The organism is Actibacterium ureilyticum (assembly GCF_002285435.1).
GTDB lineage: Bacteria > Pseudomonadota > Alphaproteobacteria > Rhodobacterales > Rhodobacteraceae > Actibacterium_C > Actibacterium_C ureilyticum.
The window spans coordinates 1,003,623-1,231,303 of the sequence record NZ_NSBT01000037.1; the positions used below are offsets into that span (position 1 = coordinate 1,003,623).

The window sequence follows — 227,681 nt, forward strand, 5'->3', positions numbered from 1 at the left end:
CCGGCGGCAGCTTCTGACCGACCGTCAGCGTCCCGTCGGCAATGGCGGCCCGCGTCGCCGCTGCCAGCGCCTTGTACTTGCTGCCCTGCCCGTCCGGCAGCTCCGGCACCCAAATTGTACCCAATACAATATTCCCGTAGACTGACATGACCCGAATTTGTATCAGTCAATTACACCAAATTCCTAAATTGTGTCAATACATTTCGAAGGGAGATCTCCGATGGCACAGGTCAAATCACCGTCCACCTCGAAACTGCACTTCCTTGCAGGCCGCAAATCTGTGACCTTTTTCCAGATCGTGGCAATGGGCGCGAAGACCGTCGCCACCTGGCATGATCGCCGCAAGACGCGACAGGAATTGCGTTATCTCGATGACCATCTTCTGAAGGACATTGGTCTGGAACCCGGCGAGGCCCTAAAGGAATCCCGCCGGCCATTCTGGCAAGGCTGATCCCCGCCTGTTAGGATGATACTGGGCCGGGGTGATGTGCCCCGGTCCCTTTTGGCGCCCCACTAAACCCATACAATTACGCCCGATGCAGGCGACACATTCGCGCCTGTCACGCATATTGTACCAATACGATCCGGCACAGGCCAAAACCACAGCTTTTGCAGATTTTCTGCGGCTGCATCAGAAAAATACTTGCGCGAGTCACCTCCCACCCTTAGATGCCACGGCACGATCGGAACCGATCCCAACTTCGGATGTCTTTCTGGGGGGGCGCTAAGGGACCGACTGGATTCAATCTACTGGAACGAAGGGGAGCGCCATGACGGACGCCAACCTCTTCCAACTGGGGATCGGTCTGGAGACAGGCGCCCAAGAGGAAGACACCGCCCGCGGTCTGCAAGCCGCGAACGAAGACACCGCTATTGCCCGCGATCTGTTCGACGATGAGCGTGAAGACCACTTCATCCGTCGCGATGGGTCGGTATTTGCCGGCACGCATCTGATCATCGAGGTCGTGAATGGCCACGGTCTGGATGACGAGGCCCGCATCCAGCAGGCGTTCCGCGACTGCGTTGATGTCTGCGGCGCGACGCTGCTGCACATCCACACGCATAAATTCTCGCCCCAGGGCGTCAGCGGCGTGGCCGTGCTGGCCGAAAGCCATATCTCGGTCCACACCTGGCCGGAAATCGGCTACGGCGCGTTCGACGTGTTCATGTGCGGCGATGCCAAGCCCTGGCTGGCGGTCGATGTGCTGAAACAGGCCTTCGGCACCGCCGATGTGCGCGTGAACGAACTGCTGCGCGGCGAAGGCGTGGTCAGCGACGCGGGCGTGGCCGCATGACCGATTGGGTCCGCGAGAAACTGCATCCCGACTATGCCCAGGCGCTGCGCATCGATGAGATGCTTTATGACAGCGAAACAGACCATCAGCGCCTGAAAGTGTTCCAGAACGGCACGTTCGGGCGTGTCCTGACGCTGGACGATGTGGTGCAGACGACCGAGGGCGACAATTTCATCTATCACGAGATGCTGACCCATGTGCCGATCCTGGCCCATGGGGCGGCCAAACGCGTGCTGATCATCGGCGGCGGCGACGGCGGCATGGCGCGCGAGGTGCTGCGCCACCCCACCGTCGAACACATCACCATGGTGGAAATCGACGCGGGCGTGGTGGCATTTTCCAAGGAATACCTGCCCACCCTGTCGAACGGCGCCTTCGACGACCCGCGCCTGACCCTCGTCATCAATGACGGCGCGCTCTATATGCGCGAAACCACCGACCGGTTCGACGTGATCATCGTCGACTCCACCGATCCGATCGGCCCGGGCGAGGTCCTGTTCACCGACACGTTCTACGGTCACGCAAAACGCGCCCTGACCCCGGGCGGCATCCTGGTCACCCAGAACGGCGTGCCCTTCATGCAGGGTGACGAACTGACCAACACCATGCGCGCGTTTCAGGCGCTCTTCTCGGATGCGACCTGCTACATGGCGACGATCCCCACCTATGCGGGCGGGCCGATGGCCTTTGGCTGGGGCACCGATGGCGACGCGCGCCAGACCCCGCTGGCAGAGCTGCAATCGCGCTTCGCCGCTGCCGGGTTCGAAACCGATTACTATACACCCGCAATTCACCAGGGCGCCTTCGCCCTGCCGCGCTATGTGGAACGGCTGATCCCGTAACGCCCTTCTTCTTGGGCAAAATACTCTCGGGGGGTGCGGGGGGCAGACAGCCCCCCGCCGCCGATCATTTCGGCGGCACGGAATAGGTCATCGAGGCGCGCGCCACCGGCGCCTCCATCCCGTCCGAGCGGATCAGCACATCCCCAACGGCCAGCACGCGGCCCAGCTTCAAAAGCCGCGCCTCGGCGATCAGGTCCGCATCGGCGGCGGGCTTGCGCATGAAATCGATGGCACAATTGGTGGTCACCGCCAGCGCCTGCGGCCCGATCATCGCCAGGATCGCCAGATAGATTGCCACATCCGCCAGCGCAAACATCGACGGGCCCGACACGGTGCCGCCCGGCCGCAAATGCCGATCCGCCACTTTCAGCCGCATGCGGCACGTCATCGGGCCGACGGCCTCGATGGCGAAATCATCGCTGACCTGCGGAAATTCCCGCGCCAGAAACGCCTCCAGCGCGCCCACGTCCATCTTCAGCTCCACTGTCCCCTCCCCGGCCCGGTTCAAAGACCGTAAAGCGCCCCGAATTTCGCGTCGAGGTAATCCATCAGCGGCCCCTCGTCCGGCGCAAAGCCACAGGCGCGGGTGATGACCTCGACCGGCTCGTAAAGCCCGCCATGAACTTGCAGGTTGTCCCGCAGCCAACCCGTCGCGGGGCCCAGATCGCCCGCCGCCAGTTGCGCATCCAGATCCGGCACCGCCCCGCGCAGCGCCTGCATCAGGCACCCGGCATAAAGGTTGCCCAGCGCATAGGTCGGGAAATAGCCGAAAAGCCCCACCGACCAATGCACATCCTGCAGCACGCCATGCGCGGGCCGGTCAACCACCGCGCCGAAATCGCGGGCAAAGCGGTCGTTCCACGCCGCCTCCAGATCCGCGACCTGCAAATCGCCCGCGACTAGCGCGCGCTCCAGATCGAAGCGCATCATGATGTGCAGGTTGTAATGCACCTCGTCGGCCTCGGTCCGGATGAAGCCCGCATGCACGCGGTTGATCGCGGCATAGAACGCATCGGCATCCGCCGCGCCCGCGTCCCCGAACACATCGCCCATGCGGTCGAACAGGAACCCGGTAAAGGCGCGGCTGCGGCCCAGCTGGTTTTCATAGATCCGGCTTTGGCTTTCATGCACGCCCATCGACACGCCATGACCCAGCGGCGTCAGGCGATAGGCGGCGTCGATATTCTGCTCGTAACAGCCATGCCCGACCTCGTGGATTGTCGAATACAGGCAATTCAGTGGATCGCGTTCATCCACCCGCGTGGTGATCCGCACATCCGCGGCCGAGCCGCTGGAGAACGGATGCACCGCCTTGTCGATCCGCCCGTGGGCGAAGTCATAGCCGAAGCGCCCCGCGACCTCGCGCGCCAGTGCCAGCTGCGCGGCCTCGGGGAAATGGCCCTGCAACGCGGGCGGGGTCATCGCCGCGCCCATCACCCGCTCGCGCAGGGCCACCAGCCGCAGCCGCATCCGGTCGAAGATCGCGGCAATATCGGCCGCCTTGGCGCCCGGCTCGTAATCGTCCAGCAGCGCGTCATAAAGATCGCCATCCCCGGCCAGCGCGGCGGCCTCCTCGCGCTTCAGGCGCAGCACCTCGGCCAGAACCGGCAGGAACTTCGCCACGTCGCCTTCGGCCCGCGCCTCGGCCCAGATGCCCTGCGCCCGGCTGGTCACGCGGGCCAACGCGCTGGCCAGCGCCTCGGGGATCTTGGTGTTGCGCGCATGGCTGCGCCGGATCAGCCGCAGTTTGGCCTGCGCCACCGGGTCCAGCCCCGCGTCGTCGATGGCCGCCAGCCAGTCGGCCAAGCGCGGATCGGTGCGGCGACGGTGCAGAACCGCCTCCAGCGCGGCCATCTCCTCGGCCCGCTGATCGGCGGCACCGCGCGGCATCATGGTTTCCTGGTCCCAGCCCAGCCGCCCCGAGATCTCGGCCAGCGCCTCGGTCTCGTGCTGATGAGCCATCAGCGCATCAAATGCAGTCATGCCGCCCCCCGTACAGATTGCGCCATCGGATATTGCGCCAGGAACCGCGCCCGCAGGATCAGCACCCACAGCACCACCGCACCCAGCTGGTGGGTGATCGCGATATGCCATTGGGCCGAGTTCATCACCGTCACGATCCCCAGAACCACCTGCCCGAACAGCAGCGCCGCCATCCAGTCGAATGCCGTCCTGGTCGCGCGATTGCCGCTCTTGCGCGCCCGCCGCCAGGTCACGATCCCGAAGATGAACAGCAGATAGCCCGCCATCCGATGCATGAACTGCACCAGCCCGTCATTCTCGAAAAAGTTGCGCCAAAGCGGGCTCAGCCCCAGCGGCTCGGGCGGCAGAAAGCCCCCCGCCATCAGCGGCCAGTCGATATAGTTCCGCCCGGCATCGATCCCGGCCACCAACGCCCCCAGCAGGATCTGCAGGAACGCCAGATGCATCACCCCGGTCGACATCGAAAACAGCTTCGCCTCGCGCCCGCGCCGGGCCTGCATCAGCGCCGCCTCGGGCCGCGCCAACAGGAACACGTACCACGCGATCAGCCCCAGAATGGCAAAGGCCAGCCCCAGATGCGTGGCCAGCCGGTAAGATGCCACATCCAGCATCTCGCCCCCCAGGCCCGAGCTGACCATCCACCAACCGATCGCACCCTGCAAACCGCCCAGCACGCCCAGCCCCAGAAGCCGCCCGGTCCAGCCCACCGGGATCCGCTTGGTGAGCCAGAAAAACAGGAACCCGACGGCCCAGACCAGCCCGATCACCCGGCCCAGCTGCCGATGACCCCATTCCCACCAATAGATCGACTTGAACTCTGCCAGCGTCATCTGGTGGTTCTGCAACTGGTATTCCGGGATCTGCTTGTACTTATCGAACTCCACCTGCCAATCGGCCGCCGACAGCGGCGGAAGCGCCCCGGTCACGGGCTTCCATTCGGTGATCGACAAACCGCTATCGGTCAGCCGGGTCAACCCGCCCACCAGGATCATCGCGACGACCAGCGCAAACACCACCATCAGCCAGACACGGATCGCCCCCCGCGCCCCCCGGCGCGCCCGGTCGATCCCCCCCGCCTGCGGCGTGGGCGGGACTTGGGCTTTCTCGGCCCCGACCTCTTCAAAAATACTGCGTTTCTGGCTCATGCGTCTGTCCTTCCGGTCGCCACGGCGCGGCACATACTGATACGTTTGCCCGGCGCGTCAACCCGGACCAAGCGCCGCGCCCCCTTCATCTTGGCCCAAATACCTCGGGGGAGTCGCCCGGTCGGGCGACGGGGGCAGCGCCCCCTAATCCCCGCGTTCCTTCCAGCGCACCATCTGGCGCAGCATCCCGTGCAGGATCTGCACATCGGCCCGGGTCAGGGGCATCCGGCTCCACATGTTGCGCAGGTTCAGCTTCATCCCTTCGGCCTTGGTCTGGGGGAAAAAGAACCCCGCCACGTCCAGCCGCTCTTCGAAATGATCGCCCAGCTTCTCGATCTCGGTCGCGTTGGCAAACTCGGTCTTGGCCATCTCCACCACCTCGGGCACAACCTGGGTCGTCTGGCGCCGCCATTCATAGGCGGTCAGCAACACGCATTGCGCCAGGTTGAGCGAGGCGAAATCGGGGTTCACCGGGACCGAGATGATCGCATTGGCCCGCGCGATATCGTCGTTTTCCAGCCCCGCCCGTTCGGGGCCGAACAGCACCGCGACCTTGCGCCCCTCGGCGATCATGGCGCGGGACTGTTCCATGGCGCGTTCGGGGCTGACCACGGGTTTCGTCAGCCCGCGCGCCCGGGCGGTCGTGGCATAGACGTAATCGCAATCGGCCAGCGCCGCGCCCGTCGTCTCGAAAAGTCCCGCCGCATCCAGCAGCCGGCCCGCGCCGCTGGCCATCGCGACCGCCTTCTGGTTCGGCCAGCCATCGCGCGGGTCGACGATGCGCATCCGGTCCAGGCCGAAATTCCACATCGCGCGCGCCGCACCGCCGATATTTTCCCCCATCTGCGGGCGCACCAGCACGAAGGCGGGTTGCGGGCCGGTCCAGTCCTGATCGCTCACGTCGGCATGTCCTTGCTGTGATCGTTGCGCGGGTGATACGCGGACCTGCGCGGATCGGCAAGCATGGCGGGGGCGCTGCCCCCGTCGCCCCTTGGGCGACTCCCCCGGAGTATTTCGTGAACAATGAAGCGCCGGTCGGGTTCGGCGCCGCAACCGCCGCCGATGGTCAAGCGGAAAAAACCCGGCTATAGGGGCGGGAAGCGCAGAAAGGAGAGCCCTGCAATGGCCGAGATCGAGCGTCCGCAGATTTACCTGATCACCCCGCCGGAATTCGAATTGTCGTCCTTCCCCGATCGGTTGGCGCGGGTGCTGGACGCGCACGAGATCGCCTGTCTGCGCCTTTCGATGGCCAGCCGGGACGAGGACCGCGTGTCGCGCGCCGCCGATGCGCTGCGTGCCGTGGCCCATGCCCGCGACATCGCCATCGCGATCGAGGAACATGTGCAGCTTGTGGAACGGCTGGGGCTGGACGGCGTACATCTGACCGATGGCGCACGTTCGGTCCGCAAGGTCCGCAAGGAGCTGGGCGCCGATGCCATCGTGGGGGCGTTCTGCGGCGCCTCACGCCATGACGGGATGAACGCGGGCGAGGCCGGGGTGGATTATGTCAGCTTCGGGCCGGTGGGCGCCACGGCGCTCGGCGATGGGGCGGTGGCCGAACCCGCGCTGTTCGCCTGGTGGTCCGAGATGATCGAGGTGCCGGTGGTCGCCGAAGGGGCGCTGTCGGTGGAAAGCGTGGCGCAACTGGCGCCGGTCACCGATTTCTTCGGCATCGGGGACGAGATCTGGGGCGCCGACGATCCGGCGGCGGCGCTTGGCGCGCTGATCGCGGCCATGGGCTGAGCGCCGGTGCCGCCACGTCCGGCTTGCGTCAACGGTCCGCATCCGCCACGCCAAAAGGGACCCAGCCGGAGGAGCCCCGCATGTCAGACGCCGTTTCCCGCATGATCGATTTCCTGGACCCCCGCGCCCGTGGCCAGATCAGGGGCAGCGCCAAGCTGGTCCTGCCGGGCGAGGGCAGCCTGATCCTGACCGAAGAGGGCGCGCGCGCCGGTGACGATGCCGCCGATGTCACCCTGACCGCGAGCGAGGACACGTTCCGCGCGATTGCCGAGGGCACGCAGAACCCCGTCACCGCCTTCATGACCGGCAAGCTCAAGGTCGACGGCTCGACCACCCGCGCGCTGAAGGTCAGCGCGGTTCTGACGGGATAAGCCGCGCGGCATCCATCCCGCGCCGCACCGCATCCTCGCAATGCGCCGCCAGCGCCTTGCGCTCCGGGAAGTCCGCAACCGCGACGGGCGGATGATAGACGACCTCGACCGCCCCCTGCCGCGGCGCGGCCAGCACCTTGAGCAGGTGGCTGCCGAAATCCATGTCGCCCCACCAGCCATAGAACCGCGCATCCGCGCCCGCTGGCGCACGATAGATCACGGTGACCGGCTGCACCTGCATTTCCTGCCGCAAGCCGTCGGCAAAGAATGCCGCGAACAGCGTCGATTTGAACGGCAGAACCCGGATACCGTCGGTCGATGTCCCCTCGGGGAAGAACAGCAGCTTGTGACCGGCATGCAGGCGATCCTCGAACAGCTGTTTCTGGGCCCGCGCCTCGCGCCGGTCGCGGTTGATGAACACCGTGCCCGTGGCGCGCGCCAGCCAGCCGATGCCGGGCCAGGCCGCGACCTCGGCCTTGGACACGAAATAGATCCGCTTGCGCGCATTCAGGGTAAAGATATCCAGCCAGCTGGCATGGTTGGCCACCACTGCGCCTGGGCCGCGCATCAGCTCGCCCGTCGTCCGATAGGGCATGCGCAGGATGCGGAACGCATTGCGACAGACAAACTGCGTGATATGCGGCGTCACCGGGCGGCGCAGGCCGAACAGCGGCCGTTCGATCAGCCGCACCAGCAGCAATAGCGCCAGGCAGCCGAAGGTCAGTGTTCCCAGCAGCCCGCCACGCCACAGCACGCGCAGCCAGCCCGCCGCGCCGATCGGCACGGGATCGGGCCGGGCCGCTTCCCAATCTTGGGTCACCCCGCCCGCCCCCCGGTATAACGGGCGCGCGATTTGGCATTCATCCGCGCGGTATCCATTACCAGGCAAACGTCGATGGTGTTGAAGGCATGGTCGATAAACGCCCCCTCGCCCACGAACCCGCCCAGCCGCAGATAGGCCTTGATCAACGCGGGCGTGGCCAGCATTGCCGCCTTGCGGTCCACCGCATCGGCGGGGATCAGGTCCATCGGCTGGAAATGCGCCTCCAGCGCCCGCACCCGCAGATCGGGCGGCGCCAGGTGGTTGTGATGCAAAAACGCCAGCGGCTGTTCCAGCGCCACCGGATCGGTCCCGTGGAACGAGGCCACGCCGAACAGCACCTCGATCCCGCGTTCCAGAACGTAATCGGCCAGCCCGGTCCACATGTGATGCATCGCCATGCCGCCGCGATAATCGGCATGCAGGCACGACCGGCCCAGCTCCAGCAGCTTGCGCCCGCCGGATTTCAGCACGCTCAGATCGTATTCATCCTCGCTATAGAACCGGCCCAGCACGGCGGCCTTGTCGCCCGGCAACAGGCGATAGACGCCGACAACGCCGTCCAACTCCCGCGGGCCATCGGGATCGATCAGCAACAGGTGATCGTAATGGTCGTCGAAGGCGTCAGCCTCGATCCGGGCATCGTGATCCACCATCGGGCCATCGCCGCCCAGTTCGGCCACGAACACCTCATAGCGCAACCTCTGCGCCGCCCGCAGGTCGGCCTCTCCATCGGCCAGCCGGACCTGAAACTGCCTGTCTTCGACGATCATCTGCGAAACAACGGTTCCGATTGCGCCCCATGCGTTCGAAGGCTTCTAGGCAGCGGCGCGGCAAATTGCAACTGCACTGCCCGGTTGACGGGTATTAACCCCCCGTTAAGGATGATCGCACTACGGATGGGGAAGCCGCGCATCTGTTCAGGAGTCGAAAACCGGTATGAGCTCAACCTGCGCCCCGTCGATCACCACCTTGCCCTGGTGTTCGAAATTGACGGTGATCCGTCCGTTGATGTTCGATTGCACCTGGCCCAGCCCCCAATCCGCCTCGCGCGGGTGGCGCACGAACATGCCCGGCTCCAGCATTGCATTCAGGTCACTCAAGACTTTCATCCATTTCTTCAAGGGATCCATCACATCATGAGCACTTCCGGCCCCGATCTGACAGCTTTGGTCGGCTCGCGAATCTGTCACGACCTTATCAGCCCTCTGGGGGCCATCGGCAATGGTCTGGAACTGCTGGGCATGGCCCAACCGGGTCAGGCCGGATCCGAAGAACTGTCGCTGATCCACCAAAGCGTCGCCAACGCCAATGCCCGCGTGCGGTTCTATCGCGTGGCCTTCGGTGCCGCCGACCGCACCCAAAAGATCGCCCGGACCGAGCTGACCTCGATCCTGCGCGACAGCTTCACCGGCGGGCGGATCGCGGTGGAACAGACATTGGGCGACGATCTGAACCGCGCCGACGCGAAACTGGCGCTGCTGTTGGTGCTGTGCCTGGAAACCGCGCTGCCCCGGGGCGGCACGATCAGCGTCACGCAGGACGGGCCGCGCTGGCACCTGTCGGGCACTGGCCCGCGGGTTTCGGCGAACGAGGTGCTGTGGCAATCCATCACCTCGCCGGTCCTGGACGCCCATTTCAGCGCGGCCGAGGTGCAATTCGCCCTGCTGCCCGCCGCCACCGCCCGCGCCGGACGCGCCCTGTCGGTGTCGCTGGGGGAAAGCGCGATCGAAATCCGCTTCTGACCGCTTTCATCTTGGTCAAATACCTCGGGGGAGTCGCCCGACCGGGCGACGGGGGCAGCGCCCCCACCCGATGCCGATCAGGGGCGCACCGCCCCGTCCGCTTCGACGATATACTTGAAGCTGGTCAATTGCTCGGCGCCCACCGGACCGCGCGCATGCATCTTGCCGGTGGCGATGCCGATCTCGGCGCCCATCCCGAACTCGCCCCCATCGGCGAACTGGGTCGAGGCATTGCGCATCAGGATCGCGCTGTCGAGCCGGGCAAAGAACCGCTCGGCCACCGCATCGTCGGCGGTGATCACGCAATCGGTGTGGTTCGATCCGAATTGCCGGATATGCGCGATGGCCCCGTCGATGTCATCGACGATCTTCGCGGCGATATCCATGTCCAGATATTCGCGCCCCCAATCCTCGTCAGTTGCCGCAACGGTGCCGGACAGGCCCGCGCCCGCATGTACCGTCACGCCCGCCGCCATCAGCTCGTCCAGCACCTGCTGGCCCAGCCCGCCCGCGATGTCGCGATGGATCAACAGGCATTCGGCGGCACCGCAAATGCCGGTGCGCCGGGTCTTGGCGTTCATCACTACCTTGCGCGCGATTTCAGGGTCCGCGGCCTTGTCCAGGAAAATATGCACGATCCCCTCAAGATGGGCGAAAACCGGCACCCGCGCCTCGCGCTGGACCAGCCCCACCAGCCCCTTGCCGCCACGCGGCACGATCACGTCAATCGTGTCGGTCATGGTCAGCATTTCCTGCACCGCCGCGCGGTCGCGGGTGGGCACGCGCTGGATCGCATCCTCGGGCAGGCCCGCCTGGCGCAGCCCCTCGACCAGACAGGCATGGATCGCGCCCGAGCTGTGGAAGCTTTCCGAGCCGCCGCGCAGGATCACCGCATTGCCCGCTTTCAGGCAAAGCGCGCCGGCATCGGCGGTCACGTTGGGGCGGCTTTCATAGATCACCCCCACCACGCCCAAGGGCGTGCGCACCCGACGGATATGCAGGCCCGAGGGGCGGTCCCATTCGGTGATGACCTGCCCCACCGGATCGTCCTGAGCGGCCACGCTGCGCAGCCCGTCGCAGATCCCCTGGATCCGCGCCTCGTCCAGCAGCAGCCGGTCCAGCATGGCGGGTGTCAGGCCCTTGGCCCGGCCATACTCCATATCCTGCGCATTGGCGGCGATGATCTCGTCGCGCCGCGCCCAGACCGCATCGGCCGCGGCTTCCAGCGCCGCGCGTTTGACATCCGCCGGGGCGAAGGCCAGCTCGGCGGCGGCGGCTTTCGCCCGCGCGCCCAGATCAGCCATCAGTTCGGGGATGTTTTCGGCGTGGTCCTTCATCACAATCGTCCGTCCTTGCGGCGCGCGGGGCGCCTGTTTGAGTATTTATACCAAGAAGAAGCGGCTAGAGCACCATATCATCGCGGTGGATCAGCGCGGCGCGGCCGGGATAGCCAAGAACGCGTTCGATATCGCCGGACTGGTGCCCGGCGATCCGGGCGGCCTCTTGCGCGGTATAGCGGCAGAGCCCCGCGCCCAGCGGCGCGCCCGTGGGCGAGCAAATCGTCACCGGATCGCCGCGTCCGAACCGGCCCGTGACCTGTGTCACGCCCGCGGGCAGCAGCGACTTGCCGCGTTTCAGCGCGCCTTCGGCGCCGGCATCGACGGTGATCGTGCCGCGCGGTTTCATCGCCGCGATCCAGCGTTTGCGGGCGGCTTGCGGATCCTCGCGCGGCAGGAACCAGGTGCAGTTCGCCCCGTTTTCCAGCGCCGAAAGCGGCCGCAGGGCGAAGCCATCGGTGATTGCCATGGCGCAGCCCGCTGCGGTGGCGGTGCGGGCGGCCATCAGCTTGGTCTTCATCCCGCCCTTGGACAGGCCCGATCCGGCGTCGCCTGCCATCGCCTCGATCCCCGGGGTGATTTCGGTGATGGTGTCGAACCGCGTGGCGGCGGGGTCGGTGGTGGGGTTGCCGGAATAGAACCCGTCGACATCCGACAGGAGCACCAGCCGGTCGGCGCCCACGGTGACAGCCACCTGCGCGGCCAGCCGGTCATTGTCACCAAAGCGGATTTCATCCGTGGCGATGGTGTCGTTTTCATTCACGATGGGGATCACGCCCAGCGACAGCAGCGTGTGCAGCGTGGCGCGTGTGTTCAGGTAGCGGCGGCGGTCCTGGCTGTCTTCGAGCGTCAGCAGGATCTGAGCGGTGTGGATGCCATGCGGGGCCAGCACCTCTTCATAGGCACGGGCCAGCTTGATCTGCCCCGAGGCCGCCGCCGCCTGGCTGTGTTCCAGCGCCAATGTCCCGGCGGGCAGGCCCAGCACCCCGCGCCCCAGCGCGATGGAGCCGGACGAGACCACGATCACATCGGCGCCCAGCCCGCGCAGCCAGGCCAGATCCTGAGCCAAGGCATGCAGCCAGTCGGCGCGTAGCGCACCGGTCTGACGGTCCACCAGCAGGGCCGAGCCGATCTTGACGACGATCCGTTTTGCGTCGGTCAGGGTTGCCAAGGCGCGGGCTCCTCGCCGGCCGCCTTTTGTCGCAGCCGGTCGTCCTGGATCTCGCCACGCACGGCGCGCAGCACCTCGGTCAGCCCCTCGCGGCTGACGCCCGACATCATCAGGACGGGGTGACCCACGGCCTGTTCAAGTTCGGCCTTCTTCTCGGCCCGTTCGTCATCGTCCAGCGCGTCGATCTTGTTCAGCGCGGTGATGCGCGGCTTGTCGGCCAGATGGCCGCCGTAAGCCTCGAGCTCGTCGATGATGGTCTGATAGTCGCCCGCCACATCGTCCGAGGTCGCGTCGACCAAATGCAGCAGCACCGCGCAGCGTTCCACATGGCCCAGGAACCGGTCGCCGATGCCGCGCCCTTCATGCGCGCCCGCGATCAGGCCCGGAATATCGGCCATGACGAATTCCGCGCCGTCCACGCCCACGACCCCCAAGTTCGGGTGCAGCGTGGTAAAGGGATAATCCGCGATCTTGGGCCGGGCGTTCGACGTGGCCGCCAGAAAGGTCGACTTGCCCGCATTGGGCAGCCCCAAAAGCCCCGCGTCGGCGATCAGCTTCAGCCGCAACCAGATGGTGCGTTCGACCCCCGGCTGGCCGGGGTTGGACCGGCGCGGCGCCTGGTTGGTCGAGGTCTTGAAATGCAGGTTGCCGAAACCGCCATTGCCGCCCTTGGCCAGCACCACGCGCTGGCCCAGTTCGGTCAGATCGGCGATCAGGGTTTCTTCATCCTCGTCCAGGATCTCGGTGCCCACGGGCACTTGCAGGATGATGTCGTCGCCGCCCGCACCGGTGCGCTGCTGGCCCATGCCGGACTGGCCGTTCTTGGCAAAGAAGTGCTGCTGATAGCGGAAATCGATCAGCGTGTTCAGCCCGTCGACCGCCTCGGCGATCACATCGCCGCCGCGCCCGCCATCGCCGCCATCGGGGCCGCCATATTCGATGTATTTCTCGCGGCGGAAGCTGATGCAGCCATTTCCGCCCGCACCCGAACGGATATAGACCTTGGCCAGATCGAGGAATTTCATGTGGTTGCCGCCTTGAATTGCTGTTGCGTCAGGCGATAGAGCGAAACGGGGAAAGGCTCAAGCCTTGCCGCCGATGTGCCCGTGCCCTGACCGTCGAAGGTGAAGCCGAGCTTGCGCAGCACCCGTTCGGAGCCCGGGTTGTCGATGAAGACATCGGCATGGATGGTATCATGGCCGAAACGGTCGAACAGAAACCCGATGAAGGCCTGCATCGCCTCGGTCGCATAACCCTGGCCCGCCGCCGCGGGGTCCAGGAAATAGAAGACCTCGATCCGGCCATCGCGCAGCACCGCACCGACGCTGCCCAGCAGCCGGTCGCTGGCATCGCAGATGCCCAGCCGCAGACGCGGCGTGCCGCGAAACTGCCAGTCCAGGATGAAGTCTTGCGCCGCGTCCACGGTCCAGTCGGGCGGAAACAGGAACAGCATCCGCCCCACATCGGGCCGCGTCACGATCCGACAGAGCGCCGCCGCATCGTCGCGCCGCATCTGTCTGAGGATGAGGCGCGGTGTTCTTATGGTCAAAGGTTCCACCGCGCCCATCGGATCAGCTCAGCTTCTTCAGATAGGTCCAGGTGGCGACATTGGCGTTGCGGGCCACGCTGAAGACCTCGGCATCGCCCAGGTATTCGAAGCCGGCATTGGTCAGCACACGGGCCGAACCGGGGTTGTCCTGAAACACCTTGGCAAAGACGGTCTTGTTGTCCAGCGGGTTGGCCTTCAGCAGGGCGCCCACTGCCTCGGACGCGATGCCGCTGTTCCAAAGCGCGGGCGCGACCCAATAGCCGATCTCGGACTGGTCGCGATCCAACCGCTTGAGCGAGATCACCCCCAGAAGCTCGCCCATCCCGCCGGCAGAGCCGTCCATGATCCAGACATCCTCGTCCCGATCATCGGACACTGACCGGGCGATGAACGCCTCGGCCGCGCCGGGCGGCAGCGGGTGCGGGATCGAGCTGGTATTGCGGGCGACACGTTCGTCCCCGGCATACATCCTGAGCAGCCCTTCGTCCGATTTCCGCACGGGCCGCAGCCCGAACCGTTCCGCCGCGATGGTCGGCTGGTTCACAATCGCTTCAATAATCATGCCTTCCCTCCTCCGAAAACAATCGCGCGCCCCGGGGGACACACGGCACGGGCACGGCGCGCTGACGCCGGGCGGACGCAAGATGCCGAAATCCGGCACGCGCGGCCTTGCCAAGCCCAAGTGAAATGGCGATCACCACCACCCCTTGCAAGAGATGCAGGTTCGCCAGCGCCTGCACCCCTCCCTGGTGCAGGCTCAGCGCCGCCTGGGGGTGCGAGCCGATCGAGGCCAGCGATCCGGGCGGCGGGCCGGACGACGCCATGCGCATCCCGGCCATCTTCAAACTCAGCCAGCACAGGGCAGCGGACGCCAGACCGATACAGGCGACGGTGAAACCGGACCGGTGGCCGGTATCGGGCATCGGGGGCGTCCCCGTCAGGATCGTCTGGTTCTGCAACATGCGTTTGACTGACTTAAACAAAAGAAGGGGGACCGGCTTGCGCCGATCCCCCCTGATATTTCTTTTTCGCGGGTCTCGGCTTACTCAGCGGCCTCCGCCACCGGGAGAACCGAAATAAAGGTGCGGCCTTTCAGGCCCTTGTGGAAGGTCACCGCGCCTTCGACGGTTGCGAAGATGGTGTGATCCTTGCCCTGGCCCACGCCTTCACCCGGCCACCACTTATTGCCGCGCTGACGCACGATGATGTTGCCGGGGATGACGGCCTGGCCGCCGAATTTCTTTACACCAAGGCGGCGACCGGCTGAGTCGCGGCCGTTACGGGATGAACCGCCTGCTTTCTTGTGTGCCATTCCAGTCTCTCCTTAGCCTTTGGCCAGCTCTTTGGCCTGATCCACCCAGCCCTCACGCTCGATCCGGCCTTTGAACGACAGTTTCTCGTCGAACTCGGCGATATCGGCTTCGGTCCAGGCAGCGATCTGTGCGAACGTGGTCACGCCAGCAGCCACCAGTTTCTTTTCCAGCGCCGGGCCCACGCCCGACAGTTTCTTCAGGTCGTCCGCGCCAGCATCCGCCTTGGGCGATTCGGCCTTGGCTTCGGCTTTCTTCGGGGCGGCCTTCTTCGGCGCTGCCTTGGGTGCCGGGGCCGCGGCGGCAACGGCCACGGCCGATGCGGCACCAACGGCGGCCTTCACGCCCGACTTGTCAGCACCCTTTTCCAGGATGTCGGTGATGCGCAGCAGCGTCAGTTGCTGGCGATGGCCACGGGTGCGCTTCGAGCTGTGCTTCCGGCGGCGCTTGACGAAGGTGATGGTCTTCGCGCCCTTGATCTGTTCGATCACCTCGGCCTGCACGGCCGCGCCTTCGATGGTCGGCGTGCCGATCTGGTCACCCACCATCAGAATATCGTTGAATTGGACCTTGTCGCCAGCTTCGGCAGCCAGCTTTTCGACACGCAGTACATCGCCGCTTTGCACTTTGTACTGCTTGCCGCCTGTTTTCAGGACCGCAAACATCGGGTCTTTCCTTTGTCTATCCGCGTCCTGTGGCCCCGCCGGTGCGGTGTTGGATGCATCTGCGCCATCGGACAGCGCGCCCCGTTCAGGGCGTCATTTCACGAATCCACACCGGACAAACCCGGTGCAGAGGCCGCTATATCCCGAAAGATCGCCCGCAAGTCAACCCTGAATAGCCGCCGCGCCCGCCGCTCACATTGCCGTGACCGACAGGATTATCCCCGCCCCCTTGGCGTTGATCCCCCTGTGCGGGCGCGATCGCTCTGCCCGCGCTCAATGCTCCTCAATCCGCTTCGGTCCCGGGCCACCGGGTCCGAAGCAATCCCTTTTGCAACCCCTTACCCCCCTCAGGACAAGATCCATGCCCCATTCCCCCCGTTTCGCACCCGCGCTGGCCATCGGCGCGTTCCTGCTGGCCGCCGCCAGCCCTGCCGCCGCCGATCTGGCGCTGTTCGGCCCCGGCGGTCCCGCCCCCGCGATGAAAGAGGCCGCCGCCGCATTCACCGCCGAAACCGGCATCCCCGTCAGCGTCACCGCCGGCCCGGCGGGCAAGTGGATGTCCGACGCGCAGATGCAGGCCGACGCGATCTTTACCGGCTCGCAGAACATGATGGACGATTTCGTCGTGGCCCATGGCGCCACCCTGCCCGAGACAATCACGCCGCTGTTCCTGCGCCCCTCGGCCATTCTGGTGCGCAAGGGCAATCCCGACGGCATCAGCGGCCTGCGCGACCTGATCGAGCGTGACCTGAAATTCATGGTGGTCGATGGCGCGGGCCAGGTCGGCCTGTGGGAGGACATGGTCGGCCGCACCCGCAACATCGCCGACATGGCCGCCTTTCGCGGCAGCATCGACCATCTGGCGCCCAACAGCGGCGCGGCGCGCAAGCTGTGGACCGAAGATGACAGCTTTCAGGCCTGGCTGATCTGGAACCACTGGCAGATCGACAACCCCGATATCGCCGACATGGTTGCGGTCGAACCCGATCTGGCGGTCTATCGCGACACCTCGATCGTCACGACGCAGAAAGGGGCCGAAAACCCCGATCTGGCGGCGTTTCTGGCGTATCTGGACAGCGATGCGGGCGTGGCGATCTTTGCCGCCCATGGCTGGCAGAAAAGCTTCTGAGCCTGCTCCCGTCCCGGCGCGCACCCCGCGCCGGGACCCGGGGGCTCAGATATCCTCGCCCACGATCATCTTGGCCGCGGCCAATCCAAGCTCGCGCGAGATCCGGCGATACAATACGTCGAATGCCGAAAACAGCGCCCGGTTCAGCGCCTGGCCCTCGGGCGTTTCCGACATGTCGATATAGTCGGTCAGTTCGGCATCCGACAGCGGCTTATACGCCAGCGCCAGATAGGAATAGAGCCAATCCTGGGTCTCGGCCTCGATCTCGGCCTCCTGCGACCAGACATCGGCCAGGATCTGATCCTCGGTCATCTCGAACGGGAACGCGCCGCCATCGGTCAGGCCGATATAGAATTCATAGTTGGAGTTCAGCGCCCCCGACAGGTTCAGGTCCACCAGATCGTTGGCATCGATGAACTGCCCCACCAGATCCAGACGCGGATCGGCATCGTCGCGCAGTTCCTGCAGCTTTTCCAAGCTGGCCTCCTCGGCGCCCGGCTCCAGCAGCGCCCGCCGCGCGGACACTTCCAGATCGGTCACCCGCGCGCCCGGACCGTCCGAGTAATAGGCCACCAGCGGCGCCAGATCGACATCGGCCAACGCGGCGCGCATGCCGTCCTGCATGATTTCGTCCATCCGCTCGGTGCTGTAGATCCGCGCCACCATCGCCGCCCAGCGGTCGCCGCCGCGTTCGGGGAACATCTCGCCCTGGATCTCGTCGCCATAGCTCATCCCCTCTTCGCGCATGATGTCCAGCAGGTCCGCCATGTGCAGCGCCTGGTACAGGCGGTCGAACTGGGCATCCGATTGCGCCGCAAGACGCAACGGGAAAAGCAGAAGGATGATCAGAAGAAAAGCGCGCGCCATATCGGTGTCCCATGAAAATACCCCCGAAATCTAAGCACAGCACGCGCCGCTGCCAACCCGTTGCACGGCCTCTGCGAAAGAGATTTCCGATCTCGGCGAAAAACCGGTTGCGCTGTTTGGCGCTTGCCCTTAAATCAGCCGCTCACGGACTACACGTGCGGAGAGGTGCCGGAGTGGTCGAACGGGGCGGTCTCGAAAACCGTTGTGGGTGCAAGCCCACCCAGGGTTCGAATCCCTGTCTCTCCGCCATTATCCCCCCCTAACATCGCAGCCCCGCGCCTTGGGCTCGGGGCTTTCCCCAGCCGACCGCGACGCGCGCCGCTCTTGTGGCGAAACGCCGCGTTTTGGTGGTGTAACCGCGTCCTGGCGATTTTTCGCGACGGAACCTCACAACTTTGCCGTTAGGGATGCAAAGGCCAATCGTGCCGGATGTGAGGGTAAGCAGATGGGTTCCGACGACAAAGACATTTCCACAACCATCGGTCTGGGCCGAAAGCGGCGGGTGCCGTGGCTGGCGATTGCCGGGGGGCTTGCCGTTGTGGTGGCCGGCGCGGTCTGGTTCTGGATGCAGGATGACGGCGCGGCTGGCACACAATATGTGACACGCCCGGTCGAGCGGGCGTCGTTCGATGTCACGGTCTCGGCCGTGGGGTCGATCGAGCCCACGGACATGTTCGACATCTCGTCCGAGCTTTCGGGGACCATCGACGACGTTCTGGTCGATTTCAATGACGAGGTCGCGGTCGGCACGGTGCTGGCGCGTCTGGACACCACGAAGCTGGAAGCCGAACGCGCGGTCAAGCAGGCCTCGGTCGAGAATGCGATTGCCGGCGTGGCGATGGCCGAAGCCTCGTTGCAGGAGGCGCAGGAGCTTTACGAGCGCGGATTGGAGTTGAAGGCGCGGGGCGTGGAATCCGAGACCACCTTCATCGCGCAAGAGGCCGCCTATGTCCGCGCCGCGGCCGAGCTGAAGGCGGCGCAGGCGTCGCAGCGGGTGGCCGAGGCGAACCTGGAATACGTCAAGGTCGATCTGGAAAAATCCTGCATCTGCAGCCCGGTGGACGGTGTCGTGCTGGACCGTGCGGTCGAGCCGGGGCAGATCGTCGCCGCCTCGCTTTCGGCGCCGACGCTGTTTACCGTGGCCGAGGATCTGACGCGGATGGAGCTGCAGGTCTATGTCGACGAGGCCGATATCGGCAAGGTCGCCGTGGGCCAGAACGCCACATTCACCGTCGATGCCTATGACGAGCGCAGCTTTCCGGCGGATATCTTCCAGGTGCGTTTCGCCAGCGAGACCGTCGATGGCGTCGTCAGCTACAAGGCGATCCTGAGCGTCGACAACTCGGACCTGTCCTTGCGGCCGGGCATGACGGCATCGGCCGATATCGTGGTCGCCGCGGTGCAAGATGCGCTGGTGGTGCCCAATGCCGCGCTGCGCTATGCCCCCGCGACGCAAGAGGCCGAAACGACCCAGAGCGGATCCCGCAGCGGGCTTGTCGGGATGATCATGCCGGGCCGGCCCGGGGGCGGTCAGCGGACGGTCGCGACCGAAACGGTGCAAAGCACGGTTCATGTGCTGCGCGGCGGGGTGCCGGTGGCGATCGACGTGCAGGTGGGGGAAACCGACGGTTCGGTGACGGCGATCGTGACGACCGAACTGGCCGAGGGCGACCTGGTGATCACGGATCAGACCGATGGACAGTAACGGCCCCATCGTTCGCCTGACCGACATCACCCGGGTCTATGGCAAGGGCGAGGCCGAGCTGCGCGCGCTGGACGGTGTGTCCTTCGACATCCATCGTGGCGAGTTCGTTTCGATCATGGGGCCGTCGGGGTCGGGCAAATCGACGACAATGAATGTCCTGGGCTGCCTGGACAGCCCCACATCCGGCCAATACCTGTTCAACGGGGTCGAGGTCGCCGGGCTGGACCGGGACCAACGGGCGCTGCTGCGGCGGCACTATCTGGGCTTCATCTTCCAGGGCTACAACCTGCTGCCGCGAACCACGGCGCTGCAGAATGTCGAGCTGCCGCTGATCTATAAGGGTATGGGCCGGGACGAGCGCGAGGCGCGGGCGCTGGCGGCGCTGGACAAGGTCGGCCTGGCCGCCCGCGCGCATCACGACCCGTCCGCCCTGTCGGGTGGTCAGCAACAGCGCGTGGCCATCGCGCGGGCGCTTGTAGGCGACCCCGAGGTCATCCTGGCCGACGAGCCGACCGGCAACCTGGACACCAAGCGTTCGGTCGAGATCATGGAGCTGATGGTCGAGCTGAACCGCGCCGAGGGGATCACCATCGTGATGGTCACGCACGAGGATGACATGGCGGCCTTTGGCTCGCGCCTGATCTGGATGGTCGACGGCAAGGTCGAATCCGACAAGGCAATCGAAAGGGCGGCGTGATGCTTTGGGAAACCATCAAACTGGCGGTGCAGTCGATCCTGCGCAACCCGATGCGCAGCTTTCTGACCATCCTGGGCGTGGTGATCGGCGTGGCCGCGGTGATTGCGATGGTAACGGTTGGCAACGGTTCGTCGGCGCAGGTGACGACCGATGTCGAAAGCCTGGGCGCGAACCTGCTGACATTGCGGCCCGGTCAGGACCGGATGGGACCGGGCAGCGATCAGGGCGGCGCGGCGCGGCCCTTTGACCTGGACGATATCGACCGCATCCTGGATCAGATCGGCGCCATCTCGGTCGCGGTGCCCACCGGTTCGCAAACCATTGTCGCCGTGTTCGAGGGCGAGAATTACCAGACCACCGTCACCGGCACCCAGAACGGCTATTTCGAGGCCAAGGACTGGGCGCTGAGCGCCGGGCGGCTGTTCTCGAGCTCGGAGGAAAGCGGCAAGACCGCCTGCATCATCGGCCAGACCGTGCGCGAGGAGCTGATGGGCAGCGCCGATCCCATCGGCCGCAAGATCCGGATCGACAACCTGAACTGTACCGTCGTCGGGCTGCTCGAGGCCAAGGGGGCGAACACCTTCGGCCAGGATCAGGACGACACCGTCATCATGCCGTTCAAGACCTTTGCCCGCCGGATCGCGGGATCGACCGATGTCTCGTCGATCACGCTGTCGGTGCGCGACGGCTATTCCACTGACCGGGCCATCGACGACCTGACCAACCTGATGCGCGAGATCCGCCGCATCCAACCCGGCGATGACGACGATTTCTCGATCCGCGACACCGAACAGCTGGCCAACATGCTGGGCAGCGTCACGTCGGTTCTGACCGGGCTGCTGTCGGCGGTGGCGGCGGTCAGCCTGCTGGTGGGCGGGATCGGGATCATGAACATCATGCTGGTGTCGGTCACCGAACGCACCCGTGAAATCGGCATCCGCATGGCGGTGGGCGCACAGGCCAGCCAGGTGCTGCTGCAATTTTTGGTCGAGGCGATTGTCCTGTCGGCCCTGGGCGGCGTGATCGGCATTGCCCTGGGGCTGGCGATGGGGGCCATCGGCTCATCGATGCTGAACGTGCCCTTCATCCCCGATCCGGGCACCATCGCGCTGGCCTTCGGGTTTTCGGCGGTGGTGGGCATCGTCTTCGGCTATTTCCCCGCCCGCGCCGCGGCCCGTCTGGACCCGATCGAGGCCCTGCGCCACTAGCGCATCGCACCCTACCCGGGTTGATGCGGCTTATGGACGCGGGTCTTTGGGGTGGGTGGCGGAGACGAAGGGATTCGAACCCTCGAGACGGTTTCCCGCCTACTCCCTTAGCAGGGGAGCGCCTTCGACCACTCGGCCACGTCTCCGCCGACCCGTGTATCGGCCCCGTGCGGCGAAAACAAGAGCGAAATTGGCCGATTGTCGGCCCGTTTATTTGTCGAGCCGCAGCGCGTCGATCAGCGAGGGCACGGCCGCGTCGGCACTGGGCAATTCGGCATCCAGCAAAATCGTGCGCTCTGCCGCGGCCTCGCCGTTGCGACCCGAGAACACCTGGATGCGCACCGGGCGGTGGGTGGCGATCAGTTCCAGATAGTTCTGGTTCACGTTCTGGAAATTTCCGGCCACCATTTCGGCCGACAGGCGGAACTCGAAATTACCGTTGTTCTGCGCGGCCTGGGTGAATTGCGCGGCCTCGGCCGGGGTCATCTTCAGTTCGGTCAGGTTCGGAAAGAACGTGTTGCGCATGTTGAAGCCCAGCTGAAGCGCGTCGAATTGCTGGTATTGTGCGTTCAGTCCCTGCAGCGGCATCACCTTGCGCACGGGATCATAGGTGCCGATGCGCAGCGTGCCGCGAAAGCTCATCATCCGCGGCCCCTTGGTTTCGCCCAGCGCGGCGAAGGCCTCGGCGCGGCGGGCGTCGGGGTTGGGCTGGCCCAGGGCATAGGCATCGGCCAGCGCCTTGGCGGCGGCCTCGTTGCCATTGATTGCGTTGACGGCGCGCACGAAATCCTCGCCGCCCGATATCGGCTGACCCAGGTAAAGCGCGGCCTTGTCCGCCTGTTGCTGGCGCGCCTTCAGGACCGGGGTGAAATCATACAGCACCTGGCTGAGCCCCTGATCGGCAAAAAGCGCGATCTGCACCAATTGGGTGTGCATGCCCGGGCGGCTGTTGCCATAGCTTTGCTTGATCGACGGCGGCAGCTCGGGGTCGATCTCGGCGAAGACCGCCATGTAGAGCCGTGTGTCGTTGCGGCTGCGCAGATAGGCGTCCAGCTGCCGGGCCTGTTCGACGCTGGTCTTCAGCTCGGACGGCAGGACGATCGAATCGAAGGCATTGCGCAGCGACACCGCGTTCCACTGGGCGCCGGGATGGTTGCGCAGCCCACTGGCATTCAGCGGAAACGCCCCGGTTTCAAAGCTGTATTCGCCCAGCTGGACCGGCACCGAATGATAGACCTTGATCGGCCCGGTCTGGCGCCGCTGATCCAGCCCCGGTTTCAGCTGGGTGCGGATGCGGTTGGCCAGATCGCGGCGTTCAAACACCGAAAGCTGCGACAGGTGCTTGCCCGCATAGGGGCCCATCAGCTGCTGATGTTCGGCAGGTGTCAGCATCTGTTCGACCAGCGCCATCGCCATCTGGTCGTCGTTCAGCATCTGCGGCCGCTCGGCATAGGCCCGGGCGGCCAGCACCCGCTGCCAGATCCGGTCATTGCCAAGCGCGAAATGCCCGCGCACCGATGCGACCGAGCCAAAGAGCGGCGTGAATTGTTCGAAACTCAGGCCCGGGGCGACCTTGGGGCGCTCTGGCACCACGGGCTCGGCCGGTTTGGCGGGCGCCGCGGCTTCGGCGGTCTTGGCGGGGGCCGTCTTGGCCGCGACAGGCTGCGGGGCAACGGCGGGTTCGGTCACGGCGGCAACCGGCGTATCGGCGGATTTGGGCGCCGGGGTCGCGGGATCCAGGCGCCAGTCCCGGTCGCGCGTCACGTCGAAGCTGAAATCGATGCCGCGAAAGCTGCCCTTTACCGTCAGCGCGTCGATATCGGGACAGCTTTTGCCCAAGCCCCCGGCCATGCGTGCCACCAGATCGACCACCGCCTTGCGGTCGTCGGAAAACAGCACCACCGCCGGCCCCTCGAGCGTGAATTCGGGTGGGGATTTGCACGAGATCGCCGAGGGCGCCCAGATCGTGAACCCCGATGCGGAAAGTTCGGTTCTGTCCTTGGCCGCCACGGCCGATGCGGCCAGAATACCCGCAGCCGCGATCCGAAAAGTCGTGCAAAACATCTTGTTTCCCCAAATACCCTGCAAACAGGTTTCAGGGCGGGGCAGATTCTGTCAAGCGTCAGGCATTGAAAAGGAAGTGCATGACATCGCCGTCCTTGACCAGATAGCTCTTGCCTTCGGCGCGCATCTTGCCGGCATCCTTGGCGCCCTGCTCGCCATTCGCGGCGACATAATCGTCATAGGCCACGGTTTCGGCGCGGATGAAGCCACGTTCGAAATCGCCATGGATGACGCCCGCCGCCTGCGGTGCCAGCATACCCCGGGTGATGGTCCAGGCGCGTGCCTCTTTCGGGCCGACGGTGAAATAGGTCTGTAGCCCGAGCAGGTCGTATCCGGCGCGGATCATGCGATCGAGCCCCGCCTCTTTCAGGCCCAGCTCGTCCAGGAACATTTCGGCCTCGTCGGCGTCCAGCTGGCTGATCTCTTCCTCGATCTTGGCCGAGATCACCACATGCGCCGCGCCCTGTTCGGCGGCCATCTTGGCCACGGCCTCGGAATGGGCGTTGCCGGTGGCGGCCTCGTCCTCGGCCACGTTGCAGACGTAAAGGATCGGCTTGGTGGTCAGCAGTTGCAGCATGTCCCAGGCCTTGCGGTCATCCTCGGCCACATCGACCGTGCGGGCGGGTTTACCGGATTCCAGCACCGCCTGCGCCTCTTTCAACAGGCGTTCCTGCTGGACGGCCTCCTTGTCGCCGCCGCGCACCTTGCGCACGATGTTCTGCAACCGCTTCTCGATACTTTCCATGTCGGCCAGCATCAGCTCGGTCTCGATCACCTCGGCATCCTCGACCGGGTTCACGCGCCCCTCCACATGGGTCACGTCGCCATCCTCAAAGCAGCGCAGCACATGGGCGATGGCGTCGCATTCGCGGATATTGGCCAGGAACTGGTTGCCCAGCCCCTCGCCCTTGCTGGCGCCCTTCACCAGGCCCGCGATATCGACGAAGGTCATCCGCGCCGGGATGATCTGCTTCGACCCGGCAATGCCCGCCAGCGTGTCCAGCCGCGCATCCGGCACGGCGACCTCGCCCACATTCGGCTCGATCGTGCAGAACGGGAAATTCGCCGCCTGCGCCGCGGCGGTTTTCGTCAATGCGTTGAACAGCGTCGACTTGCCCACATTGGGCAGGCCCACGATACCGGTCTTGAACCCCATGACGGCGCCCTTTCATTCGATGTCGCGCCGCTTCTACGGTGCGGAACCGGCACGCGCAAGCCGCAGAGGCCGACCGATATGTTACATTCGCCCAATAGACTGCAACCGACCCTGACGGAGACCCCGATGCCCAGCCCATATATTCACTTTCACGACTGCTGCCGTGCGGCGATGGAATTCTATCGCGATGTGTTCGGCGGCACGCTTGAGCTGATGGGATACGACCAGATGCCCGATGCCCCGGACGAAGTCGCAAGCTCGGACAAGGTCATGCATGCCACCCTGTCCACGCCACAGGGTCCGATCTTTGCCTCGGACGCCTATCCGGGTCATACCGCGCCGCCGCAGGCGTCGGTGTCGATCTCGTGGGACACCGCCACGGTCGACGAGGGGCGGTCGATCTTCGACGCGTTGCTGGCGGATGGTGGCGAGGTCACGATGCCCTATACCGAAACCTTCTTCTCCCCCGGCTTCGGCATGGTCAAGGACCGTTTCGGCACCCATTGGATGATCATGACCTATCCCGAAGCGGGCTGATCCGGCTTGCCCTTTGCGGCGCGCTCTGGCACTTGGTTTTGACGACAGATCCAGGGAGCGCCCGCATGAGCCGTATCGACGCCAAATTCGCCAAGCTAAAGGCCGAAGGCAAGAAAGCCTTTGTCGCCTATGTCATGGCGGGCGATCCCGATTACGATACGTCACTGGAAATCGTGAAAGGGCTGCCCGCCGCCGGTGTCGATGTGATCGAGCTGGGCATGCCGTTCACCGACCCGATGGCCGATGGCCCGACAATCCAGCTGGCCGGTCAGCGCGCGCTGGAGGGCGGCCAGACGCTGGACAAGACCCTGCAGATGGTGCGCGAGCTGCGCAAGACCGATCAGGAAACCCCGGTGGTGATGATGGGCTATTACAACCCGATCTACAGCCGTGGCGTCGACACCTTCCTGGCCCAGGCGCAGGAAGCCGGGATCGACGGCCTGATCGTGGTCGACCTGCCCCCCGAAGAGGATGAAGAGCTGTGCATCCCCGCGCAAAAGGCCGGGCTGAACTTCATCCGGCTGGCCACGCCCACCACCGATGACAAGCGCCTGCCCAAGGTGCTGCAGAACACCAGCGGTTTCGTCTATTACGTGTCGATCACCGGCATCACCGGCGCGGCCGAGGCACAGGCCGGTGACGTGGGCCCCGAGGTCGCGCGCATCAAGTCCCAGACCGATCTGCCGGTGATCGTGGGCTTCGGCATCAAGACGCCCGAGGCCGCCGAACAGATCGCCAGCGTGGCCGATGGCGCCGTCGTCGGTTCGGCCATCGTGAAGCTGGTGCAGGAAAAGCGCCCGGTGCCCGACATTCTGGCTTACGTCAAATCGCTGGCCGACGGCGCGCATCGCGCCTGATCGCGGGCGGTTCAGCCCAGCGTCACATCCAGGATCATCATCAGGATCAGCCCCACCATCAGCCCGGTGGTGGCCGCGTCCTGATGCCCGTGGCGGTGCGTTTCGGGGATGATCTCGTGGCTGATGATATAGAGCATCGCGCCTGCGGCAAAGGTCAGCCCCCAGGGCAGCACCAGCGCTGAAACCCCAACCGCCGCCGCGCCGATCACCCCGCCCAGCGGCTCGACCAGCCCGGTGGCCAGCGCCACGCCAAAGGACCGCCAACGCCCGAACCCCTGCCCGCGCAATGCCACGGCAACGGCCAGCCCCTCGGGCGCGTTTTGCAGGCCGATCCCCGTGGCCAGCGCGGCGCCGTTGGCGATATCGCCGCCGCCGAACCCAACACCCACGGCCATGCCTTCGGGGAAGTTGTGGATGGTGATGGCGATGACAAACAGCCAGATCTTGGCCAGCGCACCGGCATCGGCGCCCTCGGGACCCGTGATGAAATGCTCATGCGGCAGCGTCTTGTTCAAGACCGCCACCAGCAGCCCGCCCAACGCAATGCCGCCCCCCGCGATCAGGGCCGCGGCCAGCACCGAGCCATAGACCGCCTCGGCCGCCTCCAGCCCCGGCAGGATCAGCGAAAAGAACGCCGCCGACAGCATCACCCCGGCGGCAAACCCCAGCATCCGGTCATTGGCCCGCCGCGACACCGCGCGTCCGGCCAGCACCGGCAAGGCGCCCACCGCCGTCATCATGCCAGCCGCCAGCGACCCCAGAAATCCCAACAGAACGATGCTCATGCCCCATCTATGCCCCCTGCGCGCGGGACTGCCAACGGGACAAATAGCGGTTGAATGAAATCCGCCCCATTGGTAACGATTTCTTACCAATAGGAGCATCCCATGCCCACAATCACCTGTATCGAAGACCTTCGCCGCCTGTACAAACGCCGCGCGCCCAAGATGTTCTATGACTATGCCGAGGCGGGCAGTTGGACCGAACAGACCTTTCGCGAGAACACCAGCGACTTCAACAAGATCTATCTGCGCCAGCGGGTTGCGGTGGATATGACGGGGCGCTCGACCGCCAGCCGGATGATCGGCCAGGATGTCGCGATGCCGGTGGCGCTGGCGCCCGTGGGGATGACCGGGATGCAATCGGCCGATGGCGAGATCAAGGCCGCCCGCGCTGCCGAAAGATTCGGCGTGCCCTATACCCTGTCGACCATGTCGATCTGTTCGATCGAGGATGTCGCCGCCCACACGCAGAAACCGTTCTGGTTCCAGCTTTACGTGATGCGCGATCAGGATTACGTCGCCCGGCTGATCCAGCGCGCCAAGGACGCCAAATGCAGCGCGATGGTGCTGACGCTGGATCTGCAGATCCTGGGCCAGCGGCACAAAGACCTGAAAAACGGCCTGTCGACCCCGCCCAAACCGACGCCGCGCACCTTGTTGGATCTGTCGACCAAATGGCGCTGGGGGATCGAGATGTTGCAGACCCAGCGGCGCCAGTTCGGCAATATCGTGGGCCACGCCAAGGATGTGGCCGACATGAGCTCGCTCATGGATTGGACCCACAAACAGTTCGACCCGCAACTCGACTGGGAGAAGGTCAAGGAATACAAACGCATGTGGGGCGGCCCGCTGATCCTGAAGGGGATTCTGGACGCCGAAGACGCGAAAAAGGCGCTGGATGTGGGGGCCGATGCGATCATCGTGTCGAACCATGGCGGGCGTCAGCTGGATGGCGCGCTGTCGGCCATTCGCGCCCTGCCCGCGATCCTGGATGCGGTGGGCGACAAGATCGAGGTGCATCTGGACAGCGGCATCCGGTCGGGTCAGGACGTGCTGAAAGCCGTGGCGATGGGGGCCAAGGGCACCTATATCGGGCGCGCCTATATCTATGGGCTTGGCGCGATGGGCGAAGCGGGCGTGACCAAGGCGCTGGAAATCCTGCACAAGGAACTGGACACGACCATGGCGCTTTGCGGGCGCAAGCAGGTCACCGATCTGGACCGCGACATCCTGCTGGTGCCCGAGGATTTCACGGGCCGCTGGGCCTGATCCGGACCCGCGCCGAAAACCCGTTGAAAACCGCATGAAACGGCAGATTCCCCCCTTTTCAAGCTGGGAAATCTGCCGTATACGCGCGGCTTCATCTGGGCATACACCCTTGGAGGATGCCCGCAACCTTAGGAGAATACATCATGGCTGGTCAGATTCCTGATCTGAATGCCACGGTACGGACGGGGACAGGCAAGGGGGCCGCTCGTCAAGCACGCCGTGAAAATCTGGTACCGGGCGTTGTTTATGGCGGCGGGACCGACCCGATGCCGATCAACGTCAAGTTCAACGAACTGTTCAAGATGCTGAAGGCGGGTCGTTTCCTGTCGACGCTCTTCAACCTGAAGATCGAGGGCGAGGAAGACGTGCGCGTGATCTGCCGCAATGTGCAGCGCGACGTCGTCAAGGACCTGCCGGTGCACCTGGACCTGATGCGTCTGCACCGCACTTCGCGGATCAACCTGTTCATCCCGGTCGAGTTCCAGAACGAGGAAGAGGCGCCCGGCCTGAAGCGCGGCGGCGTTCTGACCATCGTCCGTCCCGAGGTCGAGCTGAAAGTCACCGCGGGCGATATCCCCGAGAAGCTGACCGTTGACCTGAGCGGCCTGGACATCGGCGACACGATCACGATCTCGTCGATCACCCTGCCCCAGGGCACGCGCCCGATGATCACCGACCGTGACTTCGTCATCGCCAACATCGCCGCGCCTTCGGGCCTGCGGTCGTCCGATGACGCCGACGCGGGCGAAGGCGAAGCCGAAGCCGAAGAGGCCACCGCCGAAGAATAAGTGTCCGCGGATACTTGAAGCCAGTTTGAAACGCGAGGGGGACGCCCCCTCGCGTTTTTCTTTTGCCGCCCTGCGGCGTTCGCCCTAAAACGGGCGCCAACGAAGACGGAGCGGAAACGTGCGGCTGTTTGTAGGATTGGGAAACCCCGGCGCGAAATACGCGCAGAACCGGCATAATATCGGGTTCATGGCGCTGGACCGGATCGCCGAGGATCACGGCTTTGCCCCCTGGCGCGGCAAGTTTCAGGGATCGGTATCCGAAGGGCGGCTGGGATCGGACAAGGTCATCCTGCTGAAACCCGAAACCTTCATGAACCTGTCGGGTCAATCCGTGGGCGAGGCGATGCGGTTCTATAAGCTGACCCCCGCCGATGTGGTGGTGTTCCATGACGAGCTGGACCTGGCCCCCGGCAAGGCCCGTGTCAAACAGGGCGGCGGTCATGCGGGCCACAACGGGCTGCGGTCGATCCACGCCCATATCGGGGCCGATTACGGCCGTGTGCGGCTGGGCATCGGCCACCCGGGCCACAAGGACGCCGTGGCGGGCTATGTCCTGCGCGATTTTCCCAAGGCCGATGCCGATTGGCTGGACGACCTGCTGCGCGGGATCAGCGATGGCGCGCCGTATCTGGCCGATGGCGACAGCGGCAAGTTCATGAACGCGGTCGCCCTGCGCGTGGCCCCGTCCCGGTCATCGACGACCAAGGGCGCGGCGAAGCCAGCCCCGGCCCCCAAGCCGCAGCCGGAGCCGGAACCCGATGCGCGCAGCCCGCTGCAAAAGCTGGTGGACAAGTTCAAGTGAGCCCCCGCGCCGCCTTTCGCAAGCAGGCCATGTCTTGCGAGGGGTTGGGCTCGCCCTTTACCGCGCGGCTGCTGCGGCTGATTGCCGACCGGCTGGAACCGGGGGGCGCCGTGGCCGACCGGATCCTGAGCTGGCGCGGCGATATCGGCAGCGCCGGTGCGTCGGTCCCGTTGCGGCTGGCGGGCACGCTGCATGGGCTGGTTCTGGATGGAAGCGCCCCGGACCTGGCCGCGCAGTATCCCCCCAACGGCACCGATGACGATGCGCTTTGGCACGCTATCGAAACCGCCCTGCACACGCATGAGGCCCGCATTCAAACATGGCTGGACAGCCCGCCCCAGACGAACGAGGTCCGGCGCAGCGCGGCCCTGATCGCGGTGGCGCATTGGCTGAGCGCGCGCACGGGCCTGCCCCTGATCCTGTCCGAAATCGGGGCCAGCGCCGGGCTGAACCTGCATTGGGATCGCTATGCGCTGCGTCTGCCCGGTGCGACATTCGGCCCGGACCAACCGGTTCTGACCCTGTCGCCCGATTGGGCCGGCCCCCTGCCCCCGGCCGTGCGCCCGCGCATCGCGGATCGGCGCGGTGTCGATCTGAACCCGCTGAACCCCGCCGATCCGGCGCATGTGCTGCGGCTGCTGTCCTATATCTGGCCCGATCAGCCCGACCGGATGGAACGCACCCGCGCCGCACTGACCCTTCCGCCCGCGCCGGTCGATCAGGCCGACGCGGTGGACTGGCTGGGGCCGCGCCTGGCGGCCCGGCACCCGGGACATGTGCACCTGATCTGTCACACGGTCGCCTGGCAATACCTGCCGGCAGAGGCGCAATCCCGCGGTGAAGCAATCATTGCCGCAGCCGGTGCACAGGCCACCGCAGATGCGCCGCTGGCCTGGTTCGGGATGGAGGCTGACGGCCACGCCCCCGGTGCTGCGCTGACCCTGCGGCTGTGGCCCGGCGATGTGACGATCCCCATGGGTCGGGCCGATTTCCACGGCCGCTGGATCGACTGGCAGGCCCCCGCGCCCGAGGGCGCTGTGAAAAATTTCACCACCCCCCGCGAATAATCGCGCGCCCCAAGGCGTTGTTACTGTGACGGCACCGCAAACGCCGTCGCAGAAGACCCAGACCACCGCAGCGGTGCTGCATATTGAAACCCGCGCCGGGTGGGCTGACGAACTACATTAAGATCAGGGAATTTCATAATGAAAACATTTGCTTGTGTATGTCTCGTAATGTGTGCCCTGACGGGTGGCGCCCTTGCCAAAGGGGGCGTGTCGGCATCGGCGACACTGTCCAGCACCCAAAGTACCAAGACCGGCACCGGGTTCGGCGATCTTAATACCGTCGACACCCTGCGCTGGTTGCCCTGAACGACAACCCTATCTGAAACCGAGATATTGAACCGGAGATCCAAGATGAAAACCACAATCCTGTCCCTTGCCGCAGTCACCCTGATGTCGGGCGCGGCCCTGGCCGCGGGGTCGGACAGCACGACCCCGCCGAAGCCCACGGAAACCACGACCGTCTGCCAGGATGGTCAGATCTTTGACGCCGCGACCAAGACCTGCCTGGATTCCAAGGCCGATCTGTTCGACGACACCAACCGCTATGAGGCGGCGCGCGAGATGGCCTATGCCGGGCAATACACCGAGGCCCTGACCGTTCTGGCCAGCGCCGAGAATGCCAGCGATCCGCGCATCCTGAACTACAAGGGGTTCGTGAACCGCAAGCTGGGCCATTCGGACCTGGCGATGGCGTATTACACCGCCGCGCTGAAGGTCGACCCCGACTATATCCTGGCGCGGTCCTATATGGGTCAGGGCCTGGTGGCCGAGGGCGATTTCGTCGGCGCCCGCAACCAGCTGATCGAAATCCGCGCCCGTGGCGGCGAAGGCAGCTGGGCCGAAGCCTCGCTGGAACAGGCCCTGATGGGCCAAGTCAGCGACTGGTAAACCCCGTGCAGGCGCGTGCCCACATATCCAATGCCGCGTCGGGGCCGATCCCCGGCGCGGTTCGGGCGCGGGTACATCCTGTCTTTACCTATCAGACCTGCGCTGGCATGATCCGCGCAAAAGACGATGCGGGGGTTGGTGTGGCCGATACGGACAGGCTGAGACAGGCGCTTGTTGCGCAATTGCCGCGGATGCGGCGTTTTGCCTGGTCATTGACGCGCAACCACGCCGATGCCGAGGATCTGCTGCAATCCAGCTGCGAACGCGCGATGCTGAACGCAGCCAGCGCGCCCGATGGCGATGGGCTGTTGCCGTGGACCTTTACCATGATGCGCAACCTGTGGATTTCCGAAACCCGCAAGCGCGGCGTGCGCCAGGGTGCGGGCCAGGTCGACGCGCAGGACGCAACCGAGCTGAAGACCGCATCGGGCCCCGAGGATGCCGTGCGCAGTTCCCAGCTGATGGCCCAGATCCGCGCCCTGCCCGAAGGGTTTTCCGCCGTGTTGCTGCTGGTCAGCGTCGAAGGGCACAGCTATCAGGAAGCCGCCGATATCCTGGGTATTCCCGTCGGAACGGTGATGTCCCGCATGTCGGGCGCGCGACAGAAACTGAAAGCCGCCATGGCGGAGGAACCGGCATGACGACCCCGTCCCCTATCACCGATCCCGCCCTGCTGGAGCGTCTGAGCGCCTATGTCGATGGCGCGCTGTCGCCTGACCAGATGACCGAGGTCGAGGCGCTGGCCGCACGCGACCCCGCCGTTCTGGCCGAAATCGAGAGCCTGCAGGCGCTGGATCTGCAATTGAACGATGCCTTTGACCAGATGCTGGATCTGCCCGGCGCGGATGCGCTGCCCCCGGCGTTGCAACCCGTGGCGCCCACGGCCGCCAACCTGAACCAGGCCCCCAGCTGGGGCTTCGGGCAGATTGCAGCGATGCTGGCCATGTTGCTGGTCGGCGCGGGCGGCGGCTGGTTCGTGGCACAGAACAGCGCGCCCCCGGCGCAGGTCGCGCAAGCGCGCGGCTGGATGGCCGAGGTCGCCGATTACCACCGTGTCTATGCCACCCAGGTGCGGCACCTGGCCGAGGTTCCCGCCAGCGAGAAAGAGCATATTGAGGCCTGGCTGGGCCAGACCACCGGCGTCCCGTTCAAGGTGCCCGACCTGTCCGCCGCAGGCTACACGTTCCAGGGGGCGCGGCTGCTGGTGGCGGCGGGCAAGCCGGTGTCGCAGCTGCTTTACACCGATGCGGCGGGCCAGGTTCTGGCGATCTGCGCGATTGCCGGCGGCGATCCCGAAGGCACGGGCGAGTTCACACCGCGCGATTTCGGGGATGTGCAGATGGTGAACTGGAAAACCGGGACGGCGTCCTATGTTGTTGTGGGCACACCCGATATGGATCTGCCGGTCCTGGCCCGGCAGGTCGCCCAAGAGATCTGATCACCAACGGAACTTTGCCCGTGAACAAAGACCCATCGCTGAACATCCTGGGCACCGCACTGGCGCCCTGTTCGACCGCCCCGATGACCGGCTATTTCCGCAACGGCCATTGCGACACCTGCGCCGAAGACACCGGCAGCCACACGGTCTGCGTCGTGCTGACGGCCGAATTTCTGGCGTTCTCGAAATATGTCGGCAACGATTTGTCGACCCCGCGCCCCGAAATGCGCTTTCCCGGCCTCAAGCCCGGCGACCGCTGGTGCCTGTGCGCCAGCCGGTTCCTGCAGGCGCATGAAGAGGGCTGCGCGCCGCGTGTCGATCTGACCGCCACCCATCAGCGGGCGCTGGAGATCGTGCCGATCGAGGTTCTGAACATGCATGCGGCGGATCGTCTGGACCCCTCGACCGGCGCTTGACCCGGGCGCGCGGATCGGCTCATCTCGACCGGCAAGCCATTTTCCAGGCACTGGAACGCGCCAGCCCACACGTCAATTCCAGCCGAGAGCACACCATGACCTATATCGCCATGAACCGTTTCAAGGTCCGCCCGGGGTCCGAAGAGGATTTCGAGAACATCTGGCGCAGCCGCGAAAGCCATCTGAAGGAGCTGAAGGGATTTCGCGAATTCCGCCTGCTGAAGGGACCCCAGGGCGACGGCTATCAGCTGTATTCCAGCCATGTGATCTGGGACAGCCGCGCCGATTTCGAAGCCTGGACCAAATCCCAGCAATTCCGCGATGCGCACAAGGACGCGGGCAATCGCGGCACGCAATCGGCGCTGATGGGGCCGCCGCAATTCGAAGGGTTCGAAACCATCCTGGAAGAGGTCTGACCCCAACGGAATGACCCGCCCGGACGTATCCGGACGGGTCCTGTTTTCAGCCCCAGTTTCAACCTTGGCGCAAGCGCACCAGATCGCTCATCAGCCCTTCGGTCCCGTTGTGAACCGTCAGCTGATCGACCTTGCCGGCGATGGTTTCCAGCGCCTCCAGCTCTTTCAGGCGCAGCATCACCGGGTTGTCGGCCATGACCTTGGCCGTGTTCAGAAGCGACCGCGTTGCGTTCGTTTCCTCGCGGCGCCGGATCACGTTGGCCTCGGCCTCTTTCTGGGCCTCGACCACCTGGTTCAGGATCGCGCGCATCTCGCCCGGCAGGATCACGTCCTTCAGGGCGATCTCGCCGACCTCGATCCCGATCCCGGCCATTTCGGCCCGCACGGCCTGGGCCGCCGCGACATCGACCGACACCTTGTCGGCCAGCAGCCGGTCCAGCGTCAGCGCCCCCAGCGTCTTGCGGAACGCCAGTTGCAGCGCGCGGTGCAGCGCCTCGGCGAAGTCGGCCACCGCCGTGACCGCCCGCAGGGGATCCGTGACACGATAGGTGGCCGACAGGTTCACCCGCAGCGACACGCGGTCGGCTGTCAGGATCTCCTGGCCTGTCACCTCCTTGGTCTGCCAGCGGGTATCCACCAGCCGGATCAGATGCTTGCGCCCCAGGTTCCAGAACCAATAGGTCCCGGCGGGCAGCACCCGGGTCTGCACCCCGTCGACCGACAGGATCCCGACCCGGCCCTCGGCGATCTCGGCGCTGGTCATCTGCGCCACCAGCCCCGACCGCATCAGCCGACGCGCCAGCACAGGCGGCACCGCATGGTCCCCCGCGACATCCAGACGCTCCACCATCCAGCGAGCGGCATCGGTCCAGACGACCCGGCGGGTGTCCTGGGTGATGACCGCGAACGCCCGGCCGTCGCGATACAGGATCGCGATCTCGTCGGCGCCGGTCTCGACCACCGTCAGATGGGTTTCGACCAGGTCGGGGCGTTCCCGCAGAAGCGCATCTTCATAGACGCTTTCGAAACGCGGAGTGTTCAGATCAAACAGGGTCACCTGCACGTCCCGGCGCGGCATCCGGTGTTCGCCGGGGCCAAGGATCGTGTCGAACCGCCCCTTGCGCAGCACCAGGGCACGCTGGGTTTCGGTCAGGGTCAGGCGCTGCTTTTGCAGCAGAAAATCAACGATACGTGTCATGATCATCACTCCTTCATTCGTTTCGTCATCGTCGTCGCAAGATGCGATCTCCTTTGGTTTCAGGGGGTTGCGCCGTGTGGCGACAGGTGTGTGACCAAGGCGGGATTGCCATGGGCGGAAATGTGACAGGCGCCGGGGCCGCCCCACGCCAAAGCCCTGCGCGGGATGGGGGCGAGCGGGGCGCGGGCCACGGGGCGCGCCATCGGGCAAAGCCGTCAGGCGGGCCAAAGGCCGGCGGCACCATCATCCCCCGCTCCGGCTCAGGGCCAGAGCAGCGGCGGGCCGTTGCCGCGCACCCCACGGGGCGCTTGGCGCGGAACCACCCCTGCTGGGGCAACCCCGGAGCCCGAATTTTGAACCGTTTGCGTACGGTCCGGCTTAAAAGGCCGGTGCTGCTGTCGCAGCGAAGTGCAAAGACGGGAGTCGAACCCGTGACAAATCGAGCCTGAATCGATTGCTCTACCAGACTGAGCTACGTTGCGGTTTTGGAAGGACTCGAACCTTCGCCCACAGACCCAAAATCTGTTGCTCTATCCAACTGAGCTACAAAACACCCGAACAGATCGAAACCGGCCCAGGCATACGGGGCTGGCAGCGCCGCCCGCACCGGCAGAGTGATCACCTCTGGCCGCTTGGGTCCGGTCCGTTTCGGCCGGGGCTGCTGAATACGGCGGGTGCGGGGATTCGTTCAACCAAACGGTTAAGCGTCAAATCGGCCTGTGGCGCGGGCGCAACAAAATTACCCACCTACGCAACAATCGAAAAGGGCGGCCCACCGGACCGCCCCCTGTCGCACACCGTCAGCGGCGTTTCATTTGCGAAAATTTCACTCGAACACGCGGCCTTCGGGACCGGACATGTCAAAGCCCAGATGGCGGGCCACGGTGAAGATGTCCTTGTCGCCCCGGCCACACATGTTCATCACGATGATATGGTCGGCGGGCAGGTCCGGCGCGATCTTGGTAACATGGGCCAGCGCGTGACAGGGTTCCAGCGCGGGGATGATCCCCTCGGTCTTGCACGACAGCTGGAACGCCTCCAGCGCCTCGGCATCGGTGATCGAGACATATTCGGCCCGCCCGGTATCGTGCAGCCAGGAATGTTCCGGCCCGATCCCGGGATAGTCCAGCCCGGCCGAGATCGAATAACCCTCCAGGATCTGACCATCGTCGTCCTGCAACAGATATGTCCGGTTGCCGTGCAGCACGCCAGGCCGCCCCCCGGTCAGGCTGGCGCAATGTTCCATCTTTTCGTTGACGCCCTTGCCGCCGGCCTCGACCCCGATGATGCGCACATCCTTGTCGTCCAGGAACGGATAGAACAGGCCCATGGCGTTCGACCCGCCCCCGATGGCGGCGATCACGGTATCGGGCAGGCGCCCCTCGCCCTCTTGCTCGGCCAGTTGCCAGCGGACTTCCTTGCCGATGATCGACTGGAAATCGCGCACCATCGCCGGATAGGGATGCGGCCCCGCAACCGTGCCAATGCAGTAAAACGTCTCACGCACATTGGTCACCCAGTCGCGCAACGCGTCGTTCATCGCGTCCTTCAGCGTGCCGCGACCGGATGTGACCGGCACGACCTCGGCCCCCAGCAGGCGCATCCGGAACACGTTCGGGGCCTGACGTTCCACGTCATGCGCGCCCATATAGACCACGCATTTCAGCCCGAACTTGGCGCAGACCGTAGCCGTCGCAACACCGTGCTGACCGGCGCCGGTTTCGGCGATGATCCGGGTCTTGCCCATGCGCCGCGCCAACAGGATCTGGCCCAGCACGTTGTTGATCTTGTGCGCGCCGGTGTGGTTCAGTTCGTCGCGCTTCAGGTAAATCTTGGCGCCGCCCAGATGGGCGGTCAGACCTTCGGCGTAATAAAGCGGGCTGGGACGGCCGACATAGTGTTTCCACAGGTCGTTCATCTGATCCCAGAAGCTCTGGTCGGTCTTGGCCTTCTCGTATTCCTCTTCCAGGCTCAGGATCAGCGGCATCAGGGTTTCGCTGACAAAACGCCCGCCGAAATCACCGAAGCGGCCCTTTTCATCGGGGCCATTCATGAAGCTGTTGAAAAGATCGTCGGCCATCAAGGTCTCCATTCGCGTCCCTGTCCTTCTTAGGATCAGAACGCCGGTTGTGCCATGCGAAAATGCGGCGCGGGCGTCACCGCAGCGACGGCACCGCCAGTTCGCCGCCCTGCGCGGCGGTGACAAAGGCGCGGATGCGGTCGGGATCCTTGACCCCCGGCGCGCTTTCGACGCCGGACGACACATCGACCTGCCGCGCCCCGGTCAGGCGCACGGCCTCGGCCACGTTATCGGCGGTCAGCCCACCGGCCAGCATCCAGGGCCGGGTCCAGTATTTGCGCCCCGCCAGCAGCCGCCAGTCAAAGGCCAGCCCGTTCCCCCCCGGAAGCGTCGCGTCCTTCGGCGGCTTGGCATCGATCAAAAGCTGATCGGCAACGGCGGCATAGGTGTCGATCTGATCCAGATCGACGGCATCGGCGATCCCGATCGCCTTCATCACCGGCAGGCCATAGCGCGCCCGGATCTCGGCCACCCGCGCGGGGCTTTCGTGGCCGTGCAGCTGGAGCATGTCGAGCGGAACCCGCTCAAGAAGCTGATCCAGAAACACGTCATCGGCATCCACCGTCAGCGCGACCTTGGCCACGCCGGGCGGCACCTCGGCGGCCAGGGCGGCGGCCTGTTCCGGCGCGATATGGCGCGGTGACTTGGGAAAGAATACGAACCCGACATAGGCCGCACCGGCATCCACCGCCGCCGCAACCTGGGCCGCATCCCGCAGCCCGCAGATTTTCACACGAATTCCCGAGGTCATGGCCGGAGTTTACCCCGCCGCCTTGCCATCCTCAAGCAGGGCCAGCACCTCGTCCTTGCCTTCGGCCTTGGCCTCGCGCCGTTTCAGGCGGTTGACCTCGCGCTCCAGCTTGACCGCGTCGCGCTTGGCGCGGCTGGCCTCGGTCCGGTGCTTGCCCTCGCGCAGCCATTCCCAGACAAAGCCCAGCAGCAGCCCGACAATGATGCTGCCGAAGACCACCAGGAACAGCGGCATCTGGATCGACCACGAGAACCGCGCGAATGCCGCCAGATCGTCGGGCAGAAGTGTCAGCGTGACAAGCTGACGGTTGGCCAGCGCCACGGTGATCAGGCAAATGCCCAGAACAAGAAGGAAAAGATAGCGCAGATACCGCATGATCGCCCCGATTGGTTACTTGCCGTTCAACCGATCCCTTAGAAGCTTCCCGGTCTTGAAGAAAGGCACATATTTCTCTTCGACCGCTACGCTTTCGCCCGTGCGCGGATTGCGGCCGGTGCGCGCGTCGCGCTTCTTGACCGAAAACGCGCCGAACCCGCGCAGCTCGACCCGGTCGCCCGCGGACATCGCTTCGATGATCTCTTCGAAGATGGTGTTCACGATCCGCTCGACATCGCGCTGATACAGATGCGGGTTCTCATCTGCTATTTTCTGGATAAGTTCTGACCGGATCATACTGAAATCTATCCCCCCATCGAACGCTTCGACTGAAACCCAATTTTCATCATGGGCTTGATCGACTATAGGCGCGTTTTTCGAAGTGAGAAACAGAAAGCCTTTGAAAAACGGGGGAAAACTGCGACTTTGGCAGTATTGAACCGCGTAAAATGCGTGCCGTTGCGGGCCAAAAGAGGATTTCCGCATCGCTGCATGAAACGCCGCGCTGCGGCATCAGGATTTGATTCGCTGGTCAAACAAACGGCCCCGCCGAAACCGGCGGGGCCGCGAACCCGATAACGGGTCGGTGTCGTTATTCGTCGCCTTTCAGCGCCGCGCCCAGGATATCGCCCAGCGATGCACCCGAGTCCGACGAGCCGTACTGTTCCACGGCCTCTTTCTCTTCGGCGATCTCGCGCGCCTTGATCGACAGGCCCAGACGGCGGGTCTTGGCGTCGACATTGGTGATGCGCACATCGACCTTGTCGCCGACCTGGAAGCGCTCGGGGCGCTGCTCGGCACGGTCACGGCTCAGGTCCGAACGGCGGATGAAGGACTTCATGCCTTCGTATTCCACCTCGATGCCGCCATCTTCGATCGCGGTCACTTCAACGGTGATGATCGAGCCGCGCTTGATGCCACCAGTGGCTTCAGCGAACTTGTCACCGCCCAGCGCCTTGACGCTCAGGCTGATGCGTTCCTTGTCGATATCGACCTCGGTCACGACCGCCTTGACGACATCGCCCTTGCGATAGTTCTGGATCGCATCCTCGCCACGCTCGTCCCAGGACAGATCGGACAGGTGCACCATGCCGTCGATGTCGTTGTCCAGGCCGATGAACAGACCGAATTCGGTGATGTTCTTGACCTCGCCCTCGACCTCGGTTCCGACCGGGTGAGTGTCGGCGAAGTTTTCCCACGGGTTGCGCATGGTCTGTTTGAGACCCAGCGAAACGCGACGCTTGGCTTCGTCGATCTCCAGCACCATGACTTCGACTTCCTGCGAGGTCGAAACGATCTTGCCGGGGTGGACGTTCTTCTTGGTCCACGACATTTCGGACACGTGCACCAGACCCTCGACACCGGGCTCCAGCTCGACGAACGCACCGTAGTCGGTGATGTTCGTGACGCGGCCGGTATGCACCGAATCCAGCGGGTACTTGGCGGTGACCGAATCCCACGGATCGTCCTGCAGCTGTTTCATGCCCAGGCTGATGCGGTGGGTTTCCTTGTTGATCTTGATGACCTGGACTTTCACGGTCTCGCCGATCGACAGGATCTCGGACGGGTGGTTCACACGGCGCCATGCCATGTCGGTGACGTGCAGCAGGCCGTCAACGCCACCCAGATCCACGAAGGCACCGTATTCGGTGATGTTCTTGACGACACCATCCACGGCCTGGCCTTCGGTCAGGTTGCCGATAACCTCGGCGCGCTGTTCGGCACGGCTTTCTTCCAGGATCGCGCGGCGCGAGACAACGATGTTACCACGGCGACGGTCCATTTTCAGGATCTGGAAGGGCTGCTTCAGACCCATCAGCGGGCCGGCATCGCGCACGGGGCGCACATCGACCTGGCTGCCGGGCAGGAAGGCCACGGCGCCGCCCAGATCGACGGTAAAGCCGCCCTTGACGCGACCGAAGATCGCGCCTTCGACGCGGGCGTCGTCGGCATAGGCTTTTTCCAGGCGATCCCAGGCTTCCTCGCGGCGGGCCTTGTCACGGCTGATGACGGCTTCGCCACGGGCGTTTTCCACGCGGTCCAGGAACACTTCCACCTCGTCGCCAACAGCGATCTCGGGGGCTTCACCGGGGTTTGCGAATTCTTTCAGATCGACACGGCCTTCCATCTTGTAGCCGACGTCGATGATGGCCTGACCTGCTTCGACAGCGATCACACGGCCTTTGACAACGGACCCCTCGTTGGGCGTGTCAATTTCGAAGCTTTCTTGCAGGAGGGCTTCGAATTCCTCCATCGATGCGTTTTGAGCCATTAGGTCTCGGTTTCCTTTTACATTTGTTTCTGGCCGTGCGGTTGTCTCCGCCGGTCTTGGGTTTGGTCCTGACGCGCCATAAAACAAAGAGGGCCGGCATTCCCGACCCTGCTCGTCTGTTGTTTTATGGCATATGCGCCTTGTCGACGGGCGCCTCTATAGCCAGTTTGCCCCAAGCCTGCAAGGGGTTTGCGCCCTAATCGCAGATCACGCGCCGGATCTGCAGATCCCAGCCGCCCGGCGGCAGGGGGCGTTCGGACAGGCCGCGCGCGGACGGGCGCGGTTCGAAACCCGGCTCGGGGTCCGGGACAGGCTCCAGCGCGATGCGCTGACAGACCGACTGCCCGTGCAATGTCACATCGAAACCGTCACCCTCCGCATCCGGGATCAGCCCGACCACATGCCCCGCCTTGCGCGCCACCCCCTCGATCGCGAAGTCCAGCGGCGGGTCGATCTGCAACCGCCCCGCCCCCTCGCCCGGGGTAAATCCGCGTTCTTCACCCTGCCAGTCCTGGCCATAGGCCAGATCGACCACATAGCGCCCGTTGGGCACCAGCACCCGAAAGAACCGCCCGCCCTCGATCCCCGCGGCCAGAACCGGTGCGGTGGTCTCGGCATCCAGCAGTTGCAGGTAAAACCACATCCCCGGCGGCGTCTTCACCACCAGCGGGAACTGCGCCGACAGCGGCGAGTCGCGCCACAGCAACCCATGCGTCAGTTGCGCAGCGGCCCCCTGCCCCGCACCGGCCAGCATAAATATGGAAAGCAAAACGGCCGTCAGACAGCGGATCATCGCACACCTCTGCCCCCTAGATGGGGCCGGCGCGCGGGCTTTCCAGCGCGGCGCTCAGTCGCGGCGCGCCTCGATCACCGCAACGGCACGGGCCACGGCGGCTTCGATCGACATGTCCGACGTGTCGATGATCACCGCATCCTCGGCGGGTTTCAGCGGCGCGTCGCTGCGGCCCATATCGCGGGCATCGCGTTCGCGCACATCGGCCAGCACCTGCTCGCGGCTGACCAGCAGACCCTTGGCCTCCAGCTCCAGATACCGGCGTTCGGCGCGCACCTCGGCGCTGGCGGTGACGTAAAGCTTCACCTCGGCCTCGGGGCAGATCACCGTGCCGATATCGCGCCCGTCCAGAACCGCGCCCCCGGCCCGCCGGGCAAAGGCGCGCTGGAAATCGATCAGCGCCGCGCGCACCTGCGGGATCGCGGCAACCTTGCTGGCGGCTTGTGCCACGGCGGGCGTGCGCAGCGCATCGCTTTCCAGGTCTTCGGCCACCAGCGCCTGCGCCGCCTCGACCGCCGGGGTGCCGTCCAACGTGTGTGCCCCGACGGCGCGATAAAGCAGCCCGGTATCCAGATGCCCGAACGCGAAATGCGCGGCCACCGCCCTGGATATGGTGCCCTTGCCCGCTGCGGCCGGGCCGTCGATTGCAACCGTAAAGCTCATGTCACCTGCGTCGTCAGTTCCGGATCGTCACCAGCGGATTGCGGCAACCCATCGGCAATTTCATAGTAATCGCCCTTGTCGGCGCAAAAGATATGGCCCTTCAGGGTTAATCCGGTCGGCGCGTCCAGCGTACCGGCAAATATCGACAGGTGGCTGCCCGGCCCGTCCCAGAACAGGTTCGATCCGCAGTTCGGGCAAAAGCCGCGCCGTGCACCGTCGGACGATGCATACCAGCGCAGCGCGCCGTCGATCTCGATCCGGTCCCGCGCGACCGAGGTCGCGGCGACATGGTGCCCGGATGTCTTGCGGCACTGGGTGCAGTGGCACGCGATCACCGGCCTGAGCGGCCCATCGACGCGATACCTCACCGCGCCACACAGGCACCCGCCGGTTCTCATGCCTTGGTCCGCTGAAGCTGCGCGCCCAGCGTTTCCATCAGCGGCTCGAAAATCGGGAAGGATGTCGCAATCGGCCCCGCATCATCGACCGAAACCGGCTGCTGCGCCGCCATGCCCGCGCACAGGAACGACATGGCGATCCGGTGATCCAGCCGCGCCTGGGCAACGGCCCCGCCGGGCAATCCGCCCGGCCCCATGCCGTGCACGATCAGCGTGTCCTCGTCCTCTTCGATGCGGGCGCCATTGGCCTCCAGCCCGCGGGCCATCGCGTCGATCCGGTCGGATTCCTTCACCCGCAGCTCTTTTACCCCGCGCATGATGGTCTGGCCCGCGGCGAAACAGGCCACGACCGACAGGATCGGATATTCGTCGATCATCGAAGGCGCGCGTTCGGGCGGCACCTCGATCCCCTTCATGTCGGGCGAAAAGCGCGCGCGCAGGTCGGCCACCGGCTCGCCCCCCTCTTCGCGCGGGTTCTCGAAGGTCAGGTCGGCGCCCATTTCCTGCAACGTGGTGAACAGCCCCGCGCGCGTCGGGTTCAGCCCGATATTGGGCACCAACACGTCCGAACCTTCAACGATCAGCGCCGCACAGACCGGAAACGCCGCGCTGGACGGATCGCGTGGCACCACGATGGTCTGCGGCGTCAGCTCTGGCTGCCCGGTCAGGGTAATGACCCGACCCTCATCTGTCTCCTCGACCGTGATCTCGGCCCCGAAACCTGCCAGCATCCGCTCGGTATGATCGCGGGTCGCTTCCTTTTCGATCACCACGGTCTGGCCCGGCGCGTTAAGCCCCGCCAGCAACACCGCCGATTTCACCTGGGCCGAGGGCATCGGCACGGTATAGCGCACCGGCACCGGATCGGCCGCGCCCACGATGGTCATGGGCAAACGCCCACCCTGACGGCCGTGGGACTGCGCGCCGAACAGCGCGATGGGATCGGTGATCCGCCCCATCGGGCGCCCGCGCAAGGACGCATCGCCGGTAAAGGTCGCGGTGATGGGCGATGTGGCCATCGCCCCCATGATCAGCCGCACCCCGGTGCCCGAATTGCCGCAGTCGATCACATCCTCGGGCTCGGCAAAACCACCCACACCCACGCCATTCACGGTCCATTCACCCGCGCCATGATGCGTGACCTCGGCCCCGAAGGCGCGCATCGCCTTGGCGGTGTCCAGCACGTCCTGCCCTTCCAGCAGCCCCGAGATCCGCGTCTCGCCCACCGACAGCGCGCCCAGGATCAGCGACCGGTGACTGATCGACTTGTCGCCCGGCACCTCGGCCACGCCGGTCAGCGGCCCCGCGCGGCGGGCTGTCATTGGAATCGGATCACCGTGGCCGGACATGCGTCACTCTCCCTCAAAGCTTTGCCCGCCTGATAGCGCAGCGAAACGGGGCCGTCCATGCGCGACCGCCCCCTTCATTGCTCGAAAAATACTCCCGCCGGAGGCGTCCCGCCCTCACCGCCGCCGGAACGTCAGGTAATGCGGCACCCGCCCCTCGCGCAGGGCCTTCTGTTCATACCGGGTCGAGATCCAGTCGCCCCAGGGCTGCCGCCAGTCATCGGGGCGCTCTGCCAGCCAGTCGAACCCGTGACGCGGTACCTGTTCCAGCGTCTGGCGCACATAATCGGGAATGTCGGTCGCCACGCGAAAGATCGCGCCGGGTTTCAACACCCGGTGCAGCGGCGCCAGATATTCCGGCGTCACGAAACGCCGCCGGTGATGGCGCTTCTTTGGCCAGGGATCGGGATAAAGCAGGAACGCCCGGGCAATCGAGGCATCGGGCAACACATCGAACATGTCGCGCACATCGCCGGGATGCACGGCCACATTGTCCGTGCCCGCATCGCGGATCTTGCCCAGCAGCATCGCCACACCGTTGATGAAAGGCTCGCAGCCGATGATCCCCACATCGGGGTTCTGCGCGGCCTGATGCACCATATGCTCGCCACCGCCAAAGCCGATTTCCAGCCACACATCCCGCTCGCCGAACAGCGCCGACAGGTCGATGGGGGTGCGATCTGGGTTTTCTTCCCACCCGACCGGGCCGGGGGACAGGGCCGCCAGGTCCTGGTCCAGGTATTCCTTCTGGCTGTCGCGCAGGGTCTTGCCCTTGAAACGACCATAGAAGTTGCGCCACGGGGCGCCCGAGGGATGCTTGCCATTGCTCATGGCCGCGCGGTTTAGCGCCCATTGGCCCCCGGCACAATCCATCAGCGCGGGCCTTCAGCGCGGGCGCGCCGCCGAAACACGCGCCCGCAGATCAGCGATCAGTCGTCGTCCATCGCGTCGACCACCTCGCTGACCTTGTCATAGATGTCCTTGACCTCGTCGATCACCTCGCTGATCGGCGGGTTGGGAATGTGCTCCAGGATTTCCTGCGCGGTGTTTTCAATGATCTCGCCAATCGGGCCACGATCTTTGCTTTCGATCCATTTGCTGACCGTACCGGTGGGGTCTCGAACGAAATTCTCGCCCTCTTCCACCACGTCATCGACGAAATCACCGACCTGATCGCCGATGCTTTCATCCTCGTCCTCATCCTCGCACTTGTCGCCGCGCGCCTTCTCGTCCTCCAGCTCCTGTTCGGTGCGCTCGGCTTCCGCGTCCTCCAGCTCTTCCTGACGTGCCAGGATCGCCTCGGCCTCGGCCTTGACTTCGGCGGCCTTTTCCAGCGCGGCGTCATAATCGCCAGCCACTCCCAGGCTCTTCGCGTCTTCATAAAGACCGCGCAGCGCCTCTGCCCGAACAGCCAAATCCTCGGGTTCGGTCACGGCAACCGCACGGGTATAGACACTCAGCAGCCCGCTCATGCGTTCATCGAACCGGATCTTGTCGCCCTGCAGCGCCTCTTCGGCCTTGTCGAACGCCGCCAGCGCGCCTTCGACCTCGGCGGCCTTCTGGATCGCGCGGCGATAGTCATTGTCGTCTTCGACAATGTCCTTCATCGTCTTGAACGCCGCTGTCACCGCATTCAACAGGGGCACGAGCTCTTCTTCCGAGGTATTTGGCGACCCTTCGGCCGCCGTCACGCGCGGCTGAAGCGACTCCAGCTTGCCCTCGTATTCTGCCTTCAACTCGCCTTCGGTTTTCAGCGCGTCCTCCAGCAGGCGCATCTTTTCGTTGAATGCCGACAGCTTGTCGGTGATCGCATCCAGATCATCGCCATTCAGCACGCCCTCAAGCGCCTCTTTCGCGCCTTCGGCAGCCTTGTATTCATCCTCGGCGCGACCCTCGGCATCGCTTGGCAGCGCCTCCCAACGGCGCAGCGCAGCGCGGGCTTCGGCGATCTTCTTCTCTTTCGCGACCAGCAGCTCGGAATGGCGATCCTCGATATTCTGCGCCCGGCGCATCAGTTCTTCGGCCTTGGATTTGGCTTCGGCATAATTCTCGGTGCCTGCCGCCGTTTCCATCGCGGATTTCAGATCGTCGAGCTCGCCTGCCGCCTTCGACAGCTCTTCGAACTCTTCGGCCTTTTCCTTGGCATTGTCATAGGCGGCAATCGCCAGGTCGCGCACGATCTCATAGGCTTCGCGGGCATCGCCGAACTGGTCGACCTTTTCCAAGTACTTGTCGATCAGCGCATTGACCTCGTCGGCCTTGGCAACGGCGTCGATATATTCGTCGGCATCGCCCAGCGCGGTCATTGCGTCATGGCCCTGGATCACCGCGTCGGCGGCGGATTGCGCTTCTTCGATGGTATTGGCCCGCACCACGGCGATCTTGTCGGCCATATCGGCGGCCAGCTTTTCATAGACGGCCTTTTGCAGCGTCAACTGTTCGTTCAGCGCAACGATGGCGGTCAGCTTACCCTCCAGCTGCTCCATCTTCGTCATCGCCTCGCGCAGGCGTGCCGCGGCGGCGTCGGCCTGCATCGCGGTGTAAAGGTCCTCGATCTCCTGCTTGTCGTCGATGAGCGATTTGAAGGTGAAGCCGCGCGCGGTTTCAACGCGCGGTTCGACCAGTGCAAGGCGGCGCTTGTATTCCTTCAGCAGGGCTCCCAGCACCTGAAACTCGGCCAGTGGCGCGATCAGCGCGGTCGCCTTCTGTACGGCGGTCTGGTAATCCGTCGCCTCGGCGGCGGCCAGCATCTCGTCCCGCAGCGCCAGGATCTCGGCCTTTTTACCGGCCAGTTCCTCGTGATCGCAGGATTCCACATCCTCGATCTGACCCTTGATCGAGTCATAGAGCGCCTCGTACTGGACGCGCAGCGCCTCCAGATCGCCCATGCGGGCCTCCAGATCGTTCAGCTTGCGCTCGATGGCGTTCAGGTGATCCAGCGCGGTCGGAAAATCCAGCGCGGTCGCGGCCTGTTCCATGTTGGCGCGCAGCGTCGTCAACTCGCCCCGCACCGGTTCCAGCTCGGCGAAATCGCATTGCATCAGCCCGTCGAACCGCGCAATCAACGGCGGCATCCGGGTTTCAAATTCGGCCCGCGCGGCATCCAGACTGTCGCGAGTCGCCTCGATCCCGTCCAGCGCGACCGCCAGTTGGTCCAGCATCGTCAGCGCCTGGATGTAATCGCCCTGCGTCACCGCATCCTCGATCTGCGTGCGCAGATCGATCAGTGCCTGATGATCGGGCAAAAGCTGCGGGTATTCGCATTGCGACACGCCATCGCAGCGCGCCAGCACATCCGGCGACCGGCGCTCGTATTCCTCCCTAGCCGCATCCTGCGCCGCGATCAGCCCCATCAGCGCGGCGATCTGCCCCTCGGCGGTCTGCAACAGCGCAATCGCCTGGATATAGTCGCCTGCGGCGGCTGCGGATTCCGCCTGTGCTTTCAAATCCGTAATCGCGATGCTCATGTCATCCAGCACCGGATAGGTGCAGACGGCGGCATCGGCAAATTGCGGTTCCAGCCGCGCCAGAAGCTCTTCGAATTCACGGCCCAGACGGGCCTGTTCCAACTCGACCAGATAGGCGTCGATCATCTGCACCAGACCATCCATCTCGCTCAGCGCGGTCTCGTAGTCGTGGTTGGTCGCCGCCGCGTGCATCCGGTCGGCCGAGGCATTGATATCGCTCTGCTGCTGCGCCAGCGCCGGGAACTCGGTGGTCTGGCACTGGGCCAGATCGGCCTCGACCCCCGGCAGGCGGGAGTCATAAATCTCCTGCTCGGTCGCGGATTCCTCGAACGCGGTGAGGAACGTGTCGATCTTGCCCGACAGGTCCGCAATCATCTCAAGCGCGCGGGCATAGTCGCCCTCTGCCGCCACGGTCGGGATCTGTTCCGACAGCGCGATGATATCTTCCTGCATCGGCACCAGATCGGGATATTCGCAGGTGGCCGTCTGATGCAGGCGCGGCTGGATCGCGGCCCATTCGCCATCGTATTGCTCGGCCTGCAGGCGCAGGGTTTCAAGGTCGATCTCGACCTGCTCCAAGCGCAGCACCAATTCCCGCAACAGTTCCAACGCGCTGACATAGTTCACCGCATCCACGTCGGTCTGGATCGGCGGCAGGCCCGCCTCGATGCCCGCCAGATCGTTGCAGATCTGGTCGCTGATCGGGGGGGCGCCATTCGCGGTCTGCATGCGGGTGTCGAAATCGGCGCGCAGGGTTTCATAGTCGGCCTTGGCCTGAGATTGCAGAAGATAGTCGTCATAGACCGGGCCCATCGTGGTTTCGGCCTGATCCAGCGCCGTGGTCGCATCGGCCCAGCGCTGATCGTCCACGCACTCGCCAATCGCGGCGACCTCGTCCTCGACCCCGCCGGCATCGGGATGGCCAAAGGCGCGCAGATCATCCAACCGCGAGCGCAACTGCGAATAATCCCGCGCGCGCCCTTCCCAGATATTGCGGTTACGCTCGATCTCGGCCCGAAGGTCGGCAATCACCTGTTTTAACTGGTCGATCTTGCCCGCGATCCGGTCAAGCTGCGCCTGTTCGTCCCGGTCGATCGTGCCGTCAGACATGAAGTCTCTGCGCATCTTGCGTTCTTCGGAAACAAGCGTGTTCGACTGCCGCTCGGCAGCCTCGATCTGTTCAATCTTGGGGTTCATGGTGTCCTCGATGAATGTCACGCGCGGCGCTGTGAAAGGGCCGCTGAAAAGCTAGGGATTTACAAAATTGGGTGGGCCGAAACGGGCCCGGGACGATGAAGCGAAACTGACGGAACGGTCCTTGTGAAACGATGGGTGGTTAATTCGAGGTCTTTAAAAATCGGTCTTTGAATGGCGCCCAATCTAGCGCGAAATCCGGTTCCAGACAATCCTCTGGTGCCAGAAGCCACGGCGCAGGGGGCTGCCCCCGCGCCGTGTCCGGTGGTTATTTCTGCACGATACGGCCGTCCAGATAGGGGGCATAGGGGCCGGATTCGGCCAGGTATTCCGCCGTCACATCGGCCAGGTCGGGGCCGAAATCATAGGCGTTCATCCCCTCGGACGAGAACATCTTGTACCCGTCGCCGCCGTTGCGGACGTAGTTGTTGGTCACCACGCCATAGACGCCTTCGGGATCGATGGGCGCCCAGCCGTCGCCGTCCTTGACCAGCACCTCGGTGATGCGCCCCTCGCCCGCGGCGACAGACGGATCCCAGGTGAATTTCATCCCCGCGACCTGCGGGAAGCGGCCTGCGCCCTCCTCGACCTGGCTCACGCCGTTTTCCAGCGCGTCGATGATGGTCTGGCCCTTGGCTTGGAAGGTCGACAGGGTGTTCTGGAACGGCAGCACGGTCAGAACCTCGCCCATCGTCACCTCGCCCGCGTCGATGCTGGCACGCAGCCCGCCCGAGTTCGCAATCGAGATGGTCACGCCCTGATCGGCCACGCGGGCCAGCATGGCATCGGCCACCAGGTTGCCCATCGCGCATTCCTGCACGCGGCAGACCGAGCGGTCGCCCTCGATGGCATCGGCGGCCTGGGCCACGACCTTGCTGCGGATTTCCTCCAGCGGGGTGGCCAGCTCGGCGATGCGCGACACGGTGCCTGCGTCTTCGGTCACGGCGGCATCCATGACCAGCGGCTCGCCCACGGCCTCGGTGATCTCACCCGCGTCGTTGAAGGTCACGTTCAGCTCGCCCAGGAATTTGCCATAGGCATAGGCCTGCACGATGGCGGTATTGCCGACCATGGTCGGGTACGGACCCTTGGCGTCTTCGGACGTGTTGGACAGATAGGTGTTGTCATGGCCGCCCACGATCACGTCGACCCCGGTGGTTTCGGCGGCAACCTTCTGGTCGACACCATAGCCCGAGTGGCTGAGCACGATGATCTTGTTCACGCCCATCTCGGTCAGCTTGTCGACCTCGCCCTGGACCGCCTGTGCGGGATCGGTGAAGATCACGTTCGGGCCGGGGCTGGCCAGTTCATCGGTGTCCTGCGGGGTCAGGCCGATCAGGCCCAGCTTCTCACCGCCACGCTCGATCACGGTGGATTTCGCCAGCTTGTCCGACAGCAGCGGCTCGCCCGAGACATCGGCATTCGACATCAGCACGGGGAAATCGACGGCATCCATGAAGCCGCGCAGAACCTCGGGGCCATCGTCGAACTCGTGGTTGCCCACGGTCATCGCGTCATAGCCGAGCTTGTTCATCATCTCGGCCGCGACCTTGCCCTTGTAATAGGTATAGAACAGCGTGCCCTGGAACTGGTCGCCGCCATCGACAAGGATATAGTTGTTGGTGCGCTGCTTGGCGGCCTCGACCGCCGTGACCAGACGCGCGGTGCCGCCGAAACACTTGCCCTCGGCATTGTCCTCGGCGCTGCAGGCGCTGTCATATTTCGAAATCGGCTCGAAACGGGCATGGAAATCATTGGTGTGCAGAATTGTCAGCGAATAATCCGCCAGCGCGGCGCCGGACCCCAGCGTGATGGCAACTGCGGTTGAGGAAAGTAAGCGAATGGACATGGAAGTCTCCCGTTGCATATCCTGTTCAGATTGACGCCGGGCCCGGCACGAGTCAAAGCCCGATTGCAGCCACTTGACGTAACGTCCGACAGAGTCGTGTGGGAAGAGTGGACCAAAAACAACGGCTTAAGACAATGCGAATGTGCCCCCGTCCGCCGCACGCAACCAGGGGCCGCACAGCGTCGCGGCCAGCGTATCGGTGTCGGCTGTCAGTTTCCCCGCCAACAGCCGCATCCAGGCCAGCCCCATCAGCGCGTCGATGGCAATCTCCAGGTCCAGACCGGGCGACAGCTCGCCCCGGTCGGCGGCTCTGGCCAGCATGGACCGCAGCCCGTCGCGGCGTTCCTGGCGATATTCCTCCAACGCCTCGGCCATGTCGGGATCGGATTGCGCACCGGCGATGATCAGCCGGAAAAGCCGTCCGTCCGGGCGCGACCAGAACGCGAAAAGCAGCTTGTAAAACAGCGCGATATCGGTTTGCAGCGCGCCGGTATCGGGCAGCGCGAAATCGGCCTTGGACCGTTCGTAAACCGCCAGGATCAGTCGCCCGCGCGTCGGCCACCAGCGATACAGCGTCGCCTTGCCCGCCTGTGCGCGCCTGGCGACGGCCTCCATCTTCAGGCCTGCGATGCCGACCTCGTGCAGGATCGATTCGGCGGCATCCAGGATCGCCTTTTCGGTTTCCGGATTCCGCCGCGCACCGATGGACCTGCGCGAAATCTCTGCGGGCATGTGGGCCTCCCTTGACATATCGGAACGTCGCGTTCATATAATCGGAACATTCCGTTCCATAGGAGCCTTTCATGTCTCATCCCGCCCGTAAACCCTCGCGCGTCAGATTTGCGATTTTCGTCTTTCTGGGCGTCTATCCGCTGGTCACGCTGCTGTCCTATGTGCTGGGGCCGCTGGTGCTGCACCTGCCCGTGTGGGAGCGGAACCTGATCACCGTTCCGATCATCGTCGTCTGCATGGTCTGGTTCATCATCCCGCAGATTCAGATGCGCTGCGCGCGCTGGCTCTGACCAAACGGCATTGACCCGGCCGGGTTCTCAGGGCATCACCCGGCCATGCTGATTTTCAAGATCTTCCGCCGGCCCGAATGGCAGGCGCTGCAAACCAGCGGCCGCACCAGCGGCGCGCCGGTCGATCTGGCAGATGGCTTCATCCATTTTTCCACCGCCGCACAGGTCACCGAAACAGCCGCCAAGCATTTCGCTGATGAAAGCGATCTGGTCCTGGTGGCTGTCGAGGCGGACACCCTGGGCGATGCGCTGAAATGGGAACCATCGCGCGGGGGCGCGCTGTTCCCGCATCTCTATCGCGATCTGACGCTGGCCGATGTGGTCTGGGACAAGTCGCTGCCGCTGGGCCTGACCGGGCATATCTTCCCCGAGGGCGTGGTATGAGCGCGGTGGAAAAGCTGGGCCTCTGGGCGCTGCACCGCTGTGATCCCGAACGCGCGCACGGGCTGTCGATCCGCGCGCTGAACGCGGGTCTTGCGCCGCTGCCGGGCACGATCACATCGGACCGGCTGCAAACCGATCTGGCAGGGCTTGCGCTGCCCAACCCGGTGGGGCTGGCCGCAGGGTTTGACAAGAATGCCGAAGCGCTGGAGCCGCTGAATCGCGCCGGTTTCGGCTTTGTCGAGGTCGGCGCCGCCACCCCCCGCCCGCAACCCGGCAACCCCAAGCCGCGCCTTTTTCGGCTGACGCGGGACCGCGCCGTGATCAACCGGTTCGGCTTCAACAATGACGGGATGGAGGCGATCGCCCGCCGTCTGGCCGCCCGGCCCGAAACCGGGATCGTCGGCCTGAACCTGGGCGCCAACAAGGACAGCGCGGATCGCGCCGGCGATTTCGCGCAGGTGCTGACGCGCTGCGGCATGTATCTGGATTTCGCCACGGTCAATGTCAGCTCGCCCAATACCGAAAAGCTGCGCGATCTGCAGGGGCGCGCGGCGCTGACCGCATTGCTGGATCGCGTGATGGCCGCCCGCGCCGAGCTGGACCGCCCGATCCCGATCTTTCTGAAGATCGCGCCCGATCTGACCGATGACGAACTGGCCGAGATCGCCGAGGTCACGCAGGACGCCAAGCTGTCGGGCATCATCGCCACCAACACCACCCTGTCGCGCGAAGGTCTGAAAAGTGCGCATCGCGATCAGGCGGGCGGGCTGTCCGGCGCGCCCTTGTTCGAAAAATCCACGCGTGTCCTGGCGCGTCTGTCCCAACTGACCGGCGGGCAGATGCCGTTGATCGGTGTGGGCGGGATCGGCTCGGCCGAGGACGCCTATGCCAAGATCCGCGCAGGCGCGAGCGCGGTGCAGCTTTACTCTGCGATGGTCTATCAGGGCCTGTCGCTGGCGCCGCGCATCGTGCGCGGGCTGGACGCGCTGCTGGCGCGCGACGGCTTCGACAGCGTCGCCAGCGCGGTGGGCACCAAACGGGACGACTGGCTATGACCGACATCACCATCTGGCACAATCCGCGCTGCTCCAAGTCCCGCCAGACGCTGGCGCTGATCGAGGAGCGCGGCGGCACGATCACCATCCGCAAGTATCTGGACGACGCGCCAAGTGCCGACGAGATCCGGGAAACGCTGGCGCTGCTGGGCATGCCCGCGATCCAGATGATGCGCCCGAAAGAGGCGCTGTTTGCCGAACTGGGCCTGTCGCGCGACGATACCGACGACACGCTGATTGCCGCGATGGCCGCGCATCCCAAGCTGATCGAACGGCCCATCGTCTTTGCCAATGGCCGCGCCGCGATGGGCCGCCCGCCCGAGGCGGTGTTGCAGATCCTCTAGGCCTTGTCGGCCTCGGCCTCCAACGCCGGATAGCGCAGGGCCAGTGTGATGCCGCGCACGACGAAGGAAATCAGGAACGCGATCCAAAGCCCGTGATTGCCGAAAGCCGGGATCAACAGCGCCGCGGCGGCGGCATAGATCAGCGCCGATACGATCATCATGTTGCGCATATCCGCGCTGCGGGTCGCGCCGATGAAGATGCCATCGAACATCCAGGCCGCCACACCCGCCAGCGGCGCCAGCACCATATAGGGCAGGAAATCGCGCGCCACCTGCCGCACGTCGGGGGCCGTGGTCATCAGGTCGATGATCGCACCGCCAAAGACCGCGAAGCTCAGGCTCAGCAGGATCACGACGCCCAGCGCCCATTGGCTGGTCATCCACGCCCCCTGCCGCAGCGCGTGACGCGACCGCGCGCCCAGCGCCTGGGCCACCAGCGCCTCGGCGGCAAACGCGAAGCCATCCATCGCATAGGCGGTGATTTCCAGAAATTGCAGCAGGATCTGGTTCGCCGCCAGCGGCACATCGCCGAAATCGGCGCCCAGGAACAGGAACGACACGAAAATCGCCTGTAGCAGCACGGACCGGATCAGGATGTCGGAATTGACCTTGGCCATGCGGATCAGCCGGGCGCGGTCGAAGACGCGCGGCCAGTCGCACCAATCCGCCCCCCGAAACGCATCCCGGCACAGGTAAAGCCCCAGCGCCAGCCCCGACCATTCGGCCAGAAAGGTCGCAAATGCTACGCCGGTCACGCCCCAGCCCAGCCCCAGCACGAACCACAGGTCCAGCGCGATGTTCAGCCCGTTCATCCACAGCTGGATCATCAACACCGCGCGCGTGCGCTCTTGCGCGATCAGCCAGCCGGTGATGCCATAAAGCGCGATGGCGGCGGGGGCGGAAAAGATGCGGATGCCCATGTAATCCCGCGCCAGGCCTTCGACCTCGGCACTGGCGGGCGAGACGCGGAAGGCGCCCGCGAAAAGCGCCGCGCGAAACAGGATCATCAGCACGCCCGCCATGACCCCGATCATCAGCGCCCGGGTCAGCAGCGCGCGCACCTCGGCCCCGTCGCCCGCGCCCTGCGCCTGTCCCACCAGCCCGGTGGTGCCCATCCGCAGAAAGCCGAAGATCCAGTAGATCGCCGCCAGGATGATCGCCCCGATCCCCACCGCGCCGATGGGGGCCGCAGCGCCCATCTGGCCTACCACGCCGGTATCGACCGCGCCCAGGATCGGCACGGTGGCATTCGACAGCACGATGGGCACCGCGATCTTCAGCACCCGCCGATGGGTGACGGCCCGAATCGGTTCAGTCATGCGGGTACGGCATCAGGAAATGCCCCGTCGCCTGGGCGAAAAGCCGGGCGCGATTGTCCTGCCAGGCCTCGACATGCACGCTGGCATAGCGCCGCCCCGAGCGATTGACGCGCGCCCGCGCATAGGCATCGCGCGGCAGGCCCGAGCGCAGGTAATCCACGGTGAAATCAATCGTCTTGGGCATGCGCGGCATGGTGTCTGGTGTCAGCGAAAGCGGGTCCAGCTCGCCTGCCTCCATCCGTTCCCAAAGCGTCGACCAGCTGAGCTCCAGATGCGCGGTCATTTCCAGAAAGGCCGCCGTCACCCCGCCATGAAGCGCGGGCAGCAGCGGGTTGCCGATCAGCTTGTCGTCAAACGGCAGGATCACCGTCAACTCGTCGCCCCGGCGGTCCACATGGATGTCCAGAAACCGCATATAGGGCACCGCCTGCACCAGCGCGTTGAGCGCCGCATCGCGCCGCTGCTTGACCACCTGCACGGGTTCGCGCGCGGGGCGGCTCATGCGCCCTGCTCCTTGGGCCGTTCGACGGTGAAGGCCCCCGTCGCGGTCGCCACCGGCCTTGCGTCGTCGTCATCCGTCGCCGTGGCGCGCACAAAGGCCACGTTGCGTGTGACGTGGTAACATTCGGCCCGCGCCCGGATCCGCTGTTCGGGCGTCGCGGGACGCATATAGTCGATCCGCAGGTCGATCGTCGCCGTGGCGCTGAGCGTGTCGCCATGGCTCATCACCGCCGCGCCGCAACAGGTATCCATCAGCGCCGATACCGCCCCGCCATGGATCACCCGGTTGACGGGATCCCCCACCAGACGGTCGTCATAGGGCATCGAGATCTCGGCGACGCCATCTTCGATCCGCTCCAGCCGCATGGAAAGCGCGCGGGAATGCGGAATCGCCTCGATGAATTGGCGGGCAAGCTGCTCTTTTTGGGTGCTCATGGGGGCTCCTGCTGGCTGCGCTCAAGTTATTGACCTTGAATAATCGGCTGCAAGTGATAAATACTGATATTGAGAATTATTCGCATTTAAGGTCAGGCCAGCATGACGGCGCCCGCAGATCCGCAACTGACACATGAACCGATTGCCGCAAACGGGTATTTCGGCCCGTTCCGGCAACGTCGGCTGCTGGTGGCGCTGATCTATGCCGCGCTGGCGCTGGCCCCGGGCGAGCTGGGCCGGCTGACCCGGTCGCTGATGACCGACGCCTATGTGCAGGTCAGCGTGTTCGTTGCCGCCACCCTGCTGCTGTTTTATGGCGCCGAGCGTCTGCTGCGGTTCAATATCGGCGAATCCCTGCAAAATGCGCGCGGATTCCAGGTGCCGCTGGCCGCGCTGCTGGGGGCCACGCCCGGATGCGGCGGGGCCGTGGTGGTGATTGCGGCCTTCAGCTCGGGGCATGTGGGCTTCGGGGCCGTGGTCGCCGCGCTGACCGCCACGATGGGCGACGCGGCGTTTCTGTTGATCGCCACCCGCCCCGAGGCCGCGCTGGTCGTTCTGCCGCTGTCCTTTGCGGTGGGGATCGTGTCGGGCTGGGTGGTGGACCGGTTCAACAGGATTTCGTTCGCACCCACATCCGCGGGCAGCTGCGACATCGCCCCCCGGATCGGCCGGACACGGTTGAAACACCTGCTCTACCTGCTGCCCGCCCTGCCCGGGCTGATCGTCGGCGGCGCGCAGCTGGCACAGATCGAAATCGCGGGGATCCTGGGCCTGCCGATCGGCTGGTTCGCGATGGCGGGCACGTTCGTGGGCCTGTTCATCTGGGCCACCTCGCCGCTGCAGGCGATGACATCCAGCCAGGACAGCCCCGTTACCCGCATGGCCGAGGAAACCGCCTTTATCTCGGTCTGGGTGATCGGCGCCTATCTGGCCTATGACTATGCCGCCGAATTCGCCGGGCTGGACATTGCCACCTGGTTCAACAGCATCGCGCCGATCCTGCCGCTGGTCGCCATTGTCGTGGGCTTTGTCCCCGGCTGCGGGCCCCAGGTGCTGGTCACGACCCTGTTCCTGAACGGCGCAATTCCCTTTGCGGCGCTAATCGGCAACGCGATCTCGAACGATGGCGACGCGTTGTTCCCGGCCATCGCGCTGAACCCCCGCGCGGCGATGGTCGCCACGATCTATTCCGCGATCCCTGCGCTGATTGTTGCCTATGGCTTCTATTTTCTGGCCCCCGATTTCATGAACTAGAGGGATTTGCCCGAAGCGTTTGCACCGCAGCCACGAAGCGTCTATTGTGCAAATGCTGAATGGACCCGGTTGAAATGCCCGATCAACACCTGTCTTTCAAAGAGATGTGTGCCAAGTTCGATGTAACCCCTCGAACGCTCCGGTATTACGAGTATATCGAGCTGCTGCAGCCCGAAAAAGAAGGCCGTTCGCGGTTCTATACCGCGCGCGAGGTCGCACGCATGACGCTGATCATGCGGGGGCGGCGCTGGGGCTTTTCGCTGGAAGAAATCCGGCAATGGCTGGAGCTTTACGACCAAGAGGGCACATCGGCCCAGATGCGGTCGATGGTGGAAAAGGCCGATGCGCAGCTGGTCATCCTGAAGGAACAGCAACAGCAATTGCAGCAGACCATCGACGAGCTGCAATCGATGCGGGACGAGGTCGCCTCGGGCCTGGACTAGCGTCCGCCGGCCCTTACTCCGCGTCAGCGGCGGAATGACGCCACGTTCCCTTTACGCGCACGTCAACTTCACTTGAAAACCGCCGGATTTTGCTCATCCTTCCCCGCATGAGGGACGAGACCGACAAGACCACCACCGACGCGCAGATGACGATCCGTCAGATCTGCGACGCCTATGATGTGACACCGCGCGCCTTGCGGTTCTATGAATCCAAGGAATTGCTGTTTCCGATCCGCGAGGGCCAGAAACGCCTGTTCACCCGCAGCGACCGCGCCCGGCTGAAGCTGATCCTGCGCGGCAAGCGTTTCGGGTTCAGCCTCGAGGAAATCCGGCAGCTTCTGAACCTTTACGACGCCGACGACCAGCACCTGACCCAGCTGGAACAGACCTGCGTCATCGCGCGCGAGCGGCTGGTCGACATGGAGCGGCGCCGCAACGAGCTGGACCTGGCCATCGAAGAGCTTCGGGACCAGCTGAAATGGGGCGAGGAGAAGGTCGCCTCGCTCAAGACACAAGAAAACTGATCGTTTCAGGGAGGACCAACATGCCCAGCTACACACCGCCGACGAAGGATCTGCAATTCGTTCTGCACGACCTGCTGAAGGTCAGCGAAAGCACGATCCCCGGCTATGCCGATCTGGACCCCGATTTCACCAGCGCCATCCTGGAAGAGGCCGGCAAGATCACCAGCCAGGTTCTGGCGCCCCTGAACGCGGTGGGCGACACCGAAGGCTGCGTGCTGGAAAACGGCGTGGTGCGCACGCCGACCGGCTTCAAAGAGGCGTTCGAACAGGTCAAGGAAGGCGGCTGGACCGGCCTCGACTGCGATCCCGAATATGGCGGCCAGGGCATGCCCTATGTCATGGGCACAGCGGTGGGCGAGATGTTCTCCGGCGCCAACCAGGCCTTCACCATGTATCAAGGCCTGACGCATGGCGCCTATTCGGCCATTCACGCGCACGGGTCGGACGCACAAAAGGCCACCTATCTGCCGAACATGGTCAGCTGCGAATGGACCGGCACCATGAACCTGACCGAGCCGCATTGCGGTACCGATCTGGGCCTGATGCGCACCAAGGCCGTGCCGCAGGGCGACGGCACCTATAAGATTTCGGGCCAGAAGATCTTCATCTCGGCCGGCGATCACGACATGTCCAGCAACGTGATCCATCTGGTCCTGGCCAAGATCCCCGGCGGACCCGAAGGGATCAAGGGCGTCAGCCTGTTCATCGTGCCCAAGTTCCTGGTGAAGGAAGACGGCTCCCTGGGCGAGCGCAACGGTGTCTCGGTCGGCAAGATCGAGGAAAAGATGGGCATCCACGGCAACTCGACCTGCGTCATGAACTATGACGAGGCGACGGGGTATCTGCTGGGTACCGAACACAAGGGCATGCGCGCCATGTTCACCATGATGAACGAGGCCCGCCTGGGCGTCGGCATGCAGGGTATGGCCCAGGCCGAAGCCGCCTATCAGAACGCGCTGGAATACGCCAAGGACCGGCTGCAGGGCCGCGATGTAACCGGCGCCAAAAATCCCGACGGCCCCGCCGATCCGCTGATCGTGCACCCCGATATCCGCCGCAACCTGATGGATCAGAAATCCTTCGTCGAAGGCGCGCGCGCCTTCCTGCTGTGGGGCGCCTCGCTGATCGACCAGGCGCATCGGTCCGAAGATGCCGAGGCCGATGGCCTGATCTCGCTGATGACGCCTGTTATCAAGGGCTTCCTGACCGATCGCGGCTTCGAATGCGCGATCAACGCCCAACAGGTCTATGGCGGCCACGGCTATATCGAGGAATGGGGCATGTCCCAATTCGCCCGCGACGCCCGCATCACCCAGATCTACGAGGGTGCGAACGGCGTACAGGCGCTGGACCTGGTTGGCCGGAAACTGGCCCAGGATGGCGGCAAGCATGTGATGGCCTTCTTCGAGATGGTGAAAGCCTTCTGCAAGGACAATGCCGAGGTCGAGGGCATGGCCGAATTCGTTGAGCCACTCAAAAAGGCCAGCAAGGACCTGCAAGCGGCGGGCATGTATTTCATGCAGAACGGCATGAAGAACCCTAACCACGCGCTGGCCGGGTCCTATGACTTCATGACCATGATGGGCCATGTCTGCCTTGGGCTGATGTGGGGCCGCATGGCGCGCGCTTCGCTGGACGCTTTGGCCGCAGGGGCCAGCGACACGGTCTTCTATGAAACCAAGCTGGCCACCGGGCGCTATTACATGGCGCGCCAATTGCCCGCCACCGCAATGCACTTGGCCCGGATCGAAAGCGGGGCCGACACAGTTATGGCGCTGGAGGCGGCGAACTTCTAGGCTTTGGCAAACGGGCCCGGTCATTCCGGGCCCCGCCGCAACAGGGAGATTTGCAATGCCGAAACGTTTCCGCCTGACCCGCCGCTTTCCATGCGCCATGACCGAAGACGGCTATCGCCGCCTGCGCCGTTTCGCGCAAGAGGCCGGGCTGGACGAGGGCGAGGCGCTGTCCTTCCTGTTCGAGAATTTCGACAGCGTGACGGATACCGATAACCTGACCCACAGGCTGCGGCTCCTCAACGCGGAACTGGAGGCGCGCAAACGCTGAACGCGGCGCCAACGGTCAAGGGAGGAATTGAGTATTTGGACCAAGAAGAAGACAGCAGATGTGACATTCCGCCAGCCGGCACGCAAGCGGCGGGCCGACGGAATGCCTTCTCCTTGGGCGGTCATCGGCTCTCCAGCCTGTACCGCAAACCCAAGGCTAGACCGGGTTGGTTAATGAAGCCTGAACCTGCCCCTTCTTCTTGGCGAAAATACTCCACGGGGGTGCGGGGGTGTGAAACCCCCGCCGCAACAGCAGGGATGAAGGACCACCGATGAGCATGCGACTGCACTGTTTCGGCGAAAGCGGCCATTCCTACAAGGTCGCGCTGATGATGGAACTGGCCGGGATCGACTGGGAGCCGGTCTTTGTCGACTTCTTCAATGGCGAGGCACGCTCGACCGCCTATCGCGAAACCGTCAACGCCATGGGCGAGGCCCCGGTGCTGGTCGATGGCGACCTGAAGCTGTCGCAATCGGGCGTCATCCAGCAATACCTGGTCGACAGGTTCGGCAAATTCGGCGGCGCGCCCGACGACAAGTACGAGGTGCTGCGCTGGGTGCTGTGGGACAATCACAAACTGTCCAGCCAGGTCGGTGCAACGCGGTTCCTGATGAATTTCCTGCCCCCGGACAAGCGCCCGGGCGAGGTGATCGCGTTCCTGCAGGGCCGCTGCAAGGCCGCGTTCAGCGTTTTGGAAAATCACCTTCAGGGACGCGACTGGATCGTGGGCGAAGGCCCGACCGTCGCCGATCTGAGCTGCTGCAGCTATCTGTATTACCCCGAACCCTTCGGCTTCGACCGCGCCGACTGGCCCCATATCGACGCCTGGCTCACGCGCATCAGCGCCCTGCCCGGCTGGAAACACCCCTATGACCTGATGCCGGGTTCGCCCGCCGATCGGGCCTAACCAAAAAGAGGCAAAACATGACCGAAGCCTATATCTATGACGCCGTGCGCACCCCGCGCGGCAAGGGCCGCAAGGATGGCGCCCTGCACGAGGTGACCAGCGTGCGCCTGTCGAGCCAGGTGCTGAACGCGCTGAAAGACCGCAACAACCTGGACGGCCATGCGGTCGAGGATGTGATCTGGGGCAACGTGACCCAGGTGGGCGAACAGGGTGGCTGTCTGGCGCGGACCGCCGTGCTGGCCAGCGATCTGGACGAATCCATCCCCGGGCTGGCCATCAACCGTTTCTGCGCCAGCGGGATGGAGGCCGTGAACCTGGCCGCCAATCAGGTCAAGGGCGGCGCGGGCGAGGCCTATATCGCCGGCGGGGTCGAGATGATGGGCCGCGTGGCCATGGGCAGCGACGGCGCGGCGATTGCCGTCGATCCGTCGGTCGCCATGAACACCTATTTCGTGCCGCAAGGCATCTCGGCCGATATCATCGCCACCGAATACGGCTTCACCCGCGACGATGCCGATGCGCTGGCCGTGGAATCCCAGAACCGCGCCGCCGCAGCCTGGGCCGACAACCGGTTCGAAAAGTCGATCATCACCGTGCGCGACCAGAACGGGTTGCCGATCCTGGAGCATGACGAATACATGCGCCCCGGCACCGACATGCAGGCGCTGGGCAGCCTGAAGGCCAGCTTCAAGGATATGGGCGAGGTCATGCCCGGCTTCGACAAGATCGCACTGATGAAATATCCGCATCTCGAGGCGATCAACCACATCCACCACGCGGGCAACAGCTCGGGCATCGTGGACGGCTCTGCCGGGGTGCTGATCGGCAACGCGGAGTTCGGCAAGAAATACGGGCTGAAGCCGCGCGCGCGCATCCGCCAGACCTGCAAGATCGGGACGGATCCCACCATCATGCTGACCGGCCCGGTGCCCGCCACGCAAAAGATCCTGGCCGATAGCGGCATGAGCATCGGCGATATCGACCTGTTCGAGGTGAACGAGGCCTTTGCCAGCGTCGTGCTGCGGTTCCAGCAGGCCTTCGATGTCGATCCCGCACTGGTCAACGTGAATGGCGGCTCGATCGCCATGGGCCACCCGCTGGGCGCCACCGGTGCGATCATCATCGGCACGCTGCTGGACGAGCTGGAGCGCAGCGACAAAGAGGTCGGCCTTGCCACGCTCTGCATCGCATCCGGCATGGGTGCGGCCACCATCATCGAACGCGTCTGATCGGGGGGACAGGAACATGACCGATTTCACAATGAAAACCGATGCGGACGGCGTTGCCATCATCACATGGGACACCGTCGGCAAATCCATGAATGTCATGACGATGGACGGCTGGCCGCTGCTGGAAAGCCTGGTCGATCAGGCGCTGGCCGATGGCGCGGTCAAGGGCATCATCATCACCAGCGGGAAAGAGGGCTCTTTCGCCGGTGGCATGGATCTGAACGTCATCGCCAAGATGAAGGAAAGCGCGGGCGACAACCCCGCCAAGGGGCTGATGGACGGGCTGATGAACGCCCACGGCATCCTGCGCAAGATCGAGCGCGCGGGTATGGACCCCAAGACCAACAAGGGCGGCAAGCCGATTGCCGCAGCCCTGCCCGGCACCGCGCTGGGGATCGGTCTGGAAATCCCGCTGGCGTGTCACCGGATCTTTGCCGCCGACAATCCCAGGGCCAAGATCGGCCTGCCCGAAATCATGGTCGGCATCTTTCCCGGCATGGGCGGCACCACACGGCTGGTGCGCAAGATGGGCGCGATGGCGGCGGCCCCGCTGCTGCTCGAGGGCAAGCTGAACACCCCCGCCAAGGCCAAGGCCGCCGGTGTGGTGGACGAGGTGGTGCCCGCCGACGAGTTGATCGCCAAGGCCAAGGAATGGGTCCTGTCCGAGCCGAAGATCGTGAAGCCCTGGGATGAAAAGGGGTACAAGATGCCCGGCGGCGCGCCCTATCACCCGGCGGGCTTCATGACCTTTGTCGGCGCCAGCGCGATGGTCAACGGCAAGACCCAGGGCGTCTATCCGGCGGCCAAGGCGCTGCTCAGCGCGGTGTACGAAGGCGCGCTGGTGCCCTTTGATACCGCCCTGAAGATCGAGGCGCGCTGGTTCACCAATGTGCTGATGAACCCCTCGTCATCCGCGATGATCCGGTCGCTGTTCATCAACAAGGAAGCGCTGGAAAAGGGTGCCAACCGTCCGGCGGTCGATGACCAGACGGTGAAAAAGGTCGGCGTTCTGGGCGCGGGCATGATGGGCGCGGGCATCGCGCTGGTCTCGGCCCTGGCGGGGATCGAGGTTGTGCTGATCGACCGCGACCAGGAAGCCGCCGACAAGGGCAAGGCCTATACCACCGCCTATATGGACAAGGGAATCTCGCGCAAGAAAGCCACGCCCGAGAAGAAGGAGCAGGTGCTGGCGCAGATCACCGCCACTACCGACCTGAACGCGCTGGCCGGTTGCGACCTGATCGTCGAGGCCGTGTTCGAAGACGTGGGCGTCAAGGCCGAGATGACGAAGGCGGTCGAGGCCATCGTGGGCGAGGATTGCATCTTTGCCACCAACACCTCGACCCTGCCGATCACGGAACTGGCCAAGGCCAGCGTGCGGCCCGAGCAGTTCATCGGCATCCATTTCTTCAGCCCCGTCGACAAGATGATGCTGGTGGAAATCATCAAGGGCCAGCAGACCGGCGACCCGGCCGTGGCCAAGGCGCTCGATTTCGTGCGCCAGATCCGCAAGACCCCGATCGTTGTGAACGATGCGCGCTTCTTCTATGCCAACCGCTGCATCATCCCTTACATCAACGAAGGCATCCGCATGGTGGCCGAGGGCGTCGCGCCCGCGCTGATCGAAAACGCGGCCAAGCTGGTCGGCATGCCGCTGGGCCCGCTGCAGCTGGTGGACGAAACCTCGATCGATCTGGGCGTCAAGATCGCCAAGGCGACCAAGGCGGCGATGGGCGATGCCTATCCCGATGGGGCGGTGGATGACGTTCTGTTCTGGATGTTCGACCAGGGCCGTCTGGGCCGGAAATCGGCTGCCGGTTTCTATGCCTATGACGACAAGGGTAAGCGCGCGGGGCTGTGGGACGGTCTGGCCGCGCAATACCGCCAGGCCGACGATCAGCCCGACGTGACGACGGTGCAGCACCGTCTGCTGTTCGCGCAGGTGCTGGAAGCCGTCCGGGCGCTGGAAGAGGGCGTGCTGGAAGACATCCGCGAAGGCGACGTGGGCGCGATACTGGGCTGGGGCTTTGCCCCCTGGTCGGGCGGGCCGTTCAGCTGGCTGGACATGATCGGCGCGGGCAAAGCGGTGGAGCTGTGCGATGCGCTGACCGCCACATATGGCGAACGCTTCGCCACCCCCGCCCTGCTGCGTGAGATGGCCGAGAAAGGCCAGACATTCTATGGCCGGTTCGGGACGCAGGCCAAGGCCGCCTGAACCACATCACCCGAAACGAAAAAAAGGCGCGCCAACATGGCGCGCCTTTGTCGTGGAGGGAAGGGTGACTTATATACAGATCAAAAGGTATGGATAAAATGAGGGAAGGTGCGGCGGGTAAGACCGCAGGGGAGTAAACTTTTCAGGGCTCCTCGGCCCGGCTTTCGGGGATGACATGTTGCAGATCGTCGATCACGGCCTGCATCTCGGTTTCGGGCAAGGTGCCATAGGCGGTTTCGGCGCCGCCGAAGATCACATCTTCGATCAGGGCGGGCTGGTGCGTATCGTGCGCGAGACAGAAGACCAGCGCCGAGCCGTTCACGAACAGCACCTGATCGACCGCGAAATGCAGCGTGACGATCTCCAGCGGTTCGGTCGGGGCCTGCGCCCGGATCTGACGCGTGCCGTTCAGGGCGCGCGCCGGGATCATGGCAAAGGGGTCGTCGTAAAGCTCTTCCGCCAGGTCGGATTCCAGCATGACGCAAGCATTGCTGAGCAGCGTCAGCGGCGTCACATTGTCCAGCGCGCCGACCGGGACATGCAGCGGCCACAGCTCTTGCGGGCAGTGATCCGCCGATGTCCACAGCCGCCCGCTGGAGACCTGGGCAACAGGTTGCATGCCATTGTCGAATGTCAGGACCAGATCGCCCGCTTTCAGCGATTGCACCGGCCGCCATCCCATCGGCGTTCCGACACAGGTGCCCGCGACCAGGCCCGTTTCGATCATCTGTGAAGCGTCGGCCAAGGCGGGCAGCGCTGGCGTGGGCTGCGATGCAGCCTCGATCCGCGTTTTCCATCCCGTCTGCATTTCCGGCTCTCCATCCGGAAGGTCTGGCCACCGATCCGGTCCGGGTTGTCAGTCATCGACGGGGGCGTGGCAGCGCCTTCCCGCCTTGGTTGAAACAATGAAACGCCCCGACCGTGCCGAGATATGGGCGTGAATGTGGTCAGATTGCGGCACTGTTTCGCTTTGGACAACAGTTTTACTAAAAAATGGAAACTGATCGCGAAATTTCGCCTGCGAAATTCCAAAACCTATCTAAAAGGACAGGTCAGACCTGCCCGAATAGCCAAATCTCGCGATATCCGCCGCACAGATTCGCCCGACACGGTCATATGTGGCCGCATCGTAATAGCGCCGATAATCGCGGGCCCGGTCAGAGGCGTTGACCCCCGGCGTCAGCGCCACGGGAAAGCCCAGATGCCGCTCCAACGGCGCCAGATCCGCCTCAAGGCATTCCAGCCGGATGAAGGCGTCACAACGCTCGGCCCCGGTGGTGTCCTGAACATAGCTGCCATAGGGGCCGGCCCGAATGCTTTCGCCGATCTGCGGATGGGCGACGAAATCGGCAAAGGACAGCGATTGCGCCAGCGACACGGCGGCGTGGTCGAAGCTTTGCGCTTGCAGCCAGTGGTAATAGCTGACCATCCGGTCCCAGGGATTGCGCACCAGGGTAAAGACGAAATAGCTGGCGACCTGCTGGGGCGTCACCAGCCCGTCAATATCGCGCAGGCGGGCATGTTTCCACAACCGCCCCGCCGCCTGCATCGTCTTGACCCGGCGCCGGCGCCGCAGCGCCTTGGGCGTATCCCCGATCAGGATGTCATCGGCCATCGCCCGCTGTTCCAGCGCCAGCGCCATCGCCGTTCCGCCGGTTTTGGGAATATGGACAAAGATATAGCGCCGGCCATGCGATATGATCATGCGCGCGACCCTAACGCGGCAACCTGCCACGGCAAAGATACGATTGCCGCTTTTCATCCCCCGCCGCTGCGGCCAATATCGCGCCACTGAGTCCAAGGGAGGTATCGCGATGGGTTGGCTGGCTGATGAAACGGGTCTGGATCGGTGCGCGGCAAACCACGTTCCCCTGACACCGCTGTCGCATCTGCGCCGCGCGGCGGATATCTTTCCCGGCCATCTGGCCCTGATCGACCGCGACCGGCGCTGGACCTATGGCGAGCTGCACCGTGATGTGACCAAGCTGGCCAGTGCGCTGACCGCACGCGGCATCCAGCCCGGCGATGTGGTGGCCACGCTGCTGCCCAACACCGCCGCACAGGTACTGGCCACCTGGGCCGTGCCCGCCTGCGGCGCGGTGCTGAACACGATCAACACAAGGCTCGAGGCCGAGACGATCACCTATATCCTTGGCCATGGCGACGCGAAGATCCTGCTGTGCGATGCCGCGTTGCTGCCGCTGGCGGAACAGGCGATTTCTGTCATGGATGCCGACGAGATCCCGCAAATCATCGCCGTGGCCGACCATCAGGCGGGGCATCAGCCCGACGACCGCCACCCCGATTTCGACGATGTGCTGGCCAGTGGCGACGCGGATTTCGACTGGATTCTACCGCAGGACGAATGGGAAAGCATCGCGCTGAACTATACCTCGGGCACCACGGGGCAGCCCAAGGGCGTGGTCTATCACCATCGCGGGGCGTATTTGTCGACAATGGGACAGGTGATTTCCTGGCGGCTGATCATGCACCCGCGCCTGCTGACCATCGTGCCGCTGTTTCACTGCAACGGCTGGTGCCACACCTGGATGATGCCTGCGGTGATCGGAACCGTGATCTGCTGCCGCGACATCACCGCCAAGAACATCTATCACGCGATTTCGGTCGACGGCGCGACCCATTTCGGCGGCGCGCCCATCGTGCTGAACGCCATCGTGAACGCCAAGGAAGACGACCGGATGCCGTTTGATCACACGGTCGAGGTCTTTACCGCCGGCGCCCCGCCGCCGGCCGCCACGCTGGCCAAGTTCGAACCGCTGGGCTTCAACGTGACACAGGTCTATGGCCTGACCGAAACCTATGGCCCGGCCACCGAATGCACCTGGCAGGACCAGTGGGACGAGGTGGCGCAATCCGAACGCGCCGCGATCAAGGCGCGCACCGGCGTCGCCATGCCGATCCTGGAAGAGGCGGTGGTGATGGACGACACCATGACCCCCGTCCCGCGTGATGGCGAAACCACGGGCGAAATCATGATGCGCGGCAATATCGTGATGAAGGGCTATTACAAGAACCCCGAGGCGACCGCCGAAAGCTTTGCGGGTGGCTATTTCCACTCCGGCGATGTCGCGTTCCAGCATCCCGACGGCTATATCAAGATCACCGACCGGGCGAAGGACATCATCATTTCGGGCGGCGAGAATGTGAGCTCGGTCGAGGTCGAGAATGCGCTGATGCACCACCCGGCCGTCGATATCTGCGCCGTGGTCGCCAAACCGGACGAGACCTGGGGCGAGGTGCCTTGCGCCTTTGTCGAACTGAAGCCGGGGCAAAGCGCAGAAGAGGCCGAACTGATCGCCTATTGCCGCGAGCATCTGGCCGGGTTCAAGACGCCCAAGCGGGTGATCTTCGCCGAATTGCCCAAGACATCGACCGGCAAGATCCAGAAATTCCAGCTGCGCGAACAGGCGCGCGCCCTGCCCCGCTAAGCGCGTTGAGCGCGCGGCCGACCTGATCTATTCTGTGGCCGAGGTGAGCAGTTACAAAAGGTTGGCCCGCAGTGACGGCGCTGAAGAAATATCTGCGGCTGGAAAGCCCCGGCCTGTGGCGCGATCAGCCCGACGCCCAGCGGCGCGATGTGATCGTGTCCTTTGGCGATGCGTCGCTTGTGCTGACCGACAAGCGCGGCGTGGCGCTGGCCCATTGGTCGCTGCCCGCGATCGAACGGCTGAACCCGCGCCAGCGCCCGGCCCTGTTCGCGCCCGGCCCCGAGGCTGACGAAACGGTGGAGATCGCCGATGACGAGATGATCGAGGCCATCGAAACCGTCCGCAAGGCCATCGAAAGGCGCCGCCCGCATCAGGGCCGCCTGCGCGGGCTGCTGGTGGGCGGCACGCTGGCGGTGCTGGCGCTGCTCTGCGTGTTCTGGCTGCCCGGCGCGTTGATCGGGCATGCGGCCCGTGTGGCCCCGCCGGAAACCCGCGCCGATATCGGGGCGCAGCTGGCGGCTCGGATCACCCGCGTTTCGGGTCAGGCCTGTGCCGGGCGTGACGGGCGCGCGGCATTGGGCAAGCTGCTGGCGGCGCTGCCCGCCGACCCGTTCGATCAGGTCGTCATCCTGCCCGCTGGCGTGGCAACGGCGGCGCATCTGCCGGGGGGTGTCATCCTGTTGAACCGCGCCCTGGTCGAGGATCACGAGGCCCCCGATGTGGCCGCCGGTTTCATCCTTGCCGAGCGCCTGCGCGCCGCCCAGGCCGATCCGCTGCGCCAGTTGTTGCGCTTCACCGGGCTGCGCAGCGCCTTTGGCCTGCTGACCCGCGGCACCCTGCCCCCCGCGGCGCTGGACGCCTATGCCGAGCATCTGATGACCACCCCGCCAGAGCCGCTTCCGGTCGAGCCGCTGCTAACCCGGTTTTCCACGGCGGGCGTGCCATCGACCCCCTATGCCTATGCGCTGGACCTGTCGGGGGAATCCGTGCTGGACCTGATCGAGGCCGACCCGATGCGCGGGCGCGATCAGACACAGCTTCTGTCGGACGGGGACTGGGTGCGGCTGCAAAACATCTGTGCGCAATAGCAAACGCCCTGTCACTGCCGACAGGGCGCTGCTTTCAGAACCGGGCGAGTTTTATCTTGGTTTGCTTTGTCCCGGCACCCTGCCATGCGATCATCCACAAGGGGTTGAACGAATCATGCCGCAAGTGATTCGCCGAGTAAAGCGTCTTTGATCACTTGGTGCCGAACATCCGGTCGCCGGCATCGCCCAGGCCGGGCACGATATAGCCCTTTTCGTTCAGCTTCTGGTCCAGCGACGCGGTGACGATGGGCACATCGGGATGCGCCTCTTTCATCTTGGCGACCCCCTCGGGCGAGGCCAGAAGGCACAGGAAACGAATGTCCTTGGCCCCGGCCTTTTTCAGCAGATCAATCGCCGCAACGGACGAATTCCCGGTGGCCAGCATCGGATCGACGGCGATCACCAGCCGATCCTCCAGCCCCTCGGGCACCTTGAAATAATACTGCACCGGTTGCAGGGTTTCCTCGTCGCGGTACAGGCCCACGAACCCCACGCGGGCCGACGGGATCAGATCCAGGATACCGTCCAGCAAGCCGTTGCCCGCCCGCAGGATCGAAATCAGCGCCAGCTTCTTGCCCGCCAGAACCGGCGCGTCCAGTTCCGTCAGCGGGGTCTCGATATTGCGCGTCGTCATCTTCAGCTCGCGCGTGACCTCGTATGCCAGCAGGTGCGAAATCTCGCGCAACAACTGCCGAAAGCCCGCAGTCGACGTACCCTTGTCGCGCATCAGCGTCAGCTTGTGCTGGACCAGCGGGTGATCGACAATGGTCAGGTGTTCAGGCATCGGGAACCTCCAGGCGTTTCAGTATCTTGGCGCGGGTTTCTTCATCGCAAAACGCAGCCTTGGCCGCAACGGTGTTCAGATCTGTGAACACCGCCTCGTCCCAGCCGAACGCATCGGCCAGCCGGTTATATTCCTGCGTCATCGTGGTGTGGAAAAACGGCGGATCGTCGGTCGACACCGTGACCTTCACCCCGCGTTCGCGCAGCCGGTCGATGGGATGCGCGCGCCAGTCGGGATAAAGCCCAAGTGCCACGTTCGAGCCCGGGCAGACCTCCAGCACCGTGCCGTTTTCCGCCAGCTCATCGACCAGCGCAAGGTCTTCGATCGCGCGCACGCCATGGCCGATCCGCTCGACCCGCAGATGGGTCAGCGCATCGCGCACCGATTGCGGACCGCCCCATTCGCCCGCATGGGCCGTTAGCCGCAGATACGCTTCGCGCGCCATATCAAAAGCGTATTCGAAATCCTTGAAATGTCCGGCTTTTTCATCTCCGCCGATCCCCAGACCCACGATCCAGTCACCGGCGGTTTCGGCGGCGCAAAGCGCGGCCTCGCGCGCGGCATCGGGGCCGAAATGACGGATCGGCGTGACGATCCCGCGCAGGGTGATCCCGTGGCGGCGTTCGGCGGCATCGGCGGCCTCGCGTATGGCATGCAGATAGTCGCGCCAGGCCGACAGATCGCGCCCGCCGCAGAAGTCAGGCGAGATGAAGCTCTCGCAATAGATCACGCCGTTCTCGGCGCAGGCCTCCAGCACCGCCGTGGTCAGCCGGGCGTAATCCTCGGGCGATTGCAGGACGCTGGTCGCGGCCTCGTACACCTGAAGGAAGTGCCAGAAATCGCGATAGGCATAGCCGCCATCGGGCCCGAAGATGCCCGAGATATCCACAGACTTTTCCACCGCCATCTGGCGGATCAATTCCGGCGGCGCGGCCCCTTCCAGATGCAGGTGCAGTTCGACCTTGGGCAGATCACGCATGCCCCACCCCCAGATGATCTGCGATCAGATGCGCCACGTCCTGAAACCCGATCAGCCCCAGCGCGCGCGGGTCGCCCCACCCCACCACCGGGACACGTTCGCGCGTATGATCTGTGCCGACCCAGGTTGGATCGTTGCCATGATCGGCGGTGAACAGGAACAGGTCGCCCGGCCGCGCGTCGGCGAGCAGCGCGGGCAGCTGCGCGTCGAACCATTCCAGCGCGCGGGCATAGCCCGACACATCGCGGCGATGGCCGTAAAGGCTGTCGAATTCCACGAAATTGGCGAAGGTCAGGCTGCCATCCTCGGCCGTTTCGACCAGCCGCAGCAGATGGCCCATCAGATCGGCATCCGCCCCCTTGGCCACATCGTCGATCCCGCGCATGGAAAAGATGTCGCCGATCTTGCCCACCGCATGCACCTTGCGCCCCGCGCCCTGCACCCAGTCGCACAGGGTCGGCGCGGGGGGCGCGATGGCATAGTCGTGGCGGTTCGTGGTGCGGGTGAAGCCATCCGCGACCGTGCCGACAAAGGGGCGCGCGATCACCCGGCCCACCTTCATCGCGTGCAGGGTCGGCGCCAGCGCCTGACACAGATCCAGCAGCCGTTGCAGGCCGAAGCCCTCCTCATGCGCGGCAATCTGAAAGACGCTGTCGGCCGAGGTATAGCAGATGGGCCACCCCGTCCGCAGATGCTCGGCCCCCAGTTCGTTCACGATCACGGTGCCCGAGGCATGGCAATTGCCCAGGATGCCATCGGTCCCGGCAAGGCGGCAGACCTGCGTCACCAGATCCTCAGGGAAGGCGGGGGGCGTGTCGGGGAAATAGTGCCAGTCCCACGGCACCGGCACACCGGCCAGTTCCCAATGACCCGAGGGCGTGTCCTTGCCCGGGCTGATTTCGGTCGCGGCGCCCCAGATGCCCTGCGGCGCGGCGCCCAGCCCCGGCGCGTCGGTGCCCGAGGCCAGACGGATCGCCGCCCCCAGCCCCAGCGCATCCAGGTGCGGCATGTGCAACGGGCCGCTGCGCCCCTCCTCGGCCCTGCCACCTGCGCAGGCCTGCGCGATATGGGCCAGCGTGTTCGCGCCGGTATCGGGCACATCGCCGTTGAAAAACCGGTCCGCGTCCGGCGCACCGCCGCAGCCCACGGAATCCATCACGATCAGAAAGGCGCGGGTCATTGCCGGATCCTTTCGCGCACCAATGGCTGCGGCGCGGGTGGCACATCGCCAATGACATAGGCCGCGCGCACCGCGTCGACCGCGGCATCGGCGGCATCGCCCGTGGCGGCATGGACCATGGCCAGCGGGATGTCGGGGTCGATCTCGGCCCCCAGCGGCAACAGGTCCGACAGCCCGACCGACGGGTTGATCCGGTCACCTTCAACCCGACGGCCACCACCCAAAGCCACCACGGCCAAGCCAAGCGCCTGACCGTCGATGGCACAGACATAGCCCGAGCGCCCGGCGGGCACCGGGCGCAGCACCGGCGCGGCGGGCAGCCGGTCGCGCCAGCGTTCGATGAAATCCACCGGCCCGCCCTGTTCGGCGACCATCTCGCCGAACCGTTCTGCTGCGGCACCCGATTGCATGGCCCCGGCGATCCGGCCCGCGCCATCCTCGGCATCGGCGGCCAGCCCGCCCAGCGCCAGCAGCTCGCCCCCCAGATCGCAGGTCAGTTGCCACAGGTGGGTGCCACTGCGCTTGCCGGTCAGGACGCTCATCACCTCGATCACCTCCAGCGCGTTGCCCGCAGACGGCACCAGCGGCTGATCCATGTCGGTGATCAGCGCCGATGTCATGCAACCGGCGCCTTGCGCGGTCGATACCAGCGCCTGCGCCAGCGCGCGGGCGTGATCCATATCCTTCATGAAGGCGCCCGATCCGACCTTGACGTCCAGCACCAGCCCATCCAGCCCGGCGGCCAGCTTCTTGGACAGGATCGACGCGGTGATCAGGTCGATGCTTTCGACCGTGCCCGACACGTCGCGGATCGCGTAAAGCCGCTTGTCCGCCGGGGCGATGTCCTTTGACGCGCTGACAATCGCGCAGCCCAGCCGCGCGGTGATGTCGCGCAGCCGGTCGGTGCTGACATCGGGGCTGAAGCCGGGGATCGCCTCCAGCTTGTCCAGCGTACCGCCCGTATGGCCCAGCCCCCGCCCCGAGATCATCGGAACATAGGCCCCGCAAACCGCCAGCGCGGGCGCCAGCAGAAGCGACACGCAATCGCCGATCCCCCCGGTGGAATGCTTGTCCAGCACCGGCCCCGGCAGGTCCCATTTCAAAACCTGTCCGCTGTCGCGCATGGCCCGGGTCAGGTCGACACGGCCCTCATCGCCCAGCCCGTTCAGCAGCACCGCCATGGCAAAGGCCCCACCCTGCGCATCGCTGACCGACCCATCGGCCAGCCCGTTTGCAAACCAGGCGAGCTCGTCGGCGCTGGGACGCTGGCGGTCGCGCAGCTTGGCGATGATCACGCGCGGCTCCATCGTCTTAACTGCGCGCCATGTGATCGGCGCCAAACGCGCCGGGCAACAGATCGCCCACGGTGGTTTCCAGCTGCGCGCCGTCCGTAGTGGCCAATGTGACGACCACCGCGCCATCGGCGAATTCCGCCAGCTTCTGGCGGCAGCCGCCGCAGGGCGGCACCGGATCGGGGCTGTCGGCGATCACCGCGACCGCCGCGATCTGGTATTCGCCCGCCGCGCACATGGCGGCGATGGCCCCGGCCTCGGCACAGGTGCCTTCGGGATAGGCCACGTTTTCCACGTTGCACCCGACAAAGACACGGCCCGACGCGCTGCGGATCGCGGCGCCGACCTTGAAGTTCGAATAGGGGGCGTGGGCGTTTTCCCGCACGGCGCGGGCTTGATCGAGAAGCGACATCATACGATCCTCCTGCCAGCACTCTGCGTGTCCACCGCGCCGGATGCAAGCCGATCACGCCCATAGGCGCGGGATTGCGTGGCGGCGCTTGAAGTGGGGCGCGATTTGGCCTATCCCGACCGCGTGAATTTAGTTTAATGCTAAACAACTTTTTCAGGAGCCTCGGATGAGCGACGGAAAAACAGACCGCACCCGCCAGAATGCGTTGCTTTACCACGCCCTTCCAAAGCCCGGAAAGCTGGAGATCCGCGCCACCAAGCCGCTGGCCAACGGGCGCGATCTTTCGCTGGCCTATAGCCCCGGCGTGGCCGAGGCCTGTATTGAGATCAAGAACGACCCGGCCACCGCGGCCGATTACACAGCACGCGGCAATCTGGTGGCGGTCGTGACCAATGGCTCTGCCGTGCTGGGGCTGGGCAATATCGGCGCTCTGGCCAGCAAACCGGTGATGGAGGGCAAGGCCGTCCTGTTCAAGAAATTCGCCAATATCGACTGTTTCGATATCGAGCTGAACGAAAGCGACCCCGAAAAGCTGGCCGATATCGTCTGCGCGCTGGAACCCAGCTTTGGCGCGATCAACCTGGAAGACATCAAGGCGCCCGATTGCTTCATCGTCGAAAAGCTGTGCCGCGAACGCATGGGCATTCCGGTGTTCCACGATGACCAGCACGGCACCGCCATCGTCGTGGGCGCGGCGGCAACCAACGCGCTGCATGTCGCGGGCAAGACATTCGAGGATATCAAGGTCGTGTCGACCGGCGGCGGGGCGGCGGGGATCGCGTGCCTGAACATGCTGCTGAAGCTGGGCGTCAAACGCGAAAACGTGTGGCTCTGCGACATTCACGGGCTGGTCCACGAAGGCCGGACCGAGGATATGAACCCGCAAAAGGCCGCCTATGCCCAGCCCAGCGATCTGCGAACGCTGGATCAGGTGATCAACGGTGCGGACCTGTTCCTGGGCCTGTCGGGGCCGAATGTCCTGACGCCCGAGATGGTCGGCCGGATGGCCAAGCGCCCCATCGTTTTCGCGCTGGCCAATCCCACGCCCGAGATCCTGCCCGACGCGGCCCGCGCGGTGGTGCCCGATGTGATCATGGCCACAGGGCGGTCGGATTATCCCAACCAGGTCAACAACGTGCTGTGCTTTCCGTTCATCTTCCGGGGCGCGCTGGATGTGGGCGCGACCGAGATCAACGACGACATGCAGCTGGCCTGTATCGACGGGATCGCTGCCCTGGCCCGCGCCACCACCAGCGCCGAGGCCGCCGCCGCGTACAAGGGCGAACAGCTGACCTTTGGCGCCGATTACCTGATCCCGAAGCCGTTCGATCCGCGCCTGATGGGCGTGGTCGCCAGTTCGGTCGCCAAGGCCGCGATGGATTCCGGCGTGGCCACCCGGCCGCTGGAGGATTTCGCCGCCTACAAGGAAAACCTGGACGGTTCGGTGTTCAAATCCGCACTGATCATGCGCCCGGTCTTTTCGGCGGCCGCCCAGGCGCGGCGCAATATCGTCTTCGCCGAGGGCGAGGACGAGCGCGTGTTGCGCGCCGCGCAGGCCATGCTGGAAGAGACCACCGATATCCCGATCCTGATCGGCCGCCCCGACGTGATCGAGGCACGGTCGGAACGCGCGGGCCTGACCATTCGCGCGGGCCGCGATTATGAGGTCGTGAACCCCGAAAACGACCCGCGCTATCGCGACTATTGGGAGACCTATCACAAGCTGATGGCGCGGCGCGGCGTGACGCCCGACCTGGCCAAGGCGATCATGCGGACCAACACCACCGCGATTGCCGCCATCATGGTGCACCGGGGCGAGGCCGACAGCCTGATCTGCGGTACGTTCGGGCAGTACCTGTGGCACCTGAACTATATCCGGCAGGTTCTGGCGCGGGACGGGCTGCACCCGGTGGGCGCGCTGTCGCTGATGATCCTGGAGGACGGGCCGCTTTTCATCGCCGACACCCATGTGCATCCCGAACCCACACCGCAGCAGATCATGGAAACCGTGATCGGCGCCGCGCGCCATGTGCGTCGTTTCGGGCTGGAGCCGAACATCGCCATGTGCTCGCATTCGCAGTTCGGCAACCTGGATTGCGACACCGGGCTGCGGATGCGCGGGGCGCTGGAACTGCTCGAGGCGCTGGAGCCCGACTTCGCCTATGAGGGCGAGATGCATGTCGACGCCGCGCTGGACGAAGATCTGCGCGAGCGCATCTTCCCCGGCGGCCGTTTGCGCGGCGCGGCGAATGTGCTGGTCTTTGCAAATACCGATGCCGCCAGCGGGGTTCGCAACATTCTGAAGATGCGCGCCGGCGGGCTGGAGGTCGGCCCGATCCTGATGGGGATGGGCAACCGCGCCCATATCGTCACCCCGTCGATCACCGCGCGGGGCCTTCTGAACATGTCCGCCCTGGCCGGCACCCCGGTGGCGCATTACGGCTGACCCCGCGGCGGGGTCGCCGGGGCCGCGGTTTGCAGGGCAAATTTGCAGATTTGCGATTTGATCCAGAATTAACCGCAAATACCCCAGATTATTCAAATTATGCAAAAGTTTGCAGAGAGCCCTTGGGCATATCTGCAAATATTCTGCGCCAATCTGACACGTCAGCGGTTTCCTGACTTGCCCCAGCGGGACCTGCTTCGTAACACGAAGCGACACCCGGAGGAGGATACCATGGCATACAAAGACGTCTATGACAGCTGGAACCAGGACCCCAACGCGTTCTGGATGCAGGCCGCCGAAAGCATCGACTGGGACAAGAAGCCGTCGAAGGCGCTGTTTGACGAAAATGCCCCGCTTTACGAATGGTTCTCGGACGGGATGGTCAACACCTGCTGGAACGCCGTCGACCGCCATGTCGAGGCCGGGCGCGGCGAGCAGACGGCGATCATCTATGACAGCCCGATCACCCACACCAAGCGCTCGATCTCGTATGTCGAGCTGCGCAACCGGGTTGCCCTGCTGGCCGGGGCGCTGCGGGCCAAGGGCGTGGAAAAGGGTGACCGCGTCATCATCTATATGCCGATGATCCCCGAGGCGCTGGAGGCCATGCTGGCCTGCGCGCGGTTGGGGGCGATCCATTCGGTCGTCTTCGGCGGGTTCGCCGCGCACGAGCTGGCGGTGCGGATCGACGACGCCAAGCCCAAATGCATCATCGCCGCCTCCTGCGGGTTGGAGCCGGGCCGCGTCGTGCATTACAAGCCGCTGCTGGACGGCGCCATCGACCAGGCCACGCATAAACCCGATTTCTGCGTGATCTTCCAGCGCGAGCAAGAGGTCGCGCATCTGGAAGAGGGGCGCGATGTGAACTGGCACGGGTTCCAGTATGGCGTCGAACCGGCGGACTGCGTCCCGGTCGAGGGCAACCACCCGGCCTATATCCTGTATACGTCCGGCACCACCGGCCAGCCCAAGGGCGTGATCCGGCACACCGCCGGGCAGCTGGTCGCGCTGAACTGGACGATGAAGAATGTCTATAACGTCGATCCGGGCGACGTGTTCTGGGCCGCGTCGGATGTGGGTTGGGTCGTCGGCCACAGCTATATCTGCTATGGCCCGCTGATCCACGGCAACACGACCATCGTGTTCGAAGGCAAGCCCGTCGGCACCCCCGATGCGGGCACGTTCTGGCGGGTGATTTCCGAACATAACGTCAAAAGCTTCTTCACCGCCCCCACCGCATTCCGCGCGGTCAAGCGCGACGACCCGACCGGGGAGTTCGTCAAGAAATACGATCTGTCCTGCCTCAAGGCCGTGTTCCTGGCCGGTGAACGCGCCGACCCCGACACGATCAAATGGGCGCAGGACCAGCTGAACGTGCCGGTGATCGACCACTGGTGGCAGACCGAAACCGGCTGGGCCATCGCCGCGAACCCGCTGGGGATCGAGGAGCTACCGGTCAAGCTGGGCAGCCCGTCGGTGCCGATGCCGGGCTATGACGTGCGCATCCTGGACGAGGCCGGGCACGAGGTCGCCGATGGCCAGCTGGGCGCGATCGCGATCAAGCTGCCGCTGCCGCCGGGCACTTTGCCGAACCTGTGGAATGCCGAAGCGCGCTACAGGAAATCCTATCTCGATCACTTCCCCGGCTATTACGAGACCGGCGATGCGGGGATGAAGGACGAGGATGGCTATCTGTACATCATGGCGCGCACCGATGACGTAATCAACGTGGCGGGCCACCGCCTGTCGACCGGCGCGATGGAAGAGGTCCTGGCCGCCCATCCCGATGTCGCGGAATGCGCGGTGATCGGCGTGGCGGACAAGCTGAAGGGCCAGATGCCCATGGGGTTCCTGTGCCTGAACACCGGCGCGGATCGCGATCACGGCGATGTGGTCAAGGAATGCGTCAAGCTGGTGCGCGAGCAGATCGGCCCGGTTGCGGCGTTCAAGCTGGCCACCGTGGTCGACCGCCTGCCCAAGACACGCTCGGGCAAGATCCTGCGCGGCACGATGGTCAAGATCGCCGATGGCGAAAGCTTCAAGATGCCCGCGACCATCGACGATCCGGACATCCTGGACGAGATCGCGGACGCCCTCAAAGGTCTGGGTTATCCCGCATCGTGACGGGGCCGCCCGGCCCCCGGCGGGCCGGGCAAAGCTGTTTGTGCGTTGACGGTTTCGGGGTATACACCCCTGACGCAACCGCCAAGTGGGCCCGATGTATCACTGCACCCTTTCGCATCCGCACGACAGAACGCGCGATGACGCCTGATCCGGTGGCCGCCGTTCCGGAACAGGACGACACGGTTCGACAGCGCGCCGTGTTGCTGGGGCACGACATCCGCAACACGGTTTCGGACATCACCGCCGGGCTGCAACTGGCCGACCTGACCGGCCTGACTGCAGAGGCGCTGGAACAGCTGGAACGGGTGCGCAGCGCCAGCGAGCAGCTGGCCCGGCTCAGCGACGAGATGCTGGCGCTGGTGATCGGCGAGACCGGCCTGGATTCCGGGGCGCATTCGGTTCTGGCACTGGACGAGACCCTGCACCGGATCGAGGCCCGCTGGTCCGCCAAGGCGCGCGAAAAGGGGCTGCGCTTCGCGTTGCAACCCGATGTCGACCTGCCCACGCAGATCGGCGGCGATACCGGCGCCATCGAACGCATCCTGAGCAACCTTCTGGGCAACGCGATCAAATACACCGATACCGGCGAGGTCCGGCTTCAGGTGTCGCTGCGGCCGCGCGAGACCCTGGCCTGGACCGTCCGCGATACCGGCCCGGGGTTCAGCGACGGGGCGCTGGCGCGGCTGTTCGACCTGCACGGCCGCACGCCCGAAAACGACAAGCCGGGCACCGGGCTGGGCCTGCGGATCGTGCATGACCTGGCCAAGCAGATCGGCGCAACGATGGAGGTCGGCAATCACCCCGATGGCGGCGCCGAGGTGACGGTTCTGATGCCGCGCGCCACCTGGGCGCCGGGTGTCGCCCTGCCCTCGGCGACCGAGGGGCTGCCGGACCTGACCGGGCAAACCGTCCTGGTTGCCGAAGACAACGCCACCAACCGGCTGCTGATCTGCCAGATGCTGGATACGCTGGGTGCCGATTACCTGACGGCGGCGGATGGGCAGGCCGCGCTGACGATGCTGCACGAAACCAGCGCCGATCTGGCGCTGATCGATATCGAAATGCCCCGCCTGTCAGGGCTGGACCTGATCCGCACCCTGCGACAGACCGATTGCCCGCGGTCACAGGACCTGCCGATCCTGGCTGTCACCGCCTATGTGCTGAGCGGCAACCGCGCCGAGATCTATGACGCCGGCGCCGATGGCATCCTGGCCAAGCCGATCCTGAGCCTGGAAGGTTTCGGCGCCGCCATCGCCACCGTGCTGACCCGGCGCGGGGTCTATCCGGCCACCGACCGCGCGATCCCGGCCCGCGAGGAACCGCCGCTGGACAGTCTTCAACTGGACCGTCTGCTGGCGCTGTCCGGCGCCGATCGCGGGGCCGAGCTGTTGCGGCGGCTGCACAGCGATTTCACCACCGTGCAACAGGGCATCGCCCAGGGCATCCGCGACAGCGACCACGCGCTGGTGCGCGGCCAGACCCATGTGCTGATCTCGCTGGCCGGGGCGGTCGGGGCGACCGGCCTGCAACAACAGGCCGAAGAGATGAACGCCGCCGCCCATCACAAGGACAACCCGGCGCTGCTGGATCTGGCGCCGGACCTGCTGCGCCGCCTTGGTGCGCTGATTGACCGGATCTCGGGCGAACAGGCCGACCGGTTCGGCGGGGCGGACGCATGAAACCTCTGCTGCTGGTCGAGGATACACCATCCTTGCAGATGGTTTACGAAACCGTCCTGACGGGGGCCGGGCACGCGGTCCGGGTGGCGGCAAACGCCGCCGACGGGCTGTCGAAGTTTGCCGACATCCTGCCCGATGTGGTGCTGCTGGACCTGATGCTGCCCGACCGGAACGGTCTGGACCTGATGCAGGACATGCTGCGCCTGAAGCCCGAGACCAACATCATCGTCGTCACCGCCAATGGCTCGATCAACCGCGCGGTCGAGGCGATGCGGCGCGGTGCCTATGAGTTCCTGCTGAAGCCTTTCAACGAACAGCGGCTGCTGAATGCCGTCGACAACGCGCTGAGCGACATGCGCCCCGTGCGCCGCGGCACGCCCGAGGCGATCGACACCGCGGCCTTCAGCGAATTCGTCGGCGACTCGGCCGTCATGGCCGAGGTCTATTCCCGGATCCAGTCGGTGGGCCGGTCGATGGCGTCGGTGTTCATCTTCGGCGAAAGCGGCACGGGCAAGGAGATCTGCGCCCAGGCGGTGCACAAGGTCTCGCACCGGGCCAGCGGACCCTTCGTGCCGCTGAATTGCGGCGCCATCCCCGCCGATCTGCTGGAATCCGAGGTGTTCGGCCACCTCAAGGGGTCGTTCACCGGGGCGATCTCGGACAAGCCCGGCGCGGCGGCGGTGGCCGATGGCGGCACGCTGTTCCTGGACGAGATCTGCGAGATGGATCTGAACCTGCAGACCAAGCTGCTGCGGTTCCTGCAGACGTCGACGATACAGCCGGTGGGCGCGGCGCATCCGCGCAAGGTCAATGTGCGGATCATCTGCGCCACAAACCGCGACCCGATGGAGGAAGTCCGGCGCGGCCGGTTCCGCGAGGATCTGTATTACCGCCTGTATGTGGTGCCGATCCACCTGCCGCCGCTGCGTGACCGGGGCGATGACATCGTGCAGATCGCCCGCGCCGCCCTGGCGCGCTATTCGCAGGAAGAGGGGCGCGATTTCAGCGATCTGAGCGCGGATGTGCGGGCGCTGTTCCTGAAACTGCCCTGGCCCGGCAATGTGCGCCAGCTGCTGAATGTGCTGCGCAATGTGGTCGTGCTGAACGAGGGGCCGCTGGTCACGCTGGACATGCTGCCGATCGAGCTGCACCACGCGCTGGAACAGTATAACGACGCCCCCAACGGCCCCGCCCCCGCCGGCAAGCCGCATGTCACGCTGGACGGGCTGGTGGGCAAGACCCTGGCCGAGATCGAACAACTGGTGATCGAGGAAACCATCGCCCGCCACGGCGGTTCGATCCCCAAGGCCGCGCGGGTGCTGGATGTGTCGCCGTCGACCCTGTATCGCAAGCGCGAAAACTGGGGCGGCGGCAACCGCTGAGGCTCAGACGAACTGTTCGCGGATCAGCCGTTCTTCCAGACCGTGGCCGGGATCGAACAGGATGCGGTGGCGGATCGTCGGCTCGCTGCGGATCTCGACCGAAACGACATTGCCCGCGCTGCGGCTGTCGGCATCGGCCATGACCGGGCGCTTCTTCGATTGCAGCACATCGAACCGCACCTCGGCCCCGGCGGGCAGCAGCGCACCGCGCCAGCGGCGGGGCCGGAACGCAGACATCGCCGTCAGCGCCAGCACATCCGACCCGATGGGCAGGATCGGCCCATGCGCGGAATAGTTATAGGCGGTCGATCCCGCGGGCGTCGACACCAGCGCGCCATCGCAGACCAGCTCGTCCAGACGCACCTTGCCGTCGATGGAAATGCGCAGCTTGGCGGCCTGTGGCCCCGCGCGCAGCAGAGAGACCTCGTTGATCGCCAGCGCCTCGTGCACCTTTCCGTCCGCGCTGATCGCGCGCATCTTCAGCGGATTGATGACCTCTTCCTCGGCATCGGCCAGACGCTCCATCAGCCCCGGCTCGTGATATTCGTTCATCAGAAAGCCGATGGTGCCGCAATTCATGCCATAGACCGGGGTATCCAGATGCTGCGTCCCATGCAGGGTCTGCAACATGAACCCGTCACCGCCCAGCGCCACGATGATATCGGCCGCTTCGGGATCGACGCTGCCATATTGCGCCGACAGATGGCGCTGTGCCTCCAGCGCGATCGCGGTGTCGCTGGCCATGAAAGCGATCTTGGGCTGTTCCGACATCACCGTCCCCCTGGTTTCCTAAAGTCATCGCGCGCGCCGAAACGAAACACAAGGCCCAGATCGTGACGCAGCAAGCGGTCGCAGCGCCGTTTTCCGGGTTTTTGCCAAGCACAACTTGGGCTACATACCCCCCATCCGGCCCCGCAGCCGTGTCCATAGGAGACGCATCATGAACGCAGAACACCGCGACAGCGGCTTTTTCACCGAAGACCTGACCAGCCGAGACCCCGAAATCGCCAAGGCCATCGGCCTGGAGCTGGGTCGTCAGCGCGACGAGATCGAGCTGATCGCAAGCGAGAACATCGTATCCGCGGCCGTGATGCAGGCGCAGGGCTCGGTCATGACCAACAAATACGCCGAAGGCTATCCCGGCCGCCGCTATTACGGCGGGTGCCAATATGTGGACATCGCCGAAAACCTGGCGATCGACCGCGCGAAAGAGCTGTTCGGCTGCGGCTTTGCCAATGTGCAGCCCAATTCGGGCAGCCAGGCCAACCAGGGCGTTTTCACCGCGCTGCTGCAGCCGGGCGACGCGATCCTGGGCATGTCGCTGGATGCCGGCGGCCACCTGACCCACGGCGCCAAGCCGAACCAGTCGGGCAAGTGGTTCAAGGCGATCCAGTACGGCGTGCGCAAGCAGGACAGCCTGCTGGATTACGACCAGGTTGCCGAACTGGCAAAGGAACATCAGCCGAAGCTGATCATCGCCGGCGGTTCGGCCATCCCGCGCCAGATCGATTTCGCCAAGTTCCGCGAGATTGCCGACAGCGTCGGCGCCTATCTGATGGTCGACATGGCGCATTTCGCCGGTCTGGTTGCGGCGGGCGAGCACCCCTCGCCCTTCCCCTATGCCGATGTGGCGACCACGACCACGCACAAGACCCTGCGCGGCCCGCGTGGCGGCATGATCCTGACCAATAACGAAGAGATCGCGAAAAAGGTCAATTCGGCCATCTTCCCCGGCATTCAGGGCGGCCCCCTGATGCATGTGATCGCAGCCAAGGCCGTGGCCTTTGGCGAGGCGCTGCGGCCCGAGTTCAAGATCTATCAGCAGCAGGTGCGCGCCAATGCCGTGGCGCTGGCCGATCAGCTGATGAAGGGCGGGCTGGACATCGTGACCGGCGGCACCGACACCCATGTGATGCTGGTCGACCTGCGTCCCAAGGGGGTGAAGGGCAACGCGACCGAAAAGGCGCTGGGCCGCGCGCATATCACCTGTAACAAGAACGGCATCCCCTTCGATCCCGAAAAGCCGATGGTCACCAGCGGCATCCGCCTGGGCACGCCCGCGGGCACCACGCGCGGTTTCGGCGAGCCGGAATTCCGCCAGATCGCCGACTGGATCGTCGAAGTGGTCGACGGGCTGGCCGCCAATGGCGAGGATGAGAACGGCGCGGTCGAGGACAAGGTGAAGGCCGAGGTTGCGGCGCTGTGCGCCCGGTTCCCGCTTTATCCCAACCTGTAAGCCACAGACCGGATGAAACGACAACGGCGCCCCGAACGGGCGCCGTTTTGCTGTTCGGGCCGCTCCCGCCCCGGTGCGGCGCATCGCAGATGCGCGCTACCGCGTTGGGCCGGGCACCGCGCGATGCGCGGTGCGGTTACACCTAGACCAGCCCGCGCCAGACCAGAACCGCGATCAGCAGCGCGAAAGCCGCGATCAGGTTGAAGGACAGCCCCCCCAACAGGCCCAGAACGGCCCCCTTGCGGCGGTCGGCCCGGTCGATGGTTTTCAGATAGGCCAGCACGCGCCGTTCGGCGGCCTCGATCCGGGGCATGTCGATTTGCCGCGCCAGGCGCGGGTTGTCGGCCATCGACTTGGCATCCAGGATCCGGCGGATATCCTTGCGCACATGACCGGGCAACAGCCGCCCCGCGCGGCGCAGCTTTTGCGCCAGATCGCGGCCGCCAACGCCCAGGCGCGACTCGATCTCTGCGGCGACCCTGTCTGACAGTTGCTGAACCGGAAATTCCGACATGAAACGCTCCACCAATCGCCTTCGTTTACCCGCTGGATACGGGGCCTTCAACCGGGCTGGTCGCGGCCCCGACAACGCGGTAAGGACAGAGGCATGTTGAACACGATCCTGCACGGCACACCGACCGACCGACCGCCTCTTTTGATCGCGCATGGCCTTTACGGGTCGGGCCGCAACTGGGGCGTGATCGCCAAACGCCTGTCCGACCAGCGGCAGGTTATCGCGGTCGACATGCGCAACCACGGGGAAAGTCCGTGGTTCGACAGCCATACCTATCCCGAAATGGCCGACGACCTGGCCGAGGTGATCGCCGCCCATGGGGGCCATGCCGATGTGCTGGGCCATTCGATGGGGGGCAAGACGGCGATGATGCTGGCGTTGCGGCATCCCGACCTGGTCGATCGCCTGATCGTCGCCGATGTGGCGCCGGTCTCCTATGACCACGATCAGATGCAGTTCATCACCGCGATGCGCGGCTTGGACCTGTCGGCCGTCACAACCCGCTCAGACGCGGCGCGCGCGATGGAGGCAACGGTCGACGACCCCACGGTGCGGTCTTTTCTGTTGCAGTCGCTGGATCTGAAGAACAAGCGTTGGCGCCTGAACCTGGATGTGCTGGAACGCGACATGCCACAAATCCTGTCCTGGCCAGAGACCACGGCAGAGTTCCAGAACCCCACCCTGTTTCTATCGGGCGCGGCCTCGCACTACGTCCTGCCGGACTATCGCCCGCAGATCCGCGCGCTGTTCCCCAAGGCGCGGTTTGCCCGCATTCCCGACGCGGGCCATTGGCTGCATGCCGAAAAGCCCCGCGCGTTCGAGGATACGGTGCGCGCGTTTCTGACGCGCGAGGGACGGGTTCAGTCCTGAGGGCCGCTGTCGGCGCCCCGCAGCACGGTCAGGGCCACCGCGATCACAACCGGCACCAGCGCCCCGATTGCGAACCACGCATGCAGCGTTTCGACATGCGGCAACCGGACGCCCCAGGCCAGCGCGCCCACGACCGTGGTCAGCAGCAACAGGATGTATGACAGCCGCACCGTCATGCCGCGCATCCCGGGCCGACCGGAACGGCACAGCCGCGCCACCGCCAGCAGCAGGATCACGGGAAAGGACAGCCCGACCAGAAGATGGATGGCCTGCGCCGATCCCGGGCCCGGTTCGCGCGCGGACCACGCCGCGCCCGAAGCCCAAAGGATACCGAGCATCGCAAGCAACAGGCCATTCAGCACATAAAACAATTTGCGGTTCGACACAGCGCTTTCCATCCCCGAGCAGCCCATGCAACGGGCCATACATGCCGTCAGAAAACGGAAAGGAACAGTGGCCAAAAAGGTCAGGTTTCCTGCCAGACAAAGGCAGGTCTAACCGCTTTTGCGTGCGCCGTACAGTATCCTTGCCACCGTCCAGCTGGCCGGAAGCGCCAGCACGAAGCCAATCGCCGCCGCCAGCAGGATCGGCTTGAGCGTTCCATAACCGGCGACCAGCACCACGATGATGGCGGTGCCCATCAATGTGGGTGAAATGAGCGAGAACAGAAGCATTGCCAGGCGGGTCATATTATCTCTCCAGACAGGCGCGCGCCTGTGACCGGATAAAGGGTTCGCACCTGTTCGGCCTTGATTTAGCGCAATGTTGGCCGGGATCGCCGCCACAGCATGCAGATTGCGCGGTTTTGCTGAAAATCCCGCCAGCGGGGCCGCCAGACCGGCATTTTGGCGTGGCATCGCAGAATCTTATACCCAACTTCGCAGGTGCAGCAAAAAAAGGGAAAGTTGCCCCTACGGCGGATTACAGCCGAAAAAAGCCAACAGACTTATCCACAGGGACCATGGCGCCCCTGAGGATCAGCAGCCTGCAAGGGCCCGCAGGCTCTTTGACGGGTCGAAACGGCCCCGGGGCACCGATGTCAGCTGCCCCTGCGACAGCCGCGTGGCCATCACCGTGGACCAATCGGCATTGACGGCGATGATCTCGGGGCCCTGCCCGCAATCGACGATACCGCCGGTGATGTGATCCTGCCCGATCCGGTGGCTGGTCAGACCGGTCTGGCTGGCAATGCGGGTCAGCGCGCCATCCGGCCCATAGCGCCAGACAACCAGCGTTCTGGCCAGATGCGGCCGGTCGACATAGGCCAGCTCGACCAGACCGTCGCCATCCAGATCCGCCGCGCCCAGTGGCGCAAGCCAGCGGTTGCGCGTGCCGATATGGGGGGTGACCGAGACACGCCCGGTTTCCAGATTGTCGACCATCAGCGCCGCGCCCCGGTCGAAATCGGTATAGATCAGGATCAGCTCGGGCGGTCCGCTGCCATCCAGCTGCACGATCCGGGGGGCAATGTCTTCGAAGATATGCCGCGCCGGAACACGCCGCACATAGACGGTCCCACCCAAGGCCGCGCGCCCCTTGGGGCCAAGCGTCACCTGAACCGATGTCCATTCCGGCGTCCCGCCCAGCACATCGTGGCCGTACAGCCCGGTTTCCAGCGGGTCGCCGTAGCAGGCCTGTTCGATCCAGTCGCCATCGCCCGCGCTGCACATCGGCGCGGCGTGGGCTGCCCCGGCGGACAGCAAAAACAGCAGCGTCGCCCGGACCCAGCGCATCAGATCTGGCGTTCGGGCAGTTGCACCACCAGACCGTCCAGATCGTCCGTGACCTTGATCTGGCAGGTCAGGCGCGACCGCGCCGGGTCGGGTTCGTACGCGAAATCGAGCATGTCTTCTTCCATCGACTCGATCGCGGGCAGTTTGTCGACCCATTCCGGCGCGATATAGGCGTGGCAGGTCGAACAGGCGCAGGCGCCGCCGCAATCGGCCTCGATCCCCGGAATGTTGTTGTCGCGGGCGCCTTCCATCACGGTCAGCCCGTTGGCGACCTCGATCTCGTGCTTGGTCCCGTTATGCTCGATGTAAGTTATTTTCGCCATCCAGTCCTCGGTACAGTCAAAAGCTTCAGCTACGCAGATAGGATACCGGGCGGGGCTTTGCCAATACCCCAATGGCCGCACCTGCCGGGTTCGCAGGCCATCGTTGTTTTCCAGCCGAAAGCCTGTACATTTCCAGCCCCGATTGCCGCCCGTTTCGGCTGTTGTCGTCCTGCACCGGCGCGGGACCCGCAAAATCAAAGGGCACCCGTCGGGGTGCCCTTTGCCGAATTCAAACAGTCCGGGCGCGGTTCAGCCCAGCGACAGCGCCACGAAACGCGGCTCGCCCGCACGGCGCACCAGCAACAGGATCGACTTGCGCCCCGCCTCTTTGGCCTCGTCCACGCGTGCCTCCAGCGCATCCAGGCTCTCGACCTTCTGCTGGCCGGCCTCGGTGATCACGTCGCCCGCGCGCAGGCCCTTCTCATAGGCCTCGGACTCGCCATCGACATCGGTGACGACCAGCCCGTCGATCGCATCCGACAGCTCCAGCTGCTCGCGCATCTCGGCGGTCAGCGGCGACAGGGTCAGCCCCATCAGCTCGCCGGTCTGCGGCGCGTCATCGGGGGTGGCCACGGCGGGAACCGGCGTGTTCTCGGCGGTTTCGCGACGGCCCAGCACCACCTTCAGCGTCATGGTCTTGCCATCGCGCATCACCACCAGACGGGTGGATTTGCCGACCTCGGCATCGCCAACGCGACGGACCAGCTCGCGGGTGTCGGCCACATCGTGACCGTCAAAGGACAGGATCACATCCCCGGCCTCGATCCCGGCTTCGGCGGCGGGCCCTTCGGGCACGTCCGACACCAGCGCGCCACGCGCCTGGTCCAGACCCATGGCTTCGGCCATGTCGGCATCGACATCCTGGATGCGCACACCCAGCCAGCCGCGGCGCGTTTCGCCGAATTCCTTCAGCTGGTCGACCACCTTGGTCACCACCGCCGCGCTCATGGCGAAGCCGATCCCGATCGAACCGCCATTGGGGCTGAGGATCGCGGTGTTCACGCCGATCACCTCGCCGTCCATGTTGAACAGCGGGCCGCCCGAGTTGCCGCGGTTGATGGCGGCGTCGGTCTGGATGTAATCGTCATAGGTGCCCGAAAGCGCCCGGTTGCGCGCCGACACGATGCCCGCGCTGACCGAAAAGCCCTGGCCCAGCGGGTTGCCCATGGCCATGACCCAATCGCCCACGCGCATCAGGTCACTGTCGCCAAAGCTGACAAAGGGCAGCGGATCGTCGCTTTCGACCTTCAGCAGGGCGATATCGGTGTTGGGGTCGGTGCCGACGACCGTCGCCTCCAGCTCCCCGCCTTCGAAAAATTCGATCAGGATCTCATCGGCTTTTTCGATGACGTGGTTGTTGGTGACGATGAAGCCGTCTTCGGAGATCACGAAACCCGATCCCAGCGCCTGGCTGCGGCGCGGGCGCGGACCGCTGTTGTTACCGTCAGGCACCAGATCGCGGAAGAAATCTTCGAAGGGCGAACCTTCGGGCACCACCGGCCCCGGCCCGGTCGAGGCCGCAACGGTCGTCGACGTGGTGATGTTGACGACAGAGGGGCTGATCTTTGCGGCAAGATCGGCGAAACTGTCGGGCGCGCTGCGGGCCTGCGCGGCCAGCGCCATGACCAGCATCATCACCATCCCCAGAGCCATCGACCAGAGCGCGCGCGCAGTCATGTCCGACGTTTCGGGAACGGAAATAGCTCGGGATTGCACCTGTATATCCTCCTGTGTTTTTCCGAGAAGTGGCCAGGACGCATCCGGCCCCCTTCGTTAACTAGGTGTGATCAGTCGAGGCGCAAAACATCCTGGGCCGTGATCACGATTGTGTGAAATCTTGTCATCTGACGCGAGTGTCTCAGGCCAGAAGCGTTTGGGCAAGCCAGATCAGCACGACACCGGCCGCCAAAGCGCCCAGACCGATCATCCGGCGGGTGTCCAGCGACAGTTTGCGCAGCTGCTCCAGGACCTCTTCGATACGCGAAGGGGCCAGCGAAATCGCCAGCCCCTCGACACATAGAACCAGACCGACGGCCAGGATCAGATAGGCGATCACTGCACCGCGGCTCCGGGTTGATCGCTGCGCAGATAGTTGAAGAACTCGCTGTCCGGCGACAGGACCATGGTCGAGTTGTTGCCCAGCAGCGACCGTTCATAGGCCGTGAGCGAGCGATAGAACTCGAAGAATTCCTCGTTCTGGCCGAAGGCCTCGGCAAAGATCGCGTTGCGTTCGGCGTCGGCCTCACCACGGGTGATCTCGGCCTCGCGCTTGGCCTCAGATACCAGCTCTACCACGGTCCGGTCGGCGGTGGCGCGGACACGCTGCGCGGCTTCTTCACCACGCGCGATCTCGTCCGCCGCCTCGCGTTCGCGTTCCGCCCGCATCCGGGCAAAGGTCGCATCCAGGTTCTGCTCGGGCAGGTTGGTCTGCTTCAGGCGCACGTCCAGCACATCCAGACCCAGCGCGGTTGCCCGCGCCTGCGACAGCTCGCGGATCCGCACCATCAGCGCCGCCCGGTCGGACGACAGGATCGTGCTGGAAGTCACCCCTTCGGAACCCAGAACCGCGCGGGTCTGGGTCGTCAGGATCGAGCCCAGACGATCTTCGGCAGCGCGCAGGCCACCCACACCGACCGCCTGCCGGAACCGCACCACATCGGCGATGCGATAGCGTGCAAACGCATCGACAACCAGACGACGGTCATCGGACGGCGTCACCTCGATCGACGGGGTGTCCAGCGACAGGATACGGTCATCATAGCGCACGACCTCCTGGATGATCGGGATCTTGAACGCCAGCCCGGGTTCTTCCTTAATCGCCTTGATCTGGCCGAATTGCAGGACCAGCGCCTTTTCCCGTTCGTCCACGATGAACAGCGACGACATGACCGCAGCAATGACGATCACGATGATGGGCAGAATGAAATTCGTCTTCCGCATGGCTCAGTTCCCCCCCGTCGCCGCAGGCGCGGCGGGTTTGCGCAGCTCGTTCAGCGGCAGATATGGCACGACACCGCTGCCGCTCTGATTTTCGTCCAGGATGATTTTGTCGACCCGGCCCAGAACCTTTTCCATGGTCTCCAGATACAGGCGCTTGCGCGTCACATCGGGGGCCTTGTTGTATTCGGTCAGCACGGCCGAGAAGCGGCTGGCCTCACCGGCGGCCTCGTTCACGACGCTGGCGCGATAGGCTTCGGCCTCTTCCAGGACCTGCGCCGCTTCACCGCGCGCACCGGCCAGAACCCGGTTGGCATAGGCATCGGCCTGACGCTGCAGACGGTCGCGTTCCTGTTCGGCGGCCTGAACCTCGCGGAAGCTGTCGATCACCTCGCGCGGGGGGTCGGCCTTGTCGAGGTTGACGCGCACGATGTTGATGCCGCTGTCATAGCTGTCCAGCGTGGTCTGGATCAGCTCCCACGCGCTGGATTCGATCAGCCCACGGTCGCGGTTCAGCACCGGCGCCAGTTCGGATTGCGCAATGATCTCGCGCATGGCGGATTCCGACACCGATTTCACGGTCTGCTGCGGGTCACGCAGGTTGAACAGGAATTTCGCCGGATCGTTGATGTTCCAAACCACCTGGAAATCGATATCGACGATGTTTTCGTCGGTGGTCAGCATCAGCCCGCTTTCGGAACGCGAGCTGTTGGACACGCCGACATTCTCGGTCCGTTCGGTGGTGACCGGGATCACCTCGGCGCTGATCAGCGGCCACCAGGCGAAATGCGGACCGTCATTGGTGGTGCGCATGTATTCGCCCAGGAACAGTTCGACGCCCTGCTCTTCGGGCTTCACGGTGTAGAAAGAGGCATAGATATACAGCACGACCGCAACCAGCGCACCGATCAGAACGGTGCCGCGCGTGATCGCCGGGCCGCCACCGCCGCCCGAGCCGCCGCCGGGGCGCCGGGTGCCGCCGCCGCGACCGCCCATGAGCACCTTGAGCTGCTCTTGCCCCTTTTTCATCAACTCGTCGATCTCAGGGATCTGCGGGCCGTCTCCGCCCGGGCCCCGCCCATCGTTTCCGCGGTTACCGCCCCGATTACCGGAACCGCCGCCTCCCCAGGGTCCGCCGTTATTGCCAGCCATTAACTCTACTATCCCTTTTCATCACGTGCAGTCATCATTGGTAAGTGGTCGCGAAACCGGTGAAAATCAAGCCGTCCGCACGGGTGTCTTCATGGTGACCAGCTCCTCGGACATGGTCGGATGCACCGCCACGGTGCGGTCGAAATCCTCTTTCGTCGCGCCCATTTTTACGGCCACACCGGCCAGTTGGATCAGTTCGCCCGCGTGATCGGCCACGATGTGACAGCCCAGAACCTTGCGCGTGGCCTGGCTGACGATCAGCTTCATCATCACACGATCGTCGCGCCCGGCAAAGAGGGTCTGCATCGGGCGGAATGACGCGGCATAGACCTCGATCGGTTCCTGTTCGGCGGCGTCTTCCTCGCTCAGGCCGATGGTGCCCAGTTCCGGCTGGGTAAAGACGGCGCTGGGGATCAGGTCGTGATCGGGCTTGGTCGGGTTGCCCTTGAACACGGTTTCCACGAACGCCACGCCCTCGCGGATCGCGACGGGGGTCAGGTTCACCCGGTCGGTCACATCGCCAATGGCAAAGATCGACGGCACCGAGGTCTGGGAATAGTCATCGACCACGACCTCGCCCTTGCGGCCCAGCTTGACGCCGACCTGTTCCAGCCCCAGACCGTCCGAATTCGGATCGCGCCCGGTGGCATACAGCACCTTTTCATAGACGCGTTCCTTGCCATCGGTCGACTTGACCCGGATGCCGCCGTCGACGGTCGTCATCTCGATCACATCGGTGCCCAGATGCAGGTTGACGCCATTGGCCACCATCTGGTCGGCGATATGGCCGCGTGCCTCGTCATCGAAGCCGCGCAGGATCTGCGCGCCACGATAATATTGTGTAACTTCGACCCCCAGACCATTGAGGATACAGGCGAATTCGCAAGCGATATAGCCGCCGCCGACGATCAGGATATCCTTGGGCAGGGCATCCATCTGGAACACCTCGTTCGAGGTCATGACCGGACAGTCCGCCGCGACCGGTGGCACGAAGGGCCGCCCGCCCGTGGCCACCAGGATGTGCTTGGCGGTAAAGGTCTGGCCGTCCGACAGCCGCACGGTGTGCGGATCGGCAACCGTGGCGCGCGCATCGAAGATCTGCACGCCCGCCTTGGCCAGATTGGTGCGATAGATGTTTTCCAGCCGCGTCAGCTCGGCATCCAGCTTGGGCCGGAACACGGACCAGTCGAACGCGCCCGCCGTCACGTCCCAGCCATAGGCGCGGGCATCCTCGAACGCCCCGGCATAGCCCGAGGCGAAGACCATCAGCTTTTTCGGCACGCAGCCACGAATGACACAGGTGCCGCCCATGCGGTATTCCTCGGCCAGGCCGACCTTCGCCCCCGCCTCACTGGACGCGACGCGCGCCGCGCGCACCCCGCCCGAGCCGCCGCCGATCACGAAAAGATCGAAATCAAATTCCATGTCCTGACCCTGCCTTGTTCAGATATCGCTAAACAGGTTGTCGCTTTCAGGAACGTCAACCCGGTGGTTTTCAACCGTTCCTGCATTTATGTCGCGGGTTTCGACGGCACCATCCCCGGCACCGATCACAACCACGTCACAGATATCGATGAACAGGCCGTTTTCGACCACACCGGGGATCTGGTTCAGGGTCAGCGCCAACTGGCGCGGGTTGTTGATGCGCTTGAGGTGCAGATCCAGGATATAGTTCCCCTCGTCCGTCACGAAGGGCGTATCGCCATTCATCCGCAGCACCGCCTCGCGGCCCAGCACATCCAAGTTGATCAGCAGCTCTTCCAGCAGCGTCTTCGAGGTCTGCCAGCCGAACTGGATCACCTCGACCGGCAGGGGAAAGGCGCCCAGATGCGCGACCTCTTTCGCGATATCCGCGATCACGATCATCTGGTCGCTGGCGGTGGCCACGATCTTTTCCTGCAACAGCGCGCCGCCGCCGCCCTTGATCAGGTTCAACTCGCCGTCGAATTCATCCGCGCCGTCGATGGTAAGATCCAGCCATTTCGCCTCGTTCAGGGTCACGACCTCGATCCCGACCTCGTTGGCCAGTTTCGCCGTCGCCGTCGATGTCGGCACGCCGGTGATGTGGAACCCGCCCGCGCGCACCTTTTCACCCAGGCAGCGCACCATCCAGGCCGCTGTCGATCCGGTGCCCAAACCCACGCGCATGCCGCTTTCCACAAAGTCCACGGCCTTTTTGGCCGCCGCGAATTTGGCCTTGTCGATGGGCGAAAGCTCTCGGGTCATTCATGGTCTCCTGATCCTGCCCCGGTGTTATAGGAAAGATCACCCTGACCTGCGAGAGGGAATTGCACCCCCGCGCGCTTTCGCCATCCGGGCGCCGAAGATCCGTGGCGTCAGGCGCCGCGCCGCAATTCCCGCACCACGGTGTCGATCTCGTCCAGCGCGACGCGGCCATTGCCATCCAGATCGAACTGTATGAACCCACGAAGCCGCTCAGCCTCTTTTTCCGAGAATGCCTCCAGCGCCACGGCGTCGGCATGGGCGCGCAATTCGGCAAAGGTCAGCCGGCCGTCCTGATCCAGATCGGCCCACATGTGGTCCAGCATCACCCGCGCGCGGCGACCCGCGGCCTCGGTCGGGATCAGCACGCTGATTTCGGCGCGCGTGACGGTCCCGTCATTGTCCAGATCCGCAAGCAGCATCCGCCGCATCTCGCGGGCCCGCACCCGCGCGCGCAGGACCATAATCGCATCTTCGATACCATCGGCGTCGATACCGCGTTCCAACCCGAAGCCCAGGATCAGCTCGGCGGCGTCTTCCATGAACCGATCGGGGGATTTCCGGATCTTCTTCAACATCTCTTCCGGCAGGCTTTGCGACACGGCGCGCCATCCGGCATCGGGATCCTGCGCCTGCGCCGCCAAGGGCAGGCAGATCCAGACCACGACGAGAAGACATCTAAGACACATGGGGCCGCTCCTTTGCCCCGACACTGAAACCTTGTGGTTAACGACCGATGAATACACGCGCGGACCGCAGGATGTCTTATCTGCCGCCAGGATGTCGCTTTTCGCGCGACAGGGCGGGCCCGCTTGCGCCACAACAGAAGGTGACATTGTCCCGGAGGCAGCATGTTCCTGTCGGTTTTCGATATCTTCAAGATCGGCGTCGGGCCGTCCTCGTCACACACGATGGGGCCGATGGTGGCGGCGGGGCGGTTCCTGGACCGGCTGCGCGGCTCGCCGTTTCAGGCGCATGGGCTGCGCGTGTCGCTGCACGGCTCGCTGGCCTTTACCGGTGTGGGCCACGCCACCGACCGGGCGACGATCCTGGGTCTGGCGGGGTTTCATCCCGAAACCTATGACCAGGTCGAGGCCGAAACCGCGCTGGAGCGGATCGGACGCACCCGTGAAGTCCGGCCCCAGGGGCTGGGCACGCTGCGGTTCGATCCAGCGGCGGATCTGGAATTCGACTATGGCCCCGCCCTGCCCTGCCATGCCAATGGCATGGTGATCTCGGCGCTGGATGCGCAGGGCGATGTGATCCTGTCCGAGACCTATTATTCCATCGGCGGCGGGTTCGTCGTGACCGAAGGCGAGTTGGACCAGCCCGACCAGCCCGGCGCGGCGGGGCCGAAGGTGCCGCATCCATTCCACAGCGCGGCCGAGATGCTTGAAATGGCCCAACGCAGCGGCAAGTCCATCGCCGAGATGAAGCGCGCCAATGAACGGGCGCATCGCCCCGCCGACACGCTGGATCGCGGCATCCTGCGGCTTTGGCAGGTGATGGAGGATTGCATCAATCGGGGCCTGGCCACCGATGGCATCCTGCCCGGCGGGCTGAACGTGCGGCGGCGGGCGCACAAGATCCACGAGGCGCTGAAGGCCGAACATGGGCTGAACCTGCAGGCGCCGCATGTGATCAACGATTGGATCGGCGTCTATGCCATGGCGGTGAACGAGGAAAACGCCGCTGGCGGACAGGTCGTGACCGCCCCCACCAACGGCGCGGCGGGGGTCGTTCCGGCAACGATCCGCTATTGGCTGGACCATGTGCCCGGCGCCACGCGTACGCGCATCCCCGAATTCCTGCTGACCGCCGCCGCCATTGGCGGGCTGGTGAAACACAATGCCTCGATCTCGGGCGCGGAATGCGGTTGTCAGGCCGAGGTCGGCAGCGCCAGCGCGATGGCCGCCGCCGGTCTGTGCGCGGTGCTGGGCGGCACACCGGAACAGGTGGAAAACGCAGCCGAGATTGCGCTGGAACATCACCTTGGCATGACCTGCGATCCGGTGAAGGGGCTGGTGCAGGTGCCCTGCATCGAACGCAACGGGCTGGGCGCGATCAAGGCGGTCAGCGCGGCCTCGCTCGCCCTGCGCGGGGATGGCACGCATTTTGTGCCGCTGGATGCCGCGATCGAGACCATGCGCCAGACCGGCGCCGACATGCACGAGAAGTACAAGGAAACCTCACTGGGTGGGCTGGCGGTGAATATCCCGAATTGTTGACCGGACGCGGGCGCAAGCCGTGCTATCCTTTCAGGTATTGCTCAGCCCGGAGGACATGCAATGCAACGCTTGAAGGCCAGTGATTTTCACCCCCGCATTCTGGAGCTTTACGACGGATACGTGCATGGCAAGATGTCCAAGCGCGATTTCCTGTCCAGCGCCGGGCGCTATCTGGCCGCGGGCGTGACCGCCGCCGCGGTTCTGGAAAGCCTGCAACCCAATTATGCGCTGGCCCAGCAGGTGGCGCCGGACGATCCCGATATCGAAACCATGCGCGTGACCTATGACAGCCCCGATGGCCATGGGCAGATTGGCGGGCTGATGGCCAAACCGGCGGGCGCAACCGGCCCCCTGCCCGCGGTGCTGGTGGTGCACGAGAACCGCGGCCTGAACCCCTATATCGAGGACCTGGTGCGGCGCACGGCCAAGGCCGGGTACCTGGCGCTTGGCCCCGATGGGCTGACCCCGCTGGGCGGCTATCCCGGCAATGACGATCAGGGACGCGAGATGCAGCGCCAGCTGGATCCCGAAAAGCTGATGAACGATTTCTTTGCCGGGTTCGACCACTTGCTGACCCACGAGGGGTCGACCGGCAAGGTCGGCGCGGTCGGCTTCTGCTATGGCGGTGGGGTGTGCAATGCGCTTGCTGTGGCGTTCCCGGAAATGGCGGCATCGGTCCCGTTCTATGGCCGCCAGCCCGACGCCGCATCGGTGCCGCGCATCAACGCCCCGCTGATGTTGCATTACGCGGGCCTGGACGAGCGGATCAATGCGGGCTGGCCCGCCTATGAGGCCGCGCTGAAGGAAAACGGCAAAACCTATGAGGCGTTCATTTACGAGGGCGTCAATCACGGGTTCCACAATGACACCACGCCCCGTTATGACGCCGAGGCCGCCGCCCTGGCCTGGGAACGGACGCTGAACCATTTCGCGGCGCATCTGAGCTGAGCGCGCCCGAAACGGCTTGACCCCGCAACCGCCCGGCGCGACCCTACCGGGCGTTTTGCATCTTTTCACGGGTCCGATGACACATCCAGCCCATGCCGACCGCCCCGCCCTGGGGATCGCCCTGATGACGGGATTCTGCGTTCTGGCGCCGCTGGGGGATTCCATCGCGAAATTCCTGGGCCAGACCCAGCCAATGCTGCAATTGCTGGTGGCGCGTTTCCTGATCCAGGCGCTGCTGCTGGCGCCGCTTGTGGTGGTATCGCGCGTGCCGCTGCCCCGCTCGCCACGGCTGTTGCGGCTGATCGCGCTGCGCACCGTCCTGCACATCGCGGGGATCGGTGCGATGTTCACAGGGCTGCGCTTTCTGCCGCTGGCCGATGCCATCGCCATCGCCTTTGTCATGCCCTTCCTGATGCTGGCGCTGGGGCGGCTGTTTCTGAACGAACAGGTGGGGCTGCACCGGCTGTCGGCCTGTGCGGTGGGGTTTGCCGGCACGCTGATGGTGATCCGCCCGAACTTTGCCGATGTGGGGCTGGCCGCGCTGTGGCCGCTGGGGGTGGCGGTCACCTTTGCGCTGTTCATGCTGGTCACGCGCATGATCGCCAAAGAGACCGACCCGGTCGGCCTGCAGATGCTCAGCGGTGTCATAGCCTCGGCTTTGCTGGTGCCGCTGCTGGTGCTGACGGGGGCGGGTCTGTTGCCCGGCGCCGCGCCGCACATGCCCGATCCGGCGGGCTGGGCGTTGATATTGCTGCTGGGGGCCTTGGGCACGGCGGCGCATCTGCTGATGACCTGGTCGCTGCGCTTTGCGCCCGGGGCCACGCTGGCGCCGATGCAGTACCTGGAGATCCCCATCGCGACGCTTTACGGCTGGTGGATCTTTCGCGACTTTCCCGACGGAATGGCGCTGGCGGGGATCGCCGTCACGGTTGCCGCGGGGCTTTACGTCATTCTGCGAGAGCGTCGTCTTCACCGATCAGCGCGCTGACCGCCGCCAGCTTCGCCGCCCGCGGTAGAAGCACCACCATCCTTGGCGCGTCGAAATTCAGGGTCACATCGGTATCCGCCACCCGGTTCGACGTGCCGATGCGGCCATCGGGCGCAAAATCGATCCCATCCACCGGCCAGTGCAGGCCGCTGGACCGCCCCCGCACCGGCCCCAGCGGAAACAGCGACAGGCGCGAACCGACCGGCAGGGTGATCTGCAGCTCCGGCGGGCACAGGAACGCAACGTCATGCGGTCCGATCAACAGGCAGGGCTGTCCGGGACAGCGCGTCAGCCCGTTCAGCACCGACAGCGTGTGATCCAGCCGGGTGCCCAGAAAGCCAAGCCCCAGAACCAGCTTCGCCCGCACGCGGCTCAGACATTTGTCGAAATCGGTGCTGTCCTGTTCGGCAATCGCCAGAAGTCGTTGTGCGCCAAGCTGTTGCCGGGCGTTCTGCGATAACGAATCGAAGTCGCCGATCACCAAATCGGGCATATGGCCGTGTTTCAGCGCGAAATCGGCCCCCCCATCTGCCGCAATCAGGGTCGGTGCCATGGTCAAAGCCTGCTCCAGATCGCTGGCCGAGGTCTCTGCGGCCCCTAGGATGGTGACCATATCGGGGGAATGCACAACATATTCCGTCATCCCCCCAATTTGGGGCAAACTGAATCTCGCCACAATCTGAACATGATTAAATCCCCCAATTTTCCCAGTTCTGTTCAATTTCCAGAACCAACCTGTGGTAAACACACTGTTGCTGGATTGTGAAGAAAGTGAGCGGCTCATGATTGGAGCGAATAAGATTCTGACGGTCTCTTACGGCACGTTCTCGTGCACGTTGGAGGGTTTTGATGATTCCTTTGAGACGATGAAAGCGATTGCGGAGTATTTTCGCGACCTGGCAGCGGATGACCGCTATTTCGGGGCAGAGCCGCCAACCCCCGACGCCGAGATGCTGCAACGCATTGCCGAGCGCGAGGTCCGCAAGCGGGTCGAGGCCCGCGTCGAGAATGACAGCATCGTGCTGCGCGCGGATGCCGATGCCCCCGGCCTGAGCGCCGCGCCGGCAACGCCCGCGCCCGCACCGGCAGCCCCCGTCGAAACGCCCCCCGCAGCAGCGGCCCCCGCCGCACCGCAATTCGACGATTCCGGCTCGGTCGCGGCCAAGCTGGCGCGCATCCGCGCCGTTGTCGACACCGCCCGCGCCGCAACCCCGGTCGAGGAAGAAGATTTCGGGATGAACACCCCGCAAAGCTTCGTTGCGCCCACCGATCCCGGCATCCAGCCCGACCCGGCCCTCGTCGCCGCCCCAGAAAAAGCCGCCGAAGCGCCCGCCCCCGTCGAAGAGATCGCCGAGACGGTCGAGGACGAGCCCGTCGCCGAGGCCCCGGTGGAAGAGGTCGAAGAGACCCTGCCCCCCGAAGAACCCGAAGAGATCGTGGCCGAAACCGCGCCGGTCGAGGAGATCGAGGAAGAGCAAGCCCCCGAGCCGGTCGCGGAAAGCGATGAGGACACCGAGGTCGAAGAAGAGATCGACATCGCCGAAGCCCTGAAGGCGGTCGACGACAACTCCGACGCAGACGCGGACGCGGACGCGGCGGAAGCAGACGATCAGGACATGGATTTCCTGCAAGAGGATGCCATCCTGAACGCCGTCGCCGAAGAGGCCGATTTCGACGCCCCCGAAACCGCCGAGGACACGACGGACGTGGATGAAGCGGCCGATTTTGACCTGGCCAGCGGCGTTCTGAAGCTTGTCAGCGACGATCAGGACGCCCCGGAAGAAGACACCGCAGAAGATGTCGACGCCGAAGCCGCCCTGCAGGCGCTGCTGGGCGCCCCGGTCGAGGAGACCGAAGAGGCGCTTTACGAGGATGATCTGGACGCGGATCAGGCGTTTGAGGATGACGACAGCGCCGACGATCTGGCCGCCGTGCTGGACGGGCTGGCCGCCGATGATACCGACGAAACCGAGATGTCGGACGAGGCCACGGATGACGCGTGGATGAATGCCGATCTGGGCATCACCGACGCGGCCGAGGACGACACGGCACCCGAAGAGACCGCCGAGGCGGCACCGGTGGCACGGGTCGACGACTGGCGCATCGACCGCCGCGCCAAAACGGACAATGCCCGCCAGGCGCTTGAGCGGGCCCGCGCCCGCGTGATGAAGGTTGCCCCGCCCGAGGCGCAGGACGGGTTCAAGGCCGAGGCGCCTGCTTCCCCCGCCCTGTCGCTGGCGCTGGGCATCGACACCGACACCCACGAGGAAGAGGCCCGGATCACCGACCTCTCGGACGAGGACGAAAGCGATCTGCTGGCGGAACTGGCCGAGGACGACACCGAAGCCGAAACCGCGACCGAAGCGGAGCCCGAGGACGCGCCGGAAACAGCCGACGCGCCCGAGGCCGTGGACGAAGCCGAGGTTGAACACGAACCCGAAGCGGTGGACTTACCCGAAGAGGCACCCGCCGCCGAAGCGCCCCGCCGCGACCGGATGAAACCCGCCAGCCCCGAAGAGGAAGAGGTCGCAGTCTCGCGCCTGCTGGAGGAAACCAACAGCAAGCTGGACGGCCCCGAGCATCGCCGCCGCCGGTCGGCCATCGCGCATCTGAAAGCCGCTGTTGCCGCCACCGTGGCCGAACGTCGGCTGAAGCCGAAATCGAGCCGCGACGCCGAGGCCGAGGCTGAAAAAGACGCCTATCGCCAGGACCTGGCCGAGGTCGTCCGCCCGTCCGCCGCCGGGGCCAAGGAGGCCGGTCCGGCCGCCGAAGACGATGCCGACGCGCCGGTCGCCGGAACGGAAGATGCCGCAATGCCGCCGCTGATGCTGGTGTCAGCGCAGCGTGTCGATCAGATCAAACCCGCTGCAGAAGGCGGCGTGGTGCGCCCGCGCCGGGTCACCAAGGGCAATCTGGCGTTCAAGGCGCTGCCCGAGGAAGAAGACGCCTTTGGCGACACCTCCAGCGAAGATGGCGCCGTCCCGGATTTCGCGAGTTTCGTCGAAACCGCCAAGGTCGAGGACGCCAATGATCTGGTCGAAGCCGCCGCGGCCTATCTGGCCAAGGGCGATACGGCCGCGTTCTCGCGCCCGGACATCATGAAGCTGGTGACGGAATTCGACGGCCCCGACGGCACGCTGGATCGCGAAGACGGGCTGCGCGCCTTTGGCACGCTGCTGCGTCTGGGCAAGATCGAGAAACTCAAGCGCGGCCAGTTTACGATTTCGCAAAGCTCGCGCTTTATGAGGTAAGAACGTAATTGAGCTCAAGGCGGAACACTGCGTTCCGTGTGACGAGTTGTCGGGGAAGACGGATCAGCCGTCTTCCCCTTTTTCGTTGGCAGCCTCCGCCTGCGGGTCGGCTTGGCCCACGCCGCGAAAGATGAACTTGAACGGCAAAGCCCACAGAATCCCCAACCCGATATAGATCGCAAGCTCGGCCAGAAACGGCGGCGGCGCCAGCGGGTCGGGAAACAGCAGGTTCATCAGCGTCACCGCCACCACGATATAAAGCGGCAGACCGATCAGCAGGATCAGCAGCGCCCAGCGGCGGCGGGATTTATAGCTGAGCGGCATCAGTCGGCGAACGGGTCGGTGACAAGGATCGTATCGTCACGCTCGGGGCTGGTCGACAGCAGCGCCACGGGGCATTCGATCAGCTCTTCGACGCGGCGAACGTATTTGATCGCCTCGGCCGGCAGGTCGGCCCAACTGCGCGCGCCCTCGGTCGATTCCGACCATCCGGGCATTTCCTCGTAGATGGGCGTGCAGCGCGCCTGTTGATCGGCGGCAGTGGGCAGGTAATCCAGCCGCGTGCCATCCAGATCGTAGCCCACACAGATCTTCAGCGTTTCGAACCCGTCCAGCACATCGAGCTTGGTCAGCGAAATGCCGTTGACCCCGCTGGTCGCACAGGTCTGGCGCACCAGACAGGCATCAAACCAGCCACAGCGGCGCTTGCGCCCGGTGACGGTGCCAAACTCGTGACCGCGTTCGCCCAGACGCTGCCCATCGGCATCGTCCAGCTCTGTCGGGAACGGCCCCTCGCCCACGCGGGTGGTATAGGCCTTGACGATGCCCAGCACGAAATCGATCGCGCCGGGGCCGATGCCCACGCCCGTCGCCGCCTGCCCGGCGATCACATTCGACGAGGTGACGAAGGGATAGGTGCCGAAATCGATGTCCAGCAGCGCGCCTTGCGCCCCTTCGAACAGGATGCGTTTGCCCGCCTTGCGCTTTTCGTTCAGCACCTTCCAGACCGGGGCGGCAAAGGGCAGGATCTGCGGCGCGATCTCGCGCAGCTGGGCGATCAGCGCGTCGCGGTCGACGGCTTCGATTCCCAGCCCCTTGCGCAGCGGGTCGTGGTGCTGCAGCGCGCGATCAACCCGCGCCTCGAGCGTGGCGGGGTCGGCCAGATCGGCCACGCGGACCGACCGGCGGCCCACCTTGTCCTCGTATGCCGGGCCGATGCCGCGACCGGTGGTGCCGATCTTGGTGCCCTTGCTGGCGGCTTCCTCGCGCGCGCGATCCAGTTCACCATGGATCGGCAGGATCAGCGGCGTGTTTTCGGCGATCATCAGGGTTTCGGGTGTGATCTCGACCCCCTGCTGCCGGATCGAGGCGATCTCTTTCACCAGGTGCCAGGGGTCCAGCACCACGCCATTGCCAATGACCGACAGCTTGCCGCCGCGCACCACGCCCGAGGGCAGCGCGTTCAGCTTAAAGACCTCACCATCGATCACCAGCGTGTGGCCCGCGTTGTGGCCGCCCTGGAACCGCGCGATCACATCGGCGCGTTCCGAAAGCCAGTCCACGATCTTGCCTTTTCCTTCGTCGCCCCACTGGGCACCGACGACAACGACATTGGCCATGACAGATCCTTGCTGTTTGGAAAACCCGCGCCGGTATAGCGGGCCTGACGCGCGGCGCAAACCGGAAAATCGCCCCGGGGCTGGACAGTTTGCCCCCGATCCGGCACCAAAGCGCCAAAGAACCAGAGGAAACCGAGATGACAGGGATCGTGCTGCGCTGGGCGTTCGCCTTTGGCCTGCTGACCGCCACCTATAACCCGACTCAGTGGAATTATGTCCGCTGGGCGATGGACGGCTACCCCGACAACCTGCCCGTCGCGGTGCTGCTGGGGCTGATCCTGCTGGTGGGCTATGTCATCTATCTGCGCGCGACGCTGCGGTCGATCGGGGCGTTCGGGATGTTGCTGGTCGCGGCACTGGTGGGGGCGCTGATCTGGGTGCTGATCGACCTGGGCTGGCTGCGGCTGGACAACCCGCGCCTGAACCTGTGGCTGGGCATCATCGCGCTGTCGGCGGTGCTGGGGATCGGGCTGAGCTGGTCGCTGGTCCGGCGGCGGCTTTCGGGTCAGGTCGATATCGACGATGTCGAGGAATAGCGCCGCCCCGGGCCACGACGTCGCGCGACATTGCCAACGCCCCCTTGCCCCGGGGCGCAAACTTCCCTAGATACCGCCCATCTTACGCCAGAACCCGGGTCCCATGGAAAACGTCATTCTCATCGTCCACCTGATCCTTGCCCTTTGCCTGATCGGCGTCGTGCTTCTGCAACGGTCCGAAGGCGGTGGCCTTGGCATGGGTGGCGGCGGCGGTGGTGGCGGCGTCATGACCGGGCGTCAGGCCGCGACGGCACTGGGCAAGATGACATGGGGTTTTGCGATCGCGTTCATCTGCACGTCGATCGCGCTGACGGTGATCGCGGCGCAGAATTCGGCGGGCGGTTCCGTCGTTGACCGGCTGGGCACCCAGCCCGCGGTCGAGGAAACCGCACCGGCCCTGCCGGCGGACGACCTGCTGCCGCCGATCAGCGACAGCACGACCGGGGCCCCGACGGCCGACTAACCACAAAAACTAGCTGCGGGCGGAAAACTTGCCCCAGCATCTTGGGGTGGTGTTGCGGCGCCTGCGCGAATCCGTTACACTTTGACTCCCGTGATGCTGCGGTTTTTGCGAACCGCGAATCGCAGCGAAAAACCAGATATCACGGGGGATGCCAGCCACATGGCGCGGTTCATTTTCATTACAGGCGGTGTTGTGTCTTCATTGGGCAAGGGGCTGGCTTCGGCCGCGCTTGGTGCCCTGTTGCAGGCACGCGGATTCTCGGTACGGTTGCGCAAGCTGGACCCTTATCTGAACGTCGATCCGGGCACGATGTCGCCCTTTGAACATGGCGAGGTGTTCGTCACCGACGACGGCGCCGAGACCGACCTGGACCTGGGCCATTACGAACGCTTCACCGGCGTTGCGGCGCGGATGACCGATTCCGTCAGCTCGGGCCGGATCTATTCCACCGTGCTGGAGAAAGAGCGCCGCGGCGATTACCTGGGCAAGACGATTCAGGTCATTCCCCACGTCACGAACGAGATCAAGGATTTCATCAGCATCGGCGAGGACGAGGTCGATTTCATGCTGTGCGAAATCGGCGGCACCGTCGGCGATATCGAGGGACTGCCGTTCTTCGAGGCCATCCGCCAGTTCAGCCAGGACAAGCCGCGCGGACAGTGCATCTTCATGCACCTGACGCTTCTGCCCTATATCGCCGCATCGGGCGAGCTGAAGACCAAGCCGACCCAGCACAGCGTCAAGGAGCTGCGTTCCATCGGCATCGCGCCCGATGTGCTGGTCTGCCGCTCCGAAGGGCCGATCCCCGCCAAAGAGCGCGAGAAGCTGGCGCTGTTCTGCAACGTGCGCCCCGACAGCGTGATCGCCGCGCAGGACCTGAAATCGATCTATGAGGCGCCGCTGGCCTATCACCGCGAGGGGATGGACCAGGCGGTTCTGGATGCCTTCAACATCTCGCCCGCGCCTCGGCCCGACCTGAGCCACTGGGAAGATGTCTATGACCGCGTGTTCCACCCCGAGGGCGAGGTGAACGTGGCGATCGTCGGCAAATACACCCAGCTGGAAGACGCCTATAAATCCATTGCCGAGGCGCTGACCCACGGCGGCATGGCCAACCGGGTGAAGGTGAATATCGAATGGGTCGATGCCGAGGTTTTCGACAAGGAAGACGCGGCACCCTATCTGGAAGGTTATCACGCGATCCTGGTGCCCGGTGGCTTCGGCGAACGCGGGACCGAGGGCAAGATCAAGGCCGCCCAGTTCGCGCGCGAGCGCAAGGTCCCCTATCTGGGGATCTGCCTGGGCATGCAGATGGCGGTGATCGAGGCCGCCCGAAACAAGGCCGACCTGGCCGATGCGGGGTCCGAGGAATTCGACCACGAGGCTGGCAAGAAACGCTTTACCCCCGTCGTCTATCACCTGAAGGAATGGGTGCAGGGCAACGCCAAGGTGACGCGCAAGGTCGGCGACGACAAGGGCGGCACCATGCGGCTGGGCAGCTATACCGCGCATCTGAAAGAGGGCTCGAAAGTCGCCGGGATCTATGGCGAAACGGTGATCGAGGAACGCCATCGCCACCGCTACGAGGTCGACATCAAGTATCGCGATCAGCTCGAAGGCTGCGGCCTGACATTCTCCGGCATGTCCCCCGACGGGCGCCTGCCGGAAATCGTGGAATGGCAGGATCACCCGTGGTTCATCGGCGTGCAATTCCACCCCGAGCTGAAATCCAAGCCCTTTGCGCCGCATCCGCTGTTTGCCGATTTCGTGCGCGCGGCCAAGGACAATTCGCGGCTGGTCTAGGGCCGCTCAGCGCCCGCGCGGCGCCGTGACAACCCGCGCCAGTGCCAATGTGGACCGGTCCCATTGGCGCTGGAACGCGCTGAAAAGCCCATTGGCGGCCCGGTCGATGCGAGAATCGGTCCGCTCCAGATCCAGCGCGATCCCGAACATCACCAGCATGAACACCGCGACCTCGGCAATCGAAACGGCGGTGGCGGGCTGGTGCAGCGGCAGCAGGTTCAGGACGATATTGCCGGCGGTGTAAAGAAACAGGGTCCGCTTTCCCAGGTCGATCAGCACCCGGCGCGTGCCGGGGGCAACATCGCGACGCTCCAGCCACCAGAAAAGCGCCAGCGCCGTCATCGCCCCGGCCACGCCATAGGCGAAATAGGCCGGGTGATTGCCGAACCGATAGGATTTGGTGACGCCTTCGAAGAACAGCCACGGGCCGTCCATCGCCAAGGTTGCCGCCAGGATCGCCGCCATCGCCAGATAGATCCCGCCAAGCCAGATCCACCGGCTGCGGTTCAGCAGCGCCTCGCCAATCAGGACGCCGACCGCCACGACCGACAGCGACAGCATCACCGCCGGGCCATATCCCGTGGCATGGCCGAACATCATCTGCGCCGTGGGATGGCCGCCCGCGCCCAGCGCCGACAGACCAAAGCGCAGCGCCCAGGCCAGCACCGCAAAGCCCACAAAGAACAGCGCCCCCCACCGCACGATCAGCGGCAGGAACAGCCCCAGCAGCGCCAGCAGGATCGTGTAAAGGAACAGGATGAACGAATACCGGCCCCGGTCCAGCATCAGCATTGCATCCAGCACCTGATCCAGCGGCGTCTTGTCCCCGACATAGCCCGCCCAGCTGATCGCCGCAAAGGCCACATAGCAGGTGATCATCCGCGCAAACAGCCGCGTGCGCATCCCCGTCAGATCATCCAGGTCCCGCGCCTTGCGCATATAGACCACGGCGATCACGACGCCGAAAACCACCAGGAACGTGGGTGTGGCAATGCGGGTAACCGGCCGCAGATAGGGGATGTAGACCGCGAAAAACTGATCTATCGCATGCGCCAGAAGCGCCGCGACAATCGCAAAGCCCCGGGTCGCATCCACGAATGCGAACCGCTGCGCCGACCCGATTGCAGCTGCTTTACCGCGCATCGGACATCCTGGTACTGACCACCTCTTCCACGGCACCAGTATTGCAGCGCAGCGCCGCGTTGTCGTAGGTTTTCTGCCAAAGGCCAGGCGGGGAGCGGGTCATTTTTGAACAAATGCTCAATATTGTGCGTTTTCTGAGCCGGCATTTCACAAATGCGGCGCGGGCTGGTGCGACTTTCGCATCGCAGGTCGGGCGCGTTGTGGCGCTGGCCGGGGCGCTGTTACCGGGTGCCGCGCGGGCTCAGGCGGTCGTTCCGGCCGATTACGCGGATCTGCAACGCTGGCTGGATGGGCGGGTCACGTTCGACACGCTGCCCCGCCGGGCCGAGCCCGGCTTTCGCCTGGATCAGACATTGCGCTTTGACGGTGTCCGGATCGGCGAGCACTTTCTGGGCCAGCGGATCGGCACAGGCCCCTTCGGCCATGACACGATTGCGGGCGCCGCCGGACCCGGCCCGCTGGCGGTGCGCCCCGGCCCGCCCGGGCACAATCAGTCGGTGGCCTTTCACCGGGGGTTCGGATCGAACGCGTTGTTTCCGCTGGGACCGGACGGGTTCGCCCTGCTGTCCGGCCGGGGCGAGGGCGCGGTCGCGATCCTGTTCGATCACGACCAACAGGCGGTCGGGCTTCGGGTGCATGCGCAATACCCCGCCCCGCTGGGCACCGGGCCGCAACCGGGCCGCCTGATCGTGCAGTTCTTGCGCCGGGACGGGTCGCGGGTCGCAACCCTGTCGCACCGGCTGGCACCGGCAATTGTCGAACTGGGCTGGCAGCGTGAAACAGGCGCACCGGACATTGCGGGCGTTTTGATCCTGAACACCGATCCGGGCGGCGTGGCGCTGGACGACATCCTGTTCCGCCGAATCCCGCCGCTGGGATAACCCGCCCGAAGCCGACAGATTCGCCCGGCGAAAAGCGCGTTTCCCGCCATGGTAGAAACGCACCACAGCCCTTCTCCGCCCGCGCGCTGGATTCGCGCCACAATCCGGCGCCATTCGCTACATTTTTCATAGAATTTACCGTTTCTGCTTTTTTCCGTGCAGCCTGAAAACCCTGCCCTTATTCACCTTCCGTTAGGGAAGTTGGGCGCGCTGGCCACTGGCTGGCGCGGGGATGGATAGATAAATGTTGAACTGGTTTCAGAAGAACACATGCACCGCCGTTTTCGCCATGTTGGCCGTGGTGGCGGGCACAAACCCGGCGGCAGCGGTCACCACGACCATGACCGCCATCGTGAATGCCACCGGCGGTGACGATACCTTTACCTTCGAGTACTCGCCCGGGCCCTCGCGGGTCGTGACGACGACCGGCGGCACAGGTGCGGCGCGCAGCGTCAACCCCAGCGTCGGCTCCAGCACCGCGACCACGGGGAACCCGCCCGCGACGCCCGCGCCACTGGCGGTGACGGTAGACATCGTTCTGCCCGCGGGCTGGACGCTGTCGTCGATCAGCTGCGACATTCCCGTCGCGCCCGCGTTCGAGACACCGCCGGTCATTGATACCGGCGCCGGGCGCGTCACCTTTGCCTCGCCCGATTACGACATCTCGTTACCGGCCGAGGTCGCCCCGCGTCGGCGTCAGTGTACGTTCAACGTCACCAAGGACACGGTGCCCGCGGCCAGCGCCACGGACACATCCGACCTGACGGCCGAGACCGGCGCGCTGCTGGCGGCAACCGCATTGCCGGTCCTGGTCACCGGCCCCCGGACGCCATATCTGCGCAATCGCCTGACGGGTGCGGGCGGCATCACCGCCGATGTGACCGCCAATCGCGGCGGCGCGCGGCTCAGCACCCGGGCTATCACCGAAGATAACGGCATGGCGGCCTGGGCCGACCTGAGCGCCGCGGAACTGAAGCTGGGCAGCGGGGCCGAGGGTCGATCCCATGTCGTTTCGGCAGGTGTCGATCTGCTGTTGCGGCCCGATCTGCTGCTGGGCCTGATGGTGGTTGCCGACGATTACAAAGCCGATGACAGCGGCACCGGCTATACCGCCGACGCGCACGGCGCCATGATCGGCCCCTATTTCGCCAAGGCATACGGGGGCGCGCTGGTTCTGGATGGCCGGCTGCTTTACGGCCAGGGCGCATACAGCCTGTCGCCCGATGGCCGCAGCGAGGGCGAATTCGACGCAAGCCGGCTGCTGGCGCAGTTGCGGCTGAGCGGGACGGTCACGCGCGGCGCCTGGGACATCCAGCCATCGGCCGACCTGCTGTATTTCCGCACCGAAAGCGATGCCTATACCGACAGCGCCGCCAACCGGGTCGCTGCGGTCACGCATCAGACCGGGCGCGCCTCGTTGGGCGTCACGGGCTATTACAACGGGCTGTCGCACGGCACATCGCGCCTGACCCCCTATCTGGGGCTGGCGGTCGATCACTATGCGACCGACGGGGGCAAGACCGCGTTTGAAGGCACGAGCGCCCGGTTGCGCGTGGGCGCGGATTGGCAATTGGGCCGAAACGCCGCCCTGAACGCCGAAATCGCGACATCGGGCCTGGGACAGGATGATTATCGCGCCACAAGCGCCGCGCTGGCGGTGGAACTGCGGTTCTAGGGGATCGTCCGGGGGCGGCGATCTGCCGGGTGGTCCGTGTGGGGCGGGCCGCCCGGCCGCGTGCGTGGGCGCCATTTCGCAGCGCCTTGCGCCGAAAGCCGCTTGGCCTGCACCCTGTGCTCACCTATATGTGCGAAATGTTTGCTGATTTCCTGTCCCGCCTGATCCGGCCCGAACCCGAACAGCTTCCCGATGGGGATGCGCGCCTGGCGCTTGCCGCGCTTCTGGTGCGGGTCGCGCGCTCGGACGGCGAATATGCCCGCGAAGAGGCCGACCGGATCCTGCGGATCCTGACGGTCCGCTATGGCCTTGACCCCGACGCCGCCGCCACGCTGCGCCACCAGGCCGAAACGCTGGAGGCCGAGGCCCCCGATACGGTGCGTTTCACCCGCGCGATCAAGGATGCCGTTCCCTACGAGGATCGCGAAGCCGTGGTCGAGGCGCTTTGGGACGTGGTGCTGGCCGACGGCATCCGCGACCACGAGGAAGACGCCCTGTTGCGGCTGGTGGCGAACCTGCTGGGTGTGAACGACCGCGACAGCAACCTGGCGCGCCAGCGGGTCGAAGCGCGACGCGCATGATTGCCGGTCTGCCCATGTATCTGCGCCCCGAAAATCAGGGCGCCCATGACCGCCTGTGGCAGCGCACGCGCGCGGCATTGGCCGAACAGGATATCGCCGCGCCCGAGCGTCTGGACCCCGGCACCGACCTGTGGGCGCTGTGGCAGGACCCCGACCTGCTGCTGGCGCAGACCTGCGGCCTGCCGTTCCGGGCCACGCTGGAAAACGACGTGGCGCTGGTGGGGGCGCCGGACCATGGGCTGCCCGGCTGTGCGGCGGGCGAATATTACAGCGTTTTCGTGATCCGCGCCGACGATGACCCGCGCCCGCTGGCCGATTACGCCCGGGCGCGCATGGCCTTCAACGACCCGATGTCGCAATCGGGCTGGGCCGTGCCACAGGCGCTGGCACATGCGCTGGGGTTCCAGTTCGTCAACCTGGTGCAGACCGGCGCGCATCGCGCATCGGCCCAGGCGGTGGCCGAAGGGCGCGCCGATCTGGCGGCCATCGACGCGGTCAGCTGGTCGATGATGACCCGGTGGGACGATTTTGCCGATGGGCTTCAGGTCATCGGCCGCACCAGCGCGACCCCGGCCCTGCCCTATATCACCGCGCATGGACAATATGCCGCCGCGCTTCATGCGGCGATGAACGCCGCGCTGGCAGAGCTTTCGCCCGAGGATCGCCGCGATCTCGGCATGTCCCGCATCGTTCCCGCCGAGCGCGTGCGTTATCTTGCGCTGCCCATTCCCGCGTCACCCTGCCAACCACGGGTCTGAACGCCCGCAGAACCGAAATTCCGGAACGTCACCGGCGGATCAGACATTGCAATCGGGCGAAAATTACGCCCTACTCTGCACTGGAAATAAAAAGGCACAGTTGACTGCGTGACCCCGACAGACCCGCCCGTCATCGAAATTCGCGATCTTCACAAGAGCTTTGGCAATCTGGAGGTCCTGAAAGGCGTCGATATCTCGGCGCACAAAGGCGACGTGGTGTCGCTGATCGGCTCGTCCGGGTCGGGCAAATCCACGCTGTTGCGCTGTGCCAACCTGCTTGAAGACAGCCAGCAGGGCGAGATTCTGTTTGACGGCGAACCGGTGCGCTGGCGCGGTCAGGGCCTGGGCCGGCATCCCGCCGACCGCAACCAGGTCCGGCGCATCCGCACCAACCTGTCGATGGTGTTCCAGCAGTTCAACCTGTGGGCCCATATGACCATCCTGCAGAATGTCATGGAGTGCCCCGTCACCGTCCTGGGCGAGGACCGGGCCGAGGTCGAGGATCGCGCTCGCCAACTGCTGGACAAGGTGGGCATCGGCGACAAGTGCGAGATGTTCCCGGCCCAGCTTTCCGGTGGCCAGCAGCAGCGTGCCGCGATCGCGCGGGCGCTGGCGATGCAGCCCCGGGCGCTTTTGTTCGACGAACCGACATCGGCGCTGGATCCCGAACTGGAACAAGAGGTCGTGCGCGTCATCCAGGCCCTGGCCCGCGAGGGGCGCACGATGCTGATCGTGACACATGACATGCGCATGGCGGCCGACGTGTCGGACCGCGTCGTGTTCCTGCATCAGGGCCGGATCGAGGAAGAAGGCACCCCGGAAGAGGTCTTTGCCGCGCCGAATTCGGAACGGCTGAAACAGTTTCTGAACGCCGCAATGACAAGCGGCCCCAAACCACAAATCAACACGGGAGAATCCATATGAAAAAGCTGTTGCTGGGCGCGGCCGCGCTGACCCTGACCGCCGGTCTGGGCTGGGCGGAAAGCCATTCGGTCACCCGCATGGGCACCGAGGGCGCGTATCCTCCGTACAACTTCATCAATGACGCGGGCGAGGTCGACGGCTTCGAACGCGAGCTGGGCGACGAGCTGTGCAAGCGCGCCGAGCTGAACTGCGAATGGGTGACCAACGAATGGGATTCGATCATCCCCAACCTGGTCAGCGCCAACTATGACACCATCATCGCGGGCATGAGCATCACCGAGGAACGGGACGAGGTCATCGACTTCACCCAGGCCTATTTCCCGCCCGACCCGTCGGCCTATGTCGCGGTGTCGTCCGATGTCGACGTGATGGGCGGTGTGGTCGCGGCCCAGACCGGCACGATCCAGGCCAGCCACGTCGCCAGCAGCGGCGCGACCCTGGTCGAATTCGCCACGCCGGATGAAACCATCGCCGCCGTCAAAAACGGCGAGGCCGACGCGGTTCTGGCCGACAAGGCGTTCCTGGACCCGATCGTGGCCGAATCCGGCGGCGCGCTGTCCTTTGTCGGCGATGACGTCATGCTGGGCAGCGGCATCGGCGTGGGCCTGCGTGAGTCCGACACCGAGCTGAAGGGCAAGCTGGACGCCGCCATCACCTCGATGAAGGAAGACGGCACGCTGAACGCCATGATCGCCAAATGGTTCGACGGCATGGACGCCGGTTACTGATCTGACACAGGCGCAAGGCCCCCGCCGGGCCTTGCGCCGCTATTTCCATGTTCGCGCACTGCACCGATCCCAGCACCCTGAGTGGCCTGTCCTGGCTTGCCTGTTACCTGACCAACGGCAAGCATCTGGCGTTCTATGCCTCGTTCGGGACGGTGATGCTGCTGTTGCTGGTCACCGCACCGGCGGCGCTGGGTTTCGGCTTTGTCGGGGCCACGGCGGCCCGGTCGCGCATCCCGCCGCTGCGCTGGTTCGGCCAGATCTATACCGCGATGGTGCGCGGCGTGCCCGAGATCATCTTTTTCCTGTTCGTCCCCATCGCAATGGATCAGGGCTTTGAATGGCTGCGCCATCAGGTGAAATGCCCCGACTGGACCGAACCGGTCCGGCAGGGCAATGATTTTCTGGTCTGTGCCGCCGCCAAGCTGCCCCTGTCGAACAGCCCGCAATGGGTGCACGAGGCGTATAATTTCGGCCTGGCGGTTCTGGCCTTTGCCATCGTCTATGGCGCCTTTGCCGCCAATGTCCTGAGCGGCGCGATGAAGGCCGTGCCAAAGGCGCAGCTGGAAACCGCCCATGCCTATGGCATGTCCGACCGCCAGACATTCTGGCGGGTGACGGTGCCGCAGATGTGGATCTATGCCCTGCCCGGCCTGTCGAACCTGTGGATGATCCTGATCAAGGCCACGCCGCTGCTGTTCCTGCTGGGGGTCGAGGATATCGTTTACTGGGCGCGTGAACTGGGCGGGTCGAAAACCTCGATCTATGCTTATCCGCACCCCGATTGGCGGCTGTATTATTTCCTGGGGCTGCTGGTCTTCTATCTGCTGCTGACCCGTGTGAGCGAGGTCGTGCTGGCGCGCCTGACCCGGCGGCTCAGCCACGGACAGGCCACCATGGCGGGCGAAGCCCAGCGAAAGGCGGCGGTATGAGTTGCGCCCAGACCATCCAGGAATACGCGCTGCGGGCCATCGGCATTGGCGAGCGGCTGTTGCCCCGATCCGACATCACCGTCTGCGACCAGTTCGTCCTGATCGGTTCGGGGATGATCTGGAACCTCTATTTCGGGCTCTGCGCGTTGGCGCTTGGCTTTTTCCTGGCGGTCGGGCTGGCGGTGGCGCGCAATGCGGCGAACCCGCTGCTGCGCAAGCCGGCCGAATGGTTCATCTTCCTGTTCCGGGGCTCGCCGCTTTTCATCCAGTTCTTCTTGGCATACGAGGCGTTCGTGCTGCTGCCGCGCGCCGGCATCCCGCTGAACCTGGGTTTCACGGAAATCACCGTCGCCACAAGCTGGCTGACCAAGGCCTGGGCGGGCGCGCTGATCGTGCTGCTGCTGAACACCGCCGCCTATTCGGCCGAGATCTTCTTTGGCGCGCTGCGCGCCGTGCCCAAGGGCGATATCGAAGCGGCCGAGGCGTATGGCATGTCGCCCGCGACCACGTTCCGCCGGGTGATCTGGCCCACCATGCTGCGGCTGGCCTGGCCCGCCTATACCAACGAGGCGATCTTTCTGTTCCATGCCACGACGCTGGTCTATTTCTCGGGCTTTCCGGCGTGGCGACAGGAAGGCGATGCGCTCTACTACGCGAATTATTTCGCGGACAAGACCTTCAACCCCTTCGTCGCCTATCCCATCGTGGCGGGGTATTTCGTCCTGCTGACGCTGACGCTGATCGGGCTGTTTTCGCTGATCAACCGGCGCCTGAACCGGCACCTGCCAAAGGAATCGCGGCGGCGCGTGCGCTATCGGCCGCAATTGATCCGATGAGCTGGCTACACGATCACCCCGAAATTCGCACCATTCGCGTCGCGGCCTGTGACCTGAACGGTCAGGCCCGCGGCAAGCGCATGCCCGCCGGTTCCGGCATCAAGGTGGAAAGCGATGGCACGCGGTTTCCGTTTTCGGTCCTGAACCTGGATATCTGGGGCGAGGATATCGAGGACAGTCCGCTTCTGTTCGAAAGCGGCGATCCCGACGGGGTTTTGAAACCCACCGGGCGCGGCTTCGTCCCCATGCCCTGGCTCGAAGCGCCGACCGCGCTGCTGCCGCTGTGGATGTTCCACGAAAACGGTGCGCCCTTTGCCGGGGATCCGCGCCAGGCGCTGGCGCGCGTCGTCGAACGCTACAGCGAACGCGGGCTGACGCCGGTCGTGGCGACCGAGATGGAATTCTATCTGATCGACGACAGCACGCGGCAGCTGCGCGTGCCGCCTTCGCCCCGGTCGGGCAAGCGGCGGCCGGGGGCGGATACGCTAGCGCTTCGGGCGCTGGACGCGTTCGATGCGTTCTTTACCGATCTCTACGATGCCTGCGCGGCGATGGACATTCCCGCCGATACTGCGATTTCCGAGGCCGGGATCGGCCAGTTCGAGATTAACCTGATGCATCAGGCCGACCCGCTGAAGGCCGCCGACGATGCCTGGCTGTTCAAGATCCTGGTCAAGGGGCTGGCCCGCAGCCATGGCTTTGCCGCCAGCTTCATGGCCAAACCCTATGACGATTACGCGGGCAACGGGCTGCACAGCCATTTTTCGGTGCTGGATGCCGATGGGCGCAACATCTTCGACGATGGCGGCCCCAAGGGCACGCCCGCGCTGCGCCATGCGGTGGCCGGGTGCCTGTCGGCGATGCGGGCGCAGACCCTGCTGTTTGCGCCGCATGGCAACAGCTTTGACCGGATGGTGCCCGGTGCCCATGCGCCCACCGGCGTCTGCTGGGCCTATGAAAACCGCACGGCGGCCATTCGCGTGCCCGGCGGCGCCCCCGCCGCGCGGCGGATCGAACACCGGGTCGCGGGGGGCGACATCAACCCGTACCTGATGCTGGCGGGCATTCTGGGCGCGGCGCTGGCGGGGATCGAGGACGCACAGGACCCGCCGCCCCCGATCACCGGCGATGCCTATAAGCTGGACCTGCCCCGGCTGGCCGAAACCTGGGAAGCGGCAATCGACGCCTTTGCCCACGATCCATGGAGCGCGCGCATCTTCGCGCCCGAGCTGATCCGCAACCTGGTGCTGACCAAGAAACAGGAATTGCGCGACTATGCCGATCTGACCGCGCAAGAGCGGGTGGAGCTTTACCTCGACACCGTCTGAGGCCCCTTGCCGTCGCCCGGGGCCGGGACTAGGGTTTGGCAAAACAGATGACAATTGGTGTTTGATGCGGATCGGTATCCTTCAGACGGGGCACGCCCCGGAACCGCTGTTGCCGGAAAACGGAACGTATCCCGACATGTTCAAGACCCTGCTGGACGGGCATGGGTTCGACTTTCAGAACTGGGATATCGAGGGGATGGAATTTCCCGCCAGCGTGCATGACGCCGATGGCTGGCTGATCACCGGGTCGCGCCATGGCGCGTACGAGGATCATGCCTTCATCCCGCCGCTCGAAACCTTTATCCGCGACGCCTATGCCGCCCATGTCCCGATGGTCGGTATCTGTTTCGGGCATCAGATCATGGCTCAGGCCCTGGGCGGACGGGTCGAGAAATTCACCGGCGGCTGGGCGGTGGGCAAGCAGACCTATCGCATCAACGGGGCGGATATGCGCGTGCATGCCTGGCATCAGGATCAGGTGGTCGACCTGCCCCCGGACGCGCAGGTTCTGGGCGGGAACGATTTCTGCCAATACGCGGCGCTGGCCTATGACGACCGCGCGCTCAGCTTTCAGCCGCATCCGGAATTTCGTACCAAGATGACACAGGGGCTGGCGCGCACGCGCGGCATGAATGTCGTGCCGCAGCCGCTTCTGGACCGCGTTCTGGCCGATCACAGCCCGGCCGAGGACGCGCCACGGGTGGGCGCGATGATCGCCGATTTCTTTCTGCAACCCCGTGGGGGCCATGATGAGTGACTGGATGCAGCAGCTGCCGCAGGCGGCGACGGATTATCTGGACGGCCGCCGCCTGGACGAGGTCGAATGTATCGTCAGCGACGTGGCCGGTATCGCGCGCGGCAAGGCGATGCCCGCCAGTAAATTCGCCCGCCAGACGCATTTCTATCTGCCCAATTCGATCTTCCTGCAGACGATCACCGGCGATTGGGCCGATATCGCGGGCGAGGCCTTCACCGAACCCGACATGATCCTGACCCCCGATTACAGCACCGCCACCGCCGCGCCCTGGACGGCGGACTGGACCTTGCAGGTGATCCACGACATCCACCATCAGGACGGCACGCCGGTGCCCTATGCCCCGCGCAACGTGCTGAAACATGTGGTGTCGCTTTATCAGGCCAAGGGGTGGAAACCCGTTGTCGCGCCCGAGATGGAGTTCTTTCTGGTCGCCCGCAACCTAGACCCTGCCCTGCCGGTGCAGCCGCCCATCGGGCGGTCGGGCCGCCCCGCCGCCGCGCGCCAGGCCTATTCGATGTCGGCGGTCGATGAATACGGTCCGGTGATCGACGATATCTATGACTTCGCCGAGGCGCAGGGGTTCGAAATCGACGGCATCCTGCAAGAAGGCGGCGCGGGCCAGATCGAAATGAACCTGCGCCATGGCGACCCGGTCCGGCTGGCGGACGAGATCTTTTTCTTCAAGCGCCTGATCCGCGAGGCAGCGCTGCGCCACGATTGCTTTGCCACCTTCATGGCCAAGCCCATTCAGGACGAGCCGGGATCGGCCATGCATATTCACCATTCGGTGGTGGAAACGGCGACCGGCCAGAACCTGTTTTCGATGCCAGATGGCGGCGAAAGCCCCGCGTTCCTGCATTTCATCGCCGGGCTGCAAACGCATATGCCGTCGGTCACCGCGCTGATGGCGCCCTATGTGAACAGCTATCGCCGTTACGTCCCGGATTTCGCCGCGCCGATCAACCTGGAATGGGGGCGCGACAACCGCACGACGGGGTTGCGCGTGCCGGTGTCGGATGCCGCAAGCCGCCGGGTGGAAAACCGTCTGCCGGGGATGGATTGCAACCCCTATCTGGGCATCGCGGCGTCGCTCGCGTGCGGCTATCTGGGGCTGCTGGCGCAGGAAAACCCGCGCGCCGAATTCACCGGCGATGCCTATGCCAGCCGCGAGGATATCCCGCGCAATCTGAACGAATCCATCGACCTGCTGCAAACGGCCGAGCCGGTGCGCGAGGTTCTGGGCGCCGCCTTCTGTGATGTCTATGTCGCGCTGAAATCGCTGGAATACAACGCCTTCCTTCAGGTCATCAGCCCGTGGGAGCGGGAACATCTGCTGTTGAACGTATGAACGTCCTGCATGCCAATGACCGGGCGGGCGAACATGCCCCAAGCTGGTATGCGGCCACCGCGACACCCCCCGGCCCCTATCCCGCGCTGAAAGGCGCGCATCGCGCCGATGTCTGTGTGATCGGCGGCGGCTATACCGGGCTGTCGGCGGCGTTGCATCTGGCCGAGCAGGGCATGGATGTGATCCTGGTCGAGGCACAGCGTGTGGGCTTTGGTGCCTCGGGGCGCAATGGCGGACAGGTGGGCTCCGGCCAGCGTCAGGAACAGGATGTGCTGGAACGCTGGATGGGCCGCGACGATGCGCGCGCCCTGTGGGGCGTTGGCGAAGCGGCCAAGACGCTGATCGCCGACCTGATCGCGCGGCACGATATCGACTGCGCCTATCGCCCCGGCGTCGTCCATGCGGAATGCCACGCCCGGGACGTGCCGCACAACCATGGTTATGCCCGCAAATTGGCCGCGGATTACGGCTATGACCGGGTCGAGGTTCTGGACCGCGACGCGATGCGCGCGCTGGTAGGCTCGCCGCTCTATCACGGCGGATCGGTCGATTGGGGCGCGGGGCATCTGCACCCGCTGCGGCTGGCCTTTGGCCTGGCCCGTGCGGCCGAAAACGCCGGGGCGCGCCTGTTCGAGCGGTCCGAGGTGCATCACATTCAGCACGGCGACAGGGTCGAGCTCCGCACCGGCCAGGGACAGGTTCAGGCCGATCACCTGGTGCTGGCGGTCAACGGCTACATGACCGGGCTGGACCGCGATCAGGCGGCGCGGATCGCGCCCATCAACAATTTCATCGTCGCGACAAAGCCGCTGGCGGACCCCGGCGCGATACTGGCTCGCGATGTGGCCGTGGCTGACAGCAAATACGTGGTGAACTATTTCCGCCTGTCCGAGGATGGCCGCCTGTTGTTCGGCGGCGGCGAAAGCTATGGCATGCGGTTTCCCCGCGACATCGCGGCGACGGTGCGCAAGCCGATGGAACAGGTCTTTCCGCAACTGGCGGGTGTCGGCATCGACCACGCCTGGGGCGGCACATTGGGGATCACCACGAAACGCCTGCCGCATTTTTCGCATCCCAGCCCCAATGTCTGGGCGGCGGGCGGCTATTCCGGCCACGGGGTCGCACTGGCCACGCTTGCGGGACGCATCCTGGCAAAGGCGGTGGCCGGACAAGCCGGTCAGTTCGACCTGATGGCGCGGCTGCCCTGCCCGCGCTTTCCCGGCGGCCCGGTCTTCCGCAGCCCGCTAGCCATCCTGGCGATGAGTTGGTTCGCGCTGCGCGACCGGCTGGGCGTCTGACGCCGCCGCGCAGCCGTTGTAAATCCCCCACAGACAGCACCCGGCACCCCGGTTTCGGCGCAATTTGACTTTGTCCGTGCCGCGATGCGCCTTTAAAAGGGCTGAAAATAACATTCAGAAAAGGTGAAATATGACCCCGGCCCCGAATGTCTATGACGCCGAACCGATCCCCGAAGCCGCCCGGGCCGAGGTCGAACGCCTGCTGCAATCGGGCGATCTGTTCCGCTATACCGCGCCCGAGGATGCGCCGGTGTCCCTGCTGGAACGCGACTTCGCCGAGATGATGGGCGCGAAATACGCGCTGGCGGTGGCGTCCTGTTCCGCCGCGCTGTTCCTGTCGCTCAAGGCGCTGGACCTGCCGCGCGGGGCGCGGGTGCTGATCCCGGCCTTTACCTTCGCCGCCGTGCCGTCAGCCGTCGTACACGCCGATTGCCAGCCGGTCCTGGTCGAGGTCGCCGAGAACTATCGCATCGACATGGCCGATTTCGAGGCCAAGCTGGACGACACGATCGACGCCGTACTGATAAGCCACATGCGCGGACACACATCCGACATGGACGCGATCCTGAAACTGGCTGACGCGCGTGGCGTGCCGGTGATCGAGGACGCCGCCCATTCGCTGGGCACGCTGTGGCATGGCGAGAAGATCGGCACGCTGGGCAAGATCGGCTGTTACTCGTTCCAGTCCTATAAGATGGTGAATGCCGGTGAGGGCGGGATGCTGATCACCGACGATCCCGATCTGATCGCACGCGCGATCATCATGTCGGGCGCCTATGAGCATAACTGGAAAAAGCACCCCGTGGTGCAGGACCGGTTCGGCCATTGGCAGAACAAGCTGCCGCTTTACAACACGCGGCTGTCGAACCTGGCCGCCGCCGTCATCCGCCCGCAGCTGGCCGAACTGCCGCGCCGGGTGCGCGACGGGCTGGCCAATCACGATTACGTCGCGGGGCTGTTGAATGGCTCGGCCTGGCTGAGCGTGCCCGACCCGCTGCCCCCCGAAACCCGCGCGCCGGATTCGATCCAGTTCAACCTGGTCGGGTTCGATACCGATGCCCAGGCCCGCGCGTTTCAGGACGAAGCCAAGGCGCGCGGTATCAGCGTGCAGGTCTTCGGCCTGAGCCAGGACAACGCGCGTGCCTTCTGGAACTGGCAGTTCATTGGCGACCAGCCCGACCTGCCGCAGACCCGCGCCATGTTGATGCGCGCCTGTGACGTGCGCCTGCCCGCGCGGCTGACCCGGCCCGAGCTGGATTTCATTGCCGAGGCCCTGATCGGCGCCGCCACGGCGGTGATGGACCCGCCGCGCGCCTATGGCACCTGACGCGTTGCGCTGATCGGCGCAAGCCCCCGTTCCGCCATCGAGGCGGAAGCGGGCGCTGCCGGGACGGCGCGCCGCCCGGCGGGCCCGGCCCCACCGGTCAGATCAGCGCCAGGTCGCCTACCAGCCATGGCAGCGCCCCGACGGTCGGGGTGATCACATGCTCTGTCAGGATGGCGCGCAGCTGTTGGGCGATCTGCTGCGGCATCTCGCGCATTTCACCGGTGCGGGCATGGACCGAGATCTGTCGCGCAAGCGGCGCCAGCGGCAGCGGCCGGATGTCGATCTGCGGTTGGAACTGCGCCGCGTGCAGGATCCCCAGCGGTGTCAGGATGGTCCAGCCCGCCCCCTGTGCCACCATGGCCATGATCGCGTTATAGCTGTCCAGTTCGAACCGGTGCGGCGGCGCCAGGCCCTGTCGCGCCAGGTGATCGGCGATCTGGCGCCCGATATGGTGGCGGCGGGTATAGTGGATGAAGGGATGCCCCTGCAGCTGCCGCAACAGATCGCCGCGATCATCCAGCAGCCCCTTGGGAGCGGCCACGACGAACGGATCACGCACCAGCGGGTGCGTCTCGACCCCCGGAATGGCGGTGCCCGGATCGGTCGTCACCACGATGTCGAGCGCCCGTGCCTCGAGCTGATCCAGCAGGCGGTGACTGGCCCCGGTATGCAGCAGGAACCGGCAGGAGGTCAGCGCCTGCCCCAGGGCGTTCAGCAGCTGCGGGGTGACGGTGGCGTCGAAATCTTCGATCACGCCCAGGCGGAGCGATTTGAGCGCCGACAGGTCACGGACCGACAGCTCGGCGCGGGCCTGTTCGGCTTCCGCCAGGATCGTCCGCGCCCGGGTGACGAACATCCGCCCCGCCGGGGTCAGGCCCACGGGGCGCGTCGACCGGTCGATCAGCTGCGCGCCCAGCGCGGTTTCAAGCGCGGTCAACTGCTGGCTGATGGTCGAAACGCTGGCCCCCAGGCGGCGCGCGGCGGCCGACAGCGCGCCTTCGTCGGCGGTGGTCAGGAACACCTCGATCCCCCAAAGCGAGATCCGGTTGCTGTTTTCCGCCACGGGTGCCCCCTGCCCTGTTCCATACGCGTTGGCACAGCTTAGTGCCGTGCGGGTGGGTGGGGCAACCGCCCGTATTTCGCCGATTGCGCCCGGGCGGCAGCGGCGCTAGCCTGCGCGCGAAACACCCCCCGATGAGGTCCTCCAAATGCATGACGATGCCCCCAACAGCTGGGAGTCCCGCGCCGAGGCGTCGAGCTTCTATGGCTTTACCGATCTGCCGTCGGTCCGCGAACGCGGCACGGTGGTGCTGACCCATGGCGAGGGGCCTTATGTGGTCGATGTCCATGGCCGCCGATATCTGGATGCGAACTCGGGCCTGTGGAACATGGTGGCCGGGTTCGACCACCCCGGCCTGACCAAGGCGGCGCAGGATCAATATGCGCGCTTTCCCGGCTATCACGCGTTTTTCGGTCGGATGTCGGACCAGACCGTGATGCTGTCCGAGAAACTGGTCGCGGTTTCGCCCTTTGAGCGCGGCAAGGTGTTTTACACCAATTCCGGGTCCGAGGCGAATGACACCATGGTCAAGATGCTGTGGTTCCTGAACGCCGCCGAGGGCCGCCCGCAAGCGCGCAAGATCCTGACGCGGATCAATGCCTATCACGGGGTGACGGTGGTGTCGGCCTCGATGACCGGCAAACCCTATAATTCGGTCTTCGGGTTGCCGCTGGACGGGTTCATCCACCTGACCTGCCCGCATTACTGGCGCGAAGGGCGCGCGGACGAGACCGAGGCGGAGTTTACCGCCCGCCTGGCGCAGGAGCTGGAAGACACCATCGCCCGCGAAGGCGCCGACACCATCGCCGGGTTCTTTGCCGAGCCCGTGATGGGCGCCGGTGGGGTGATCCCCCCGTCCGAGGGGTATTTCCAGGCGATCCGCCCGATCCTGCGAAAGCATGGTATCCCGCTGATCGCCGACGAGGTGATCTGTGGCTTTGGCCGCACGGGCGAGATGTGGGGCTCGCTGACCTATGACATCCAGCCCGACGCGATCATCTCGTCCAAGAACCTGACCGCCGGGTTCTTCCCGATGGGCGCGGTGATCCTGGGGCCGGAGCTGGCCGACCGGATGCAGGCCGCCGCCGATGTGATCGAGGAATTCCCGCATGGCTTCACCGCCAGCGGTCACCCGGTGGGCTGCGCCATCGCGCTGAAGGCCATCGACGTGATCGAAAACGAGGGGCTGCTGGAAAATGTGCGCCGCCTGACGCCCCGGTTCGAGGCCGGGCTGGCGCAATTGGCCGATCATCCGCATATCGGCGAGTGGCGCGGCAAGGGGCTGATGGGCGCGCTGGAGGCGGTGCAGGACAAGGCCACCAAGACGCCGTTCGACGGGGCGCTGTCGGTCAGCGAACGCATCGCCAATACCTGCACCGATCACGGGCTGATCTGCCGTCCGCTGGGACAATCCATCGTGCTGTGCCCGCCTTTCATCATGACGGATGCGCAGATGGACGAAATGTTCGAAAAGCTGGAAAACGCGCTGAAACAGGTGTTCGCCGAGATCACCTGAGCGCATGCGAACGGGGCCGGTTCAAACCGGCCGCCGCGATCATTTGCTGAGCTTGGCCAGCTTGGCCTGAAGCTCGGCCAGTTCCTTCTTGATCTCGCCCAGGTCGTCGCCGGACTGTTCCTCGCCCTCGGGCGTGGGACCGCTGGCGCCACCGGGCCAGGCACCGGTCATGGCCTTCAGGAACGCCTCTTGCTGCGCCTGCATCGCTTCGAAACCGGGCGCGGCAATCGGGTTTATCTTGCCCATGTTCTCCATCATCTTGGTCTGGCTTTCGCGCAGCATCTCGAAGCTGGAGGCCAGGAATTGCGGCACCATGCTTTGGGCTTGCGTCGAATAGCTGCGCACCAGATCCGTCAACACGTTGATCGGCAGCACGTTCTCGCCCCGGCTTTCGTGTTCGGCAATGATTTGAAGCAGATACTGACGTGTCAGGTCGTCACCGGATTTCAGGTCGACGATCTGGACCTCGCGCCCGTCGCGGATGAAGCGGGCGATGTCCTCCAGCGTGACGTAATCGCTGGTCTCGGTGTTATAGAGCCGCCGGCTGGCGTAGCGCTTGATCAGCAGTGGTTTGGCTTCTTCTGTCACAATTATCCCCAAGACATTTATTGCGGCGCAGAGAAGCTTAAGCGGAACTTTGATAAAAAGAAAGGGCGGGCACAAGGCCCGCCCATGCGATCACATCGACTGGGAGGTTATCGATGTGGTACTCGTTACCCCTGACGTGTCGGTCGCTTACTTGGCGCCCGCTTTCTTGGCGGCAGCCGTGGCTTCGGAAGCGGCTTTCTTGACCGCAGCGGTCGCGTCTTCCGAGATGTCTTTGCCAGCGGCAAGCATCAGCTCGACGGTTTCCATCTGCACCTTCTTGGCGACTTCCGCGAAGGCGGCCATGTTCTCGGCGGCCATCTCGGCCGATGCCGAAGCGAAGTCGGTCAGCGCCTTGCCGTATTCGGTGGGCTCTGCCTTGGCCGAGGTCACGTCGCCCAGCTTGGCGATGGTCTGCTTGGTCCACTTTGCGGCGATCTCGTTCGACTTGTCGGCGGCTTCCAGAGCCACTTTCGACATCTTGTCGCTGAGGTCGGCCGAGGTCTTGAACGCGTCCTGAGCGGCGGTCATGTCGACCGGGAATGCGCCCAGCATGTCCTGCACCATCTTGGTGAAGTCTTGGGTAGTAGCCATTTTATCTCTCCTAAATCGGGATTGCCCGAATTCATCTCTGCGTCTGCAAACATTATATACATGCTGCACCGCAGCATTTCAAGTCCCTTTATGCTGCGGTGCAGCAAAAGGCAGTTTCGCAGCGATGTCAGAAGCTTATCAGCCCAAAACGTAGGTCCCGGGTGCAGAACACAGACTCGGGTGCTGCGAATCCCCCGGCGTTCTGGCCTCGATCATCTTGCCAGACTTACGTGACAGCCATGTTTCCCAACGCGGCCACCACGATCCTTCGTGGAATTCCGCCCTGTCGCGCCAGGCCCGGAAATCGAGGGTCAGGTCCTCGTTGGTGTAATGGCCATACTTCTTCTTCGAGGGCGGATTGACGATGCCCGCGATGTGCCCGCTTTGGGACAGGATGAATGTCTTGTTCTTGCTGCCCATCTGCTGGACGCCCTGATAGCTGGTGGCGGCGGCGGCGATGTGGTCGGTCTCGCACGCGATGGCACAGACCGGCACCTTTACATCCTTCAGCGACAGGGTCTCGCCCATAAGCTCCAGCGTGCCGTCGGCGAACCGGTTGCCCTGGCACAGCCAGCGCAGATATTCGATCACCATCCGCCCCGGCAGGTTGGTGGAATCCCCGTTCCAGTACAGCAGGTCGAAGGCCGGCGGCGCCTCGCCCATCATATAGCTGCGGATCGCCGGGCCATAGATCAGGTCGTTAGCCCGCAGATACGAAAAGGTGCGCGACATGAAGAACGAATCCAGGAACCCGCGCGCGGTCGCCTCGCGCTCGATCCCGTCGACGAAATCGTTTTCCAGGAACACGCTGAATTCGCCCTGGTCGGAAAAATCCGTCAGCGTTGTGAACAGCGTCGCCGAGTTGACCGTGGTGTCCTTGCGCTTGTTCAGCAGCGCCATGGTCACCGACAGGGTCGTCCCGGCGATGCAATAGCCCACCGCGTTGACCTTCTTGACGCCGCAGATCTGCTTCACCTGTTCGAACGCGGTCAGATACCCCTCTTCGATATAGGTATCGACGCCCACATCGGCATAGCTTTCATCGGGGTTCACCCAGCTGACGACAAACAGCGTATAGCCCTGATCGACGATCCACTTGATCAGCGAATTCTTCTCTTTCAGGTCCATGATATAGAATTTGTTGATCCAGGGCGGGAAGATGATCAACGGGATCGTGTGCACCTTTTCGGTTGTGGGGTGGAACTGGATCAGCTCGAACATCCGGTTGCGGAACACGACCTCGCCCGGGGTGGTGGCAATGTTCTCGCCCACCTTGAACGCCTGCTTGTCGGCCAGCGTCACCAACAGCTCGCCTTGGTTGGCCTCGATGTCATGGACCAGATTTTCCAGCCCGCGCACCAGCGACTCGCCATCCGTCTCGACCGCCTTGGTCAGCGCATCGGGGTTGGTGGACAGGAAATTGGTCGGCGCCATCATGTCCAGGATCTGGCGGGTGAAATATTCGATCCGCTTGCGGTCGCGCGACTCCAGCCCGTCGATCTCGCCCACGGCCTTTTCCATCGCGTCCGAGGTCAGCAGGTAATGCTGCTTGATATAGTTGAAATAGGGATGCGTCGACCAAAGCGGGTTGGAAAACCGGGGGTCGGTGGGGGTATTGTCGGCGGGAACCTGAAGCTTTCCGGTGGCCAGCGCCTCTTGCGCCTCCAGGAAATGCTTGAACGTCTTGCCCCAATACTGGACCTGATGTTCGAAAACCTTCGAAGGGCTGCGCACGGCATCGTTCATGTAAGCCTGCGCGGCTTTGAAGAAAACGTCCTGACCCGGCCCCTGCAACCCCGGGTCGATCTGTCTTTTATGCGAGAACGCTTGCAGCAGACGCTCTGACAATTCCTCCATCCGTGCCAGATTGTTCTGCAGACGTTCCAGTTTTACAATATCTTCACCTTCTTTGGTTGTCATAAATCGGATTCCCCCCTATCTTTTGCGCCTGCAGAAACGTGTTTGCCTCCTCCGGCAAAACCCTACACGTCCCTGCTATGTATGAACCTTTACGGATCGGAGCGGTGCATGAAGTATATGGCAACTTACGACCTAATGGAAAGCATCCGCAACACCAACCAGTGGTTGGGCGCGTCGGCTTTGGCATTGGGTTCCTATCCCGTGACCGGGATGGTGGCCAATCCGTTTTTCCAGATCCTCTCGGCCTGGGGCGAGGTGACAGAGCGGTCCTTTGCCCGGATGGTGGCCAAGCCCGACTGGAACATCCACACCGTGGTCAGCGATGATGGCCGCGACCATGTGGTCAGCGTCGATACGCTGCTGGAAAAGCCCTTTGGCGATCTGATCCACTTCCGCGTGCATGGCCGCCCGGCAAAGCCGCGCCGCGTGCTGCTGGTGGCGCCGATGTCGGGCCATTATGCGACGCTGCTGCGGTCGACCGTGGCCAGCCTGTTGCCGGATTGCGAGGTGTTCATCACCGATTGGCACAATGCCCGTGACATCCCCGTATCCGCCGGCAAGTTCGATATCGAGGATTACACGCTCTATCTGGTCGACTTCCTGCGCCACCTGGGTCCCGACACCCATGTTATCGCCGTCTGCCAGCCCGCGCCGCTGGCGCTGGCCGCGACCGCCTATCTGGCCGAGGAAGACCCCGACGCCCAGCCGCGCACCCTGACCCTGATCGGTGGCCCCATCGACCCCGATGCCGCCGCCACCGACGTGACCGATTTCGGCCGCCGCGTGACCATGGGCCAGCTGGAGCAACTCGCGATCCAGCGCGTGGGCTGCAAATATTCCGGCTTCGGGCGTCTGGTCTATCCCGGCCTGATGCAGCTGACCTCGTTCATGTCGATGAATGCCGATCGCCATTCCAAGGCGTTTTCGGAACAGATCATGCGCGTCGCCAAGGGCGAAGCGGGCGATCACGACAAGCACAACCGGTTCTATGACGAATATCTGGCGGTCATGGACATGACGGCGGAATTCTATCTGTCGACGGTCGAGCGGGTGTTCAAGAACCTCGAGATCGCGCAAAACCGCTTCATGGTCGACGGCAAGCAGGTCGATATCGGCAAGATCACCAATGTCGCCGTCAAGACGGTCGAAGGCGCCAAGGACGACATCAGCGCCCCGGGCCAATGCGTCGCGGCGCTGGACCTGCTGACCGGCCTGCCCGACGAGAAGAAGGCCAATCACCTGGAGCCCGGCGCGGGCCATTACGGCATCTTCGCGGGCAAAAGCTGGCGCGACAATATCCGCCCGCTGGTGCTGGACTTCATGGATACGAATTCCGGCCGTGACACCGTGCATCAGCTGAAAACCGTCTGATCCCCGGGACCCTGCCGCCTAGCGTGGCAGGGTATCCAGCCAGTCCAGAATTTCCTGCACCATATTTCCGGTCTGACCGGGGCTGAGGATATCGCCCGCGATCACGTGGTGAAACGGGTCGTCCTCCGGACCGGGCGTGACGGTCACGATGCGCGCGCCCCAATCGGCGGCCACCTTGCGACCCAGATCCGCCCGCACCACCTGATCGTCATCCGACAGCAGGAACAGCGCGGGCACCGTGGCCTCCCCGTAATCCAGCCCGCGCGCATGACGGATCAACGCCCCCAGCGGCATCAGCGCCACGGTGGGATAGCGGCTGGTCCAAAAGGTGCCGTGGCCCTCATTCAAAACCTCGAAATGGCGTGTCCTGCCCGCGACCAGCGGGCCCCAATAGCGCGCCAGCGGCATCTCCAGAATGGCGCCGGCGCGGCTTTTCAGCCCGAAATTCGGCGACACCATCACGATCCCCGCGACATGCTGCATCAGGTCGGGCGCCAGATCGGCATCCGCTGCCGCGATGGCCGCCAGCGTGCCGCCGGTCGATGTGGCGATGACCAGAACCCGGTCGCCGATGCGGCGGCCGATTTCCAGCGCCTCGGCCGTGTCGGTGATCCAGTCGCCCGCGCGCGGCCCCGCCATCGCCGCCCCGCCCCGCCCATGCCCCGACAGGCGCGCAAAATACAGGTTCGCCCCCATCGCGCGGGCCACGTCATCGGGCACCGGGCGCAGCTCTTCCGAGGTGGCGGAAAACCCGTGCAGATAAACCACCGACAGCGCCGTTTTCACCCCCGCCGGACCGGCCCACAGGATGCGCTTTTCGGTGCCGGGGGTGATGTCGCCAAACCGCCCCTCCTGCGCGGCCAGATAGGTGGCCGGGTCGGGGCCGATCCGGGCCGTGTCGAAGGGCGGCGGCATCTCCAGCGCCTCGCGCGGGGCCAAGGCCCAGAATGCCGCGCCCAGGCCCGCAACCGCCAGAACGCCCCGGATCAGGCCCCGCAACGGATTAGCCCCCTGTCACATCGGCAATCGCGGTTTCGATCATCGCCAGACATTCGGGTGTCGAAAACCGGTGATCGGCGCCCTTGACCAGCGTCAGCCGCAGATCCGGCGACTGCATGTGATCCAGCAGGTTCAGCGCCACCGACATGTCCACATCCGTATCGGCGGTGCCTTGCAGCAGCCGCACCGGACAGGGCAGAGCCAGCGGCGCGCGCAGGACCAGATTGTCGCGCCCATCCTCGATCAGGCGGCGGGTGATGATATAGGGCTCGTCGGAATAATCCGACGGCAGCGCGACCTGACCATCAGCCGCGAGCGCCGCGCGCTGGTCGGCATCGAACCCCGCCCACATGCTGTCTTCGGTGAAATCAGGGGCGGCGGCGATGCCCACCAGGCCCGCCAACCGATCCGGGATCGTGCGCGCCACCAGCAGCGAAATCCAGCCGCCCATGGACGAACCTACCAGCACCTGCGGCCCGGTCGTCAGCGCCGTGATCGCAGCCAGCGCATCGACAAACCAATCCCCGATGGCCCCGTCCAGAAAATCGCCCGACGACTCGCCATGCCCGGAATAGTCGAACCGCAGGAACGCACGCCCCTGCGCCCGCGCCCAGGCCTCCAGGTGCACGGCCTTGGTCCCGCCCATATCGGACCGGAACCCGCCCAGGAACACCACGCCCGGACCGTCGCCATCCAGCCGGTGATAGGCGATGCGCCGCCCGGTTTCGGTTTCAAGAAATTCTGGATCGCTCATCGCCTGCCCCCTTTTGCGGGGCAGACTAGCGGCTGTGCGCGGGGCTGAACATCCCCAACCTCAGGGGACGAGCCGTTCGACCGCGCGCATCATGCCCAGCGATTTGTCATAGACCAGCGTCAGGATGCGCCGCCCGCCGGGTTTGGTTGCCACCCGTGTCAGAACCGGCACCGCGCGGGCCGCACCCGCCGCCGCGCCAACAGCCAGAAAGCCGCGCCGTGTCACCTTACCCGTCATACCGCTACCCTTTGTTGCGACTGATTCTCATGTGGGGACGGGTGGCCCGCGTTTCAACCGTGCTTGCCTGAAAGCGTCCGGTCGGGTTAGGTCGGCGCATGACCGGTCCACGTTACACCCCGCTTGCCGCCAGCCTGCCTGCCACCGTGCCCTTTGTCGGCCCCGAAACGCAGGAGCGCACACGCGGGCGCGCGTTCGCCGCACGGCTGGGTGCCAATGAAAACGCCTTTGGCCCCTCGCCGCTGGCGGTTGCGGCGATGCGCGATGCGGCGGCGGATGTGTGGAAATACGGCGATCCCACCAGCTTCGATCTGCGTTCGGCACTGGCAGCACATCACGGGGTGGGTCTGGACAATATCGTGGTGGGCGAAGGGATCGACGGCTTGCTGGGCTATCTGGTGCGCCTGCTGGTGGGACCGGGCGATCCGGTTGTGACCTCGGACGGGGCCTATCCCACCTTCAACTATCACGTCGCGGGGTTCGGCGGGGCGCTGCACAAGGTGCCCTATCGCGACGATCACGAGGACCCCGAGGCGCTGATCGCGCGTGCCGCGGATCTGGGCGCAAAGCTGATCTATATCGCCAATCCCGACAACCCGATGGGCACCTGGCATGACGCTGCGCGCATCACCGCGATGATCGAGGCGGTGCCCAACGGCAGCCTGCTGGTGCTGGACGAGGCCTATATCGAGTTCGCCCCTGATGGGCTCGCGCCGCAGATCGACCCACAGGACCCGCGCGTGATCCGGTTGCGCACCTTTTCCAAGGCCTATGGTATGGCGGGCGCGCGGGTGGGCTATGCCATCGGGGCGCCGGGGCTGATCGAAAGCTTCGACAAGATCCGCAACCATTTCGGCATGTGCCGGATCAGCCAGGCGGGGGCGCTGGCCGCGTTGCGCGATCACGCATGGCTGACCGCGATCCACCAAAAGGTCGCCACCGCGCGTGGCCGGATCACCGCCATCGCGGCGGAAAACGGGCTGCGCGCCCTGCCCTCGGCCACGAATTTCGTCGCGGTGGATTGCGGCCGCGATGGGGCCCATGCCCGCGCGGTGCTGCAGGCGCTGACCGAACGGGACATCTTCGTGCGCATGCCCTTCGTCGCGCCACAGGATCGCTGCATCCGGGTGTCGGCCGGGCCGGACCCATTGCTGGACCTGTTCGCGGCGGCGCTGCCACAGGCATTGCGGTCGACGGAAACCCTCGCAGCATCGGCAACGTGATTTGCCAGCCGCGGGCGGCGCGCTACACTCGATCCAGCGCCAAAACGGGAGACGCCGCATGTCCCATCGCCGTCCCATCGGCCGTGTCGAGAATTACACCAGGCCCTTTCTGGTCATGGCCTTCGTCAACCTGATCACGCTGTTTGTGCTGATCTGGGGCACCTATGGCTATGACGCGGCGCTGCTGGCGGCGCTGGCGCTGCATCTGCTGCTTGGCTGGTGGGACGCCCGGCGCCGCGCGGATTAACCCTCGGCGATCACGGCGGCGGCGGCTTCCAGCGCGCCGGTCCCGTGCGGGATGTCCAGCGCGTTCAACCCGGCCTCGACCGTGCCCAACACGCCCAGAACCATATGGGCGTTCACATGCCCCATATGGCCGATGCGGAAAAACCCGTGCCAGGCGGGATCGCCCGGCGGTGCCATGCCCAAGCCGATGCCCAGCGTGACCCCCGCCTTTTCGGTCAGCCAGTCGCGCAGCGCGGTACCGTGCGGCGCCCCCAGTTGGGCGGCGGTGACCGCGTGGCTGCGGTGGGCAGGATCGGCCACGTTCAGCCGCATCGGGCCACACGCGCCCCAACGATCCATCGCGGCCCAGATCGCGCGGGCCAGATGCGCATGGCGGCTCAGCACCTGCTCCAGCCCCTCGTCATGCAGCATGTCCAGCGCGGCGCGCAGGGCGAACAGGTGGTGCGTGGGCGCGGTGCCCCCAAAATACTGATAGAACTCTTCGGGAAAGGCGCGCGGCTCCCAATCCCAGTAATAGCTCACCTGGCTCAGACGCTTGCGGTTCTCGGCCGCGCGGTCGCTGAAAAAGACAAAGGCCAGCCCCGGTGGCGTCATCAGCCCCTTCTGGCTGCCGGTGACCATCACGTCGACGCCCCAGCCATCCATGTCGAACGCATCGCATCCCAGCGACGCGATGCAATCGACCATCAACAGCCCGGGATGACCGGCGGCATTCATCGCCTGGCGCACCGCCGCGATATCGCTGCGCAGGCTGGTCGAGGTGTCGACATGCACCGCCATCACCGCTCGGAAATCCTGCGCATCGGGGGCCTGCAACCGTTCGGCGACGCGGGCCGCGTCGATGGGCTGGGCACGGCCGAAATCCAGGATCTCGACCTCGACCCCCATCCGGCCCGCGATCTCGGCCCAGCCGTGGCCGAACCGGCCCGTGGCCAGCAAGAGCGCCTTGTCGCCGGGCGCAAGCGTGTTGGCGACCGCAGCTTCCCACCCGCCATGGCCGTTGCAGGTATAGATCGCCACATTATGCCGGGTCCGCGCCACGCGCTTCAGGTCGGGCACGATCGTTTCCACCATGTCCTGCAACGCCCCGCCATAGATATTCGGCGCCGGCTGCTGCATCGCCTGCAACACACGGTCCGGCATGACAGACGGGCCGGGAATGGCCAGATAGGGGCGACCGTGACGCAGCGACATGTGGAAATCCTGTGATGAATGCTTACCTGAACCGATCTATGTTCCGCATCACGATCGGTCAATCGCTTGTCACAAGGTCTTTTTCACGATAGACCGCAGCCCTGTCCGAAGACATAACGAGCGCGCATGTTCACACAGTTAAAGTCCCACTTGCGGCGCTTGGACCGACGCCTGCGCGACTCCTTCGGCAATGACATAACCACCCCTGCCGGACGGCGTGCCGCATATCTGCATTTCAACCTGATGGATCACGCGTTTCTGCGCGTGCTGTGGACCAATATGGCCCAGATCGCGCCCGGCGTGTGGCGGTCGAACCAGCCCGGCCCGGCGCGGCTGCGCCGCTATCGCGACATGGGTATCCGGACCGTCATCTCGTTGCGGGGCGACTCGACCAAAAGCCACCATCTGCTGGAACAGGAAGCGTGCGAGGAGCTGGGCATCGATCTGTGGGTCACGGCGCTGAACGCGCGACAGGCCCCGCGCCGCAAGAAGCTGCTGGAACTGCTGGATTTCTTCGACCGCGTGGAAAAGCCGTTTCTGATGCATTGCAAATCGGGCTCGGACCGGGCGGGGCTGGCCGCCGCGCTTTATCTGATGCATGTCGAGGGCCAGCCGGTCGAGGTTGCCGCCAAGCAATTGTCGATCCGGTTCCTGCACCTGAAGAACGCGCCCACCGGCATTCTGGATCACATGCTGGACATGTATGCCGCCGACACCGCCCAGACGCCGATGCCGATCCGCCAGTGGATCGTCGAACGGTATTCGCCCGCGAAACTGACAGAGTCTTTCGCCCAGTGGCGCGGCAAGGCAGACTAGGCCCATGAAGGAACCGCAGAACCCGCATGAAAATTCCGCCCTGCTGACCAGGTGGATCTGGCGCGGCTATCTGCGGCATTACTGGCCGATGCTGCTGGTCGCCTTTCTGCTGATGACGATCGAAGGCGGCATGCTGGGCCTGATGAGCTATATGATCGAACCGATGTTCGACCGGATCTTTCTGGCGGGCGAGCGAAGCTCGATCCCGCTGGTGGCGGGGGGGATTTTCCTGATCTTCACCGCGCGCGCCTTGTCGGGCTTCTGCCAGCGCGTTCTGATGTCGCGCGTGGGCCAGAAGGTCTCGGCCCATATCCAGCGCGATCTGGTGGCGCATATGCTGACGCTGGACAACCGCTGGTTCCAGCAGAACCCGCCGGGCGTTCTGATCGAACGGGTGCGCGGCGACACCAATGCGGCATCGAATATCTGGTCCACAGTGCTGGCCGCGGCGGGGCGCGACGTGATCGCGATGGTCTCGCTGTTCGCGGTCGCGCTGTCCATCGACTGGCTCTGGACGCTGATCGCGGTGGCCGGGGTGCCGCTTCTGGTGCTGCCGATCATCCTGCTGCAACGCTTTGTCCGCAGGACCGCCCGCCGGGTGCGCGACATTGCCGCCGAACTGGCCACGCGGCTGGACGAGATCTTTCACGGTGTGCCCACGATCAAGCTGAACCGGATGGAGGATCGCGAGTCCGGCCGTTTCGCGAATGCCAGCCACGCCCTGGTGCGCGCGCGCACTTTCTCGGTCGCCGGACAGGCGGGCATTCCCGCGATGATGGACATCATGGCCGGGGTCGGGTTCCTGGGCGTGCTCAGCTATGGCGGGTTGCAGATCATCGACGGGCAAAAGACCGTCGGCGAATTCATGAGCTTTTTCACCGCCATGGCGCTGGTCTTTGAACCGCTGCGGCGGCTGGGCAATGTGACCGGCGCGTGGCAGGTGGCCCTGGCCAGCCTGGAACGTGTCTATGGCGTGTTTCTGGAACAGCCGACCATCCTGTCACCGGCCCAGCCCGCGAAACTGTCGGTACCCGCCGCGCAGGCCGACATCGTGCTGGACGATGTGCGCATGGCCTATGACGAAACGCCGGTTCTGAACGGCGTCAGCTTCACCGCCAAGGCGGGCAAGGTCACGGCGCTGGTCGGCGCATCGGGCGCGGGCAAAAGCACGGTCTTCAACCTGTTGACCCGGCTGGTCGATCCGCAATCGGGACAGATCAGCATCGGTGGCACCCCCATCGACACGCTGGCGCTGACCGACCTGCGCGACCAGTTCTCGGTGGTAACCCAGGACGCGCAGCTTTTCGACGAGACCCTGCGCGACAACATCCTGCTGGGCCGCGAAGACATCGCCGAGGATCGCCTGGCCACCGTGCTGGACGCGGCGCATGTGGCCGACTTCCTGCCGCGCCTGGCCGATGGCCTGAACAGCCCGGCCGGCCCCCGCGGCAGCAACCTGTCGGGCGGCCAGCGCCAGCGTGTGGCCATTGCCCGCGCGCTGCTGCGCAATGCGCCGATCCTGTTGCTGGACGAGGCGACCTCGGCCCTGGACACGAAATCCGAACGGATCGTGCAAGAGGCGCTGGATCAGCTCAGCCGCAACCGCACCACGCTGGTCATCGCCCACCGTCTGGCAACGGTACGCGACGCCGACAAGATCGTCGTCATGGACAAGGGCCGCGTTGTCGAGGAAGGTACCCACGACAGCCTGCTGGCGCGGGACGGGGTTTATTCCGGGCTCTACAAGCTGCAATTCTCGACCCAGAACTGAAACCGAAAGGGCCAGGCATGTCCGCCGACCGCACCCTGATCCAGATCACCGGAAGCGATGCGCGCGACTTCCTGCAGAACCTGATCACCAACGATCTGTCGGGGATCGATGGTGGGCTGGTCTATGCCGCGCTGTTGACGCCGCAGGGCAAGTATCTGGCCGATTTCTTCCTGACCGCGCGGGATGGCGGGATCGTGCTGGATGTGGCCACGGCGCTGGCCCCGGGCCTGGTGCAGCGGCTGAACATGTACAAGCTGCGCGCCGATGTGCAGCTGTCGCAGTCCACGCTGCACGTGTCGCGCGGCACAGGCCCCGCGCCCGATGGCGCCCTGCCCGATCCGCGCCATCCCGACATGGGCTGGCGGCTTTATTCCGACACGGCCCTGCCCGACGACGGCACCGATTGGGACGCCCTGCGCGTGGCGCATTGCATCCCCGAAACCGGGGTCGAGTTGATCCCCAACGACAGCTTCATCCTCGAAGCCGGGTTCGAGCGGCTGCACGGCGTCGATTTCAAGAAAGGCTGCTATGTCGGGCAAGAGGTCACCGCGCGGATGAAGCACAAGACAGAGCTGCGCAAGGGCCTGGTCACGGTCGACATCACCGGCACGGCGCCGGTGGGCGCCGAGATCACCGCCGCGGGCAAGGCCGCCGGCACGCTCTATACCCAGGCCCAAGGCCGCGCGATCGCCTATCTGCGGTTCGACCGGGCCACGGGGCCGATGACCGCCGGTGACGCAACCCTCACCTGGCATGGCTGAGGCGACCTGCGCCCGCATCGCCGCCCTGACCGGACAGCCGGTCACAGATCTGACACCGCTGCATGGCGGGGACCTGTCCCCGGTCCTTTGCGCCACCCTGGCCGACGGCACGCGCGTTGTGGCCAAGACCGGTCCGCTGGTCGGGGTCGAGGCCAGGATGCTGCACAGCATGCACGCCGCCGGTTGCACCGTGCCACGGCTGATCGGATGCGACGCGGATCTTCTGGTGATGGACCATATCCTTGAGGTCCCCGCCAGCGGAACGGGCTGGGCCGCTTTGGGACAAAACCTGCGCCGATTGCATGCGCGCACCGGCGATGGCTATGGCTGGGGCGACGACTATGCCTTCGGCCCCGCGCCGATCCCTGGCGGCATGATGACCGACTGGCCCGCGTTCTGGGGCGAACGGCGACTGCTGGCCTTTGCGGACGCCCTGCCCGCCGATATCGCACATCGGGTCGAAGGGCTGTGCGCGCGCCTGCCCGACATCCTGCCGCACCGTCCGCCTGCGGCATTGCTGCATGGGGATCTGTGGACCGGCAACGTGATCTTCACCGACGGCGGTGCCTATCTGATCGACCCGGCCTGCTGCCATGGCGACCCCGAGGTCGATCTTGCGATGCTGCACCTGTTCGGGACGCCGCCGGCCGCGTTTCACGACGCCTATGGCCCGCTTGCACCCGGCTGGCAGGACCGGCGCCCGGCCTATGCGCTGTGGCCCGCGCTGGTGCATCTGCGGCTTTTCGGGGCCAGCTATCGCGGGCTGGTCACCGGCTGCCTGTCGGCCCTGGGCGCCTGAACGACAAGGGGGCAGAGCCTGCGCCCTGCCCCCGTCATGCCTGAAATCCCCGCCAATGCGTCAGGCGCGCTCAGCGTATTCCATGGTTTCGGTGTTCACCACGATGTCTTCCTCGGGACCGACAAAGGGCGGGATCATGACACGGACGCCATTGTCCAGAATCGCGGGCTTGAACGAATTCGCGGCGGTCTGACCTTTGACCACCGGTTCGGTCTCGGCCACCTTGCAGGTCACCTTCTGCGGCAGCGTGGCGTTCAGCGCCTCGTTGTCATAGAACTCGACCAGGATGGTCATGCCATCCTGCAGGAACGGACGGCGGTCGCCCAAAATGTCGGCGGGCAGCTCGATCTGCTCATAGGTTTCGGCATCCATGAACACCAGCATCCCGTCGTTTTCATACAGGAATTGCTGGTCTTTCTGCTCCAGCCGCACGCGTTCGACCTTGTCGGCGCTGCGAAAGCGTTCGTTCAGCTTGCTGCCGTTGCGCAGGTTGCGCAGCTCGACCTGGGCAAAGGCGCCGCCCTTGCCGGGTTTGACGTGGTCGACCTTGACCGCCGCCCACAGGCCGCCGTTATGTTCCAGCACATTTCCGGGGCGAATTTCGTTTCCGTTGATCTTGGGCATGTTGCAAAATCTTGACAAAAGGTTGATCCAGGTTCGCACGAACCTATATATTGCCTGCCCGACCCGGGCAAGGAGACTAAATACGGTATCTGCAAGAAAGAAGCCATGCACTTAGCGCATAGGTGCCATTCTAAAATAGAATAGCCGAATCGCGCAGAAAACGCCATATTTGCCCGCACGCCTAAAAATGCAAGAGCAAGAATAAAAGGACGACGAGATGTTGGATTTCGTTGATGGCACGGCTTTTAATCACGAACAGGGCAATCGTGCCCGCAAATTGTTCGCAGCCGTGGTATTGGCAGCCCTTGACGACGCCATTGCCGATGACAAGAAATACGGCAATGGACCCGAGCAGATCGCCCGCTGGGCGCGCTCGCGCGATGGTCGTGAAGTGCTGTCTTGCGCCGGTATCGATCCGAATGAACGGGTCGTTTCCGGCTTGATGGAGTTCGTTTCCAAAGGGGTCCGTACCTCTGTCGCGCTGTCGCGCGAGGAAAGCGAGCGCCGCCAGGTTCAGGAACAGGCACAAGCCGCCTGAAGCTGCCAAGATCTTCCCGCTAGCGGAAATGAAAAACGCGCCGGAAACGGCGCGTTTTTCATGTGTCGGGGATCGAAAACCCTATTCGAATTCCTTGCTGACCAGCGCGCGATTGATTTCGCGGCGCACCAGCTTGCGCACGTTGCGCGTGATCCGTTCGCCCAACGCGCCCTGGAACTCCTCGCGGATGATCTGGCGCACCAGATCGCGCAGCTCTGCCTGATCGGTACCGCCTGCCGGAATGGCCAAAGCGGTTTTTTCGGCCACCGCATCCGCGGCATCCATCAGCGCATCGACGCCCGCATCCAACGCGACCTCTTCGATGTGATCCTCGACCGTCGGCGCGGCCTCGGGCTCGGCCAGGTGCATGCGGGGGCGCAGCGGTTCGATCACCGGGTACGAGGTCGGATAGACATTCGCCTCGGCCTCGCTGCCATCGGGCTCCCATTCCTCGCCCGCCTGCGAGACCGCAACCTCCAGATCGGCGATCCGGTCCTCCAGCGTTTGCTGGGCGGGGTCCGAAACCACGGCCTCGGGCGCTTCAGCGCGATGCACGAATTCCGGTTGCGCCGGGGCTTCCTCGGCCACCGCCACGGGTGCGGGGCGTTCGGGTTCTTCGTGAACCCGCAAGGCCGGCGTCAGCACCAGACGTTCCGGCCGGGGCGCGGGCTTGGCCGCCGCCGCCGGGCGCAGGTTCGATGGCTCGTAAGACACCAGCCTGCGGATGGAGGACAGGACATCTTCAATATCCGTGTTCTTCATCGGGTCTGGCATCGCGAGTCACCTCCTGCTTGGGTCGCAGATATTGTATCGGGGGGAATGGCGCCACACAATCATGTGTGGCGCAAAAGGGCTATTCCTTGCCCAGCGATTTCAGGACACGGTCCAGCTTCTTGCCCTGGATCGAATGCGAGGGCGCGCCCTTGACCGCATTGTAATAGGCCGCCGGATCATAGGTATTGATCCCAAGGTTCAGGTGATCGACCGTCAACAGACCCATCGACGCCAGAACCGAATAGACCGCGATATATTCATTCGCCTCGGACGAGATCAGCTGCGCCTGCGCATCCAGCAGGTCCTGTTCGGCATCCAGCACATCCAGCGTGGTGCGCGACCCCAGCTTGGCCTCTTCCCGCGTTCCGTCATAGGCCAGTCGCGCCGAGCGGATCTGCTGGTTGCTGGCGGTGATCTGTGCCCGCGCCACGGCCAGGTCGGACCAGGCATTGCCCACATCCTCTTGCACCAGCCGCACGGTGTTCAACAGGCTCGACCGGGCCGACTGCTTGTTGTTGATCGCCTGCCGCTCGGCCGAATTGCGCGCCCCGCCCTGATAGATCCGCTGGCGCAGCGTCACGTTGGCCGAGGTGCTTTCGTCGCCGTGATCGTCGATCGTGTGATCCAGCCCCGCCGTGACGGTCGGCAGATAGTTGCCCCGCGCCGATGCGATGCGCAGCTCTGCGGCGGTGACCTGGTGCTGGGCCTGGATGATGTCGGGATGACTGCGCTGCGCAATGCTGCGCGCCGCATCCAGTGTCGCGGGCAGCTTGGGCACCCGCGGCGTTCCGGTCAGTTGCCCCGGATAATGGCCGATGAACCGGTTATAGGATTCGCGCGCCGCTGCCAGCTCGCCCTCGCGCGCGGCCAGGTTGCTGCGCGCCGCCGCCAAAGCGGCCTCGGCGATGGAAACGTCGGTGCGGGTGACTTCGCCGACCTCGAACCGGTCCCGCGATGCCCGCAATTCTTCGGTGATCAGGCGCACGTTGCTTTGCCCCAGCAGGACATTGCGCAACGCGCTGCGCACATTCATGTAGGCCCGCACCGCGTTCAGCAGAACGCCCTGCTCGACCCCAAGCAGCGCCGCCCGCGTGGCCAACACGCTTTCCTTGGCGATCTCGATGCCAAGCTTGTTGCGCCCGCCGGTGAACAGGTCCCAATCCACGCCCAGCGAAATCGAGCCGCTGTCGCGCGTGCCACTGGAAATCGGATCGTTGTAGCGCGCCTGCGCCACGAAATCGAGGACCGGCCGCAGCGCGGCCACCGCCTGTGCGACATCCTCGTCGGCGGCACGCAGAACCGCGCGGTTCTGATCCAGAAGATCGCTTTTCTTGTATGCGGCGACCAGCGCGTCGGTCAGGGTTTCGGCGTGCAAAGGCACGGACCCGAAGACGGCCCCCATCGCCACGACCCCCGAAAGGGCGAAGTTTCGAATTTTTTTCATTTGCTCTGTTCCTGCCTCAAACCTCACAAAGCCCGGGGCAAAGCACCGAGCTTACAACACAAATGCGCTGTGCCGCTCGAATCCCGGCAACACGGGGGCGCCGGCATTGAAGGCAAAACGCCAATTCACTTCGCCGTCGATCTTATACCCGATCCGGCAAACTCCCAAGGAACCTTCTGAAAACAGGGCGGCAATCCGGCCACCTTCTTTCAGCTGTGACACAATCGCATCAGGCAAATGCTCGACCGCACCTTGCAGGATGATCACGTCATAAGGCCCGTGCTTGGCCGCGCCCTCGGCCAGCGGCGCCTCGATCACGGCGGCATTGTCGGCCCCAAACTCGGTCAGGGCAGCCTGTGCATCGGCCGCCATCTGGGCGTCTTCCTCGACCGCGACGACCGCCTCGGCCATGCGCGCGATCACCGCCGCGCTATAGCCCAGCCCGCAGCCGATATCCAAGACCATCTCGTCGGGTTGCAGATCCAGCGCATCCAGCATCTTGGCCAGCGTGCGCGGCTCCAGCACCACGCGCCCACCGCCCAGATCGATATTCTCGCCGACATAGGCCGTCTCGCGCCGCGCATCGGGCACGAACGCCTCGCGCGGGACACTCAACAGCGCCTCGATGATGGGAAACTTGGTCACGTCGGACGGACGCACCTGGGTGTCGACCATCATACGGCGCAGGGAGGCAAAATCGGTCATGAAAGCAGGTCTCTTCTTCGTCGCCGGAAACACCACACCTCTTGCCACAGAAAGCTTTCAACGGCAACCGATCTCGACCCGCGCCGAAACGCTTGCACCCCCCGCCCCCATGCGCTATGCCGTCGCCACTTCGGCGAGTTGGCGGAGTGGTTACGCAGCGGATTGCAAATCCGTGTACACCGGTTCGATTCCGGTACTCGCCTCCAAAACCCCACATCAACATCGAACTCTGGCGCCAAGAGGCCACATGTGCACCCTTGCGCTCGGGCGGCTTTGCCTGCGCATTGCAACACAGGCCATATGGCGATATCTGGGCGCAAGTTCAGTTTTCGGGATCCAATGCCGCACATTCCAGAGCAAATCATAGACGTGTTCCTTCGGGGCGACCGCGACTATATTCAGGGCACCCAGATCATTGCGCGCGCGTCTGAAACACTGGAGGCTGGCCCTTGGCGGTTCGAACGGACGGGGTTTTCAGCCATCACGCGAAACCTGATCGCCTTTGCCGATCAGGACACGGATGGATCGGCCATCGGCACGGTTTGCTTTGTGGACGATACAGGTGCCGAGCGCATCCTTCATGTGATCGACAGCGGCGCGCCCGCGCCGCACAGGGATCAGCCGATCCCGGCAGCCGCGACCCGGCAGGAAAGCGGTGCCGCGGCAGAACCCCGGTATGCGTTTTCGCGGGTGCGCGGGTTCGAGGATATGCTGAACGCGATCGTCATTGCCATCAAGACAGAGCACACCGTGCGCTTCACGGGTTGCACCGATATCTGGCTGACAGGCATGCGCGGCCTGAACCTGCCCGTAGAGGGCGCGTTTCCCGAAAACGGACAGATCGGCCTGCAGATGATGCGCGCGCTGGCCGGTGAGAAGGGTCAGCAAACCCTTTGGCGTGTGGATATCCAAGCGAACGACGGTACAGCTTTTGCGCGCGGCGCCGTGACCTTTTCCTACAAGCCCGGAGCCTAGAAATGCCGATCGTCGCAATCGACCATGCCGTTCCCGGGGTCATGCACACCGCCGCCGATCTGGCCGCTGCGACCGGCGCGGACGAGGCGTTCATTCGGGACAAGGTCGGCGTTCACAAACGCTATTGCCTGGGCGAGGACGAGACCGGGATCTCGCTTTCGCAGGCGGCTTGCGAAGCTCTTTTTGCCCGCGCGCCCGAATTACGGGATCAGGTCGACCTGCTGGTCTGTGTCACACAGAGCCCCGACCGCAAGCTGCCGCAGAATTCCGCGGGTCTTGCACATGCGTTGCAGCTTGGCCCAGGCACGGCGAGCTTCGATATCGCCCTGGGCTGTTCTGGATATGTCTATGCGCTGTCGGTGGTCGAAGGGTTCCTGATGGCCACGCAGATGGAGAATGCGGTTCTGGTGACCTGCGACCCCTATTCGCGGATCATCGACCCGACCGACAAGGCGACCAATTGCGTCTTTGGCGATGCCGCGACGGCGACGTGGATACGTCGCCAGGGCAAGGGCGGGCGCATCGTCGCGACCGATTTCGGGACCGATGGCAGTCAGGGGGATGCGATCAGCATTGCTGGCGGCGGGGCTGCCGCGCCCATGGTGTCGATCATCGGCATGACGCCGCCCGAAACCTCCCAGATGTCGCTCTTTATGAATGGCCGGGCGGTTTTCAACTTCGTCAACGGCCAAGTGCCCAAAAGCATACGCGCCTGCCTGGAAAAAGCCGGGCTGGGCCTGGACGATATCGACCGGTTCGCGTTGCACCAGGGGTCGATCTATATGCTGGACGCGATGGCCAAGCGCGTGGGTATCCCGCCCGAAAAGCTGCTGAAGAACATGAATCATTTCGGCAACACGGTCTCATCCTCGATCCCGCTGCTGCTTTACGATCTGCAGCAGAAAGGCGATTTAGACGGGCAACGGATCCTGGCCTCGGGGTTCGGCGTTGGGCTGTCCTGGGCCACGGCAATCCTGGAATTTGAGCTTTAGGTGCGACATGACGGATGAAAAAGCCTTCGAATTGATCAAGCAGGCCTTGGAAAAGACCCAGGCCGGCAGCAGCGAAAAGGTGACGATGGAAACCGATCTGATCGCGGATGGGATCGTCGACAGCCTGGATTCGATGAACTTCCTGTTCGAGCTGGAAACGGCTCTGGGCAAGTCGATCACCTCGATCGACGAGACCTTTGACGATTTCAAAGTCACAACGCTGGTGGATCTGGTCGTCAAAGAGAGCGCCTGATGCTGCGCACCGCCGCGGCACTGGGCATCTTGTGCGTATGCATTGCACTGCCGCTATCGATTGACCGGCCGGAAATCCGGTTCGGATCGGCGGGCAATTCCCAGAAATGCCTGGCGAACCAGATCATCAACATGCCCACCGATGTGAACATCCTGTTGTTGGGGTCGTCGCGCATGCGGCGTGGTCTGGACCCCGAGCAGCTTTCGAAAAGCATCGCTCAAAACCCCAAAGTCTATAACCTCGGCAGACCCGGTTTTTCCGCCTCTCGCTCCTATGTGATGCTCAGAGAGCTGTTCGACAGTGGTATCCGCCCGTCGCTTTTGGTGGTGGAGGCAGAAACCGAAGCGCTGAGAGGGGCTTTAAACACTAAAAAGTACGCCAGGCCCTTCACTTGGAGAGCGGACACGAGTTCTGTCTTCAGCTTTAAGGACCATCTTACATTCCCCGTTGCGATCGCCGAAACAGGCTATCTGGGGTGGAGCTTCATCGTTGGCAATGGCCTTTTGAGCAAGATCGAAAGGGGCCTGGCCCTCAAGCTTGCCGACGACATCTTCGAGACCGATCCGTCGCAACCGGCGAAAACCGTTTGCATGAGAGAAACGTTCGACAATCCAACCCCTGTCGGCATTGCCAGAGCCGAACGTAAGAAAGCACGGATCGAGAAAATTCTGAACAAGCAGTTTGACGATTTGGATCACGAGTTTGACGACCGGTTCAACTTTGAAGACAACAGCTTCAGCCGAGCCGAATTCCACTATCTACAGAAGATCCGTGAATTGGCCCAACAGTACGACGCAGCGTTGATTGTCATCCGCCCTCATCACTATCGCAGCCCGCCACCGGACGACAATGTCCGTGCGAAACTGACCCATCTGATCCCCGAATATCTTGCACCGCCAGAACAGGTGTATCGGCAGACCGCGCGGGAATTCATGGATAGAAGCCATTTGAATCCCAAGGGGCGCGAGATCTACACCCGTTGGCTGTCGCAGGAAATCGCGAAGGTGCTGGCGGAAAAATGATCCTTGGACTTGAACTCACCTTTGTGTTCCTGCTGGCGTTGGCGGCCATGTTCCGACTGCTGTTTCCACGTTTGCCACGCGTGGCGATGGTGGTGCTGATTGCCACGAACCTTGCGCTTCTGGCGGTCCTCAATGCAGTCACGGCGCTGTACCTGACCGCGCAAGTCGTCTTCGTGATGATCCTGTATGCGATCTGCCGCCGCTTCCCCGCACATGCCAATCGTATCTCGTGGTTCGCCTTTCTGGGGCTGATCCCGTTCAACCTGCATATGTGGGTCGGCAAGTTTGTTGATCCATCCCCGATCTGGGCAGAGCTTGGGGCAGCCTCCAACGCGCGGGTGGTTTGGGTTGTCGGCAGTGCCTTTTTTGTCGTGAAATCCTTTGTCTGCCTGCGGGAATGCTTGCGGGAAAAGGCGCTGCAGCCCTTGCCGATACTGGCGGGTCTGACCTTTCTGCCCTCGTTCGCGGCGGGGCCGATATTCGGGTTGGCGCCGTTCAAGCCCGACAATATCGCGCAGCGGCTGGATATGCGGGAGCTGGCGCGGGCGGTGATGATGCTGGGCTGGGGTCTGGCGTCATTCTATGTCATTGCCCCGGAATTCAGGGACATGGCCGACCGGGTCAATCCGGGCGTCGTCGACCCGGTCTTTGACATGTATGCCAAGCTTGCCGCGCTCTATTTCGATTTCTCGGGGTATTCGCTGTTGGCCATCGCCTTTGGCGCGTTCTTCGGCGCGACCCTGCCGCAGAATTTCAACAAACCCTATCTGGCCACGTCGATCCGCGAATTCTGGCAACGCTGGCACATGTCGCTGGGCTGGTTTGTCAGCATGTATCTGTTCAAACCCTTCGTCCGGGTCACTGGATCCCCGCGCAAGGGGATCTTTCTGGCCTTTGTCCTGGTGGGCCTGTGGCACGAGGTCATGCCCGGCTATTTCCTGTGGGGGCTGGGGCATGGTTACGCGCTGAGCCTGGCCATGAAGCCACCCGCCTGGTGGCAACGTGCGATGGCGCGGCTGCCGCGGCGTGTGGTCAAGCTTATCGGCTGGTGGCTGACCATGACCTGGGTGGCTTTGCTGTCCGATCTTGCCTAGAACGGTACCGGAGGTCTGATATGAACAAGATACGCTCTGCCTGGCTGCGGCTTTACAACACCTGGTGGCTTTGGGGCGTTCTGGGCTGGTACATCGTGATCACCCACTATCCCATGGAAAACGTCCTGCCGGTTTACGCAGAGTGACCCGGGCAGCCACCGTCCAGAGGCGACGGGCAGCAGCCGCGAACGGCTGATAAAGCGCCTGAGCGACACGGCGCGGTCCGCACCGCCCCCGGTGCATTTTTTTCACCGCTCCGGCAGAAAATGAGCAGAAGTCAGACCGCCCCCGAAGCCGTACCGTTTGACATGCACCAACGATACGCGCTGCCGCTTTGCGCCAAGAGACAGGGGATATGTCATGTCGTTTCGCCTTGATCGCCGATCGCTTCTGGCCTCGACCGCCGCCATGGGCGCGACGGCGCTGCTGCCGGGGCGGGCCCTTGCCGCTGACCCGCTGACGGTGGGGTTCATCTATGTCGGACCGAAGGATGATTTCGGCTATAATCAGGCCCATGCCGAAGGCGCCGCCGCGGTAAAGGCCATGGCCGGCGTCAAGGTCATCGAAGAGGAAAACGTCCCCGAAACGGTCGATGTCCAAAGCACGATGGAATCGATGATCCAGTTCGATGGCGCGACGTTGCTGTTCCCGACCTCGTTCGGTTACTTCGACCCGCATATCCTGGAGGTCGCGCCCAAATATCCCGATATCCGGTTCCAGCATGCGGCGGGGCTGTGGTCGGCGGACAAACACCCGATGAACGTGGGCAGCTATTTCGGGTATATCGGCATGGGCCAGTTCCTGAACGGGATAACAGCAGGGCATGCCACGACCAGCAAAAAGATCGGCTTTGTCGCCGCCAAGCCGATCCCGCAGGTCCTGCTGAACATCAACTCGTTCCTGCTGGGCGCGCGGCAGGTGGACCCCGAAATCACCTGTCAGGTCATTTTCACCGGCGAATGGTCGCTGGCGGTGAAAGAGGCCGAGGCCACCAATGCGCTGGCCGATCAGGGCTGCGATGTGATTACCTGCCATGTGGACGGGCCCAAGGTGGTGATGGAGACGGCAGCCGGGCGCGGGGCGTTTGTCTGTGGCTATCACGCGAACCAATCGCCGCTTGCGCCCGAAAAATACCTGACCGGCGCGGAATGGAACTGGGCCGATGTCTATACCGGCATGGTGCAGACCGTGCTGGATGGCGGCACCATCGACAATTTCGTCCGGGGCGGTCTGGCCGATGGCTTCGTCAAGATGAGCCCGCTGGGACCTGCCGTGTCCGACGCCGCGCGTGCCCAGTTCGAAGCCACCCGCGCCGAGATCATGAAAGGCGGCTATTCGGTGATCAAGGGCCCGCTCAAGGACAACGCGGGCAACGTGATCGCCGCCGAAGGTCAGGCCTTTGCTGAGGACGACATCGCCCTTGAAAGTATGGATTACCTGGTCGAAGGCGTCATCGGCTCGACCAGCTAAATGGCCCAGCCAACGGCCCCCTTGCGCACAGCATCCGGAACGCACGCGATCTGGATGCCGCGGCTCGAGGCGGTCATCCTGCCGCTTGCCGCGCTGATCGCCGGTCTGGCTGTGTTTTCGCTGTTCCTGATCGGGTTGGGAAAATCGCCGCTCACCTTCTTTGCGCTGGTCTACAAAGCCGGGTTCGGAACGGGCTTTTCGTGGCAGAACACCCTGTCCCGCGTCGCGCCGCTGTTGTTCGCGGGGCTTTGTGTCGCGCTTCCGGCGCGGCTGGGTCTGGTGGTGATCGGCGGCGAAGGGGCGATCGCCCTGGGCGGCCTGGCGGCGGCGGTCACGGGCGTCTGGTGCGGGGCGTTGCCGGGGGCGCTGGGGCTAATGCTGATGGCGTCCGCAGCCTTCTGTGTCGGCGGCGCCTGGATCGGGACCGTCGGGTTTCTGCGGATCCGGCGCGGCGTGAACGAAACCATCGCATCGCTTTTGATGTCCTATATCGCGATCGCGCTGATGAACCATCTGGTCGAAGGCGCCTTCCGCGACCCGGCCAGCCTGAACAAGCCGTCGACCGCGCCGCTGCCCGCAGCGCTTCGGGTCGGTGACATGCCCATCGGGATCGAAGTCCACTGGGGCCTGGGGATCGGGGTGCTTTGCTGCGTGCTGTGCTGGGTATTGCTCGACCGCACGACCATCGGTTTTGCCGCGCGTGTTGCGGGCGATAATATCAGGGCGGCGCAGGTGCAGGCGCTGCCGGTGGGCCGGCTGATCACCGGCTTCACCGCGCTTGGCGGCGCGATGGCGGGCCTGGCCGGATATTTCGAGGTGACGGCGATCCATGGCGCGGCCAACGCATCGTTGGTCGCGGGGTACGGGTTCACCGGGATCCTTGTGGCGTTCCTGGCCCGGCACAACCCGCTGGCGATCATCCCCGTGGCGATCCTGCTGGCGGGGTTCCAAGCCTCGTCCGGGCTGATCCAGCGGCGGATGGATCTGCCTGATGCGACCATCCTGGTCATGCAGGGTATCGTCTTCGTCACGCTGTTGCTCAGCGAAACGCTTTACGGGCGGCTGCGCCTTTTCCGGCCCGACAGGTGGGAGCAACGGGCATGAGCGGCGATCTGGGGCTTTGGGCCGTCCCCGTCGCGATGCTTGGCGGAGCGATCCGGGTCTCGACGCCGTTCCTGTTCGTGTCGCTGGGCGAATGCCTGACCGAACGGTCGGGGCGCATTAACCTGGGGCTCGAAGGCACGCTGACCTTCGGTGCGATGGCGGGCTATGCGCTGGCCTTCGAAAGCGGCTCGGCCTGGGTCGGGGTCGGTGCCGCGGCGGCCGCCGGTGCTGGGTTCGGGGCGTTTCACGGCTGGATTTGCCGGTTCAAGGGCGTGAACGATATCGCCATGGGGATCGCGCTGATGTTGCTGGGTATCGGCCTGGCGTTCTTTTTCGGCAAACCCTATATCCAGCCGGTCGCGCCGGATCTGCCATCGATCCCGTTCGGGTTCTGGTCGGACGTGCCGCAGGTTCAGGCGGCGCTGCAGGTTAACGTGCTGTTCTTGGTGGGGGTCGCCCTGGCCTTTGGCATGGCCTGGATGCTTCGCAACACCGCGCTTGGATTGCGCATCCGCGTCGTCGGCGACAGCACCGAGGCCGCGCGCGCCATCGGCATCGCACCGGATCGGGTGCAGCTGTGGGCGACGGCGGCCGGAGGCGCCCTTGCGGGCGTCGCGGGGGCTTATCTGTCGCTTTACTATCCCGGAAGCTGGAACGAGGGGCTGTCGTCGGGTCAGGGCCTGATGGCCGTGGCGCTGGTCATCTTTGCCCGCTGGAACCCGGTCCTGTGCCTGTTCGCCGCGCTTTTGTTCGGCGCGGCCGGGGCGCTTGGTCCGGCGCTTCAGACGGTGGGTTTCACATCGGGCTATTACCTGTTCTTCGCGGCGCCATATGTCCTGACCCTTGCGCTGCTCATTTTCACCTCGACCCCGGGCAATGCGCTAGACAGCGCGCCGGGTGAATTGTCGATCACCAAATAGGAGGAAGGCATGAACGGACTGGGCGGATTGAACAAATCGAAACAGGGTGTTGTCATCGGCATGGTGCAGCTGCAACTGCCGGTCGTGGTCACCCCGGACGATCTGGCGCGGCAGACCCGGAAGATCGTCGATATGGTCGGCAAGGCGCGGCGCAACATGGGAACGATGGATCTGGTCGTGTTTCCGGAATACGCGCTGCACGGCCTGTCGATGGACACCAATCCCGACATTATGTGCCGCCTCGACGGCCCCGAGGTCGCGGCGTTTAAGGCCGCCTGTAAAACGCATAAGATCTGGGGCTGTTTCTCGATCATGGAGCTGAACCCGGGCGGGATGCCCTATAATTCGGGCCTGATCATCGACGATCAGGGCGAAATCCGGCTGTATTACCGCAAAATGCATCCTTGGGTACCGGTTGAGCCGTGGGAGCCGGGCAACACGGGCATACCGGTCTGCGACGGGCCGAACGGCTCGAAACTGGCGCTGATCATCTGCCATGACGGCATGTTCCCCGAGATGGCGCGCGAATGCGCCTATAAAGGGGCCGAGATCATGATCCGCACCGCTGGCTATACCGCGCCGATCCGCGAAAGCTGGCGCTTTACCAACCAGTCGAACTCCTTTTGCAACCTGATGGCCACCGCGAATGTCTGCATGTGCGGCAGCGACGGCACTTTCGACAGTATGGGCGAGGCGATGATTGTGAACTTCGACGGCCAGGTCATCGCCCATGGCACCACCGGCCGCCCGGACGAGATCATCTCCGCCGAACTGCGCCCCGATCTGATCCGCGAGGCGCGGCTGGGCTGGGGGGTGGAAAACAACATCTATCAGTTCGGGCATCGCGGCTATGTCGCCGTCAAGGGCGGCGCGCAGGACTGCCCCTATACCTATATGACCGATCTGGCCGCCGGGCGGTATCGGCTGCCGTGGGAGGACGACGTGCAGGTGACCGACGGGACCGTATGCGGGTTCCCGCCCCCCACACGGCTTTATAGAAACGGCACGAAGGAGGCCGCCGAATGAGCACCATCGACAGCCGACCCTATAAGTGGCCCTATAACGGTGATCTGCGCCCCGAAAACACGGCGCTGATCATCATCGACATGCAGACCGACTTTTGCGGCAAGGGCGGGTATGTGGATGCGATGGGGTATGATCTGTCGCTGACCCGCGCCCCGATCGCGCCGATCAAGGCGGTTCTGGCGGCGATGCGCGCCAAGGGATATCACATCCTGCACACGCGCGAAGGGCACCGCCCGGACCTGAGCGATCTGCCCGCCAACAAGCGCTGGCGCTCGCAGCAGATCGGCGCGGGCATCGGCGATCCGGGCCCCTGCGGCAAGATCCTTGTACGCGGCGAGCCCGGCTGGGACATCATCGACGAGCTCTATCCTCAGGACGGCGAAACCATCATCGACAAGCCCGGCAAGGGCAGCTTCTGTGCCACCGATCTGGAACTTGTGCTGCGGATGCGGGGGATCGAGAATCTGGTGATCTGCGGGATCACCACCGATGTCTGCGTATCGACCACCATGCGCGAGGCGAATGATCGGGGCTTTGAATGTGTCGTGCTCGAAGATTGCTGCGGCGCGACCGACAGGGGCAATCACGACGCGGCGATCAAGATGGTGACGATGCAGGGCGGTGTGTTCGGCGCGGTCGCCGACAGCAGGACCCTGATCGCAGGGCTGGTCTGATGCAGGCCATCGGGCTGGAAACGGTCGGGATGACGATGCGGTTCGGGGCGCTGGCCGCGCTGGACAAGGTCTCGGTCCGGATCGCGCCCGGCACGATCCATGCGCTTCTGGGCGAAAACGGCGCAGGCAAGTCGACGCTGGTGAAATGCATCATGGGTTTTTACCACGCGACCGAGGGCGGGCTGCTGGTCGATGGCAAAGAGGCGCGGATCGCCGATCCGGTGGACGCGCAACGGCTGGGGCTTGGCATGGTCTATCAGCATTTCACGCTGGTCCCGTCCCTGACCGGCGCCGAGAACCTGGTGATCAGCCGCGCCGACGCCCCGCCGGTGATCGACTGGCCGGCCGAACGCACAGCCATCGACCGGTTCCTGGCCGACCTGCCGTTCAAACCGCCGCTGGACCGGCCCGTCAGTCGTCTGTCGGCAGGCGAGAAGCAGAAGCTCGAGATCGTCAAGCAGCTCTATCTGGGCAGCCGGTTTCTGATCCTGGACGAACCGACATCGGTCCTGACACCAGCAGAGGCCGATGAGGTGCTCAGCCACATCCGCGCCCTGTGCCAGTCCGGGCGGATCACGGTGCTGCTGATCACCCACAAGTTCCGCGAGGTGCGCCGGTTTGCCGATGATGTCACCGTTTTGCGGCGCGGGCGCCATGCCGGGACCGGAAGCGTCGCCGATCTGAGCGATGACCGGATGGCACAAATGATGATGGGCGACGCCCCCGCCCGCCCGGTGCTGGACCGCACCGGCACCCACGGCGCGCCGGTTCTGGAGCTGTCGGGTGCGCGGGCGCCGTCGCTGTCGGGACCGAACGGGATCGCCATCGACGAACTGTGCGTGCGCGCGGGTGAAATCGTCGGCGTGGCCGGGATATCGGGCAACGGCCAGACCGAGTTGATGGAGATGCTGACCCGCCAACGCCCGCTGACGGCGGGCCGGATCGCGATCAAGGGGCGCCCCTTCGGTGCCACCCGCGCCGAGGCACAGGCGCTGAACGTGCGCTATCTGCCCGAAGAGCCGCTCCGAAACGCCTCGGCCCCGCATATGAGTGTGGCGGAGAACCTGGCGCTGCGGGTGTTCGATACCGGCCCCGGCGGCCCGATCCTGTGGCTGAACCGTAAGGCGATGATCCGCGACGCTCAGGCCCGGATCGCGGCCTATGATATCAAGACAGCCTCGCCACACAGCCCGATTGCAACCTTGTCGGGCGGCAATGTCCAGCGCACGGTGCTGGCGCGTGAACTGGATGGCGATGTTGACCTTCTAATCGTTGCCAACCCCTGTTTCGGACTGGACTTCAACGCGGTTGCGGCCATTCGCGGGCGCCTGATGGCGGCGCGCAATCGCGGGGTGGCGATCCTGTTGATCAGCGAGGATCTGGATGAGATCTTCGAACTGGCCGACCGGATCGCGGTCATGAGCTGCGGGCGGCTGGCCTTTGTTGCGCAGGCCGGGGCAACGGATGTGGCCGAAATCGGTGCCTATATGGCGGGACGCGCATGATCGAGATCCCGGCAGATCCATTTGTCTTTCGCTGCGCGCCCGCGACCCTTGGCCTGGTCGTCATCGACATGCAACGCGACTTCATCGAACCGGGTGGCTTCGGCGAAAGCCTGGGCAATGATGTCGCGCGCCTTGGGGCAATCGTGCCCACGGTAGCGCGCCTTCTGGCCGGGTTCCGCGCTGCGGGATTGCCGGTGATCCACACGCGCGAGTGCCACAAGCCCGACCTGTCCGACCTGCCAAGTTCGAAACGGGATCGGGGGGCGCCCAGCCTCAGGATCGGCGATCCGGGTCCGATGGGGCGCATTCTGGTAGCTGGCGAACCGGGGGCCGAGATCATCCCTGAACTGGCGCCCATCGCGGGTGAGCCGGTGCTGGACAAGCCCGGAAAAGGCGCGTTCTGCAACACCGGTTTCGAAGACTTGCTGACCGCACGCGGGCTGCGGCACCTGATCCTTGCGGGCGTCACGACCGAGGTCTGCGTTCAGACCACCATGCGCGAAGCGAATGATCGCGGCTTCGACTGCCTGCTGGCGACAGACGCCACCGAAAGCTATTTCCCTGCCTTCAAGGCCGCCACGATCCAGATGATCACCGCACAGGGCGGGATCGTCGGCTGGGCCGCCCCGACACAGGCGATCCTTGGGGCGCTCGATGCTTGAACCGGCCCTGATACGCGGGCTGCTGTCGGGCCGCTGGCGCGCGCTGCGGTTCGAGCCGTTCCGGGCGGGCATCACCATCGGCCGGCTTCTGGACGGCGCACCCGCGATCGCGGTCCTGCGTTACGCGCCGGGCGCGCGGGTCCCGCTGCACGAACATCCGGGCGCCGAAATGATCCTTGTGCTGGAAGGCAGCCAGTCGGACGAGAACGGCACCTACCGGCGCGGCGATCTGGTCATCAACCCGCCCGGCAGCCGCCATTCTGTCTGGAGCGATACCGGCTGTGTTGTGCTGCTGCACTGGGCCAAGCCCGTGCGGTTCGTCGACTGAGCCGCACGCCGGGGGCAATCAGGGCAAAGCGCGCAGGGCGCTGACCAGATCGCGCATGAAACGTGCCGACGCCACCGGCAGAGTCCGCCCCCGCAACTGCCCCAGCAGCAGGTTGCCGGGCGCCACGTCGCGCACCGCAAGTGGGCGGGACACCAGGTTCGGCTGGTGATCCATGTCCAGCCCGACGGGAAACTGAAAACTGATCATGTCCTCCCACGCGCCGTAATGGCGCATGAAATCGAAGCTTTCGGATTCGATCATCGGCGCAACCTCGACCGAGGTCAGGCGCCGCGCCGCCGTTTCCAGCAGCACCCGGACCGCAAGCTTTTCGGACGGGGCGACATGGGGAAAGCGCAGCGCGTCGCGCAGGCGGATCTCGGGCTGGTCGGCCAGCGGGTGTTCAGCGCGCATCACCGCATGGATGGGCTGGGCCATGGCGTGGACGACCTCGAAATCGACCATGGTCAGTGGCTCGAACACCAGCGCGATATCGCTGGCGAATTCCGACAGCTCCCGTTCGGCGGCGACCCGGTCGCGGGCGTTGACCGAAAAGGTGACGCCGGAATGCCCGGAACGGTAACGCGCGATCTGACGTGGCAGGAAATAGGGCAGCAAGGCCTGCGAACAGGCGATCGACACATGCCCCCGGCGCACCCCCGACAGATCCGAGACCTGCGATTTCAGCCGTGCGAAATCCGACCGCTGCGACCGGATGTGATGCAACAGCAGCTCGCCCGCCGGGTTCAGCCGCACGCCGCGCGGCAGGCGTTCGAAGATCTCGTATCCGAATTCGTCCTCGAACCGGTTGATCCGCCGGTTCAACGCCGAGGCGGTGATGTTCATGTCCTCGGACGCCTTGCGGATCGACCCGGCACGGATCACCCCCTCGATAAACTCGAAATCCTTCAGATGGCGCATGTCTTCCCCAAGCAAGTGGTGCATTTTTTGCACCGGTTTTGTGAGATAATAGCATTTGTTTTCCCGCCCCTGCCGCCGAATTCTGGGACCCAGGCAACAGGGATCGGCGATGTCACCGGAAATGATTGGAAAACATGCATGAGCGCTGAAATACCGCTCACACTGACGTCCTTGCGCCGCGCCTATGCCGCCGGGACACCCGCCGCAGACATCATCGAACAGGTCTATGCCCGGATTGACGCCGTGGCCGATCCCGGGATCTTCTTGTGCCTGTTCCCGAAAGACGAATTGCTGGCGCAGGCCGCCGCCCTTGGCCCGTTCGATACCGCAAAGCCGCTTTGGGGCGTGCCCTTCGTCGTCAAGGACAACATCGATGTTGCGGGCAAACCCACCACCGCCGCCTGCCCCGATTTCGCCTATCAGGCGACGGAAACCGCATTTGTGGTTCAGCGGCTGCAAGAGGCCGGGGCGCTGCTGATCGGCAAGACCAACCTGGATCAGTTCGCCACCGGGCTGGTGGGGGTGCGCACGCCCTATGGCGCGCCGAAGAACGCGTTGGATCCCGCGATCGTGCCCGGCGGTTCGTCGGGCGGCTCGGGCGTGGCGGTCGCGCATGGGATCGCCAGTTTTTCCTTGGGCACGGACACCGCCGGATCGGGCCGGGTGCCCGCGGCGCTGAACAATATCGTGGGGCTGAAGCCCACGCTGGGCGCATTGTCGGCGACCGGGCTGGTGCCCGCCTGTCGGTCGCTGGACACGATTTCGGTCTTTGCGCTGACGGTGGCCGATGCCTATGCCGCCTATGCGGTGGCGGCGGTCCATGATCCGGCCGACAGCTATGCGTGCAAGGTGCAGACGCCCCCGCTGGTCGCGCCCCCGCCCCGCCCCCGGATCGGCGTGCCATCGCCCGACAGCCTACGGGTCGAGGGCGACATGGCACAGGCACGGTCCTTTGCCGATACGGTCGCGGCCCTGCGGCAATCGGGCGCCGAGATCGTCGAGATCGACTTCACCCCGCTCTATGAGATCGCCGAGATGCTGTATTTCGGCCCCTGGGTCGCCGAACGCTATGTCGCGACCGAAACGCTGATGACCAGCAACCCCGATGCGCTGTTCCCGGTGACGCGGCAGATCATCGGATCGGCGGTTGGTAAGACCGCGGCGGATACGTTCAAGGGGTTTTACAAGCTCAGGGACCTGAGCCGCGACATCGCCCCGGCCATTGCCGATTGCGATGCGCTTTGCGTGCCCAGCATCCCCACATTCGCCACCGTTGCGGACCTTGAGGCCGATCCGATGGGGCCCAACAACATGCTGGGAACCTATACCAATTTCGTGAACCTGATGAACATGTGCGCCATCGCCGTGCCGACGCCCGCGCGCGATGACGGGCGCCCGGGCAGCGTGACCCTGATCGCACAGGCCGGGGCGGACGCCAGGATCGCCGCCCTAGCGACCGTGATCGAACGCCTGGGGCAGCGGTATCTGGGGGCGACACCCTGGCCCCTCGATCCGCCAGAGCTGCCGGAGCAGGTGGCCGACACCGATATCCGGATCGCGGTTTGCGGCGCGCATATGTCGGGCCTGCCGCTGAACCACACGCTGACCGAACGCGGCGCGCGGCTGGTGCGCACGGATGCGACCGCGCCCGATTACAGCTTTCACGCCCTGCCCGGCGGCGGGATCGCCCGGCCCGGGCTGGTGCGCACCGCGCCGGGCAAGGGCGCATCCGTCGCGCTGGAGCTTTGGGACATGCCGGTGGAGTCCTTCGGCGGCTTCATGAAAACCATTCCCGCACCGCTGGGCATCGGCACGCTGACCTTGGCCGATGGCAGCACCGTTCAGGGCTTTCTGTGCGAGGCCGCCGCGACCGGCGACGCCGAAGACATCACCGCCCTGGCCGATTGGCGACGCTATCTGGCCCGGACGGCCTGAGACAATGCGCATCCATAAGCGCCCCACAAGGAGAGAAGAATGACGGACGTATCCAGACGACATTTCCTGCAACTCGGCGCGGCCACTGCCTCGGCCCTGCCATTCCTGCGCGCCCTGCCCGCCCATGCACAAAGCGGCGATGTGCTGGTCGCGGTGAACGGCCAGACGATCAACAGCCTTGACCTGCATCGCACCGGCACCAACCGGCCCAGCTATCAGGTGGCGATCAACTGCTATGACCGGCTTGTGTCCTTCGGCACCAAGCCGTCGATGGGCGGCGGGCTGGAATTCGACTATTCCAAGGTCGAACCGGAACTGGCCGAAAGCTGGACCGTTTCCGATGACGGGCTGATCCTGACCTTCACGCTGCGCGACGCGACGTTCCAGGACGGCAGCCCGGTGACGGCGGCGGATGTGAAATGGTCGTTCGACCGCGCGGTGTCGCTGGGCGGGTTCCCGGCGGTGCAGATGAAGGCCGGCGGCTTCACGCGGCCCGACCAGTTCGCGGCGCTGGACGACAAGACCTTCCAGATCACGCTGGACGCGCCGTCAAAGCTTGCGATCCCCGATCTGGCGGTGCCGATCCCGTTCGTGATCAATTCCAAGCTGGCGATGGCCAACGCCACCGATGACGACCCCTGGGCGACCGAATACCTGCATCTGAACACCATCGGGTCGGGGGCGTTCAAGGTCGCGCGCTGGGTGCCGGGCGAGCAGCTGATCTACGAGCGCAACAACGACTGGGCCAGCGGGCCGGTCCCGGCCTATAAGCGCGTGGTCATCCGCGAGGTCCCGTCGGCCGCCACCCGCCGGGCGGTGATCGAACGCGGCGATGCGCAGATCTCCTTCAACATCCCCAGCAAGGACGCGCTTGAGATGTCGGACAAGATGGAGGTCAACTCGACCCCCATCGCCAATTGCATCAACTGCGTCGGGCTGAACACCAAGTTCGAACCGTTCCAGGACAGCGATGTGCGCAAGGCGGTCGCCTATGCCATCCCGTACGAGGCGATCTTTCAGGCCGCTGCCTTTGGCCGGGGCGCGCCGCTTTGGGGCGAAGAGACCGAGCGTTCCGAAATCGCCTGGCCGCGCCGGACGGGCTATGTCGAGGATCTGGACCTGGCGCGCGCGCACCTGGCCAAATCGGGCTATCCCGACGGGTTCGAGGTGCCGTTTTCCATCAGCCTCAACCAGCTGGACTGGATGGAGCCGACCGCGCTTCTGATCCAGGAGAACCTGGCCAAGATCGGGATCACGGTGACCATCGACAAGATCCCCGGCGCGGACTGGCGCACCGCTTCGCTGGTCGAAAAGCGCCTGGCCTTTCATCTGGAAGGGTTCGGCGGCTGGCTGGACACGCCCGATTACTATTTCTTCTGGGCCTACAAGGACGGGCACCTGTTCAACTCGTCCAATTACCGCAACGACGAGATCGAGACGCTGGTCGACAACACGCTGCATATTCCGGTTGACGATCCCGCCTATGCGCCCAATGTGAAGCGCATGTTCGAAATCGCACTGGACGAATTGCCGCGCATCCCGCTGTGGCAACCCGCGCTGAATGTCGCCCTGAACGGCGCTTCGGATTACGAGTTCTGGTTTCACCGGCAGCTCGACGTGCGCCCGATCAAACCCGCATGAGGCATATGCGGGCCCGTCTGGTCGGTGCGCGGCTGTTGCAGGCCATCCCGGTCGTCATCGGGGTGGTCGTCATCACCTTTGTGCTGACCCGCGCCCTGCCCGGCGATCCGGCGGTCTATTTCGCGGGCGACGCCGCGGACGAGGCATCGATCCAGCAGGTGCGCGAGCAACTGGGTCTGGACGCGCCCCTGCCGCAGCAGTTCATCCGCTATGTCGGCGATCTGCTGCGCGGCGACTGGGGCAACAGCCTGTCGACCGGGCAGCCGGTCCTGTCCGATCTGGCCCGCCGCCTGCCCGCCTCGCTTGAACTGACGCTGATTGCGCTGCTTCTGTCCTGTGCCATCGCGATCCCGCTGGGGGTAATGGCGGCGACGCGGCCCGGATCGTGGCGCGACCATCTGTGCCGGGTTCTGGTCACAGCGGGGGTTTCCTTGCCGACCTTTTTCACCGGTATCCTGCTGATCTATGTCTTCTATTACCTGCTGGATATCGCGCCCTCGCCGCTCGGGCGGCTCGATTTCCTGTATATCGAGCCCGCGCCGGTGACCGGGTTCTATCTGATCGACAGCGCCCTTGCGGGCGATTGGGACACGTTCGGCGGCGCCGCGCGGCAACTGGTGCTGCCCGCGATCACCATGGCGATCTTCACGCTGGCGCCCATCGCGCGGATGACCCGCGCCGCGATGCTTCAGGCGCTGTCGTCGGATTTCATCCGGACCGCCCGCGCCGCCGGACTGCCGCGCGGCAGGATCGTCTATGGCTATGCGCTGCGCAATGCGCTGCTGCCGGTCGTCACGACGCTGGGCATGGTGTTTTCCTTTGCGCTGGGGGCGAATGTCCTGGTGGAAAAGGTCTTTGCCTGGCCCGGCATCGGCTCCTATGCCGTCGATGCGCTGGTCGCGTCGGATTATGCGGCGGTGCAGGGCTTCGTTCTGGCGATGGCGCTGCTGTTCGTGACGCTGAACCTGATCATCGACCTGCTTTATGCGGTGATCGACCCCAGGATCGGGTTCGACGCCACATGACCGGCACCACCCAAAGCCATGGGTTCGCCAGCCATGTCGGCCATGTCATGCGGCAGAACCCGGTCACCATGATCGCCTTCGGGATGCTGGGGCTGCTGGTCTTCTGCGCGGTTTTCGGGCCTGCGCTGGTGCCGCATGACCCGCTCGCTTCGGGCGCGCGCATCCTGCAACCGCCAAGCGGCGAGCACTGGTTCGGCACCGATCATTTGGGCCGCGACGTGTTCAGCCGGGTGATCGTCGCGACCCGCCTGGACATGGTGATCTCGGTCGGGGCGGTCGCGCTGTCCTTTGTCGCGGGGGCGATCCTGGGCTGTGCGGCCGGGTATTGGGGCGGCTGGCCCGATGCGGTGATCAGCCGGGGCCTGGACATGATCATGGCCTTTCCGCTGTTCGTGCTTGCCATGGGGATCGTCGCCGCCCTGGGCAACACGGTCGAGAACGTGATCTATGCGACCGCCGTGATCAACACGCCCTTCTATGCGCGCGTCGTCCGGGCCGAGGTCAACATCCGGCGCGAAGCCGGGTTCGTGCAGGCCGCCCGGCTGGCCGGCAACAGCGATCTGCGCATCGTCGCGCTGCACATCTTTCCCAACGCGCTGCCGCCGATGATGGTGCAGGTGTCGCTGAACATGGGATGGGCGGTGCTGAACGCGGCGGGCCTCAGCTTTATCGGGCTGGGGGTGCGGCCACCCACGCCGGAATGGGGGATCATGGTGGCCGAGGGGGCGAATTACATCATCTCGGGCGAATGGTGGCTGGCGGTCTTTCCGGGCCTGTGGCTGATGTTCGCGGTCTTTACCTTCAACCTTCTGGGCGACGGGTTGCGCGATATCGTCGACCCAAGGCAGCGGCGCTGAATGCTGCGGATTGCGGATCTTCGCGTGCGCTTCGCGACCCGGAACGGCCCGGTCGACGCGGTGCGCGGCATCGACCTGTCGCTGGGCAATGGCGAAACACTGGGCATTGTCGGCGAAAGCGGCTCGGGCAAGTCGGTCACCGCGTTCAGCATCCTGCGGATCCTGGATCAGGGCGGGGAAATCGTGTCGGGCGCGGTGCGCTATGGCGGCATGGACCTGCGGCAGGCCAGCGAACGCGATCTGAACGACATTCGCGGGCGTGAGATCTCGATGATCTTCCAGAACCCGCGCGCGGCGCTGAACCCGATCCGCAAGGTCGGCCACCAGATCGAGGACGTGCTGCGCCAGCACGCCCAGGCCACCCGCCAGGATGCCCGGGCCAAGGCCATCGCGGCGCTGGAAGAGGTGCAGATCAAGGATGCCGCCGCGCGCTATCACGCCTATCCGTTCGAGCTGTCGGGCGGCATGTGCCAGCGGATCGTGATCGCCCTGGCGCTGGCCTGTCGGCCCCGGCTGCTGATCGCGGACGAGCCGACGACCAGCCTGGATGTCACGACCCAGAAAACCGTGATGGATCTGATCCGGACGCTGGCGCGCGACCGCAAGATGGGTGTGATCCTGATCACCCACGATCTGGGTCTTGCCGGGCAGTATTGCGACCGCCTGGTGGTGATGAAGGACGGCCAGATCGTCGAAAGCGGCACGCCCGCCGATCTGAGCCGCGCCCCGACGCATCCCTATACAAGGCGGCTGGTGGCCGCGACGCCGCATCCCGGCAAGAAGCTGCATCAGCTGGTGGTCGATGGCACCCCCGCCCCGATACCTGCACGCGGAGAGGTCCTGTTGTCGGTGCGCGACGTGACCAAGACCTATGCCGGCAAGTCGGGGCCGGTCGACGCGTTGCGGGGCGTCAGCTTCGACCTGCCGCAGGGCGGGTGCCTGGGGCTGGTCGGCGAAAGCGGCTCGGGCAAGTCGACCGTGTCGTCGATCATCGCGCGGCTTCAGGATGCCAGCGGCGGCGATGTGCTGTTTCAGGGCCAAAGCCTGTGCGACGTGCCCGCCAGCCGGTTTTCCCGCGACCCGCGCAGGCCGCTGATCCAGATGGTGTTTCAGGACGCGACCGACAGCCTGAACCCCCGCCAGACCGCGTCACAGGCCATCGCCGAACCGCTGCGGCGGCTGGGCGGGCTACGCGCGGGCGCCCGCAGGGACCGGGTGCACGAGCTGGCCGAACAGGTCGGGTTGCCCGCCAACCTGTTGACGCGCCTGCCGCATCAACTATCGGGCGGGCAGAAGGCGCGGGTCGGCATCGCGCGGGCGCTTGCGGTGTCGCCACGGCTGCTGATCCTGGACGAACCGACCGCGGCGCTGGACGTGTCGATCCAGGCGCTTGTGCTGAACCTGCTGGCGGATCTGCGGCACCGGCTGGACCTGACCTATCTGTTTGTCAGCCACGACCTGTCGGTGGTGCAGATGCTGTGCGACACGGTCGCGGTGATGCGGCGGGGACAGATCGTGGAATTCGGCGCCACCGAACAGGTCCTGAACACCCCCGCCGACAGCTATACGCGGCAATTGCTGGATGCGGTGCCGCAGCCCATCGTCTGATACCGCCGCGCCTCAGGCTGCATCCCAGAGCGCCTCGTATTCCGCGATGATCTCAAGCATGCGGGCGCGGTCGAAGCTTGGGTCATGACCGCCATGCACGGTGGTCACGGGCAGCGTTTTCAACAACGCAAATGTGGCGCGGTAATCCGGCACGCTCATCCCCGGCCCTTCGAAGATCAGCGGTCCGTCATAGATCGCATCGGCGGCGAACAGGACGCCGGTCGCGGCTTCGAACAGGCCGATGCCACCGGGCGAATGCCCCGGCAGGTGCAGCACCTGATAGCTGCGATCGCCCAGATCGACCGTGTCCCCATGTGAAAGCAAACCCGTCGCGTGCGCCCCCCGCAGACGATAGGTTTCGGGGTCATAGCCGGCATGGGGCAGCGCCTCGATCAATGTCTCGCCGATGGGCGGGTACCCGGCATCCAGGAAGGTCTGCAAAAGCCGCTCCGGCATGTCGCGGCGAAACAGCGTGGTCAGGCCAGACGGTCGCGCCATTTCCGCCGCCTCGGCGGGGTGGACAAGCCGCGTGTCGAATTCATGCACCGCGCCGATGTGGTCGATATGGGTGTGCGAGGAAACGCAGATGATCTCTTTCCCCGGATCCCGGCGCAGCGTGTCGAGATAGGGTTTCAACGGGATCACGCCCATCCCGGTATCCAGGATCATGTCACGTTCGCTGCCTTCGACCAGGAACATGTTGGCCTGTTCCAGCACGTGGATATGCGGCTCGATGATCAGGGTCGTGTGATCGTCCAGCCGCGTGGCGTTGAACCAGGTTTCGGCAACGGGAAGGGTCATGTCTTGGGTCCGCTCAGGGGTCGGTCGGGCAAGGTGCCGGGTTTATGGGCTGGGCGCCTTGGCCTCGCGCTTGAACGGGTTTTCCTCGGGCACCTCGTAATCGGGGGTGAAGACGCCGTGGGCCTTGGCATCGGCGATATATCGGAACGCGTTCACCGTCATGCGCATCAGATGCTCGCCCGCCTTGATCGGCGGGTATTTCGCCACCGTTTCGGGCGTGCGGAACTTCTCGAGCGGTTCGATGACCGCGTGATAGTCCAGCCCGAAGAACAACGGCATCGAATACCGTTCCTTGCCGGTGTTGATCACCCGGTGCTGGGTCGATTTGAACTGTCCGCCCGACCAGGTTTCGAAGATGTCGCCAATGTTGACGATGAATGTGCCGGGGATCGGCGGGGCCTCGATCCAGACGTCGTCGGCATTCATCACCTGCAGCCCCGGCGCGCCCTGCAGCAGGATGGTGAAACATTCGAAATCCGAATGCGCCGAGATCCCGGTCATGTCCTTGGTCTGGGGCATGTCGTTTTCGATGTACCGCAACAGCCGCAGCTGCGACGTGGGACAGGTGATGTGGCTTGTCAGCTCTTCGGTGGGCACCCCCAGCTCCAGCGCCAGTGCGTCCAGCATCCGCAGGCCCAGGTTGAAGATCGCGTCGTAATAGGCTGAAATCGTTTCCCGCCAGCCCGCGATATCGGGCCAGACATTCGGCCCGGTCATCCGCCACCCGGCCAGATAGTCGGGGTGGTCTGCCGGTGCCTCGAAGGACATGTCCCAGGCCTCGTAGAAGTTCACGGATTTGGGGAAATCCGTGCCGTTTTCCTCGAACGGGACATAGCCGCGATGGTGGGTGGTGAAGCCCGACCAGTATTTCATCTTGAAGCTGCGCGGCATTTCGTGAAACGCCTTGGACGCCGCAAAGACCGCGTCGATCCGGTCCTGCGAGATGCCATGCCCGGTGATATAGAAGAACCCGGAATCGCGCGCGGCGGCGCCCAGTTCGGCGGCGACCCGGGCCTTGTCCGCGGCCTGTCCCGAAAACAGCCCCGACAGGTCGATGACCGGCAATGTGGCATCGTCGACCGTCAGCGCCCTGAGTTCCGTATCACCCGTTTCCGACATTCTTCTTTCCCCGTTCCGTTACGCAGGCACAGCATGCACGGCTTCGCCGTGGGGCGACTCATCCACGTCTAAGAAGGGCCATTCTTTCGGTGACGTTGCCTGCATTCTGTGCATCTGACCGAAGCACTGACGCGTTTGGGGTCACTTTCGTTGACGCGATGGCGCCGGATGGCGGCTCATTTGCCCGGGACAGACGAACGCGCGGCCGCCAAGGGGCCGCGAGTCGTGGGGAAACGAAAGGACTTTACCATGCCTATGTTGAACAGACGCGCGCTGTTGAAAACCGGCGCCGCGGGGATTGCGGCGTCGACACTTGCGTCTCCGCTGATCGCACAAAACCGCAGCATCCGGATCGGGTCCTATGGCGGCTATTTCGAGGACAGCTTCAAGACGCATGTGTATCCCGAATTCACCAAGGCCACCGGGATCGAGGTGGAAAGCATCACCCAGCCGAACTCGTCCGACTGGCTGGTCACCCTGCAACAGGCGGTCGCGGCGGGCAACATTCCCACCGATATCTCGCTGTTTGCGCGGGACACGATGATCAAGGCCAGCCGCATCGGCGACCTGATCGCGCCCTTGGACATGGCCAAGATCACCGGCGCGGGCAACCTGGACAGCTATTTCGTCTTCGAAGGCAATGACGGCCCGCAGGGCGTTGGGGCGATGTCGTGGTTCTCGGCCATGGTGTTCAACCCCAACGAGGTCGAGACCCCGGCAAGCTGGGCCGATTTCTGGGACAGCAGCCTGTTCGAGGCCTCGCTCGGGCTGGGGCGGAACTATAACGCCGGGCTTCTGGACTTTACCGCCGCGACCTTCTTCGACGGCGCCGAAACCATGATGTCGAATGACGGCATCGTCGCGATCATCGAAAAGGTGGCCGAGCTGAAGCCCAATGTCGCGCTGTGGTGGACCGCCGAAAGCCAGATGGAACAGTCGATGAAGAACGGCGATGTGGTGGCCGGACAGTATTACCTGGACGTTGCCAACCTGATGGCGCTGGACGGGTTCCCGATCAAGCCGACCTTCCCGAAAGAGGGCAACCTGCAGGATTACGGCTCGTGGTGCCTGACGGCGGGGTCCGACAAGGGCGACGAGGCGGCCGAGTTCATGAATTTCTCGTCCGAGCCATCGACCCAGGCGCTGATGAGCCGCAAGATCGGCACCGCCCCGCTGGTCGACAAGGCGATGACCGACCTGACAGATGACGAATTCAACTTCGTTTCGGGCGCGCCTGCGATCAAGCCCGCCTATGAGGCGTATCTGGATAACGAGACCTTCATCAAGGAAAGCTGGGACAAGATGCTGGCCGAAGTCTGACCGGCCATGGACGGCCTTGTTCTGAAGGGTGTTTCCAAATCGTTTGGGAACACCCGTGCCGTTGAACCGACCGACCTGACCTTTGCCCGGGGGGAACTGACAGCGCTGCTGGGGCCGTCGGGCTGTGGCAAGACAACGCTGCTGCGGATGATCGCGGGGCTCGAGGAACCGACGCGCGGCACGATCCGTCTGGGCGATACCGACATCACCGCGCTGCCCGCCCACCGGCGCAAGTTCGGGATGGTCTTCCAAAGCTTTGCGCTGTTTCCGCATTATTCCGTGCGCGAGAATGTGGCCTATTCGCTGACCATCGGCGGGATGGCCCGGGCCCGGGCACATGAAAAGGCCGACGCGCTGCTTGAAACCGTGCAGCTTGGCGGGTTCGGCGACCGCCGCATCGGCGAATTGTCCGGCGGGCAGCGCCAGCGGGTGGCCATCGCGCGGGCGCTGGCACAAGAGCCACAGGTGTTTCTGCTGGACGAGCCGATGTCTGCGCTGGATGCGAAGCTGCGCGAAGAGATGCAGGTCGAACTGCGCCTGTTGCAGCAACGTCTGGGCATCACGACCATCGTCGTCACCCATGACCAGCGCGAGGCGATGACCATGGCCGACAAGATCGTCGTCATGTCGAACGGCCGGGTCGAACAGATCGCCCAGCCGCAAGAGGTCTATCACCGCCCGGCCAATGCCTTTGTCGCCGATTTCATCGGCAAGGCGAATTTCTTCGACGGCACCTATCGCGACGGCGCGGTGCAGGTTGGCGGGGTGCAGCTGCGCGCCAGCGCCCAGTTCCGCTCCGGAAGCCCCGTCAGGGTCGCGATCCGGCCCGAACGCGCCTGTATCGACGACGATCCGGGCGACAACCGGATTGCAGCGCGGGTCATGTTCGTGCGCGATCTGGGGCCGCTGCGCGAATACCATCTGCAATCCGACATCGGCCCGATCATCGTGGAATATGCCGCGGGCGAAACCGGCCCGACCCTGGCCACCGGTGACGAGACCACGGTGCGGCTGCCGCCCGATGCGTTGCAGATCTTTCCCCGGGCCGAGGCCGCATGAGCCTGACCGACGACATGCACGCCCAGGGCCGCAGCGCTGCGGCGGCACCGGACGGGTCCGCGATGCTGCGGCGGGTCGGGCTGTTCGTGCTCAGCGCCATCATCTTCATCTTCTGCGTGCTGCCCTTCGGGCTGGTCCTGGCGATTTCCTTTGGCCGCAAGATCGACGGCGCCGGCTGGGTCTGGGATTTCACGCTTGAAAACTATCAACGCTTCTTCGTGGGGGTGCTGTGGCCCGACGAGGTGACGTTCCTGTATCTGCAGCAGCTTGGCTATTCGTTCTATTTCGCGATCATCGCCTCGCTTGTCGCGGTTCTGACGGCGCTGCCCTTCACGCTGTTGCTGACGCGGCTTGGCCGGTCGGCCCAGGCGCTGTGGCTGGTTTTCATCATGGCGTCGCTGTCGCTGTCCGAGGTGTTCATCGTCATGGGCTGGGACATTCTGCTGTCGAACAATTCGGGCCTGCCGAAGCTGTTCAAGGAAACCGGCCTGACCCAGTGGCTGAAGGATACCGGGTATTTCCAGACGCTGCGCGACTGGGGTCTGGCCAATCCCCGCAATGTGAAGTTCAAGACCTCGGATTTCGCGACAATCCTGACGATGAGCTATCTGGTCTGGCCCTATGCGGTGATCCTGCTCTATCCCGCCCTGTCGCGCATCGACCCTGCGCTGGCGGAAGCGGCGCGCACGATGGGCGCGGGGCGCTGGACCGTGACCCGCACCGTCACCCTGCCCGCGATCCGGCTGCCGCTCTTTGGGACGACGCTGTTGCTGTTCGTGTTCCTGCTGGGCACCTATGTCACCGTCACCGTATTCGCCGCGCCCAACAAGCACACGACCGCGGTGGCGATCTATACCAATATCCGGGGCGCCAACCTGAACGCGCCCTTCGGCGCGGCGCAGGCGGTAATGCTGCTGGTGGCGGCGGGCGTGTGCCTGTATCTGGGCCACCTGTTCAACCGCCGAAGCGAGGCGCGCTGATGCGGTTCCTGGGCGCGCTTTACATGGGGCTTGCGGCGCTGGTGCTGTCGCTGCCGATCGTCGTGGTCTGCGGCGCGGCGCTGAATTCGGGGCGCAGCATGTTCTTTCCGCCCCGCGAGCCCACCATGCGGCGGTTCGGCGAGTTCTTCGTGTCGGAACCCGTCTGGACCACGGCGCTGTGGAATTCGGTGCTGGTGGCCGTCGGCGCGGCCACGCTGGCGGTGCTTCTGGCCTGGCCCATCGCCTATTGGCTGTGGTCCACGGGCACGCGGCTGTCGAAGGTGCTGGCGGGGCTTGGGTCGCTGCCCTTTGCGGTGCCGCCCATCGTCTTTGGCGTCGGGCTGGGCTTTTTCTGGGCCTTTGCGGGGGGCTTGGGCGCGCTCTGGGCGGGTGTGATCTCGCACGCGATCCTGTTGATGGCGCTGCCGCTGGTGACCATTTCCATCGGCCTGCAATCGATCGACCGGGCGCATCTGGACGCCGCCGCGACCATGGGCGCGACCGAGCGGATGATCTTTCGCACCGTGGTTCTGCCGCAGACCCTGCCCTATACGATCTCGGGCTTCTTCTTCGTTCTGGTGTTGTCGTTCAACGAATTCACCGTGATCTTCTTCGTCTCGGCCTCGTCCTATGCGACGGTGACGCTGCAGATCTTCAACTCGCTCCGCAACGGTTATACGCCGACCATGGCGGTTGCGGCGATCACCTTTCTGGCCGTGTCGGTCCTGGTCTTTTCCGCCGTTGCCCGCTGGGGCGACCTGCCGCGCCTGATGGGCGCCGATCAATCCCGCAAGTAAGGAGTGCCCCCATGCCACGCCAACCCACCATCGTCGGCAAGCCCGTGCTGCTGGTCATCGACATCCAGAAAAGCGCCTTTCTGGATGTCGACGGCGGCATCCCCCACATGCCCGGCTTTCGCGACAATATCGCCCGCGCCAGACGCGTGGTCGACGCCGCCCATGAGGCGGAAATCCCGGTGATCTTCTTTCAGGAAATCCACCGCCGCGACATGATCGATTACGGGCGCGAACTGGACGGGTCCGAGGATATCCATTGTCTGGACGGCGCCCCGGGCACGCCCGTCGCCAAGCAAGAAATGGACATGCGCCCCGGCGACTATTTCATCCACAAGCGGCGCTATTCGGTGTTCTTCGGCACCGAGACCGAGATCCTGCTGAAGGGGCTCAAGGCCGAAACCCTGATCCTTGTCGGCTGTATGACCGATGTGTGCGTGCATTACAGCTTCGTCGACGGGCACCAGAACGATTACTATTGCCGTGTCGTCAGCGATTGCGTCGGGGGCACATCGCCACAGGCGCATCAGGCCGCGCTGAACGCGATGGAATACCTGCAGGAAGGCGCCGTGCTGACCGCCGACGCCATCGTCGACGCCATCGCCGCCACCCGGGTCGCGGCCGCGTGATCGCGCAAAGCGACATTCAGGGCCATTGGGTCCGCGACTGGATCAAGGCGCCGGGGTTTCAGGATCACGACACCCGGGTCCACTGGATCCAGGTGGGCGCGGATTACGCCGATATCCGCATCCCCGCCGACCGCCCCGACCTGCGCGATGCGGGCGCGCTTGCCGATCTGCCCGCCAGCGCTCTGACCGTGCTGGCCCGGGCGCAGGGGTTTGCCGGGCGCATCACGTTGCAGGGCGCGCACTGCACCTGGCAGCGCGAGATCAACTGGCACGGCACACCGGACGCGCCGGATGTGGGCGCGATCAGCTTCGACGCCCAGGGCCGCATGATCGAGGCCGGCGTTCACGAGGATTACACCGAACGCTGGGTGCGGCACACCGCTCCCGACCCGCGATACTTGCGGTTTGCCGGTCATGGCTATACCGGCCGCGTGGCAAGCATCGGCGAGACCGCCGTCATCGGCATCGGGCGGATCGGAAAACCCGCGACCGCGCCGCTGATCGCGGCGCTGGCCCGTGGCGACATTCCCGACGGGATCGACACGCTGTTCGACGGGCTGCACGCGCTTGGCCACTGGTCGGGCGACAGCCTGATCGCCGATCTGGCGACCCAACCCTTCGCCGAAGGGACGCCGGTGCTGACCGTGCAGGGCGATGCGGTGATCTGGCATGAGATCGGGTTCGATGGCACCCGGCGCGACCTGTTGCTGAACCCCGATCCGGTCCCGGCCTGAAACCGCCGCTCACGGGCGGGGCGGTTCGGCCAGCAGGTTGTCCACCATAGGCGTCGCATACAGCGTTGGTTTCGCGCCGGAGGGTTTGCAGGTCCCGCGCCCGAATAGCGCAGCATGGAACTGACGCCGCTGGGGCATTATTGTATAGTAAGAGTTGGAACGAGCCCCGCTGAATTGTTTCCGCGCATGCTCAACCCGTTTAGCCCTGATTGCGCCGGGCGAAGATGTTGCGCATGTGGCTGTCGAATTCATTCCAGCTGATCACCGCGCGGTTGCCCGCGATGCCGTGGTAATGCGACCGCCCGCTCGATGTGGGAAAGGCCGCCCAGATGCGCGCAAGGTTCTCCATGAACCGGTGACGGCTGATGCGGCCGTCAAGAAAGGCGCTGAAGCCCGCGTCCTCCAGCAGGATGTCGGCCAGCAGATCCTGGGTCTGTGGTGAAAAGCGTGTCTGCGGGTCCAGCCCGGCCTCGCGCACCAGGTTGCGCAGCGTCTTGGGAATGAACTGATACCGGCCAATGGCGTGCTGCTGGCCAGGGGTCTGGTCGATCCAGCGAAAGATCTCGGCCAAAGTCATCATGGTGGGGGCCTGGGCGGGCCGGATGCGGGCGCCGTGCTGGACCGCGTCGTAATCCATCGCACCGGCGTCGACCTGACCGATCAGCTGTTTCAGCGCCTGCGCGCCCACGCCGGTCGGGGCAAAGCCGCGGCGTTTGCCCGGCGCGGCTTCACTCGCGGGGGCGGGTTTGGGGAACACCCGGTTCACGGGCGTCAGCGGGAACAGCGGGGCGTCGAAATCGGCGGGCGAGGCGCCGCGAAAACGCTCGAGGCTAAAGGGCTCTGCCGTGGCCCGGTCGGTGCAGCCCGCGGCCAACAGGCCGATGGCGATGACGGCGGCAATTCCGTTCCGTTTCATGCGTGTACTCCATCACAATTAAATCAACATGGAGCCATTGTGACAGCGCGGCGGCGCGGTCTCACCGGTGCAGAAAGCCAGTCGGGGTCTCGAAAGTATATCGGGGGCCGCAATCGGGATAGCGCGCCCCCGCTTGTGTCACCGACATGGCCCATCAGGGATGGGCGAAACTGGTGGACCACGCCGCCGATGCGCGTGCGGCGTGGTCCTTCCGGGCGAGCGTTGCGGTCAGTCGCCCAGGAAACCGTTCAGCTGATCCCACAGGGAATCATCCAGCAGCAGGTTGAAGCGGAAATAGAACCCGTCCTGATACAGCTCGTCCGCGCCGGGCATCCGGCGGTCGGTGCGGTTATAGCCCACCGCCAGCAGCGTCCCCGGACGGGGCGAGAAGCCAAATTCGGCGCCCAGCCCTTTGGCGCGGCTGCCGCTGTCATCCCACAGCAGCGCGGCGTTCAGGCCGACCTGGAACCGGTCGTCGCCGAATTCATAGTTCAGACCGGCCTGCACCAGCTGGGTCGTGGCGGAATCCGACACGTTCGCGGCGGCAGAGAATTCCTGGAACCGGCCGGCATATTTGCCGTTCAGGCGCAGATCCTCGTTCACCTCATAGGACCCGTCGACCGACCACAGATGGGTTTCGGTGCGGCCGTAACGCTCTTCCAGGCGGTGCTCGTACCAGGCCAGAACCTCCAGCCGCGGGTTGGCTGCCGGGCGATAGGCCATGCCGGCGCGGGTCCGCAGGCGGCGATGGGTTTCGCCGTTGCGCTCGTCGACCGCCAGGCGCGACCGGCCCAGCACGGTCACATCGGGCGTCAGCTCGCCCGCCATGCCCAGGCTGGCGTAATAGGTGCGGCCGGTGGGTTCGAACGTCGCCTCGAGATCGGCATCGGCCACCCAGCTGCCATCACCGGCCTGCCACTTGCCGCCCAGCGCGACCGAGGTCAGCTCGGGCGTGTTGGTTTCCAGATGGCGGGCATGTTCGATATCCACCGAATACGATGTCAGCTTGTTCGGCTCCCATGTGGCGCCCAGCGACTGGTTCAGCGTGGTGTCGTATTCCGACACGCCCTTGGTCAGGTCGGTGGCCCCGCGCAGCCATTCGTTCAGCTCATAGGAAAAGCCCATTTTCGACCGGGTGATCATCGCCTCGTCGCCGAAGGTCAGCTCGATCTCGCCATAGGCGCGCCAGCCGGGCTTGGGTTCCCGGGACATGCCAAGGGTCAGTTCCGGATCACGGTCGCCGCGTTCGCCCAGCGGGTACAGCAGGCGCGCCTCGATCACCGTGCCGGGCCGGTTCTTCGGCATCCAGTGGCCGCCCAGGACCAGCGACGCGGTCTGGTCGCGTTCGCCCGCGCGGCGGTTCTGTTGGAATTCGACGCCCAGATCGCCGCGCAGATGCGGGGTGAAGCGGTGCGAATAAAGCGCGTCCAGCGTCAGACGGTCGGATGCGTTGATCCGGTCGCGGGTCCATTCGGCGGCAACGAATACTTCGCTGCGGCTGTCCAGCTCCAGCCCATAGCTCAGGCGGACCTGGCTGGTGCCAGGGCGTGCCAGCCCGCTGTTGGCGACGAAATTCGCGCCGGTGCGGATCGCCTCAAGGCGGAAGCGCTCGGTCTCGGTCGTCAGTTCGTAGGACAGGCGCGCGGCGGTGTCGGAAACGCCCTCGGCGTCCTCGCTGCGGGCGATCTCGGCCTCCCACACACCGCCCTCGCCCCGGTCATGGCGCAGATAGGCGGCCTGCACGCGTTCGCGGGCCGGGTTGCCTTTGGGCGCGTCCGCATGCACCGCGCGCGCACCGACTGTGGTGCGGTCGTTCAGGGCATAGTTCACCTCGCCGCCATACAGCCAATAGCGTTCGGCCTCGTCCTCTTCGACCTCGTAAGTCACGCGGATCGACACCGGGTTGCCATCGGCGTCGAACTGGCGCACGGGCGCGTCGAAGGTGATGGTATCGCGGAAGAAATCCAGCAGGTAATCGGTGCCCCGGCGCATGCTGGTGGTCGACAGGATGTCGCCGCCATCTTCGTCGCGCACCAGGATCTCGACCCGCTCGGACCCGTCGATATACCCGTCCAGGTTCAGGTCATAGGGCCCCGAGACACCGCGCCCGCGGATTTCCACCACGCGCTGTTCCTGGCCCACGCGGGCGGCGAAAACGGTGACCGACACGCGGTCGTTTTCCCAATGTGCCTTGCCGCCCGTCGTGACCCGGCGCCAGTCGCCCAGTTTGAACGCGCTGGATTCCGGCTCGATCGCGATATCGCCATACAGCACATAGGACCGGCCCTTTTCGACCTTGACGAACAGGTTGCCCGACGATTGCGCATCCGCGCCGCGTTCGGAATTGTCGCCATAGACCGGATAGAATTCGTCGCCACGGATGTCGCGGAACAGCCGGTCTTCGGTATCGCGATCCGAGCTGTAGCGCAGTGTCAGCAGCGCATCGCCCCGGATCGCACCTTTCAGGTACAGCTCGCCGCGCAGCCCGGTGGTGGTGTCCTCGAACTCGCTGAACCGGTCCTTGGGCAGCAAGGCATCACCGCTGCCGCCCAGCGACACGGCGCCTTCGATGATGCCCACCATCACGCGCTGGTCCAGATCGGGGGTAAAGGTGATGCGGGCCTCGGCCTGGCCAAAGGCGCCCTTGATCGTCACCAGATCGGGGCCGGCCACCTGCGGCGGCGTCAGGTTGAACGTGGCCTCGCCATTGTCCAGATAGGCCTGAACACCGGGGGTACCGGGGCGGATGTCGGTCACGTCCCACAGCGCGTTGCGCGCGGTCAGCGTCACCGTGCCCGAGGCCGAAACCGGCATGCCGCGCGCATCCAGCACCCGCACCACCACGGGCACGACCGATGCGGGATTGGCCGGGGCGGTTTCGGGCAGGACGATTTCGAACCGTGCCGGATCGCCCGGCGCGATCACGGTGATTTCCTCGCGGGCGCGTTCGATCCCGAACCCGTCGCGGCCGATCAGGGTCAGCCGGTTTTCACCCGCCGCCAGCTTGACCGCGACATATTCCAGCGCCTGCACGTTCTGCTTTTCCCAGGTGCTGCGCTCACCCACGCGATCTGCGCCCAGCTCGCGCCCGTTCAGCATCAGCGAAAGCGACAGGTCGGCCTTGCCCTTGATGCGGATATTGCCGGTACGATGTTCCAGAACCGCGCCCGGTTCCAGGTCCAGAAAGCCGGGGGTGTTGTCCAGCCCGCGGATCAGGCTGCCCAGCGGACGGCGGCGCGCGGCGGCCTTTTGCGGCAGCGCCTGGGGCGCGTTGGCAGCCTCGGCATCGGCCAGCATGCCCGGCGTCAGCTGGGTCGTGGTGGCGATACCGGCCGCGCTGCGCGACGAGCGCACGGGGGCGCGGCTGGCCTCGATCGACAGATCGCCCGCCACCGCCGTCCCCGGCGTGCCGTTGTCCTGGAAATGCGCGCGGCGCTTTGCGACCTCGTCCAGCGCGGCGGGGGTGCAGGCGCCGACCGCGAAATGCTCGGCCCGCATCTCGCCCTTGCGCAGCGGCACGATGCGCGAGCCGCCACGGCGCAGGTCGTTGGTGCGGGTCACGGCAACCCGGGTGCCGGCGGGCAGCGTCTGCTGCTGCACGACAAAGGCATGGGTCACGGGCCGCAGGCCGTAAAGCGAATACTTGCCGTCGATATCGGTGACGACCGACAGCCCCTCTTGCGTCACGATGCGCACGCCGGGAATGCCCGGCTCGTCCGCGCCGCCCCGGATGCCGTTGCCGTCGCAATCCATGAAGACAGAGCCCAGCACCGTGCCCTCGCGGGCAAAGACACCGCCGGAATTGTCCAGCTTGACCACCGCACGCGCCAGCGGCGAACGGCGCAGCACGCCATTGCCCGCCTGACGGCCCGACAGCAGCGCGGTGTTTTCGTTGCGCCCCTCGCGCGCGGCGGCGGTGAAGCGCATCACATAGCGCAGCTCGTGGCTGGACAGCGGCAGCAGCGTGCCCATGTCATGCACCAGATCGCCCGAGGCATCCCGGCGCGGATCCTTGCGCCGCTTGCCGTCCAGCGTGACCGACCCCTTGACCAGCTGCGCGCCGAAGGGCGGGCGGTCCAGGATCTCGGCCCCGATCAGGGCCTGGTTCATGTTGTTGGACAGGCTCAGCGTATAGGTCACGAATTCGCCATGCGAAACGCGATCCTGGTTGGCCGATTTGCGCAGCGACAGCGGCGCGCCGTAATGCGGATCCACGGGAATGTCCGAGGTATAGATCGCACCGCCCGCATGGCGGAACGCGGCGCCATAGCCGGCCTGGGTGACATTGCGGGCAAAGCCCGGCGTGTCCAGCCGCACCGAGGGGAATTCCCAGGCGGGCGTGTCGACCAGCGCATAGCGGTATTCACCGGCGGGCATCTCGCCAAAGGCGAAATAGCCGCGCGGGTCGGTCAGGGTGCGCGCGACCTCGCGACCGGTCGCGGCATCGACCAGCGCAACCGTGCCGCCATCGACGGCCTCGTTGGTCATCGAATTGAACAGGAAGTTGCCCGGCGCCACCAGCAGAACCGCCTCGAGCGCACCGGCGCCGCAGGTCGCCCCGGCCAGGATCCGGTCGCCCTTGTCGGTGGCCATGACCTGATCGCCGCCGGTCACGACGTTCATCTGCTCCAGCGGCACGGGGCCGGTCAGGAAGATGCCGGTATTGGGCCCGGTTTCGGTGGCGGTCACGGTTTCCACATCGCCCGTCAGCTTGCTGCGCAGGGTGATCGAAACGATTTCGACGCTGTCGGCGCGGTTACAGGCCCCGGCCGCAAGGCGCAGGCGCGTATCCTCGCCCGGCTGTCCGAAGGTCGCGGCATCCAGCGTGGCGGGGTCGACAAAGGACAGCGTCCCGTCCGAGGCGCCGTTCTGCGCATAGCTGGTGGTGTTGGACCACAGCGCGTCATCGGGCGTGCCGCCGCCGACAAAGGTCTGCGCGGTGTTGCGGATGGTGACATTGCCCAGCGCCGCGGGCACCTGCACCGCAAAGACCGCATCGCTGGACCGGCCGACCGGGTAATCGCCATCATGGAAAAAGGCAACGGCGTCGATTTCGGCCGTGGCGGGCGGCTGGCTGCGGTAATCCTGCGGGGCATCGCCGCGCTGGTGATAAAGCGGGGTCAAACCGCCGCCGGTCTGGATGGCGTGAAACCGGCTGTTCAGCGGGATCGCGTCGCGCAGCAGGATGCCGCGGGCGGGCTGGCCATCGATGCGCAGCGCTTCGTCGTCAATGGTGTCATATCCCGCGACGGGCGCGTCCGAGTTGTTGCGCAGGCGCAGGGTGTATTCCAGGATCACGCCACCCGCGTCGTCGCGCATCGCCTGCAGCTTTTCCAGCTCCAGCGCGGCACTTTCGACCTCGGTCACGCCGGCGGCTTCGACCGACAGCGGGGCGGCAACGATGCCTTCGGGCTCGGCGTCCGCAACCAGCGAGGTCTCCATCCACTGGCCGGGTTCGGCGGCGGTGGACACGGTGAATTCATAGATCATCTGCATCGACTCGCCCGGCAGCAGGCGCAGCGCATCGGCGGGATCGGATTCCGGCTCGGACGCGTCGATCAGACCGTTGGCGTTGGTGTCATGCACAAGGCGGGCGTTGCGCATCAGCGCGGCTGCGGCGCGGTCTTCGGTGCGCAGCGTGGTCTGCAGCGGAACGTTGCCGGTATTGCTGACCTCGAAATAATACTGGCCGATGGCGCCACGGGTCAGGACCAGTTCCGAGAAACCTTCGATCGTCAGGTCGGGCACCGCGATCACCAGGGCTTCGACCGGGTTGGAAAAGACCCGTTCCACGATCCCCAGGCGCGGGTTGAAATAGGTGGTTTCGGCGATGTTGCGGATGGTCGAACCCGCAGGCGCAGGCTGGGACGCAACGAAGTCAGGAGCAAGGGTAAGAGCGACAGCAGCGGTACCGATGGCCTTGGCTGCGTACTGGGTGACCGTGTGAAGGAAACTGCGCATCAGCTTGCTCCATGATACTGGTTGACGGGGAAAATGCGGCGCCCTCGGGATTGGGGAGGGAAACCCGTCCCCGAGGGCGCCGGGGTTCGCTTAGTTGTCGACGCGAACCGTGAATTCCAGACGCGCAACGCCGCCGGGAAGAAGCGTGCCGTGCTGACTCTGAATGTTGTCAGGCGTCACGACAGAGGTGCTGGTGGCCGGGAACAGGCTGACCGGGCAAGCACCGCCGCAATCGGTGATCGCGGTATAGGCCGGCGCCGCATCCGAGATGGTGACATTCGCCGCCTCGCCGGTGCCGGTGTTCTCGGCCTCGATCAAGTAGCGGATGCACTGGCCCGGTTCGACATCCTGACGGTTCTTGGTGAAGGTCCCAACCGTGCCGTCGCAGCTTGCGTCGACATACTGGTACTTCGTCAGGGTCATGTCGCCGGCGATGATCACGATCCGGTCTTCCACCGCGTTGTCGCTGGTGTCGGCATCGGTCGCGGTGCCGCCGTTCAGGGCGCTGCCCAGAGCGATGGTGCCGATCTCGGACACACCGGTGGTCGCGGTCGACGGGGTCTGCACGCGATAGATGAGCGAGATGCTGTCACCCGGGGCCAACCCGTTCACGCCAGCCGACACGCCGTCGGTCAGGTCGTTGAAGTTGTCGATCACCGGCTCGGACGCGTCGATCACGCCGTTGCCGTTCTGGTCCCAGAAGATCGCGCCCGAGAAGTTCGACAGACCGCTTTCGGTGATCGAACCTTCGGTGATGGCCACGTTGCCCTGGTTGGTGATCGTGTGCAGCATGTCCACGACACCACCGGGGGCGGCCTGGACGCTCTGGTCGTCGATGATCTGAACGTCATAGATCTCGTTCACGCTCACCTGGTTGACGATCCGGTCGCCCTGCCCCGAAACCGACGAGACCAGCGCGATGTCGACCAGCGTGTCGCCGGGCGCGGCGTCTTCCGTCGGGGTGACGATGACCTGGATGTTCTGGCTGCCACCGGCGGGGATGGTGCCGGTGTTGGTGGCCACGGTGCCGTCCGCCAGGCGGAATTCGACCGTCCAGCCTTCGGGCAGCGGCTGCGCCAGCGACAGGTTGTAGCTGTCGGAAACCGGGCCTTCGTTCTGCACGGTCATGTCGAACACGACCGGCTGGCCGGGATCGGTGGCGGTGGTCACCCAGGGGGTGCCGCCGTTTGTCGGCGCGGCGCCGTCACCTTCGGAGCCCAGGACCGCGTTTTCCAGATCGACCGAAGCCGCCAGAACCGCGCCCGAGAATTCCGCGGTCGACGTATCGGTCACACCCGATGCGTCCGACGTGGTCGTCACGACAGCGGTATAGTTGGTGGTCGCCGAGGGCGTCGCGTCGGTCGGCAGGGTCGCGACCAGCGTGACCTTTGCGCTTTCGCCGATGGCCAGCGGCCCGACAGAGCCCACGATCGGCGTGACGCCGTCGGCGCCCACGAACCGGAAAGTCGTACCGGCGGGGAAGTCGACATTGGCGACATCCAGCGTCAGGCTGTCGGCCTGGTTCGACAGGTTCGTCAGGACGAATTCCTGCCGGATCACACCGCCCTGATAGACATCGCCGGTCTCGGTAACGATGTCGTTGCTGGCGGCATCGTCATCGGTGGCCGATGCGATGGCCGGGTTCGGGGTGTCGTCGGCGTTCACCGCCGTATCGGCGATGGCCACGCTGTACTGATTATCGACGGTGATCGACGCGGTGTTGGACGGCGGGAAGGCCACGCCATCGACCTCTTGCGTGGCGGTGTTGGTGATCAGGCCCGCATTGGCGGTATCGGCCACCACGGCCTGGAACGTCACGCTGCCCGAGCGGCCGGAACCGACCGACGACAGGGTGAAGTTGATGGTCTGGGCGTCGTCGTAATCCCAGGCGATGGTTTCGCCGCCGCCATTGGTGGCGTCCACCGCGGTCGAGGCGTTGTTGTCATCCAGCGCACCGGCGGCATCCGACCATGTGGCCGAGCCCGGCACATAGATCAGGTTGCCGTCCAGAACGTCCTGCACGACATAGTTGTTCGCCGCCGCAAGGCCGGTGCTGGAATAGGTCAGGGTGATGGTCACGGTGTCGCCGGCATCGACAATGCCCGGGTTCCCGCCCGAGGCCGCATCGGCCACCATCGACTTGACCAGTTCCACGATCGCATCGTTGGAAATCGTCAGCGTGTCGGTGTTGGTGGCGGTGACGGTGCCGTCCAGCGCGGAAACAGAGGTAACCGTGATGGTGTCCGAACCGGTCGCCGTCGACGGCACGGTGGCCTCGATCACGACGCCGAACTGTTCGCCGGGGGCCAGGGCCGGGGTGCTGGTGATCGGGGTCGCGCTGTCGGCGACGCCGTCCATGTTGGCATCCGGATAGAAGACCAGCGTCGATGTATCCAGCGTGCCGGTGTTGGTTTCGACGGCGGTCAGCGCAAAGCTGTCGGGGCCGTTACCGTCGTTGGTGATGATATGCGGCAGGAACGCCTTGCCGCCCGGCGCGATGGTCTCGTTGTTGTCCGAGGTCAGGCTGACACCCGCGACCTGCTGCACGATGGTTTCGACCGTGTTCGACGTCACCGTGATCGTGTCACCAGCGGCGTTGACATAGGTGGCGACGGCCTGGTTGCCGATCACCGACCCGGCTTCGGGTGCGGCGGCATGTGCGGCCGTGCCGAGCACGGCGCCAAAGGCGACGACGCTCGCCGAACGCATGACAAAGGATTGATAGGACACTGTTTTGGCTCCTCAGATCCAGGGCACTTGCTAAGATTTGGGTACGTGCGCGATCAGTTGACGCGAACGCGGTAAGAGTTCAGGGCGACCGCATCGGCCTCCAGCGGCTCGGACAGGGTCCAGCGCACGGCGGCGATATCGGCCTCGGGCAGCGGCTCTTCGTGCAGCGCGCCATCGGCACCGACGACCTTGCGGACCGCCGGAAGGGTCGACCATTCCAGGCCCTCCTGCTCGGGGTCGAGCTCGGCCTGAACCTCGAACACGGCGGGAACAGAGCTGCTCTGGCCGCCCAGGGTCAGGGTGACGCCCTGAGGCACCGGCGCGGCGACGACCAGGCCCGAAAGCCCCGCGTCGGTGCCGTTCTCGTGGCGGATCTGGTACTGGATGATTTCACCGGGCCGGACCGAGCTGCGCTCGACCAGTTGCTCGGCGCCGTCCTGCGTGACCTCGACCACGCGGAACGAGAAGTCGCTGGTCAGCGCGTCGGCCTGGGCCGCGCCACCGATCAGGGCAAAGGCAATCCCGGCAGCCGCGGCTCGGGAAAGCTTGGAGTTCTGGATAAACATGGATGTCTTCCCTTGAATGCCGGGCGATGGCCGGCGGTTGCGATTGCGGCATTCACAGGCGAACACCGTGGTCACATGATTTCCGGGAAGCGTCGGGATTGCAGTCGCGCGAAGGGCTAATGCGCTGCACTTGCAGGCAGGCCGCTATGCTTTGGGATAGATCGACCTACCAGAGTATCACCCGGCCTTCGCCATTCGTGGCGGGCCGGGCGAACAATCAGGGCGAAGTTTCAGGGATTGTTGTGCGCGAAACGGGGGAAGGACCCGTCGGAAAGCGAATCCGCATCAGCGCGTTTCACACGCGCCGGCCCCTGTGGCGGGGCCTGGCGGCGTGGCGGCATGGCCTATAGGGGGCGCGGCTCAGCTGAACCCGGCATCCCGGGCGATCATCGCCGCATCGGTGCGGTTCTTGGCGTCCAGCTTGCGGCACAGGTTCTTGACATGCAGCTTGATCGTGACCTCCTGCAGGTCCAGGTCGCGGGCAATCTCTTTGTTCGACTTCGCCCCCATCAACCCCCGCAGCACCTGTTTCTCGCGCTCGGACAGGTCCTTTTCGAAATCGGTCTCGTCCGGGTCCTCCTGACCCGACATGAAGCTGAGCGGCGCATAGGTTTCACCCGCCGCCATGAAACGGATGGCATTGGCCAGTGATTTCGCGCGCAGGGTCTTCGGCAGGAACCCGATGGCGCCCATATCCATCGCCTGTTTGGCGATCAACCGCGAGGCGGTGCCCGAAATCAGGCCGACGGGCTTGTCCCGATTGGCGTCGATGACCGCCTGCAAACCGTCCAGCCCCTTCATCCCCGGCATGCTGTAATCCAGCAGCACCAGATCGAACGGCCCGTCCTTGGCGATCAGCTCCAGCGCCTCTTCCAGGTTGCTGGCCGAAACGGTCGTCGTGCCGCCATCGGATTCCAGGAACATCGCAATTGTCTCGCGCACAAGGTCATGATCGTCCGCGATCAGAATGCTCAATGTCATCGGGTCCTCCGCCAGCCGCGATCCATCTCGACCCATGATAGCGGGCCATTGCGGCACAGTATACTCAAAGGCGACTGCGCGCCGCTGTTTGCGATCCCGGCCCCAGCGGGCGCGGTTATCCCTTTCGGATAGGTCTCCCTCCCGGAGCATAGGTCCACTGTGCAGGTGCTCCTTGGACCCTGCGGGGCGGAACATGCGACAAATCCGAACATGTGTCATGGGTCCGGCGCATGCGCTGGCCCGCCCCCGAGCAGATCCGCCGCCGCCCGGATAGCAGAACGAAGGATAACGAGTTGAAAGCGCTGTTTGTACCGAACCGCCCACCCCAGCCCCGCGCGTCGAAACGTTCCGCGCTTGCCGGATCCGTTGTCGCATTCGGTGTCCTTGCCGGGGCGCCTGCCCTGGCCGAGGTCTGCTCGGTCTCGCCCGACTATGTGAACTGGGTTACGCCCGGCACCATCGGCGGGTTGGATGTCGACCAGTCGGCAACGCTGCAATGGGGGTCGGCGGCGACCGATATCGCGATCAGCGGCCCGTTCTTCATCTGGGGCACCGAAACCTCGATCATCCGGATCTCGGAATACCCGGAATCGCGCGGGACCTATTCGGTCAATTTCGCCTCGCCGGTCATTCACGATCTGAACGTGTTCATCGGCAACGCCGGTCGGAACGGGTTCGATCCGCTGCAATCGGCGGTCGTGGGCGATTTCAACATGGCCCTGTCGGGCGGCGGCAGCGCGAACAACCTGTTCGGCTCGGTCTCGCCGCTGGACAATCAGGGATACTTCCAGATCTTCAGCTCGGACACCGAAGGCATCGCCCCCACCACCCTGACCGGGACCGGCGGCGACGGCCTGCCGCTGGACGGGCGGTTCTGGGTCCACGACGCCAACCTTGTGCCCGGCGACATCAACAATGGCGGTCAGGATCAGGCCTATGGCATGATCGATCTGGCCTATACCCCGCCGGCCGTGATCTCGGGCAGTTCCGACAGCATCACACAGCTGACCATGCGCCAGGTGGGCGTGGGCGTCGGGCCGACGGTCGCCCTGGGCATCCAGGCGCGGCTGAAATCCTGTATCAATGCCACAGACAACGACTTTACCGCCGCGCCCATCGACAGCAGTGCGGGCGGCACCACGCTGAGCGTTCTGACCGATGACGTGCTGAACGGTGGCAGCGTCGATACCGCGCTTCTGACCGGCAATGTGGATCTGGCGCTGGTGTCGGCCCCTGCCCCGGCGGCGGGTTCGATCACCCTGGATACCGCGACCGGCGAGATCGACGTGGCCCCCGGCACCACGCCCGGCACCTATTTCGTCGAATACAGCCTGACCGACCGGCCCACGGGCGGCGTCACCCCCAACACCGACACCGCAACGGCAACCGTCGTGGTCGCCGCCGAGGCCGCCCCTCCAGCCAGCCCGCTGACCTGCACCCCGCAATCGGTATTCGCCCGGCCCCGCACCCAGATCGCCGGCAGCGGCAGCGCATCGGCGCTGACCCTGTCGGATATCTTCGTCTTCGACGATGTCACCAGCGATATCGACGGCAAGCCCATCGACGCGGTGTTCCAGCTGGACAGCATCTCAAACGCCATCAACCTGGAGCTTTCGACCGGGCTTCTGGCGCGGATGACCCCGGCCGACAACGGCTATGTCACCTATCGCTTGCGGCTGGTTCAGGACGGCACCGCCACGGCAGCCAACCCCCAGGGCACGGCGATCGACCAGAGCCGTTTCAACGGGATCATCGTGCAGCAGACCGATGTCGACAGTAACGGCACGACCGACGATTCATCGGACGTGGTCGGCCCGGTGGACCCTGCCACCCGCATCACGCATTTTAACACCGCCCCGCTGGCCGGTTTCCCGGCGCCCGGCACCCCCATCGCGATGGACCCGGCCAAGGTCGGCGACCCGACGAACTGGTTCGACGAACCCAACGAGACCGACTTCGACAACTTTGCCACCTATGATTTCGACACCTTCGTCGAGGCCCGGTTCATCCATGGCTACACCGGCACGTCCACGAATGCCGGAACGCGCGGCTCGGGCATCCTGCTCTGCGCGATCTCGGACACCTCGACCGTGGTCGTGGCGCGCGACGACGACTATACCGCGACGCCCATCAACACGCTGTTCGGCGGTTCGACCGGCGAGGTTCTGGCCAATGACACGATCAATGGCATCCCGGCGGCCTTTCCGGGCGTGACCATCGATGTCCTGACCGAGGCCGAGCCGCAGAACCTGGGCGATCCGGTCCCGGTGCTGCAAACCTCGGGCGCCGATATCGGGCGCGTGGTGGTGCCCGCGGGCACGCCTGCCGGGGTCTATACCATCGATTACCGGCTGTGCGATTCCGTCGATCCCACCGATTGCGACCGCGCCCGCGTCACCGTGGCCGTGTTCGACGGCGACGGGGTCGATTTCGGCGATGCCCCGGTCACCTATCTGACACCGACCCACGGCATTCCCACCACCCCGACGGTGTATCTGGGCGCAATCGCCCCGGACGCCGAACTGGTCGCCCAAAGCGATGCCGCGGCCACCGCCGACGACACCACCGGCGTCGATGACGAGGATGCGGTCAGCTTTCCGGTCCTGACCCAGGGCATGATCAGCACGGTCAATGTCGATGTGACCGGGTCGGGCTATCTGCAGGGCTGGATCGATTTCAATGGCGACGGCGTGTTCGAAACCGGGCTGGGCGAACAGGTCGCCACCGATCTGCGCGACGATGGCACGGTCTATGACAACGTGGCCGGCGATGGCGTGATCCAGATCGACGTGGCGGTGCCCACCGATGCCACCACATCGACCACCTATGCGCGGTTCCGCTATTCGAACGAGGCCGGGCTGAGCACGTCGAGCTTTGCCGTCGACGGCGAGGTCGAGGACTATTCCCTGATCATCGCGGCCGCCGATCTGGTCGACCGTGGCGATGCGCCCGCCAGCTATGGCGATCCGCGCCACGCGGTCGTGCCCGAGATCTATCTGGGTGCGGGTCTGCCGGACACCGAAACCGTGCCGCAGAACAGCCTGAACGCCGATGCCGACGACCTGGCCGGGATCGACGACGAGGACGGCATCGCCAGCTTCCCCGTGCTGGTCGCGGGCACCACCGTGCCGCTGACCGTGGCGACCCATGAAACGCTGAGCCTGCAACTGGACCTGGGCCTGCCGGTATCCAGCGGCATCACCAACCTGCAGCTCTGGATCGATTTCGACCAGAACGGCAGCTTCGACGCCGATGAACAGATCGCCACCGATTACCGCGACGGCGGCACCGGCGACACCGATGGCAGCTTCAACAACCAGATCATTCTGGACATCCCCGTGCCCGCCGATATCGGCAACGGCACCAGCTATGCCCGGGTGCGCTGGTCGACCAGCAGCGGCGTGACCGCCGATCCCTTCGACGGCTTCAACCTGGATGGCGAGGTCGAGGATTACCTGGTCACCCTGTCGAACCCCAATGGGCCGCTGGTCTGTTCGGACACGTTCTATATGGTCGCGACGGAAACCGCGCAGAACCTGCCCGCGCTCAGCGAGCTGCTGATCACCGAATCCGGTGGCACCTATACGCTCAGCCAGAACCTGCTGCCGCCCGACTATACCGGCAATTATCTGGTCACCGGCTGGGGCTATAACGAGCTGGACGGGTATATCTATGGCGTGCGCCAAAGCCCGCGGTCGCTGATGCGGATCAATGCCTCTGGCGCGGTGCAAGAGGTCGCGGACCTGTCGGCGCTGACACTGGAATCGCCCGATACAAGCAGCGACATCCTGCCCAATGGCATCATGCTCTACATGTCGGGCAGCAATTTCGGCCGCTATCAGTTGCTGGATATATCGGACCCCGCAAACCCGGTTGCGCTGGGGGTGCTGGATGCGGGTGCGGGGGCGCCTTATGGGCGCGACATCGCCTATAACCCGCGTGACGGTCTGATGTATTTCATCGACTCCAACCGCGATATCTATGCCTTCGATCCGCTGAACGGCACGCCGGGCACCACCACCGTCAACCTGGTGGGCAATGTCCCCCTGCCCGCTGGCATATTCTCGATGGATCCGGATTCGGTGTGGTTCGACGGCTCGGGTTTCCTCTATGCCTTCGACAACCAGTCGCGGCAGGTCTTCGCGGTCGAGATCGGCGCCGCCGGCAACTATCCCGCCAGCTTCGCCTTTATCGAGGTCGAAGGCACGGTCGCCAACCTGACCTATCAGGGCAATGACGGCGCATCGTGCCGCGCGCCCGGTCCCTTTGCCTCGACCCTCTTTGCCGAGGGCAGCATCACCGGCACGCTTTACCAGGACGCCAACGGGTCAGGCGCTTTCGACACGGGCGAGACCGTGCTGCCCGCCGGGATCGCGGTTGCGCTGCATGATGACAATGGCACGCCCGCGGATCCCGCCGACGACACACTGATGGCCACGGTCGACACGCTGGCCGATGGCACCTATCGCTTCGACAGCGTGAATGCGACCCTGACCTATCGGATCGAGGTCGACGCCGCCGACCCCGAGATCCCGGCCGGTCTGGCGCCGTCGACCGCCAATCCGCTGACCGGTGTGACCGTCACCACCGGGGCGACCACCGCGGGGCAGGATTTCGGCTTTGCCGCCGCGCCCGCCTCGGCCGATCTGGCGCTGACCAAGACCGTTCTGGACGCCGCCAGCGGCCAGCCCACGACCGAGGCCATCGCCGGTGCGGAACTGGATTTCGTCCTGACCGTCACCAATGACGGCCCGGGCAGCCCCAGCGGTGTCACGGTGCGCGACCTGATCCCCGATGGCTATGCCTATGTCTCTGACGATGCCGCCGCGCAGGGCGACAGCTATGACACGGGCACCGGGATCTGGACGCTGGGCGACGTGCCCACGGGCAGCAGCCACAGCCTGACCATCCGGGTCGCGATGCGCGAAAGCGGCGAGCACACCAACGTGGCCGAGATCACCGCATCCAGCCTGGCCGATCCCGACAGCGATCCGGCGACCGGCCCGCTGGTGGACGATCTGGGCGACGGCGTGGCCGATGACGACGAGGCCAGCGCCAGCGTCGCGCTCAGCGGGCTGGGGGCCACCCTGTCGGGCACGGTCTTTATCGACAACGGCGCGGGCGCCACCGCCTTTGACGGGCTTCAGGCCGGGGCCGAGGTCGGGACCGACCGCGCAACGCTTCAGGTGTTCGACAGCACCGGCACGCTGATCGACACGCCCCCGCTGGCCGCCGATGGCAGCTGGTCGCTGACCCTGCCGGCCGGCTACGCCGACGCGGTGACGCTGACCCTGCTGCCGGATCCGGGCCTGTACCCCGTGTCCGAAACCGCCGCCGCCCTGCCGGGTCTGGTGAACCCCGATCCGCGCGATGGCAGCCTGACCTTCACCCCGGTTGCCGGTGACAGCTATGCCGGTCTGGACATGGGCGTCATCGAGGGCGCGCGCCTGAACGAAGATCAGCAAAGCGCGATCCGCCCCGGTCAGGTCGTGTCGCTGCGGCACGAATACCTGGCCGATGCACCGGGCAACGTCACGTTCTCGGTCGATCTGCAGGACAGCAATGCCGCGGACGGGTTCTCCACCGGGCTGTTCCTGGACGAAACCTGCGACGGCAATGCCGATCAGCCGATCACCGCACCGCTGCCGACGCAGGCCGGTACGCTGATCTGCGTGATCGCGCGGGTTTCGGCCTCGTCCGGGGTGGGACAGGGCACCTATTACAGCTTCGATGTGCTGGCCCAGACCGCCTATCCCGATATCGGGCTGACCGAGGAACACCGCAACCGCGACCGGCTGACGGTGGAATCCGCACAAGGGGCGCTGTCGCTGTCCAAGACCGTGCGCAACGTGACCCAGGGCACGCCCGAGGGGGTCAGCAACGGTGCGGCGGCGGGCGATGTGCTGGAATACCGGATCTATCTGGAAAACACCGGCACCCTGCCCGCGTCCGAGATCCATATCTATGACCGGACACCGCCCTATACCGTGCTGGCCGGGCCGATCCCCAGCCCGGTCACGATCGAGCCCGGCGTGACCTGCGACCTGGCGGTGCCCGCGACCAACGCGGCGGGATATGCGGGCGATCTGCGCTGGGATTGCAGCGGGTTCTATTCGCCCGGCGGCAACGGATCGGTCAGCTTCCAGGTGCGTGTCGCGCCCTGATCCCCGGCCCGGCGGGTGGCCTGTCCGGCCACCCGCAGCGCCCGTTTTTTGCACAGCGCACCCTGCCCGAAGGCAGGGTGCGTTCATCCATTCATGAACAAAGGATTAACGGAAAATGAGCCGTCTATGAATTGCACCCATCCCCGCCGGAGAGTCTGTTAGCGATTTCGGGCCAAGTCGAGACAAAGGAAAACGACATGACCAGTTTGAACTTCGCGGCCCTTTCCGTTGCGGTCGCGCTGTCTGGCGGATCAGCCGCCTTGGCGGGTGGGGATGCTGTTGCCGATGACGTGATCACGGCCCAACGTGCCGCGCTGGCCGCCAGCACGGACGGCGCCGGGTTCGGCCCGCAATCGCCGCGCGACATCGACGCCGCGGCAGGCGAGAACATGCGCGCCTTTCAACCCGCGCCAGAACACACCCGGATGAACCTGTGCAACATTCATTTTCACGAGGGGGCCGAGCACAAGGGCGGTGAATTCACCACCTATGTCGGCAATGGCGACGGCAAGGGCTACAATACCGGCTTTGCCTATTCCGGCACCCTGACCGAAGCCGAGCTGGCGCCGCTGGACGCGCCGGTCGCGGACAAGGGCCATGGCGGCCTGGTGCCGGGCGACACGATCGAGGTGCATTGCGTGCACACCACCGCCCAGGTCAAACCCGGGCCGACCCTGGCCGCGTGTCTGGGCGAGGCGATCGGGAACCCCCAGCTCAGGGTCGAAACCCAGGTCATGGTGCTGGTGAACGACCGCGCGGCCATGGATTTCGCCAAACTGGCCGAGGTCGGACAGATCGACGGCTATCACCAGGCGCTGAACATCCCCGACACCACCGGCGATCCGGTGCAATACGAAGGGTCGTCCACCGGGCCGGGCTATAACGAGACAGGCTCGCCCTATCAGGTGTCGTGGAGCGTGCGTCCGCAGGTCGTCAAGGTCGACATCGCCACGGTCGCGACCTGGCTGGAGGACAATATCTTCGACGAGGATCACGCCCATGGTGTGCGCAACCTGGTGAAGAACCCCGCGCTTCTGTCGCAGATCGACTGAACCGCGCGGTAACAAACAAACGGCCCTTCGGTGGGAACATCGGGGGGCCTGCGGGCTTTCAAAACGCGGCCTTTCCCGATAGCCAAGGGTATGTTGTTTCGGACCAAATTCCTGCTGGCAAATGCCATTCTGGCCTGTGTCGCGCTTGGCTGCGCGATCGTACTGATCATCTCGACCGGGCAAAGCGAAAACAACCAGACCCGCACCACGCTGGCCTATGAAAGCCTGTCGGGGTATCTGCAGCTTTCGGGGTCGGTGTTCCGGACCTTCAAACAGGCGCGGCGGGATCTGCTTTCGGGATCGGGGCGGCTGGCATTCGATCTGGCGGAGGCGCGGGGGAACATCCTGAACACCTTCGATGTGCTGGAACAGGCGACCATCGCCGAGGATGCGCTGAACCGCGCCAATGACGGGGCGCTGGCGAATGTCCACCGGCTGCGGGCGGCGACCACACATGCGCTGGACCGGATCAAGACGGCATCCGAACTGATCCAGTCGGGCGACACCGACGCGGGCAGCGCGCTTGCCGTCGACGTTCTGGAACAGCAGGTCGATATCGAGATCGGCGGGATGATCGAGGCTGGCATCGCCCAGGAACGCCAAAACCTGCAAAGGCTCCACGAAGAGCTGCAGCAGTTCAACGAATTGTCGAAAACCATTGCCATCCTGTCCGCCTTGACCGCCCTTTTCGTGACCATCGCGGTTCTGGTGTTCCTGGCGCGCCGGCTGTCATCGGGGCTGAAGGCGCTGGAGATTGGCGCGCAGCAATTCGCCTCGGCCAATCTGGCGCATGTCATCGACCTTCCGGGGACCGACGAGCTTTCGGAGCTCGGCAACAGCTTCAACCGGATGGCACAAGAGATCCAGACGGAACGGCAGGCCTCGGAGCGGATCAAGCAGGACCTGGAGGTCACGGTCCGCGAACGGACCGAGGCCCTGTCACAGGCCAATGGCGCGCTGCATGAACGCGACCGGCTGCGCCGTCAGTTCTTTGCCGATATCGGACATGAGCTGCGCACCCCCGTCACCGCGATCCGGGGCGAGGCCGAGGTCGCGCTGCGGTCGCGCCAGGACCGGGAACAGAATTATGGCGAGGCGCTGACCCGCATCGTCACCCTGACCAAGCAGTTGACGGATTATGTCTCGGACCTGTTCCTGATCGCGCGCGAACAGGCCGAGATGCTGGATTTCCGGCAGCAGGTGCTGGATTTGAACGCGCCGGTGCGCCAGAGCGTCGAGGATCTGCGCGCAATGATCCGCGAAAGCGGGGCGACGCTGATCCTGGATCTGTCGCCGGACGGGCTGCGGATCGAAGGCGACGCAAAGCGCATCGTGCAGCTGGTGCAGGTGCTGATCACCAACGCGCTTTGCCACGCGCCCCGGGGGGTCACGATCACGGTGGTGACCCGGAATGCCGATGGCCACGCGATGCTGGCGATCGGCGATGACGGGCCGGGCATCCCCGAACGCGATCGCGCGCGGATCTTCGACCGGCTGGTCCGTGGGCCGTCGCAACGGTTTCGCCACGCGGGCGGCACCGGTCTGGGGCTGGCCATCGCGAAATCCATCACCCAAGCGCATGGCGGGGCCATTGCGGTCGGGGAAAGCCCCGCAGGCGGCGCCAATTTCGTCGCCCGCTTTCCGCTGGCACCGAAAGGAGGCGGTACGTGAAGATACTGGTGATCGAAGACGACAACCGGATTGCCGAATTCCTGATCCGCGGCCTGCGCGCCGAGGGCCACGTGCTGCAACTGGCCACGGATGGCGATGCCGGGTTTCACGCCGCACGCACCGACGATCACGACGCGATCATCCTGGACCTGATGCTGCCGGGCATGGACGGGCGCGAGATCTGCCAGAACCTGCGGGTGGCCGGGATCCGGACCAAGATCCTGATGCTGACCGCGCTGGAAGCGACCGAGGATGTGGTGCGGGGGCTGCGGATGGGGGCGGATGACTATCTGACCAAGCCTTTCGCCTTTGACGAGCTGGTCGCCCGGCTGGAGGTGTTCGGCCGCGCGTTGCAAACGGGCGGCGACGCCGTGGGCGCGGCACAGGTGCTGAGCGCGGGCGATCTGCGCTTCGATACCGAGTCGCTGACCGTCACCTATGCCGGGGCCCGGATCGAGCTGACCTCGCTGGAATATGCGCTGCTGGAATTCCTGATGTCCGAAAGTGGGCGTGTGGTCAGCCGGGCGCGCATTCTGCAGAATGTCTGGGGCGCGCATCAGGATCCGTTGACCAATATCGTCGATGTCTATGTCGGGCGGCTGCGGGCCAAGCTGGCGGCGCAGGGCGGCACGGATATCATCAAGACCATCCGCGGCCGGGGATACCGGCTGGACGGGTGACCGGCGCCCCCGTCAGGCGATCACCGCCGGAAACCGGCAGGTCGCCCGCAAACCGCCCAGCACCTGTGACCGGTCCAGATCCAGCTTGCCGCCATGGGCCGCCACCAGATCCTTGGCAATGGTCAGGCCCAGGCCGGAGCCGGCCTTCGACGTATCCAGCCGGGCGCCGGATTTCAGGACCTCTTCGATCTGTGCCGGGTCGATGCCCGCGCCGTCATCCTCGACCATCAGCCACACCTCGCCCGCCATTTTGCGCACGGTGAAATGAACCGTCTGCCTGGACCATTTGAAGGCGTTGTCGATCAGGTTGCCGACGATTTCCTCGATATCCTGGGCGTCGACGCGCAGATGGATGTCCGGGGCGATCCGGCTTTCGAACCGTTTGCCCGACAGATCCGCGATCTTGCGCATCGCGCGCGACAGGCGGTTGGCCACATCGGTCAGGTCGACGGGCCGCAGCCCCGGTCCGGCGCTGTTGTCGGCCCGCATCCGCGCCAGTGATCGCGCGATCTGTGCATCCACCCGGTCCAGTGCCGCCGCCGCCGCCGCCGTGTCGGCCCCGCGCTGTCCCAGGGCATGCAGCTCGTTGCGCAGGATCGCCGACGGCGTTTTCAGCGCATGTGCCAGATCCGCCGCCTGTCGCCGCGAGCGGTCGATCACGTCGCGGTTGCGGTCCAGCAGCGTGTTGATGTCCTGCACCAGCGGCGCCACCTCGGCGGGATAGTCTTCGGGTTCCATCACCTCGCCCGCGTCCCAGCGATGCTGAACCTCGGACCGCAGCTTTGACAGGGGCCGCAGCACGGCGGCGATCTGCGCCCCGGCGGCCAGGATGCCCAACCCGGCCAGCAACCCGAAACCCAGCGCGACCGAGCGTCCGACCTGCAGCTTTTCGGCGGCCAGGTCGGCCTCGCTTTCGGCGACAAGAACCAGCCAGGGCGGCCCATCATCGATGGCAACGGTGCGCACGATCCCCCGCAGGGGCGCGCCATCGGGCGCCTGCCCGCGCCACAGAACGGGATCCTCGCCCACCTCCTCGCGGATATTCAGCACGCCATCCAGCAGCGATTGGGATGTCATGATCGTGTCGTCGCCGCGCATGATCTGCCAATAGCGGCCCGAAAACGGGCGGCGATAGGCGGGATCGGGCAGATAGCTTTCCAGCGCCTCGGCCTCGGCCCCGCTATTGGCCAGCGCCACCATGACCTGCAAATGCCGTTCGGCCAGCGATGACATGAACCGGCGCTCGGCCACGTTGTTGATATAGGCAAGGACGCCCAACGCGCCCAGGCTCAGGCAGAACACGATCCACAGCAGCCCGCCGGAAATCGCCCTGGTGCGTAACGAGGTCATTCGTCCCCGGCGATCATGTATCCACGGCCGCGCGTGGTCGCGATCAGATCGGCGCCCAGCTTCTTGCGCAGCCGGGTGACAAAGACCGCGATCGTGTTGGAATCCCGGTCGCTGTTATAGTCATAGATATGTTCGGACAGTTCCATCCGTGACACCAACCGCCCAGCATTGTGCACCAGATAGGACAGCACCGCCAATTCCTGTGCCGTCAGCCGGATCGCCTCGCCCTGTCGCGTGACCGCGCCCGAGCGTGTGTCGAAGCGCAGATCGCCACGTTCGAAGATCGGGTTCGTCACCCCCGAATTGCGCCGCAACAGCGCCCGCACCCGCGCGCACAGCTCCGGCATGTGAAACGGCTTGGTCAGGTAATCGTCCGCGCCCGCATCCAGCCCCTGCACCCGATCCGACCAGCCATCGCGCGCGGTCAGGATCAGAACCGGCAGCGCGACGTGGTCCGCGCGCCACTGTTTCAGGATCGCAAGGCCATCCATCGTCGGCAGACCCAAGTCGAGCACGACCAGATCATAGGGCTCCGTGGCACCCAGGAACGCCACCTCTTCCCCATCGGGTTCGACATCGACCGCGTGGCCGTCGGCTGTCAGGGCGGCCCGCAACTGTTCGGACAGAACGGCGTCGTCTTCGGCAACAAGGATGCGCATATCGGATGATCAACTCGGTTTGCGTGGCATTAATATGGCATGGCGCCGGGGCGTGGAAGCCCATGGATCGGCGTTACCTGTTGCGCCCGCCACGATTGCCGCCGCCCCTGTCGTTGTCGCGGCCGCCGCCGTTGCCGTTTCCACCGGCATTGCCGCCAGCGTTGCCGCCGCCATTCCCCGCGCCAGCACCGCCCCCCGGTCCACCATTGCCTCCGGGACCGCCATTCCCGCCCGGCCCGCCATTGCCACCGGGACCATCGCGACCGTCTGGACCGCGATTTCCACCGGGGCGGTCTTGTCGACCTGTGGCGCTGCCGGCTTTGCCGCGATCAAAGCCCCCGATATCGGGCTTGGCCCTGTCCCTGACCGGGCCGGGATTTGCCCTGCCGGGGCCGGGACCGTGCCGGGCGGTTTCGCGGATCTGTCTGGCGACACGGGCATTGCGCCCCACCGGGGTTCCGGTTCTGGCGTCAAGGATGACGCTGACCAACCGCCCCGCCGGGTCCAGGACAAGGACCCGGTAATAAGCCCGGTCGGCCGCAAAGGCGCGGACATCGACCGGTTCTCCCGGGGTGATCTTGGCGACCTCCTCCAGGATCGTGCTCGCGCTCAGTGCCTCTCCCATTGCGACAGTCGCGCGCATTTCCGCGCGCGGAATTTCACGCACCTGCGCCAGGGCGCCGTGCGTGACCGTGAGTGTCGTCGCGAAGGTGGCAAGGGCGATCACATGTTTCATTCAAACATCACCGGTCCGGATCGGGTCCGCTGGTACGTGCGGCCCCTAGAACCCCAGCTTTTTCAGCGCGCCGGATTTCGGGGCCCGGCGCGGGCGGGGTTCGGTGTTCCAATCGACCGCCCGACGCATGCGCGCCATCTTGGCGTTCTCGCTCAGACGCAGGCTGAGCAGATACCAATGGTTGGAAAAATGCACCAATTGAGCAAGGCAGAGCAGAAGAAAAGCGATGTAAAGCAGCATGATGGCAGGTCCCCTTTGATGCCCTTTGTCCCCGCGTGCGGGGCCAACAGGGCGCGCGCATTCCCATCTGTTACCAAAACGTAAATGAATGGGGGGTGAACAAGGCGCGCGGCGGGGCGATCCCACCGCTTCGGCAGTCCCGCTATTCCGCCGCCACCGGGGGGATCGGGGCCGCAACGGTCTGTTCGGCGGGCTGCGGCGCGCGGGCCTTGCGCCGTTTCCAGTCGCCCAGCCATGCCATGCCCCAAAGCGCGACCGTGCCCGCCGGGATGTAAAGCCAGGGCAGGATCGCCACATCGTCGAAATAGGCCAGAACCGCCTGCCCCGCCAACGACAGCAGTGCACCGGCGGAAAACACCAACAGCCCCTGACGGCCCATCACCCGCAACGGCTCGGCCAGGGAATGGGCGCTGAGCCGTGTGATCAGCGGCAGGCAGGACACGACATAGACCAGCGCCAGCACATGCAGAAGCCGCAGCATCGGCAGAAAGGTCTTGTCATGCGACGTGATGTGAAACGGCAGGCCCAGCGCCCCCAGCTTGGCCATGCCGTGGTTCATCGCCGGGCCGAACCCCGGCACATAGCGCCAGGCCAGCACCACCACCAGCCACCCCGCGGCCAGGCCGAACAGCGCGCGATTGACCGGCACGAAGCGTCGCCCATCACGCAGGGCCACCCCGGTCAGCAGGCCGATGGCAAAGATCAGCTGCCAGGCAAAGGGGTTGAAAAACCAGCCGCCGGGATTGGGATAGGCGGGGATGTTCAACCGCAGCAGCCCGGTCACGAACCACAGCGCCACCGCCCCCACCAGCAGCAGAAGCGGCGCGCGCAAGGCCAGCAGGATCGCAAAGGGCGCCGCAAGCAGCAGCACAGAATAGGCGGGCAGGATATTCACATAGCCGATCTGATGGCCCAGCGTGACGATCCCGATGATGGCGGGGCCGGTATTTTCGAAAACCTGCCGCAGGTTGTTCTTGCCCAGCAGCGCGGTCAGCCCAAACGCCTCGGCCGCGATGGCAAAGATCGCGATCCCCGCCATGGTCAGAAAGATATGCGTGACATACAGCGTCCAGGCCCGTTTCCAGACCGGGGCGATCCCGTGCCAAAGCCCGCGGGCCCGCCATTGCACCACCCCGCCGGAATAGGCCAACCCGGCCGCCATGCCCGACATCACGAAAAAGCTTTCGGCCGCATCGGAAAAACCCCAGTTGCGCAGGGTCAGGTTCTCGTACCAGTTGCCCGGCACGTGATCGACGAAGATCATCACCAGCAGCAGGCCGCGAAACAGGTCGATCCGGGGATCGCGCGGGCGCGGTACAGCTGCGCCCCGGGGGGGATCAAGCCGCGACATGTGTTGCTCCGGCGGCCATCGGGGCGACGGCATCGGTGCCGTCGATCTGTTGGCGCCAGCGGCCGTGGATTTCGCGGAATGCCGCGACCACGGGGGGGATGTCACGCTCTTCCGGCACCTGGAAATGGTTGCGGCCCACGGGGCGCGATGACCAGGCGATCAGCACCGGCGCCGCGATCATCGGCACCGTCACCGGCAAGAGCCACGGCATCAGGTCGGGCGCCATATGCCAGGTCGCGATCAGCGCGATCAGGCCGGTCGTGACGATCCACAGCGACGGGCGCGCGGCCTCGACCAGGGTTAGCGCGCCTTCGCCACGCGCGCTGGCGGGCCAGCCGCCATCCTGTCGCAACAGCACCTGAAGAACCGCCTTGGTCTGAAACGCCAGCATGACCGGCGCCAGGGCCGAGGTCAGCAGGATCTCGATCACCACCGACAGGAATGCCCGGCCCGTACCGCCGAAGCCCTGCGTGCGGCCGCGCGCCGCCGCGGCGCCCAGGATCGCGAATTTCGGCAGGATCAGCAGCCCGATGATGCCCAGCGCCAGCGCCATGATCTCGCGGCTGCGGTCGGACGGGAAAACCGGGAACAGCTGGTACGCCTCGGGGAAGTAATCGGGTTCCGGGGCCAGAACGGTGCCCGCAACGGTGGTGACCAGAAACACCGCCCAGAAGACCGACACCAGATAGGCAAAGATGCCCTGGACGAAGACATAGCGGCTCCACCCCGCCAGCCCCGGCGCCAGCAGCAGGCGCATGTGTTGCAGGTTGCCCTGGCACCAGCGGCGATCGCGCTTGGCATAGGCGATGATGTTTTCCGGGCCTTCCTCGTACGAGCCGCCGATGGTGCTGTCGGCCTCGACCCGCCAGCCGTTGCGGGCCAGCAGCGCGGCCTCGACATAGTCATGCGACAGGATATGGCCGCCAAAGGGCGGCTTGCCCGACAGCGTGGGCAGACCGCAGGATTGGGCAAAGGCGGTGACGCGGATGATGGCGTTGTGCCCCCAATAGGGACCGGTCGCGCCCTGCATCCGTTCCAGACCACGGGTGAAGACCGGCCCGTGAAAGGCCGATGCGAACTGCATCGCCCGGCCAAAGAAGCTGCGGGCGCCGGTGATCTGCGGCAGGGTCTGCAACAGCCCCAGCTTGGGGTCGGCATCCATGCGGGCAATCATGCGCTGCAACGCCTCACCCGACATCAGGCTGTCGGCGTCCAGCGTCACCGCGTAGTCATAGGCGCCGCCCGATGTGCGGATGAAATCCTCGACATTGCCGGCCTTGCGGCCCCGGTTATCCTTGCGGTTGCGGTAATAGATATGGTCGGCGCCACGGGTTTCGGCGATCAGCACCCGGAACGCGGCCTGTTCGGCGGCCTGCGCCTCGGGCGCGCGGGTGTCGGACAAGATCACGATATCCAAGGTCTGGCCGGTCTGGCGGATGGACCGGTCCATCGCGGCGATGCGCGCGAATGTGGCAACGGGATCCTCGTTGCAGATCGGCACCAGAACCACGGTGGCCGATGCCGACGGCCCCGCCGCGCGGGCGGCGGGTTTGCGGCGCGGCAACAGACCGGTCAGGCCAAGCGCCGCGCCCCAGGCCAGCCAGCCCGTGGTCAACAGGATCAGTACGAAACGCAGCGCGTCCCAGATCTGGAACCCGTCCTGCAAGCCAGCCTCGACAATCAGGGCCGACGCGCCAATCGCTGCGAAAGCGGCAAAGCCGATGGCGATGGCGCGTATCCAGATCGTCTTGGCGTCGGACGGTATGTAGGAGCGTCTTGTCACGCCGAACCTCGGGTTGGGGTCAGATCCGCTGACCCGGCAGGATCAGGCGCAGCACCTGCGCCAGATCGATTAGCCGCAGCCGCGGTTCGATATCCTGGCAGGGCATGTCCAACGGCGCCTCGCGCGGGGCCCAGGTTTCGGGATCGTCGTATTTCAGGGCTGTCCTGGCCCCTGCATCATGCAGCGGTTCTGTCATTTCGTCCCCCATTGATAGAGCCATGTCTCGCTCAGCAGTCTGCCATAGCCGGACAGGGCGGCCTGAAGCTCCATCGAGGTCTTCTCGCCCGCCGGTACGGCTTCGATCACAAGCCGCCACATGCTAGTCCCTTCGATGGGCGACAAAATCGCCTGTTTCAGGTCGCCGCGAATGACGGTCACTTTGGATGTAACGTCCGCCTCGCGCGAAAGTTCCGACAGAAGCCCACCTTCGAAGTCGATCACGAACTTGACGCGGTCGGTCTCGCCCTCGACCCCGGCGACGCCGCCCTTGCCGACGCGGGTGCGCAGGATCTGCGCCAGGTCGCGCGCCCGGTCGCCCGGCGGGTTCAACCCCCAATGCAGGCGATAGGACAGCTCGAAACTGTCGCCCTTGCGGGCATCGCCGCCCGGCACCCAATAGGCCACGATGTTGTCGTTGCCTTCCAGATCGGACGGGATCTCCAGCAGGCGCACGGTGCCTTCGCCCCAGTCGCCGACAGGTTCGACCATCAGCGACGGGCGGCGTTCGTAATGGGCCTGTGCATCCAGGTACTGGTCGAAATCGCGCTCGCGCTGGACCAGCCCGAATGACACCGGGTTTTCCGCCGCCAGATAGGAGTTGCCCAACCGGCCGGGATTGACCAGCGGCCGGACAAAGGTCTCGCCCGCGCGGGTGTTCAGGATCAGGTGGTCGCTGTCATGCACCGCCGGGCGGAAATCCTCAAACGCGCCGGGATCGGCCCCGCCGAACAGGAACATCGATGTCAGCGGCGCAACGCCAAGCTGCTGCACATCCTCGCGCAAAAACAGCCGCGCGGTCACGTCCACCACGGTCGTCGCACCGGGGCGCAAAACGAAGCGATAGGCGCCCGTCACCGACCGCGACCGCAGCGCGGCATGGACGGTCACGGTTTCGGCGCCCGGCATGGGACGGTCCAGCCAGAAATCGGTGAAACGGGGAAACTCCTCGCCGCCCGACATGCCGGTGTTCACCGCCAGCCCGCGCGCCGACAGGCCATAGACCGTGTCGCGCCCAAGCGCCCGGAAATAGCTGGCGCCCAGAAACGCCGCCAGTTCGTCGAAATGGTCGGCGCGGTTCAACGGCGTCATCAGCCGGAACCCGGCCACGCCCGGCATCTCGAAATTGCCGGGGATCTCGGCCTTGACATCGGCATAGTCGAAATCGTCGGTCGAAAACCGCATCGGCGTCGCGACACCGTCCACGACCTCGTTCAGATGCACCGGTTCGTTGAACAGCCAGCCCAGATGAAAGGCGTTCAGGTGAAACGGCGTATTCTCGGGCTCGGCCCAGCGGACCTTGTCGCGCCGGAACCGCACGCGCTGATAGTCGTCATAGTCGAATTCGGCCAGAAACCCGCCGACCTTTTCCGCCGCTTTCGGCGGCTGTGCAGCCGCCGCGCGCATGGTTTCGGTCAGCCAGTCATAAGAGAACGCCTGCCCTTGTGGCAGTTCGGTTGCGGGCGTATCGGTGGTGGTCTGCGCGTGTCCCATACGGGGGGTGGCCAGTGTCGTCATGGCAGCAGATGACAAAAGGCCCAGCACGACAGCGCGACGCGTGCCGCAGCGGCGATGCTCGCGAAACGGGTGGAACAAGTTAATTACCCCAACTTCCTGAGTTATCAGAGCAAATTCGTGCCGCGGCGCAGAATATTCAAGTGGTTACCGCCACACGCGCGTGCATTTGCCTGTTTCGCACGCAAATATCGGCGGCGTCCCGCTCAAAACCGATTTGCGGGGCCGGTCGCAGGTCTCGCTCTTGTAAATATTGCACAAATAATGTGCAAAAATTCGTATCAACAACGTCTTGGACGGGCAATTGAACCGACTCAGCCGCCACCGCGCTTACACGGGGCGGTTCCGCGGCATCCGTCGCGACAGCAGGACGCCCGCCAGCGGCACCAGACACGCCCCGGCAGCGATCAGAACACCCCCCTTCGCGGGCTGCGCGGCCAAGTACAGCCCCGCCGTCGGCCCCACGATCCAAGCCGCCGCCGATGCCGCCGAAAGCTGCCCCGCCGCGCGGCCCTGTGAGACCGCGCCGATCGAGACCAGGAATTGCAGGCTGGGGGTCAACATTCCAAACCCCAGCGCGATCAGCGCCGCCCCCAGGATCGTGCCCGCAGCACCCGGCGCCGCGCCCATCGCGCCCAGCCCCACCGCTGCCACCACCAGGCCGACAAGCGAAACCTGGACCGCGCAGATCCGCGACCATGCGGCCAGCTTTACCCCCAACAGCGACGCGCCCGTCGCGATCAGCCCCGCCAGCGCCGTCATGCGCGCCGTTTGCTCGGGGCCAAACCCGCCACGGTCCTGCAGGATCAGCGGCAGCGCGCTCTGGACCATGCAGGCCCCGACAAGCGCGATGCTCGCGGCCCCGACCAGCGCCGTCATGCGCCCTGCCCGCCCGGCCACCGGCTGCGGCGCGGTCGGGGCGGGCTTTGGCCACGTCCCGCCCAAAAGCGGAAGGAACCCCAGCGCCGCCACCAGGAATAGCGGCGCGATCAGGCCCAGAACCGTAACCAGCCCCCAAAGCAGCGCGCCCCCGGCCAGCGCACCAATGGCGAAGGCCACGCCGGGCAGCGACATCGCCCGCAACCGGCCGGCAACCGGGGTCGCTGCGGCCAGAAAGCCGATGGCGGCGGGCTGGGCCGCGCTGGCCACCCCGCCATAGACGGCCCGCGTTGCAACAAGCAGCGGAAACAGCATCCCCGCGCCCAGCAGCCCGGCGCGCCCCAGCCACATCAGCAGCCCCAGCGCGGCAAAGGACAGCGCGCCGCCGATGACACCGATCAGGAACACGGGGCGATGCCCCCGGCGGTCGGCCAGCACGCCCCAGAACGGCGCCGTGGGCAGCACCATCATCGCCCCGACCGACAGGATCAGGCCCGCTTCGACCTCGGTCAGGCCAAGTTCCAACGACAGGGGGAGCAGCACCGCGACCAGGATGGCATTGCCGAAGGACAACGAGGCCAGGCCAAGACCCAGCGACAGGCGATGGCGCGCGGCCCTCATTCCGGCAGGACGATCGGCGCGCCCTGCGCCCCGGGCTGGATGACCCGCAGATCCGCCGCGAACAACACGCGCAGGCCGTCCTGGGTGATGACCTGCGCCGCCGGTCCGTCCAGCACGATGCGGCCGTCGCGCACCCCGACGATGGTATCGGCGTGCCGACAGGCCAGGTTGATATCGTGCAGCACCATCACGATGGTATGCCCCATCTCGCGATTGATCCGGCGGACAAGGCGCAGCAGCTCGATCTGATGCGGCAGGTCCAGATAGGTCGTCGGCTCGTCCAGCAGCAGCACCGGTGTCTCTTGCGACAGGGTCATCGCGATGAAGGCGCGCTGGCGCTGCCCGCCGGACAGGGTCGCGGCGCGGCGGTCGGCGATATCGCCCAGCCCGGTCTGCGCGATGGCCCGGTCGACCGCCCGGCGGTCGGCGGCCGTCATCGGGCGGAAGGTGCCCAGATAGGGCGTGCGCCCCCGCTCGACCAGGCTGCGCACCGTGCTGCCCTCGGGCTGGATCGGGGATTGCGGCAGAAACGCCAGCGCGCGCGCCAACTCGCGTGGCGGGATCGTCGCCACCGGCGCACCGTTCAAAGCGACCTGCCCGGCATCGGGGCGCTGCAGCCCCGCCATGCTGCGCAACAGGGTCGATTTGCCCGACCCGTTGGGACCGATCAGGGCCGTCACCTGCCCCGGCGCAATGGCAAGGTCGATGCCGTTCAGGATCGGACGCCCCGACAGGGCCAGCCGCAGGCCGGATACGCTCAGCGCCATCACGAACGCTCCTTTGACATCAGGATGATCGCCAGCATGGCCGGGCCACCCACCAGGCTGGTGTAAAGCCCCGCAGGCAAGGTCGTGCCGCCAATAGGCAGATGCGCCGCCAGATCGGCGGCAAGCGCCAGAGCCGCCCCGACCAGCGCCGCGTGAAAGATCGCCGGGCCGCCCACCCCAAGAAGGTGGCGCGCGATCGGACCGGCCAGCAGCGCGACGAAGGGCAGCGGGCCGCTTTGCCCCACCTCCAGCGATGTCAGCGCCGCCGACAGCACGATGGCCACCAGCCGCAGGCGGGACGGGTTCAGCCCCTGGCTGCGCGCCAGATCGTCGCCCATGTCCAGCCGCGACAGGCCGAAGCCGGTCGCCAGCGCCACCGCCCCGGCCAGCGCACAGGCCAGAGCCGCCCAGGCCACCGCGGGCCAATGCGCCGCCGCGAAGCTGCCGGTCAGAAAGCGCGCCGTCTCGCCGGCCTGCAGGCCCGGCGCAAGCGACAGCAGCACATCGGTCAGGGCAAAGAGCATCAGGTTCGCCGCAACCCCCACCAGCACCAGCTGCAGCGGCTGCACCCCGTTGCGCCAAGTCAGGCCCAGCACCAGCACCGCGCTCAGCCCGCCACCCACCAGCGCGGCTGGCAGCACCAGCGCCAGCCCCCCGGTCGTCACGATGCTGACCGCGACCCCGGCCGCCGCCCCGCCGCCGAAACCGATGACATCGGGCGTGGCCAACGGATTGCGCAGCACCGTCTGAAGCAGGCTGCCCGCCATGCCCAGCATCGCGCCGGTCAGCCCGGCCAGCAGCATCCGGGGCAGCCGGATATGCAGCAGGATCAGCCGATCCGTCGCGCCCGGCCCCAACGGGCCATCCACGCGCAAAAGCGCCGCCGCCAGGCCCAGCATCACGGCACAAAGGCCGAATGTCACCGCCGGGCGGGTCATATCGCCCACCGCCGGGACACTTGCCAGATCAACGCCGGGCCACCGATCAGCGCGATGCTCAACCCCACCGGAATGGCGATGCCGGGTATGGCGACACGGCCCAGTATATCGGCCCCGACGACCAGCGCGCCGCCGATCAGCGCGGCCAGCACGGTCTGTTCGGCATGGTTTGCCGCGCCGCGCAGTCGGGCCATCTGCGGCGCGACCAGCCCGACGAACAACAGCGGCCCGGCCACGATCACCGCACTGGCCGACAAAAGCGCCACCGCCGTCATCGCGTGCACCCGCACCCGCACAACCCGCGTGCCCAGGGCGCGCGCCATGTCATCGCCCGTGGCCAGCGCATCCAGCTGCCGCAGGCACATCGCCGCCAGAACCGCCCCCGGCAGGAACAGCGCACCCCCCGCCCAAAGCGCATCCGGCGCGACCCGGTCGACCGATCCCACGATCCAGCGGCGCCATGCCTCGAGCACAAGCGGGTCCAGCAGCACAAGTGCACGCAGCCCCGCGCCCATCATCCCCGCCAGCGCCGCACCGCCCAGGATCAGGCCCAGCCCGGTCCCCGCCCTGAGGCCCAGCAGAACGATCGCGCCCGAAACCAGCCCCGCCCCGGCCAGAACCGGCACGACCCGCGCACCCGCCGGAAGCGGCCCCAGCCAGACAACCATCGCCACCAGCGCCAGCGCGGCACCGGAATTCACCCCCAGCAAACCCGGATCGGCCAGCCGGTTGCGGGTCAGCCCCTGAATTACCGCCCCCGCCGCGCCCAGCGCTATGCCCGACAGCAGGGCGGCCAGCGTCCGGGGGATGCGGATCTGCAACAACAGGGCATCGGTCGCCTCGCGCCCCGTCGGCGCGACAAAGGGCACCACCAGACCGCCCGGTCCGATCAGCAGCGACGCGATGACCAGCATCGCCAGCAAAGCGCCCACCGCCCTCATTCCCCGGCCCCCGTGCCGGTGTCCGCGGTCAGGCCCGCCGCCTGTGCCGAAGGGGCGGGTGTGCGGGGATCGCCATCCAGCGCCGCCGGGATTGCGGCGGTCAACCATGTCAGCGCGTGCTCCAGCGACAGGGCCGAGCCATAGCTGAGCGCGGCGCTGACATCGGGCGGCGCCACAAGCTCGCGCCCCTGACGGGCCGCAGGCATCACCGACCGCATCGGGTGATCCAGAACCGGGCCGACACCACCGCCGAAATCCAGCCACAGCAACAGATCCGCATCCAGCGGCGCGATGGTTTCGGGATCGAGCGCGGCATAGAACCCGCCCAGATCCAGCGCCCGCAGCGCATCGGGCGGCCGGAAGCCCAGATCCGACAAGAGCTTCATTCTGGGGTCGCGCGGAAACAGAACCATCGGCCCCTGCGCAAGCGCCAGCGTGGCGGTCTTGCCCGCCCATTGCGGCGCGGCGCCGCGGGCGATCCGGGCACGCAGGTCCGCGACGACCGCTGCCGCCTGCTCCTGCCGTCCCGCGGCCCGACCGAAGGTGGTCAGCATCTCGGCCCAGTCATGGCCGAAATCCGATACGCCCGGCAGCGGCGGCAAAACGGGCGCGAAACGCGACAGGCTGCGATATTGCGCCTCGGTCAGGCCGGAATACATCGCCTCGATCAGGTCGGGTTCCAGACGGGCCACGGCCTCCATGTCGATCTCACCGCGCAGCTGAATGCCGTTGCCAATCCGCCCCGCCGCCCAGGGCCACAGCCCGGTGTCATCGCCGCCATACCACACGCGATAGGCCACGGGCCGGACCCCGATGGCCAGCCAGTTGTCGGCACCGTTGAAGGACAGCGTCACGATCCGCTTCGGGGGGTGCTCGATACGGGTAACGCCCCAGCGATGGGCGATCTCGACCTGCTGCGCCCCGGCGGCCAGGGGCGCCATCGCCCCCAGAACCCAGAACAACAAGACCCGCAGCATATCGACTCTCTCCGTTCAAAAGGCTAGTTTGCGGGTGCCTTTCACCCCAAGGCAGGCAGGTCAAGACAAGACTCACCCACCTGGTTCGATCGTCCAAAAACTGTCAGGTGGGAAACTGTCATGGGGTTTCATCCCAAAATGTACGCCGCTGTGCGCGGCTTCGATCTGGCCGGTCCGCTGTGCAACCTGGTCTTCGACGGCATGACCGTGGACTATTGGCAGGTGCATGCCCAGACCGGGGCCAGCGGGCGGTATGTGTCGATGCATCCCCGCGTGGTGGTGATGATGAACGGCGCCCGGCTGCGTCTTGCGCTGGACCGCCAGAGCGCCGGGCAACCGGCCGTGGCTTGTTTCATCCCCGCCGGGGTGGAGCTTTGGAGCCGGGTCGACCAGCCCGGCGATCTGGCGCATCTGGACATTCACATCACCCGCCCGATGCTGCGCAGCCTGTCCGAAAGTGCCGCCGCCGTCGCCGCGCCGGTGTTCCTGACCGAAATCGGGCCCATCGCGTCGCTGGCAGAGCTGCTGGCGCGGGAGTGCCTGGCGCCGCATCGCGATCCCGACCACGCCCAACGCCTGGCGCATCTGATCCTGCTGGAGCTTCTGCACGAGGCCCCCGGCGCGACGACCCTGGCCGATACCGCGCCGCCCGACTGGATCGCGGCGGTGCGCCATCACGCGGAAACGAACCTGCATGACAAGCTTTCGGTGGACACCCTGGCGGCGGTCGCCGGCATGTCGCGCACCAATTTCAACCTGCGTTTCCGCGCCGAAACCGGGCAGTCGCCCTATCGCTGGGTGCTTGGCCTGCGCTGTCATCAGGCACAGAACCTGATGCGGCAGGGCGCCGTGCTGGCCGAGATCGCAGATATCTGCGGCTTTGCCGATCAGGCCCATTTCAACCGGGTTTTCAAGGCGCAGACCGGCCAGACCCCGAAATCTTGGATGATCGAACACCGGGCCGACCGCCCGGGCCGATGATCCAAGACAGATCGCGCGCGCGCTTCGTACCTGAGGCCATCCTAGATCGGGCAGCCAGAGGGTTTCGTGCCAGCCGCGCCCGCGACATCCATTCGAACAACAAGGGGGCGAACACGTGGCATTCCACGAGACGCGACATCTGAAACCGACCGCGATGGCGCTGCTGCTGACGGGCACCGCCCTGCCGTATCAGGCGCGGGCGCAGGACACCTACGATCTGGGCACGCTGGTGCTGGAAACGTTCGAGGATTCGAACACCGCGGTCGAGGGCGACCAGACGAACCCGCCCACCGCGACCGGCTCGAAAGTGCCGGTGCTGCTGTCGGAGGTGCCGCAATCGGTCTCTGTCCTGGGCCGCGAGGGGATCGAGGCGTTCGGCGCCAACCGCGCGTCCGAGGCGCTGCGCTATACCGCCGGGGTGACCACCGATGTCTTCGGCGATGACAGCGATTACGACTGGCTGCGCATCCGCGGGTTTCAGGCCGATCAGACGGGCACCTATCTGGACAATGCGCAGAACCTGTCCTTTGCCTTCGGCTCTTTCTATATCGACCCCTATACGCTGCAGCGGATCGAGGTGCTGCGCGGCGCCTCGTCGGCGCTTTACGGCGGATCGAACCCGGGCGGGCTGGTCAACTATGTCTCGAAACGGCCCGGCGGGCATGTGGGCGAGACCAGCCTGGGGGTGAACGACGCGGGCGCGGGCTGGCTGGAGTTCGACCTGGGCGAGGATCTGGACGAAAACCGGGCCTGGCGCGTGACCGGGCGGCTGGAAGGCGGCCAGAAATACGACGACCTGAACGAGGGGCTGCGCGGCACCCTGGCGCCGTCGTTCAAATTCGCCACTCAGGGCGGCACGGAAATCACCCTGCTGGCCAACCTGCATCGGGCCAGCGAAAAGCATAACGGGTCGACCTTCCTGCCCTATTACGGCACGGTCGAAAGAACCGCCGAGTTCGGCTATATCGACGATGACGCCAATTTCTCGGACCCCGACTGGGACGATTACGAGCGCAAGCAGGCGACGGTTTCGGCGATTGTCGAACATGCGTTCGACAACGGGTTCAAGTTCACCGGGATCGGCCGGCTGGGCTATGCGGATCTTCAGGAAAGCTATTACTATCCCTATGGTTACGCCGGTTATGCAACCACGCCGACGGATGCCGATGGCAGCCTGAGCCTGATCGCGTTTCACCACGAAACCCGCACCCGTACCGCGCAGGCGGACCTGCGCTATTACGGCACCATCGATGGCGGCGCGGGCGTGAGCCATGATCTGCTGGTGGGGCTGGACATGCGCCGCTATGTGATCGACGAGGTGCAGCAATCGGGCTTTGGCAGCAATGCCGTGGCCAATGTGACCGACCCCGGCACGCCGGTGCTGTTCGCCCCCTATCAGGATGCGACGACCACGCAGAACCAGATCGGGCTTTACGTGCAAGACCAGGTGCGTTTCGGCCAGGGCTGGATCGCCACCGGGAACCTGCGCCATGACTGGGTGCAGACCGATCAGGACGGCGCCAGCGGCTTCGACCGCGACGACAACGCCACATCGGGCCGCGCCGCGCTGGCCTATGCGTTCGACAATGGCGTCACGCCCTATCTGACCTATTCGACCTTTTTCGACCCGATCATCGTATCGCCCGCCGATGGGATCACCGAACCCGAAAGCGGCGATCAGTGGGAGGTCGGCGTGAAATGGATGCCGGGCGGGGGCAATTTCTGGCTGACCGCGGCGGCGTTCCAGATCGACCGCGAGAATGTGCAGACCGGCAATTTCTTCACCGGCTATGACCAGATCGGCAAGGTCCGCTCGACCGGCGTGGAGCTGGAGGGGCGCTATGCGTTCGACAATGGCCTGAGCCTGCGCGGGGCGGCGACCTGGACCGATGTCGAGATCCGGGCCGACTCCGATGCCAGCCTGATCGGCAACACCCCCACCCTGACACCGGATTTCGAGGCCGCGCTGGCCGCGTTCTATGAGTTCGGCAACGGTCTGACGCTGGGCGCGGGGCTGCGCCACCAAAGCGCGTCCTTCGCCAACGCCGCCAACACGCTGAAAGTGGACAGTTTCACCCTGGTGGATCTGAGCGCGTCCTATGCGTTCGGCGACGGTCTGACCGCAGATCTGGCGATCACCAACCTTGCCGACAAGCGCCACGTGACCGGGTGCCAGACGGAATATGTCTGTTCCTATGGCAGCGGGCGCGAGATCTCGCTGGCGATCACGCGGGAATTCTGACCGCCCGACTAAGGGGCTTCAACGGCGCGGGCCGGACCGGTATCCCCGGCCCGGCCCGATTGCGTTCAACCGGCGCTGACGGCCAGAAGCGCAAGATCGCCACAGCCCCGCGCGCTCAGATCGTCCGCCGCCTGCCAGGCGCGCAGGCCCGACTGGCAACACAGCACCAGACGCCGGTCGCGCGGCGGTTGCCAGTGGCGCAGATCGGCAGCCCCCATGCGCAGGGCCCCTGTGGTCAGCGGCTGCGCCACCTCGTCCGTGCCGCGCAGATCGATCACCAGATCGTCGTCGCGCAGCATCTGCCGGGCGATGAACGGAATGGCCTCGGCCGGTTCGGGGCTGCCCAGAAACGCAAAGCCGCCGAACCGCATGTCGGCCAGATCGGCGGTGATCATCCGGCCCAGCACCGCCGCCCCGTCGCCCAGCAACACCCGAAGCGCCATCTGCGCCTGCAACGTGCCGAACATCCCCACCACTGGCCCCAGCACCCCGGCGGTGGTACAGGTCGCCCCGGTTGCGGGCGGTTCGGGAAAGACCGCGCGCAGCGATGGCGCCGTCCCGCAATAGCCGCCGATATACCCCGCCTGTCCCAGCACGCTGGCCGATATCAGCGGCGTTCGGGCCGCCAGACAGGCATCCGACAGGGTATAGGACACCGCGAAACTGTCCGCCGCATCCACCACCACATCGGCCGCATCGACCAGCCGTGGCGCCGTCAGCGGGGTCAGCGCGGCGACCTGTGCCTCGACCGTGATGCCGGGGTTGCGCGCAAGCACCGCGTCGCGCGCGGCCTCGGCCTTGGGCCGGCCAAGATCGGCCATGCGGTAGAGCGGCTGCCGGTGCAGATTGCTTTCCTCGACCGTATCGGGATCGACCAGCGTGATCCGCCCCACCCCGGCCCCTGCCAGGTATTGCAGCACCGGACAGCCCAGCCCCCCGGCCCCAATGACGACCACATGCGCCCCGGCCAGCCGCGCCTGGCCCGTGGCACCGACCCCCGGCACGGCCATCTGGCGGATATAGCGGTCCGTCATGCGCAAACCTTCAGCCATTCGCGCGTGCGCGCGGCGGGGTCGTCCGCCTGTATCAGGTCGGTGACGACCGCCACACTGTCGGCCCCGGCCCTCAGGACACCGGGCGCGCGCGCGGGCGTCAGCCCGCCGATCGCCACCAGCGGCACAGCCCCGGCGCGGCGTTTCCAGTCGCTGACCCGGTCCAGCCCCTGCGGCCCCCATTTCATCTTTTTCAACAAGGTCGGATAGACCGGCCCCAGCGCGACATAGGCCGGATCGAAGCCCAACGCGCGGTCCAGCTCGGCTGTGTCGTGGGTCGACAGACCGAACCGCACCCCCGCACGGCGCAGCGCGGGAATATCGGCGGTGTCCAGATCCTCTTGCCCCAGATGGACGAAATCGCAACCCAGATCCAGCGCCACCTGCCAGTAATCGTTGACGATCAGCTGGGCGTCATGCTGCGCGCAGATCGCGCGCGCCCGGTCCACCTGATCCCGGATCTGCGCATCGTCGCAATCCTTCAGTCGCAACTGGACCAGCCGCACGCCCTGCGGGACGATCCGCGCCAGCAGATCCACATCCCCCACGATGGGATAGAACCGCTCCATCGTCACAGCTCTGCCAAGCCCAGCACCGGGGTGGATGGCACCGCCATGTCGCGGCGTTCGATCGGGTCGGCCTCGAACCCGGCCCGCCCCGCCTGAACCGCCAGGGCCATGGCGCGGGCCATGCCGACCGGATCGCCGGCCCGCGCGACGGCGGTGTTCAAAAGCACGGCGTCAAAGCCCAGCTCCATCGCCATGGCCGCATCCGACGGGCGCCCGATCCCGGCATCCACGATCAGCGGCACGCCGGGGAAATGCGCCCGCATGGACCGAAGCGCATCGGGGTTGCGCAACCCCTGCGCCGAACCGATGGGCGCCCCCCACGGCATCAGCACATCGCAACCCGCATCCAGAAGCCGCTCGCCGACGATCAGATCGTCGGTCGTATAGGGAAAGACCTGAAACCCCTCGTCGCTCAGGGTCCGGGCGGCCTCGACCAGGCCAAAGACATCGGGCTGCAACGTGTCGGAATGGCCGATCACCTCGAGCTTGATCCAGTCGGTCGCGAAAATCTCGCGGGCCATGCGCGCGGTCGTGACGGCCTCGGCCGCCGTGTGGCATCCGGCGGTGTTGGGCAGGATCCGCACGCCGGTTTCGCGCAGCAGGTCCCAGAACCCCGCACCGGTGCCCGACGCGGTTTCACGCCGCAGGCTGACCGTCACGATCTGGCACCCGCTGGCGGAGATCGCATCGACCAGATGCGCCGGCGAGGGGTATTGCGCGCTGCCCAGCAGCAGCCGCGACGACAATTCGGTTCCGTAAAGATCCATCGCTCAGCCCCCCTGCATCGGCGCCAGAACCTCCAGCCGGTCGCCCTCGCCCAAGGCGGTTGCGGCCCGCTCGGCGCGCGGGATGAAATCCCCGTTCAGCGCGGTGGCGATAGCGGGGCTGTCAAAGCCCAGCTCGGGCAAGGCATCGGCCAGGTTGGTGGCGCGGATGTCGCGCGGTTCAGCATTGACCAGGATCTTCATCGACAGTCTCCTTGCTCATGGTCCGGGCAAGCTGGCCCGCCAGGGCGGGGGCCAGCAGAAACCCGTGGCGATACAGCCCATTCAGGTGATAGGTCGCGCCGACCCGTGTCAGGCGCGGCAGGTTGTCGGCAAAAGCCGGGCGCAGGCCGACGCCGGTTTCGATCACGCTGGCCTCGGCCAGGGCGGGATGCAGCGCAAAGGCCGCGCCCAGCAGTTCCAGCATCGAGCGCAGCGTGACCGGATGGCGCGCGGCGCTTTCCACCATCGTCGCCCCGATCATGAACCGGCCGTTTCCGCGCGGCACCAGGTAAAGCGGGATGCGCGGATGCAACAGCCGCAGGGTGCGCGTGATCTCGACCCCCGGCGCGTCGATCACGGCCATTTCCCCGCGCACCGCACGCAGCCCGGTCAATTCCGCCGCCATTCCCCGGCAATCGACATCGACCCGGTCGGGCGCCGGGGTGCCATAGCGGATCTCGACCCCCGATGCGCGCGCGGCCGCGGCCAGATCGGCAAGCGCGCGTCGCGGGTTCAGATGCGCCTCGTCCCGGAAGAACAGCCCGCGCTGGAACCGGCCCTGCAACGCGGGTTCAAGCTGTGCGATTTCCGCACCATTCAGCCATTGGTGGCGCTGGGTGCGGCGGGCGAAACGGTCCAGCTCGGACCGGTCGCGTGGGGGCGTCAGAACCAGCGTTCCGCGCCGCGTGACCGGCGTGATCCCCGCCCACCAGTCGATTGCGCCGGTGCCCAGGCGCACGACCTCGGGGTCGGCGGTCTCGCCCTCGCACCAGGGGGCCAGCATGCCGCCTGCCCACCAGGACGCGGCGGCGTCGCCAGTTGCCGCGCTGGCCTCGAACACGGTGACCTGTGCGCCCGCCCGCGCCAGTTCATAGGCACAGGCAAGGCCCGCAACACCGGCGCCCGCAACGGTGATCATGCGCCCATCCGGCAGGCACGGCGACAAGGTTGCGGCAGTCGTCCAAAGGGGGACAGGCCCATCTGCTATCCTTCGCGTTCACGACACAGCAAAGACGAACCGGGCGGGGGAAGGTGGCCGGGACGCGGCAACGCGCCCTTCAGCCGGGATCGCAAAGGCGGAAACCCGCAACGCGCCCTCAGCTTCCTACGCCAGTGTCAACTGGGTCAGGTTCAAAGGGTCGCCTCACCCGGATGGTTGCCATCCGCGTCAGCCTCTCAGTCCCCTGGGCGGGACTCCCCTGCAAGCGGGGATGTTAGAAGGCATTGATGCGCTTCACAAGCCGCTCGATCACCGCAGCGCGGGCGGCGTCACGTCCTTGGGCCGGCTGGGCGCAACCGGGGCGTCGTCGACGACAAGCTGTTCTTCCAGGATTTGCAAGCCCTTGGGCTTCTTCTCGCGATAGCGGATGATGCGCTTCAACTCGGGGAAATGGTCCCAGTTCCAGGACGAATAGCTGCCGCCGGTCACGGTCGAGATCGTGCGCATCGCAAAGCCGAACCGGTCTTCGGACACCACCTCGACGATGGTTCCGGCGGGGACGGGACAGCCCCTGCCATCATGCAGGACCCATGGCCCCCAAAATTCGCCACCCATCTGTGTCCAGTTCGACGCCATCCACCAATATCCCCACCTGAAAAGCCGCCTCACACCGGAGACAGCACGTTAAGGATAACGGAGCGCAGGCTCTTAACAATGCACGAGTCTGCAACAGTGATAATCGCTCAGGGAAACAGTCAGGCAGAGGCCGCCTGACACGCCGCCGCCAGGCGGTCCATGGTGCGTTGCGCGATTCCGATGTTCAGGCTTTTCTTGTCGCCCATGATGAACAACAGGCCAACATCAGCAATATCCTGAAAAATAAGGACATTTTCGTCGCTGAAAATCGCACAGGCTTCGAACATGCCGGTATCGGGGGCATAGGCCTGCACCAGGATATCGCAGGACGCGCAGCAGGCTTTCGCCGCGGCCTCGGCCCGGTCGCTGTCACCCGAAAGCACCACACATTCGCCTTTTCTGGCATTGGGCACAAAGCCCGAACAGGCGCTGTGCGCGATGTTTTCGACCAGCGAGCGCAGCGTGGAAACCAGGTCGCCGCCCTGTTCGGGCGCGTCCGTTTCGGCGGCCGGCGCGACGTCTTCGGCAGGGGCCGGTTCTGCGGCAACGGCCGTTTCTTCCACGGCTGCCGGTTCATCCACAATCGGCTCTTCCGCAACCGTCGGCTCTTCCACAACCGGCTCTGCCGATACGGTGGGTTCTTCGGCGACGGCGGGCGCCGGGTCCGCTGCGGTGTCGACCGGCGCTTCGGCGGTCTGTTCCGGGGTCTCTTCGCTGGCCGGTTTCTTGTAGCGGTCCATCTTCACGATGTTCGACCCGTCGGCCCCCTGTTCGGTGACCTCGGCCTCGGCCGGGGCGGGTTCCGTCACATAGCCGCCCAGCAGCGCGGCCAATTTCGCGCCGCCGATGGCCTGCCAGATCTTGTCCGACTTCCCGGCCTTTTCGATCTGGCTGCCGGATCCGCCGACGAACATGTGGTGCTGAAAGAAATCGCTGGTTTCGCGCTTCACGCGCGACAGCAGCTTGTCACGGTCATTATCGTTTCGGATCTTATCACCTCTGGTCAATACAAGGATGCCGTGGTCCGGCCGTGCCGAACCAAGGGCTTCTACAATGGATTTTTCCGTAAGCCGCCAGGCCTGAGACGAGATCGTCACCCAGACGATCACATCCGCCGACCCGACCAGATCCAATTGATCCGGCGTCAGTTCCTCGGCCTTGGTAAACGGGACCTCGATCAATTCAAGGCCGTTCAGATGCGGTTGGTCCGACAGCAGGCTGATCTGCTGCGCGCCGCGCAACATCTGGACATCCTCGGCCTTGTCCAGCTTGCCCTTCTGACCATCGGCATAGGTGACATCGACGTCACTGGCCGCGCCCTGACGCAAATAGACGACCGGGCGCACCGCGCTGCCCAGGTTGTCCGGCAGCGCATTGTCCCGCAGGAACGCGTTCAGGACAGTCGACTTGCCAGAGCTGACCTCGCCGCAGATGACGACACGAACTGGCTTCGTACCCATCTCGGCACCAAGATCATAGCATTCAGATTTCATAACGAATTTCCTATGCGACCTTGGCGTCCAACATGTCGGACCGGGCGATGGCGCTGTCCATGGCAGAGAGGTTCAGCAGGCGCCGTTCCAGCACCTCCATTTGGCTCTGGATCCGGTACACCATCCGCTGCTGCATCTGGGGATCCTTGGCGATCTGCTCGAACTCGGCCTTGGTCTGCTTCAGGCGGTGCGTCCGCTCGGTCAGGCCGACCTCGACCATCCGCAGCATGGTCTGGATCCGGGCCAGACCGGCGCTGGCGCGTTCGACCTGCGCCTCGTTATAGGCCGACAGGATCTTTTCGATCGGCGGACGCAGTTCCAGTGCCGCGATGCTGCGCAGCGCCGCGATGGACTTGTCGACATCGATCGATTTCTGACGCCAGAACGCCCAGCCGCGCCCGCTGACCAGATCGACGCGCAGCGTCTGCTTGGCCAGGGTCAGCGTCGAGTTGAAGCCATCGAACGGCAGGTCATCGAGCGAGATGTTTTCCAGCGCATCGTCGAAATGCTCCTTGATCTCCTGCCGGCAGGCTTCGATGCAGTTGCTCAGCGGCACGTCAATGGACGCGCGCGACTTGGCATAGCTTTGCACCACTTCCTTTTCCATCCGGCCCTGAAGCGGCAAGGTGCTGATATCCAGCGTGTTGCCGTTGCTGCCGGTGACATTCGACCGGAACACACGTTCCTCGAACACCGGTTTCTGTTCGTCGACGAAGGTTTCGATGTGAAAGACCAGCTTCGCCTCGAGCTTGGACCAGTATTTGTTCAGGACCTTTTCGATCTGCTGGTTCGCGTTTTCCAGGTTCGATTCCAGATTGGCCTGAACCGACTGGATGTCCGCGATCTCGCTTTCCATCTCTTCCACGACCATGGCCGCGACTTCGCTGTTCACGCTTTCGACCTGCTGCTGCAACGAATCCCGCTCGCGCTTGGTCACGAATTGCACCGCGTTCAGCTCGGCGCGGATGTCGCTGCGGAACTGGTCCAGATGGCGGCTGCCCAGACCCTCGTCGATCAGCGTCGACAGGGCGGATTTCACCTCGTGCAGGCCCGACGCCAGAATCAGACGGTCACGGGGATCTTCGGGCACCTGCCGATAGGTCGCCTCCAGGAAGCGGTGCAGCTCGGGGCTGTCCAGCTCACGGATTTCGGCCTCGGATTCAGGATCGGTGCGCATGGCCAGATCGGCCATGTAGCCGCTGCCCGCCAGCAGGGTGAAATCGATGTCCGGGATCGCGGCCTTCAGCCGGTTTTCCACGTCGCTCATCACGCGCGGCAGCTCGACGCTGTAATTGTCCAGCTCGTCGATGCGGTTGACGAAGATCATCACCTCTTTCGAATCCTGCTTGGCCAGGATCCGGATCAGCGCGACATCGACATCCGTCAGCGGCTGATGCGCCGACAGCACCACGATAAAGGCGTCCGAATGGTCCAGGCTGCGGCAAGTGAATTCGTCACGCACCAGGAACGGGTCGTTCACGCCGGGCGTATCGGTCAGGATCGTCGGCACCTGGAATTCCGGCAGCCGCATGTAGACATTGGCCACCTTGGTCAAGGCCGCATACCGGCCAAGGGATTCCCGCGCCAGCCCGTCATGCGAGCCGGGGCCGGCGCAGACATAGCGTTTCAGCAGGTCGGGCGACAGAAAGTCGTAATCGTGATGGGTGCCCAGCAGGGTCTTGAAATGCTTGCCCAAACGGCGTTCGGCCCGGTCGCGCATCTCGGCGCTTTGCTGGCGCAGAACCTCGGTGTCGAAACCCGGCAGAAGCTGTTCGGTCAGCTTGCGGATCTTCGACCCGCCGTTCACGATCTCTTCCCAGTCGCTGTCATCGAAGAATTCGAACCGGGCGCCCGAGATCGGGTCGGTCGGCACGTTGATGCGGATGTTGGTCACGACAGAGGTCCACGGATTCACATCCGAGGGCAGGAAATCATGCTGGTGCAGGAACGCGTTCAGAAACGTCGATTTCCCGGCCTTCACCTGTCCGATCACGGCAACGCGCGCGGCCCAGTTGTCCAGACGTTCACGCAGATCGCGGAAGTTCTGACGAGTATCGCGGCCGGCGAATTTTTCGAGGTTCTCGAGTGTGTCGCGCAGGAAATCCAGTTCCTGGCGCTGCTTCGGCGCAATCTTCATACCTGACTCCTACTCACTAAACTCTGGATCTGATCATGGACCGAGCCAACTTCGGCATCGTCCTCGTCGGAATCGTCTTCCAGGGAAACATCCGCCTCATCGAGCTGGTCGATGAAACGCTCTACACAAGACAACAGGGCCTGGGCGTCGGTCACGTCCACACCATCGGAAATTTCAGCCCACAGGGCACGCGCCTTGCCGCCGGACGGACCCTTGCCGGCCGCGTCGGACAGATCGGCGCCCGCGGGGTTCAGCGCAAGGATGGTGGCCGTGCGGACGGCTTCTTCCCCGACCTCGGACGCGGGCGCGGTCAGCACAAGCGGCGCGGCAGGCGCATCTTTCGGCGCTTCGGCCTCGGGCGTCGCGGCGACCTCTTCGGTCTGCGCTTCGGGCGCGTCCTGCGCCTCGGCCTCGTCGGCCTTGCGGCGGGCGGCGCTGACACGGCGCGGCTTTACCGGCGTTGCGTCGGCCTGCACGGCCCGCTTGCGCGATGCCTCGGCAAAGGTCTTGACGGTATCGTTGCGGGCACCGGGGAAGGCGTCCAGCGTTTCGGCCATCTCCAGGATATGCGCACGCACCGTGGCCAGATCATCGGTATCCAGCAGCGACGCCAGCATGAAATGGTCGAAATACTTTCCGGCCTCGCGCTTCGTCCGGCGCAGCACGCGGTCACGGGCGCGGGTATCGGGCAGACGGTCCGCATGGGTGATCAGCAGGGTCGCGTTGGCGCGCAGATGGCCGGGCATCTCGTCCCAGACCGCCTTCTCGCTCTGACGCCACGCCTGGGTGGCATTCGTGCACCACACCACCACATCGGCATAGTCCAGCATCCGCTCCCAGCATTCCGAAGGGATGTTGGGGTCCGAGTTGCCGGGGGTGTCGATCAGCTCGACCGTGTCCAGGAAATCGGAGCCCGACCCCAGCATGCAATACAGGGTTTCGGACACAGAGATACCGTCGAACCCGTCGCGTTCCTGCACCTGGCCATCCAGATCGACAGCGGATTTCGCATCCCCGCCCTGCATGATCCACACCGGCGGCAATGCGGTCGATGTCACGTTCGACGGCAGGATCATCTGACCCAGAAGGCCGTTGATCAACTGCGTCTTGCCGGCGCTGAACTCTCCGGCGATCAGGACGCGTGGCTTGCGTTTTGCCGAAGACGGATCTGCTTTCGTGGTTCCTTCAGGTCTTTTCATGCCGACAGCTTCCCTAGTTGTGCACCCCAGTCACTGCCCGTTTTTTCTTTATTTTCAAAACTTTCAAGGATCGCCTTGCAGAACATGGACTGATCCATCGCGAAGTTCTCGATCACCTCGCGCGTGTTGGCGATTGCCGGATCGAAAAAGTCGTTCAGCAGGTCCTCGATCAGCGGCGTGGTCTCGGAGATGATCACCTCGCGATACCGCTTCTCGGCCGCATTCTTCTTGCCGAACCGCCAGAATTTCCGCCACCAGGTCCCCTGCAGGTCCAGCGACAGCGTCCGCGCCAGGACGGTCGGCGGCTTGTGCTGCGCCTGTTCCGGGAACTCGATGCTGGCGCCTTCGCGGAAGACACCCATTTCGCTCTGCAACAGGTCCTGAACGTCCTCGACGATCTGATCGAACGCCGATTCCCCCTCGCGGCGCAGCTTGGCGCAGGCCGCGTTGAACCCGGTTTTCATCATCATCCGCAGGCTGGTCGGATCGTGGTCCCACGACCCGGTTTCGCCAAAGGTTTCCAGATGCGATTGCAGCGCCTCCACCGCCGAGGCGACGAAGGTCATCTGTGCCCGCTCCAGCCGCTCGCGCAGATGCGCGCGCACCTCGCCCGCACGGGTGTCGAAATCGCCCAGCGCCTTGTCACGGATATCGGCCAGCTTCAGCGACAGCTCGGCCGAGGTGAAGGTGAACTCGAACTGATCGGCATCCCGGCGCGCGGCGACGTTTTCGACGGTCTCGCTCATGCTCAGGATGTTTTCGATCTGGGTCTCGATGTCGCGCAGGAATGCCAGGCCTTGGCCGTGGACAACGCGATTGGCGATGGCCCGGTGCAGCGCGGGGATGCCCGATGCCTCCATCGCGGCCTGGCGCAGCGCCTCGGGCGTGGCCAGGTCGGTGCCGTCGTTCATGCGTTCCAGCGACGCCTTGCTGGCGGGCATCATCGCGTCGATATCGCCCAGCGCGCAATTGGCCCAATAGCCGCTACCGAACAGGATTTCGATATCGTCGCCGACACCCAGATGGTTCAGCGTGCGGCTGATCGAGCTACGGATCTTGGCCTGCTCGCCCACGGGATCGGGCAGTTCGTCGATCCGGTTGACGAAGATCAGGACATCGCGCGCCTCGACGCTGCAGATGATCCGCAACAGGGCCACGTCCATCGTCGACAGCGCCTGATGCGCCGACAGGACGACAACACAGACACGGCTGTCCGAGATGGCGTTCAGCGTGATCTGTTCACGCATCATGAAGGTGTCGTTCACGCCCGGCGTATCGCGCAGGCACAGACCTTGCGGGAAGCCCGGCAGATCCAGATACAGGTCCGCCGATTTCGTCAGATCGGCATAGACGCCTTCGTCTGCGCCCTCGGCCAGTTCGTCGGGATCGCCATAGCAGATATAGCGGTCGACGGTGTCCTTCTCGATCTCGGGATAGGCGTGGCTGCTGCCGATCAGCGTGTTGAATTCGTCGCCCAGACGCTCTTCGGTGGTCTGGCGCATCTCGGTGACCTGCGCGCGCACCTCTTCGACTTCGGTCTCGAAGCCCGCGCGATCGGCCATTTCGCCCAGACGGCCGCCGGTTGCCACCAGGCGGTCCCATTCATGCTGGTCGAAAAAGCGGAACAGCGCCCGGGTGTTCGGCGGGCGGTAGCGGCTGTTGAGGTGGACAGAGGTGATGACCGAGGTCCAGGGGTTCACGTCCGACGGCAGAAGATCGGTCTTGCCGACCAGCGCATTCATCAGCGTGCTCTTGCCGGCCTTGATCTGACCGATGACGCTGACCGAAGGTTCGAACGAGCGGATCTGTTCAAGGACACGCTCCAGCGGATCCTCGACAAAGCTCAGCGCGCATTCCGAAAAGTCCTGAAGCTTGACCTCAAGATCAGACAAATCGTCCCAAAAAGCGTTCAGCTCTTCGAAACCCTCGCCGTGATTCTTCTGGACGGACTCATCCGATGTCATAGGTGGCGCCTCCGCTGCAGCAGAAGCCCCTCGAACCCAGAGATGACCTGCTGTTACTCGTGATACAAAACGTTTTTTTGTGGCCCGGCCGTCGGGGCCGGGCCACAAGGAATATCAGAAAGGCTTAGACTTTCAGCTTGCCTTCGACCTGCTTCACGCTCAGGCGCGCCATACCCAGGTTGGCGGTCTTGCGGTCGACGGCCAGGTAGACGAAGACGGCCGGGTTCGACGCCAGCGGGCGGATCAGGTGCAGCTGGGTACCCAGGGTGATCAGGATATCTTCGATGTGATCGTCCAGGCCCAAGGCCTTCATCGCGGCATTCTTGGCGCGAACGACTTCGGTGTTTGCAGCACCGGCTGCTTCCAGGTCGAACTTGGCGTTGCCCTGCTCGGCCGCCAGCATCAGACCGCTTTCACTGTCGACAAGGCATGCGCCAATGAAGCCAGCGACGTTTTTCAGCTCAGAGATATCGGTAGACATGTTAATATTCCGTTAATGGTTACGATGTTGTGGTTTTCATCGGTCGAAATGTTCTTTCTTGGGCACAAACGAGATCATTTTACGACACTATTCAAGACGAGAGCGGAACGACCGTTAAACGGATTCTTCGAAAGATTTCATTCACTTTAACGAATGCAATATTTTGTGCAAATGCAGAATGTGGCAAGACTGCCACTTTGTTCTGACATTTTCGCGAGTTTGTGACCGATCCTGCGCGGATCCGGCATGCGCGCCCCACGACGCCAGAGCATTTTTCGTTTTAGTTAACGGGACATAGGGTGTTCCGGCACGTTGACTGGGCGGAAACATGCCACTTCGGCCCCAGCGCCCGCCGGGGACAGGCGTGGCACCTGTGTCCGGCACTGATCCACCGCCCTGGGGCAGCGCGCGGCAAAGGCGCAACCGCGCGGCGGGTTCAGCGGATCGGGCAGCTCGGCGCCCTCGGCCTCGGGCGCGACAAGGGGTCGGCCGACCACCGGCGCGCTGTCGGCCAGCAACCGGGTATAGGGGTGTTTGGGCGCCGCGAAGATCTGTGCCGCCGGGCCGATTTCGACGACCGAGCCGAAATACAGCACCGCGATCCGGTCGCTGACGGCCTCGACCACCGCAAGGTCGTGGCTGATGAACAGATAGGTCAGGTCGAATTCCGTCCTGAGATCCGCCAGCAGATTCAGCACCTGCGCCTGCACCGAAACATCCAGCGCCGAGACCGGCTCGTCCAGAATCAGGATGCGCGCATTGGCCGCCAACGTCCGGGCGATTCCGATCCGCTGCGCCTGCCCGCCCGAGAATTCATGCGGGTACCGGTCCAGGAATTCCGGCCGCAGGTTCACGCTTTCGAAGATCTCCAATATACGCTGGCGCCGATCCGCCGCGGACATGCGGTGCAGCCGCTTCAGCGGCGCCTCCATGATCTGACGGATGGTCTTGCGCGGGTTCAGCGACGCGATCGGGTCCTGAAACACGTATTGGATGCGCTTGCCGAAATCGGCGGGGTCGGCATTGTCCAGAACCGCGCCGTCGATTTCGATCCGGCCGGTCGTGGGCTCCAGCAACCCCACCAGCATCCGGGCCAGCGTCGACTTTCCGCAGCCCGATTCCCCCACGATGCCCAATGTCTGCCCCTGCGGCACCGACAGCGTGATCGGATGAACCGCCCGGACCGCACCGGTCCGCCGCCCCAGAAGCGACCGGCCCACGCCAAAGGTCTTGGACAGATCCGTCAGCTTCAGCGCATCCGTCATGGCGTGGCCTCCTGGCTTTGGGGCACCGGATAGAGGCACCGGACCGCGTGGGTGCCATGCCGCTCCAGCGGGATACCCGCGCGGCGGCAGGCCGCTTGCACCTGCTGGCAGCGGTCGGCAAAGGCGCAGCCCTGCGGCAGGTTGTCGACCACCGGGGGCAGGCCCGGGATCGCCTCGAGCCGCCGCTTGCCCGCGCCCAGTTCGGGCACGCAGGCCATCAGCCGCGCGGTATAGGGGTGGCGCGGGGCACGCAGGATGTCCGAGGTCAGCCCCTCTTCGACGATCCGGCCCGCATACATCACGCCCACACGGTCACACAGCTGCGCGACCACGCCGAAATCATGGGTGATGAAGATGATCGCCAGGCCGCGCGACCGGCGCAGGTCGTCCAGGATCGTCAGCACCTGCGCCTGAACCGTCACGTCCAGCGCGGTGGTGGGCTCGTCGGCGATGATCACATCGGGATCGTTGGCCAGCGCCATGGCGATCCCCACACGTTGCCGCATGCCGCCCGACATCTCATGCGGGAAATCGGTGATGCGCTTCTCGGGGTTGGGAATGCGCACCGCACGCAGCAGCTCCACCGCCTTGGCCCGCCCCGCCGCGCGACCGATGGGCCGGTGGGCGCGGATCGCCTCGATCAGCTGATCGCCGACGCGGTACAGCGGATGCAGCGTCGAAAGCGGGTCCTGAAAGATATAGGATACAGACCGCCCGCGAATGTCGCGCAACCGCCCATAGGGCGCACCGATCAGGTCGTGACCGTCGTAATAGGCCGCGCCGCCGGTGATGACCCCGGGGGGCGAGGCGACCAGCCCCATGATCGACAGCGCGGTGACGGATTTGCCCGAACCGCTTTCGCCGATGATGCCCAGACATTCGCCCTTGCGGACATGCAGATCGACACCGCCGACGGCGCGATAAACGCGGTTGCGGACGTGAAACTGGGTTTCCAGCGCCGCGACCTCCAGCAGGCCCGCGCCGCTGGGCGGCGGCGGTGTCTGCGCCCGGTCAACCCGCGTGGCGGCCATCGGGCGCGACAGCGCGCCGGATTTCAGGCGCGGGTCCAGCGCGTCGCGCACCCCGTCGCCCAGCAGGTTTATCGACATGACGATGATCAGGATCATCACCCCCGGCACGATGGAGGTATGCGGATTGGTGATCAGCGCCGAGCGCGCCTCGCCCAGCATCGAGCCCAGATCGGCCTGCGGCGGTTGCGACCCCAGCCCCAGAAAGGACAGGCCAGCGGTTTCCAGGATCATCCAGCCGATGGTGGTCGACATCGCGATGACAATGACCGGGATCACGTTGGGCAGGATCTCGGACAGGATGATCCGGCGGTTCGACAGCCCGGCCAGACGGGCGGCATCGACGAATTCCTTGTGCGCGATGCCCACGGTGATGCCCCGGATGTTGCGGGCGAAGAACGGCACATTGACCGCCGCCACGGCGATCAGGGCGTTGAACAATCCCGGACCCAGCGCGGCGACGATGGCCAGCGCCAGCAGGATATAGGGAAACGCCATCAGCATATCGACGCCGCGCATGATGATGTTGTCGGTCCGCCCGCCATAGAACCCCGCCACGATCCCGATGGCCGCGCCGATGGTTGCGGCGGCGATCGCGGCGGCAAAGCCCACGGCCAGCGACAGGCGCGTGCCCCACAAAAGCCGCGACAGCAGATCCCGGCCCAGATGATCGGTGCCCAGCAGCGCGCCCGGTGAAAGGGGCGGCTGGAACCGTTGCGCGGTGTTCGTGACATCGGGATCGGCCAGCGGCAGCACCGGCACCGCCAGCGCCAGCAGCACCACACAGACCAGCACGACGCCCCCGGCCAGCGCCAGCCGGTTGCGGGCCAGAAGCGCGACAAAGGCCGTCATGTCTTGATCCTTGGGTCAAGCAGGCTTTGCGCGACATCGACCGCGATGTTGAACAGCACGTAACACGCCGCCACCAGCACCACCCCGCCCTGTACCAGCAGGATGTCGCGTTTAAGGATGGCGTCGACCAGCATCCGCCCCACGCCGGGCCACTGGAACACCATCTCGATATAGACCGCGCCGGACAGCACGAAGCCCGCCTGGATCCCCAGCACCGGAATGATCGCGACCATCGCGGCCTTGAGCGCATGGCGCCAGATCACCCCGCGTTCGCTCACACCCTTGGCGCGCGCGGTGCGGATGAAATCCTGGCGCAGCACTTCCAGCATGGCCGACCGCGACAGCCGGGCCACCACCCCCGTCGCCACCACCGCCAGCGCAAAGGCCGGCATTGCCAGATGGGTCAGCAGCACCGACAGGCTGCGCGCGCCATAGATCGGCCACATCCCCGAAACCGGGAACCAGCGCAGGTTCACCGCAAAAAGCAGGATCATCATCATGCCCAGAAAGAAGGACGGGATCGAAATGCCCAGAAGCACCGCGAATGTGATCGCCTTATCTGCCAGCCCGTACTGGTTGGCGGCCGACACCACGCCCGCCGCGACACCCAGCACCGCGCACAGAACAAACGCCGTGCCCGCCAGCACCAGCGTGGCGCCGAACCGTTCAAGCACCTCGTCCAGCACCGGCCGGTTCAGCGCAAAGGACGTGCCGAAATCGCCCTGCAGCATATTGCCCAGCCAGATGAAATATTGCTGCACCAGCGGCTTGTCCAAGCCCAGATCGCGGTTCAGCTTGGCGACGTTTTCGGGTGTGGCATAGCTGCCCAGGATGGCGGTCGCCGGGTCGCCCGGGATCAGCGCCATAATCAGAAAGACAATCACCGTGATGCCGATCAGGACCGGAACCGCCGAAAGAAGCCGTTTGAGGATGTAACCGGTCACCGATGCCCCCTTGGCTGGTTGCGGGCCGGGGCGGGCGGTTCAGCCAGCCCCGGCACCCCGGGTTCAGTTCTTGACCACGTCGTCCAGCAACAGGAAGAACGACGGCTGCAACGCAAAGTTTTCGACCCGGTCGCTGGTCACGGCGTTCTGCTTCCAGTTGGCGACAAAGACCCACGGGGCGTCTTCCTGCACGATGGCCTGCATCTCGCGGTACAGCACGGCGCGTTCGTCCTGGTCGGTGGCGACGCGGGCCGCTTCCAGAAGCGCGTCGACCTGGGGGTTGGAATAATAGCCCGAGTTGAAGCCGCCCTCTTCCGGCCAGGCGCCCGTACGCAGGGCCAGGAACGGCAGCGTATCGGGATCGTTGGTCATCCACGCCATCTCGGCCATGTCGGCCTTGCCCTCAAGGCCCGGGTTCACCTCGCCCAGGAAGGTGTTCCATTCATAGGTCTCGATCTTCACGTCGAACCCCACCGCCTGTAGGTCGGCCTGGATCGCGGTGCCCATCGCGATCGGGTCCAGCATGCCCGATCCGCCCTCGGTCACGTAAAAGGTCAGCTCGGCCCCTTCGGCGCCAGCCTCGGCGATCAGGGCGCGCGCCTTGTCGGGGTCATAGGGATAGGGCGCCAGATCGGAATTATAGGCCCAGGCAAAGGCGGGCGGCGTGGGGCCAGCGGCGACCTCGGCGGTGCCTTCCAGAACCTCGTTCACCAGCGCCTCTTTGTTGACGGCGTAATTCGCCGCCTGACGGACGCGGACATCGCTGAACGGTCCTTCCTTGGCATTCAGGATCAGGAACCAGACATGCGGCCCGGCCTGTTCATGCACGGTATAACGCTCGCCCTGGAATTCCGACAGCGCGACCGGCGGAACCTCGACCATCAGGTCGATGCCACCGGCCAGCATTTCGGCGGTGCGGGTGTTGGCATCGGTGATCGGGCGAAAGGCCACGGCCTGCAATTCCGGCGCGCCATCCCAGTAATCGGGGTTCGCCTCGATCACCACCGCTTCGTTCGACCGCCATTCGGCAAAGGTGAACGGCCCGGTGCCCGACGGGTTGCGCCCGAAATCGGCGCCATGGGCTTCCACCGCGGCGGGCGACACGATCAGGCCCGTGGGATAGGCCAGGTTCGACAGAAAGGGCGCATAGGGCGCGTTCAGGGTGAACCGCACGGTCAGGTCATCGACCACCTCGGTCGTCTGAATGGCCGAGAAGAAGAAGGCCAGCGGGAACGGGCCGGTGTCGTGGAACGGGTGATCCTCGTTCAGCATCCGGTCGAAGTTGAACTTGACCGCCTGGGCGTTGAAATCGGACCCGTCGTGGAACTTCACCCCCGGGCGCAGCGCAAAGGTATAGACGGTGCCATCCTCGCTGATGTCCCAGCTTGTCGCCAGCGCCGGTTCGACCTGAAGCGTGCCGTCCTGGTAACGCACCAGCCCGTCATAGACATTCATCAGGATACGGAAATCGTTGACCGCCGTCACGGCGGCGGGATCCAGCGCCTTGGGCTCGGCGATCTGCCCCACGATCAGGACGCCCGGCGGGGTTTGCGCCGTGGCCCCCATTGTTGTCAAAGCCAGCGCGGCGCCAGCGGCCAGCAGCCCCCGGCGGGTGACGGTAAAGAGCGACATGGCGGTTTCCTCTCTGCTGCGTCAAATCTAATTTATCATGATAAATTGCATCAGGCCAAATTCTCATGATAAATTCAAGCCCGAGACTGTTCGGAGACGGTGATGACGATTTCGATCCTGGCTTTTGACGAAAAAACGAGCACATACGGCGGCGCCGCGACGACCGGAAGCCTGTGCGTGGGGGGCTGGGTGCTGCGCGGGGATGCCGAATCGGGGGTGTCGGCGTCTCAGGGATCGCTGCCCAGCACATTTTGGGGCACCGACGTGCTGGCGCGCATGCGCGGCGGCGACAGCGCGGCGGTCGCGGTCGATACGGTGGTTGCGGCCGATCCCGGCCGGGCCGAACGGCAGCTGTCGGCGCTGGACCCGACGGGCGGCACCGGCGCGTTCACCGGGCAGAACAGCCTGGGTGCGGCGGGCACGCGGTCGGCCACGCATGTGGTGGTGGCGGGAAACCTGTTGGCCTCGGACAAGGTACTGGAGGCATGCCTTGCCGGTTTTCAAGCGGCCGAGGGGGCGCTGGATCTGCGGCTTCTGGCGGCGCTTGATGCGGCGGCACATGCCGGGGGGGACAGGCGCGGTCTGTTATCGGCCGCGCTTCTGGTGGTGGCGCGGGATCGCCCGCCGCTGACCCTGCGGATCGATCATTCCGATACCCCGCTCAGCGCGCTGTCCGATCTGCACCGGCGCGCGACCCAGGGGGACTATGCCCGCTGGACCGCCCATGTGCCGACGCTGGACGATCCGACGCGGGCCAAGCCGTTCGCGACGTGATCATTCGGCGATGAAGCGTTTCATCACCTCGGCCTCTTGCGCGTCCATCAGGCTGCGCGCCATCTCCATGTGGCTTTTCATGACCGCGCGCGCCCGTTCCGCATCGCCCTGACGCAGCGCCGCGATCAGATCCGACTGGTGGCTGCGCCCGCGTTTCCAAAGCGCGTGGTTCGGTGTCGCATAAAGCCGCTTGTAGACCGTCAGATCGGTCAGAATCTGCGCCATGAAGCTGACGCAGAACCCCAGCAGCGCGTTGCTGCCGAAATCCGACAGCCGCGCATGAAACCGCAGCGACGCAACATGCTGGCGGCGTTCTTCCTCGGCATCGGCGGCGGCGTGAGCGTAATCCTGCATGATGGCTTCCAGCTCGGCCAGCTGCGCCTCGGTCAGGTTGCCGGCCAGGCTGGCGGCCAGCTCCGGTTCCAGCGCGATCCGCACCTGATAGATGTCGGCGATGGTCACGTCGCGGAAATAGAAATAGTTGGCCAGCAACGCCCCTGCCCGCTCGCGCGAGACCGCGCCGACGAAGCTGCCGCCGCCCGGGCCGGTCTTGGTCTCGACCAGACCTTGGGCCTGTAACAGGCGCATCGCCTCGCGGATGGTGCCCTTGGACATGCCGAACCGTTCGATCAGCTCTGCCTCGCCCGGCAGGCGGTCGCCCGGTTGCAAGCCGCGTTCCACCACCCAGTCCTTGATCGCATCGGCCACCCGCAACGGGCGCGAGCGCCGTGCGGCGCCCCGGGGGGGATGCGATGGGCCTGTGGTCATGCGGATGATCCCGGTCTGCGGAACGGTTTCTGGGCTTGTCCCGCAGGGAAACATATCGATCATGATAAATTCAAGGCCGACTTCCCCAACCCCGGCCCGACCCGCCGCCCGCTATTCCGCCATCGCGGCGGGCTTGGCCCAATCGTCCCAGCCGGTACCGGCGGTCATGACGGGCCCGTCCCAATCGAACGGGATCTGGTGGATCACCGTATCGTCGCCATCGATCAGCAGCACGAAATAGGCCGGGGCCATCGGCGCGCCCTTCAGCAATTCGGCCTCGGCCAGATCGGGGATCGACTGGTTGCCCGTCGATGGCACGCTGGCAAATTGCACCCCGGCATAGCGGCCATGGATCGGCGCATGCACATGCCCGAAATGGATATAGCCGATCTTGTCCGCATGTTCCGCGATCAGCGCGCGAAACGGCGCGCGGTCCTGCGCGACCATGGCGATCCGGTCCTCGGCCGGTAGACCCACAAGCATCGGGTTGTGATGCAGGAACAGTCGCGCCTTCTGGCATTGCGCCAGCTCTGCCCGAAGCCAGTCGCGCCGCGCGGCACAGAAATGGCCCGCATGGGTCCGCGTCCCGACCGTGTCTAGATAGATGAAACGCACGCCATCGATGGTCTCGGCGTGATTTATGAACCCGCTGGCATCGGCGGGGTGAGTGTCGAAAACCGCGCGGAACGTGGCGCGGTCATCGTGATTGCCGATCATCAGGCGTACCGGCATCGGCAGATCGGCAACCGCGTCGCGCAGCGCGGCATAGGCCGCCCGTTCGCCCCAATGCGCCAGATCGCCGGTGATGATGACCCGCGCGGCATCGACGTGATGTACGCAAATGTCGCTAAGCGCGCGTGCAAACCGTGCATGCGGGTCCAGCCCGCCCATGGCCTCGCCGGGGATCGTCAGGTGAATGTCCGAGATGTGAATGATCTTCATGGCCTTGCCTTGCCTGCGGGGTCGGCTGCGCGAAACGCTCCGCGCAGCCGACCGGTCGTGTCAGCCGTTGGGCAGCAGATCGGCCACTTCTTCGACCATCTCTTGCTGCAGCTCTTTCATGTCGGTCGCGTCGCCGGTGACGATGCGTTCGATCCCGTCATAGATCACCTGGGTGATCGCCAGCCCGTTATCGCCCGGATAGGCCTGCCAGTCGCGCAGCAGCGGCAACTGGTCGACCGCCGTCTGCTTGTTGGGGTTCTGGTCATAGAAATCGGCCAGGATCACCTCGTTCGCGGCCTTGTTCGGCGGCATGTAGCCGGTTGTCTTGGCGACCTCGGCCGCGCCTTCGCCGCTGGTGATGAATTTCAGCCAGGCCCAGGCGGCTTCCTGAACCTTCGGATCGTCCGAGGTCGAGGTCAGCATCGCCGCGTTCCCGCCCGCGGGCAGGCCCCTGGGGGTTTCGCCCATGCCCGGGAACGGCCCCGTGACCAGTTCGAAATCGCCCTGGCTGCGTTCCACCGCGCCCAGCGCCGAGGTCGACCAGAACATCATCCCGATCTCACCGGCCGAGAACGACGCCAGCGCGGCTTTCCATTCCAGGTTCTTCATCTCGCATTTGGTGAAGATTTCCTGCATCTGTTCCAGCGCGGCCAGCGCCTCGGGGCTGTCCAGAGTGACCTGGCCGTTTTCGACGATCGCCTTGTCCTGGCTCCACATCAACGCCTGGACGAACCAGTTACCGGTGATGTTCCAACCCCAGAAGACCGGGTTGTCGATGCCGTTGGCCTTCATGGACTCGCAGGCGCCGATCACCTCGTCCCAGGTGGTAGGCAGGGTGTCGATCCCGCCGGCCTCCAGGATATCCATGTTGTAATAGCCCACGGGCAGCGAGACCGAAAACGGCAGGCCATGCACCGCGCCGTCAAAGGTCGACAGCGACAGCATCGCCTGATGATAGCCTTCTTTTTCGAACGCGTCTTCCTTGGCGATGAAGGGTTCCAGCGATTTGGCGATGCCCTTGTCGACCAGAATCTGCTGGCGGTTCAGGCCCTGCATGGTGACATCGGGCAGGTTGCCCGAAACGGCCTCGCGCAGGATGGTGTTGGTGCCGTCTTCATAGCTTTCATAGGTGGCGCGGAACTTGACCTCGATATCGGGATGCGCGGCCTTGAAAGCGGGCATCATCGCCTCGTAGGTGACATCGAACAGGTGGCTATAGGGATAGGCGAATTCGATGGTGACGGTGTCTTCGGCGAAGACGGCCGTCGCGCTCAGCGCCAGGGCCGTTGCGGTGGCGGTCAGTTTCATGGGAGATGTCCTCTCTTGCCGGATCTTGGAGCCGGGATGTTTGCAGACAGGCGGCTCCGGGGGTTCATCCCTTGTGGGATTTCGGTTGCGGGGGGCTTGGCGCCCCCCGCGCTCATTTCATGCCGTTCAGCGTGATCCCTTCGACAAAGCGTTTCTGCGCCAGGATGAAGGCCACGATCAGCGGCGTGACGATCACCGTGGCGGTGGCCATCATCGGGCCGAAGAAGCTGCCATCGCCATCGCCCTTGAACTCGCGCAGGCCCAGCGGTGGGGTGAACAGGTCGCGGTTGCCCGTCACCACGATGCGCGGCCAGAAATAGTCGTTCCAATGCGCCACCACCGAAAAGATCGCGAACGCCATCAGCGCCGGGATCGCGGTGGGCAGCATCACCCGCCAGACGATGGCAAGCTCGCCCATCCCGTCCATGCGGGCGGCGTCGATCAGGTCGTCGGGCACGGTCATGAAGAATTGCCGCATCAGGAAGATGCCGAACACGCTGATCGTCCAGGGCACCACCAGCGCGGCATAGGTGTTGGTCAGCCCCAGCTTGGCCAGCATGATGTACAAAGGCAGGGCAATGGCATGAACGGGGATCAGCAGGCAGAACAGCACCAGCGCAAAGACCGCCTCGCGCCCCCAAAACCGCAGCTTGGCCAGGGCATAGGCCGCAGGCAGCGCCACGACCGCCTGGATCACGAAGATCGACGCGGTCACCAGCACCCCGTTCAACAGATAGCGCAGCAAGGGCGCCTGGGTGAACGCGCTTTTGTAATTGAAGACGACCGGGCGCAGGGAACAATCGGCCTCGGCCTCGGCCACCAGGGCGGCGCGGATGCCGTTGTCGTCCAGCCCGGCAAAGCGCGGCGCGGCGGCGGCGATGTCATCGCGGTTGGGATCGCGCAGCTTCACGCAGCGTTCATCCACCATCATCTCCTGACGACCGAAAAAGCCCCCCTCGCCCCGGTCGATCTCGCCCGGGCTTTTGAACGAATAGCTGACCATCATGTAGAAGGGCGCGATGACGACTATGGCGCCCAGGATCAGGATCAGATGTTTCCACCAGTCGCGCGTCATCCGTAATGCACCTTTCGTTCGACCAGCCAGCGCTGGATCAGGGTCAGGAACATGACGAAGATCAGGAACAGCACCGTGATCGCCGACCCGATGCCGATCAGGTTCTGCTGCACGCCCTTTTCGAAAATGGCGAACATCATGACATAGGTCGATTTGTTCGGCCCCCCGCCCTGCGGCCAGAAGGCCTCGACCGTGTCAAAGACCTGAAACGCGCGGATGCAGCTGATGGTCACCACGAACACGGTCGTCGGCCCCAGCGCGGGCCAGGTGACCAGGCGGAACCGGTCCCAGCCCGATTTCGCGCCGTCGATTTCGGCGGCGTGGTACAACTCGCGGTGCACGGCAGTCAGCCCGGCCAGGTACAGCACCATGTTGAAGCCGAACCCCTGCCAGATGCCGATGAAGCAGATCACCCAGATCGCATAGCGCTTGTCGCCCAGCCAGACCGGGAACCCGTCGGCGCAGCCGGTCGACAGGAACGGCCAGAGCCGCTCCAGCACCGTGCCACAGCCCATTTCCAGCGTGCGGTTGATCATCCCGATCGACGGGTGCAGCATGAATTCCCAGGCAATCGCCATCGCCAGAAGCGTGGCCATCACCGGCAGGAAATAGATCGTCTTATAGACCTCGCGGAACCGGCCCAGCGTATTGATCAGCAAGGCCGCGCCCAGACCCAGCCCGACCGAGATCGGCACCACCGTCGCCACATAGGTCAGTGTGGCGATGAACATCTTGGCGTAAGTGCTTCGGGTGAAAAGCTTTTCATAGTTGCGGGCGCCCACCCAATCGAAGCCGGAATTGCCCAGCGAATAGTTGCTGAAGGACAGCGCGGTCGCGATCACCACCGGCGCCAGCAGGATGACGATCATCAGAACCAGCGCCGGGGCGGTCAGAACCCATGCGGTGCGATGGCGCCGCGCCACGTGGTCCGGGGCGGCGGCGACGTGGGGCGGGGCGGGATGCGTCGCGACCATCTCAGGCCACCTCGACCCGGGCGGGGGCGGCGCGCGTGATCCCGCGCAGACGTGCGCCCGACGCGTCGAAGAGCAACGCCAGTTCGCGGTCGAATGACAACCCCACCGGCGTTCCCAGGCCCAGCGCAGCGCGTTGCTGCGCCGCGGCCCGCAGGGTGACACGCCGGCCCAGCCCCGGCACCTCGACCTGGGCGAAAAGCTCTGATCCCAGGTTCTCGATATGGGCGACATGGCCGCGTAGCGGCGCGTCGCCGCCGGACGCCAGACGCAGCGCCTCGGGCCTCAGCCCCAGCGAGGCGCCGCCCCTTGGCGCGTTCCGCGCCACCAGCCCCAGATCGCGGTCCAACAGGCTGACCCGCCCGTCGCCGTCCAGCTCGACCGGCAGGATGTTGATTTTGGGCGACCCGATGAATTCGGCAACCTCGATCGTGTCGGGGTCGTCATAGACCACATGCGGGGCGGCGCATTGCAGGATCCGGCCCCCCATCATCACCGCGATCCGGTCGGACATGGTCATCGCCTCGACCTGGTCATGGGTGACATAGATGAAGGTCGCCGCCAGCCGGCGGTGCAGCTCGGCGATCTCGGTCCGGGTCTGGACCCGCAGTTTGGCGTCCAGGTTCGACAGCGGCTCGTCCAGCAGAAAGGCCGCCGGATCACGCACCAGCGCCCGGCCCAGCGCGACACGCTGGCGCTGGCCGCCGGAAAGCTGCCCGGGTTTGCGGTGCAGCAGATGGCCGATTTCCAGCATCTGCGCGGCGCGGTCGACTTCTTGGTCGATGTCGCGCGCCAGCGCCCGCGCGCCGGGCATGAACCGGCCCAGAACCGGCAGGCGCTGCATCCCGCGCAACCGGCGCATCCTGAGCGGGACAGCGATGTTCTGGCCAACGCTCAGATGCGGATAAAGCGCATAGGACTGAAACACCATCGACAGATTGCGATCCGCGGCGCGCAGCCCCGCCACCGACTGGCCACCAATGCGGATATCGCCCGCGCATTGGGTTTCCAGCCCCGCAACGATGCGCAACAGCGTGGACTTGCCGCAGCCAGACGGCCCCACCAGCGAAACGAAC

At 65.1% G+C, this 227,681-nt stretch carries 217 protein-coding genes and 4 tRNA genes (2 of these 221 cut by a window edge); 104 read left to right on the top strand and 117 right to left on the bottom strand.

Annotation, left to right across the window (positions count from 1 at the left end):
* Window positions 1-124, bottom strand: partial view of an aminotransferase-like domain-containing protein gene (locus CLM60_RS17995; RefSeq protein WP_095590466.1) — the start only. It extends 1,280 nt beyond the left edge of the window; 124 of the gene's 1,404 nt are visible here — the first part of the coding sequence; it begins with the start codon at window positions 122-124; its stop codon lies off the left edge, out of view.
* 96 nt (window positions 125-220) lie between these two features.
* Here CLM60_RS17995 and CLM60_RS21015 point away from each other — a divergent pair, with 96 nt between their 5' ends.
* The 3 genes from CLM60_RS21015 (at window position 221) to speE (ending at window position 2,137) form a co-directional block, all read left to right on the top strand.
* On the top strand, window positions 221-451 hold the full coding sequence (locus CLM60_RS21015; RefSeq protein WP_176473923.1) for a DUF1127 domain-containing protein: 231 nt from the start codon (window positions 221-223) through the stop codon (window positions 449-451).
* Window positions 452-770: 319 nt separating this feature from the next.
* Window positions 771-1,295 carry an adenosylmethionine decarboxylase gene (speD, locus tag CLM60_RS18005; RefSeq protein WP_095590467.1) on the top strand — a complete coding sequence of 175 codons (525 nt, stop codon included), beginning with the start codon at window positions 771-773 and terminating at the stop codon, window positions 1,293-1,295.
* Window positions 1,292-2,137 (top strand): polyamine aminopropyltransferase, encoded by an 846-nt coding sequence (speE, locus tag CLM60_RS18010; protein WP_095590468.1) that lies wholly within the window; start codon window positions 1,292-1,294, stop codon window positions 2,135-2,137. Before speD ends, speE begins: the two co-directional genes overlap by 4 nt.
* Before the next feature lie 64 nt (window positions 2,138-2,201).
* Here speE and CLM60_RS18015 read toward each other — a convergent pair whose 3' ends face one another.
* From CLM60_RS18015 to CLM60_RS18030, 4 genes are all read right to left on the bottom strand, one after another.
* Window positions 2,202-2,609, bottom strand: coding sequence for a PaaI family thioesterase (locus CLM60_RS18015; RefSeq protein WP_095590772.1), 408 nt, complete (start codon window positions 2,607-2,609; stop codon window positions 2,202-2,204).
* Between the two features lie 32 nt (window positions 2,610-2,641).
* Window positions 2,642-4,120 carry a carboxypeptidase M32 gene (locus tag CLM60_RS18020; protein ID WP_095590469.1) on the bottom strand — a complete coding sequence of 493 codons (1,479 nt, stop codon included), beginning with the start codon at window positions 4,118-4,120 and terminating at the stop codon, window positions 2,642-2,644.
* Window positions 4,117-5,265, bottom strand: coding sequence for a heme A synthase (gene ctaA / locus CLM60_RS18025; protein WP_095590470.1), 1,149 nt, complete (start codon window positions 5,263-5,265; stop codon window positions 4,117-4,119). Before ctaA ends, CLM60_RS18020 begins: the two co-directional genes overlap by 4 nt.
* A 144-nt stretch (window positions 5,266-5,409) precedes the next feature.
* Window positions 5,410-6,165 carry an RNA methyltransferase gene (locus CLM60_RS18030; RefSeq protein WP_281256714.1) on the bottom strand — a complete coding sequence of 252 codons (756 nt, stop codon included), beginning with the start codon at window positions 6,163-6,165 and terminating at the stop codon, window positions 5,410-5,412.
* A 222-nt stretch (window positions 6,166-6,387) separates the two neighbouring features.
* Between CLM60_RS18030 and CLM60_RS18035 the strand changes: the two genes are divergently transcribed.
* Both CLM60_RS18035 and CLM60_RS18040 read left to right on the top strand, forming a co-directional pair.
* On the top strand, window positions 6,388-7,008 hold the full coding sequence (locus tag CLM60_RS18035) for a thiamine phosphate synthase (RefSeq protein WP_095590471.1): 621 nt from the start codon (window positions 6,388-6,390) through the stop codon (window positions 7,006-7,008).
* 80 nt (window positions 7,009-7,088) lie between these two features.
* Entirely contained in the window at window positions 7,089-7,379 is a 291-nt protein-coding gene (locus tag CLM60_RS18040) for an SCP2 sterol-binding domain-containing protein (protein WP_095590472.1), read from the top strand.
* Here CLM60_RS18040 and olsA read toward each other — a convergent pair.
* The 3 genes from olsA to CLM60_RS18055 all read right to left on the bottom strand — a co-directional run bounded on the left by olsA (window position 7,357) and on the right by CLM60_RS18055 (window position 9,302).
* Complete coding sequence (gene olsA / locus CLM60_RS18045; protein WP_095590473.1) at window positions 7,357-8,199, bottom strand: lyso-ornithine lipid O-acyltransferase; 843 nt, start codon at window positions 8,197-8,199, stop codon at window positions 7,357-7,359. The genes CLM60_RS18040 and olsA overlap by 23 nt on opposite strands.
* Entirely contained in the window at window positions 8,196-8,972 is a 777-nt protein-coding gene (olsB, locus tag CLM60_RS18050; RefSeq protein ID WP_095590474.1) for an L-ornithine N(alpha)-acyltransferase, read from the bottom strand. The genes olsA and olsB overlap by 4 nt, the downstream gene beginning before the upstream one ends.
* A 147-nt stretch (window positions 8,973-9,119) precedes the next feature.
* The gene (locus CLM60_RS18055; RefSeq protein ID WP_036561941.1) at window positions 9,120-9,302 is read right to left on the bottom strand and encodes a DUF3553 domain-containing protein; all 183 of its coding nucleotides are present in this window, start codon (window positions 9,300-9,302) and stop codon (window positions 9,120-9,122) included.
* A gap of 36 nt (window positions 9,303-9,338) precedes the next feature.
* On the opposite strand from CLM60_RS18055, the gene CLM60_RS18060 reads away from it, so the two are divergent.
* Window positions 9,339-9,944 (top strand): histidine phosphotransferase family protein, encoded by a 606-nt coding sequence (locus CLM60_RS18060; protein ID WP_095590475.1) that lies wholly within the window; start codon window positions 9,339-9,341, stop codon window positions 9,942-9,944.
* Between the two features lie 77 nt (window positions 9,945-10,021).
* Here CLM60_RS18060 and CLM60_RS18065 read toward each other — a convergent pair whose 3' ends face one another.
* From CLM60_RS18065 to CLM60_RS18100, 8 genes are all read right to left on the bottom strand, one after another.
* Window positions 10,022-11,281: a glutamate-5-semialdehyde dehydrogenase gene (locus CLM60_RS18065; RefSeq protein ID WP_095590476.1), complete on the bottom strand. Its 1,260-nt coding sequence runs from the start codon at window positions 11,279-11,281 to the stop codon at window positions 10,022-10,024.
* A 64-nt stretch (window positions 11,282-11,345) separates the two neighbouring features.
* Window positions 11,346-12,452: a glutamate 5-kinase gene (proB, locus tag CLM60_RS18070; protein WP_095590477.1), complete on the bottom strand. Its 1,107-nt coding sequence runs from the start codon at window positions 12,450-12,452 to the stop codon at window positions 11,346-11,348.
* Window positions 12,440-13,477 carry a GTPase ObgE gene (obgE, locus tag CLM60_RS18075; protein ID WP_095590478.1) on the bottom strand — a complete coding sequence of 346 codons (1,038 nt, stop codon included), beginning with the start codon at window positions 13,475-13,477 and terminating at the stop codon, window positions 12,440-12,442. The genes proB and obgE overlap by 13 nt, the downstream gene beginning before the upstream one ends.
* Window positions 13,474-14,019 (bottom strand): GNAT family N-acetyltransferase, encoded by a 546-nt coding sequence (locus tag CLM60_RS18080; protein ID WP_095590479.1) that lies wholly within the window; start codon window positions 14,017-14,019, stop codon window positions 13,474-13,476. Before CLM60_RS18080 ends, obgE begins: the two co-directional genes overlap by 4 nt.
* Before the next feature lie 4 nt (window positions 14,020-14,023).
* Window positions 14,024-14,563: a GNAT family N-acetyltransferase gene (locus CLM60_RS18085; RefSeq protein ID WP_095590480.1), complete on the bottom strand. Its 540-nt coding sequence runs from the start codon at window positions 14,561-14,563 to the stop codon at window positions 14,024-14,026.
* Window positions 14,553-14,924 (bottom strand): hypothetical protein, encoded by a 372-nt coding sequence (locus CLM60_RS18090; RefSeq protein WP_141246552.1) that lies wholly within the window; start codon window positions 14,922-14,924, stop codon window positions 14,553-14,555. The genes CLM60_RS18085 and CLM60_RS18090 overlap by 11 nt, the downstream gene beginning before the upstream one ends.
* 119 nt (window positions 14,925-15,043) lie before the next feature.
* A complete protein-coding gene (gene rpmA, locus CLM60_RS18095) occupies window positions 15,044-15,313 on the bottom strand; it encodes a 50S ribosomal protein L27 (protein WP_081893866.1) in 270 nt (89 codons plus the stop codon).
* A gap of 12 nt (window positions 15,314-15,325) precedes the next feature.
* Entirely contained in the window at window positions 15,326-15,976 is a 651-nt protein-coding gene (locus tag CLM60_RS18100; protein WP_095590482.1) for a 50S ribosomal protein L21, read from the bottom strand.
* A 361-nt stretch (window positions 15,977-16,337) separates the two neighbouring features.
* On the opposite strand from CLM60_RS18100, the gene CLM60_RS18105 reads away from it, so the two are divergent.
* On the top strand, window positions 16,338-17,105 hold the full coding sequence (locus tag CLM60_RS18105) for a substrate-binding domain-containing protein (RefSeq protein ID WP_095590483.1): 768 nt from the start codon (window positions 16,338-16,340) through the stop codon (window positions 17,103-17,105).
* Between the two features lie 45 nt (window positions 17,106-17,150).
* Here the strand turns inward: CLM60_RS18105 and CLM60_RS18110 are convergent, their stop codons facing one another.
* A complete protein-coding gene (locus CLM60_RS18110) occupies window positions 17,151-17,972 on the bottom strand; it encodes a hypothetical protein (RefSeq protein ID WP_095590484.1) in 822 nt (273 codons plus the stop codon).
* Window positions 17,973-18,131: 159 nt separating this feature from the next.
* Between CLM60_RS18110 and CLM60_RS18115 the strand changes: the two genes are divergently transcribed.
* The 4 genes from CLM60_RS18115 to CLM60_RS18130 all read left to right on the top strand — a co-directional run bounded on the left by CLM60_RS18115 (window position 18,132) and on the right by CLM60_RS18130 (window position 21,582).
* Window positions 18,132-18,221, top strand: a tRNA-Ser gene (locus tag CLM60_RS18115).
* Between the two features lie 196 nt (window positions 18,222-18,417).
* Window positions 18,418-19,677: an efflux RND transporter periplasmic adaptor subunit gene (locus tag CLM60_RS18120; RefSeq protein WP_095590485.1), complete on the top strand. Its 1,260-nt coding sequence runs from the start codon at window positions 18,418-18,420 to the stop codon at window positions 19,675-19,677.
* The gene (locus tag CLM60_RS18125) at window positions 19,667-20,374 is read left to right on the top strand and encodes an ABC transporter ATP-binding protein (RefSeq protein ID WP_095590486.1); all 708 of its coding nucleotides are present in this window, start codon (window positions 19,667-19,669) and stop codon (window positions 20,372-20,374) included. Before CLM60_RS18120 ends, CLM60_RS18125 begins: the two co-directional genes overlap by 11 nt.
* Window positions 20,374-21,582 (top strand): ABC transporter permease, encoded by a 1,209-nt coding sequence (locus CLM60_RS18130; protein WP_095590487.1) that lies wholly within the window; start codon window positions 20,374-20,376, stop codon window positions 21,580-21,582. The genes CLM60_RS18125 and CLM60_RS18130 overlap by 1 nt, the downstream gene beginning before the upstream one ends.
* Window positions 21,583-21,638: 56 nt before the next feature.
* Here the strand turns inward: CLM60_RS18130 and CLM60_RS18135 are convergent.
* From CLM60_RS18135 to ychF, 3 genes are all read right to left on the bottom strand, one after another.
* Window positions 21,639-21,728: transfer RNA gene (locus CLM60_RS18135), tRNA-Ser, on the bottom strand.
* Window positions 21,729-21,792: 64 nt separating this feature from the next.
* Complete coding sequence (locus tag CLM60_RS18140; RefSeq protein WP_095590488.1) at window positions 21,793-23,646, bottom strand: hypothetical protein; 1,854 nt, start codon at window positions 23,644-23,646, stop codon at window positions 21,793-21,795.
* A 58-nt stretch (window positions 23,647-23,704) separates the two neighbouring features.
* Window positions 23,705-24,802, bottom strand: coding sequence for a redox-regulated ATPase YchF (gene ychF, locus CLM60_RS18145; protein ID WP_095590489.1), 1,098 nt, complete (start codon window positions 24,800-24,802; stop codon window positions 23,705-23,707).
* A 126-nt stretch (window positions 24,803-24,928) separates the two neighbouring features.
* On the opposite strand from ychF, the gene CLM60_RS18150 reads away from it, so the two are divergent.
* Complete coding sequence (locus CLM60_RS18150; RefSeq protein ID WP_095590490.1) at window positions 24,929-25,339, top strand: VOC family protein; 411 nt, start codon at window positions 24,929-24,931, stop codon at window positions 25,337-25,339.
* Between the two features lie 65 nt (window positions 25,340-25,404).
* Window positions 25,405-26,196: a tryptophan synthase subunit alpha gene (trpA, locus tag CLM60_RS18155; protein WP_095590491.1), complete on the top strand. Its 792-nt coding sequence runs from the start codon at window positions 25,405-25,407 to the stop codon at window positions 26,194-26,196.
* An 11-nt stretch (window positions 26,197-26,207) separates the two neighbouring features.
* Here trpA and CLM60_RS18160 read toward each other — a convergent pair whose 3' ends face one another.
* Window positions 26,208-26,981 (bottom strand): ZIP family metal transporter, encoded by a 774-nt coding sequence (locus CLM60_RS18160; protein ID WP_245848468.1) that lies wholly within the window; start codon window positions 26,979-26,981, stop codon window positions 26,208-26,210.
* Window positions 26,982-27,083: 102 nt separating this feature from the next.
* Between CLM60_RS18160 and CLM60_RS18165 the strand changes: the two genes are divergently transcribed.
* From CLM60_RS18165 to hmuQ, 9 genes are all read left to right on the top strand, one after another.
* On the top strand, window positions 27,084-28,247 hold the full coding sequence (locus tag CLM60_RS18165) for an alpha-hydroxy acid oxidase (protein WP_095590492.1): 1,164 nt from the start codon (window positions 27,084-27,086) through the stop codon (window positions 28,245-28,247).
* Window positions 28,248-28,390: 143 nt separating this feature from the next.
* Entirely contained in the window at window positions 28,391-29,035 is a 645-nt protein-coding gene (locus tag CLM60_RS18170) for a 50S ribosomal protein L25/general stress protein Ctc (protein ID WP_095590493.1), read from the top strand.
* A 118-nt stretch (window positions 29,036-29,153) separates the two neighbouring features.
* Window positions 29,154-29,837, top strand: a complete 684-nt coding sequence (pth, locus tag CLM60_RS18175; protein ID WP_095590494.1) for an aminoacyl-tRNA hydrolase — start codon at window positions 29,154-29,156, stop codon at window positions 29,835-29,837.
* Window positions 29,834-30,904 carry a DUF2332 domain-containing protein gene (locus CLM60_RS18180; protein WP_095590495.1) on the top strand — a complete coding sequence of 357 codons (1,071 nt, stop codon included), beginning with the start codon at window positions 29,834-29,836 and terminating at the stop codon, window positions 30,902-30,904. The genes pth and CLM60_RS18180 overlap by 4 nt, the downstream gene beginning before the upstream one ends.
* A 351-nt stretch (window positions 30,905-31,255) precedes the next feature.
* Entirely contained in the window at window positions 31,256-31,792 is a 537-nt protein-coding gene (locus tag CLM60_RS18185) for a hypothetical protein (RefSeq protein WP_095590496.1), read from the top strand.
* Window positions 31,793-31,899: 107 nt separating this feature from the next.
* Window positions 31,900-32,433 carry an RNA polymerase sigma factor gene (locus tag CLM60_RS18190; RefSeq protein ID WP_095590775.1) on the top strand — a complete coding sequence of 178 codons (534 nt, stop codon included), beginning with the start codon at window positions 31,900-31,902 and terminating at the stop codon, window positions 32,431-32,433.
* Window positions 32,430-33,230 carry an anti-sigma factor family protein gene (locus CLM60_RS18195; protein WP_095590497.1) on the top strand — a complete coding sequence of 267 codons (801 nt, stop codon included), beginning with the start codon at window positions 32,430-32,432 and terminating at the stop codon, window positions 33,228-33,230. The genes CLM60_RS18190 and CLM60_RS18195 overlap by 4 nt, the downstream gene beginning before the upstream one ends.
* Window positions 33,231-33,250: 20 nt before the next feature.
* Entirely contained in the window at window positions 33,251-33,646 is a 396-nt protein-coding gene (locus CLM60_RS18200) for a DUF2237 family protein (protein WP_095590498.1), read from the top strand.
* A 95-nt stretch (window positions 33,647-33,741) separates the two neighbouring features.
* Window positions 33,742-34,062: a heme-degrading protein HmuQ gene (gene hmuQ / locus CLM60_RS18205; protein ID WP_095590499.1), complete on the top strand. Its 321-nt coding sequence runs from the start codon at window positions 33,742-33,744 to the stop codon at window positions 34,060-34,062.
* Between the two features lie 58 nt (window positions 34,063-34,120).
* On the opposite strand, the gene CLM60_RS18210 is transcribed toward hmuQ, so the two are convergent.
* The 15 genes from CLM60_RS18210 to CLM60_RS18285 all read right to left on the bottom strand — a co-directional run bounded on the left by CLM60_RS18210 (window position 34,121) and on the right by CLM60_RS18285 (window position 51,180).
* The gene (locus tag CLM60_RS18210) at window positions 34,121-35,260 is read right to left on the bottom strand and encodes a slipin family protein (protein ID WP_095590776.1); all 1,140 of its coding nucleotides are present in this window, start codon (window positions 35,258-35,260) and stop codon (window positions 34,121-34,123) included.
* A gap of 480 nt (window positions 35,261-35,740) precedes the next feature.
* A tRNA-Gln gene (locus CLM60_RS18220) sits at window positions 35,741-35,812 on the bottom strand.
* A gap of 274 nt (window positions 35,813-36,086) precedes the next feature.
* On the bottom strand, window positions 36,087-37,340 hold the full coding sequence (trpB, locus tag CLM60_RS18225) for a tryptophan synthase subunit beta (RefSeq protein WP_095590777.1): 1,254 nt from the start codon (window positions 37,338-37,340) through the stop codon (window positions 36,087-36,089).
* A gap of 76 nt (window positions 37,341-37,416) precedes the next feature.
* Window positions 37,417-38,091: a phosphoribosylanthranilate isomerase gene (locus CLM60_RS18230; protein ID WP_095590500.1), complete on the bottom strand. Its 675-nt coding sequence runs from the start codon at window positions 38,089-38,091 to the stop codon at window positions 37,417-37,419.
* Between the two features lie 9 nt (window positions 38,092-38,100).
* A complete protein-coding gene (locus CLM60_RS18235; RefSeq protein WP_176473925.1) occupies window positions 38,101-38,466 on the bottom strand; it encodes a LapA family protein in 366 nt (121 codons plus the stop codon).
* 15 nt (window positions 38,467-38,481) lie between these two features.
* The gene (gene ihfB, locus CLM60_RS18240; protein WP_036557779.1) at window positions 38,482-38,763 is read right to left on the bottom strand and encodes an integration host factor subunit beta; all 282 of its coding nucleotides are present in this window, start codon (window positions 38,761-38,763) and stop codon (window positions 38,482-38,484) included.
* A gap of 295 nt (window positions 38,764-39,058) precedes the next feature.
* On the bottom strand, window positions 39,059-40,825 hold the full coding sequence (gene rpsA / locus CLM60_RS18245; RefSeq protein WP_281256716.1) for a 30S ribosomal protein S1: 1,767 nt from the start codon (window positions 40,823-40,825) through the stop codon (window positions 39,059-39,061).
* A 109-nt stretch (window positions 40,826-40,934) separates the two neighbouring features.
* Window positions 40,935-41,531, bottom strand: coding sequence for a hypothetical protein (locus CLM60_RS18250; protein ID WP_095590503.1), 597 nt, complete (start codon window positions 41,529-41,531; stop codon window positions 40,935-40,937).
* A gap of 54 nt (window positions 41,532-41,585) precedes the next feature.
* The gene (locus CLM60_RS18255; protein ID WP_095590504.1) at window positions 41,586-42,194 is read right to left on the bottom strand and encodes a (d)CMP kinase; all 609 of its coding nucleotides are present in this window, start codon (window positions 42,192-42,194) and stop codon (window positions 41,586-41,588) included.
* Window positions 42,191-42,592 (bottom strand): GFA family protein, encoded by a 402-nt coding sequence (locus tag CLM60_RS18260; RefSeq protein ID WP_095590505.1) that lies wholly within the window; start codon window positions 42,590-42,592, stop codon window positions 42,191-42,193. Before CLM60_RS18260 ends, CLM60_RS18255 begins: the two co-directional genes overlap by 4 nt.
* Window positions 42,589-43,941 carry a 3-phosphoshikimate 1-carboxyvinyltransferase gene (gene aroA / locus CLM60_RS18265; RefSeq protein WP_095590506.1) on the bottom strand — a complete coding sequence of 451 codons (1,353 nt, stop codon included), beginning with the start codon at window positions 43,939-43,941 and terminating at the stop codon, window positions 42,589-42,591. Before aroA ends, CLM60_RS18260 begins: the two co-directional genes overlap by 4 nt.
* A gap of 114 nt (window positions 43,942-44,055) precedes the next feature.
* Entirely contained in the window at window positions 44,056-44,769 is a 714-nt protein-coding gene (gene trmB, locus CLM60_RS18270; protein ID WP_095590778.1) for a tRNA (guanine(46)-N(7))-methyltransferase TrmB, read from the bottom strand.
* Window positions 44,770-44,867: 98 nt separating this feature from the next.
* Complete coding sequence (locus CLM60_RS18275) at window positions 44,868-48,602, bottom strand: hypothetical protein (RefSeq protein ID WP_095590507.1); 3,735 nt, start codon at window positions 48,600-48,602, stop codon at window positions 44,868-44,870.
* A 265-nt stretch (window positions 48,603-48,867) separates the two neighbouring features.
* Window positions 48,868-50,448, bottom strand: coding sequence for a bifunctional metallophosphatase/5'-nucleotidase (locus CLM60_RS18280; RefSeq protein WP_095590508.1), 1,581 nt, complete (start codon window positions 50,446-50,448; stop codon window positions 48,868-48,870).
* Window positions 50,449-50,574: 126 nt separating this feature from the next.
* Window positions 50,575-51,180 carry a TetR/AcrR family transcriptional regulator gene (locus tag CLM60_RS18285; protein ID WP_095590509.1) on the bottom strand — a complete coding sequence of 202 codons (606 nt, stop codon included), beginning with the start codon at window positions 51,178-51,180 and terminating at the stop codon, window positions 50,575-50,577.
* 71 nt (window positions 51,181-51,251) lie between these two features.
* Here CLM60_RS18285 and CLM60_RS18290 point away from each other — a divergent pair, with 71 nt between their 5' ends.
* From CLM60_RS18290 to arsC, 4 genes are read left to right on the top strand one after another with little or no spacing between them, the layout of a single operon-like run.
* Complete coding sequence (locus CLM60_RS18290) at window positions 51,252-51,470, top strand: putative antibiotic biosynthesis monooxygenase (RefSeq protein ID WP_095590510.1); 219 nt, start codon at window positions 51,252-51,254, stop codon at window positions 51,468-51,470.
* Between the two features lie 45 nt (window positions 51,471-51,515).
* On the top strand, window positions 51,516-51,854 hold the full coding sequence (locus CLM60_RS18295) for a DUF952 domain-containing protein (protein ID WP_095590511.1): 339 nt from the start codon (window positions 51,516-51,518) through the stop codon (window positions 51,852-51,854).
* Entirely contained in the window at window positions 51,851-52,909 is a 1,059-nt protein-coding gene (locus CLM60_RS18300; RefSeq protein WP_095590512.1) for a quinone-dependent dihydroorotate dehydrogenase, read from the top strand. Before CLM60_RS18295 ends, CLM60_RS18300 begins: the two co-directional genes overlap by 4 nt.
* Window positions 52,906-53,253: an arsenate reductase (glutaredoxin) gene (gene arsC / locus CLM60_RS18305; RefSeq protein ID WP_095590513.1), complete on the top strand. Its 348-nt coding sequence runs from the start codon at window positions 52,906-52,908 to the stop codon at window positions 53,251-53,253. Before CLM60_RS18300 ends, arsC begins: the two co-directional genes overlap by 4 nt.
* On the opposite strand, the gene CLM60_RS18310 is transcribed toward arsC, so the two are convergent.
* The 3 genes from CLM60_RS18310 to CLM60_RS18320 are packed head-to-tail and all read right to left on the bottom strand — an operon-like array spanning window position 53,250 to window position 55,508.
* Complete coding sequence (locus CLM60_RS18310) at window positions 53,250-54,572, bottom strand: MATE family efflux transporter (RefSeq protein WP_095590514.1); 1,323 nt, start codon at window positions 54,570-54,572, stop codon at window positions 53,250-53,252. The two genes, arsC and CLM60_RS18310, sit on opposite strands and share 4 nt — an antisense overlap.
* A complete protein-coding gene (locus tag CLM60_RS18315) occupies window positions 54,565-55,074 on the bottom strand; it encodes a PaaI family thioesterase (RefSeq protein ID WP_095590515.1) in 510 nt (169 codons plus the stop codon). Before CLM60_RS18315 ends, CLM60_RS18310 begins: the two co-directional genes overlap by 8 nt.
* Complete coding sequence (locus tag CLM60_RS18320) at window positions 55,071-55,508, bottom strand: PaaI family thioesterase (RefSeq protein WP_095590516.1); 438 nt, start codon at window positions 55,506-55,508, stop codon at window positions 55,071-55,073. The genes CLM60_RS18315 and CLM60_RS18320 overlap by 4 nt, the downstream gene beginning before the upstream one ends.
* 102 nt (window positions 55,509-55,610) lie before the next feature.
* On the opposite strand from CLM60_RS18320, the gene CLM60_RS18325 reads away from it, so the two are divergent.
* From CLM60_RS18325 to CLM60_RS18360, 8 genes are all read left to right on the top strand, one after another.
* A complete protein-coding gene (locus CLM60_RS18325) occupies window positions 55,611-56,762 on the top strand; it encodes a putative manganese transporter (protein WP_095590517.1) in 1,152 nt (383 codons plus the stop codon).
* Between the two features lie 74 nt (window positions 56,763-56,836).
* Entirely contained in the window at window positions 56,837-57,205 is a 369-nt protein-coding gene (locus CLM60_RS18330) for a MerR family transcriptional regulator (protein WP_095590779.1), read from the top strand.
* Between the two features lie 107 nt (window positions 57,206-57,312).
* Entirely contained in the window at window positions 57,313-57,729 is a 417-nt protein-coding gene (locus CLM60_RS18335) for a MerR family transcriptional regulator (protein WP_245848470.1), read from the top strand.
* A 20-nt stretch (window positions 57,730-57,749) separates the two neighbouring features.
* Complete coding sequence (locus CLM60_RS18340) at window positions 57,750-59,525, top strand: acyl-CoA dehydrogenase C-terminal domain-containing protein (protein ID WP_095590518.1); 1,776 nt, start codon at window positions 57,750-57,752, stop codon at window positions 59,523-59,525.
* Window positions 59,526-59,580: 55 nt separating this feature from the next.
* Window positions 59,581-59,793, top strand: coding sequence for a hypothetical protein (locus CLM60_RS18345; RefSeq protein WP_095590519.1), 213 nt, complete (start codon window positions 59,581-59,583; stop codon window positions 59,791-59,793).
* Between the two features lie 271 nt (window positions 59,794-60,064).
* Window positions 60,065-60,700, top strand: a complete 636-nt coding sequence (locus CLM60_RS18350) for a glutathione S-transferase family protein (protein WP_095590520.1) — start codon at window positions 60,065-60,067, stop codon at window positions 60,698-60,700.
* Between the two features lie 17 nt (window positions 60,701-60,717).
* Window positions 60,718-61,929, top strand: a complete 1,212-nt coding sequence (locus CLM60_RS18355; protein ID WP_095590521.1) for an acetyl-CoA C-acetyltransferase — start codon at window positions 60,718-60,720, stop codon at window positions 61,927-61,929.
* 16 nt (window positions 61,930-61,945) lie between these two features.
* Window positions 61,946-64,144, top strand: coding sequence for a 3-hydroxyacyl-CoA dehydrogenase NAD-binding domain-containing protein (locus tag CLM60_RS18360; RefSeq protein ID WP_095590522.1), 2,199 nt, complete (start codon window positions 61,946-61,948; stop codon window positions 64,142-64,144).
* Window positions 64,145-64,286: 142 nt separating this feature from the next.
* On the opposite strand, the gene CLM60_RS18365 is transcribed toward CLM60_RS18360, so the two are convergent.
* The gene (locus CLM60_RS18365; protein ID WP_095590523.1) at window positions 64,287-64,952 is read right to left on the bottom strand and encodes a Hint domain-containing protein; all 666 of its coding nucleotides are present in this window, start codon (window positions 64,950-64,952) and stop codon (window positions 64,287-64,289) included.
* 231 nt (window positions 64,953-65,183) lie between these two features.
* Window positions 65,184-65,849 (bottom strand): sulfotransferase family 2 domain-containing protein, encoded by a 666-nt coding sequence (locus CLM60_RS18370; protein ID WP_095590524.1) that lies wholly within the window; start codon window positions 65,847-65,849, stop codon window positions 65,184-65,186.
* 109 nt (window positions 65,850-65,958) lie between these two features.
* Between CLM60_RS18370 and CLM60_RS18375 the strand changes: the two genes are divergently transcribed.
* The gene (locus CLM60_RS18375) at window positions 65,959-67,593 is read left to right on the top strand and encodes an AMP-binding protein (protein ID WP_095590525.1); all 1,635 of its coding nucleotides are present in this window, start codon (window positions 65,959-65,961) and stop codon (window positions 67,591-67,593) included.
* Window positions 67,594-67,664: 71 nt separating this feature from the next.
* Complete coding sequence (locus tag CLM60_RS18380) at window positions 67,665-68,681, top strand: hypothetical protein (RefSeq protein WP_095590526.1); 1,017 nt, start codon at window positions 67,665-67,667, stop codon at window positions 68,679-68,681.
* A 151-nt stretch (window positions 68,682-68,832) separates the two neighbouring features.
* Here CLM60_RS18380 and upp read toward each other — a convergent pair whose 3' ends face one another.
* From upp to CLM60_RS18405, 5 genes are read right to left on the bottom strand one after another with little or no spacing between them, the layout of a single operon-like run.
* Complete coding sequence (upp, locus tag CLM60_RS18385) at window positions 68,833-69,465, bottom strand: uracil phosphoribosyltransferase (protein WP_095590527.1); 633 nt, start codon at window positions 69,463-69,465, stop codon at window positions 68,833-68,835.
* A complete protein-coding gene (locus CLM60_RS18390; protein WP_095590528.1) occupies window positions 69,458-70,444 on the bottom strand; it encodes an adenosine deaminase in 987 nt (328 codons plus the stop codon). The genes upp and CLM60_RS18390 overlap by 8 nt, the downstream gene beginning before the upstream one ends.
* Window positions 70,437-71,624: a phosphopentomutase gene (locus CLM60_RS18395; protein WP_095590529.1), complete on the bottom strand. Its 1,188-nt coding sequence runs from the start codon at window positions 71,622-71,624 to the stop codon at window positions 70,437-70,439. The genes CLM60_RS18390 and CLM60_RS18395 overlap by 8 nt, the downstream gene beginning before the upstream one ends.
* Window positions 71,621-72,931 (bottom strand): thymidine phosphorylase, encoded by a 1,311-nt coding sequence (locus tag CLM60_RS18400; protein WP_095590530.1) that lies wholly within the window; start codon window positions 72,929-72,931, stop codon window positions 71,621-71,623. The genes CLM60_RS18395 and CLM60_RS18400 overlap by 4 nt, the downstream gene beginning before the upstream one ends.
* A 4-nt stretch (window positions 72,932-72,935) precedes the next feature.
* On the bottom strand, window positions 72,936-73,328 hold the full coding sequence (locus tag CLM60_RS18405; protein WP_095590781.1) for a cytidine deaminase: 393 nt from the start codon (window positions 73,326-73,328) through the stop codon (window positions 72,936-72,938).
* Window positions 73,329-73,494: 166 nt separating this feature from the next.
* Here CLM60_RS18405 and CLM60_RS18410 point away from each other — a divergent pair, with 166 nt between their 5' ends.
* The 4 genes from CLM60_RS18410 to CLM60_RS18425 all read left to right on the top strand — a co-directional run bounded on the left by CLM60_RS18410 (window position 73,495) and on the right by CLM60_RS18425 (window position 80,959).
* Window positions 73,495-75,774, top strand: coding sequence for an NADP-dependent malic enzyme (locus tag CLM60_RS18410; protein ID WP_095590531.1), 2,280 nt, complete (start codon window positions 73,495-73,497; stop codon window positions 75,772-75,774).
* Window positions 75,775-76,005: 231 nt separating this feature from the next.
* Window positions 76,006-77,898, top strand: coding sequence for a propionate-CoA ligase PrpE (prpE, locus tag CLM60_RS18415; protein ID WP_095590532.1), 1,893 nt, complete (start codon window positions 76,006-76,008; stop codon window positions 77,896-77,898).
* Between the two features lie 137 nt (window positions 77,899-78,035).
* Complete coding sequence (locus tag CLM60_RS18420) at window positions 78,036-79,577, top strand: ATP-binding protein (protein ID WP_095590533.1); 1,542 nt, start codon at window positions 78,036-78,038, stop codon at window positions 79,575-79,577.
* Complete coding sequence (locus CLM60_RS18425; RefSeq protein ID WP_095590534.1) at window positions 79,574-80,959, top strand: sigma-54-dependent transcriptional regulator; 1,386 nt, start codon at window positions 79,574-79,576, stop codon at window positions 80,957-80,959. The genes CLM60_RS18420 and CLM60_RS18425 overlap by 4 nt, the downstream gene beginning before the upstream one ends.
* A gap of 3 nt (window positions 80,960-80,962) precedes the next feature.
* On the opposite strand, the gene CLM60_RS18430 is transcribed toward CLM60_RS18425, so the two are convergent.
* Window positions 80,963-81,730: an NAD kinase gene (locus CLM60_RS18430; protein ID WP_095590535.1), complete on the bottom strand. Its 768-nt coding sequence runs from the start codon at window positions 81,728-81,730 to the stop codon at window positions 80,963-80,965.
* 169 nt (window positions 81,731-81,899) lie between these two features.
* Here CLM60_RS18430 and glyA point away from each other — a divergent pair, with 169 nt between their 5' ends.
* Complete coding sequence (gene glyA / locus CLM60_RS18435) at window positions 81,900-83,195, top strand: serine hydroxymethyltransferase (protein ID WP_095590536.1); 1,296 nt, start codon at window positions 81,900-81,902, stop codon at window positions 83,193-83,195.
* Between the two features lie 142 nt (window positions 83,196-83,337).
* Here glyA and CLM60_RS18440 read toward each other — a convergent pair whose 3' ends face one another.
* A complete protein-coding gene (locus tag CLM60_RS18440) occupies window positions 83,338-83,709 on the bottom strand; it encodes a hypothetical protein (protein WP_095590537.1) in 372 nt (123 codons plus the stop codon).
* 93 nt (window positions 83,710-83,802) lie between these two features.
* Here CLM60_RS18440 and CLM60_RS18445 point away from each other — a divergent pair, with 93 nt between their 5' ends.
* Complete coding sequence (locus CLM60_RS18445) at window positions 83,803-84,579, top strand: alpha/beta fold hydrolase (protein WP_095590538.1); 777 nt, start codon at window positions 83,803-83,805, stop codon at window positions 84,577-84,579.
* On the opposite strand, the gene CLM60_RS18450 is transcribed toward CLM60_RS18445, so the two are convergent.
* From CLM60_RS18450 to CLM60_RS18500, 11 genes are all read right to left on the bottom strand, one after another.
* Window positions 84,570-84,965: a hypothetical protein gene (locus CLM60_RS18450; protein WP_141246554.1), complete on the bottom strand. Its 396-nt coding sequence runs from the start codon at window positions 84,963-84,965 to the stop codon at window positions 84,570-84,572. The two genes, CLM60_RS18445 and CLM60_RS18450, sit on opposite strands and share 10 nt — an antisense overlap.
* A 108-nt stretch (window positions 84,966-85,073) precedes the next feature.
* Complete coding sequence (locus CLM60_RS18455) at window positions 85,074-85,268, bottom strand: CTP synthetase (RefSeq protein ID WP_095590540.1); 195 nt, start codon at window positions 85,266-85,268, stop codon at window positions 85,074-85,076.
* Window positions 85,269-85,556: 288 nt separating this feature from the next.
* The gene (locus CLM60_RS18460) at window positions 85,557-86,312 is read right to left on the bottom strand and encodes a VCBS repeat-containing protein (protein ID WP_245848472.1); all 756 of its coding nucleotides are present in this window, start codon (window positions 86,310-86,312) and stop codon (window positions 85,557-85,559) included.
* Window positions 86,312-86,635 (bottom strand): 2Fe-2S iron-sulfur cluster-binding protein, encoded by a 324-nt coding sequence (locus tag CLM60_RS18465; RefSeq protein ID WP_095590541.1) that lies wholly within the window; start codon window positions 86,633-86,635, stop codon window positions 86,312-86,314. Before CLM60_RS18465 ends, CLM60_RS18460 begins: the two co-directional genes overlap by 1 nt.
* A 249-nt stretch (window positions 86,636-86,884) precedes the next feature.
* Window positions 86,885-88,312, bottom strand: coding sequence for a DegQ family serine endoprotease (locus CLM60_RS18470; RefSeq protein ID WP_095590542.1), 1,428 nt, complete (start codon window positions 88,310-88,312; stop codon window positions 86,885-86,887).
* A gap of 181 nt (window positions 88,313-88,493) precedes the next feature.
* A complete protein-coding gene (locus CLM60_RS18475; protein ID WP_342745135.1) occupies window positions 88,494-88,691 on the bottom strand; it encodes a DUF2065 domain-containing protein in 198 nt (65 codons plus the stop codon).
* Window positions 88,688-89,575 (bottom strand): protease modulator HflC, encoded by an 888-nt coding sequence (gene hflC, locus CLM60_RS18480; RefSeq protein ID WP_095590543.1) that lies wholly within the window; start codon window positions 89,573-89,575, stop codon window positions 88,688-88,690. Before hflC ends, CLM60_RS18475 begins: the two co-directional genes overlap by 4 nt.
* A 3-nt stretch (window positions 89,576-89,578) precedes the next feature.
* Window positions 89,579-90,724 carry an FtsH protease activity modulator HflK gene (gene hflK, locus CLM60_RS18485; RefSeq protein WP_095590544.1) on the bottom strand — a complete coding sequence of 382 codons (1,146 nt, stop codon included), beginning with the start codon at window positions 90,722-90,724 and terminating at the stop codon, window positions 89,579-89,581.
* A gap of 66 nt (window positions 90,725-90,790) precedes the next feature.
* Window positions 90,791-92,149 carry a glutathione-disulfide reductase gene (gor, locus tag CLM60_RS18490; RefSeq protein WP_095590545.1) on the bottom strand — a complete coding sequence of 453 codons (1,359 nt, stop codon included), beginning with the start codon at window positions 92,147-92,149 and terminating at the stop codon, window positions 90,791-90,793.
* Between the two features lie 18 nt (window positions 92,150-92,167).
* A complete protein-coding gene (gene rpiA / locus CLM60_RS18495; protein WP_095590546.1) occupies window positions 92,168-92,950 on the bottom strand; it encodes a ribose-5-phosphate isomerase RpiA in 783 nt (260 codons plus the stop codon).
* 110 nt (window positions 92,951-93,060) lie between these two features.
* Entirely contained in the window at window positions 93,061-93,636 is a 576-nt protein-coding gene (locus CLM60_RS18500) for an EF-hand domain-containing protein (RefSeq protein WP_176473926.1), read from the bottom strand.
* A 162-nt stretch (window positions 93,637-93,798) separates the two neighbouring features.
* On the opposite strand from CLM60_RS18500, the gene CLM60_RS18505 reads away from it, so the two are divergent.
* The 3 genes from CLM60_RS18505 to CLM60_RS18515 all read left to right on the top strand — a co-directional run bounded on the left by CLM60_RS18505 (window position 93,799) and on the right by CLM60_RS18515 (window position 97,111).
* Entirely contained in the window at window positions 93,799-95,175 is a 1,377-nt protein-coding gene (locus CLM60_RS18505; RefSeq protein ID WP_095590548.1) for an L-serine ammonia-lyase, read from the top strand.
* A gap of 60 nt (window positions 95,176-95,235) precedes the next feature.
* A complete protein-coding gene (gene yghX / locus CLM60_RS18510) occupies window positions 95,236-96,123 on the top strand; it encodes a YghX family hydrolase (RefSeq protein WP_095590549.1) in 888 nt (295 codons plus the stop codon).
* A gap of 76 nt (window positions 96,124-96,199) precedes the next feature.
* On the top strand, window positions 96,200-97,111 hold the full coding sequence (locus CLM60_RS18515; RefSeq protein WP_095590784.1) for a DMT family transporter: 912 nt from the start codon (window positions 96,200-96,202) through the stop codon (window positions 97,109-97,111).
* Here the strand turns inward: CLM60_RS18515 and CLM60_RS18520 are convergent.
* Window positions 97,071-97,754 (bottom strand): thiamine diphosphokinase, encoded by a 684-nt coding sequence (locus CLM60_RS18520; RefSeq protein ID WP_095590550.1) that lies wholly within the window; start codon window positions 97,752-97,754, stop codon window positions 97,071-97,073. The genes CLM60_RS18515 and CLM60_RS18520 overlap by 41 nt on opposite strands.
* A gap of 139 nt (window positions 97,755-97,893) precedes the next feature.
* On the opposite strand from CLM60_RS18520, the gene CLM60_RS18525 reads away from it, so the two are divergent.
* Window positions 97,894-100,362, top strand: a complete 2,469-nt coding sequence (locus CLM60_RS18525) for a hypothetical protein (protein WP_141246556.1) — start codon at window positions 97,894-97,896, stop codon at window positions 100,360-100,362.
* Between the two features lie 63 nt (window positions 100,363-100,425).
* Here CLM60_RS18525 and CLM60_RS18530 read toward each other — a convergent pair whose 3' ends face one another.
* The gene (locus CLM60_RS18530; protein WP_095590552.1) at window positions 100,426-100,686 is read right to left on the bottom strand and encodes a DUF2842 domain-containing protein; all 261 of its coding nucleotides are present in this window, start codon (window positions 100,684-100,686) and stop codon (window positions 100,426-100,428) included.
* Window positions 100,686-101,981: an adenylosuccinate synthase gene (locus tag CLM60_RS18535; protein ID WP_095590553.1), complete on the bottom strand. Its 1,296-nt coding sequence runs from the start codon at window positions 101,979-101,981 to the stop codon at window positions 100,686-100,688. The genes CLM60_RS18530 and CLM60_RS18535 overlap by 1 nt, the downstream gene beginning before the upstream one ends.
* Window positions 101,982-102,118: 137 nt before the next feature.
* Here CLM60_RS18535 and CLM60_RS18540 point away from each other — a divergent pair, with 137 nt between their 5' ends.
* From CLM60_RS18540 to CLM60_RS18550, 3 genes are all read left to right on the top strand, one after another.
* Window positions 102,119-102,517, top strand: a complete 399-nt coding sequence (locus CLM60_RS18540) for a DUF6524 family protein (RefSeq protein WP_095590785.1) — start codon at window positions 102,119-102,121, stop codon at window positions 102,515-102,517.
* 103 nt (window positions 102,518-102,620) lie between these two features.
* Window positions 102,621-102,980, top strand: a complete 360-nt coding sequence (secG, locus tag CLM60_RS18545; protein WP_095590554.1) for a preprotein translocase subunit SecG — start codon at window positions 102,621-102,623, stop codon at window positions 102,978-102,980.
* 159 nt (window positions 102,981-103,139) lie between these two features.
* A complete protein-coding gene (locus tag CLM60_RS18550; RefSeq protein WP_095590555.1) occupies window positions 103,140-104,783 on the top strand; it encodes a CTP synthase in 1,644 nt (547 codons plus the stop codon).
* Window positions 104,784-104,789: 6 nt separating this feature from the next.
* Here CLM60_RS18550 and CLM60_RS18555 read toward each other — a convergent pair whose 3' ends face one another.
* Window positions 104,790-105,926: a hypothetical protein gene (locus CLM60_RS18555; protein ID WP_095590556.1), complete on the bottom strand. Its 1,137-nt coding sequence runs from the start codon at window positions 105,924-105,926 to the stop codon at window positions 104,790-104,792.
* Window positions 105,927-106,051: 125 nt separating this feature from the next.
* On the opposite strand from CLM60_RS18555, the gene CLM60_RS18560 reads away from it, so the two are divergent.
* The 13 genes from CLM60_RS18560 (at window position 106,052) to CLM60_RS18620 (ending at window position 119,296) form a co-directional block, all read left to right on the top strand.
* Window positions 106,052-106,807, top strand: coding sequence for a hypothetical protein (locus CLM60_RS18560; RefSeq protein WP_141246557.1), 756 nt, complete (start codon window positions 106,052-106,054; stop codon window positions 106,805-106,807).
* A gap of 244 nt (window positions 106,808-107,051) precedes the next feature.
* Entirely contained in the window at window positions 107,052-108,482 is a 1,431-nt protein-coding gene (locus CLM60_RS18565) for an autotransporter outer membrane beta-barrel domain-containing protein (protein WP_095590558.1), read from the top strand.
* A gap of 137 nt (window positions 108,483-108,619) precedes the next feature.
* Window positions 108,620-109,063, top strand: a complete 444-nt coding sequence (locus tag CLM60_RS18570) for a tellurite resistance TerB family protein (RefSeq protein ID WP_095590786.1) — start codon at window positions 108,620-108,622, stop codon at window positions 109,061-109,063.
* Window positions 109,060-109,821 carry a phosphate/phosphite/phosphonate ABC transporter substrate-binding protein gene (locus CLM60_RS18575; protein WP_095590559.1) on the top strand — a complete coding sequence of 254 codons (762 nt, stop codon included), beginning with the start codon at window positions 109,060-109,062 and terminating at the stop codon, window positions 109,819-109,821. Before CLM60_RS18570 ends, CLM60_RS18575 begins: the two co-directional genes overlap by 4 nt.
* 108 nt (window positions 109,822-109,929) lie before the next feature.
* On the top strand, window positions 109,930-110,745 hold the full coding sequence (locus CLM60_RS18580) for an ABC transporter ATP-binding protein (RefSeq protein WP_095590560.1): 816 nt from the start codon (window positions 109,930-109,932) through the stop codon (window positions 110,743-110,745).
* Window positions 110,742-111,473 carry a transporter substrate-binding domain-containing protein gene (locus CLM60_RS18585; RefSeq protein WP_095590561.1) on the top strand — a complete coding sequence of 244 codons (732 nt, stop codon included), beginning with the start codon at window positions 110,742-110,744 and terminating at the stop codon, window positions 111,471-111,473. Before CLM60_RS18580 ends, CLM60_RS18585 begins: the two co-directional genes overlap by 4 nt.
* Before the next feature lie 47 nt (window positions 111,474-111,520).
* The gene (locus CLM60_RS18590) at window positions 111,521-112,402 is read left to right on the top strand and encodes an ABC transporter permease (RefSeq protein ID WP_095590562.1); all 882 of its coding nucleotides are present in this window, start codon (window positions 111,521-111,523) and stop codon (window positions 112,400-112,402) included.
* Complete coding sequence (locus tag CLM60_RS18595; RefSeq protein WP_095590563.1) at window positions 112,399-113,238, top strand: ABC transporter permease; 840 nt, start codon at window positions 112,399-112,401, stop codon at window positions 113,236-113,238. Before CLM60_RS18590 ends, CLM60_RS18595 begins: the two co-directional genes overlap by 4 nt.
* Window positions 113,235-114,566, top strand: coding sequence for a glutamine synthetase family protein (locus tag CLM60_RS18600; protein ID WP_095590564.1), 1,332 nt, complete (start codon window positions 113,235-113,237; stop codon window positions 114,564-114,566). Before CLM60_RS18595 ends, CLM60_RS18600 begins: the two co-directional genes overlap by 4 nt.
* Window positions 114,567-114,630: 64 nt before the next feature.
* A complete protein-coding gene (locus CLM60_RS18605; RefSeq protein WP_095590565.1) occupies window positions 114,631-115,323 on the top strand; it encodes a type 1 glutamine amidotransferase in 693 nt (230 codons plus the stop codon).
* Window positions 115,316-116,671, top strand: a complete 1,356-nt coding sequence (locus CLM60_RS18610; protein WP_095590566.1) for a glutamine synthetase family protein — start codon at window positions 115,316-115,318, stop codon at window positions 116,669-116,671. The genes CLM60_RS18605 and CLM60_RS18610 overlap by 8 nt, the downstream gene beginning before the upstream one ends.
* Complete coding sequence (locus tag CLM60_RS18615) at window positions 116,668-117,969, top strand: NAD(P)/FAD-dependent oxidoreductase (RefSeq protein WP_095590567.1); 1,302 nt, start codon at window positions 116,668-116,670, stop codon at window positions 117,967-117,969. The genes CLM60_RS18610 and CLM60_RS18615 overlap by 4 nt, the downstream gene beginning before the upstream one ends.
* A 130-nt stretch (window positions 117,970-118,099) precedes the next feature.
* Window positions 118,100-119,296 carry a DegT/DnrJ/EryC1/StrS family aminotransferase gene (locus tag CLM60_RS18620; RefSeq protein ID WP_095590568.1) on the top strand — a complete coding sequence of 399 codons (1,197 nt, stop codon included), beginning with the start codon at window positions 118,100-118,102 and terminating at the stop codon, window positions 119,294-119,296.
* A gap of 97 nt (window positions 119,297-119,393) precedes the next feature.
* Here CLM60_RS18620 and CLM60_RS18625 read toward each other — a convergent pair whose 3' ends face one another.
* Complete coding sequence (locus CLM60_RS18625; protein WP_095590569.1) at window positions 119,394-120,359, bottom strand: LysR family transcriptional regulator; 966 nt, start codon at window positions 120,357-120,359, stop codon at window positions 119,394-119,396.
* A 145-nt stretch (window positions 120,360-120,504) separates the two neighbouring features.
* On the opposite strand from CLM60_RS18625, the gene CLM60_RS18630 reads away from it, so the two are divergent.
* Window positions 120,505-121,872 carry an aminotransferase gene (locus CLM60_RS18630; RefSeq protein WP_095590570.1) on the top strand — a complete coding sequence of 456 codons (1,368 nt, stop codon included), beginning with the start codon at window positions 120,505-120,507 and terminating at the stop codon, window positions 121,870-121,872.
* Window positions 121,873-121,911: 39 nt separating this feature from the next.
* On the opposite strand, the gene phaR is transcribed toward CLM60_RS18630, so the two are convergent.
* The 3 genes from phaR to CLM60_RS18645 all read right to left on the bottom strand — a co-directional run bounded on the left by phaR (window position 121,912) and on the right by CLM60_RS18645 (window position 124,971).
* Complete coding sequence (phaR, locus tag CLM60_RS18635) at window positions 121,912-122,460, bottom strand: polyhydroxyalkanoate synthesis repressor PhaR (protein ID WP_095590571.1); 549 nt, start codon at window positions 122,458-122,460, stop codon at window positions 121,912-121,914.
* A gap of 147 nt (window positions 122,461-122,607) precedes the next feature.
* The gene (locus CLM60_RS18640) at window positions 122,608-123,051 is read right to left on the bottom strand and encodes a phasin, PhaP (RefSeq protein ID WP_095590572.1); all 444 of its coding nucleotides are present in this window, start codon (window positions 123,049-123,051) and stop codon (window positions 122,608-122,610) included.
* A gap of 138 nt (window positions 123,052-123,189) precedes the next feature.
* The gene (locus CLM60_RS18645; RefSeq protein WP_095590573.1) at window positions 123,190-124,971 is read right to left on the bottom strand and encodes a PHA/PHB synthase family protein; all 1,782 of its coding nucleotides are present in this window, start codon (window positions 124,969-124,971) and stop codon (window positions 123,190-123,192) included.
* 108 nt (window positions 124,972-125,079) lie between these two features.
* On the opposite strand from CLM60_RS18645, the gene phaZ reads away from it, so the two are divergent.
* Window positions 125,080-126,342 (top strand): polyhydroxyalkanoate depolymerase, encoded by a 1,263-nt coding sequence (gene phaZ, locus CLM60_RS18650; protein WP_095590787.1) that lies wholly within the window; start codon window positions 125,080-125,082, stop codon window positions 126,340-126,342.
* 18 nt (window positions 126,343-126,360) lie between these two features.
* Here the strand turns inward: phaZ and CLM60_RS18655 are convergent, their stop codons facing one another.
* The 3 genes from CLM60_RS18655 to CLM60_RS18665 are packed head-to-tail and all read right to left on the bottom strand — an operon-like array spanning window position 126,361 to window position 128,332.
* Complete coding sequence (locus tag CLM60_RS18655) at window positions 126,361-127,341, bottom strand: alpha/beta hydrolase (protein ID WP_095590574.1); 981 nt, start codon at window positions 127,339-127,341, stop codon at window positions 126,361-126,363.
* Window positions 127,342-127,345: 4 nt separating this feature from the next.
* Complete coding sequence (locus CLM60_RS18660; RefSeq protein WP_095590575.1) at window positions 127,346-128,095, bottom strand: alpha/beta hydrolase; 750 nt, start codon at window positions 128,093-128,095, stop codon at window positions 127,346-127,348.
* A 60-nt stretch (window positions 128,096-128,155) separates the two neighbouring features.
* A complete protein-coding gene (locus CLM60_RS18665) occupies window positions 128,156-128,332 on the bottom strand; it encodes a Tat pathway signal protein (protein WP_095590576.1) in 177 nt (58 codons plus the stop codon).
* A gap of 98 nt (window positions 128,333-128,430) precedes the next feature.
* Between CLM60_RS18665 and CLM60_RS18670 the strand changes: the two genes are divergently transcribed.
* Window positions 128,431-129,555, top strand: a complete 1,125-nt coding sequence (locus CLM60_RS18670; protein ID WP_095590577.1) for a pyridoxal phosphate-dependent aminotransferase — start codon at window positions 128,431-128,433, stop codon at window positions 129,553-129,555.
* 58 nt (window positions 129,556-129,613) lie between these two features.
* Window positions 129,614-129,802 (top strand): hypothetical protein, encoded by a 189-nt coding sequence (locus CLM60_RS18675; RefSeq protein ID WP_095590578.1) that lies wholly within the window; start codon window positions 129,614-129,616, stop codon window positions 129,800-129,802.
* Here CLM60_RS18675 and CLM60_RS18680 read toward each other — a convergent pair.
* Window positions 129,799-130,995: a pyridoxal-phosphate-dependent aminotransferase family protein gene (locus CLM60_RS18680; RefSeq protein ID WP_095590579.1), complete on the bottom strand. Its 1,197-nt coding sequence runs from the start codon at window positions 130,993-130,995 to the stop codon at window positions 129,799-129,801. The genes CLM60_RS18675 and CLM60_RS18680 overlap by 4 nt on opposite strands.
* 126 nt (window positions 130,996-131,121) lie before the next feature.
* On the opposite strand from CLM60_RS18680, the gene CLM60_RS18685 reads away from it, so the two are divergent.
* The 4 genes from CLM60_RS18685 to CLM60_RS18700 are packed head-to-tail and all read left to right on the top strand — an operon-like array spanning window position 131,122 to window position 135,142.
* Window positions 131,122-131,811 (top strand): phosphatase domain-containing protein, encoded by a 690-nt coding sequence (locus CLM60_RS18685; RefSeq protein ID WP_095590580.1) that lies wholly within the window; start codon window positions 131,122-131,124, stop codon window positions 131,809-131,811.
* A 4-nt stretch (window positions 131,812-131,815) separates the two neighbouring features.
* Entirely contained in the window at window positions 131,816-133,582 is a 1,767-nt protein-coding gene (locus CLM60_RS18690) for an ABC transporter ATP-binding protein (RefSeq protein WP_095590581.1), read from the top strand.
* A 17-nt stretch (window positions 133,583-133,599) separates the two neighbouring features.
* Window positions 133,600-134,343 carry a CAF17-like 4Fe-4S cluster assembly/insertion protein YgfZ gene (gene ygfZ / locus CLM60_RS18695; protein WP_095590582.1) on the top strand — a complete coding sequence of 248 codons (744 nt, stop codon included), beginning with the start codon at window positions 133,600-133,602 and terminating at the stop codon, window positions 134,341-134,343.
* Window positions 134,336-135,142, top strand: a complete 807-nt coding sequence (locus CLM60_RS18700; RefSeq protein ID WP_095590583.1) for a fructosamine kinase family protein — start codon at window positions 134,336-134,338, stop codon at window positions 135,140-135,142. Before ygfZ ends, CLM60_RS18700 begins: the two co-directional genes overlap by 8 nt.
* A 60-nt stretch (window positions 135,143-135,202) precedes the next feature.
* Here the strand turns inward: CLM60_RS18700 and efp are convergent, their stop codons facing one another.
* On the bottom strand, window positions 135,203-135,766 hold the full coding sequence (gene efp / locus CLM60_RS18705) for an elongation factor P (RefSeq protein WP_095590584.1): 564 nt from the start codon (window positions 135,764-135,766) through the stop codon (window positions 135,203-135,205).
* A gap of 217 nt (window positions 135,767-135,983) precedes the next feature.
* On the opposite strand from efp, the gene CLM60_RS18710 reads away from it, so the two are divergent.
* Window positions 135,984-136,304, top strand: coding sequence for a DUF6280 family protein (locus CLM60_RS18710; RefSeq protein ID WP_036560640.1), 321 nt, complete (start codon window positions 135,984-135,986; stop codon window positions 136,302-136,304).
* An 81-nt stretch (window positions 136,305-136,385) separates the two neighbouring features.
* On the opposite strand, the gene CLM60_RS18715 is transcribed toward CLM60_RS18710, so the two are convergent.
* The 3 genes from CLM60_RS18715 to CLM60_RS18725 form a co-directional block, all read right to left on the bottom strand.
* Entirely contained in the window at window positions 136,386-137,078 is a 693-nt protein-coding gene (locus CLM60_RS18715; RefSeq protein WP_141246558.1) for a hypothetical protein, read from the bottom strand.
* 79 nt (window positions 137,079-137,157) lie between these two features.
* Window positions 137,158-138,522: a TolC family outer membrane protein gene (locus tag CLM60_RS18720; protein ID WP_095590586.1), complete on the bottom strand. Its 1,365-nt coding sequence runs from the start codon at window positions 138,520-138,522 to the stop codon at window positions 137,158-137,160.
* Between the two features lie 51 nt (window positions 138,523-138,573).
* Window positions 138,574-139,227 carry a protein-L-isoaspartate O-methyltransferase family protein gene (locus CLM60_RS18725; RefSeq protein WP_095590587.1) on the bottom strand — a complete coding sequence of 218 codons (654 nt, stop codon included), beginning with the start codon at window positions 139,225-139,227 and terminating at the stop codon, window positions 138,574-138,576.
* A gap of 132 nt (window positions 139,228-139,359) precedes the next feature.
* Between CLM60_RS18725 and CLM60_RS18730 the strand changes: the two genes are divergently transcribed.
* The 15 genes from CLM60_RS18730 (at window position 139,360) to CLM60_RS18795 (ending at window position 151,252) form a co-directional block, all read left to right on the top strand.
* A tRNA-Cys gene (locus CLM60_RS18730) sits at window positions 139,360-139,433 on the top strand.
* A 163-nt stretch (window positions 139,434-139,596) separates the two neighbouring features.
* The gene (locus CLM60_RS18735; RefSeq protein WP_095590588.1) at window positions 139,597-140,202 is read left to right on the top strand and encodes a hypothetical protein; all 606 of its coding nucleotides are present in this window, start codon (window positions 139,597-139,599) and stop codon (window positions 140,200-140,202) included.
* A 2-nt stretch (window positions 140,203-140,204) separates the two neighbouring features.
* The gene (locus CLM60_RS18740) at window positions 140,205-141,194 is read left to right on the top strand and encodes a ketoacyl-ACP synthase III (RefSeq protein ID WP_095590589.1); all 990 of its coding nucleotides are present in this window, start codon (window positions 140,205-140,207) and stop codon (window positions 141,192-141,194) included.
* Between the two features lie 7 nt (window positions 141,195-141,201).
* On the top strand, window positions 141,202-141,447 hold the full coding sequence (locus tag CLM60_RS18745) for an acyl carrier protein (protein ID WP_095590590.1): 246 nt from the start codon (window positions 141,202-141,204) through the stop codon (window positions 141,445-141,447).
* Window positions 141,447-142,469, top strand: coding sequence for a hypothetical protein (locus tag CLM60_RS18750; RefSeq protein ID WP_095590591.1), 1,023 nt, complete (start codon window positions 141,447-141,449; stop codon window positions 142,467-142,469). The genes CLM60_RS18745 and CLM60_RS18750 overlap by 1 nt, the downstream gene beginning before the upstream one ends.
* Window positions 142,466-143,563, top strand: coding sequence for an MBOAT family O-acyltransferase (locus tag CLM60_RS18755; RefSeq protein ID WP_095590592.1), 1,098 nt, complete (start codon window positions 142,466-142,468; stop codon window positions 143,561-143,563). Before CLM60_RS18750 ends, CLM60_RS18755 begins: the two co-directional genes overlap by 4 nt.
* A 20-nt stretch (window positions 143,564-143,583) precedes the next feature.
* Complete coding sequence (locus CLM60_RS21370; RefSeq protein WP_281256718.1) at window positions 143,584-143,709, top strand: hypothetical protein; 126 nt, start codon at window positions 143,584-143,586, stop codon at window positions 143,707-143,709.
* Between the two features lie 214 nt (window positions 143,710-143,923).
* On the top strand, window positions 143,924-145,033 hold the full coding sequence (locus tag CLM60_RS18760) for a BMP family ABC transporter substrate-binding protein (protein WP_095590593.1): 1,110 nt from the start codon (window positions 143,924-143,926) through the stop codon (window positions 145,031-145,033).
* Between the two features lie 54 nt (window positions 145,034-145,087).
* Window positions 145,088-146,137 carry an ABC transporter permease gene (locus CLM60_RS18765; RefSeq protein WP_245848474.1) on the top strand — a complete coding sequence of 350 codons (1,050 nt, stop codon included), beginning with the start codon at window positions 145,088-145,090 and terminating at the stop codon, window positions 146,135-146,137.
* Complete coding sequence (locus CLM60_RS18770) at window positions 146,134-147,057, top strand: ABC transporter permease (protein WP_095590595.1); 924 nt, start codon at window positions 146,134-146,136, stop codon at window positions 147,055-147,057. The genes CLM60_RS18765 and CLM60_RS18770 overlap by 4 nt, the downstream gene beginning before the upstream one ends.
* 9 nt (window positions 147,058-147,066) lie before the next feature.
* Window positions 147,067-148,083: a formamidase gene (locus tag CLM60_RS18775; protein ID WP_095590596.1), complete on the top strand. Its 1,017-nt coding sequence runs from the start codon at window positions 147,067-147,069 to the stop codon at window positions 148,081-148,083.
* Window positions 148,080-148,757 (top strand): biuret amidohydrolase, encoded by a 678-nt coding sequence (gene biuH / locus CLM60_RS18780; RefSeq protein WP_095590597.1) that lies wholly within the window; start codon window positions 148,080-148,082, stop codon window positions 148,755-148,757. The genes CLM60_RS18775 and biuH overlap by 4 nt, the downstream gene beginning before the upstream one ends.
* Window positions 148,757-150,262 (top strand): ABC transporter ATP-binding protein, encoded by a 1,506-nt coding sequence (locus CLM60_RS18785; protein ID WP_095590598.1) that lies wholly within the window; start codon window positions 148,757-148,759, stop codon window positions 150,260-150,262. The genes biuH and CLM60_RS18785 overlap by 1 nt, the downstream gene beginning before the upstream one ends.
* Window positions 150,259-150,924: a cysteine hydrolase family protein gene (locus CLM60_RS18790; RefSeq protein WP_095590599.1), complete on the top strand. Its 666-nt coding sequence runs from the start codon at window positions 150,259-150,261 to the stop codon at window positions 150,922-150,924. Before CLM60_RS18785 ends, CLM60_RS18790 begins: the two co-directional genes overlap by 4 nt.
* The gene (locus tag CLM60_RS18795; RefSeq protein ID WP_095590600.1) at window positions 150,917-151,252 is read left to right on the top strand and encodes a cupin domain-containing protein; all 336 of its coding nucleotides are present in this window, start codon (window positions 150,917-150,919) and stop codon (window positions 151,250-151,252) included. The genes CLM60_RS18790 and CLM60_RS18795 overlap by 8 nt, the downstream gene beginning before the upstream one ends.
* Window positions 151,253-151,270: 18 nt before the next feature.
* On the opposite strand, the gene CLM60_RS18800 is transcribed toward CLM60_RS18795, so the two are convergent.
* On the bottom strand, window positions 151,271-152,170 hold the full coding sequence (locus CLM60_RS18800; protein WP_095590601.1) for a LysR family transcriptional regulator: 900 nt from the start codon (window positions 152,168-152,170) through the stop codon (window positions 151,271-151,273).
* 138 nt (window positions 152,171-152,308) lie between these two features.
* Between CLM60_RS18800 and atzF the strand changes: the two genes are divergently transcribed.
* Genes atzF through CLM60_RS18825 form a run of 5 tightly spaced genes read left to right on the top strand, consistent with a single transcriptional unit; the run spans window position 152,309 to window position 159,236 of the window.
* A complete protein-coding gene (atzF, locus tag CLM60_RS18805) occupies window positions 152,309-154,105 on the top strand; it encodes an allophanate hydrolase (RefSeq protein ID WP_095590602.1) in 1,797 nt (598 codons plus the stop codon).
* A gap of 39 nt (window positions 154,106-154,144) precedes the next feature.
* Window positions 154,145-155,746, top strand: coding sequence for an ABC transporter substrate-binding protein (locus CLM60_RS18810; protein WP_095590603.1), 1,602 nt, complete (start codon window positions 154,145-154,147; stop codon window positions 155,744-155,746).
* Complete coding sequence (locus tag CLM60_RS18815; RefSeq protein ID WP_095590604.1) at window positions 155,743-156,771, top strand: ABC transporter permease; 1,029 nt, start codon at window positions 155,743-155,745, stop codon at window positions 156,769-156,771. Before CLM60_RS18810 ends, CLM60_RS18815 begins: the two co-directional genes overlap by 4 nt.
* Window positions 156,768-157,628 (top strand): ABC transporter permease, encoded by an 861-nt coding sequence (locus tag CLM60_RS18820; RefSeq protein ID WP_095590605.1) that lies wholly within the window; start codon window positions 156,768-156,770, stop codon window positions 157,626-157,628. The genes CLM60_RS18815 and CLM60_RS18820 overlap by 4 nt, the downstream gene beginning before the upstream one ends.
* Window positions 157,629-157,652: 24 nt before the next feature.
* Window positions 157,653-159,236 (top strand): dipeptide ABC transporter ATP-binding protein, encoded by a 1,584-nt coding sequence (locus tag CLM60_RS18825; RefSeq protein ID WP_245848475.1) that lies wholly within the window; start codon window positions 157,653-157,655, stop codon window positions 159,234-159,236.
* Between the two features lie 12 nt (window positions 159,237-159,248).
* On the opposite strand, the gene CLM60_RS18830 is transcribed toward CLM60_RS18825, so the two are convergent.
* The gene (locus CLM60_RS18830) at window positions 159,249-160,037 is read right to left on the bottom strand and encodes an MBL fold metallo-hydrolase (RefSeq protein ID WP_095590607.1); all 789 of its coding nucleotides are present in this window, start codon (window positions 160,035-160,037) and stop codon (window positions 159,249-159,251) included.
* A gap of 42 nt (window positions 160,038-160,079) precedes the next feature.
* A complete protein-coding gene (locus CLM60_RS18835; protein WP_095590608.1) occupies window positions 160,080-161,156 on the bottom strand; it encodes an isopenicillin N synthase family dioxygenase in 1,077 nt (358 codons plus the stop codon).
* A 249-nt stretch (window positions 161,157-161,405) separates the two neighbouring features.
* On the opposite strand from CLM60_RS18835, the gene CLM60_RS18840 reads away from it, so the two are divergent.
* From CLM60_RS18840 to CLM60_RS18865, 6 genes are read left to right on the top strand one after another with little or no spacing between them, the layout of a single operon-like run.
* The gene (locus CLM60_RS18840; RefSeq protein WP_176473927.1) at window positions 161,406-162,476 is read left to right on the top strand and encodes an ABC transporter substrate-binding protein; all 1,071 of its coding nucleotides are present in this window, start codon (window positions 161,406-161,408) and stop codon (window positions 162,474-162,476) included.
* Between the two features lie 6 nt (window positions 162,477-162,482).
* On the top strand, window positions 162,483-163,535 hold the full coding sequence (locus CLM60_RS18845; RefSeq protein WP_095590610.1) for an ABC transporter ATP-binding protein: 1,053 nt from the start codon (window positions 162,483-162,485) through the stop codon (window positions 163,533-163,535).
* On the top strand, window positions 163,532-164,515 hold the full coding sequence (locus tag CLM60_RS18850; RefSeq protein ID WP_095590611.1) for an ABC transporter permease: 984 nt from the start codon (window positions 163,532-163,534) through the stop codon (window positions 164,513-164,515). Before CLM60_RS18845 ends, CLM60_RS18850 begins: the two co-directional genes overlap by 4 nt.
* Window positions 164,515-165,312, top strand: a complete 798-nt coding sequence (locus tag CLM60_RS18855) for an ABC transporter permease (protein ID WP_095590612.1) — start codon at window positions 164,515-164,517, stop codon at window positions 165,310-165,312. Before CLM60_RS18850 ends, CLM60_RS18855 begins: the two co-directional genes overlap by 1 nt.
* A gap of 11 nt (window positions 165,313-165,323) precedes the next feature.
* Complete coding sequence (locus CLM60_RS18860) at window positions 165,324-165,938, top strand: cysteine hydrolase family protein (protein ID WP_095590613.1); 615 nt, start codon at window positions 165,324-165,326, stop codon at window positions 165,936-165,938.
* Window positions 165,935-166,672, top strand: coding sequence for a hypothetical protein (locus CLM60_RS18865; protein WP_095590614.1), 738 nt, complete (start codon window positions 165,935-165,937; stop codon window positions 166,670-166,672). Before CLM60_RS18860 ends, CLM60_RS18865 begins: the two co-directional genes overlap by 4 nt.
* A 199-nt stretch (window positions 166,673-166,871) precedes the next feature.
* Here CLM60_RS18865 and CLM60_RS18870 read toward each other — a convergent pair whose 3' ends face one another.
* From CLM60_RS18870 to CLM60_RS18890, 5 genes are all read right to left on the bottom strand, one after another.
* Window positions 166,872-167,588, bottom strand: a complete 717-nt coding sequence (locus CLM60_RS18870) for a lysozyme family protein (protein ID WP_245848477.1) — start codon at window positions 167,586-167,588, stop codon at window positions 166,872-166,874.
* Window positions 167,589-167,816: 228 nt separating this feature from the next.
* Window positions 167,817-173,549, bottom strand: coding sequence for a DUF11 domain-containing protein (locus CLM60_RS18875; protein ID WP_095590615.1), 5,733 nt, complete (start codon window positions 173,547-173,549; stop codon window positions 167,817-167,819).
* 90 nt (window positions 173,550-173,639) lie between these two features.
* Window positions 173,640-176,279 carry a beta strand repeat-containing protein gene (locus CLM60_RS18880; RefSeq protein ID WP_245848479.1) on the bottom strand — a complete coding sequence of 880 codons (2,640 nt, stop codon included), beginning with the start codon at window positions 176,277-176,279 and terminating at the stop codon, window positions 173,640-173,642.
* Between the two features lie 53 nt (window positions 176,280-176,332).
* Window positions 176,333-176,845: a hypothetical protein gene (locus tag CLM60_RS18885; RefSeq protein WP_095590617.1), complete on the bottom strand. Its 513-nt coding sequence runs from the start codon at window positions 176,843-176,845 to the stop codon at window positions 176,333-176,335.
* A 360-nt stretch (window positions 176,846-177,205) separates the two neighbouring features.
* A complete protein-coding gene (locus CLM60_RS18890; RefSeq protein ID WP_095590618.1) occupies window positions 177,206-177,826 on the bottom strand; it encodes a response regulator transcription factor in 621 nt (206 codons plus the stop codon).
* A gap of 293 nt (window positions 177,827-178,119) precedes the next feature.
* Here CLM60_RS18890 and CLM60_RS18895 point away from each other — a divergent pair, with 293 nt between their 5' ends.
* From CLM60_RS18895 to CLM60_RS18910, 4 genes are all read left to right on the top strand, one after another.
* Window positions 178,120-183,990 carry a GEVED domain-containing protein gene (locus CLM60_RS18895; RefSeq protein WP_245848481.1) on the top strand — a complete coding sequence of 1,957 codons (5,871 nt, stop codon included), beginning with the start codon at window positions 178,120-178,122 and terminating at the stop codon, window positions 183,988-183,990.
* 197 nt (window positions 183,991-184,187) lie between these two features.
* Entirely contained in the window at window positions 184,188-185,042 is an 855-nt protein-coding gene (locus CLM60_RS18900) for a delta-class carbonic anhydrase (RefSeq protein WP_095590619.1), read from the top strand.
* A gap of 90 nt (window positions 185,043-185,132) precedes the next feature.
* On the top strand, window positions 185,133-186,713 hold the full coding sequence (locus CLM60_RS18905) for a sensor histidine kinase (RefSeq protein WP_095590620.1): 1,581 nt from the start codon (window positions 185,133-185,135) through the stop codon (window positions 186,711-186,713).
* Window positions 186,710-187,393, top strand: a complete 684-nt coding sequence (locus CLM60_RS18910) for a response regulator transcription factor (RefSeq protein ID WP_095590621.1) — start codon at window positions 186,710-186,712, stop codon at window positions 187,391-187,393. Before CLM60_RS18905 ends, CLM60_RS18910 begins: the two co-directional genes overlap by 4 nt.
* Before the next feature lie 12 nt (window positions 187,394-187,405).
* Here the strand turns inward: CLM60_RS18910 and CLM60_RS18915 are convergent, their stop codons facing one another.
* From CLM60_RS18915 to CLM60_RS18975, 13 genes are all read right to left on the bottom strand, one after another.
* Window positions 187,406-188,743 carry a sensor histidine kinase gene (locus tag CLM60_RS18915; RefSeq protein ID WP_095590622.1) on the bottom strand — a complete coding sequence of 446 codons (1,338 nt, stop codon included), beginning with the start codon at window positions 188,741-188,743 and terminating at the stop codon, window positions 187,406-187,408.
* On the bottom strand, window positions 188,740-189,402 hold the full coding sequence (locus tag CLM60_RS18920) for a response regulator transcription factor (RefSeq protein ID WP_095590623.1): 663 nt from the start codon (window positions 189,400-189,402) through the stop codon (window positions 188,740-188,742). The genes CLM60_RS18915 and CLM60_RS18920 overlap by 4 nt, the downstream gene beginning before the upstream one ends.
* A 73-nt stretch (window positions 189,403-189,475) precedes the next feature.
* Window positions 189,476-190,138: a PepSY domain-containing protein gene (locus tag CLM60_RS21020; RefSeq protein ID WP_176473870.1), complete on the bottom strand. Its 663-nt coding sequence runs from the start codon at window positions 190,136-190,138 to the stop codon at window positions 189,476-189,478.
* 45 nt (window positions 190,139-190,183) lie between these two features.
* Window positions 190,184-190,378, bottom strand: a complete 195-nt coding sequence (locus tag CLM60_RS18930) for a hypothetical protein (protein ID WP_095590625.1) — start codon at window positions 190,376-190,378, stop codon at window positions 190,184-190,186.
* Between the two features lie 142 nt (window positions 190,379-190,520).
* Window positions 190,521-191,729, bottom strand: coding sequence for an OpgC family protein (locus tag CLM60_RS18935; protein WP_095590626.1), 1,209 nt, complete (start codon window positions 191,727-191,729; stop codon window positions 190,521-190,523).
* On the bottom strand, window positions 191,716-193,512 hold the full coding sequence (mdoH, locus tag CLM60_RS18940; protein WP_095590627.1) for a glucans biosynthesis glucosyltransferase MdoH: 1,797 nt from the start codon (window positions 193,510-193,512) through the stop codon (window positions 191,716-191,718). The genes CLM60_RS18935 and mdoH overlap by 14 nt, the downstream gene beginning before the upstream one ends.
* 19 nt (window positions 193,513-193,531) lie before the next feature.
* Entirely contained in the window at window positions 193,532-193,708 is a 177-nt protein-coding gene (locus CLM60_RS21025; RefSeq protein WP_176473928.1) for a hypothetical protein, read from the bottom strand.
* A complete protein-coding gene (locus CLM60_RS18950) occupies window positions 193,705-195,222 on the bottom strand; it encodes an OpgD/OpgG family glucan biosynthesis protein (RefSeq protein ID WP_245848483.1) in 1,518 nt (505 codons plus the stop codon). Before CLM60_RS18950 ends, CLM60_RS21025 begins: the two co-directional genes overlap by 4 nt.
* Before the next feature lie 351 nt (window positions 195,223-195,573).
* Window positions 195,574-196,743: an MFS transporter gene (locus CLM60_RS18955; RefSeq protein ID WP_095590629.1), complete on the bottom strand. Its 1,170-nt coding sequence runs from the start codon at window positions 196,741-196,743 to the stop codon at window positions 195,574-195,576.
* On the bottom strand, window positions 196,740-197,510 hold the full coding sequence (locus CLM60_RS18960) for an ABC transporter ATP-binding protein (protein ID WP_095590630.1): 771 nt from the start codon (window positions 197,508-197,510) through the stop codon (window positions 196,740-196,742). The genes CLM60_RS18955 and CLM60_RS18960 overlap by 4 nt, the downstream gene beginning before the upstream one ends.
* Window positions 197,510-198,448 (bottom strand): iron chelate uptake ABC transporter family permease subunit, encoded by a 939-nt coding sequence (locus tag CLM60_RS18965; RefSeq protein ID WP_141246559.1) that lies wholly within the window; start codon window positions 198,446-198,448, stop codon window positions 197,510-197,512. The genes CLM60_RS18960 and CLM60_RS18965 overlap by 1 nt, the downstream gene beginning before the upstream one ends.
* A complete protein-coding gene (locus tag CLM60_RS18970) occupies window positions 198,445-199,389 on the bottom strand; it encodes a FecCD family ABC transporter permease (RefSeq protein ID WP_176473929.1) in 945 nt (314 codons plus the stop codon). Before CLM60_RS18970 ends, CLM60_RS18965 begins: the two co-directional genes overlap by 4 nt.
* Window positions 199,386-200,366, bottom strand: a complete 981-nt coding sequence (locus tag CLM60_RS18975) for an ABC transporter substrate-binding protein (protein WP_095590633.1) — start codon at window positions 200,364-200,366, stop codon at window positions 199,386-199,388. Before CLM60_RS18975 ends, CLM60_RS18970 begins: the two co-directional genes overlap by 4 nt.
* A 120-nt stretch (window positions 200,367-200,486) precedes the next feature.
* Between CLM60_RS18975 and CLM60_RS18980 the strand changes: the two genes are divergently transcribed.
* Both CLM60_RS18980 and CLM60_RS18985 read left to right on the top strand, forming a co-directional pair.
* Window positions 200,487-201,347 (top strand): helix-turn-helix domain-containing protein, encoded by an 861-nt coding sequence (locus tag CLM60_RS18980; RefSeq protein WP_095590634.1) that lies wholly within the window; start codon window positions 200,487-200,489, stop codon window positions 201,345-201,347.
* Window positions 201,348-201,462: 115 nt separating this feature from the next.
* Window positions 201,463-203,589, top strand: a complete 2,127-nt coding sequence (locus CLM60_RS18985) for a TonB-dependent siderophore receptor (protein ID WP_245848489.1) — start codon at window positions 201,463-201,465, stop codon at window positions 203,587-203,589.
* A 65-nt stretch (window positions 203,590-203,654) separates the two neighbouring features.
* On the opposite strand, the gene CLM60_RS18990 is transcribed toward CLM60_RS18985, so the two are convergent.
* From CLM60_RS18990 to CLM60_RS19060, 15 genes are all read right to left on the bottom strand, one after another.
* Window positions 203,655-204,623 carry a HesA/MoeB/ThiF family protein gene (locus CLM60_RS18990; protein WP_095590636.1) on the bottom strand — a complete coding sequence of 323 codons (969 nt, stop codon included), beginning with the start codon at window positions 204,621-204,623 and terminating at the stop codon, window positions 203,655-203,657.
* Window positions 204,620-205,210, bottom strand: a complete 591-nt coding sequence (locus CLM60_RS18995; protein ID WP_095590637.1) for a thiamine phosphate synthase — start codon at window positions 205,208-205,210, stop codon at window positions 204,620-204,622. The genes CLM60_RS18990 and CLM60_RS18995 overlap by 4 nt, the downstream gene beginning before the upstream one ends.
* 2 nt (window positions 205,211-205,212) lie before the next feature.
* Entirely contained in the window at window positions 205,213-205,977 is a 765-nt protein-coding gene (locus CLM60_RS19000) for a thiazole synthase (protein ID WP_095590638.1), read from the bottom strand.
* Window positions 205,978-205,980: 3 nt separating this feature from the next.
* Window positions 205,981-206,178: a sulfur carrier protein ThiS gene (gene thiS, locus CLM60_RS19005; protein WP_095590639.1), complete on the bottom strand. Its 198-nt coding sequence runs from the start codon at window positions 206,176-206,178 to the stop codon at window positions 205,981-205,983.
* Complete coding sequence (locus CLM60_RS19010) at window positions 206,156-207,115, bottom strand: FAD-dependent oxidoreductase (protein WP_095590640.1); 960 nt, start codon at window positions 207,113-207,115, stop codon at window positions 206,156-206,158. Before CLM60_RS19010 ends, thiS begins: the two co-directional genes overlap by 23 nt.
* A 330-nt stretch (window positions 207,116-207,445) precedes the next feature.
* The gene (locus CLM60_RS19015; protein WP_141246560.1) at window positions 207,446-207,772 is read right to left on the bottom strand and encodes a hypothetical protein; all 327 of its coding nucleotides are present in this window, start codon (window positions 207,770-207,772) and stop codon (window positions 207,446-207,448) included.
* 119 nt (window positions 207,773-207,891) lie between these two features.
* A complete protein-coding gene (locus CLM60_RS19020) occupies window positions 207,892-209,265 on the bottom strand; it encodes a dynamin family protein (protein ID WP_095590642.1) in 1,374 nt (457 codons plus the stop codon).
* 10 nt (window positions 209,266-209,275) lie between these two features.
* Entirely contained in the window at window positions 209,276-211,402 is a 2,127-nt protein-coding gene (locus CLM60_RS19025) for a dynamin family protein (RefSeq protein ID WP_095590643.1), read from the bottom strand.
* Window positions 211,399-212,601, bottom strand: a complete 1,203-nt coding sequence (locus tag CLM60_RS19030; protein WP_141246561.1) for a P-loop NTPase family protein — start codon at window positions 212,599-212,601, stop codon at window positions 211,399-211,401. Before CLM60_RS19030 ends, CLM60_RS19025 begins: the two co-directional genes overlap by 4 nt.
* Window positions 212,598-214,565, bottom strand: a complete 1,968-nt coding sequence (locus CLM60_RS19035; RefSeq protein ID WP_095590645.1) for a dynamin family protein — start codon at window positions 214,563-214,565, stop codon at window positions 212,598-212,600. Before CLM60_RS19035 ends, CLM60_RS19030 begins: the two co-directional genes overlap by 4 nt.
* A 124-nt stretch (window positions 214,566-214,689) precedes the next feature.
* Window positions 214,690-215,046 carry a roadblock/LC7 domain-containing protein gene (locus tag CLM60_RS19040; RefSeq protein ID WP_095590646.1) on the bottom strand — a complete coding sequence of 119 codons (357 nt, stop codon included), beginning with the start codon at window positions 215,044-215,046 and terminating at the stop codon, window positions 214,690-214,692.
* A gap of 284 nt (window positions 215,047-215,330) precedes the next feature.
* Window positions 215,331-216,311, bottom strand: a complete 981-nt coding sequence (locus CLM60_RS19045; RefSeq protein WP_095590647.1) for an ABC transporter ATP-binding protein — start codon at window positions 216,309-216,311, stop codon at window positions 215,331-215,333.
* Complete coding sequence (locus CLM60_RS19050) at window positions 216,308-218,191, bottom strand: dipeptide/oligopeptide/nickel ABC transporter permease/ATP-binding protein (RefSeq protein WP_095590648.1); 1,884 nt, start codon at window positions 218,189-218,191, stop codon at window positions 216,308-216,310. The genes CLM60_RS19045 and CLM60_RS19050 overlap by 4 nt, the downstream gene beginning before the upstream one ends.
* A complete protein-coding gene (locus tag CLM60_RS19055; RefSeq protein ID WP_095590649.1) occupies window positions 218,188-219,135 on the bottom strand; it encodes an ABC transporter permease in 948 nt (315 codons plus the stop codon). Before CLM60_RS19055 ends, CLM60_RS19050 begins: the two co-directional genes overlap by 4 nt.
* Before the next feature lie 63 nt (window positions 219,136-219,198).
* Complete coding sequence (locus CLM60_RS19060) at window positions 219,199-220,767, bottom strand: ABC transporter substrate-binding protein (protein WP_095590650.1); 1,569 nt, start codon at window positions 220,765-220,767, stop codon at window positions 219,199-219,201.
* A gap of 102 nt (window positions 220,768-220,869) precedes the next feature.
* On the opposite strand from CLM60_RS19060, the gene CLM60_RS19065 reads away from it, so the two are divergent.
* Window positions 220,870-221,541 (top strand): DUF1028 domain-containing protein, encoded by a 672-nt coding sequence (locus CLM60_RS19065; RefSeq protein ID WP_095590651.1) that lies wholly within the window; start codon window positions 220,870-220,872, stop codon window positions 221,539-221,541.
* Here CLM60_RS19065 and CLM60_RS19070 read toward each other — a convergent pair whose 3' ends face one another.
* From CLM60_RS19070 to CLM60_RS19095, 6 genes are all read right to left on the bottom strand, one after another.
* A complete protein-coding gene (locus CLM60_RS19070) occupies window positions 221,542-222,309 on the bottom strand; it encodes a FadR/GntR family transcriptional regulator (RefSeq protein WP_245848491.1) in 768 nt (255 codons plus the stop codon).
* A gap of 111 nt (window positions 222,310-222,420) precedes the next feature.
* Complete coding sequence (locus CLM60_RS19075) at window positions 222,421-223,251, bottom strand: metallophosphoesterase (protein WP_095590652.1); 831 nt, start codon at window positions 223,249-223,251, stop codon at window positions 222,421-222,423.
* 60 nt (window positions 223,252-223,311) lie between these two features.
* Complete coding sequence (locus tag CLM60_RS19080; protein WP_095590653.1) at window positions 223,312-224,559, bottom strand: ABC transporter substrate-binding protein; 1,248 nt, start codon at window positions 224,557-224,559, stop codon at window positions 223,312-223,314.
* Between the two features lie 112 nt (window positions 224,560-224,671).
* A complete protein-coding gene (locus CLM60_RS19085) occupies window positions 224,672-225,634 on the bottom strand; it encodes a carbohydrate ABC transporter permease (RefSeq protein WP_095590654.1) in 963 nt (320 codons plus the stop codon).
* A complete protein-coding gene (locus tag CLM60_RS19090) occupies window positions 225,631-226,608 on the bottom strand; it encodes a carbohydrate ABC transporter permease (RefSeq protein WP_095590655.1) in 978 nt (325 codons plus the stop codon). The genes CLM60_RS19085 and CLM60_RS19090 overlap by 4 nt, the downstream gene beginning before the upstream one ends.
* A 1-nt stretch (window position 226,609) precedes the next feature.
* Window positions 226,610-227,681, bottom strand: partial view of an ABC transporter ATP-binding protein gene (locus CLM60_RS19095; RefSeq protein ID WP_095590792.1) — the 3' portion only. The gene runs 89 nt beyond the window's last position; 1,072 of the gene's 1,161 nt are visible here — the last part of the coding sequence; the start codon falls outside the window, past its right edge; its stop codon occupies window positions 226,610-226,612.

Coding starts and splice junctions, on each gene's coding strand:
- CLM60_RS21015 (WP_176473923.1), top strand. CDS start 221: ATGGCACAGGTCAAATCACCGTCCACCTCGAAACTGCACTTCCTTGCA.
- speD (WP_095590467.1), top strand. CDS start 771: ATGACGGACGCCAACCTCTTCCAACTGGGGATCGGTCTGGAGACAGGC.
- speE (WP_095590468.1), top strand. CDS start 1,292: ATGACCGATTGGGTCCGCGAGAAACTGCATCCCGACTATGCCCAGGCG.
- CLM60_RS18015 (WP_095590772.1), bottom strand. CDS start 2,609: ATGGACGTGGGCGCGCTGGAGGCGTTTCTGGCGCGGGAATTTCCGCAG.
- CLM60_RS18020 (WP_095590469.1), bottom strand. CDS start 4,120: ATGACTGCATTTGATGCGCTGATGGCTCATCAGCACGAGACCGAGGCG.
- ctaA (WP_095590470.1), bottom strand. CDS start 5,265: ATGAGCCAGAAACGCAGTATTTTTGAAGAGGTCGGGGCCGAGAAAGCC.
- CLM60_RS18035 (WP_095590471.1), top strand. CDS start 6,388: ATGGCCGAGATCGAGCGTCCGCAGATTTACCTGATCACCCCGCCGGAA.
- CLM60_RS18040 (WP_095590472.1), top strand. CDS start 7,089: ATGTCAGACGCCGTTTCCCGCATGATCGATTTCCTGGACCCCCGCGCC.
- olsB (WP_095590474.1), bottom strand. CDS start 8,972: ATGATCGTCGAAGACAGGCAGTTTCAGGTCCGGCTGGCCGATGGAGAG.
- CLM60_RS18060 (WP_095590475.1), top strand. CDS start 9,339: ATGAGCACTTCCGGCCCCGATCTGACAGCTTTGGTCGGCTCGCGAATC.
- CLM60_RS18065 (WP_095590476.1), bottom strand. CDS start 11,281: ATGAAGGACCACGCCGAAAACATCCCCGAACTGATGGCTGATCTGGGC.
- obgE (WP_095590478.1), bottom strand. CDS start 13,477: ATGAAATTCCTCGATCTGGCCAAGGTCTATATCCGTTCGGGTGCGGGC.
- CLM60_RS18080 (WP_095590479.1), bottom strand. CDS start 14,019: ATGGGCGCGGTGGAACCTTTGACCATAAGAACACCGCGCCTCATCCTC.
- CLM60_RS18085 (WP_095590480.1), bottom strand. CDS start 14,563: ATGATTATTGAAGCGATTGTGAACCAGCCGACCATCGCGGCGGAACGG.
- CLM60_RS18090 (WP_141246552.1), bottom strand. CDS start 14,924: ATGCCCGATACCGGCCACCGGTCCGGTTTCACCGTCGCCTGTATCGGT.
- rpmA (WP_081893866.1), bottom strand. CDS start 15,313: ATGGCACACAAGAAAGCAGGCGGTTCATCCCGTAACGGCCGCGACTCA.
- CLM60_RS18100 (WP_095590482.1), bottom strand. CDS start 15,976: ATGTTTGCGGTCCTGAAAACAGGCGGCAAGCAGTACAAAGTGCAAAGC.
- CLM60_RS18105 (WP_095590483.1), top strand. CDS start 16,338: ATGCCCCATTCCCCCCGTTTCGCACCCGCGCTGGCCATCGGCGCGTTC.
- CLM60_RS18110 (WP_095590484.1), bottom strand. CDS start 17,972: ATGGCGCGCGCTTTTCTTCTGATCATCCTTCTGCTTTTCCCGTTGCGT.
- CLM60_RS18120 (WP_095590485.1), top strand. CDS start 18,418: ATGGGTTCCGACGACAAAGACATTTCCACAACCATCGGTCTGGGCCGA.
- CLM60_RS18125 (WP_095590486.1), top strand. CDS start 19,667: ATGGACAGTAACGGCCCCATCGTTCGCCTGACCGACATCACCCGGGTC.
- CLM60_RS18130 (WP_095590487.1), top strand. CDS start 20,374: ATGCTTTGGGAAACCATCAAACTGGCGGTGCAGTCGATCCTGCGCAAC.
- CLM60_RS18140 (WP_095590488.1), bottom strand. CDS start 23,646: ATGTTTTGCACGACTTTTCGGATCGCGGCTGCGGGTATTCTGGCCGCA.
- ychF (WP_095590489.1), bottom strand. CDS start 24,802: ATGGGGTTCAAGACCGGTATCGTGGGCCTGCCCAATGTGGGCAAGTCG.
- CLM60_RS18150 (WP_095590490.1), top strand. CDS start 24,929: ATGCCCAGCCCATATATTCACTTTCACGACTGCTGCCGTGCGGCGATG.
- trpA (WP_095590491.1), top strand. CDS start 25,405: ATGAGCCGTATCGACGCCAAATTCGCCAAGCTAAAGGCCGAAGGCAAG.
- CLM60_RS18160 (WP_245848468.1), bottom strand. CDS start 26,981: ATGAGCATCGTTCTGTTGGGATTTCTGGGGTCGCTGGCGGCTGGCATG.
- CLM60_RS18165 (WP_095590492.1), top strand. CDS start 27,084: ATGCCCACAATCACCTGTATCGAAGACCTTCGCCGCCTGTACAAACGC.
- CLM60_RS18170 (WP_095590493.1), top strand. CDS start 28,391: ATGGCTGGTCAGATTCCTGATCTGAATGCCACGGTACGGACGGGGACA.
- CLM60_RS18185 (WP_095590496.1), top strand. CDS start 31,256: ATGAAAACCACAATCCTGTCCCTTGCCGCAGTCACCCTGATGTCGGGC.
- CLM60_RS18190 (WP_095590775.1), top strand. CDS start 31,900: ATGATCCGCGCAAAAGACGATGCGGGGGTTGGTGTGGCCGATACGGAC.
- CLM60_RS18195 (WP_095590497.1), top strand. CDS start 32,430: ATGACGACCCCGTCCCCTATCACCGATCCCGCCCTGCTGGAGCGTCTG.
- hmuQ (WP_095590499.1), top strand. CDS start 33,742: ATGACCTATATCGCCATGAACCGTTTCAAGGTCCGCCCGGGGTCCGAA.
- CLM60_RS18210 (WP_095590776.1), bottom strand. CDS start 35,260: ATGACACGTATCGTTGATTTTCTGCTGCAAAAGCAGCGCCTGACCCTG.
- trpB (WP_095590777.1), bottom strand. CDS start 37,340: ATGGCCGACGATCTTTTCAACAGCTTCATGAATGGCCCCGATGAAAAG.
- CLM60_RS18230 (WP_095590500.1), bottom strand. CDS start 38,091: ATGACCTCGGGAATTCGTGTGAAAATCTGCGGGCTGCGGGATGCGGCC.
- CLM60_RS18235 (WP_176473925.1), bottom strand. CDS start 38,466: ATGCGGTATCTGCGCTATCTTTTCCTTCTTGTTCTGGGCATTTGCCTG.
- ihfB (WP_036557779.1), bottom strand. CDS start 38,763: ATGATCCGGTCAGAACTTATCCAGAAAATAGCAGATGAGAACCCGCAT.
- CLM60_RS18250 (WP_095590503.1), bottom strand. CDS start 41,531: ATGATCCGCTGTCTGACGGCCGTTTTGCTTTCCATATTTATGCTGGCC.
- CLM60_RS18255 (WP_095590504.1), bottom strand. CDS start 42,194: ATGAGCTTTACGGTTGCAATCGACGGCCCGGCCGCAGCGGGCAAGGGC.
- CLM60_RS18260 (WP_095590505.1), bottom strand. CDS start 42,592: ATGAGAACCGGCGGGTGCCTGTGTGGCGCGGTGAGGTATCGCGTCGAT.
- aroA (WP_095590506.1), bottom strand. CDS start 43,941: ATGTCCGGCCACGGTGATCCGATTCCAATGACAGCCCGCCGCGCGGGG.
- trmB (WP_095590778.1), bottom strand. CDS start 44,769: ATGAGCAATGGCAAGCATCCCTCGGGCGCCCCGTGGCGCAACTTCTAT.
- CLM60_RS18275 (WP_095590507.1), bottom strand. CDS start 48,602: ATGAACCCCAAGATTGAACAGATCGAGGCTGCCGAGCGGCAGTCGAAC.
- CLM60_RS18280 (WP_095590508.1), bottom strand. CDS start 50,448: ATGTCCATTCGCTTACTTTCCTCAACCGCAGTTGCCATCACGCTGGGG.
- CLM60_RS18285 (WP_095590509.1), bottom strand. CDS start 51,180: ATGCCCGCAGAGATTTCGCGCAGGTCCATCGGTGCGCGGCGGAATCCG.
- CLM60_RS18290 (WP_095590510.1), top strand. CDS start 51,252: ATGTCTCATCCCGCCCGTAAACCCTCGCGCGTCAGATTTGCGATTTTC.
- CLM60_RS18295 (WP_095590511.1), top strand. CDS start 51,516: ATGCTGATTTTCAAGATCTTCCGCCGGCCCGAATGGCAGGCGCTGCAA.
- CLM60_RS18300 (WP_095590512.1), top strand. CDS start 51,851: ATGAGCGCGGTGGAAAAGCTGGGCCTCTGGGCGCTGCACCGCTGTGAT.
- arsC (WP_095590513.1), top strand. CDS start 52,906: ATGACCGACATCACCATCTGGCACAATCCGCGCTGCTCCAAGTCCCGC.
- CLM60_RS18310 (WP_095590514.1), bottom strand. CDS start 54,572: ATGACTGAACCGATTCGGGCCGTCACCCATCGGCGGGTGCTGAAGATC.
- CLM60_RS18315 (WP_095590515.1), bottom strand. CDS start 55,074: ATGAGCCGCCCCGCGCGCGAACCCGTGCAGGTGGTCAAGCAGCGGCGC.
- CLM60_RS18320 (WP_095590516.1), bottom strand. CDS start 55,508: ATGAGCACCCAAAAAGAGCAGCTTGCCCGCCAATTCATCGAGGCGATT.
- CLM60_RS18325 (WP_095590517.1), top strand. CDS start 55,611: ATGACGGCGCCCGCAGATCCGCAACTGACACATGAACCGATTGCCGCA.
- CLM60_RS18330 (WP_095590779.1), top strand. CDS start 56,837: ATGCCCGATCAACACCTGTCTTTCAAAGAGATGTGTGCCAAGTTCGAT.
- CLM60_RS18335 (WP_245848470.1), top strand. CDS start 57,313: ATGAGGGACGAGACCGACAAGACCACCACCGACGCGCAGATGACGATC.
- CLM60_RS18340 (WP_095590518.1), top strand. CDS start 57,750: ATGCCCAGCTACACACCGCCGACGAAGGATCTGCAATTCGTTCTGCAC.
- CLM60_RS18345 (WP_095590519.1), top strand. CDS start 59,581: ATGCCGAAACGTTTCCGCCTGACCCGCCGCTTTCCATGCGCCATGACC.
- CLM60_RS18350 (WP_095590520.1), top strand. CDS start 60,065: ATGAGCATGCGACTGCACTGTTTCGGCGAAAGCGGCCATTCCTACAAG.
- CLM60_RS18355 (WP_095590521.1), top strand. CDS start 60,718: ATGACCGAAGCCTATATCTATGACGCCGTGCGCACCCCGCGCGGCAAG.
- CLM60_RS18360 (WP_095590522.1), top strand. CDS start 61,946: ATGACCGATTTCACAATGAAAACCGATGCGGACGGCGTTGCCATCATC.
- CLM60_RS18365 (WP_095590523.1), bottom strand. CDS start 64,952: ATGCAGACGGGATGGAAAACGCGGATCGAGGCTGCATCGCAGCCCACG.
- CLM60_RS18370 (WP_095590524.1), bottom strand. CDS start 65,849: ATGATCATATCGCATGGCCGGCGCTATATCTTTGTCCATATTCCCAAA.
- CLM60_RS18375 (WP_095590525.1), top strand. CDS start 65,959: ATGGGTTGGCTGGCTGATGAAACGGGTCTGGATCGGTGCGCGGCAAAC.
- upp (WP_095590527.1), bottom strand. CDS start 69,465: ATGCCTGAACACCTGACCATTGTCGATCACCCGCTGGTCCAGCACAAG.
- CLM60_RS18390 (WP_095590528.1), bottom strand. CDS start 70,444: ATGCGTGATCTGCCCAAGGTCGAACTGCACCTGCATCTGGAAGGGGCC.
- CLM60_RS18395 (WP_095590529.1), bottom strand. CDS start 71,624: ATGACCCGCGCCTTTCTGATCGTGATGGATTCCGTGGGCTGCGGCGGT.
- CLM60_RS18400 (WP_095590530.1), bottom strand. CDS start 72,931: ATGGAGCCGCGCGTGATCATCGCCAAGCTGCGCGACCGCCAGCGTCCC.
- CLM60_RS18405 (WP_095590781.1), bottom strand. CDS start 73,328: ATGTCGCTTCTCGATCAAGCCCGCGCCGTGCGGGAAAACGCCCACGCC.
- CLM60_RS18410 (WP_095590531.1), top strand. CDS start 73,495: ATGAGCGACGGAAAAACAGACCGCACCCGCCAGAATGCGTTGCTTTAC.
- prpE (WP_095590532.1), top strand. CDS start 76,006: ATGGCATACAAAGACGTCTATGACAGCTGGAACCAGGACCCCAACGCG.
- CLM60_RS18420 (WP_095590533.1), top strand. CDS start 78,036: ATGACGCCTGATCCGGTGGCCGCCGTTCCGGAACAGGACGACACGGTT.
- CLM60_RS18425 (WP_095590534.1), top strand. CDS start 79,574: ATGAAACCTCTGCTGCTGGTCGAGGATACACCATCCTTGCAGATGGTT.
- CLM60_RS18430 (WP_095590535.1), bottom strand. CDS start 81,730: ATGTCGGAACAGCCCAAGATCGCTTTCATGGCCAGCGACACCGCGATC.
- glyA (WP_095590536.1), top strand. CDS start 81,900: ATGAACGCAGAACACCGCGACAGCGGCTTTTTCACCGAAGACCTGACC.
- CLM60_RS18440 (WP_095590537.1), bottom strand. CDS start 83,709: ATGTCGGAATTTCCGGTTCAGCAACTGTCAGACAGGGTCGCCGCAGAG.
- CLM60_RS18445 (WP_095590538.1), top strand. CDS start 83,803: ATGTTGAACACGATCCTGCACGGCACACCGACCGACCGACCGCCTCTT.
- CLM60_RS18455 (WP_095590540.1), bottom strand. CDS start 85,268: ATGACCCGCCTGGCAATGCTTCTGTTCTCGCTCATTTCACCCACATTG.
- CLM60_RS18460 (WP_245848472.1), bottom strand. CDS start 86,312: ATGCGCTGGGTCCGGGCGACGCTGCTGTTTTTGCTGTCCGCCGGGGCA.
- CLM60_RS18465 (WP_095590541.1), bottom strand. CDS start 86,635: ATGGCGAAAATAACTTACATCGAGCATAACGGGACCAAGCACGAGATC.
- CLM60_RS18470 (WP_095590542.1), bottom strand. CDS start 88,312: ATGACTGCGCGCGCGCTCTGGTCGATGGCTCTGGGGATGGTGATGATG.
- hflC (WP_095590543.1), bottom strand. CDS start 89,575: ATGCGGAAGACGAATTTCATTCTGCCCATCATCGTGATCGTCATTGCT.
- hflK (WP_095590544.1), bottom strand. CDS start 90,724: ATGGCTGGCAATAACGGCGGACCCTGGGGAGGCGGCGGTTCCGGTAAT.
- gor (WP_095590545.1), bottom strand. CDS start 92,149: ATGGAATTTGATTTCGATCTTTTCGTGATCGGCGGCGGCTCGGGCGGG.
- rpiA (WP_095590546.1), bottom strand. CDS start 92,950: ATGACCCGAGAGCTTTCGCCCATCGACAAGGCCAAATTCGCGGCGGCC.
- CLM60_RS18500 (WP_176473926.1), bottom strand. CDS start 93,636: ATGTGTCTTAGATGTCTTCTCGTCGTGGTCTGGATCTGCCTGCCCTTG.
- CLM60_RS18505 (WP_095590548.1), top strand. CDS start 93,799: ATGTTCCTGTCGGTTTTCGATATCTTCAAGATCGGCGTCGGGCCGTCC.
- yghX (WP_095590549.1), top strand. CDS start 95,236: ATGCAACGCTTGAAGGCCAGTGATTTTCACCCCCGCATTCTGGAGCTT.
- CLM60_RS18515 (WP_095590784.1), top strand. CDS start 96,200: ATGACACATCCAGCCCATGCCGACCGCCCCGCCCTGGGGATCGCCCTG.
- CLM60_RS18520 (WP_095590550.1), bottom strand. CDS start 97,754: ATGACGGAATATGTTGTGCATTCCCCCGATATGGTCACCATCCTAGGG.
- CLM60_RS18525 (WP_141246556.1), top strand. CDS start 97,894: ATGATTGGAGCGAATAAGATTCTGACGGTCTCTTACGGCACGTTCTCG.
- CLM60_RS18530 (WP_095590552.1), bottom strand. CDS start 100,686: ATGCCGCTCAGCTATAAATCCCGCCGCCGCTGGGCGCTGCTGATCCTG.
- CLM60_RS18535 (WP_095590553.1), bottom strand. CDS start 101,981: ATGGCCAATGTCGTTGTCGTCGGTGCCCAGTGGGGCGACGAAGGAAAA.
- CLM60_RS18540 (WP_095590785.1), top strand. CDS start 102,119: ATGACAGGGATCGTGCTGCGCTGGGCGTTCGCCTTTGGCCTGCTGACC.
- secG (WP_095590554.1), top strand. CDS start 102,621: ATGGAAAACGTCATTCTCATCGTCCACCTGATCCTTGCCCTTTGCCTG.
- CLM60_RS18550 (WP_095590555.1), top strand. CDS start 103,140: ATGGCGCGGTTCATTTTCATTACAGGCGGTGTTGTGTCTTCATTGGGC.
- CLM60_RS18555 (WP_095590556.1), bottom strand. CDS start 105,926: ATGCGCGGTAAAGCAGCTGCAATCGGGTCGGCGCAGCGGTTCGCATTC.
- CLM60_RS18565 (WP_095590558.1), top strand. CDS start 107,052: ATGTTGAACTGGTTTCAGAAGAACACATGCACCGCCGTTTTCGCCATG.
- CLM60_RS18570 (WP_095590786.1), top strand. CDS start 108,620: ATGTTTGCTGATTTCCTGTCCCGCCTGATCCGGCCCGAACCCGAACAG.
- CLM60_RS18575 (WP_095590559.1), top strand. CDS start 109,060: ATGATTGCCGGTCTGCCCATGTATCTGCGCCCCGAAAATCAGGGCGCC.
- CLM60_RS18585 (WP_095590561.1), top strand. CDS start 110,742: ATGAAAAAGCTGTTGCTGGGCGCGGCCGCGCTGACCCTGACCGCCGGT.
- CLM60_RS18590 (WP_095590562.1), top strand. CDS start 111,521: ATGTTCGCGCACTGCACCGATCCCAGCACCCTGAGTGGCCTGTCCTGG.
- CLM60_RS18595 (WP_095590563.1), top strand. CDS start 112,399: ATGAGTTGCGCCCAGACCATCCAGGAATACGCGCTGCGGGCCATCGGC.
- CLM60_RS18600 (WP_095590564.1), top strand. CDS start 113,235: ATGAGCTGGCTACACGATCACCCCGAAATTCGCACCATTCGCGTCGCG.
- CLM60_RS18605 (WP_095590565.1), top strand. CDS start 114,631: ATGCGGATCGGTATCCTTCAGACGGGGCACGCCCCGGAACCGCTGTTG.
- CLM60_RS18610 (WP_095590566.1), top strand. CDS start 115,316: ATGAGTGACTGGATGCAGCAGCTGCCGCAGGCGGCGACGGATTATCTG.
- CLM60_RS18615 (WP_095590567.1), top strand. CDS start 116,668: ATGAACGTCCTGCATGCCAATGACCGGGCGGGCGAACATGCCCCAAGC.
- CLM60_RS18620 (WP_095590568.1), top strand. CDS start 118,100: ATGACCCCGGCCCCGAATGTCTATGACGCCGAACCGATCCCCGAAGCC.
- CLM60_RS18630 (WP_095590570.1), top strand. CDS start 120,505: ATGCATGACGATGCCCCCAACAGCTGGGAGTCCCGCGCCGAGGCGTCG.
- CLM60_RS18640 (WP_095590572.1), bottom strand. CDS start 123,051: ATGGCTACTACCCAAGACTTCACCAAGATGGTGCAGGACATGCTGGGC.
- CLM60_RS18645 (WP_095590573.1), bottom strand. CDS start 124,971: ATGACAACCAAAGAAGGTGAAGATATTGTAAAACTGGAACGTCTGCAG.
- phaZ (WP_095590787.1), top strand. CDS start 125,080: ATGAAGTATATGGCAACTTACGACCTAATGGAAAGCATCCGCAACACC.
- CLM60_RS18660 (WP_095590575.1), bottom strand. CDS start 128,095: ATGAGCGATCCAGAATTTCTTGAAACCGAAACCGGGCGGCGCATCGCC.
- CLM60_RS18665 (WP_095590576.1), bottom strand. CDS start 128,332: ATGACGGGTAAGGTGACACGGCGCGGCTTTCTGGCTGTTGGCGCGGCG.
- CLM60_RS18670 (WP_095590577.1), top strand. CDS start 128,431: ATGACCGGTCCACGTTACACCCCGCTTGCCGCCAGCCTGCCTGCCACC.
- CLM60_RS18675 (WP_095590578.1), top strand. CDS start 129,614: ATGTCCCATCGCCGTCCCATCGGCCGTGTCGAGAATTACACCAGGCCC.
- CLM60_RS18680 (WP_095590579.1), bottom strand. CDS start 130,995: ATGTCGCTGCGTCACGGTCGCCCCTATCTGGCCATTCCCGGCCCGTCT.
- CLM60_RS18685 (WP_095590580.1), top strand. CDS start 131,122: ATGTTCACACAGTTAAAGTCCCACTTGCGGCGCTTGGACCGACGCCTG.
- CLM60_RS18690 (WP_095590581.1), top strand. CDS start 131,816: ATGAAGGAACCGCAGAACCCGCATGAAAATTCCGCCCTGCTGACCAGG.
- ygfZ (WP_095590582.1), top strand. CDS start 133,600: ATGTCCGCCGACCGCACCCTGATCCAGATCACCGGAAGCGATGCGCGC.
- CLM60_RS18700 (WP_095590583.1), top strand. CDS start 134,336: ATGGCTGAGGCGACCTGCGCCCGCATCGCCGCCCTGACCGGACAGCCG.
- efp (WP_095590584.1), bottom strand. CDS start 135,766: ATGCCCAAGATCAACGGAAACGAAATTCGCCCCGGAAATGTGCTGGAA.
- CLM60_RS18710 (WP_036560640.1), top strand. CDS start 135,984: ATGTTGGATTTCGTTGATGGCACGGCTTTTAATCACGAACAGGGCAAT.
- CLM60_RS18715 (WP_141246558.1), bottom strand. CDS start 137,078: ATGCCAGACCCGATGAAGAACACGGATATTGAAGATGTCCTGTCCTCC.
- CLM60_RS18720 (WP_095590586.1), bottom strand. CDS start 138,522: ATGAAAAAAATTCGAAACTTCGCCCTTTCGGGGGTCGTGGCGATGGGG.
- CLM60_RS18725 (WP_095590587.1), bottom strand. CDS start 139,227: ATGACCGATTTTGCCTCCCTGCGCCGTATGATGGTCGACACCCAGGTG.
- CLM60_RS18740 (WP_095590589.1), top strand. CDS start 140,205: ATGCCGATCGTCGCAATCGACCATGCCGTTCCCGGGGTCATGCACACC.
- CLM60_RS18745 (WP_095590590.1), top strand. CDS start 141,202: ATGACGGATGAAAAAGCCTTCGAATTGATCAAGCAGGCCTTGGAAAAG.
- CLM60_RS18750 (WP_095590591.1), top strand. CDS start 141,447: ATGCTGCGCACCGCCGCGGCACTGGGCATCTTGTGCGTATGCATTGCA.
- CLM60_RS18755 (WP_095590592.1), top strand. CDS start 142,466: ATGATCCTTGGACTTGAACTCACCTTTGTGTTCCTGCTGGCGTTGGCG.
- CLM60_RS21370 (WP_281256718.1), top strand. CDS start 143,584: ATGAACAAGATACGCTCTGCCTGGCTGCGGCTTTACAACACCTGGTGG.
- CLM60_RS18760 (WP_095590593.1), top strand. CDS start 143,924: ATGTCGTTTCGCCTTGATCGCCGATCGCTTCTGGCCTCGACCGCCGCC.
- CLM60_RS18765 (WP_245848474.1), top strand. CDS start 145,088: ATGCCGCGGCTCGAGGCGGTCATCCTGCCGCTTGCCGCGCTGATCGCC.
- CLM60_RS18770 (WP_095590595.1), top strand. CDS start 146,134: ATGAGCGGCGATCTGGGGCTTTGGGCCGTCCCCGTCGCGATGCTTGGC.
- CLM60_RS18775 (WP_095590596.1), top strand. CDS start 147,067: ATGAACGGACTGGGCGGATTGAACAAATCGAAACAGGGTGTTGTCATC.
- biuH (WP_095590597.1), top strand. CDS start 148,080: ATGAGCACCATCGACAGCCGACCCTATAAGTGGCCCTATAACGGTGAT.
- CLM60_RS18785 (WP_095590598.1), top strand. CDS start 148,757: ATGCAGGCCATCGGGCTGGAAACGGTCGGGATGACGATGCGGTTCGGG.
- CLM60_RS18790 (WP_095590599.1), top strand. CDS start 150,259: ATGATCGAGATCCCGGCAGATCCATTTGTCTTTCGCTGCGCGCCCGCG.
- CLM60_RS18795 (WP_095590600.1), top strand. CDS start 150,917: ATGCTTGAACCGGCCCTGATACGCGGGCTGCTGTCGGGCCGCTGGCGC.
- CLM60_RS18800 (WP_095590601.1), bottom strand. CDS start 152,170: ATGCGCCATCTGAAGGATTTCGAGTTTATCGAGGGGGTGATCCGTGCC.
- atzF (WP_095590602.1), top strand. CDS start 152,309: ATGAGCGCTGAAATACCGCTCACACTGACGTCCTTGCGCCGCGCCTAT.
- CLM60_RS18810 (WP_095590603.1), top strand. CDS start 154,145: ATGACGGACGTATCCAGACGACATTTCCTGCAACTCGGCGCGGCCACT.
- CLM60_RS18815 (WP_095590604.1), top strand. CDS start 155,743: ATGAGGCATATGCGGGCCCGTCTGGTCGGTGCGCGGCTGTTGCAGGCC.
- CLM60_RS18820 (WP_095590605.1), top strand. CDS start 156,768: ATGACCGGCACCACCCAAAGCCATGGGTTCGCCAGCCATGTCGGCCAT.
- CLM60_RS18830 (WP_095590607.1), bottom strand. CDS start 160,037: ATGACCCTTCCCGTTGCCGAAACCTGGTTCAACGCCACGCGGCTGGAC.
- CLM60_RS18835 (WP_095590608.1), bottom strand. CDS start 161,156: ATGTCGGAAACGGGTGATACGGAACTCAGGGCGCTGACGGTCGACGAT.
- CLM60_RS18840 (WP_176473927.1), top strand. CDS start 161,406: ATGCCTATGTTGAACAGACGCGCGCTGTTGAAAACCGGCGCCGCGGGG.
- CLM60_RS18845 (WP_095590610.1), top strand. CDS start 162,483: ATGGACGGCCTTGTTCTGAAGGGTGTTTCCAAATCGTTTGGGAACACC.
- CLM60_RS18850 (WP_095590611.1), top strand. CDS start 163,532: ATGAGCCTGACCGACGACATGCACGCCCAGGGCCGCAGCGCTGCGGCG.
- CLM60_RS18855 (WP_095590612.1), top strand. CDS start 164,515: ATGCGGTTCCTGGGCGCGCTTTACATGGGGCTTGCGGCGCTGGTGCTG.
- CLM60_RS18860 (WP_095590613.1), top strand. CDS start 165,324: ATGCCACGCCAACCCACCATCGTCGGCAAGCCCGTGCTGCTGGTCATC.
- CLM60_RS18870 (WP_245848477.1), bottom strand. CDS start 167,588: ATGAAACGGAACGGAATTGCCGCCGTCATCGCCATCGGCCTGTTGGCC.
- CLM60_RS18875 (WP_095590615.1), bottom strand. CDS start 173,549: ATGCGCAGTTTCCTTCACACGGTCACCCAGTACGCAGCCAAGGCCATC.
- CLM60_RS18885 (WP_095590617.1), bottom strand. CDS start 176,845: ATGTTTATCCAGAACTCCAAGCTTTCCCGAGCCGCGGCTGCCGGGATT.
- CLM60_RS18890 (WP_095590618.1), bottom strand. CDS start 177,826: ATGACATTGAGCATTCTGATCGCGGACGATCATGACCTTGTGCGCGAG.
- CLM60_RS18900 (WP_095590619.1), top strand. CDS start 184,188: ATGACCAGTTTGAACTTCGCGGCCCTTTCCGTTGCGGTCGCGCTGTCT.
- CLM60_RS18905 (WP_095590620.1), top strand. CDS start 185,133: ATGTTGTTTCGGACCAAATTCCTGCTGGCAAATGCCATTCTGGCCTGT.
- CLM60_RS18915 (WP_095590622.1), bottom strand. CDS start 188,743: ATGACCTCGTTACGCACCAGGGCGATTTCCGGCGGGCTGCTGTGGATC.
- CLM60_RS18920 (WP_095590623.1), bottom strand. CDS start 189,402: ATGCGCATCCTTGTTGCCGAAGACGACGCCGTTCTGTCCGAACAGTTG.
- CLM60_RS21020 (WP_176473870.1), bottom strand. CDS start 190,138: ATGAAACATGTGATCGCCCTTGCCACCTTCGCGACGACACTCACGGTC.
- CLM60_RS18930 (WP_095590625.1), bottom strand. CDS start 190,378: ATGCTGCTTTACATCGCTTTTCTTCTGCTCTGCCTTGCTCAATTGGTG.
- CLM60_RS18935 (WP_095590626.1), bottom strand. CDS start 191,729: ATGTCGCGGCTTGATCCCCCCCGGGGCGCAGCTGTACCGCGCCCGCGC.
- CLM60_RS21025 (WP_176473928.1), bottom strand. CDS start 193,708: ATGACAGAACCGCTGCATGATGCAGGGGCCAGGACAGCCCTGAAATAC.
- CLM60_RS18950 (WP_245848483.1), bottom strand. CDS start 195,222: ATGGGACACGCGCAGACCACCACCGATACGCCCGCAACCGAACTGCCA.
- CLM60_RS18955 (WP_095590629.1), bottom strand. CDS start 196,743: ATGAGGGCCGCGCGCCATCGCCTGTCGCTGGGTCTTGGCCTGGCCTCG.
- CLM60_RS18960 (WP_095590630.1), bottom strand. CDS start 197,510: ATGGCGCTGAGCGTATCCGGCCTGCGGCTGGCCCTGTCGGGGCGTCCG.
- CLM60_RS18965 (WP_141246559.1), bottom strand. CDS start 198,448: ATGACCCGCCCGGCGGTGACATTCGGCCTTTGTGCCGTGATGCTGGGC.
- CLM60_RS18970 (WP_176473929.1), bottom strand. CDS start 199,389: ATGAGGGCGGTGGGCGCTTTGCTGGCGATGCTGGTCATCGCGTCGCTG.
- CLM60_RS18975 (WP_095590633.1), bottom strand. CDS start 200,366: ATGCTGCGGGTCTTGTTGTTCTGGGTTCTGGGGGCGATGGCGCCCCTG.
- CLM60_RS18980 (WP_095590634.1), top strand. CDS start 200,487: ATGGGGTTTCATCCCAAAATGTACGCCGCTGTGCGCGGCTTCGATCTG.
- CLM60_RS18990 (WP_095590636.1), bottom strand. CDS start 204,623: ATGACGGACCGCTATATCCGCCAGATGGCCGTGCCGGGGGTCGGTGCC.
- CLM60_RS18995 (WP_095590637.1), bottom strand. CDS start 205,210: ATGGAGCGGTTCTATCCCATCGTGGGGGATGTGGATCTGCTGGCGCGG.
- CLM60_RS19000 (WP_095590638.1), bottom strand. CDS start 205,977: ATGGATCTTTACGGAACCGAATTGTCGTCGCGGCTGCTGCTGGGCAGC.
- thiS (WP_095590639.1), bottom strand. CDS start 206,178: ATGAAGATCCTGGTCAATGCTGAACCGCGCGACATCCGCGCCACCAAC.
- CLM60_RS19010 (WP_095590640.1), bottom strand. CDS start 207,115: ATGATCACCGTTGCGGGCGCCGGTGTTGCGGGCCTTGCCTGTGCCTAT.
- CLM60_RS19015 (WP_141246560.1), bottom strand. CDS start 207,772: ATGGCGTCGAACTGGACACAGATGGGTGGCGAATTTTGGGGGCCATGG.
- CLM60_RS19020 (WP_095590642.1), bottom strand. CDS start 209,265: ATGAAATCTGAATGCTATGATCTTGGTGCCGAGATGGGTACGAAGCCA.
- CLM60_RS19025 (WP_095590643.1), bottom strand. CDS start 211,402: ATGAAGATTGCGCCGAAGCAGCGCCAGGAACTGGATTTCCTGCGCGAC.
- CLM60_RS19030 (WP_141246561.1), bottom strand. CDS start 212,601: ATGAAAAGACCTGAAGGAACCACGAAAGCAGATCCGTCTTCGGCAAAA.
- CLM60_RS19035 (WP_095590645.1), bottom strand. CDS start 214,565: ATGACATCGGATGAGTCCGTCCAGAAGAATCACGGCGAGGGTTTCGAA.
- CLM60_RS19040 (WP_095590646.1), bottom strand. CDS start 215,046: ATGTCTACCGATATCTCTGAGCTGAAAAACGTCGCTGGCTTCATTGGC.
- CLM60_RS19045 (WP_095590647.1), bottom strand. CDS start 216,311: ATGACGGATGCGCTGAAGCTGACGGATCTGTCCAAGACCTTTGGCGTG.
- CLM60_RS19050 (WP_095590648.1), bottom strand. CDS start 218,191: ATGACGGCCTTTGTCGCGCTTCTGGCCCGCAACCGGCTGGCGCTGGCC.
- CLM60_RS19060 (WP_095590650.1), bottom strand. CDS start 220,767: ATGTCGCTCTTTACCGTCACCCGCCGGGGGCTGCTGGCCGCTGGCGCC.
- CLM60_RS19065 (WP_095590651.1), top strand. CDS start 220,870: ATGACGATTTCGATCCTGGCTTTTGACGAAAAAACGAGCACATACGGC.
- CLM60_RS19070 (WP_245848491.1), bottom strand. CDS start 222,309: ATGACCACAGGCCCATCGCATCCCCCCCGGGGCGCCGCACGGCGCTCG.
- CLM60_RS19075 (WP_095590652.1), bottom strand. CDS start 223,251: ATGAAGATCATTCACATCTCGGACATTCACCTGACGATCCCCGGCGAG.
- CLM60_RS19080 (WP_095590653.1), bottom strand. CDS start 224,559: ATGAAACTGACCGCCACCGCAACGGCCCTGGCGCTGAGCGCGACGGCC.
- CLM60_RS19085 (WP_095590654.1), bottom strand. CDS start 225,634: ATGACGCGCGACTGGTGGAAACATCTGATCCTGATCCTGGGCGCCATA.
- CLM60_RS19090 (WP_095590655.1), bottom strand. CDS start 226,608: ATGGTCGCGACGCATCCCGCCCCGCCCCACGTCGCCGCCGCCCCGGAC.